Source organism: Anatilimnocola floriformis, from assembly GCF_024256385.1.
Classification (GTDB): Bacteria; Planctomycetota; Planctomycetia; order Pirellulales; family Pirellulaceae; genus Anatilimnocola; species Anatilimnocola floriformis.
Window position 1 is genome coordinate 5,989,753 of sequence record NZ_JAMLFW010000001.1, and the last position, 230,686, is coordinate 6,220,438.

Annotated in this window: 174 protein-coding genes, 2 tRNA genes, 1 pseudogene and 1 riboswitch (1 of these 178 cut by a window edge); of the genes and pseudogenes, 95 read left to right on the forward strand and 82 right to left on the reverse strand. The window is 58.9% G+C overall.

What is annotated here, in order from left to right:
• The first annotated feature begins 221 nt into the window (after positions 1-221).
• The 11 genes from M9Q49_RS23775 (at position 222) to M9Q49_RS23825 (ending at position 11,431) form a co-directional block, all read left to right on the forward strand.
• Positions 222-719, forward strand: coding sequence for a hypothetical protein (locus tag M9Q49_RS23775; RefSeq protein WP_254511474.1), 498 nt, complete (start codon positions 222-224; stop codon positions 717-719).
• Positions 720-806: 87 nt separating this feature from the next.
• Positions 807-1,193 carry a hypothetical protein gene (locus M9Q49_RS23780; RefSeq protein ID WP_254511475.1) on the forward strand — a complete coding sequence of 129 codons (387 nt, stop codon included), beginning with the start codon at positions 807-809 and terminating at the stop codon, positions 1,191-1,193.
• Between the two features lie 153 nt (positions 1,194-1,346).
• Positions 1,347-2,516 (forward strand): ABC transporter permease, encoded by a 1,170-nt coding sequence (locus M9Q49_RS23785; protein WP_254511477.1) that lies wholly within the window; start codon positions 1,347-1,349, stop codon positions 2,514-2,516.
• 30 nt (positions 2,517-2,546) lie between these two features.
• Positions 2,547-3,056: a hypothetical protein gene (locus M9Q49_RS23790; RefSeq protein ID WP_254511479.1), complete on the forward strand. Its 510-nt coding sequence runs from the start codon at positions 2,547-2,549 to the stop codon at positions 3,054-3,056.
• Between the two features lie 30 nt (positions 3,057-3,086).
• On the forward strand, positions 3,087-4,706 hold the full coding sequence (locus M9Q49_RS23795; RefSeq protein WP_254511481.1) for an efflux RND transporter periplasmic adaptor subunit: 1,620 nt from the start codon (positions 3,087-3,089) through the stop codon (positions 4,704-4,706).
• Positions 4,707-4,716: 10 nt separating this feature from the next.
• Positions 4,717-5,439, forward strand: coding sequence for an ABC transporter ATP-binding protein (locus M9Q49_RS23800; protein ID WP_254511483.1), 723 nt, complete (start codon positions 4,717-4,719; stop codon positions 5,437-5,439).
• A 3-nt stretch (positions 5,440-5,442) separates the two neighbouring features.
• The gene (locus tag M9Q49_RS23805; RefSeq protein WP_254511484.1) at positions 5,443-6,585 is read left to right on the forward strand and encodes an ABC transporter permease; all 1,143 of its coding nucleotides are present in this window, start codon (positions 5,443-5,445) and stop codon (positions 6,583-6,585) included.
• A 346-nt stretch (positions 6,586-6,931) separates the two neighbouring features.
• The gene (locus tag M9Q49_RS23810) at positions 6,932-8,089 is read left to right on the forward strand and encodes a TolC family protein (RefSeq protein WP_254511485.1); all 1,158 of its coding nucleotides are present in this window, start codon (positions 6,932-6,934) and stop codon (positions 8,087-8,089) included.
• A gap of 120 nt (positions 8,090-8,209) precedes the next feature.
• Positions 8,210-8,563, forward strand: coding sequence for a hypothetical protein (locus M9Q49_RS23815; protein ID WP_254511486.1), 354 nt, complete (start codon positions 8,210-8,212; stop codon positions 8,561-8,563).
• 78 nt (positions 8,564-8,641) lie between these two features.
• Positions 8,642-8,986 carry a hypothetical protein gene (locus tag M9Q49_RS23820; RefSeq protein WP_254511487.1) on the forward strand — a complete coding sequence of 115 codons (345 nt, stop codon included), beginning with the start codon at positions 8,642-8,644 and terminating at the stop codon, positions 8,984-8,986.
• Positions 8,987-9,229: 243 nt separating this feature from the next.
• On the forward strand, positions 9,230-11,431 hold the full coding sequence (locus M9Q49_RS23825; protein WP_254511488.1) for a heavy metal translocating P-type ATPase: 2,202 nt from the start codon (positions 9,230-9,232) through the stop codon (positions 11,429-11,431).
• On the opposite strand, the gene M9Q49_RS23830 is transcribed toward M9Q49_RS23825, so the two are convergent.
• From M9Q49_RS23830 to M9Q49_RS23840, 3 genes are all read right to left on the reverse strand, one after another.
• Positions 11,428-11,727: a hypothetical protein gene (locus tag M9Q49_RS23830; RefSeq protein WP_254511489.1), complete on the reverse strand. Its 300-nt coding sequence runs from the start codon at positions 11,725-11,727 to the stop codon at positions 11,428-11,430. The genes M9Q49_RS23825 and M9Q49_RS23830 overlap by 4 nt on opposite strands.
• Before the next feature lie 367 nt (positions 11,728-12,094).
• The gene (locus M9Q49_RS23835; RefSeq protein WP_254511491.1) at positions 12,095-12,442 is read right to left on the reverse strand and encodes a hypothetical protein; all 348 of its coding nucleotides are present in this window, start codon (positions 12,440-12,442) and stop codon (positions 12,095-12,097) included.
• Positions 12,443-12,581: 139 nt separating this feature from the next.
• A complete protein-coding gene (locus tag M9Q49_RS23840) occupies positions 12,582-13,550 on the reverse strand; it encodes an aldo/keto reductase (protein ID WP_254511493.1) in 969 nt (322 codons plus the stop codon).
• 278 nt (positions 13,551-13,828) lie between these two features.
• Here M9Q49_RS23840 and M9Q49_RS23845 point away from each other — a divergent pair, with 278 nt between their 5' ends.
• Together M9Q49_RS23845 and M9Q49_RS23850 are read left to right on the forward strand one after the other, a co-directional pair.
• The gene (locus M9Q49_RS23845; RefSeq protein ID WP_254511495.1) at positions 13,829-14,455 is read left to right on the forward strand and encodes an MEDS domain-containing protein; all 627 of its coding nucleotides are present in this window, start codon (positions 13,829-13,831) and stop codon (positions 14,453-14,455) included.
• Between the two features lie 41 nt (positions 14,456-14,496).
• Positions 14,497-16,899 carry a PAS domain-containing hybrid sensor histidine kinase/response regulator gene (locus M9Q49_RS23850; protein WP_254511497.1) on the forward strand — a complete coding sequence of 801 codons (2,403 nt, stop codon included), beginning with the start codon at positions 14,497-14,499 and terminating at the stop codon, positions 16,897-16,899.
• A gap of 8 nt (positions 16,900-16,907) precedes the next feature.
• On the opposite strand, the gene M9Q49_RS23855 is transcribed toward M9Q49_RS23850, so the two are convergent.
• The 5 genes from M9Q49_RS23855 to M9Q49_RS23875 all read right to left on the reverse strand — a co-directional run bounded on the left by M9Q49_RS23855 (position 16,908) and on the right by M9Q49_RS23875 (position 21,945).
• A complete protein-coding gene (locus tag M9Q49_RS23855) occupies positions 16,908-17,714 on the reverse strand; it encodes a hypothetical protein (protein ID WP_254511499.1) in 807 nt (268 codons plus the stop codon).
• A 104-nt stretch (positions 17,715-17,818) separates the two neighbouring features.
• Entirely contained in the window at positions 17,819-18,601 is a 783-nt protein-coding gene (locus M9Q49_RS23860; RefSeq protein WP_254511501.1) for a DUF1295 domain-containing protein, read from the reverse strand.
• Positions 18,598-19,869, reverse strand: coding sequence for an SAM-dependent methyltransferase (locus tag M9Q49_RS23865; RefSeq protein WP_254511503.1), 1,272 nt, complete (start codon positions 19,867-19,869; stop codon positions 18,598-18,600). Before M9Q49_RS23865 ends, M9Q49_RS23860 begins: the two co-directional genes overlap by 4 nt.
• Before the next feature lie 19 nt (positions 19,870-19,888).
• On the reverse strand, positions 19,889-20,677 hold the full coding sequence (locus M9Q49_RS23870; RefSeq protein ID WP_254511505.1) for a DUF1365 domain-containing protein: 789 nt from the start codon (positions 20,675-20,677) through the stop codon (positions 19,889-19,891).
• Positions 20,674-21,945 carry an NAD(P)/FAD-dependent oxidoreductase gene (locus M9Q49_RS23875; protein ID WP_254511506.1) on the reverse strand — a complete coding sequence of 424 codons (1,272 nt, stop codon included), beginning with the start codon at positions 21,943-21,945 and terminating at the stop codon, positions 20,674-20,676. The genes M9Q49_RS23870 and M9Q49_RS23875 overlap by 4 nt, the downstream gene beginning before the upstream one ends.
• A 160-nt stretch (positions 21,946-22,105) precedes the next feature.
• Between M9Q49_RS23875 and M9Q49_RS23880 the strand changes: the two genes are divergently transcribed.
• Together M9Q49_RS23880 and M9Q49_RS23885 are read left to right on the forward strand one after the other, a co-directional pair.
• Positions 22,106-23,008, forward strand: a complete 903-nt coding sequence (locus tag M9Q49_RS23880; protein ID WP_254511508.1) for a MerR family transcriptional regulator — start codon at positions 22,106-22,108, stop codon at positions 23,006-23,008.
• An 8-nt stretch (positions 23,009-23,016) separates the two neighbouring features.
• The gene (locus M9Q49_RS23885; RefSeq protein ID WP_254511510.1) at positions 23,017-23,433 is read left to right on the forward strand and encodes a DUF2177 family protein; all 417 of its coding nucleotides are present in this window, start codon (positions 23,017-23,019) and stop codon (positions 23,431-23,433) included.
• A gap of 54 nt (positions 23,434-23,487) precedes the next feature.
• Here the strand turns inward: M9Q49_RS23885 and M9Q49_RS23890 are convergent, their stop codons facing one another.
• Together M9Q49_RS23890 and M9Q49_RS23895 are read right to left on the reverse strand one after the other, a co-directional pair.
• On the reverse strand, positions 23,488-24,315 hold the full coding sequence (locus tag M9Q49_RS23890) for an ankyrin repeat domain-containing protein (RefSeq protein WP_254511512.1): 828 nt from the start codon (positions 24,313-24,315) through the stop codon (positions 23,488-23,490).
• A gap of 87 nt (positions 24,316-24,402) precedes the next feature.
• Positions 24,403-24,475, reverse strand: a tRNA-Ala gene (locus M9Q49_RS23895).
• A 210-nt stretch (positions 24,476-24,685) separates the two neighbouring features.
• Here M9Q49_RS23895 and M9Q49_RS23900 point away from each other — a divergent pair.
• Positions 24,686-25,753, forward strand: a complete 1,068-nt coding sequence (locus M9Q49_RS23900) for a lysylphosphatidylglycerol synthase transmembrane domain-containing protein (RefSeq protein WP_254511514.1) — start codon at positions 24,686-24,688, stop codon at positions 25,751-25,753.
• 100 nt (positions 25,754-25,853) lie between these two features.
• Here M9Q49_RS23900 and M9Q49_RS23905 read toward each other — a convergent pair whose 3' ends face one another.
• On the reverse strand, positions 25,854-28,322 hold the full coding sequence (locus M9Q49_RS23905) for a hypothetical protein (protein ID WP_254511516.1): 2,469 nt from the start codon (positions 28,320-28,322) through the stop codon (positions 25,854-25,856).
• Between the two features lie 151 nt (positions 28,323-28,473).
• Here M9Q49_RS23905 and M9Q49_RS23910 point away from each other — a divergent pair, with 151 nt between their 5' ends.
• Positions 28,474-28,878 (forward strand): response regulator, encoded by a 405-nt coding sequence (locus tag M9Q49_RS23910; protein ID WP_254511517.1) that lies wholly within the window; start codon positions 28,474-28,476, stop codon positions 28,876-28,878.
• A 182-nt stretch (positions 28,879-29,060) separates the two neighbouring features.
• On the opposite strand, the gene M9Q49_RS23915 is transcribed toward M9Q49_RS23910, so the two are convergent.
• Both M9Q49_RS23915 and M9Q49_RS23920 read right to left on the reverse strand, forming a co-directional pair.
• On the reverse strand, positions 29,061-29,372 hold the full coding sequence (locus M9Q49_RS23915) for an EthD family reductase (RefSeq protein ID WP_254511519.1): 312 nt from the start codon (positions 29,370-29,372) through the stop codon (positions 29,061-29,063).
• A gap of 5 nt (positions 29,373-29,377) precedes the next feature.
• Entirely contained in the window at positions 29,378-30,883 is a 1,506-nt protein-coding gene (locus M9Q49_RS23920) for a type VI secretion system contractile sheath domain-containing protein (RefSeq protein ID WP_254511520.1), read from the reverse strand.
• 525 nt (positions 30,884-31,408) lie between these two features.
• On the opposite strand from M9Q49_RS23920, the gene M9Q49_RS23925 reads away from it, so the two are divergent.
• The 5 genes from M9Q49_RS23925 to M9Q49_RS23945 all read left to right on the forward strand — a co-directional run bounded on the left by M9Q49_RS23925 (position 31,409) and on the right by M9Q49_RS23945 (position 36,697).
• Positions 31,409-32,104, forward strand: a complete 696-nt coding sequence (locus M9Q49_RS23925; RefSeq protein WP_254511521.1) for a sigma-70 family RNA polymerase sigma factor — start codon at positions 31,409-31,411, stop codon at positions 32,102-32,104.
• 1 nt (position 32,105) lies between these two features.
• On the forward strand, positions 32,106-34,943 hold the full coding sequence (locus tag M9Q49_RS23930; protein ID WP_254511522.1) for a serine/threonine-protein kinase: 2,838 nt from the start codon (positions 32,106-32,108) through the stop codon (positions 34,941-34,943).
• Positions 34,943-36,088 (forward strand): hypothetical protein, encoded by a 1,146-nt coding sequence (locus tag M9Q49_RS23935; protein ID WP_254511524.1) that lies wholly within the window; start codon positions 34,943-34,945, stop codon positions 36,086-36,088. The genes M9Q49_RS23930 and M9Q49_RS23935 overlap by 1 nt, the downstream gene beginning before the upstream one ends.
• A 104-nt stretch (positions 36,089-36,192) precedes the next feature.
• Positions 36,193-36,492: a hypothetical protein gene (locus M9Q49_RS23940; protein ID WP_254511526.1), complete on the forward strand. Its 300-nt coding sequence runs from the start codon at positions 36,193-36,195 to the stop codon at positions 36,490-36,492.
• Positions 36,493-36,610: 118 nt separating this feature from the next.
• A tRNA-Ser gene (locus M9Q49_RS23945) sits at positions 36,611-36,697 on the forward strand.
• 23 nt (positions 36,698-36,720) lie between these two features.
• On the opposite strand, the gene metF is transcribed toward M9Q49_RS23945, so the two are convergent.
• Together metF and metE are read right to left on the reverse strand one after the other, a co-directional pair.
• The gene (gene metF, locus M9Q49_RS23950; RefSeq protein ID WP_254511528.1) at positions 36,721-37,605 is read right to left on the reverse strand and encodes a methylenetetrahydrofolate reductase [NAD(P)H]; all 885 of its coding nucleotides are present in this window, start codon (positions 37,603-37,605) and stop codon (positions 36,721-36,723) included.
• 1 nt (position 37,606) lies between these two features.
• Positions 37,607-39,883 (reverse strand): 5-methyltetrahydropteroyltriglutamate--homocysteine S-methyltransferase, encoded by a 2,277-nt coding sequence (metE, locus tag M9Q49_RS23955; protein WP_254511530.1) that lies wholly within the window; start codon positions 39,881-39,883, stop codon positions 37,607-37,609.
• A 135-nt stretch (positions 39,884-40,018) separates the two neighbouring features.
• Here metE and M9Q49_RS23960 point away from each other — a divergent pair, with 135 nt between their 5' ends.
• On the forward strand, positions 40,019-40,939 hold the full coding sequence (locus M9Q49_RS23960) for a LysR family transcriptional regulator (RefSeq protein WP_254511532.1): 921 nt from the start codon (positions 40,019-40,021) through the stop codon (positions 40,937-40,939).
• 41 nt (positions 40,940-40,980) lie between these two features.
• On the opposite strand, the gene M9Q49_RS23965 is transcribed toward M9Q49_RS23960, so the two are convergent.
• Positions 40,981-44,313 (reverse strand): serine/threonine-protein kinase, encoded by a 3,333-nt coding sequence (locus M9Q49_RS23965; RefSeq protein ID WP_254511534.1) that lies wholly within the window; start codon positions 44,311-44,313, stop codon positions 40,981-40,983.
• A 14-nt stretch (positions 44,314-44,327) separates the two neighbouring features.
• Complete coding sequence (locus tag M9Q49_RS23970; RefSeq protein WP_254511536.1) at positions 44,328-44,945, reverse strand: RNA polymerase sigma factor; 618 nt, start codon at positions 44,943-44,945, stop codon at positions 44,328-44,330.
• Positions 44,946-45,210: 265 nt separating this feature from the next.
• Between M9Q49_RS23970 and M9Q49_RS23975 the strand changes: the two genes are divergently transcribed.
• From M9Q49_RS23975 to M9Q49_RS23985, 3 genes are all read left to right on the forward strand, one after another.
• A complete protein-coding gene (locus tag M9Q49_RS23975) occupies positions 45,211-46,266 on the forward strand; it encodes an NAD(P)-dependent alcohol dehydrogenase (protein WP_254511538.1) in 1,056 nt (351 codons plus the stop codon).
• Positions 46,267-46,314: 48 nt separating this feature from the next.
• Positions 46,315-46,986 (forward strand): type 1 glutamine amidotransferase domain-containing protein, encoded by a 672-nt coding sequence (locus tag M9Q49_RS23980; RefSeq protein WP_254511540.1) that lies wholly within the window; start codon positions 46,315-46,317, stop codon positions 46,984-46,986.
• Between the two features lie 109 nt (positions 46,987-47,095).
• Positions 47,096-48,412, forward strand: coding sequence for a Gfo/Idh/MocA family protein (locus M9Q49_RS23985; protein ID WP_254511541.1), 1,317 nt, complete (start codon positions 47,096-47,098; stop codon positions 48,410-48,412).
• Here the strand turns inward: M9Q49_RS23985 and M9Q49_RS23990 are convergent.
• From M9Q49_RS23990 to lysS, 3 genes are all read right to left on the reverse strand, one after another.
• On the reverse strand, positions 48,409-50,823 hold the full coding sequence (locus tag M9Q49_RS23990; RefSeq protein ID WP_254511543.1) for an ATP-binding protein: 2,415 nt from the start codon (positions 50,821-50,823) through the stop codon (positions 48,409-48,411). The two genes, M9Q49_RS23985 and M9Q49_RS23990, sit on opposite strands and share 4 nt — an antisense overlap.
• A 285-nt stretch (positions 50,824-51,108) precedes the next feature.
• Positions 51,109-51,576: a GNAT family N-acetyltransferase gene (locus M9Q49_RS23995; protein ID WP_254511545.1), complete on the reverse strand. Its 468-nt coding sequence runs from the start codon at positions 51,574-51,576 to the stop codon at positions 51,109-51,111.
• Positions 51,573-53,153, reverse strand: coding sequence for a lysine--tRNA ligase (lysS, locus tag M9Q49_RS24000; RefSeq protein ID WP_254511547.1), 1,581 nt, complete (start codon positions 53,151-53,153; stop codon positions 51,573-51,575). Before lysS ends, M9Q49_RS23995 begins: the two co-directional genes overlap by 4 nt.
• Before the next feature lie 456 nt (positions 53,154-53,609).
• On the opposite strand from lysS, the gene M9Q49_RS24005 reads away from it, so the two are divergent.
• The 5 genes from M9Q49_RS24005 to M9Q49_RS24025 all read left to right on the forward strand — a co-directional run bounded on the left by M9Q49_RS24005 (position 53,610) and on the right by M9Q49_RS24025 (position 58,139).
• The gene (locus M9Q49_RS24005) at positions 53,610-53,942 is read left to right on the forward strand and encodes a hypothetical protein (RefSeq protein WP_254511548.1); all 333 of its coding nucleotides are present in this window, start codon (positions 53,610-53,612) and stop codon (positions 53,940-53,942) included.
• Positions 53,943-54,040: 98 nt separating this feature from the next.
• The gene (locus M9Q49_RS24010) at positions 54,041-54,451 is read left to right on the forward strand and encodes an Hpt domain-containing protein (protein WP_254511550.1); all 411 of its coding nucleotides are present in this window, start codon (positions 54,041-54,043) and stop codon (positions 54,449-54,451) included.
• 61 nt (positions 54,452-54,512) lie between these two features.
• Complete coding sequence (locus M9Q49_RS24015; RefSeq protein WP_254511552.1) at positions 54,513-56,057, forward strand: sensor histidine kinase; 1,545 nt, start codon at positions 54,513-54,515, stop codon at positions 56,055-56,057.
• Positions 56,054-56,527 carry a response regulator gene (locus M9Q49_RS24020; protein ID WP_254511554.1) on the forward strand — a complete coding sequence of 158 codons (474 nt, stop codon included), beginning with the start codon at positions 56,054-56,056 and terminating at the stop codon, positions 56,525-56,527. Before M9Q49_RS24015 ends, M9Q49_RS24020 begins: the two co-directional genes overlap by 4 nt.
• The gene (locus tag M9Q49_RS24025) at positions 56,520-58,139 is read left to right on the forward strand and encodes an ATP-binding response regulator (protein ID WP_254511556.1); all 1,620 of its coding nucleotides are present in this window, start codon (positions 56,520-56,522) and stop codon (positions 58,137-58,139) included. The genes M9Q49_RS24020 and M9Q49_RS24025 overlap by 8 nt, the downstream gene beginning before the upstream one ends.
• 131 nt (positions 58,140-58,270) lie before the next feature.
• On the opposite strand, the gene M9Q49_RS24030 is transcribed toward M9Q49_RS24025, so the two are convergent.
• The 8 genes from M9Q49_RS24030 to rpsD all read right to left on the reverse strand — a co-directional run bounded on the left by M9Q49_RS24030 (position 58,271) and on the right by rpsD (position 64,769).
• Entirely contained in the window at positions 58,271-59,680 is a 1,410-nt protein-coding gene (locus tag M9Q49_RS24030; protein WP_254511558.1) for a hypothetical protein, read from the reverse strand.
• Between the two features lie 173 nt (positions 59,681-59,853).
• Positions 59,854-60,237: a hypothetical protein gene (locus M9Q49_RS24035; RefSeq protein WP_254511560.1), complete on the reverse strand. Its 384-nt coding sequence runs from the start codon at positions 60,235-60,237 to the stop codon at positions 59,854-59,856.
• Complete coding sequence (locus tag M9Q49_RS24040) at positions 60,230-60,982, reverse strand: hypothetical protein (RefSeq protein WP_254511562.1); 753 nt, start codon at positions 60,980-60,982, stop codon at positions 60,230-60,232. Before M9Q49_RS24040 ends, M9Q49_RS24035 begins: the two co-directional genes overlap by 8 nt.
• A gap of 80 nt (positions 60,983-61,062) precedes the next feature.
• A complete protein-coding gene (locus M9Q49_RS24045; protein ID WP_254511564.1) occupies positions 61,063-61,317 on the reverse strand; it encodes a hypothetical protein in 255 nt (84 codons plus the stop codon).
• A gap of 58 nt (positions 61,318-61,375) precedes the next feature.
• Positions 61,376-61,810 carry a hypothetical protein gene (locus M9Q49_RS24050; protein ID WP_254511565.1) on the reverse strand — a complete coding sequence of 145 codons (435 nt, stop codon included), beginning with the start codon at positions 61,808-61,810 and terminating at the stop codon, positions 61,376-61,378.
• A 79-nt stretch (positions 61,811-61,889) separates the two neighbouring features.
• Complete coding sequence (locus M9Q49_RS24055) at positions 61,890-62,354, reverse strand: hypothetical protein (RefSeq protein WP_254511566.1); 465 nt, start codon at positions 62,352-62,354, stop codon at positions 61,890-61,892.
• Between the two features lie 155 nt (positions 62,355-62,509).
• Complete coding sequence (lpdA, locus tag M9Q49_RS24060; protein ID WP_254511567.1) at positions 62,510-63,988, reverse strand: dihydrolipoyl dehydrogenase; 1,479 nt, start codon at positions 63,986-63,988, stop codon at positions 62,510-62,512.
• A gap of 169 nt (positions 63,989-64,157) precedes the next feature.
• Positions 64,158-64,769 (reverse strand): 30S ribosomal protein S4, encoded by a 612-nt coding sequence (gene rpsD / locus M9Q49_RS24065; protein WP_254511568.1) that lies wholly within the window; start codon positions 64,767-64,769, stop codon positions 64,158-64,160.
• 668 nt (positions 64,770-65,437) lie between these two features.
• Between rpsD and M9Q49_RS24070 the strand changes: the two genes are divergently transcribed.
• From M9Q49_RS24070 to M9Q49_RS24100, 7 genes are all read left to right on the forward strand, one after another.
• Entirely contained in the window at positions 65,438-66,697 is a 1,260-nt protein-coding gene (locus M9Q49_RS24070; RefSeq protein ID WP_254511569.1) for an alpha/beta hydrolase, read from the forward strand.
• A gap of 23 nt (positions 66,698-66,720) precedes the next feature.
• The gene (locus M9Q49_RS24075) at positions 66,721-67,014 is read left to right on the forward strand and encodes a hypothetical protein (RefSeq protein ID WP_254511570.1); all 294 of its coding nucleotides are present in this window, start codon (positions 66,721-66,723) and stop codon (positions 67,012-67,014) included.
• Positions 67,015-67,155: 141 nt separating this feature from the next.
• Positions 67,156-67,875 (forward strand): hypothetical protein, encoded by a 720-nt coding sequence (locus M9Q49_RS24080; RefSeq protein ID WP_254511571.1) that lies wholly within the window; start codon positions 67,156-67,158, stop codon positions 67,873-67,875.
• An 85-nt stretch (positions 67,876-67,960) separates the two neighbouring features.
• Positions 67,961-69,907, forward strand: a complete 1,947-nt coding sequence (locus M9Q49_RS24085) for an MBL fold metallo-hydrolase (RefSeq protein ID WP_254511573.1) — start codon at positions 67,961-67,963, stop codon at positions 69,905-69,907.
• A 262-nt stretch (positions 69,908-70,169) separates the two neighbouring features.
• Positions 70,170-71,561, forward strand: a complete 1,392-nt coding sequence (locus M9Q49_RS24090; RefSeq protein ID WP_254511575.1) for a neutral/alkaline non-lysosomal ceramidase N-terminal domain-containing protein — start codon at positions 70,170-70,172, stop codon at positions 71,559-71,561.
• Positions 71,562-71,764: 203 nt separating this feature from the next.
• Positions 71,765-72,310, forward strand: coding sequence for a PEGA domain-containing protein (locus M9Q49_RS24095; RefSeq protein ID WP_254511577.1), 546 nt, complete (start codon positions 71,765-71,767; stop codon positions 72,308-72,310).
• 483 nt (positions 72,311-72,793) lie between these two features.
• The gene (locus M9Q49_RS24100; protein WP_254511579.1) at positions 72,794-73,042 is read left to right on the forward strand and encodes a carbon storage regulator; all 249 of its coding nucleotides are present in this window, start codon (positions 72,794-72,796) and stop codon (positions 73,040-73,042) included.
• Between the two features lie 109 nt (positions 73,043-73,151).
• Here M9Q49_RS24100 and M9Q49_RS24105 read toward each other — a convergent pair whose 3' ends face one another.
• From M9Q49_RS24105 to ettA, 4 genes are all read right to left on the reverse strand, one after another.
• The gene (locus tag M9Q49_RS24105) at positions 73,152-74,264 is read right to left on the reverse strand and encodes a DegT/DnrJ/EryC1/StrS family aminotransferase (protein WP_254511581.1); all 1,113 of its coding nucleotides are present in this window, start codon (positions 74,262-74,264) and stop codon (positions 73,152-73,154) included.
• Between the two features lie 2 nt (positions 74,265-74,266).
• The gene (locus M9Q49_RS24110; protein WP_254511583.1) at positions 74,267-75,619 is read right to left on the reverse strand and encodes an enolase C-terminal domain-like protein; all 1,353 of its coding nucleotides are present in this window, start codon (positions 75,617-75,619) and stop codon (positions 74,267-74,269) included.
• Positions 75,620-75,677: 58 nt separating this feature from the next.
• On the reverse strand, positions 75,678-76,067 hold the full coding sequence (locus tag M9Q49_RS24115) for a hypothetical protein (protein WP_254511585.1): 390 nt from the start codon (positions 76,065-76,067) through the stop codon (positions 75,678-75,680).
• Between the two features lie 429 nt (positions 76,068-76,496).
• Positions 76,497-78,167: an energy-dependent translational throttle protein EttA gene (gene ettA, locus M9Q49_RS24120; RefSeq protein WP_254511587.1), complete on the reverse strand. Its 1,671-nt coding sequence runs from the start codon at positions 78,165-78,167 to the stop codon at positions 76,497-76,499.
• 301 nt (positions 78,168-78,468) lie between these two features.
• Here ettA and M9Q49_RS24125 point away from each other — a divergent pair, with 301 nt between their 5' ends.
• From M9Q49_RS24125 to M9Q49_RS24140, 4 genes are read left to right on the forward strand one after another with little or no spacing between them, the layout of a single operon-like run.
• Entirely contained in the window at positions 78,469-78,849 is a 381-nt protein-coding gene (locus M9Q49_RS24125) for a response regulator (RefSeq protein WP_254511589.1), read from the forward strand.
• Positions 78,846-81,026 carry a putative bifunctional diguanylate cyclase/phosphodiesterase gene (locus M9Q49_RS24130; RefSeq protein ID WP_254511590.1) on the forward strand — a complete coding sequence of 727 codons (2,181 nt, stop codon included), beginning with the start codon at positions 78,846-78,848 and terminating at the stop codon, positions 81,024-81,026. The genes M9Q49_RS24125 and M9Q49_RS24130 overlap by 4 nt, the downstream gene beginning before the upstream one ends.
• Positions 81,023-81,622, forward strand: coding sequence for a hypothetical protein (locus M9Q49_RS24135; protein ID WP_254511592.1), 600 nt, complete (start codon positions 81,023-81,025; stop codon positions 81,620-81,622). The genes M9Q49_RS24130 and M9Q49_RS24135 overlap by 4 nt, the downstream gene beginning before the upstream one ends.
• A gap of 18 nt (positions 81,623-81,640) precedes the next feature.
• Positions 81,641-83,074, forward strand: a complete 1,434-nt coding sequence (locus M9Q49_RS24140) for a sensor histidine kinase (RefSeq protein WP_254511594.1) — start codon at positions 81,641-81,643, stop codon at positions 83,072-83,074.
• A 5-nt stretch (positions 83,075-83,079) separates the two neighbouring features.
• Here the strand turns inward: M9Q49_RS24140 and M9Q49_RS24145 are convergent, their stop codons facing one another.
• The gene (locus M9Q49_RS24145) at positions 83,080-83,961 is read right to left on the reverse strand and encodes a hypothetical protein (protein ID WP_254511596.1); all 882 of its coding nucleotides are present in this window, start codon (positions 83,959-83,961) and stop codon (positions 83,080-83,082) included.
• A gap of 290 nt (positions 83,962-84,251) precedes the next feature.
• On the opposite strand from M9Q49_RS24145, the gene M9Q49_RS24150 reads away from it, so the two are divergent.
• Positions 84,252-85,457 carry a HEAT repeat domain-containing protein gene (locus M9Q49_RS24150; RefSeq protein WP_254511597.1) on the forward strand — a complete coding sequence of 402 codons (1,206 nt, stop codon included), beginning with the start codon at positions 84,252-84,254 and terminating at the stop codon, positions 85,455-85,457.
• 6 nt (positions 85,458-85,463) lie between these two features.
• Here M9Q49_RS24150 and M9Q49_RS24155 read toward each other — a convergent pair whose 3' ends face one another.
• The 4 genes from M9Q49_RS24155 to M9Q49_RS24170 form a co-directional block, all read right to left on the reverse strand.
• Positions 85,464-85,781 carry a PIN domain-containing protein gene (locus M9Q49_RS24155; protein WP_254511599.1) on the reverse strand — a complete coding sequence of 106 codons (318 nt, stop codon included), beginning with the start codon at positions 85,779-85,781 and terminating at the stop codon, positions 85,464-85,466.
• Between the two features lie 98 nt (positions 85,782-85,879).
• Complete coding sequence (locus tag M9Q49_RS24160; protein WP_254511601.1) at positions 85,880-86,110, reverse strand: antitoxin; 231 nt, start codon at positions 86,108-86,110, stop codon at positions 85,880-85,882.
• Between the two features lie 94 nt (positions 86,111-86,204).
• Positions 86,205-87,647 (reverse strand): DUF1598 domain-containing protein, encoded by a 1,443-nt coding sequence (locus M9Q49_RS24165; protein ID WP_254511602.1) that lies wholly within the window; start codon positions 87,645-87,647, stop codon positions 86,205-86,207.
• 233 nt (positions 87,648-87,880) lie between these two features.
• Positions 87,881-88,837: a leucine-rich repeat domain-containing protein gene (locus tag M9Q49_RS24170; RefSeq protein WP_254511604.1), complete on the reverse strand. Its 957-nt coding sequence runs from the start codon at positions 88,835-88,837 to the stop codon at positions 87,881-87,883.
• Between the two features lie 56 nt (positions 88,838-88,893).
• Here M9Q49_RS24170 and M9Q49_RS24175 point away from each other — a divergent pair, with 56 nt between their 5' ends.
• Positions 88,894-91,755 (forward strand): hsp70 family protein, encoded by a 2,862-nt coding sequence (locus tag M9Q49_RS24175; RefSeq protein ID WP_254511606.1) that lies wholly within the window; start codon positions 88,894-88,896, stop codon positions 91,753-91,755.
• A gap of 81 nt (positions 91,756-91,836) precedes the next feature.
• On the opposite strand, the gene M9Q49_RS24180 is transcribed toward M9Q49_RS24175, so the two are convergent.
• Positions 91,837-92,319, reverse strand: coding sequence for a mycothiol transferase (locus M9Q49_RS24180; protein WP_254511607.1), 483 nt, complete (start codon positions 92,317-92,319; stop codon positions 91,837-91,839).
• A 124-nt stretch (positions 92,320-92,443) separates the two neighbouring features.
• On the reverse strand, positions 92,444-93,145 hold the full coding sequence (locus M9Q49_RS24185; protein WP_254511609.1) for a zinc ribbon domain-containing protein: 702 nt from the start codon (positions 93,143-93,145) through the stop codon (positions 92,444-92,446).
• Positions 93,146-93,433: 288 nt separating this feature from the next.
• Here M9Q49_RS24185 and M9Q49_RS24190 point away from each other — a divergent pair, with 288 nt between their 5' ends.
• The 4 genes from M9Q49_RS24190 to M9Q49_RS24205 all read left to right on the forward strand — a co-directional run bounded on the left by M9Q49_RS24190 (position 93,434) and on the right by M9Q49_RS24205 (position 96,837).
• Positions 93,434-94,225 (forward strand): WecB/TagA/CpsF family glycosyltransferase, encoded by a 792-nt coding sequence (locus tag M9Q49_RS24190; RefSeq protein ID WP_254511611.1) that lies wholly within the window; start codon positions 93,434-93,436, stop codon positions 94,223-94,225.
• Between the two features lie 190 nt (positions 94,226-94,415).
• Positions 94,416-95,633: a glycoside hydrolase family 88 protein gene (locus tag M9Q49_RS24195; RefSeq protein ID WP_254511613.1), complete on the forward strand. Its 1,218-nt coding sequence runs from the start codon at positions 94,416-94,418 to the stop codon at positions 95,631-95,633.
• Positions 95,634-95,637: 4 nt separating this feature from the next.
• Positions 95,638-95,997: a hypothetical protein gene (locus M9Q49_RS24200; protein ID WP_254511614.1), complete on the forward strand. Its 360-nt coding sequence runs from the start codon at positions 95,638-95,640 to the stop codon at positions 95,995-95,997.
• Positions 95,998-96,024: 27 nt separating this feature from the next.
• A complete protein-coding gene (locus M9Q49_RS24205; RefSeq protein ID WP_254511615.1) occupies positions 96,025-96,837 on the forward strand; it encodes a rhomboid family intramembrane serine protease in 813 nt (270 codons plus the stop codon).
• 63 nt (positions 96,838-96,900) lie between these two features.
• On the opposite strand, the gene M9Q49_RS24210 is transcribed toward M9Q49_RS24205, so the two are convergent.
• Positions 96,901-97,572, reverse strand: coding sequence for a DUF1326 domain-containing protein (locus M9Q49_RS24210; protein WP_254511617.1), 672 nt, complete (start codon positions 97,570-97,572; stop codon positions 96,901-96,903).
• 191 nt (positions 97,573-97,763) lie between these two features.
• Between M9Q49_RS24210 and M9Q49_RS24215 the strand changes: the two genes are divergently transcribed.
• The 7 genes from M9Q49_RS24215 (at position 97,764) to M9Q49_RS24245 (ending at position 105,370) form a co-directional block, all read left to right on the forward strand.
• The gene (locus tag M9Q49_RS24215) at positions 97,764-98,507 is read left to right on the forward strand and encodes a bestrophin-like domain (RefSeq protein ID WP_254511618.1); all 744 of its coding nucleotides are present in this window, start codon (positions 97,764-97,766) and stop codon (positions 98,505-98,507) included.
• A 14-nt stretch (positions 98,508-98,521) separates the two neighbouring features.
• Positions 98,522-99,343 (forward strand): LuxR C-terminal-related transcriptional regulator, encoded by an 822-nt coding sequence (locus M9Q49_RS24220; protein WP_254511620.1) that lies wholly within the window; start codon positions 98,522-98,524, stop codon positions 99,341-99,343.
• A gap of 684 nt (positions 99,344-100,027) precedes the next feature.
• Entirely contained in the window at positions 100,028-101,419 is a 1,392-nt protein-coding gene (locus M9Q49_RS24225; protein ID WP_254511622.1) for a DUF1254 domain-containing protein, read from the forward strand.
• Positions 101,420-101,435: 16 nt separating this feature from the next.
• Positions 101,436-103,073 (forward strand): serine/threonine-protein kinase, encoded by a 1,638-nt coding sequence (locus M9Q49_RS24230; protein ID WP_254511624.1) that lies wholly within the window; start codon positions 101,436-101,438, stop codon positions 103,071-103,073.
• Between the two features lie 76 nt (positions 103,074-103,149).
• A complete protein-coding gene (locus M9Q49_RS24235; RefSeq protein WP_254511626.1) occupies positions 103,150-103,689 on the forward strand; it encodes a GNAT family N-acetyltransferase in 540 nt (179 codons plus the stop codon).
• Between the two features lie 204 nt (positions 103,690-103,893).
• Positions 103,894-104,331 carry a transthyretin-like family protein gene (locus tag M9Q49_RS24240; RefSeq protein WP_254511627.1) on the forward strand — a complete coding sequence of 146 codons (438 nt, stop codon included), beginning with the start codon at positions 103,894-103,896 and terminating at the stop codon, positions 104,329-104,331.
• An 85-nt stretch (positions 104,332-104,416) separates the two neighbouring features.
• Entirely contained in the window at positions 104,417-105,370 is a 954-nt protein-coding gene (locus tag M9Q49_RS24245) for a DUF1559 domain-containing protein (RefSeq protein WP_254511629.1), read from the forward strand.
• 132 nt (positions 105,371-105,502) lie between these two features.
• Here M9Q49_RS24245 and fmt read toward each other — a convergent pair whose 3' ends face one another.
• On the reverse strand, positions 105,503-106,456 hold the full coding sequence (fmt, locus tag M9Q49_RS24250) for a methionyl-tRNA formyltransferase (RefSeq protein ID WP_254511631.1): 954 nt from the start codon (positions 106,454-106,456) through the stop codon (positions 105,503-105,505).
• 169 nt (positions 106,457-106,625) lie between these two features.
• Between fmt and M9Q49_RS24255 the strand changes: the two genes are divergently transcribed.
• From M9Q49_RS24255 to M9Q49_RS24270, 4 genes are all read left to right on the forward strand, one after another.
• A complete protein-coding gene (locus M9Q49_RS24255; RefSeq protein WP_254511632.1) occupies positions 106,626-107,441 on the forward strand; it encodes a sugar phosphate isomerase/epimerase family protein in 816 nt (271 codons plus the stop codon).
• Positions 107,442-107,569: 128 nt separating this feature from the next.
• Positions 107,570-108,013 carry an RbsD/FucU family protein gene (locus M9Q49_RS24260; protein ID WP_254511634.1) on the forward strand — a complete coding sequence of 148 codons (444 nt, stop codon included), beginning with the start codon at positions 107,570-107,572 and terminating at the stop codon, positions 108,011-108,013.
• Between the two features lie 77 nt (positions 108,014-108,090).
• Positions 108,091-108,849: a hypothetical protein gene (locus M9Q49_RS24265; protein ID WP_254511636.1), complete on the forward strand. Its 759-nt coding sequence runs from the start codon at positions 108,091-108,093 to the stop codon at positions 108,847-108,849.
• Positions 108,846-109,661 (forward strand): DUF7691 family protein, encoded by an 816-nt coding sequence (locus M9Q49_RS24270; protein ID WP_254511638.1) that lies wholly within the window; start codon positions 108,846-108,848, stop codon positions 109,659-109,661. The genes M9Q49_RS24265 and M9Q49_RS24270 overlap by 4 nt, the downstream gene beginning before the upstream one ends.
• Before the next feature lie 38 nt (positions 109,662-109,699).
• Here M9Q49_RS24270 and M9Q49_RS24275 read toward each other — a convergent pair whose 3' ends face one another.
• Positions 109,700-112,381 carry an MGH1-like glycoside hydrolase domain-containing protein gene (locus tag M9Q49_RS24275; protein ID WP_254511639.1) on the reverse strand — a complete coding sequence of 894 codons (2,682 nt, stop codon included), beginning with the start codon at positions 112,379-112,381 and terminating at the stop codon, positions 109,700-109,702.
• A 143-nt stretch (positions 112,382-112,524) separates the two neighbouring features.
• Between M9Q49_RS24275 and M9Q49_RS24280 the strand changes: the two genes are divergently transcribed.
• Positions 112,525-112,968 (forward strand): cupin domain-containing protein, encoded by a 444-nt coding sequence (locus M9Q49_RS24280; RefSeq protein WP_254511640.1) that lies wholly within the window; start codon positions 112,525-112,527, stop codon positions 112,966-112,968.
• 97 nt (positions 112,969-113,065) lie between these two features.
• Positions 113,066-113,815, forward strand: a complete 750-nt coding sequence (locus M9Q49_RS24285; RefSeq protein WP_254511641.1) for an SDR family oxidoreductase — start codon at positions 113,066-113,068, stop codon at positions 113,813-113,815.
• Between the two features lie 128 nt (positions 113,816-113,943).
• On the opposite strand, the gene M9Q49_RS24290 is transcribed toward M9Q49_RS24285, so the two are convergent.
• Complete coding sequence (locus M9Q49_RS24290) at positions 113,944-114,306, reverse strand: response regulator (protein ID WP_254511642.1); 363 nt, start codon at positions 114,304-114,306, stop codon at positions 113,944-113,946.
• Positions 114,307-114,467: 161 nt separating this feature from the next.
• Here M9Q49_RS24290 and M9Q49_RS24295 point away from each other — a divergent pair, with 161 nt between their 5' ends.
• Positions 114,468-115,028, forward strand: a complete 561-nt coding sequence (locus tag M9Q49_RS24295) for a hypothetical protein (RefSeq protein ID WP_254511643.1) — start codon at positions 114,468-114,470, stop codon at positions 115,026-115,028.
• Positions 115,029-115,129: 101 nt separating this feature from the next.
• Here the strand turns inward: M9Q49_RS24295 and M9Q49_RS24300 are convergent, their stop codons facing one another.
• Positions 115,130-116,350: a hypothetical protein gene (locus tag M9Q49_RS24300; RefSeq protein ID WP_254511644.1), complete on the reverse strand. Its 1,221-nt coding sequence runs from the start codon at positions 116,348-116,350 to the stop codon at positions 115,130-115,132.
• A gap of 139 nt (positions 116,351-116,489) precedes the next feature.
• Between M9Q49_RS24300 and M9Q49_RS24305 the strand changes: the two genes are divergently transcribed.
• The 5 genes from M9Q49_RS24305 to M9Q49_RS24325 all read left to right on the forward strand — a co-directional run bounded on the left by M9Q49_RS24305 (position 116,490) and on the right by M9Q49_RS24325 (position 119,865).
• Positions 116,490-117,134, forward strand: coding sequence for a hypothetical protein (locus M9Q49_RS24305; RefSeq protein ID WP_254511645.1), 645 nt, complete (start codon positions 116,490-116,492; stop codon positions 117,132-117,134).
• Positions 117,135-117,472: 338 nt separating this feature from the next.
• Positions 117,473-118,438, forward strand: a complete 966-nt coding sequence (locus tag M9Q49_RS24310) for a DUF1559 family PulG-like putative transporter (protein WP_254511646.1) — start codon at positions 117,473-117,475, stop codon at positions 118,436-118,438.
• A 2-nt stretch (positions 118,439-118,440) separates the two neighbouring features.
• Positions 118,441-118,875, forward strand: a complete 435-nt coding sequence (locus tag M9Q49_RS24315; RefSeq protein WP_254511648.1) for a DUF4198 domain-containing protein — start codon at positions 118,441-118,443, stop codon at positions 118,873-118,875.
• Between the two features lie 195 nt (positions 118,876-119,070).
• Positions 119,071-119,331, forward strand: a complete 261-nt coding sequence (locus tag M9Q49_RS24320; protein ID WP_254511650.1) for a hypothetical protein — start codon at positions 119,071-119,073, stop codon at positions 119,329-119,331.
• A gap of 51 nt (positions 119,332-119,382) precedes the next feature.
• Complete coding sequence (locus M9Q49_RS24325; protein WP_254511652.1) at positions 119,383-119,865, forward strand: hypothetical protein; 483 nt, start codon at positions 119,383-119,385, stop codon at positions 119,863-119,865.
• Positions 119,866-119,970: 105 nt separating this feature from the next.
• Here the strand turns inward: M9Q49_RS24325 and M9Q49_RS24330 are convergent, their stop codons facing one another.
• A complete protein-coding gene (locus M9Q49_RS24330; protein ID WP_254511654.1) occupies positions 119,971-120,153 on the reverse strand; it encodes a hypothetical protein in 183 nt (60 codons plus the stop codon).
• Between the two features lie 143 nt (positions 120,154-120,296).
• Complete coding sequence (locus tag M9Q49_RS24335; RefSeq protein ID WP_254511656.1) at positions 120,297-121,784, reverse strand: tetratricopeptide repeat protein; 1,488 nt, start codon at positions 121,782-121,784, stop codon at positions 120,297-120,299.
• Positions 121,785-122,219: 435 nt separating this feature from the next.
• On the opposite strand from M9Q49_RS24335, the gene M9Q49_RS35540 reads away from it, so the two are divergent.
• The gene (locus M9Q49_RS35540; RefSeq protein ID WP_261365093.1) at positions 122,220-126,317 is read left to right on the forward strand and encodes a VWA domain-containing protein; all 4,098 of its coding nucleotides are present in this window, start codon (positions 122,220-122,222) and stop codon (positions 126,315-126,317) included.
• Between the two features lie 80 nt (positions 126,318-126,397).
• Here the strand turns inward: M9Q49_RS35540 and M9Q49_RS24350 are convergent, their stop codons facing one another.
• Together M9Q49_RS24350 and M9Q49_RS24355 are read right to left on the reverse strand one after the other, a co-directional pair.
• Positions 126,398-127,099: a hypothetical protein gene (locus M9Q49_RS24350; protein ID WP_254511657.1), complete on the reverse strand. Its 702-nt coding sequence runs from the start codon at positions 127,097-127,099 to the stop codon at positions 126,398-126,400.
• Positions 127,100-127,236: 137 nt separating this feature from the next.
• Complete coding sequence (locus M9Q49_RS24355) at positions 127,237-130,038, reverse strand: hypothetical protein (RefSeq protein ID WP_254511659.1); 2,802 nt, start codon at positions 130,036-130,038, stop codon at positions 127,237-127,239.
• Positions 130,039-130,255: 217 nt separating this feature from the next.
• Here M9Q49_RS24355 and M9Q49_RS24360 point away from each other — a divergent pair, with 217 nt between their 5' ends.
• Positions 130,256-130,597 carry a hypothetical protein gene (locus M9Q49_RS24360; protein ID WP_254511661.1) on the forward strand — a complete coding sequence of 114 codons (342 nt, stop codon included), beginning with the start codon at positions 130,256-130,258 and terminating at the stop codon, positions 130,595-130,597.
• Between the two features lie 11 nt (positions 130,598-130,608).
• Here the strand turns inward: M9Q49_RS24360 and M9Q49_RS24365 are convergent, their stop codons facing one another.
• The gene (locus M9Q49_RS24365; protein ID WP_254511663.1) at positions 130,609-131,469 is read right to left on the reverse strand and encodes a hypothetical protein; all 861 of its coding nucleotides are present in this window, start codon (positions 131,467-131,469) and stop codon (positions 130,609-130,611) included.
• A 90-nt stretch (positions 131,470-131,559) separates the two neighbouring features.
• On the opposite strand from M9Q49_RS24365, the gene gluQRS reads away from it, so the two are divergent.
• Positions 131,560-132,543: a tRNA glutamyl-Q(34) synthetase GluQRS gene (gene gluQRS, locus M9Q49_RS24370; protein WP_254511665.1), complete on the forward strand. Its 984-nt coding sequence runs from the start codon at positions 131,560-131,562 to the stop codon at positions 132,541-132,543.
• A gap of 57 nt (positions 132,544-132,600) precedes the next feature.
• On the opposite strand, the gene M9Q49_RS24375 is transcribed toward gluQRS, so the two are convergent.
• The 4 genes from M9Q49_RS24375 to M9Q49_RS24390 all read right to left on the reverse strand — a co-directional run bounded on the left by M9Q49_RS24375 (position 132,601) and on the right by M9Q49_RS24390 (position 135,846).
• A complete protein-coding gene (locus tag M9Q49_RS24375; protein WP_254511666.1) occupies positions 132,601-134,325 on the reverse strand; it encodes an Hsp70 family protein in 1,725 nt (574 codons plus the stop codon).
• Between the two features lie 524 nt (positions 134,326-134,849).
• Positions 134,850-135,116 carry a hypothetical protein gene (locus tag M9Q49_RS24380; protein ID WP_254511668.1) on the reverse strand — a complete coding sequence of 89 codons (267 nt, stop codon included), beginning with the start codon at positions 135,114-135,116 and terminating at the stop codon, positions 134,850-134,852.
• 58 nt (positions 135,117-135,174) lie between these two features.
• Positions 135,175-135,507, reverse strand: a complete 333-nt coding sequence (locus M9Q49_RS24385) for a hypothetical protein (protein WP_254511670.1) — start codon at positions 135,505-135,507, stop codon at positions 135,175-135,177.
• 123 nt (positions 135,508-135,630) lie between these two features.
• Positions 135,631-135,846 (reverse strand): hypothetical protein, encoded by a 216-nt coding sequence (locus M9Q49_RS24390; protein ID WP_254511672.1) that lies wholly within the window; start codon positions 135,844-135,846, stop codon positions 135,631-135,633.
• 313 nt (positions 135,847-136,159) lie between these two features.
• Between M9Q49_RS24390 and M9Q49_RS24395 the strand changes: the two genes are divergently transcribed.
• From M9Q49_RS24395 to M9Q49_RS24405, 3 genes are all read left to right on the forward strand, one after another.
• A complete protein-coding gene (locus M9Q49_RS24395; RefSeq protein WP_254511674.1) occupies positions 136,160-136,450 on the forward strand; it encodes a hypothetical protein in 291 nt (96 codons plus the stop codon).
• 107 nt (positions 136,451-136,557) lie between these two features.
• Positions 136,558-138,108, forward strand: coding sequence for an MFS transporter (locus tag M9Q49_RS24400; RefSeq protein ID WP_254511675.1), 1,551 nt, complete (start codon positions 136,558-136,560; stop codon positions 138,106-138,108).
• Positions 138,109-138,115: 7 nt separating this feature from the next.
• Positions 138,116-138,469 carry a hypothetical protein gene (locus tag M9Q49_RS24405; RefSeq protein WP_254511676.1) on the forward strand — a complete coding sequence of 118 codons (354 nt, stop codon included), beginning with the start codon at positions 138,116-138,118 and terminating at the stop codon, positions 138,467-138,469.
• Between the two features lie 39 nt (positions 138,470-138,508).
• On the opposite strand, the gene M9Q49_RS24410 is transcribed toward M9Q49_RS24405, so the two are convergent.
• The 7 genes from M9Q49_RS24410 to M9Q49_RS24440 all read right to left on the reverse strand — a co-directional run bounded on the left by M9Q49_RS24410 (position 138,509) and on the right by M9Q49_RS24440 (position 147,420).
• The gene (locus M9Q49_RS24410) at positions 138,509-139,096 is read right to left on the reverse strand and encodes a biliverdin-producing heme oxygenase (protein WP_254511677.1); all 588 of its coding nucleotides are present in this window, start codon (positions 139,094-139,096) and stop codon (positions 138,509-138,511) included.
• Positions 139,096-141,852, reverse strand: coding sequence for an ATP-binding protein (locus tag M9Q49_RS24415; protein ID WP_254511678.1), 2,757 nt, complete (start codon positions 141,850-141,852; stop codon positions 139,096-139,098). The genes M9Q49_RS24410 and M9Q49_RS24415 overlap by 1 nt, the downstream gene beginning before the upstream one ends.
• Positions 141,853-141,989: 137 nt before the next feature.
• Positions 141,990-142,742 (reverse strand): platelet-activating factor acetylhydrolase IB subunit, encoded by a 753-nt coding sequence (locus M9Q49_RS24420; RefSeq protein WP_254511679.1) that lies wholly within the window; start codon positions 142,740-142,742, stop codon positions 141,990-141,992.
• Between the two features lie 138 nt (positions 142,743-142,880).
• A complete protein-coding gene (locus tag M9Q49_RS24425; protein ID WP_254511680.1) occupies positions 142,881-145,097 on the reverse strand; it encodes an SPFH domain-containing protein in 2,217 nt (738 codons plus the stop codon).
• A gap of 149 nt (positions 145,098-145,246) precedes the next feature.
• A riboswitch (cyclic di-AMP (ydaO/yuaA leader) is annotated at positions 145,247-145,444 on the reverse strand.
• Between the two features lie 115 nt (positions 145,445-145,559).
• On the reverse strand, positions 145,560-146,051 hold the full coding sequence (gene ruvX, locus M9Q49_RS24430) for a Holliday junction resolvase RuvX (protein ID WP_254511682.1): 492 nt from the start codon (positions 146,049-146,051) through the stop codon (positions 145,560-145,562).
• Positions 146,048-146,422, reverse strand: a complete 375-nt coding sequence (locus M9Q49_RS24435; RefSeq protein WP_254511684.1) for a carboxypeptidase-like regulatory domain-containing protein — start codon at positions 146,420-146,422, stop codon at positions 146,048-146,050. Before M9Q49_RS24435 ends, ruvX begins: the two co-directional genes overlap by 4 nt.
• Before the next feature lie 2 nt (positions 146,423-146,424).
• Positions 146,425-147,420: a DUF1559 domain-containing protein gene (locus M9Q49_RS24440; protein ID WP_254511686.1), complete on the reverse strand. Its 996-nt coding sequence runs from the start codon at positions 147,418-147,420 to the stop codon at positions 146,425-146,427.
• A 764-nt stretch (positions 147,421-148,184) separates the two neighbouring features.
• Between M9Q49_RS24440 and M9Q49_RS24445 the strand changes: the two genes are divergently transcribed.
• The 5 genes from M9Q49_RS24445 (at position 148,185) to M9Q49_RS24465 (ending at position 178,702) form a co-directional block, all read left to right on the forward strand.
• A complete protein-coding gene (locus M9Q49_RS24445; protein WP_254511687.1) occupies positions 148,185-175,079 on the forward strand; it encodes an autotransporter-associated beta strand repeat-containing protein in 26,895 nt (8,964 codons plus the stop codon).
• Between the two features lie 107 nt (positions 175,080-175,186).
• On the forward strand, positions 175,187-176,542 hold the full coding sequence (locus tag M9Q49_RS24450) for a Gfo/Idh/MocA family protein (protein WP_254511689.1): 1,356 nt from the start codon (positions 175,187-175,189) through the stop codon (positions 176,540-176,542).
• A 9-nt stretch (positions 176,543-176,551) separates the two neighbouring features.
• The gene (locus M9Q49_RS24455; protein ID WP_254511691.1) at positions 176,552-177,145 is read left to right on the forward strand and encodes a hypothetical protein; all 594 of its coding nucleotides are present in this window, start codon (positions 176,552-176,554) and stop codon (positions 177,143-177,145) included.
• A gap of 17 nt (positions 177,146-177,162) precedes the next feature.
• A complete protein-coding gene (locus M9Q49_RS24460) occupies positions 177,163-177,591 on the forward strand; it encodes a hypothetical protein (protein WP_254511693.1) in 429 nt (142 codons plus the stop codon).
• 52 nt (positions 177,592-177,643) lie between these two features.
• Positions 177,644-178,702: an isocitrate/isopropylmalate dehydrogenase family protein gene (locus tag M9Q49_RS24465; RefSeq protein ID WP_254511694.1), complete on the forward strand. Its 1,059-nt coding sequence runs from the start codon at positions 177,644-177,646 to the stop codon at positions 178,700-178,702.
• A gap of 152 nt (positions 178,703-178,854) precedes the next feature.
• On the opposite strand, the gene M9Q49_RS24470 is transcribed toward M9Q49_RS24465, so the two are convergent.
• The 4 genes from M9Q49_RS24470 to M9Q49_RS24485 form a co-directional block, all read right to left on the reverse strand.
• Positions 178,855-179,991: a 5-(carboxyamino)imidazole ribonucleotide synthase gene (locus M9Q49_RS24470; protein WP_254511696.1), complete on the reverse strand. Its 1,137-nt coding sequence runs from the start codon at positions 179,989-179,991 to the stop codon at positions 178,855-178,857.
• A 145-nt stretch (positions 179,992-180,136) separates the two neighbouring features.
• The gene (locus M9Q49_RS24475; RefSeq protein ID WP_254511697.1) at positions 180,137-180,913 is read right to left on the reverse strand and encodes a hypothetical protein; all 777 of its coding nucleotides are present in this window, start codon (positions 180,911-180,913) and stop codon (positions 180,137-180,139) included.
• A 79-nt stretch (positions 180,914-180,992) separates the two neighbouring features.
• Positions 180,993-181,388, reverse strand: a complete 396-nt coding sequence (locus tag M9Q49_RS24480) for a hypothetical protein (protein ID WP_254511699.1) — start codon at positions 181,386-181,388, stop codon at positions 180,993-180,995.
• 66 nt (positions 181,389-181,454) lie between these two features.
• On the reverse strand, positions 181,455-182,393 hold the full coding sequence (locus M9Q49_RS24485; RefSeq protein WP_254511701.1) for a LysR family transcriptional regulator: 939 nt from the start codon (positions 182,391-182,393) through the stop codon (positions 181,455-181,457).
• A 263-nt stretch (positions 182,394-182,656) separates the two neighbouring features.
• On the opposite strand from M9Q49_RS24485, the gene M9Q49_RS24490 reads away from it, so the two are divergent.
• Both M9Q49_RS24490 and M9Q49_RS24495 read left to right on the forward strand, forming a co-directional pair.
• Positions 182,657-183,481 (forward strand): universal stress protein, encoded by an 825-nt coding sequence (locus tag M9Q49_RS24490; protein ID WP_254511702.1) that lies wholly within the window; start codon positions 182,657-182,659, stop codon positions 183,479-183,481.
• Positions 183,482-183,531: 50 nt separating this feature from the next.
• Positions 183,532-184,494, forward strand: coding sequence for a bestrophin family protein (locus M9Q49_RS24495; RefSeq protein WP_254511704.1), 963 nt, complete (start codon positions 183,532-183,534; stop codon positions 184,492-184,494).
• Positions 184,495-184,559: 65 nt separating this feature from the next.
• Here the strand turns inward: M9Q49_RS24495 and M9Q49_RS24500 are convergent, their stop codons facing one another.
• From M9Q49_RS24500 to M9Q49_RS24515, 4 genes are all read right to left on the reverse strand, one after another.
• The gene (locus M9Q49_RS24500; RefSeq protein WP_254511706.1) at positions 184,560-185,480 is read right to left on the reverse strand and encodes a polyphosphate kinase 2 family protein; all 921 of its coding nucleotides are present in this window, start codon (positions 185,478-185,480) and stop codon (positions 184,560-184,562) included.
• Positions 185,477-186,484 (reverse strand): acyl-CoA desaturase, encoded by a 1,008-nt coding sequence (locus M9Q49_RS24505; RefSeq protein WP_254511707.1) that lies wholly within the window; start codon positions 186,482-186,484, stop codon positions 185,477-185,479. The genes M9Q49_RS24500 and M9Q49_RS24505 overlap by 4 nt, the downstream gene beginning before the upstream one ends.
• A gap of 289 nt (positions 186,485-186,773) precedes the next feature.
• Positions 186,774-187,892, reverse strand: a complete 1,119-nt coding sequence (locus tag M9Q49_RS24510) for a hypothetical protein (protein ID WP_254511709.1) — start codon at positions 187,890-187,892, stop codon at positions 186,774-186,776.
• A 14-nt stretch (positions 187,893-187,906) separates the two neighbouring features.
• Positions 187,907-189,403: a hypothetical protein gene (locus M9Q49_RS24515; protein ID WP_254511711.1), complete on the reverse strand. Its 1,497-nt coding sequence runs from the start codon at positions 189,401-189,403 to the stop codon at positions 187,907-187,909.
• A 121-nt stretch (positions 189,404-189,524) separates the two neighbouring features.
• Between M9Q49_RS24515 and M9Q49_RS24520 the strand changes: the two genes are divergently transcribed.
• The 5 genes from M9Q49_RS24520 (at position 189,525) to M9Q49_RS24540 (ending at position 200,068) form a co-directional block, all read left to right on the forward strand.
• Complete coding sequence (locus M9Q49_RS24520) at positions 189,525-191,687, forward strand: hypothetical protein (RefSeq protein ID WP_254511713.1); 2,163 nt, start codon at positions 189,525-189,527, stop codon at positions 191,685-191,687.
• A 30-nt stretch (positions 191,688-191,717) separates the two neighbouring features.
• Positions 191,718-193,892 carry a hypothetical protein gene (locus tag M9Q49_RS24525; protein ID WP_254511715.1) on the forward strand — a complete coding sequence of 725 codons (2,175 nt, stop codon included), beginning with the start codon at positions 191,718-191,720 and terminating at the stop codon, positions 193,890-193,892.
• A gap of 23 nt (positions 193,893-193,915) precedes the next feature.
• Positions 193,916-194,704 carry a hypothetical protein gene (locus M9Q49_RS24530; RefSeq protein ID WP_254511716.1) on the forward strand — a complete coding sequence of 263 codons (789 nt, stop codon included), beginning with the start codon at positions 193,916-193,918 and terminating at the stop codon, positions 194,702-194,704.
• Positions 194,705-194,892: 188 nt separating this feature from the next.
• Positions 194,893-196,128 (forward strand): metallophosphoesterase family protein, encoded by a 1,236-nt coding sequence (locus tag M9Q49_RS24535; RefSeq protein ID WP_254511717.1) that lies wholly within the window; start codon positions 194,893-194,895, stop codon positions 196,126-196,128.
• Positions 196,129-196,228: 100 nt separating this feature from the next.
• Positions 196,229-200,068 carry an AAA family ATPase gene (locus tag M9Q49_RS24540; protein WP_254511718.1) on the forward strand — a complete coding sequence of 1,280 codons (3,840 nt, stop codon included), beginning with the start codon at positions 196,229-196,231 and terminating at the stop codon, positions 200,066-200,068.
• On the opposite strand, the gene M9Q49_RS24545 is transcribed toward M9Q49_RS24540, so the two are convergent.
• From M9Q49_RS24545 to M9Q49_RS35545, 9 genes and pseudogenes are all read right to left on the reverse strand, one after another.
• Complete coding sequence (locus M9Q49_RS24545; RefSeq protein ID WP_254511719.1) at positions 200,065-200,862, reverse strand: type III pantothenate kinase; 798 nt, start codon at positions 200,860-200,862, stop codon at positions 200,065-200,067. The two genes, M9Q49_RS24540 and M9Q49_RS24545, sit on opposite strands and share 4 nt — an antisense overlap.
• Before the next feature lie 32 nt (positions 200,863-200,894).
• Positions 200,895-201,917, reverse strand: a pseudogene (gene obgE / locus M9Q49_RS24550) (GTPase ObgE); the annotation flags it as partial.
• A gap of 205 nt (positions 201,918-202,122) precedes the next feature.
• Positions 202,123-202,374 carry a 50S ribosomal protein L27 gene (rpmA, locus tag M9Q49_RS24555; RefSeq protein WP_254511721.1) on the reverse strand — a complete coding sequence of 84 codons (252 nt, stop codon included), beginning with the start codon at positions 202,372-202,374 and terminating at the stop codon, positions 202,123-202,125.
• Between the two features lie 129 nt (positions 202,375-202,503).
• Positions 202,504-203,544, reverse strand: coding sequence for a hypothetical protein (locus tag M9Q49_RS24560; RefSeq protein ID WP_254511722.1), 1,041 nt, complete (start codon positions 203,542-203,544; stop codon positions 202,504-202,506).
• A 179-nt stretch (positions 203,545-203,723) separates the two neighbouring features.
• Positions 203,724-204,542: a hypothetical protein gene (locus tag M9Q49_RS24565; protein WP_254511724.1), complete on the reverse strand. Its 819-nt coding sequence runs from the start codon at positions 204,540-204,542 to the stop codon at positions 203,724-203,726.
• Positions 204,543-205,172, reverse strand: coding sequence for an imidazole glycerol phosphate synthase subunit HisH (gene hisH, locus M9Q49_RS24570; RefSeq protein WP_254511726.1), 630 nt, complete (start codon positions 205,170-205,172; stop codon positions 204,543-204,545).
• Between the two features lie 159 nt (positions 205,173-205,331).
• Positions 205,332-205,658: a hypothetical protein gene (locus M9Q49_RS24575; protein WP_254511728.1), complete on the reverse strand. Its 327-nt coding sequence runs from the start codon at positions 205,656-205,658 to the stop codon at positions 205,332-205,334.
• A 39-nt stretch (positions 205,659-205,697) separates the two neighbouring features.
• Positions 205,698-205,889, reverse strand: coding sequence for a hypothetical protein (locus M9Q49_RS24580; protein ID WP_254511730.1), 192 nt, complete (start codon positions 205,887-205,889; stop codon positions 205,698-205,700).
• A 238-nt stretch (positions 205,890-206,127) separates the two neighbouring features.
• A complete protein-coding gene (locus tag M9Q49_RS35545; RefSeq protein WP_261365313.1) occupies positions 206,128-206,511 on the reverse strand; it encodes an RNA recognition motif domain-containing protein in 384 nt (127 codons plus the stop codon).
• 501 nt (positions 206,512-207,012) lie between these two features.
• Between M9Q49_RS35545 and M9Q49_RS24590 the strand changes: the two genes are divergently transcribed.
• The 8 genes from M9Q49_RS24590 (at position 207,013) to M9Q49_RS24625 (ending at position 221,915) form a co-directional block, all read left to right on the forward strand.
• A complete protein-coding gene (locus M9Q49_RS24590) occupies positions 207,013-207,171 on the forward strand; it encodes a hypothetical protein (RefSeq protein ID WP_254511731.1) in 159 nt (52 codons plus the stop codon).
• Between the two features lie 53 nt (positions 207,172-207,224).
• Positions 207,225-208,193, forward strand: coding sequence for a sugar phosphate isomerase/epimerase family protein (locus M9Q49_RS24595; RefSeq protein WP_254511733.1), 969 nt, complete (start codon positions 207,225-207,227; stop codon positions 208,191-208,193).
• Between the two features lie 783 nt (positions 208,194-208,976).
• A complete protein-coding gene (locus M9Q49_RS24600; RefSeq protein WP_254511734.1) occupies positions 208,977-212,588 on the forward strand; it encodes a hypothetical protein in 3,612 nt (1,203 codons plus the stop codon).
• Positions 212,589-213,122: 534 nt separating this feature from the next.
• Complete coding sequence (locus M9Q49_RS24605) at positions 213,123-215,864, forward strand: hypothetical protein (protein ID WP_254511735.1); 2,742 nt, start codon at positions 213,123-213,125, stop codon at positions 215,862-215,864.
• Positions 215,865-216,204: 340 nt separating this feature from the next.
• Positions 216,205-217,032 carry a hypothetical protein gene (locus M9Q49_RS24610; protein WP_254511736.1) on the forward strand — a complete coding sequence of 276 codons (828 nt, stop codon included), beginning with the start codon at positions 216,205-216,207 and terminating at the stop codon, positions 217,030-217,032.
• A gap of 277 nt (positions 217,033-217,309) precedes the next feature.
• The gene (locus M9Q49_RS24615; protein WP_254511737.1) at positions 217,310-218,740 is read left to right on the forward strand and encodes a hypothetical protein; all 1,431 of its coding nucleotides are present in this window, start codon (positions 217,310-217,312) and stop codon (positions 218,738-218,740) included.
• 149 nt (positions 218,741-218,889) lie between these two features.
• Positions 218,890-220,323, forward strand: a complete 1,434-nt coding sequence (locus M9Q49_RS24620) for a hypothetical protein (protein ID WP_254511738.1) — start codon at positions 218,890-218,892, stop codon at positions 220,321-220,323.
• A gap of 152 nt (positions 220,324-220,475) precedes the next feature.
• A complete protein-coding gene (locus M9Q49_RS24625; protein ID WP_254511739.1) occupies positions 220,476-221,915 on the forward strand; it encodes a hypothetical protein in 1,440 nt (479 codons plus the stop codon).
• 127 nt (positions 221,916-222,042) lie between these two features.
• Here the strand turns inward: M9Q49_RS24625 and M9Q49_RS24630 are convergent, their stop codons facing one another.
• The gene (locus M9Q49_RS24630; protein WP_254511740.1) at positions 222,043-222,486 is read right to left on the reverse strand and encodes a hypothetical protein; all 444 of its coding nucleotides are present in this window, start codon (positions 222,484-222,486) and stop codon (positions 222,043-222,045) included.
• A 29-nt stretch (positions 222,487-222,515) separates the two neighbouring features.
• Here M9Q49_RS24630 and M9Q49_RS24635 point away from each other — a divergent pair, with 29 nt between their 5' ends.
• Entirely contained in the window at positions 222,516-223,595 is a 1,080-nt protein-coding gene (locus tag M9Q49_RS24635; protein WP_254511741.1) for a Gfo/Idh/MocA family protein, read from the forward strand.
• A gap of 276 nt (positions 223,596-223,871) precedes the next feature.
• On the opposite strand, the gene M9Q49_RS24640 is transcribed toward M9Q49_RS24635, so the two are convergent.
• Entirely contained in the window at positions 223,872-224,942 is a 1,071-nt protein-coding gene (locus tag M9Q49_RS24640) for a 3-isopropylmalate dehydrogenase (RefSeq protein WP_254511743.1), read from the reverse strand.
• A gap of 242 nt (positions 224,943-225,184) precedes the next feature.
• On the opposite strand from M9Q49_RS24640, the gene M9Q49_RS24645 reads away from it, so the two are divergent.
• Positions 225,185-225,622 (forward strand): hypothetical protein, encoded by a 438-nt coding sequence (locus M9Q49_RS24645; RefSeq protein ID WP_254511745.1) that lies wholly within the window; start codon positions 225,185-225,187, stop codon positions 225,620-225,622.
• 74 nt (positions 225,623-225,696) lie between these two features.
• Here M9Q49_RS24645 and M9Q49_RS24650 read toward each other — a convergent pair whose 3' ends face one another.
• The 3 genes from M9Q49_RS24650 to M9Q49_RS24660 form a co-directional block, all read right to left on the reverse strand.
• Entirely contained in the window at positions 225,697-226,749 is a 1,053-nt protein-coding gene (locus M9Q49_RS24650; protein ID WP_254511747.1) for a DUF1559 domain-containing protein, read from the reverse strand.
• A gap of 236 nt (positions 226,750-226,985) precedes the next feature.
• Positions 226,986-228,407, reverse strand: a complete 1,422-nt coding sequence (locus M9Q49_RS24655; protein ID WP_254511748.1) for a DUF1501 domain-containing protein — start codon at positions 228,405-228,407, stop codon at positions 226,986-226,988.
• 104 nt (positions 228,408-228,511) lie between these two features.
• Positions 228,512-230,686, reverse strand: the 3' portion of a protein-coding gene (locus M9Q49_RS24660; RefSeq protein ID WP_254511750.1) for a PSD1 and planctomycete cytochrome C domain-containing protein. 354 nt of this gene lie beyond the right edge of the window; only the last 2,175 of its 2,529 coding nucleotides appear in the window; its start codon lies off the right edge, out of view — the gene reads right to left on this strand; it ends in the stop codon at positions 228,512-228,514.

Here is a 230,686-nt window from a genome sequence, read left to right on the forward strand (position 1 = left end):
ATGCCCAACATGGTATAACCCCGAGCGCAACTGCGCTCGAACTCTGCGCGCAACTTTGCCGCTACACGATTTAGTCGCAGTTTTCTGCGCCATTTCGTTTCTTATTTGCGTTTGTCCGGCAACTTGTCGGAATACGTTTTCATCTACCGGCTTCGGCTCACTTGCGGCCGGCGCTTCTCAGTCGCTAATTACGATCTATAGCCCCGGAAAGGGTATCGAATATGTTGCGTCATTTCTCAGTGCCTGTCGCGTTGTTGTTCACCATCGTTGCTTTTGCCGGCTGCTCGAAGTCTTCATCATCGCCGTCAGCGGCCGACCCGCGCTATCTTCTTCCGACCGAACCGAGCGCGTCGGTCGGAGTCGTCGACTTCAAGGACACAGCGAAGACGGGGCAAACCGTTTCGGTAATTGGCCGCGTTGGCGGCGGCGTCAAGCCGTGGATCGAAGGGCGGGCCGCGTTTTTGCTCGTCGATACTGGTGCGCCCTTGCCGTGTGCGGATTCCAAGTGCGGACCAGAATGCCAGCACTGCGCCCAAGAGTTGGCGTCGGCCACGATGGTGGTCAAGTTTCTTGATGAGCAAGGGAAGACAATCGCCGTTGATTCCCGCCAACTGCTGGGCATCAAAGAAGAGGAAACCGTCATCGTTCAAGGCATCGCCAAGCGGGATGACGAAGGAAACGTGGCACTGATGGCCAGCGGAATCTTCATCAAGCGGTAGGCAACAATGACGTGCGAGCCGTTCAGCGAGATTGCACGAGTTTAGAACAAGAGCTAGTATTGCTGGAGAAGGATACCCGAGGTCGACATGCTGCGTGTGCTACTTCTTATCGCGATGATTTGCCAAGTCTTAGGCTGCCCGTACGCCTGTACGGCCAGCGTGACGACGACTTCGGCAGGTGTGCGATCAGAAGTTGGTTGCCGTTGTTGCCAGCGCGAACAAACCGTCCCAGACAACTTGCCAAGCGACGAGCAGCAAGACACTGGCACCGAGTGTTTTTGCAAAAGCCAGTTTAACACGATCCAGGCGGTTGAAGTCGAGCAGGATATTCACTCTCTCGCAATTTGGACGATGGTCGAGTCGCCTCCGCAATTGTGCGCCAATGGCGATGCGGCCCTTGATACCAGGCAATGGCGACCGGGCTTTGGCTCGGGAATGGGCCTGCGCTTGGCTGTCCAATCTCTCTTGTTGTAAGCGTCACTCTGCGCTGCTGGTCTGTTCACCGTCGCCTTCCTGAGCGGCTTGCGATTCCTCTATCGACCAGCTGGTGAACGCATTCCTCCCCGAGGTTTAGTCGTTCGCTCGATCCATCCATATTCAGTTCACCCTTTCGATCGGACACTGCGCATGTTTCGACTTCGCTTGCTGCCGTGGGAGTATGGAGTTCGCAATCTGTTGCGACGTCCCGCTCGCAGTGCGCTGACACTCGGTGCGTTGGCGACCGTCGTACTATTGGTGTTTGTGGTTGTCGCGTTCATTCGGGGGCTCGAAACCTCGCTCGCTGTCACGGGTCAGCCAAACGTGGTGCTGGTTTATTCGATCAATGCTGCAGAGGACATTGAGAACTCCGCGATACCGGCACGCTCGGCGTCACTGCTATCTGCAAGTTTGGAAGGTGTTGAGAAGCAGTTCGGCGTATCCCGTATCTCGCCGGAGTTGTACGTCGGCACTCGCATTTCGCTGGCCGAGAACGATCCGCCCATGTTCGGAATTGTCCGAGGCGTATCGCACGCAGCGCCGCTCGTTCGCCGCCAAGTGCAGGTGACTGAAGGTCATTGGCCTGGTCCGGGCGAAGTGATTGTCGGCAAGCTCGTGGCAGCCAAGCTGAGTTGCCAAGCGTCCGATTTAGAGGTCGGCAAGACTATTCGATTCGACGGTCACGAGTGGAAGATCGCGGGGCATTTTGCTGCCAATGGTGCTGCATTCGAGTCGGAAATTTGGGTTCCGCTGACCGATTTTCAAAACGCGCTCAAACGGCAGGATTTGAGCTTGGTGGCTATCGGGATGGCCGATGGTTCCTCGCCCAGCGATGTAGAATTGTTCTGCAAAGAACGCTACGACTTGGAATTGCAGGCGATCGGCGAAGTCAAATATTACGCCTCGCTGCAGAAACACTATCAGCCAGTGCGGATGCTTGGCTGGCTGGTCGTGCTGCTCGTCGCCGGCGCTGGCGTCTTCGCCGGACTCAACACCATGTATGGCTCCGTCATGGGCCGCGTGCGCGAGCTCGCCACGCTGCAAGCGGTCGGTTATCGGCGGCGCGCAATCGTCGTCAGCTTGATACAAGAAGCCGTGTTACTTTCGACATCGGCTTCATTGGTAGCCGCGGTCATCGCCATCTTCGTGATCAACGGCACGGCCGTCCGGTTCACGATGGGGGCTTTTGCGCTGCGGGTGGATAGTGTGGCAATTTTAGTTGGATGTGGCACGGGATTGCTGCTCGGTGTATTCGGCGCAATCCCGCCGGCCTGGAAGGCCATGCAACATTCGGTCGTGGATGGACTCAAAGCGGTTTAGTTTCACCAGGTTTATTTTCGGAGTTCAATCATGCGTTTGTTAGTGGCAATGGGTGTATTAGGTTTCTGTGCTCTGTCGATCGGCTGCGGACCAGCGGCAACGCCGCCAACAGCGGGACCGTCAACGGAAGAAAAGGCGTACATCCTTTCGGCCGAGCCCGCCGGTGTGAAGGGTGTCAAGCAATTGAAGGTTGATTCCAAAGACGGCGAAGAAGTTGTGGCAGAGGGAAGGATCGGCGGCGACACGAATCCGTGGATCGAAGGCCAGGCTGCATTTCTCTTCGTCGACAAGTCGCTGAGTCCTTGCGACGCCAAAGAAGGTTGTCCCACTCCTTGGGATTACTGCTGCGACACGGATCAACTCCCGGCCTGTAAGGCGCTGGTCAAGTTTGTTGATGCGAGCGGCAAGCCCGTGGCGACGGATGCCCGTAAGTTGCTAGGGGTGAAGGAAATGCAGACGATTGTCGTCCGCGGAACGGCCAAACGGGATGAAGCCGGCAACCTAACTGTTTTGGCGAATGGCATCTTTGTTCGCAACTGAGCTATTCAAAACTGAGCAAGGGATTCGTTGATGGCCACTCCAGTGGATCTGAGTCAGCTCGCCGTGGATCGGTCAGGATCTGCGGCCATCACGACGGCAAAGCGTCGCAACCTGGCCACGCGCTATGGTTTGCCGCTAGGCATTTTAGTGGCCTTCGCGGCGGTTATTGGCTGGTCGCTGCAAGACAGCCTGTTACCTGCGAAGTCCGTGACCATCACCCCCGTTGTGCTGACACGTGCCGAGGTGCAACAGTCGGGTACTCCCGTGTTTCAAGCGGCGGGGTGGATCGAACCTCGTCCCACAGCAACGGTTGTTTCTGCCCAAGTCGAAGGAGTGGTCGAAAGCCTGCTCGTGGTCGAGGGGCAGGAAGTCCAACTTGGTCAACCGTTGGCGAAACTTGTCGAAGCAGACGCTCGAATCGCGGTAGCTGAAGCCAAAGCGGCGTTGCGTTTGCGTGACGCGGAACTGGAACTGGCCAAGGCAACGTGTGATGCGGCGCACAAGAGCCTAGCCAACCCAGTTCAATTGCAAGCGGCAGTCGCCGAAGCCGAAGCGTCACTCGCCAAGGTAGCGACAGATTCGCAAAGCATTCCCCTGCTGTTGAAGGGCGCGAATGCTCGGCTTCAACTTGCCGGGCAAGAATTAGAAGGGAAACTAAAAGTTGGCGATGCGATTCCTCAGCGTTCTGTTCAACGTGCCCAAAGTGAGTTCGACAACGCGACAGCGACGGTGCACGAATTGGAACAGCGAAGCAAGAGCTTAGAATCGGAAGCGAAGTCCTGGCAGGACCGGGTGACAGCCCTCCGATCGCAACTCACATTGAAGTCGGACGAAAACCGTCGCGTGAAAGAGGCCGAGGCCGGCTGCAACATTGCCGATGCCCGCGTGGAGCAAGCCAAATTAGCAGTCGAAACGGCGGAGCTGCGGCTGACTCGCATGACAATCACATCGCCAATTTCTGGTCGCGTCCTCGCGTTGCACGCTCAACCGGGGCGTCGCCTGATGGGTCTCTCTCCAGCATCGGAACGGGATTCCAGTGCCGTGGTTAGTTTGTACGACCCCAAGAATTTGCAGGTGCGGGCTGATGTGCGTCTGGAAGACGTACCCAATGCTCAGCTTGGCCAACCGGTGCAGATTTCAACTGCAGCCCTGGCCACACCACTGATTGGTGAAGTCGTGGCCGTTACTTCGCAGGCGGACATCCAAAAGAACACGCTTCAGGTGAAAGTGCTGATTCACGATCCGCCGGCAGTGATCAAGCCAGAAATGCTCGTGCAGGTGACTTTCCTCGCACCCGAGCGACCAGGCACCAAAGACATAGCTGACCAAGATCCGCTTCGGAAGTTGATCCCCAAGGAGCTTGTGAAGACGACGCCGGACAGAACTACGGTTTGGGTTGCCGATTTGCAAACCTCACGCGCTCGCCAACAAGCCATTCAATTGGGCAAGGCAAGCACTGATCGACTCGTGGAAGTTGTTCAAGGCTTGACCGCCACCGACAAGCTCATCGTGTCGGGCCGCGATGAACTCTCACCTGGGAAGCGGATTCGCGTCATTGGGGAAGATCAAAATCTCAACGGTGCCTCCAACTCGCCCGCCGCCAACACGCCAGCGCCTCAAGTGGCCGCTGAATCGAAGAATCAAAAGTAAAGGACAAACGATGTCGCTCGTAGAAATCACTAAACTGACGAAGCAGTTTCGCAAGGGGGATGAAGTTATCACTCCTCTAAGCGAAGTGCATCTCAACGTCGAGCAAGGCGAGTTCGTCAGCCTCATGGGGGCGAGCGGGTCCGGTAAGTCAACGCTGCTCAACGCGATCGCAGGGATCGACCGTCCCACCTCAGGGCAGATCGTTATCAAGGGGACAGACATCACGAAGTTGTCTCGTGCTTCGCTCGCAGATTGGCGCGCAGCGAACATCGGCTACATCTTTCAGATGCACAATCTGATTGCGGTCCTGTCGGCCTACGAGAATATCGAGCTGCCTTTGCTCCTGTTGCCCATGTCAGCCGCGGAGCGGCACAAGCGTGTGATGATCGCCCTTGAAGCCGTCAACCTTGTCGATCGCAAAGACCATTACCCGCGGCAACTCTCCGGCGGACAAGAACAGCGAGTCGGCATAGCGCGGGCGATTGTCGCAAACCCGACGATCATCGTTGGTGATGAACCGACGGGCGATCTTGATGCGGAAACGACTGACCAGATTCTCGATCTGATCCAACGGCTCAACACTGAGCTAGGTATGACCATGATCGTCGTCACACACGACCCACGAGTCGGGGCGTTGGCGCAGCGTCAGATCAAACTTGAAAAGGGAAAACTCATCGAGAAGGGGCATGAAGTGGCCCTCGTCGGCAACCGCCCTTTTGAACGGAGTGCGTAACGGATGTTCAAATTCACCCCCTACGTATTCAAAAGCCTGTGGCGGCATCGCGGCCGTACCATGTTGACGGTTACCGGTTCCGCCGTGGCGCTGTTCGTCTTCTGTTTCGTCGGCGCTGTGCAGCAGGGATTGGAACGCCTGACCAGCAGCAAAGAAGCGGAACGCACACTGGTAGTTTTTCAAGAGAACCGTTTCTGTCCGGCCAGCAGCAAACTGCCTGAAGATTACACCCGCACCGTGCTGAAGATGCCCGGCGTGAAAGATGTGGTGCCGATCAAAGTGTTCACCAACAACTGCCGCGCCAGCCTCGACGTGGTGGTGTTTAATGGCCTGCCGCCCGAAAAGCTGCGCACCGCGCGCAAACTGGAACTGCAGTCGGGCAACTGGGCCGACTTCGATTCACGCACCGATGCCGCCATCGTAGGCCAGTCGATTGCCGCCCGTCGAAAACTAAAAGCGGGAGAGAAGTTTACGATTGGGGACGTCACCGTTTCGATTGTCGGTACGTTTCAATCCACCGTGGCCGCCGAAGATAACTTCATCTACACCCATCTCGACTTCTTGCAGCGAGCGCGCGGCAAATCGGCCGTAGGCACTGTAACGCAGCTCGAAGTGCAACTCGCGGAAGGTGCGAAGGCGGATGAGATCAGCCGAGCCATCGACGCCGAGTTTCGCAGCGGACCGGTGGCAACAACAACGAGGTCGAAAGGTGTCTTCCAGCGCGACACGCTGGCGGACCTTGCTGAACTTATTGGTTTCGCACATTACCTAGGCTACGCCTGCGTCGGCCTGGTGCTGGCGCTGGTTGCAACAACGACCGTCATGGCCGTTCAAGATCGCATCAAAGAGCATGCCGTACTGCAGACGCTCGGTTTGCGGCCGGCCAGAATCTTTCGCCTCGTCCTGGCGGAAAGCGTTTTGCAGAGTATCGCCGGAGGTGTCCTCGGCATGGGCTGTGGCACCTTGCTGTTGTTTCTGGGCGGCTTCGCCATTGGCGCTGAGGGGGTAACGATTGCGTTTCAGCCCTCGGCCGAAGTAGCCACACTCGGTCTACTGGTTTCAGTCATTGTGGGTTTGCTCGCGGGAATCATTCCTGGTTGGCAAGCCGCGGGTACGGAAATTGTCAAAGCACTGCGTCATGCGTGATTGAGATCGCACTTCAGAAGCATGGAGGCTTCCGATGAATACTAGAATTATTCGAGCAGCAATGGCCGGGTTTCTACTCGGGACCGGCATGTTCGCTGATTCCGTTGGGGCGCAAATCCCGTCGCCGCAAACGAAGCCAGCGCCTCCGCTGCAGTTGCCGACACTACCTGCAATGAACTCGTACGATATACGGCCGAAATCAGCCTCAGGCCAGTACGTTCAACCGGCGTCTGTCCGTCAACCAGTTTCCCCGCCGCCTGCGCCGCTACCGCCTCCAAAGGCCCTGGTTGACCCGTTGCCGCTGCCGCCTGGCAACCCTCAGCCGGTGCAGGAGGTGACGGTGGAGATGCTGGAATCCATCGCCCAGATGGAGAATCCCTCGATTGCCCGAGCCGCGTCGCTGGTCGAAGCCGCCAAAGGCAACTGGGTTCAAGTCGGTCTCGCTCCGAATCCGACGACCGGCTACGAAGGGCAACAACTTGGTAGTGGCGGCAGGGCCGAACAACAGGGGGTTTATGTGGAACAGGAATTGGTTCGTGGTGGCAAGCTACGGATCAATCGCGAGATCGCCGCCCAAGAAATCGGCCGTGCAAATCAGGAGCTCACAGCTCAACTGCAACGCGTCACCACGGACGTGCGAATCTTGTTCTATCAGGCGTTGATTGCCCAACAGCAGGAGCGACTTACGAATCAATTGGCCGCAAATGCGGCCCAAAATCTGACTGCGTCGGAAAATCTTCTCAAGCAGAAGGAAGTTGGCAAACTCGACGTATTGCAAGCGCGACTGGAAGTACGCAATGTGCAAATTCTGGTCGTGAATGCTCGGAACCGGCGAGCAGCCGCTTGGCAAAGTCTGACCACGGTAGTGGGGCGACCACATTGGCAGATGCAGAATTTGGTTGGAAATCTCGATGCCGTGCCGCAGCACACCTGGCAGCAAGCGTTGCATACGCTGCTGGGAAGTAGTCCCGAGATTGCGATCGCCATGACAAACATCGAGCGTGCCCGCTGGCAAGCCGAACGTGCTCGCATTGAGAAGACTCCGAATATCACCGTTCGCGGGATGGTGAATGTGATTGATAACGGCATTAACGGCGACCCCGATGGCACCGTTGCCATCGGTCTGCCGTTGCCGCTGTGGAACCGCAACCAAGGAGCGCTCGTTCAGGCCCAGCATCAGGCTGCTGCCGCCGAACGTGCGCTTGAGCAACTGGAACTGAGTTTGCAGAATCGGCTGGCGCCGGTCTTTGAGCGTTACTCGAACGCGCTCAACCAAGTGAAGGAGTATCGCGAGAACATCTTGCCTGCAGCGCAGGAATCACTCGATCTCAGTCGCCTGCTTTATCAAGCTGGCGAAGCGGGCTTTCTGAATTTGCTGACCGCGCAACGAACATATGCGCAGACAAATCTGGCTTACCTCGATGCCCTGCGAGATTTGCGTACCGCCGCGGCGGAAATTGAAGGGCTGTTACTTTCCAACAGCTTGCAAGCAGGAGGCCAATGAACCAATTGAATCTTGGGAGCGTATCCCACGTTTGAAATACTCCGCGAGACTCGGAAGTCTGGCGGATCAGTTTCGCGGGCAAGCATCCGGAAACAACCTTACCTTATGGAGATTTGAACGATGTCTACTTTCCAATCGCGTCGAGTTTGTCTGGCCAGTGTCGTGGCCCTAGTGGTTGTGGGCGCTGGGTTCGCGAATGCGCAGCAGCCTGTCCACGAACATAAGCATGACCATACTTCGGTGTTAATGGTGCGGGCGATGCAAGACGCGCGTTACGTTAGTCAGGAACTCGCCAAGATCCCGGGCGTGGGTCGCGTTGTACCTGATTACAAAGCTCAAACCCTGACGATCATCCCGAAGAACAACGCGTTTCCCTCGCCCCGCATGATTTGGGACGCGGCGGAACGCGCTCAAATCCAACCAACTCGCCTCGCGACCGCCCACGGCAACTTCAACGCCCGCCCATTGCGCTGATTATGTCGAATAGACTCCGCGTGGCGGGATTGCTGCCGCCACGCATTCAGCAATTTCGAGAATTACAGGGTTCCCCCCATGAGAATCAACCATCTTCACGAGTCCATTATTTTGTTCACGATTTCAGCAGTCGCGGCCATCGCCGTTTACTTTGTAGATCCGCTGCAGAGGTCTCGGCAAGCGACACTCATCGTTGAGGAAATGTGCTGCGACCTGAGAGCCGGCAATGCGGCGAAAGAACTTCGCAAAGTTGCCGGGGTTGCCGCGACGAAGCAATCCGTCGTCAATCGTGAGATTCAAATTACGATACTTGGCGATGCTCCAGTTCTGCACGCGTCACTCTGGAATGCTGCCAGCAAGGCGCATGTCCGTCCCGTGAAACTCATTGTGGATGGCCGAGTCATCGCGCAGCGGAACGATTAGGGATAAGCTGAACGCGGACGTGACTCGGCGCGGCAAAGTAACTGCATAAAGTCAGAACAGGAATCTTCGATGCCAAGCTCTTTGCGGTTCATGTTGGTTTGCGGTCTGATCTTGGGGGCGCTCGTATTCGGCGGTTGCGCCAAGGATTCGGGCACTCTTGGTTGGAATCCTTTTAGTGGCGGGGGCAGTAACAATAGCGGTGGTTGTGGTCCCGGCTGCAATCACTAGCTCACGAAACTTGGCATGAACCGTTATTTCAAAATCCACGGGATGGACTGCGCTGAAGAGGTAGCCATTCTCAAAGGAGAAATTGGCCCCCTCGTTGGCGGCGAGCAATTCCTGACGTTCGAAGTTCTCAACGCTCGAATGGGAGTAACGGTTCCCGAGGACCAAGTAGCCACGGCAGAAATCATCAAGGTCGTTGCCGGAACCGGCATGACCGCCGAGGTCTGGCGGGAGACGAAGGGTGATGCACCGGCAACCGGTTTCTGGTCGCACAATGGGCAAGCAATCCTCACCCTGACTTCGGGGATACTTGGTCTGCTGGGTTTCGCGCTTCAAGTCCAAGCATCCGGAAGCGTTGCTGCCGCCTTTGGCTTTGCTGAGCAGGCCGGGCCAGTTGCGACACCGATTCTCGCGCAGTTGTGTTTCAGCCTAAGCATCCTCGCAGGTGTCTGGCACTTTCTGCCGAAGGCGTGGTACTCCCTAGCACGCTTCCGGCCAGACATGAATTTGCTAATGACCGTCGCCATCGCCGGTGCGGTCACGATCGGCGAATGGTCGGAAGCGGCGACAGTTGCCTTTTTGTTCTCGGTGTCGCTGTTGCTTGAATCGTGGAGCGTGGGACGTGCCCGCCGAGCGATTGCCGCATTGATGAGTTTAGCGCCGCCAACGGTCAGGGTAGCTGGAAGGGACGGCGCCGAGCGAGAGGTTCCGCCTGAGCAAGTAAATGTTGGGGATCTATTCCTCGTTAAGCCCGGCGAGCGGATTGCCCTGGATGGCGTCATCGCTCAAGGGAGCAGCGATGTGAACCAGGCTTCGATCACCGGCGAAAGCGTGCCGGTCAGCAAATTGCCAGGTGCTGAAGTTTATGCCGGCACAATCAACGGCGACGGCGCTCTGCAGGTGACTTCGACGAAGATTGCCAGCGATACGACGCTGGCCCGCATCATTCGCATGGTCGGCGATTCGCAATCGAAGCGTGCTCAATCCGAACAGTGGGTAGAGACGTTTGCTCGATATTACACTCCCAGCGTCATGGCGGCGGCGCTCGCGGTACTTGTCATTCCGCCGCTCCTCCTGGGCGGTCAATGGCACGTCTGGTTCTACAACTCGCTCGTGTTGCTCGTCATTGCCTGTCCCTGCGCACTTGTGATTTCCACGCCGGTGAGCATTGTCGCTGCCATTGCAACCGCTGCACGTCAGGGCGTGCTGATCAAAGGTGGGGTGTTCGTTGAGGTTCCCGCTCATCTCAAAGCCATCGCTCTTGATAAGACCGGCACGCTGACTGCGGGAAAGCCCGCAGTGGTAGAAGTCGTACCCCTCAATGGACATTCGGAGGAAGAGTTGTTGCAGCGCGCTGCAGCGATGGAGTCACACAGCGATCACCCGCTGGCGCTCGCGATATTGCGCTATGCCGCCGAGAAGAAGGTCGTCGCGGCAGCGGCAGAAGATTTTCAGATTCTCCAAGGCAAAGGAGCCACAGCGAAGTTCGATGGCCGGCCATTTTGGCTGGGCAGTCATCGCTATTTGGAGGAGCGTGGGCAGGAGACATCGGAAATTCACGAACGCCTCGAAACCCTGTCAAGCGCCGGCCGGTCAGTGGTGGTCATCGGAAACGAAACCCATGTCTGCGGGATGATTGCTCTTGCGGACCAGCTTCGTCCCGAGACTCAGCAAGTTATTTCTGCATTACGGGCACAGGGAATCGAACATCTGATCATGCTTACCGGCGATAACAGGGCCACAGCCGCCGCAATTGCACAAGCTACTGGCATTGACGAGTTTCGTGCGGAATTGCTGCCCGCCGACAAGGTCAAGGCGATCGAGGAACTGTTGCAAAAGTACGGCCAGGTCGCGATGGTGGGCGACGGTGTGAACGATGCTCCCGCCCTCGGTCGCGCTACCTTGGGAATCGCCATGGGCGCCGTCGGCAGCGACGCAGCCATCGAAACTGCCGATGTCGCACTGATGAGCGATGACCTGTCGAAAGTTGCTTGGCTCATCGGACATTCACGACGAGCACTCGCGATCATCCGCCAAAACATTTTCGCGTCGCTGGTGATCAAAGTTCTATTCGTCGTGCTCACCCTCGCTGGATTTGCATCCCTCTGGGCCGCAATTGCTGCCGATGCGGGCGTCTCCCTGCTGGTCGTATTCAACGGCTTGCGTTTGTTGAATGCCGGGCAGGGAAGTCCGCAATCGAGGCAACCTTCGAGCGATTAGAATCCAATCCGCAGTCCGAAATTGCTGCCTCGGAGGTACACGCCGTTTTGTTGATACTGGCTGGGGTAACCGCCGTATCCGTAGCTGCCATTATACGGCCGATAGTTACCGCCTTGATTGTGATGCTGACCACCATGATTATGGCCGCCGTGCCCACTGTTGTGGCTATGCCCACGATGGTTGTTGTGACTGTTGTGACCACCATTCCCGCCCCCGGCAGCGATGGCTGAAGAGGAGAACACGCTACCCGTCGACAGGGCAGCGACAGCAACCAGGGTGAATAGGAAACTTTTCATCGCAGAACGTCCTTGAAAGTGAGCTTTTGATTTGATTGAGCAAGATGCTCAAGCCAACAGTTCAATAATAAAGCAGAGGCCGTGCCACAATTCTCGCGTTTGCAGCAAGCTGCTCCTGCTTCAGGATTTGCGCGATATCACTTGCCTGCGACAGACACCAGGACCGCCAAGACCTGCCATCGCATTGACGACAGTCGATTGTCGTATTGATTTAAAACTGGATGCCGCATCGTCGTATTCGAAAATGGCGGCGCAACTCTGCTCGGTTGCCATCGAATGGTTTTTTTTCGATACGCTTCGGTCACATCGGCCGAAGCGGCCCTCTGCGACCACCTCGGCGTAGATTGCTGGCGTAACTCGAATGGAGTCAACCCCGGGTGCTCAGATCAATCGCCCGTTCTCGCGCGCGTGGAAATTCGATCCGCCCCGCGTCGACGTTCTCTGCGATGTCTCGCGACGCAGATCCGACACAAGCTGCTTCCACAATCGTGAGCATTTGATCGGAAAGGTGCGGAAGCGCTCTAACGATCAGCGCGAGACGGTCATTCAATGCCAATACATGACTCTTGGTGCCGCTGTCCTGCAGCGCCAGTGCAGCGCCGCATGATGGACAATTGACATAAGTCATTTCCTGCTTGCCTGTTGTTGAAAATTTCGACGCGGGTTCAATTCCCGCCGCCTCCACTAAAAGGCCACTTGGGATGAGAAGTTCCAAAGGGCCTTTTTTTGTTGATTTCGCCAATCAACATCACCTGTTTAACCGTGCTCAACTTTCGAGAAATAAGACGGCTGCCGTAACACGCGCCATCAGAACCGACAGTAATCCGGGCCCGCGGCCAGCAAACTAACAACCTCTACCCCGGGTTCTCAATCAAGAACTGTTCAATCAGTTTCTCTTCATCTCCAGACAATCGCCAATCGGCGGCACCGGTTAGTTGGCTGAGTTGGCCGGGTTTTCGCGCGCCGACGATTGCTGCGGTGACGGCGGGTTGGCGGAGGGTCCAGGCGATGGCGACTTCGCCGGGGGATTTTTGGTGGGGGCGGCCGATGGTGCGCAGGATTTCGACCAGGCGGAGGTTGCGGCTGAAGAGAGGTTCTTGGAATTGCTTGTTCTTTTCGCGACGCCAGTCGTCGGCGGGAAGGGCGTCGTGGCGTTCCTTTGTCCAGGCGCCGGTGAGCAGGCCTGATTGCATCGGTGAGTAGACCAGCGTGCCGATGTTGTGCTGGGCGCAGTAGGGAAGAATGTCGGCTTCGATGTCGCGGCGGAGCATGGAGTAGGGCGGTTGCAGCGAGGTGATCGGGCCGTGCGCGGAGATCTGAGCCATTTGGGCGGCGCTGAAATTCGAGACGCCGGCCCAGCGGATTTTGCCGGCTTGTTTGAGTTGCTGCACGGCTTGCCAACCTTCATCGATGTCTTCGGGCGGTTCAGGCCAGTGGATTTGATAGAGGTCGATGACGTCGACCTTCAGCCGACGCAGACTGGCTTCGCATTCACGGCGGATGCTGTCGGCTTTTAAACTTTTGCCGATCTGGCGGCTCTCGTCCCAGACGCGAGCGCACTTGGTGAAGACATAAGGTCGGCGGGCAGCGGCGACACCGGCGAGCGCTTTGGCAACCACTTCTTCGCTGTGACCGAGGCCGTAGACGGCAGCGGTGTCGATCCAATTCAGGCCGCAATCGAGGGCTTCGTGGATGGCGGCGATCGAATCGGCGTCGTCCTGCGGTCCCCAGCCGAACGCCCAACCACCACCGCCAATCGCCCAGGCCCCGAAGCCGAGGGGAGTGATGTTCAGGTCTGAATTGCCGAGTTTGCGGGTTTGCATCGGGTGCTCCGGGAACGAATGTCGATCAAATGGTGAGTGCGTCGAGCCTACAAGATTAGACGCCCATTCACGCAGCAGCAACGGAGTTGTGCGGCGAAGCTAGCAGTGAATCGCGGCCAAGGTTTCGTACCCATTGCGGCCGCTGTGCGGTACAATCAGGGCTCAGCATCTCGCCGCCACGGGGCTGTTCGGTTTGTTCCACGGTTCGGAATTTCTGAACGTGAAGTTGCTCAACGCTGGCCGACGCCGCAGGTTATAAGAACGCGAGAGAACTGACGATGAACGCAGCAACACGCGAGCCCATTCGGCTTGCTGGGTCGACCCTCAAGCACTCCGGCCATGTATGTGCCTTCTTCAATTCAAAAGAAGAGCAATACCGAGTGCTGATGCCCTTCATCAAGGATGGCATCGAGCAAGGTGATAAGTCGTTTCACATCGTCGATCCTAAGCAGCGGCCACAACATGTCCGCCAACTGCAGGAAGAAGGAATCGACGTAGCCGCCGCCGAAGCCCGTGGCCAACTCGAAGTTTTTCCCTGGGAAGAAGCCCACGTCCAAGATGGTCGCTTCGATCAGTTCCGCATGCTCGACTTGGTGAAAGACGCGATCGCCAAACAGGCCCCCGACCAGGTCACGCGATTCGTCGGCAACATGGAGTGGGCGCTGGAAGATCTGCCCGGCGTGCATGATTTGTTGGAGTACGAGACTCGGCTGAATTTGTTTCTACCGCAATATCGCGATCCCGTTGTTTGTTGCTACGACTTGTCGCGCTTTGATGCGAGCACCGTCCTCGATATCATGCGCACGCACCCGATGGTGATCATCGGCGGCATTTTGCAAGAAAATCCGTTCTACGTGCCGCCCGACGAGATGCTCAAAGAGCTGCACGAGCGGAAAGCCGCGTAACGCGCTTGATCACTCAGAATTGCTGCGAGTAAGACAGGTTCATGGACCCTACTGCCGACGCCGTTGTCGAAAATCGTCAACTGCGGCGCACCATGCGCGATCTGGTTGCCCTCTCCACCTTGCCCGCGATCTGGACGGGCCTGGGGCCGGAAGGAATCGTCCGCAGCCTAGCCGATGCGCTGTTAGGGATGCTGACGCTTGAGTTCGCGTATGTGCGCTGCGCTGGGCCCACGGCACAGAGTCCGCTGGAAGTCATCCGCACGCGGCAGCGCGGCGACTCTCAGGAATTAATCGAAATCGTGCGTGCTGTGTCAGACAGCGCCACGACAGAAAAGCCGATCAGCATTCCCGATCCTGCCGGCAATGGCACACTGCTGGTCGCCGTTACCCGTTTCGGGATTGGTGAAGACTGCGGTGTACTAGTCACGGCGAGTCGGACGGCAGAATACCCCAGCGAGCGCGATCGGCTGTTGCTCGGCGTCGGAGCCAATCAAACCTCCATCGTGCTGGGACGGTTGCGAACCGAGGCAGCACTGCGGGCTCGCGAAGATCGTTATCGCGTGCTGGTGACCGCGACAGCGGATGTCGTCTATCGGATGAGTGCCGACTGGTCGGAAATGCAACCGCTCGATGGGCGGGGCCTGGTGGCCAGCAATTCGGCGCCGATTCGCAATTGGCTGACGAAGAACATTCCCGAGTCGGAACACGATGTAGTGCGAGAAACCTTCGGGGCCGCGATTGCAAATCGGCAGACGTTCGAATTGGAACATCGCGTCTATCGCCCCGATGGCAGTGTGGGGTGGACGTTTTCGCGAGCGGTGCCCATTGTCGATGCTGAGGGACAAATCATCGAATGGTTTGGAACCGCACGCGATGTGACCGCACAGCGGCAGGCCAGCGAAGTTCTCACGCGGGCCACCGCGGCCACCGATCGGCAGCGCCGGCTGTATGAAGCCATCCTATCGGGAACGCCCGATCTGATTTATATCTTCGGCCTCGACTACAGCGTGCTCTACGCAAACGATGCACTCCTCGCGATGTGGGGCCGCACGATGGCCGACACAATCGGCAAGGGCTTGCTCGAACTCGGTTATGAACCGTGGCACGCCGAGATGCATTGGCGCGAGATCGATCAGGTGCGCGCGACCAAACAACCGATCCGCGGCGAAGTGCCCTTCAACGGTACGAACGGCAGGCGCATCTACGATTATATTTTCGTCCCTGTGTTCGATGCCGACGGCGAAGTGGAAGCCGTGGCCGGCACCACGCGCGACGTAACCGATCGCAAAAACATGGAGGACGAACTGCGCCGCCTGGCCGCGACGTTGTCCGATGCCGATCATCGCAAGGACGAATTCCTGGCCACGCTCGCACACGAACTGCGCAACCCGCTAGCGCCCATTCGCAACGGCTTGCAGATTCTCAAGCTGGTGCAGAACGATCCCGAGTCGCGCGAGCAATCGCGGGCGATGATGGAACGGCAAGTCGATCAGCTGGTGCGACTGGTCGACGATCTGCTCGATGTCAGCCGCATCAGTCGCGGCAAAATGGAGCTTCGTCGCGAGCACGTGCTGCTGGTCGATGTGCTGGCCAGCGCCGTCGAAACGAGTCGTCCGCTGATCGAGCAAATGGGTCACGAGCTAACGATCACGCCGCCCACTCAAACAGTGATTGTCGATGGCGATCTCACGCGACTCGCGCAAGTCTTTTTGAATCTGCTCAATAACGCAGCCAAGTACAGCGAGCGCGGAGGCCGAATTACGCTGACAGCCGAACTAAGAGGGACGAATGTCGTCGTGTCGGTGCGTGATACGGGCATCGGGATCGCACCCGAGCAATTGCCGCGGATTTTTGAGATGTTCTCGCAAGTCGATCAATCGCTGGAGAAATCGCAGGGTGGCTTGGGGATCGGGCTGACACTGGTCCGCCGCCTGGTCGAAATGCACGGCGGCAGTGTTGAAGCCCGCAGCGAAGGGCCGGGCCGCGGGAGTGAGTTCATCGTGCAACTGCCAGTTGTCGTGGCAGATTCAGCGGTGCCGACAAAGAAAAATGAATCGACCAGCAAGTCCTCGCTGCGAATCTTGATTGTTGATGACAATCGCGACAGCGCGATGAGCCTTGCCAAGATGCTTAAGTATTTGGGGAATGAAACGCACACCGCTAACGACGGCGAAGAAGCGATCGCCGCGACCACGGAGTTCGAGCCGCAGGTGATTCTGCTCGACATCGGCCTGCCGAAACTCAACGGCTATGAAGCCTGCCGTCGCATTCGCAAACTGCCACGCGGCCAAGAGATGCTGATCATCGCCCAAACCGGCTGGGGGCAGGAAGAAGATCGCCAGCGAACGCGCGACGCCGGCTTCGATCATCACCTGGTGAAGCCCGTCGAGATTTCGAAGCTGATGAAACTCCTCGCGGATTGGGTGCCGAATCCGCCGAGCTAAGCAACACATCACGCCAACGAGTCAACCACGATCGCAGCAACCGGCAAGCACCGGCTGGCCTGCGGCAGGTTGGCCCGCAGCAATCGATGGCGAACAATCCAGCCACAAATCACCACACCGCCGATGATTGCGCTGAGATACGTTCCCTGATGCATTCGCGAGACGATGTAGCAGGCATGATGCCGCGCGACCGGAATTTGCGACGCAAGCGGCTCGATGATGGTAAAGCCCGGCTCGGTGACTTCATGCGTGCCGAGCCAACCTGCCGCCGCCGTAACGATGGCCTGGAACACCAGCAGGCAGGCAAACGGAATCAGCAACTCCGCCGGTCTCATCTTTGGCCATGATCCCAAGCGCGCCGAGAAACCCGTGAGCGCGCCAATCAACGCGCCGCCCCACCATGCACCCAAAAAGCCCCAGGCAATTCCCAGCAGGGTCGGATCGTTCAGCCCGACGATGCGTGGATGAGCGACGGTGAAATACTCGGGGCACAATCGCGCGCTAATCTGATCTTGCAGCATCGCGTACAAAACTTCAGCCGTGATGCCGATCTGCAGCACTTGCCGCAACGGATCGGGCCGAAATGTCCAAAACACCAGCAGCCCGCCGACCACCACCAATTGAATCACAATCTTCGCGGGATGCAGCGGCTTGAGGAGCAGATCACTGCTCGCGAGTTCATTGCTCGCACTGCTGCTGTCCGGCGGCTCCGTTTGCCCGTGGGCAACGGCTGCAAACGACAACAGCATCGCCATCAGCATGCCCCACACGCAGCAGGAATTTCTGACGTAGCCCGACGTGGCAGCGCGGATCATGATTTCGCTCAGCAGCAGAGAAATGGTGTTTCCCAGCGCAAGCTTAGCTCATGAATCCCTTTCGACCGGTTCTGCCGGTTGCGCCGATAGCGCGGCCGCGACACTCACCGACCGCGCGACGGTGGCCAAGGAAAGAAGGCACTCGTGCGACGCTGGTAGTCGCGATAAGCATCACCGCGGCTGGCGAGCGACTGCGCTTCAGCCGGTGGGATGCCAGTGACGAAATTCAAAAAGTAAAACATGGCCAGCGGCGGGCCGAGCGTGAGCCACCACCAACTGAAAGAGACGCTCAGCAGCACCAGTGCGCACCAGAACATCCATTCGAAAAAGTAGTTCGGATGACGCGTGTAGCGCCACAAGCCGACATCGCAAACCTTCTGCGAGCCTTTGTTCTCGCGACGAAACGCCGCCAACTGCCGATCGCCAAGCCATTCGCCGGCGATGGCAATCACGGCGAGCGTGCTCCCCGCGAAGTCAAACAGCGATAGCTCTCCCGGCGCGTTACCCGCGATCAACGCCACCGACGCAAACAACGGCGCGACGACGGCCTGCGTTTGAAAGAACAAAAAGAAACGCCAATCTGCGGCAGTTCCATATTCCGCACGCATCTTTTGATAGCGCCGATCTTCTACGCCATGGAACAGCCTCGGCAGCAGATGCAAACCGAGTCGTAGCGACCACGTGGCGAACAACGCCGCGACAATCATTCGACGACTGAAATCCCCGCTCGCTATCAGCGAATAGTAAACTGCCAGCGCACCCGTGCTCAGCGTCCAAACCACATCCACGACGCTCGCATTGCGAGTCTGCCGTTGCCAGGCCCACGCCAGCGTCATGGCCAGCGCGACGACGAGCCAACCCGCGGCGAGTTGCCACGCGATCATCATCGCACCGATTCCTCGCGCCGTCGCGAACTGCCGGCTCGGATCGTTTTGCAAGCATCGTCATCGGGCAATTGATAGCGAGGTTTCGCCAGAACCAACTGCACCACATTCACCTGCCGCTCGGCAAATGCGGCTTCGCAGTATTGGAGATAGTAGTCCCACATCCGTATGAAGCGATTGTCGAAACCAAGGCGACGAACGTCTTCGATGTTATCCCAAAAGCGCTCACGCCAGGCCCGCAGCGTGCGCACGTAATGCGGCGACATTTCTTCCAAATCGCAGACTCGCAAATCCGTGACCCGCGCGAGCGAGTCGCCAATCTCCGCCACCGATGGCAAAAAACCGCCAGGAAAAATGTACTTGCCGATGAAGTCGACGCCGGCCGCGTGACGCGCCGCCACCTGATCGCGCATCACAATCCCTTGCAACACCATCAAACCATCGGGCCGCAGCAATCGGCTGCAGCGTTCGAAATAACCATCGAGATATTGTCGCCCAACGGCTTCGATCATCTCGATCGAAACGAGCTTGTCGTACGTCCCCTCCAGATCGCGATAATCCTTGAGATCGACGGTCACTAACGACTCCATACCTTGCTCGCGCATGCGCTCGCGAGCAAAGCTCGCCTGCTCGCGCGAAATCGTAGTGGTTCGCACCTGGCAGCCATAGCGCTGCGCAATGTGTGCAGCCAGCGCACCCCAACCGGTGCCGATCTCCAGCACTTCGTCGTCGCTCCGCAAATCGAGCTTACGGCAGACGCTGTCCATTTTTTCCAGCGAAGCATCGAGCATTTCCGAATTGCGATCGCGAAACACGCCGCAGGAATAGTTCAACGTCTCGTCGAGAAACAGCTGAAAGAATTCGTTCCCCAGATCGTAGTGCTCGTGAATATTCCGCTGCGAGTTTGCGCGGTTGTTTCGGCGCAGCCAGTGTTTCCAGAGCGCGACCCATTGCGACCAACGAGCTACGCCGCCATCGAGTCCCGTGGCCACGGCGGGATTTTGGATGCAGAGTCGAATCAAGCCAACCAGATCATCACACGACCAGTCGCCATCCATAAACGCTTCGGCTGCCCCCAAGCCGCCGCCGCAAGCAACGCGCTGATAAAAACCGGGAGCATGCACGCGCAGCGTCGCAGAGCCGGATTCGTTGGAATCGCCAAAGTGAAACACTTCGCTGCCATCGACAATCGTCAAACGCCCGACTCGCCAGGCTCGCAGCCGCGCAAGAACTGCCTGGCGGTAGAAATGATGAAACCATTTTTGAAACATAGTTGCGCCTCTCGACGGATTACTTCACGGTGCTATTCGCGATGTTTGCTGGCGATTCGGGATGCGGAAAATAGGGCGTTTTCTTCAGCCACAAACGAAAGGCTTGCCAATAAATGCCGGCATACACCTGTTGCGTTTGCAGCGGATAAGCCCACAGCAGTCGTTGCAGGTTGAACGTGCTCCACACCCGGCGCTTCAGTTCCAGATTTGCACTGAAGACGCAATCCTCGTCGACCGAACTGCTGCCCGCGAAGTTCTCGATGAACATCCGCAGCGTCTTCTCGGGCGGTGTGAAGCGAAAGCGATAACGCATCCCCATCGGCAAAAACGGCGAGACATGAAACTGCTTGTCGAGCCACAGCTCATCCGACTCACTGGCCGGCAACACATAGCAATGCGTCTCGCCCCACGGCGTGTTGTGTACCTCGGCGACGATCGCCGAGACTTGATCACCGGCCGGCGTGAAGCAGTAATAAAACGACACGGGGTTCATCACGAAGCCCCAGTAACGCAGTTGCGTCAGCGCACACACCGCGCCGTCGGCGCTGCCACCTTTCGCTCGAACGAGTTCGCGCACCGCGTCAGCGAGCGGCGTGTGCGGATCGCCCCAATGATCGTCGCGGCGAAACCAGGCCGGCGCAGGACCGGTGCATGACCACAACCAGCGACCCGCAAAGGCGGCGGGAAGTTGATCGAGATTGAGGTATACGAAACTGATCGGATAACGAAATGCGTGCGTGTGAGGCCGCAGCCGGCAGTGCGTCACCTGACCCTCGAAAACCGCGTGATTGGTAAGGGACAGAGTCATGCGGCGCTTAGTTCCTTCGCCGCATAGCGAGCTTGCAGTGCCTGGCAAACCGCCAGCGCACTATTCACACCGTCCTCATGAAATCCATTTCCCCAATAGGCGCCGCAATAAGAAACGCCTTCGTGGTCGATCACTTCCTGATGTCGCTGTTGCGCAGGCTTAGTCGCCAGGCTGAAGATCGGATGGCGATAGCTGATCGACCGCAATACTTTGCGCGGATCGATGCGAGCTTCCTGATTCAGAGACACGCAATATTCTTCGGGCGTTTTCAAGCCTTGCAGGCGATTCATGTGATAAGTCACGGTCGCGTGCGCTGCCGATTCGGCTGGAACGTAGTAGTTCCAACTCGCCCACGCCCGCCGCAGTCGCGGCAGCAGACTGGTATCGGTGTGCAGTACGGCAGTGTTCGATTCGTAGGTGAACGCGCCGAGAATCTGCCGTTCCCGCGGGGTTGCGCGTTCACCGAGCAGCCGTAGCGATTGATCGGCATGGCAACCCGCGATGACATGATCGAAAACTTCACTGCGACCATCGTCGAAGTGCAAACAAACTCCCGCTGCCTCGCGAACGATAGCGCGAACAGGAGTATTGACCTTAATCGGAGTCGGCAACGCACGCTGGATCGCCCGCACATAGGTATGCGAACCGCCCCGCACCACGCGCCACACCGGCGGATCGCTCAGCGTGAGCAAGCCGTGATTTTGATAAAACTCGATGAGAAACCGCAGCGGAAAATTTTCGAACACCGCGTGCGGACACGACCAAACCGCCGAGCCCATCGGCAGAAAATACTGTTCGCGAAACTCGCGCGAATAGGAATGCTGGCGAAAAAAGTCACCGACGGTGAGATGATCTTCGGGCGAGTTCATCAGCGCGAGGGCGTCTCGGCTAAATCGTCGCCAATCGCGCAGCAGTCGCCAAAAGCCTGGTCGCAGCAGGTTCATGCGCTGCGCAAACAAGCCGTTGAGTCCCGTTCCGGCATACTCCAGCCCCGTCCGCTCGCAACGCACGCTGAAGCTCATGTCGCTCACCTGCGACTCGACGCCTAGCTCGTTCAGCAAGCGGCAAAAATTGGGATAGGTCCGTTCGTTGAAGACGATGAAACCCGTATCGATGGCGAGAGGTCCTCTGACGGTTTCCAGCTCGATCGTGTTCGTGTGCCCGCCGACGTAAGCTCCCGCTTCGAACACCGTAACGTCGTGCTGGCCGCGCAGGTAATACGCCGCGCAGAGCGAGGAGATTCCGGAACCGATGACTGCGATGCGCATGGCCACTTACCAAAAACGTTCAAATCGTTCATTCACAACAGTAGCGAAAAGGCTAGTTTGGTCAATACGCGCTGCGGCATTCGCAGGAGTTCTTGAATTTTAAGTGACCGCCGTCTAGCATGAAATTCAGTCAAAACGTTCGAGGGGTTTTCGTGCCGTCATGTCGCTCCTAAGTCCGAAAATGGCCGCTGAAGCGCTCGGGGTGAGTGAGTCCTCGCTCAAGCGCTGGGTCGATCAGGGGGTGCTCACCGCAGTGAAGACGGTTGGCGGCCACCGTCGTCTCGAAACGGCTACGCTCGTCGACTATGCCCGCCGCAGCGGACGGCAGATCGTCAAGCCAGAGTTGCTTGACCTCGGCTTGGGTGGCAAGAGTTTGCGGAAAGGGAGCGTTCTGCGAACGCAGGACGATCCACTCACCGCGTTTCGCCAGGCGCTGCTGCGCGGCGATGAGTCAGGCTGTCGTTTTCTCGCTCGCGCTTGCCTCGCGGCCGGCATGACGCTCGCCGAATTTGGCGACCGCTTTGTGGCGACCAGTTTTCATGACGTCGGCGATCAATGGCTTCACGGCGTGACGGAAGTCTACGAAGAGCGCCGCGCCTGTCAGGTTTGTCACGGAGTACTTGCCGATCTCTTCACGCTACTGCCAACTCCGCGCGCCACAGCGCCGGTCGCCATCGGCGCTGCGGGTGAAGGCGATCCTTACACGCTCGCCACGTCGCTGGTGTCGCTCGTCCTCCGTCAAAACGGCTGGCGATCGCAGTCGCTCGGCAACAACTTGCCGTGGCCCACGCTGATCGAAGCCATTCGCGATTTGAAACCTCGACTGTTCTGGTTGTCGGTCTCGACGATCGATGATGAAGCAACGTTCGTTCGCAACTATCGCGCGTTCTACGCGGCCGTGGGAACGCAAACTGCAGTCGTCGTCGGCGGTCGGGCTTGGACGGGTGAGCTGCGAAGCAAAGTTCGTTTCGCCGCCCACTGCGATTCACTCGGACACTTAGAAGCCTTTGCCGCGACACTCATGCGGCCCGCTCGCAAAAAACTGCGCCCCAAAACTCCCTGAGGTCTGCGATGTTTTCCTGGAAGGCCTTTCTCGTCTTGCTGCCGATCTTCGCGATCATCGACCTGACTTACCTCGGGTTTGTGATGAAGTGGTTCTACGATCGCGAGATCGGCGAACTCGCCCGCCGCGCCAGCAACGGCGCCCTTGCTCCGCGCTGGATCGCCGCGGTGATCGTCTACGTGCTGATCCCGCTCGGCATCATGGTCTTCGTCCGACCGCACGTTGCGGCCACCGATTCCGTGCTCATCGCGCTGATGTGGGGCGCGGTCTACGGCTTGGTGGTCTACGGCGTGTACGACTTCACCAACCGCGCCACACTAGAGAAATGGTCGCTGCAACTCGCCCTCGCCGATGTCCTCTGGGGCTGCGTCCTTTGCGGCACCACGGCGGCAATCTCGCATTGGCTAACGCCGCCGCCGGGGTAGTGCGCTGACTAAAAACACGCTCGCTATTTGGCAAGCCACGCAAAGAATAACGAACTACTTCTTTGAACGGCGGTGAAGAGCCGCCTCAATCAGCTGGGCCGTACGATTCTTGTCCCGCCCTCGCGCGGCTTGGTGTGGAAGGTCACCGCTCTCGGCCTTGGCCGCTGGATCGGCACCATACTCCAACAGCAACGCGGCAAAGCGCGCGCTGTCGTCATCCGTTAGGTTGCGGGTGAAGATCGAATTCAAAAGCGGGCTGGAATTGCTAATATCAGTGGCGTTCGGGTCGGCGCCGGCCTGCAGCAGCAACTGCGCCGCATCAAAATGCCCGGAAAGACAAGCCAGCGATAGGGGCGGAAATCCCTGATATTGCGCGTTGAGATCCCACTTCGCACTTTGTATCGCGGCGCTGAGGGCTTGTGTCGCGCCATCTCTCGCCGCGATCGCAATCTGCGAGGGAGTTGGAGCAATTTCTCCATCATCGACGACGACTGTTTCGAACCGCGCGCCTTTTTCAACTACCAGTAAGAGCTCTTCGCCGTCGCAAGCGACCTCAAACCCTCCCTCGCCAATCCCGTCTTCCAACTGGCCTCTCGTGTCCTCCGCAAGCTTCTCGAGAAGATCTTTGTTGGGTGTATCGCTCGTCCAAAAATCAACACATAGAAAGAGGCGTCTGTTCTCGCTGATGCACCGAATAGTGCCACCCGAAACTCCCCCATCAAGCAAATCCTGAGAGAGATACGTTTCCAGCTTATCGCCAGCAAATTGCCAGTCAGAAAAACTTGGGTGACGTTTTCGCAGACCAGTTAACCGACTAACCAAGTTTCGCAGACCAGTTAACCGACTAACCAAGTGTGCGGCGACTCGGAATGTAATCTTCATTCGCTCACCACAGATATCTTGCGTTGCGAGCCTTGTGCAAAAAGAAAAAAGCCGTGATCCCTGTTCGGAATCACGGCTTTCGTGAAGTGGAGGATAACGGACTTGAACCGATGACCTTCTGCATGCCATGCAGACGCTCTCCCAACTGAGCTAATCCCCCGATTGTATGACTGTCGCGGCTGTGGGTGCCGTGAGTTTGTGTTCCTTGGGTAAGGCTTTCGGCCTGGGCGAAATTTGCCGTGCCGAATAGAGTAAGCTACCGATCCGGCCACCTGGTGTCAAGGACGGCTAAACGGGCTGTAGGGTTCGCGACGTTTGGTCGATGAACCTCGAACATGCCCGATTACATCGACGGGAAAGGTCGCCGCAGTTGAAGAAGTTTGTCGCTACATTCGCAAAAATCGGAGTTTCCGTCGCCCTGCTCGGCTATCTCGGCTGGCAAGCAGCCAATGCCACTCGCTTGGCTCCGACGCCCGACGATCCGAATCACAAAATTTATATCCTCCCCGAGCTGCTGGCCGGCCCAAAGGACTGGGGCATGCTTGCCCTGGCCCTGCTGGCAGTGCTGGCAGCCGTAATGATCACCATTCTCCGTTGGCACATGCTGCTGCGGACGCTGGGGCTGCAGTTCACCGCGCAGGAATCGCTGCGGGCGGGCTTCGTCGGCTACCTCTTCAACCTGCTGCCGCTGGGCCTGGCCGGGGCTGATGCGGTGAAGGCGGGCTTTTTGATTCATCGCAATCCGAGTCGCAAGACCGAAGCCATTGCCACGGTCGTGATCGATCGCATCATCGGTTTGTATGCCCTGCTGGTGATGGCCGGCGTCGCTGCTCTGCAGCTTGATGTTTCGCAGCTGAGCTTTCGGCCCGAGACCGCCGAACGCGATCGCGCGGCGACGATGTTGTTTTGCTCGGTCGCGCAATATGTGGCGCTCGGCAGCACCATCGCCTTTGGGATCATGCTGATTCCCGGCGTGACGGAACTGAAACTGTGGGACAAGCTCGAGCACCTGCCGGGCGTTGGTTTGGTGTTTAAGAAACTCGTCGCGGCGATGCGGACCTATCGGCAATCGACGCCGCGGGTGCTGCTGGCCATCGCGATGAGCTTTTGCGTGCACACGCTCTACGTCAGCATGGTTTTTTTCGCGGGCCGCGGCCTGTGCAGTCCGCAGCCGGCGCTGGCGACGCACTTTGCCTTTGTGCCGATCTCGATGGTGGCTGGTGCGTTGCCGATCGGCGCGTTCGAAGCCACGCTGAACGGTTTGTATTACGTCTTCTCGCCGGAGAACACGCCGGCCATTCAGGGCTTTTTGATCGCGCTCACCTATCGCGTGTTGCAGATCTCGGTGGCCACGATTGGTGTGTTTTATTACTTCACAGGTCGGCAAGAAGTGAAGCAAGTGATGGCGGAACAAGCGGAAGCCAAAGCGGTGGCTTGAGGTTGTAGATTTGCGCCTGACAATTTGCGCCTAACTTACGGGCAGCCCCTCACCCCTACCCTCTCCCCGGAGTACCGAGGAGAGGGAGTATGAGGCACAGTTACTCGTAGACAAAAATCGCCGTGGCATTGCAGTCGCGATCGGGGACGAGGCGGATCCAATAGCCGGCGAAATCGTCTTTAAAGGTGTGCTTCACGATCGCGCCGGGTTCGACTTCGATCGTTTCGAACTTCGACCAATCGCCGTAGCCGGTGAAGTCGACTTCCAGTTGCATCCGCACCGTTTTGCTGGCGTCGTGTTCGATCGTCAGCCGTTTCTGGTCATAGCCGGTGAGCAAATAGGGATCGCTCGCCTCGCCTGCTTTGACGGCTGATTGCCGCCAGGGACCACCGACACCGCGGGGCTTGCCGAACTTCCACAGATCGTCGACCGCGCCGACCCACAGCTCGCACTTGTCGTCGTCGGAAGTAATCAGGTGCTCGCTTCTCCCCGGGCTACCCTCAATGCCGCTGATGACGAGCAAACCGCGGTACGAACAGTAATCGTGAATCCGCCGATTGTGCGTCGTGATCGGCCGAAGCTTGGCCAAGCCGCCAGCGTTCTCGGCGGGGAGTTCATAAAACGTGCCGTGCACATTCAGCAGGTCGCGTTCGGTGCAAACTTCGCGGTCGACCCGCTCGACACCGAAGGGCCCGGGTTTGTCGAAGGCAGCATCACCCTTGGGCAAACGAAAGCGGCGACCCTTTTCATCGACAATCAGAACTGACGCGTCGTCGATGGTGACGACATCCTTCGGAATCGCGAAGGTCTTTTCCGCGTAAGCAAAACCGTCTTTATCGTCGGCTTTCTTCAGCTTGAGTTCGGCATCGAGGTCGTAACAGCCCAATTCTTTCACTTCACCATTCGCAGCCGATTTTGCCGCGAAACGAAGCGTCTGCAAACCGCCGCCGCGAGCATAGATCAAGCCGCCGCTGACGCTTTTACTCTCCGGTGTTGCGATGCCGTTAAAGATCATCGAGGCTGTTGAGTTCCGTCTGTCGGCATTACGCAAGTGAACCTGTGCGGTCACGCGCTCGACGTCTCTTTTTGTTCCCAGCCGCAGCCATTCATCACGACCGTTGGGGAGCATGATCCACATCCCTGTTGGCGGCACTTCTACCGACTTGTGCAAAACCAAGTGACCATCGCCCTTTGTTTCTAAATCGAAAGTCACGGGCGTTTTCGCGTTGTGCTCAATCCACAGGCCGCGATGCTCATAACCGCCGATCAAAAACGGGTCGCTGGCGATATTCGCCTTCACGGCTTCGTTGTGCCAGATCGCGCCGCGGCCGATCACCGGTCCGACATGATCCAGCGAATCGGGTTCCACAAACCACAGATTCGATTGCGATTGCCCCGGCCCACCGATCTCGCCTTTGAGTTTCCGCTTGTTAAGAAACTCGCTTTTCGCCGTGTCGTCGCAGCCGAAGACGATCTGATCGTTCCAGCGGCAAAAGTCGCCGATCACTTTCAAATAGTTCGAGCGCGGCCGAACGCCGCTGGTGTTCGTAGCGGAGAACTTTTTGGGAAACTTCCAAAACGTGCCGTGCATTGTCATCAGCAGATTTTCGCCATCACCGACGTCGCGGATCCGCGGCCATTCGGTGTTCCAACCGTGCGCGCCGTCGTAGGAGTGCGATGCCTTCGGCAGTCGAAAAGCCTGCCATTTGCCGTCATCGAGCAGCATCAGGATCAGCGACTTGGCGTCCCAGCCGACGCTCCACAGGGGATCTTGTTGGCTGTCGTTGCCAAAAATCCCGCCCGGGCCGGTCACTTCGGTGAATTGATTGCGGCGCACGAGTTCCCAGTCGCTGACTGTGTCGACGTTCGGCTTCCACTGCGCGAGCGCGCCGGAGGCAATCGTCGGATCGACAAGAGCCTTGTCACTCCGCTCGCCGTTGTTGGCATACACCACTCGGCCTTGACCGGAATACAAACCCTTGCCGTGATAGCCGGGCAGCTTGGAATCGACGGTCAACGGCGATTTTTCGGCGGTCGTGCCGGCCTTCGCAGCGTTGCCGTCCTTGATGAGGCTGGTCACTTCCAGCGTGCGCACATCCACTTCATACAAGCCTTCTTCCATGGTGGCGTAGTACAATTTCTTGGCAGGCTCTTCCAAATGGCGAGCAACGCCAGTGAGCCGGCCGGGCATCTGCTTCCAGGAAATGGTGCGCACCTTTCCTTCGGCGTCGATCAGGTACGGGCCGATCGCCAGCTGGTCCGTCTCGCGGTGGATCATCCGGTTGGCCGGCGTGCCGCCGATGCTCTCAGGGCGGATGATCTGCCTGAGGTCGGGCGTAATCTCGTACAGCTTGTCGGACGAGCCAAACGGCAAGTGCGGGCCGTAAGTGATGACCCACAGCCGATTTGCCCACGGCACGATCGCACCCGTGCCGCACTCTCCTTCGTTGTTGAACATGGCCAGGTGCGGATAAATGCCGCTGACCTGCACTGGCTCGGCAGCAGTGAGATTTGCCGCCGCTAAGAGACAGAGGAAGATCACTCCAATTGCCAGTCGCTGTATTGACATTGCCGTTCCGCCCGCTTTTGATGACATTAATGCCTGACCTGCCGACCGCGCGAGCCGCAAATTTCGCGGCTGCACCAAACCGGCACTGCAGTTGCTCGCAGTGAGGTATCCTTTTGTACGCTGTCAAAATGACACTGCCTACGGTGGGACCATGAAGCTGGAAACTCCCTCGCTGCTGATCACCGACGACGATCGCGATTTTCGCGAGACGTTGGGGGGTGTATTCGAAGCGCGGGGCTTTCGCATCATCGAAGCGGGCGACGGCGAACAAGCCCTCGAGATCATCCACCGCGAGCAGGTCCACCTGCTGCTGCTCGACAACCACATGCCGCGGCTGACGGGCCTGGAAACGATCCACCGCCTGCGTCACCTGCAGCTCGAGTTGCCCTTCATTCTCATTTCCGCTGCGCTCGATCAGCAGATCGAAGCCGAAGCCCGCGCGGCGAAGGCCTTCTCGGTTCTCTCGAAACCAGTTCGCTTGCCGGATATCACCGGTATGGTCGCCCGCGCGATGCAGCAAGTCTACTGCTGGTCAGCCCCCCAACGCTCAGCCTAGGTAGCCCGACGCGTGAGCGAGGGTTTGGGCAAGTGGAAATGATTTACGGCAACGTGCGGCAGCACCGTTTCTCGGGGCGAGTTTGCCCCATGATCTTCGTTCGCCACCGCTTCCGTTGTGCTATCGCACGTTGATGAACCTAACCTCCTCGCGCCCAAACCCTCGCTCACGCGTCGGGCTACCTAGATGATCGTTTCAACTTCCGTGTACAAAAACGTCACGCCGCCGGTCGCGTAGTTTGGCACATCGGCCACGGCGGCTTGGCCTTCGGGTGAGGCGAGCAATTGCTCGAACTCGGCGCGACTCTCCATGTAGAGATCGGCGACATAGTAGTAAGGGCCCGGCGTACCATCGGGCGTGCCGGTGACTTTGCCGACCGTCCACTTCTTGAGGCCCTTCATCTTTTTGGCGAGAGGGATATGGGCTTCCTCATAATATTTGTCGAAGTGCGCGGGATCGCGCGGATGGCCGTACAGCACGAGCAGGCGAATCATGGTTGCTATTCCTCAGTGATGTGAAAGCTGCGGAGCGGAAACAGTCGCAGGGCGCCGGCGTGCGGCAAGGCAAAGACCGGCGTCACGCCGATGCGCTGCAGATGTTCGACGGCTGTATCGCGCAACCACCAACCGGTCGCGGGAACCATTTGTTTGCCACCGCCATCGGGAAGCACCACGCACGGGAGACCGGTGTAGTCGCTGCCGCTCTCTTCCTCGTGCTCGCGAATCAACTGCGCCGCCGCGAGATAGGCGCCATTGCCGATGAGCATGGCGTTCGCAGGCTGCACGCCCGAGAGTTCTTCGAGCTCGAGTGATTCGACCGGACTCGTTTTGCTGCCGTAGGGCTGCCGCAACAAAAAGCCGGGCCAGAGGAGCGACGTTTGTTTGGTATCGGGCAATCGGCGCACGGAGAGCCAGGTTTCGGAAGGCCGTTGCATTTCTGCGGGCTGAAACGGTTTATCGCCGGCCACGCAGCCGACGGCATCGTCGGTCAAGCCGATCAGCAAGCGCGCCCGGCAATCGTTAGCGATCAAACTAAGCTTGCCGAGGACTTCGACGTCGGCGAGCGACGAGGTCAGGCGTTGATCGAGCACGATCACATTCCAACCCGGCTCCTGCTTGAGCTTTGGCCGTTGCACAAAGAGCTCATACAGCGCGCTCTCGGCGAGGTTCGACGCGTTGAGATCATTGCGCAGTTCTTGCTCGCTCAGATCAATCACGGCGACTTTGATGTTCACATCGGAATCGACGCGCCGGACCAACCAATCGAGACTCCGCCAGCGGGCTTCGAGTTCACGAAACGGGCGCGAGTGCAACAGTTGCTGAAGGGCAAACGCAGTGGCCTGGTCGGCCGTATCGAGCCAGGCATCCTGCCGCGGATCATCGGCGGGAATCGAATAAGGCGCCATCATTGCCTGGGCATAGCGTTCGATTTCATTCAGTCGTCGCGGCGGTGGAGCTTCTCCGGATTCGCTCGCGTCGAGAATTTGATCGAGCAGACTGCCGCCCTCGCTCGGATTCGAATTGGTGGCAGCGGGCGCTTGCGCTTCGTCGCGAAACGCAAGCGTTGGAGGAGACGAAGATGGCGATGATGGTGGCTCGAGTAGCGTCTTCGCTTCTTCCATTGCGGCGACAAAGGTCTCGCGCTTCGACAATCGCCCCCGCAACTCGCGCAGGGCTCGCAGCGAGGCGACGCGCTGCAGCAGCGCATCGGGATGGAAGTCGTCGAGCGAATCGATCGGCACCGAGCCCAGTTCGCCGCTCGGCGTGACCGGCACACCGTCGAGGCGGACATTAAAATGTTGCAGCACTTGCTCGAAGTTGTCGCGGTCGATGGCAAATGCCCGAATCGCGCCGCTGCCGCGGGCTTTGGCATTTCGCTGACTCCCCCGGCCGCTGAAATCGCCGAGGACGACGATTTTGAGCGGCAGCTTCTCGTCGATCTCCTCGGCGCCGTCAGCCGCTTCCATGCCGACCCGCGAACCGCCCAAAGACCATGATTTGCCCATGTTGCCCTCATCGCTTCGATTGGACTCCGACCGCCACGGCTCGGCGGGAGCCTCGCCCTCCCTGTGCTGCCGCCCGCTATTTATAGTGGAACAACGCCGGCCAGCGATCGGCTGAGAAACGAAAAAGTAGGCCGGACCGTTGGTCCGGCCGGTGGCGGGTACCGAGTAGGGTTCGCTGCATGCGCAGCTCCAGCCGGACCAATGGTCCGCCCTGCGAAGACAAACACCCCTCCGACGAGCAGGGTTATAAAAGGTTATAGCCCGAGCACGAAAAATTTCAGCAAGGCATTACCACAAAAAGACTTACGTCGAATTCAAAACACAATAACCTGTTATATATAACCCCAACCCCTGGCCGACATTTTGGCCGGCGGGGAATTATTTTGGCCGATCCGTGACGGCAGGGGGATATTTCGATCTAGCGAGGATACGGGACTGCGAATTCAAATAGAGTTTGCGGCCCGGAGACTTTCATCCGCCGACGGCTTGACCCGGTCGGTACAATCCTCACGCTCTTGTGCCGCCATGCAGGACAAATCGCTGATGTCGCCCCCCACGCTAGCAGGATCTGCCTCTTGGAATTCGGAGACGAATTCCGAGCCCGCCAATCCGCGGCTGAATGCCCTGCTGCACAATGCCCGCCAGGGAGATCGGCAGAGCATCGGTGAGCTGCTGTCGCAGTACCGTGCGTATCTGACGATGCTCGGGGCCGCTCAGTTCCAACAAAGATTGCGGCCGCGCGTCAGCCCATCGGACATCGTCCAAGATGTGATGCTGCGGGCCCATCGCCACTTCGGCCAGTTTCGCGGCGAGACCGAGCGCGAGCTTCTCGGCTGGCTCCGCGAAATCCTTATTAACAGCCTCGCCCGGTTCGTCGAACAACATGTGCGCGCCGCGAAGCGTGACATTCGGCGCGAAGTTTCGCTTGATAACTTTACAGCCGCTGCCGGACCACTGCCGGAAGCGTCGCCCGGCAAAGCCGAGGCCCCCAGTGCTGCCATTCGCCTGGGCGAGCAATCGCTGCTGCTGACCGAATTGCTGAACCAATTGCCCGAACATTATCGCGAAGTACTTGTCCTGAGAAATATTCAGGGGCTGGCTTTTGAAGAGGTAGCTGCCCGGCTCGACCGGTCGCCCGGGGCCACACGCATGTTGTGGTTGCGAGCGATCGAAAAACTGCGAGCCGTCTACCGGAAGGCTGATCGAACAGATGATTCCTGATATGAAAACCAGAGCTGCGAACGGAAGCGCCGCCAGTGACTCTCACGCCAGCGAAATCGACGCTGGTGAACGAGAGCGGCTGGCCAAAATCCTGGACGAATATCTCGTCGGCCTCGAACGGGGCGAAGCCATCGAGCCCGCCGAGCTGCTCGCTCGCCATCCCGATATGGCCGATCGGCTGCGTGGTTATTTGAGCGGCCTGGCCCTCTTTCAACGCGAGCTCGATCCGCCGGCTTCACCACTGCCGGTTCTCGGCGGTGCTGCCAATGGCACGATCCTCGGCGACTTCCGCCTACTCCGCGAGATCGGTCGCGGCGGCATGGGAATCGTCTACGAAGCAGTGCAAATGTCGCTCGGTCGGCGCGTCGCGGTCAAGCTGTTGCCGCTGTCGGCATCGGTCAACGAAAAGCAGATTGCCCGCTTCAAGCACGAAGCCCAAGCGGCTGCTCAGATCGATCACCCGCACATCGTGCCGGTGTTTGCGATCGGACAAGAACACATCACGCACTACTTCGCCATGCAGCTGATCACCGGTCAGTCGCTGGCCGAAATGGTGGCCGAGCTGCGCGATGAAGCAGCCGTGACCAACGCCGCTGAAACGCTCGATCACGTCGCCGCCGTCGCCCGCATGGGCGTGCAAGCCGCCGAAGCACTCGACGCGGCTCACGAAATCGGCGTGGTCCATCGCGACATCAAACCGTCGAACCTGCTGCTCGATGAAAAGGGCAAAGTCTGGGTTACCGACTTCGGTGTGGCCCGCTGCAAATCGAGCGACGCGCTGACCGAAACCGGCTACGTCGTCGGCAGCATGCCTTACATGAGTCCCGAACAGGCCCTCGGCCAATCGGCGCTCGTGGATCATCGCACCGACATCTATTCGCTGGGTATCACGCTTTACGAACTTGCCACGTTACGTCATCCCTGCGAAGGTGCCGCTCACGCCGAGACTGCCATCGAGCACACACGCGCTCAGTGGCAACGGCCGCGCGCTTGGAACAGCGCAATCCCGACCGATTTCGAAGTCATCATTCTCAAAGCGATGAGCGAGGATCGCGACGAGCGCTACGCCACCGCTCGCGAACTAGCCGATGATCTAAAGCTCTTCCTCGAAGGCAAACCGATCCTGGCTCGGCCGCTGCCGCTCAGCGCTCGCATCGAAAAATGGGCCCGCCGTCACCGCAAAACGGTGGTGGCATCGCTCATTTCTCTGTCGCTCGCGCTCGTCGGCGTGGTCTTCAGCCTAGTGATGATCGCCGGCGAACGGGCCGAAAAGGGCGCCGCCCTGCAAGCCGCCCGGCAGAGCAATCAAGAGTCGGAAAAGAACTTCCGCCGCGCCGAAGCCAATTTCCGGCAGACCCGCGAAATGCTCGATACCTTCGGCGCGCAGGTCAACGAGATGCTGGCCAACGACGTGCCGGGCTCGGAAGGAATCCGCCGCAAGCTGCTCGCCAAGATGCTTCCTTATTATCGCGACTTCGCCCGCGAAGCCGCGAACGATCCTTCGCTGCAGGCCGATCTCGCGCTCACCTACAGCAAGATCGGCAACCTGTCGGAGCAAATCGGTTCTCTGGAAGAAGCCGAGCAAGCCTATCGCGATGCTCAGAGCATTTATGAGCGACTGGTCAAATCACGGCCGCGCGATCTGCAACATCTGCGCAGCTTGGCGCTCTGCGATAACAACCTGGGCGAAGTCCTGCAGAAGCGTGGCGATTTATACTCCGCCGAAAAACAACTGCAACGGGCCGCCGCCGCGCAAACCAAGCTGGTGACCAATGCGACTCTCGCTGGCGAGGTTCGTCCGGAACTGGCAACGGCGCAAGTCAACTTGGGGCTGCTCTTCAGCCAGAAGAACGACAAAGTCCGCGCGGTCGAACATTATCAGGTCGCGATTCAGATTCAGGAATCGATTCGCAAAGTCGATCCCGACAACGAAGCCAATCTGAATAGCCTGGCCGGCACTTACAACAACTTGAGCTCGCTCTACTTGCCCGCTCAGCCCGCTGTGGCCAAGGAGTGGGTCGAACGCGCGATCGGCCTGCAAGTGGCCCTGATCAAGGCTCAGCCCGGCCGACGGAACTATCAAAGCGAACTAGCCGTCAGCTTCAATAACCTGGGCGCGATTCACGGCCGCATGTCGAACTGGCGTGATGCTGAGACGTGCTTCCGCGATGCGATCACGATTCAAGAACGGCTCACAACCATCTCGCCGCTGAACAACAATTATCAGCGTGATCTGGCGGCCTCGTTCAATAACCTGGGCATGACGCAAGCGAGCGCGAAGTCATTTGTTGCGGCCGAAAAGTCTTACCAAGCCGCTCTCGAGATTCAGCTGGAACTCTTGACGGCCCTTCCTGGCGATCCAAATATCTGCAGCAGCCTCGGCGGTATCTACAACAACCTGGGGATCATTCAGCTGCAGAACGAGCAGTGGGAACCAGCCGAAAAGTCGTTTGCCGCCGCAATCGCGCAGCAAAAGATCGCCTTCGCGCGAGCCCCCGCCGTGTCTCGATATCGTGAGTCGCTCAGCAAGCATTACTACAACCAGGCCACGGTGCTGCGACACCTCGATCGCCCCGCCGAAGCGGCCGCTGTGACCATCGCTCGCCGCGAACTGTGGCCACGCGACCAGGCAAGGCTGCAACGGCTCGCCGAAGATCTCGCGGCCATTTGCAACGAGTTGCCAGCCGGTGAAGTGCGGCAGCGGTATCAAACCGAAGTCGCTCAAACCCGAGCCCGGGCCTCGAAGAGCAAACGAGATGCGAGCCCTGCCGGCGGACCGCGGCAGTACAGCGTTTCGAGCGAGTGCGACGAGCAAAGCATCGACTTGGAGATTAAGTGATGCTGAAATTCATTCAACAACTGCTGCCAGCACGGAAGCGCCGCATGAAGTCATCGCGCAACAGCCATCCATCGCGCGCTCGATTCGAGTTTCTCGAATCTCGCTGCATGCTTTCGAGCACGCCGTTCAGCGAACGTACGCTGCTCACGTCGACGGAAGTCGTGAATTTCGGCATCACCAACAGCTATCTCAACCAAGGTACGCTCTCGAACGAAGTTGCTCCGCCGAAGGTCGACATCAAACCGGATCCAGAAGACGGCGGGATGATTCCCTTGCCGGGCAGTTCTAAAGAGATCAATCCGCCCGTGGTTCCGCCGCCAAAGGGTGACGCGGGAACTAAGCAGGATGCCCAAAACCAACAGCAAGGCAACGAGCCGCTGTTGCCGGTCGACGATGACTCGGGCTCCGATACGGACCCGATCAATGTGGGCGATGGTTCGGATCTGACCTTTGATGCGCATCCCTCCGATGATCCTTCGCCGCGCGAGGTCCGCTCGGTGCTGCAAATGCTCGCCGCGCTGAAGTACCCTGTCGGCGGCGTGACCGAAACCGTGCGAAGCGAAGAAGCCGAAAAGCCGTTCGAGTTGATCCGCCAGCGCGAACGCACGGCCGACCCCGATGCCGCTGCGGTCGCCATCGCCATCAGCGAGATCGCCGACGAACTCGACGCCGCCCCGCCCGCGACCGAAGCCTCGGTCCGCACGCTGCTCGAAATCGCCGTTCCCATGGATCGCTCGGCTGGCCGTTATCAGGCCTTCGAAGTGCTGACGACCGAGGAAGTCTCGTTCGTGCCGCATGACGGTTCGCCGGTAGAAGAGCTCGTGCCCGTGGTCGACGGCTTAAACCCCGTCGCCCCCAAGACGAACGAAGCCACCGCCCACGAAATGCAAACTGCTGCACCCGGTGCTGCCGAAGTTGGCATGTCGGGCTGCGGCTTTGAGCCGCTGACCGCAGCCGACGAGCAACGCAGTTCGGTCTGGTCGCTAACCCTCGGCCTGGTCGCTTTCGGCTTTGTGCTGCAATTGCTCCCGAAACGGCACTCCGACCTGCTGAAAACCCAAGCCCGGCAGATCTGGGACAAACTGGTGGCGTTCACGGGCACCGGCCGGCGGCGAGCAAAAGTAGCCCCTTTTCCGGAAATCTGATTGACACGATGGTGCGGATTCTTAGAATGAAGAAGAGCTGAGACTGGATCTCAAAATCAACAAGACCTCTCCTGCCTGCCGCACAATCCCACCTTCGGTTTCCCATGCAAACCACTGAAACGATTTTGAGCGCTATTCCTGCGCTCTCGGACAAGGAACGTCTGGTCGTCGTGCTCGTGCAATCTGCCGAAGGGAGCCGCCTGGAACTGCGTCAGCAGTCGTACGGCGAAGGTCTGGGCTGGTTCACGCAGTCGAAGGTGCAAATGGAGCCCGGCCAAGTCGCCCAGCTCAAGAATTCTCTCGGCCAAGCCAACGGCAACGGCATGTCCCGCCTGCCCAAGACCTTCGGCCAACTCTCGACCCCCGCCTGGCAACCGCGCCTGGTCCAAGCCGATTCGGCTTAGTCAGGATTTAGGGCAGCAGTCTTAAAAACTGCCGTACTCATCCGCCGCTTGGTCGCGCCGCCGTTCGTGCTAGAATTAGCTCGGCGAACCAATACTCGACTGGCGCGTCATTGATTCTGGATGGATGGCCGAGTGGTTTAAGGCAGCAGTCTTGAAAACTGCCGTATCCGTGAGGGTACCGGGGGTTCGAATCCCTCTCCATCCGCTGCATCCTTTGGTGGGCCGCGCTTACGGCTTATCCCCTCGCTGTGGAATCAGCGATCGAACTTGCTCCAGCAATTCCAGACACGCTCCGGCTTTATTGAGGGTGTAGAAATGAATTCCCGGTACTCCCTCGCGCAGCAATTCTTCGGTTTGGCGAACCGAGTACTCCAGGCCCACGGCGTACTGGGCTGAGCGATCGTGTTTGACACGCTCCAAACTGTCGGCCAGTTCCTGCGGAACAAAGGTGCCACATAAGTTGGCAATGTGTGCGACGCGATCATATTCGGTGATCGGCATCAGACCTGGCACGATCGGCACCTCGACTCCCAGAACCGCCAGCGAGTCGCGGTACCGCAGGAATCGCTGGTTGTCGAAGAACAGTTGCGTGTAGATCGCATCTGCCCCAGCGCGCACCTTGCGCGCTGTGTGCTGCAAGTCGGTGGGTTCGTCTGCGGCTTCAGGATGTTTCTCGGGATAGCCAGCGACGCCGATTCCCGCAGTGGGAATTTTGGAACGGATGAGCTCGACCAGTTGGTAAGCAAATTCGAAATCGCCAGGGCGCGCAGAGCGAACCTTCGGTCGATCGCCGCGGAGCGCCATGAAATTTACTACGCCGGATTGGTTGCTGTTATGTAGCCAGTCGCACAATCCAGCGGTCGTGCTTTCCAGGCAAGTGAGGTGCGCAACGGCTGGCAACGATGCTTCCTGCTGGATGACGCGGCACCAATCCAACGTGCGCTGGTTCGTCGAGCCGACAGCGCCGTACGTGCAAGAGATGAACGCTGGTTGCCAGCGAGCTAACTCACCGATCGCGCTGCGCAGGGATTGTTCTCCCTCCGCAGACTTCGGTGGAAAAATCTCGAATGACAGCCCGAAACGTCCGTCGCGATAGTGTTCACGCAAGTTCACGTCAAACTCCTGCCGCACGCAACTTCTTGGCGGCAGAAACCATGTTGGTCAGCGCAGGGATTACTTCTTCCCACTGACGCGTCTTCAAGCCGCAATCGGGATTCACCCACAATCGCTCGGCTGGAATACGTTCGCCCGCTTTGCGCATCAACTTGATGATGTGCTCTTCGGTGGGAATGTTCGGCGAATGGATGTCGTAAACGCCGGGCCCGATTTCGTTCGGATACTTGAAGTTCTCGAACACTTCGAGCAATTCCATATCGGAACGCGACGTTTCGATCGTGATTGCATCAGCATCCATCTGAGCGATGGCTTCGATGATGTCGTTGAACTCCGAATAGCACATGTGAGTGTGGATCTGCGTCTTGTCGGCAACACCGTTGGCGGCGATGCGGAACGACAACACCGACCAATCGAGATACTCTTGCCATTGCGATCGTCGCAGCGGAAGGCCCTCGCGAAGGGCTGCCTCGTCGATTTGAATGATCCGGACACCAGCCTTTTCCAGATCCAGCACCTCTTCGCGAATCGCCAAGGCAATCTGCTTGCACGAAGTCGAGCGAGGCTGATCGTCGCGAACAAATGACCAGTTCAAAATCGTCACTGGGCCCGTGAGCATTCCCTTCATCGGCTTGTTGGTGAGCGACTGAGCGTACGCAGTCCATTCCACAGTCATCGCCTTCGGACGGCTAATGTCTCCGAACAATATCGGCGGCTTTACGCAGCGCGAACCGTACGACTGTACCCAGCCAAATTCGCTGAAGGTGAAGCCGTCGAGTTGCTCGCCGAAGTATTCGACCATGTCGTTCCGCTCGGCTTCGCCGTGGACGAACACGTCGAGCCCCAGCGACTCCTGCTCCTTCACGCAGCGGGCAATCTCGTTTTGCATCGCGGTACGATAGGCCGCGTCGTCGATCTTGCCGGCTTTGAATTGGTTCCGCGCCCGACGGATTTCCGCAGTTTGCGGAAACGAACCGATCGTGGTGGTGGGATACTTCGGCAGCTTCAGGATGTCAGCTTGCGTTTTGGCTCGCTGGGCGTAGCCGTTTTTACGATTGCCGAGTTGAGCATTGAGCTTTGCCAGCGCGTCTTTAACAGTCGGATTGTTGACCCGCGGCGAGTTGCGACGTGATGCAATTGCCGCGGCGTTGGCGTCGAGCTCAACCTTCACCGCGCTACGGCCACTCACCAAAGCCGCTTTGAGGACGCGGATTTCTTCCAATTTCTGCTTGGCAAACGCTAACCAGTTTTTGATCTCGCCGTTGAGTTTCCGCTCGCTGTCGAGATCCACCGGTACGTGCAACAACGAGCACGACGGAGCAATCCACAACCGATCGCCCAATTGCTTGGCAATCGGTTCGAGCCAATCAAGCGTGCCGTTGAGGTCAGCCTTCCAGATGTTGCGACCGTTGATGACTCCCAGCGAGACGATGCGATCACCTGGCAGGTTTTTGATCAGCGTTTCGACTTCATTGCGAGCGTTGACTGTGTCGAGATGCACGCCGGCCACTGGCAGCTTCGCGACGAGCGCCAGATTGTCTTGCAACTGGCCGAAGTAGGTCGTCAGCAACAACTTGACTGGCGACTTCGCCAGCGTTTGATAGGCAGTTTCGAACGCCACTTTCCATTCGGCAGCGAGTTCCGTCACTAAGATCGCTTCGTCGATCTGCACCCATTCGGCACCCTCAGCAGCGATCGCTGCCAACAATTGCTGATAGACCGGCAACAGCTTGGACAGCAGCGTCAACTTGTGCGAATCGTCCTTCGCCTTACCCAAGGCCAGGTAAGTGACGGGGCCGATGACGACCGGCTTGACGTTCACACCTTGGGCCTTGGCTTCACGGATCTGTTCAATCAACCGCGAAGAATCCAGGCTAAAAGTAGTGTTCGCTTGGAACTCAGGCACGATGTAGTGGTAGTTCGTGTCGAACCACTTGGTCATCTCGCCTGCCGCAACTTCGCCGGCAGCAGTCGGGGCCGATCGGCCGCGGGCGACGCGGAAGAAGTTGTCGAGCTTGTCGTCATTGAAATCGCGGACTCGCTCGGGAAGATTGCCGAGCGTGAAGCTCATATCGAGCATCTGGTCATAGAAGGAGAAGTCGCCGACCGGCACGTAGTCGAGACAAGCCTGTGCCTGGGAATTCTGCTTTCGCAAGTCGGCGCCGACCGACTTGAGTGCATCCAGTGATGATTTGCCCTTCCAGTATTCTTCCTGGGCAAACTTCAACTCTCGATCAGGGCCGATGCGGGGGAATCCCAAGTTATGTGCTTTGACCATGTTCTCTCTCGTATCCGAAGCGGATTGATTCAACGGGGCGATTTCGCGTCAAGGTTAGCGATTCACGGCTATGAGCGGAAATGATAATATTTCACGAGTACATGAAATCTGTTCATTGATTAACCGGAGCGCGAAATGGCCGCGATCGAACGCACGCACTTGGAAATCATCCGGGCCATCAACCAGCTTGGTTCATTGACTGCCGCTGCGGAGTCGCTGTTTCTCACGCAACCCGCGCTCAGTCACTCGATTCACAAGTTGGAGGACACTCTCGGACTCAAGATCTGGACCCGCGAAGGTCGCTCGTTGCGATTGACGCAGGCAGGAGAATATCTGGCCGCCGTTGCGAATCGCTTGCTTCCGCAGTTGGAACGCGCGGAATTGCAACTGCAGCAATTTGCCCAAGGCGAGCGCGGCACCATGCGGATCGGCATGGAATGCCATCCCTGTTACCAATGGCTGCTGAAAATCGCCGCGCCGTTTCTGGAGGCCTGGCCGCGCGTAGATCTCGATGTAATTCAAAAATTCCAGTTTGGTGGGATCGAAGCCCTGATTGGGCACGACATTGATGTGCTAGTGACGCCCGACCCGCTGAAAAAGCCCGAGCTGATCTTTGAACCAGTCTTCGACTACGAACAGGTACTGGTGGTCGGCAGTGATCACCCTTACCGCAAAGCGAAGTTCATTCGCCCCGAACAGTTGTCAGATCAAATACTGATCACGTATCCGGTTTCGACCGATCGGCTCGACATCTTCAACCGCTTCCTGACGCCAGCGGGTGTCATCCCCAAAAAACACAAGTTGATCGAAACCACCGACATCATGCTGCAAATGGTTGCCAGCGGCCGAGGTGTCGCTGCACTGCCGCGTTGGTTGGTGCAAGAGCAACAGGACCGCTTCCAGATCCTCCCGATTCGACTCGGCGAGAAGGGAATCGACAAACAGATTTTTCTTGGCCTGCGCAAGAAAGACTTGGAGGTCGATTACCTGAAGGCCTTCATCGAGATCGCGCGTTCCAGCAAGGCGATCAAGAAGGTGAAGCCGGAAACATGCTAATTTGCCGGCCCGCGGCCGTTGGGGTGCGCCGCCAGAGTTGCTCAAGGCTTGGCTTTCGAGTTAAGCAGCGTGCTGACCTCAGCCCATAACTCCTGGCAGAGTTTTTGCTCGCTGGGCGGCAACTTCGTTAACTCGCTCGCTTCGCGAAGCCCGGCCAAGTCATCCTCGGTTTGCCATTGCTGCAACCGCTGCAGTGTTTTTGAGCGAGCCTGTTCGTTGCTGCTGTCGAGCGATTGGCGACAGGCAGCGAGTTCCTGGCGAAGCCATTCGAGGGCTTGCCCGCGCCAATTCGCCCGTTGCAGATGTTCCAGGTCGGCAACATCGGAACCTCGCCCGCAACCCGCACAGGCCGCGGCCCGTGCTGCGGCGTAGCGATGGTCTGTTTCCAGCAAGTTTGAGTCGGCGGTGAAGGCTTCATCGTAAATTCGCGCCAGTGCTGCATTCCGTTCGGTGAATTGGCAAATGCCGATCAGCGCGAGTCGTTCGTCGTTGTCTTGCGGGCGATAGGTTCCTGCCATGAACCCTGAGTAATTCAGCAAGATCATCTGCTCTGCTTCACGGCGGAGCACCTGATAAATCCACGCGTCCTGGTGTTTGCAATGATTCAAACGCCAATCGTAAGAGGTCACCGCTGCGGCCAGAGTGCGGCGCGATTCTTGTTCCTGTCCGCGTTGGTATAGCGCCATTGCGAGCACCAACCGCGGTGCAGGGCCGAGCACACGGGAGGCATCTCCCTTCATCGTGGCAATCGCCTGGTCGAATTTGCCCTGTCGAAATTCGGCGAGGCCGCGCGCAAAGAGGTAGTAGGAATTAAAGCCACCCGTCTTGGCAGTCGGTGAAGCGAGCGCACATTCGGCCAGTGAGACCGCGGTCGCCAACTCTTTACCCTGCACGGGTGTCAGCAACGTCATGCGACTAACCTGCTCGGCAAAGCGTGCATCTGTAGTCGCGCCGTATTTTCGCAGCATTTCACGGCGGGCTTGCCGATACTCTTCTTCCTTGCCGAGGAAGAGAGAGAGTTCGGCGTAGCCATACCAGGCGTTGTACTGCGTCGGAGAATGAGCCAGGGCGGCCTGCCATGCGGCTTGTGCTTCTTCCAGCCTGCCACGTTTCACGTAATACTCCCGCAGCGCCTTTTGTGATTCCAAGCGAAGGGGTTCCAGTTCAACGGCCTTCCGCAATGAGACGAGTGCCGCGGTATCGTTTCCTTGGCGCTCCAGAATCGTTCCGAGCTCCTTTTGGGCCAATACAAAATCTGGGTGGCTTTGAATGACACCGCGAAGATGCTCAGCGGCAGCCTCAGGGCGATGCAAATCAACGAGACGCCGGGCGTAATTCAGATTGTAAATCTCGACGGAAGGATCGAGCTCCGTCGCGCGGCGACATTGCTCGGCGGCTTCTTCACGACGACCAACTTCGAGCAGTGCGTTGCCAAATAGATTGCGAGCCAGCGCCGACTCAGGCCGAAGCGCCACTGCCGTCTGCACATAACCCAGGCCCTCGCCAGGCACTTTGTTCAAGCGGTGGAACCCGCCGAGCCGCAAGTTGAGCCAAAAATCGTCCGGATGAAGCTGATAGCGACGCTTTAGAATTGCCATGCGTTCGGCTGCGGGGGAATGCTGGTTGCTCAAATACATTTCGAGAGTAACCATTGGCATGAGCGCAGGATCACTCTGCGGCCGCGAGTCAATCAGTTCCTTGAGTGCGTCCCAATCTTTCAAAACGGCTGGATCGCGCGCCCTCAATCGCCAACTCGATTGGTCGGGATCGGCTCTGCGAGCAACATCCAACATCCAGATGGTGCGTTCGGAACTCATGTTTTGAGTAACGACCGCGTACCAATCGAGCGCGGCGATCAGCGCCTCACGAATGGCAGATTGGCGGATCTTCTGCGCGACGATCTCCGGGTTGTCGCCAACGGTGCCAATCTGCGCGGCGCGCAGTGCTTCGACGAAATCCTTGTCGTAATTCTCAAAGGCGATGCCGCCGACAATGGCTTCGACGCCTTTCAAGTGAAAGACATCAAGACGCGCAGCCAAGTCGAGATCGCGCGTACCTTGGTCAATGAGTTGGCGCAGTTCCACCGGCGTGCTGCTTCCCAGACGCCCATTCGCACGATCGCGCGCGGCGCTGGCGTCTGGCCAGGCAGAGCTTTTCAAATAGCGAACCATATCGCGTACATCTTCGTGCGCGGCCTGGGCCTTTGCTGATCGGTCTGAGAGAAGCCACAGGCCGCCGCCAGCGAAGGCCAACGTCGAGAGCGCCGCGATTGCCACTGCGGTTGCCAGAATAGGTTGGCGGCAGATTTGTCGAATCCACCGGGCGATGGCAACTTCTGGGCGGGCCGCGATGGCTTCACCCAGCAGATAGCGGTGCAAATCGTCTGCCAGTGCTGCGGCGGTGACATAGCGATGTTGCGGCTCTTTCTGCAGACACATCAGACAAATGGTCTGCAGATCGCGCGGCACTTTGCGATTCAATCGCGCTGGCGGAACAGGCTCCTGCTGGATCACCTGCACGAGCGTTTCCGCTTGCGTTGCTCCGTGAAATGGTGGCCGGCCCGTCAGCAGTTCATACAGAATCGCGCCGAGCGCATAGATGTCGGCGGCAGGTCCGATATCGCGCGATTGACCGCGGGCCTGCTCAGGAGCCATGTAACTGGGCGTGCCGAGAGGAACACCGCTGAGCGTGAGTTCAACGCCACCTTCCAAACGTCGAGCCAAGCCGAAATCGGTGATCTTAGGAGTGCCTTCGGGCGTGAACAGGATGTTGGCCGGCTTGAGGTCGCGGTGAACGATCCCGCCCTGGTGCGCCGCGTGAACAGCTTCCGCGAGAGTCGCCACCAACGCGGCAGCTTCGCGCGGCGACTTCGGTACCGCCGCGGTTCGCTGCGCCAGACTCCCCCCTTCGATCAATTCCATCGTGAAGTAGGCACGACCCGTTAAGTCACCCACGTCGTAGATCTGCACGACGTTCGGATGTCGCAGAGCGGCAACTGCTTCCGACTCACGACGAAACCGTTCTCGCTCATGCTCGCTTGCATACGAACCGGCGAGCGTCATTTTTAAGGCAACCAAGCGAGAGAGCTTCACGTGCCGAGCGCGAAAGACAATTCCCATTCCACCTTGTCCGAGCACCGCGTCGACTTCATAACCCGGCACCTGCGGCAATTCGTCGGGCAACTGCCTCGCGTATTTCTCGTTCGTCGGGACGGGCAACAGCGCGTCGAGTTCCGCGCGAGCCAGACAGATCTGCCGCCAGCGCGCGCGGACGACGGGCAGAAGTTCGGGGCAACGCGCGCAGACTTCCTCCGGGTTGGAATCGTGATCGGACAATTCGTCGAGCAGCGCTTGCACGCGCGCATCATCGGGCATTTCAACATTCCACGTTATGGCGACCGCTTGTCACTGTGAGCGGGATTGAGGTCGCCCAATTGCTCCGTCAGTAGCCGGAGCCCTCGATCCAATCTCCGTTGCACTGTCTTGGGAGAAACACCGAGCAACTCGGCGGCCTCGCCATAGGTAAGCCCTTGAATTCGGACCAGGTCAAACGCCTCGCGTTCGTCTTGTGGGAGGTTATCGATCGTCTCCAGCAAACGACGGCCAACCGGCGACAGGCCGCAGTCGCTGCTAGCCGGATTGGGAATCTTCCCCTCCTGCAACTCCATAGCCGTCGGCTGATTATCCAAGCGTCGGGCCAAGTCATTTAGTTCCCATCGCATGTGCTGACCGGCCAGTGCGAAGAACTCACGAACCGTTCGCGGACGGGCTTCTCGCAACGCCTTCAGCAACCGCTCGACAACCGCGCTCAGCAATTCATCGGTTTGGAGACGAAGAGGCGAGCGGGTTAGCCGTGGGTAATCGCGGTGCAGTAACGTGGCGCAAAGCTTTTGCAGCCGCAGTATTGCCCGGTCGAGCAGTTGACGGACGATCGGCTCGGTAGGGGTCTCTCCCTTCAACTCTCCCAAGTATCGCTCGACAACGGCGGTGGTATTCTCGTCGGTCATGGTCGCATGTCCGAACTTCGATGTCGGAATCAGAACTCGGAATCAAAATGCCGTGTACTTGGATGAGAGGATTGCTGCAATGTACTCAAAAATTTTCGTGAAGAGCAAATGACGAACTCACTCGTTTTGCGTGACCAGCACATTTTTACTCGACGAGACGTCCGTGAATTCGTGAAAATTTACGGCAAGTGTCCAGCCCTCACGCTTGGCTAGTGCGAAGAGTCGAACTCAGCAATTGGCAGCTCATCGAGAACGGAGAAAAGCCATGAAAGCCGCTCGTATCAGGGAGTACAACAAGCCCCTCGTACTCGAGGATGTGCCAGCTCCTGACTTTCAGCCCGACGAAGTGCTAGTCCGCGTGCAAGCTTGCGGGATGTGCCGTTCGGATGTGCAACTCGTGGATGGATACTTCCGCAGATACAACGACATTCCTACGCCCATCATTCCGGGGCATGAAATCACGGGACTCGTGGATAAGCTGGGCGGCCTCGTGCCCAAGGCGTCGGGGCTGGCGGAGGGGGACCATGTGGTTGTCGCGCCCGGTTGGGGCGATGGCACTTGCCGGCACTGCCTGGTCGGCAATACGCACATTTGTCCCAATGTGCGCTGGCCCGGATTTGGGCCCGCTGGCGGCTTTGCCGAGTACATTGCCGTTCCCGCGCGATACCTGATTAAGGTTGAGCGTCGACTCAAGTTCGAAGAACTCGCGCCGCTCACCGATGCTGGTGTGACGCCCTATCGTGGGATCAAAAAACTACGCGACGGCGGTGCGCTCGCGCCGGGCCGAGTCTTGGGAGTGTTCGGCATCGGCGGGCTGGGGGGATATGCTGTGCAGTACGCAAAGCTGCTCGGCGGCGGCATCACAGTTGTCGCCTTTGCTCGCAATGCCGAGAAGCTCCGCATCGCGCAGGAGTATGGCGCCGATCACACGATTTCGGTGAAGGACAAGTCCGCCGCCGAAGTTGGCAAGGAACTGCGCAATCTAACGGGGCAGAGCGATCTGGACGCGGTCATCGATTGTGCCGGCGCACCAGAGATGATGCAGCTGGCCTTCAGCCTGTTGTCGATCAGCGGTCATTATGTCGACGTCGGTTTGGTCGGCGATCGGATCGAGATTCCGCTGTTCCCGCGAGTTTCGCGCGAACAGACATTTCAGGGCTCGTTCTGGGGCAACAACAGCGATCTAAGTGAAGTCATGGCACTCGCTGCCCAGGGCAAGATTCGCCACATAGTGACAACGATCACATTCGACCAGATCAACGAATACCTTGAACTGCTGAGGTCAGGAGAAGTGATTGGCCGGGCAGTCGTGAAGTTCTAGAGTGCAATTCCAATCATCTACAAATGAATCAACGGAGCTCAGACGCCAATGTCCAAGAAAATTCTGATCATTGTTTCCAACGCGAGTTCGATCGGTCCTCGCAAGCGGCGAACCGGCACCTTTTTGTCGGAGGTGGCCCATCCGTACGCTGAATTCACCAAGGCCGGGTATCAAGTCGATTTCGTCAGCCTCACCGGCGAATCGCCCTTTTTGGATGCTCTCAATTTGGCTGACGATCCTGCGAACCTGGCGTTCTTGACCGGCAAAGGTTGGGCAGCGATGCATCAAGCCGGCAAGCTCGCCGATGTGAATGTTGGCGCCTACGACGCCATCTTTGTGCCTGGTGGATTGGCGCCGATGGCTGATTTGCCGGAGGCGCCGCTCCTCAAGAAAGTCATTGCCGAAACCTGGGAGCGAGGCGCCGTCGTCGGCGCAGTCTGCCATGGCCCTGTGTCGTTGCTGAATGTGAAATTGAGCGACGGTTCTTATCTGGTGAACGGCAAGAACATGACTTCCTTCACCGATGAGGAAGAAGAGAATTACGCGAAGGCCGACGTCCCATTCTTACTGCAAACTGCGCTCACCAAACAAGGCGCAAAGTTTCATGCAGCCGCGCCTTGGTCGGCCAACAGTCTGGCCGACGGCAAGCTGGTGACCGGCCAAAACCCCGCGTCGGCCCAGGGTGTGGGCGAAAAGATGGTGGCCCTCTTAGGGAAGTAATTGCAGCGGCCGTCTTTGCCTGCGGCTTCTTGCACCGGCAACTTCAGCTGGGTTAAAACAGCGAACGCACTCAATCCCGCCTTTCGCGCCCGCTTGGAGTTTGCTCGCCATGGCCCGTTTGTCTCGTCGCCGGTTTTTGTCTGCTTCCGCCGCGGCGTCGAGCGCGCTGGCTTTGGGCGCTTGGGTGAATGTCGCGCCGGCCGCGCAGTCGAAGTCGCCGAATGAGAAGTTGAATCTAGCCGGCGTCGGCGTGACCGGTCGGGCCGGGGCAAACTTGCAAGAATTGTCGTACGAGAACCTGGTGTGCATGGCCGATGTCGACAGCAGCAATCTCGACAAGGCCGCGGTGAAGTTCAGCGAGGCCCATAAATATCGCGACTTTCGCGAGATGCTCGAGAAGGAAGCAGACAAGATCGATGCCGTGGTGGTCGGCACTCCCGATCACACGCATGCACCAGCAGCCGCGATGGCCCTGCGGTTGAAGAAGCACACCTACTGCGAAAAACCATTGACGCACACCGTGGTCGAAGCCCGTACGCTGGCCAACCTGGCGAAAGAGAATAAGCTCGTCACGCAGATGGGAAATCAGATTCACGCTGGCGACAACTATCGCCGTGTCGTCGAACTGGTGCAGACCGGCAGCATCGGCGATGTGGGCGAAGTGCACGTCTGGGCGAACGCAGTTTATACCGACGCGAAGTTCACCACCGATAAACCTTGCCCGCCGAATCTCGATTGGAATTTGTGGCTCGGGCCGGCTCAGGAACGGCCCTACAGCGATGGCGTGCATCCGTTCAATTGGCGGAAGTTCTGGGATTACGGCACTGGTTCGCTCGGCGACTTCGGCTGCCATTACATGGACCTGCCGCACTGGGCGCTCGAGCTGCGCGGGCCAACATCGGTCGAAGCGACCGGTACCCCTTATGATCCCGTGAGTTGCCCCGGTTGGTGCATTGCAAAGTACGAGTATCCGGCCCGCGGCAAATTCCCCGCCTGCAAGTTGACCTGGTACGACAGCGGCAAAAAGCCGGAAGAAAAACTCGCCGAACTAACGCACAGCAAAGTGAAGCCAGCGACCTGGAACAGCGGCGTGCTGTTTGTCGGCAGCAAGGGTTCGCTACTCGCCAACTACGGCGATCACTATTTGTTCCCCGAGGATAAGTTCGCCGATTTCAAACGGCCTGAGCAGACGATTCGGAAATCGATCGGCCATCACCGCGAGTGGACCAATGCGATTCGCAACGGCGGACCGACGACAACCAACTTCGATTACGCCGGTTCGCTCACCGAGTCTGTGCTGCTCGGCACTGTGGCGTTTCGTCACGGCAGCAAGATCGAATGGGATTCAGCGAACTTGAAAATCACCAATGCCCCCGATGCGGCAAAATGGCTCCACAAAGAGTATCGGAAGGGCTGGACGCTTTAGACTGGCACTGCGACTCGCAGCAGATTTGCAATTTGAGCGAGCAACTTCAAACGATCGAGCGGCTTCGTTGCGTAATCATTGCAGCCGGCTGCCAGACACTTGTCGCGATCCCCCGACATGGCGTGGGCGGTAAGTGCGATGATCGGCCCATCGTAGTTGCGCGTCCGCAAGTACGTGGCAGCCGCATAGCCATCCATCACCGGCATCTGCATATCCATCAGGATCAAATCGAAAGGCCGCTGATCCATAACGGCGGCCAGCGCAGTTTGCACGGCGATATGGCCGTTGTCGACAACCGTGACCGTAGCGCCGGCCTTCTTCAAGATAAAGGAAATCAGCCGCTGATTATCAGGGCCATCTTCGGCGAGCAAGATGCGACACCCCGGAGGTAGCGGTTGCTCGTTGGTTGGAGCGTGAGTCGATTTAGATTCGCGCGGCAGATTCGGTGCTTCAGGCGGCGCGGGTTCGAGTGTTGGATCCGCCGCTCGCACCATCACGCGGAATGTCGTGCCCGTACCCGGAATCGAATTGACGATTGTCACGTCGCCACCGAGCATCTGGGCCAGTCGCTTGCTGATCGTCAGACCAAGCCCCGTGCCACCGAACTTGCGTGTCGTCGAGTTGTCGGCCTGCGTGAACGGTCGGAAGAGTTTTTTCATCTCTTGGGGAGTCATTCCCGCGCCGGTGTCGATTACGTCGAAGACGAGTTCGGCGATTCGCTTCCCCGCGGCATCTGTAGCGAGGGACGAGTTCGCGACAATCCGCACGCCGCCTTGCTCGGTGAACTTGATCGCATTGCCGACCAGATTCACCAGGATTTGCTTGAGACGCAGCGGATCGGTTTGCACGGTCGATGGCAGCACGCCGGCGACTTCGATTTGCAGCGTTAGATTTTTTTCCTGCGTCCGCAGCCGCATCAGCGATTCAACTTCGGTAATCAACTGCAGCGGCGAGCATTCGATGGCTTCGACTCCGACCTTGCCGACTTCGATCTTCGAAAGATCGAGAATGTCGTTGATCAAGCCGAGCAAGTGCTCGCCGTTGCGATGGATGGTCTGCAACGCTTCGACGCGATGCGGCGGCGCCTTGGTCAGATCACCTTCGGTCAGCAGCAAATCGGAGTAGCCCAGGATCGCCGTCATCGGCGTGCGGATTTCGTGGCTCATGTTGGCCAGGAATTCGCTCTTCGCGCGGCTGGCCCGTTCGGCTTCGTCTTTGAGCGATTCCATTTCCTGCGCCGATTCCTGTAGCGCTGCCGCTTGCGCGCCGAGGCAACTGTGGGCGGCTTCGAGATCGCGAGTGCGCTGAGTCAGCTCTTCATTCGAGAACTGCAACCGCTCTTCGATCAGCTTGCGATCGGTGATATCGATCATCACGCCGCGCAGCTTCGTTGAGCTGGGGTCCTTCGACACCGACACGAGATCATCGACCCACACGATGTCGCCCGTTGCCGAAAACATGCGGTACTGAATTCGATGGTCTCGGCCCCCCTGCGTCTCGGAAAGGCAGTATTGCACGGCCTGATCGCGATCATGCGGGTGGAGCGTTCTTTTCCAGAATCCAGGCTGATACCATTCCTCGAGCGGGTAACCCAGCTTCACCGCGCAGGGCGAAACGTAGACGAAGGCATCGGTCGTGGCGTCGTATTCCCAGAGGATGACATCCGTGCCGCCGATCAGTAGGCGGAGTTGTTCCTCGCTGCGGGCCAGCGAATCGGACTTCTCTGCAAGCTCGCTCGTGCGGATCTCGACGAGTTGTTCGATCTCGGTATGCACATTGATCAGCTCGGCTTGCCGCGTGGCGACCTCCCACATTTCACGGCGGGAACGCACGCAGTTCAAGATCAAAAACACATCCTCAAAAATCATCCAGCCGATGTGCTCTAACGCTCGCACCAGGCTGAAATGAAAGTCGCCAAAAACCGACTGTGGCCAAAGTACGCCGCGAATTAAGTGATCGCCGGCCGCAACAGTGGTTGCCGTGATTAGCACTTTCCAATCGCGATAAAACGCAAGCAAGGCCAGCGAACCAAACGCATGAAAGTGCGTTTCGATCCGGCCGCCTGAGAGATGCACAAGGAGCGCCGACATCAACATCTGGCCGACCGCAATCAAGTGACGCGTAAGGGCCGTGCCGGGGAGAAAGATCGCGTAAGCGGCCGGCACGCTGATGATCGCGCCGCCGAGCAGAATGGACACGCCAATGTGCGGATGCAGCGTGCTGGAGAGTCCCGCCCACGTCAGCGGTGCGACCCACACGGCCAGCATAAAACCAAACACCCACTGAGCCACGAGCAACCAGGCAAACAGCCGATCGGTCTCGTGGTAGACCTGCTGTTGATGGATGCTCAGCAGTTCGGCAGCGAGGGCCTGATGGCGAGATTGAGCGGTGGCGTGCGTGGCGTCATTCATCGCGTTGCCCCCATTCCATGCTGCGCAACGGCAACGAACGGGCCGCGGCCAATGTCAGCCGGGTCACGGGTTCGACGTCGGGAGAGGACGGGACTGCGCATGAGGATTCAGGGTCGCGGAATGCGAATCATCCTTATTCTTTCGGCAGCCGTCAGAGCTTGACATCGCCGCGCCGCAAAAATGACAAGCTGTGCGGACCATTCACGCCGAAGGTAGTCGGCTGGCGGGGTAAGGAAGATAATGGTTGTGCCGACAAGGAAGCCCGTAGCGCTCGCGACGGAGTCGCTACAGCCAACGTTCCATCCGGTAATTCAGAAATGCTGCCCCGCGCGAGAAGACGAGTTGGTCGGTGATCACGCGGAAACCGTGATTCAGAAAGAACGGCCGCGCGGTAATGCTCACCTCACTGAATATCCGCGCGTGTTGCTGTTTGGTAGCTCTCGCAAAAATAGCGGTCATCAGAGCAGTCCCCACGCCGCGGCCTTGGTAGTCGGCATGCACAAAGAACCGATCCAGATGACCATTAGCTTCGAGATCGCCGAAGCCGATCGGTTGCTCGGCGTCATTCGCCGCCACCGCACACCAGCGACTCATTAGCCTGGCGGCCCATACTTCGGGAAGAATTTCGGACGTCCACGCCGCAATTTGATCGGGCGCGTAGTCACGACAATTCACACGACGGATCGTGTCTTTGAACAGCTCCAGCAGCGGCGCCGCATCCGCAACACTGGCTTGGCGAATACGAATGCTCATTCGGGCCGCAGTACCGGGAACAAAATCACATCGCGAATGGTCTGCGTGTTCGTCAGCAACATCACCAGTCGGTCGATGCCGATGCCGAGACCACCGGCCGGCGGCATCGCATATTTCAGGGCGCGTACGAAGTCGGTATCCATCTTCGCCATGCTGTCTTCGGCGGCCTGGCCGGCGAGCTGCTGACTGAAGAGCTGTTCCTGCAGATCGGGATCGTTCAACTCGGTGTAAGCATTGGCCACTTCCATGCCATGCACAAACAGTTCGAACCGCTCGGCGACTTCTGGATTGCTGGTTTTTCGCTTCGTGAGCGGGCAAATGCTCGAGGGATAGTCGGTCACGAAAATCGGACCAACGAGAGCATCTTCGACCTTCTCCTCGAAGACTTCGCTCTTGATTACATCAGGATGCTTGCCAGCCGTTTCAAAACCGATCTTTTCAGCGAGGGCTTTTACGGCGGCCGCATCTTGCGGATCGATGCCCGTGTGTTCGCGGAACAGATCGTCATAGGTTCGCCGCTGGAACGGCGGCGTGAAATCGATTTGCTTCTCGCCCCACGGCCGCACATAGCTGCCGTCGAGAGCTTTGATCGCGTTGCAGATGACGGCTTCGGTCAGGTCCATCATCGTTTCATAATTGCCGAAGGCTTGATAAACCTCGAGCATCGTGAACTCGGGATTGTGCTTCGGGCTGATCCCTTCGTTGCGATACACGCGGCCGAGTTCGTACACGCGCTCCATGCCGCCGACGAGTAGTCGCTTCAAATGCAGCTCTAGCGCGATCCGCAGGAACAGCTGCATGTCGAGCGTGTTGTGATGCGTCTTAAACGGCCGAGCGGCGGCGCCACCGGCGATGGTGTGCAGCGTCGGTCCTTCGATTTCACAATAGCCTTGCAGATTGAGCGTGTTGCGAATCGAAGCCACAACCTTCGTGCGGCTCATGAAGCGCTGCATGGCGCCTTCGGTGTATGCCAGATCGAGATAGCGCATCCGATGGCGCAATTCAGGATCGGCCAGGCCGGCGTGCTTGTCCGGCGGCGGCAGGATGCACTTGCCGAGGAAGTGCAACTTTGCGGCGAAGATCGTCGGCTCGCCAGTCTTCGTATATTTGAATTCGCCATCGACTCCGATCAGGTCGCCGAGGTCGCAATTCTCGGCGAGCTTCCAACTTTCTTCGCCGACCTGAGCCTGACCGATCATCAGTTGTAGACGACCGGTCCAATCTTGAATGTTGATGAACCGCAGCTTGCCGGCGTCGCGTTGCAAAACGATGCGACCTGCGGCGCGAACGGTCGGTCCCTTCAGCTCGCCCTTACCCTGATCGGCAAGCCACTTACGAAAGTCGAGATCAGGTTGCGCTTCGCGATTCGGCGGCGCGATGCTGCTGCCGTCTTCCTTGACGAAGACAATTTCGCCTGCCAGCGCCCGGATCTCGCCAATCAGCGTCCGGTCATCAAACCGCTGGCCCCAGGGATCGATGCCCATGGCGATCAGCTTGCGCATTTTTTCCCGGCGGGCGGCTTCGTGTCCACCTTCGTTGCTGGTCGAGTCATCGGGAGTGATTGGGGCTGCAGTCATGGCTTTAGAAAGACAACAAAGACTTGAAAAAGTTCGCAATTTCGCACGTTGGAGGGCCTCATTTTAGGGCTTGGGTGCAGGGGGTCAACGCCAATGAAAAGGTGGGCTGCCAGCGACCAGTTTGCGTGACGAAGCGTACAGGTCCGGCCACGGCTCCCCGGCCCGTTCCTCGTTTTCTAACGGCTGAATTTGACGTAAGTCAGTCGACCGGCGCACCGAAACCGTCCAGTACGTTGAGAAATGGTCGCTCGGAATCGGTCAAAATCGCCGCCAAACCCGCGACCGGCGCACTTAACACTGTTAAATTTATTCAATATCGACAGCTAGAACTGTCTCGTACTTACGTCGACACACTTCGCATGCTTGCCGGTCGACGACGATCCTTTTAGGCTTGGCCCAACAGTTGCTTCCGTGGATGTGGTTGTTCCTCATTACCCTGCTCAAGGAGGCCCTTCCATGTTCCGGTTCGTGCTGCCAGTGGCTTTCGCGTCTTTGTTCGTTGTCGCTTCGATCCCTGTCTCACCAGCGCTGGCAGATGACACACCCGAACTGCAAAATGTCGAGCCCATGGTGGTCGAAGGAGCGGTGGTTTCGGCCAGCGCAGGACAACTGTCGTTGCGAACGGCAGATGGGAAGGAACACTCCTTCAAACCGGATGAAAAAACTCGCATCAACGTCAATGGCAAGCCAGGCAAGCTGGAAGAATTGAAAGCGGGGGTGCAAGTTCGCGTGATGGTCGACAAAATGGCGAAAGTCGTTTCGATTTCGACCGTGGACGACCGCAAATAGCCATTGGCTGTGGCGGAGTTGACACGGGCACCGGCGGAATCGAGATTCAGGTTACACTTTGTGATTAACAACCGGCGGATGAAGAGGCGGCTCCAATCATGGCAGCGATTTTTGACTACGCTGGCTCCTTGAGGCGAATGGGCAACGACCGCTCGCTGTTTCAGGAGATGGTCGCCTTATTGGCCGAGGATGCTCCGCAGTACCAGGCTCTCATCGCCGAGAGTTCGGGTAACCACGATTATCCCACGCTCAAGCGAGCTGCTCACACCTTGAAAGGACTCGTTCTCAACTTCGGCGCCACGCGAGCGGTGCTGGCCGCGGTAGCTCTGGAAAATTTGGCCGCCACGGCTGAGCGCGATAATCAAGAAGAAATCAATTTCCCCGCGGCCATGAATGAGTTGACCGCAGCACTTGATGAGCTGCAAAACGCACTGGCCAACCACTCCGATGGAGCGCCGATTCCCGAAAGCAATTTGTCTCGCACCACCACGCATTCGCAAAAACATTGAGCTGCACCAGACGCGGACCCTGTGTCCGCCGCTATTGCCGTAAGAGTTTGTTCTCCTTTCCATGCCTAATCAAGTTGCTAATAAAAGTCTGCTGTTGGGCTTTTTGCTGGTCATCGTGGCGATCGTGGCCAATACCGCGCTCACGTATTTCAACTTGATGCGCATCCATCGCAATTCCGAAGCCGTCGAACGTCAGCACAAGGCGCTCGACGAACTGCGGATGCTGCTCACCACACTGGTCGATGCCGAAACCGGTCAGCGCGGTTTTTTGATTACGGAAGATGAGAAATTCCTCGCCCCATACGAATCTGCGGCACTCCAACTGGAAGATAAAGTCGCCAGCGTCAAGCAACTGATGTCGACCGACCCTGAGCGGAAAAAGCACTTCGAGGAGCTCGCTGCCGCCATCGACCTGCGGATGCAATCGATTCGAAAGTCTCTCGAAATCCAAAAGACGGAAGGTCGCGACGCGGTCCGCGCCACCATCTTGCAAGGGAGTGGTAAACGCGCGATGGATCACGTCCGAACGATCATCGCCGCCATGGAAGCTCGCGAACGAGGTGAGCTGTCGGTACGGACTAATGAGTCGAATACCAGCTTCTACTTGTCGCTGGCAACTGGCCTGGCAACCGCACTGCTGGGGCTGTCCTTGGCCGTGGCCAGCTATTGGCTCGTGGGCCGCGATATCGAAAAGCGGCAGCAACTTTCCGAAGCTCTACAGAAATCGAAGGAGCGGCTCGAAGAACGCGTGCAAGCTCGTACGATGGAAATCGAAGCCAGCAACAAAGCCCTGCGCGAGGAAGTTACTGTTCGCACCAAAGCCGAACTGACGGCCATGACCGCCGCGCAAGAACTGCAGCGCAGCAATCGCGAATTGGAGCAGTTTGCTTCGGTGGCTTCGCACGACCTGCAGGAACCGCTGCGCAAGATTCAAGCCTTTGGCGACCGTTTGCAATCGAACTGCGGCCCGCAACTGGGCGAAAAAGGACTCGACTTTCTACAGCGAATTCTGGCGTCGGCTGGTCGCATGCGACGGCTGATCGATGACTTGCTCACCTTCTCGCGAGTTGCGAGCAAAGCGCAACCTTTCAGCGCGGTTGATCTCAACGAAATCGTCGACGAAATCGTCGGCGATCTGGAAACGCGGCTGCAAGATGCCGGCGGCAAATTTGAAATCGCCAAGCTGCCGCACATCGAAGCCGATCCCTCGCAGATGCGGCAGTTGTTCATGAATCTGCTGGCCAACGCCCTCAAGTTTCATCGGCCTGGAGTCGCGCCGATGGTCCGCATTTCGTCACACAACGTCGCAGCAAACGGCAACGGCCAACTCGATGGAACGAGGTTGCCGATGCAGTGCGAGATTACCGTCGAGGACAACGGCGTCGGCTTTGAGCAGGAATATGCCGAGCGGATTTTCGAGCTCTTTCAACGGCTGCATGGCCGCGACGAATATCAAGGGACCGGCATGGGCCTCGCCATTTGCCGCAAAATTGTGGAACGCCACGCCGGCAGCATCGCCGCGTTTGGCAAGCCGGGTGAAGGCTCGCGCTTCGTCTTCCGCCTTCCGATTCAGCAAAATTCCACAAAACAGGATCTAGTCGCATGATGAACCGCGAAGGAAAACCCATCACCATTCTGATGGCCGATGACGACGCCGATGACCGGCAAATGACGCTCGAAGCCTTCAGCGAAAGCCGCCTCGCGAACGATCTGCGCTTCGTCGAGGATGGCGCCGAATTGATGGATTATCTGTGCCGTCGCAACAAGTTCAGCGATCCCGCTTCGTCGCCCCGGCCGGGCTTGATTTTGCTTGATCTCAACATGCCGAAAAAAGACGGCCGCGAAGCCCTCCGCGAAATCAAAGCCGATCCGAAGCTGCGAAACATTCGCGTCGTGGTTATGACCACGTCGAAGGCCGAAGAAGACATCGTTCGCACTTACGATCTGGGCGCCGAGTCGTACGTGACCAAGCCGGTGACGTTCACTTCGCTCGTCGATGTGGTGCGCACGCTCGGCAAGTATTGGCTGGAGATCGTAGAGTTGCCGCAGGGACTTGATGGTGAAGCCAATGGATGACGGGCCAGTCCGCGTCCTTTTGGTGGAGGATGGTGAGGACGACTACATCCTGACCAAAGAGCTCTTTGAGGAGTTCCCAAAAGGGGCCTACACGCTCGATCGCGTCGCCGATTATGAATCGGCCGTTAGGGCCTTCGTGGAATGCCATCACGATCTGTATTTGATCGACTACCGCCTCGGCAAACGAAACGGGCTGGAGCTGATCGCCGAAGCGCAGCGACTTGGTTGTTCTGCTCCCGCCATCGTGCTGACCGGCCAGCGCGAGCGCGAGATCGATCTGCAAGCGATGCAAGTCGGTGCGGTCGACTACCTCGTCAAGGATCAACTGGCCCCCGACACACTCGAACGTGCGATGCGTTATGCGCTGCAACGCACTCGTCTCGAAGAAGTGATTCGCCGGGCCAATCTCGATTTAGAAAATCGCGTTCAGGAACGAACGGCCGAGCTGGCGCGCGTCAACGAAACATTGCAATCCGAAATCACCGAACGCAAGCGGGCCGAGGAAGCGCTTCGCGAAGCCGATCGACTCAAGGACGAGTTCGTAGCCATGCTCGCGCACGAACTGCACAATCCTCTCGCGCCCCTGTCGGCAGCGCTGCAGCTCTTCGACCCCGCCAATAGCAGCCCCGATCAGGTCGGCGAGCTGCGGGCAATGATGCTCCGCCAGGTTCAACACCTCGTCCGGCTGATTGATGATTTACTCGATGTATCACGTATTTCCCGTGGCAAAATGATCCTGCGACGAGCCGCCTGCAATCTCAACGATGTCATTGATACTGCGCTCGATATCGCCCAGCCGATCATTCAACATTCCAAGCACCGCCTGGAACTCGACCTGCCCGAAGAGCCATTGATTCTCGACGGCGATAAAGTGCGACTCGCGCAGATCATTAGCAATCTGCTGGTGAACGCCGCGAAGTATACGCCCGCCGGGGGCCGCATCGAATTGCATATCGAGCGTGCCGATGGCCAGGTGGTCATTCGCGTGCGCGACAACGGCGTGGGGATTCCGCCGGAAATGCTGATCAAGGTTTTCGAGCTTTTTACGCAGGTCGATACCTCGCACACTCGCTCGAGCGGCGGTCTCGGCATCGGCCTGACGCTGGTAAAGACGCTCGTCGAAATGCACGGCGGCACGATCGAAGCCCGCAGTCAGGGCACCGGCTACGGCAGCGAGTTCATCGTGCGTCTGCCGCTGCTGAAGAAGCCGACCACGCCGAAGGTGGAAATCCCGGTCGTGCCGCAGCGGAGTGTGCCGGCGTTTCGCATTTTGATTGTCGACGACAACGAATCGGCCGGCTATCTGCATGGCCGGTTGCTGCAGAAGCTAGGTCAGCACGTACACAATGTGACAAGCGCGGCGGCAGCGCTGGAAGTGCTCGATTCGCTGCAGCCCGATGTGCTGATTTCCGATATCGCGATGCCCGAAATGTCGGGCTATGAATTAGCCGCGGCGATTCGCGCTCGTGGCGGTGTGCAGCCGAAGTTGATTGCACTCACCGGGTACGGCCGCGACATCGATCGCAAGCAAGCGCTCGATGCGGGCTTCGATCATCATCTGACGAAGCCGGTAGAGCTAGACGCGCTCGAAGCCCTCTTGGCTTCACTGTAGACGTAGGCCGGAACAAGCTGTACTCAGCGCAGTTCCGGCGGGCACTGCAGCTCCTGCCGGCTTCGTAGTGTAGTCGCCACACTCCGTGTGGCGCGGCCCCACGCGGAGCGTGAGGACTACACTGCCGACACTTACTGCAACGTTACATGCCCGGCGTGAACGACGACCGGCGCTTCGCCCTTGTACGCCGGCAGGTCCTTCTTCGGATCGCGGACGATTTTGCCGAGGACAATCGCCGTGTCGCCGACTTTAGCGCCATCGTCTTCCAGGCTCTTGGTCGTAACGACAGCCACGGTGAAGAGCGTTTTGTCCTTCGGACGAGTGACTTCGATCGTCGTTTCGTGCGTGCCGCCGAGCGGCTTGATGTCCTTGATCACACCGCTGATAGCGATTGAATCCTCGGTTGCGCCATCGGCCAGGCGTTGATCGCCGAGCATTGCCAGCATCGCCGAGTACTTGCGCAATTTACCGGTGAGTTCATCCTTGATCAGCATGACCTTGTCAGCGTTTTCGCCTTCGGCCATGTCGGCATCAGCGCAAAGCTTGCCGAGGTTCGAGGCCGCTTCGTAGAGATCCTTCCCCTTTTGCTGACGCACAGGGCCGGCTTCACCCGCCGAGCCTTCGAAATCTTGCAACTTGCTCACCGCTTCGGCATACGCCGTGGTGACTTGCGCCGAGCTCGCCTTGGGAGCCGGCGCTGGTGGCATTGGAGGATCGGCCGGCTTGGGGGGCATTGGTGGATCGAAGTTTTTCGGCCCAGGGATTTTGAAATCGATTCCCTTCGGATCCATGGCAGGATCTTCTGGCTCGGGTGGAATGGCCGGCGCCTTACCGGGATCAAGCGGATCGAGCATCGGCTCGACTTTGGGATCGAACTTCGGTTCGGGGATGAAAAACTCGCCCTGCTTTTTGTCTTCCGGTTTCGGCTTGGGCTTCGGCTCGGGTTTGGGAGCTGGGTCGTTTTGGGCCACCGCGCTGCCATCGGCTTTGATGCCGTACGAGTTTTCCATGACCTTGGCGGGGACGATGAACGGCATGTACTTCTTCACCGTTGGGGCGGCGCCCAGCGGATCGGTGTAACCGAGCAGCGGCGTCCACCAGCAGATCAAGTGAAACAGCACGCCGGCGCAGACACCGCCCAGCACCACCTGAATCAGCATGGCGATGGGGCCGGCCTCTTTTTTCTTCGGCTTGGCTTTGTACTTTTTCGGCGAGACGCTCGCTGGCGATTCGCCGACCGCGCCCGAGCTGTCGAACGCTGCGCCACCGGCGGTCAGATCGCTCGATACCTGATAATCCGATTCGGCGTAGTCGATGGCTTCTGGCTGGGCGAAGGCGCCGGCCTCACTCTGCGAATAGGCTGGCGAGTGAGCAGGCTTGGGACCGGCGTCGACGACGATCAGCATCGGCGGCATCTTGGCGAGCGCTTCCGACAGCGTGTATTCGTCGCGGCAGAGAGGGCAACGAACGCGGGCCTGCGGCGACAAATTGCCGGGCAGCATCACTTCGTCGCGGCAACGGGGACAAGCAACAATCGACATAAAAAACTCCCATCGGTCCCGGACTAAAACGACCGGGCCGAGGCTGACTAGTTAGACAAGTGGCCGATCGCCGCGACAAAACGGCGGATCAGCTCTACCTAATTTAACCTCCCCAGCCAGCATTCGGCTAGCAATTGCTAAAAAAGGAATCCAGCCCTCGCGGGGGCTGGCTTTCAGTCCCGCCGGATCACGAAATAGACCAGGTATTGAGGCACCCACAGGACGAGCCCCAGCGGCAAAATCCAGGCCGCGTGCCAGCTGTCGATCGTTCCGCGCCAGACGTGCGAGCTCCACAGGCCAAAAGCGAAGACCAGCAGCAGCAAGACATAGGCATTGGTCCGCCGCGCCGCCACCGAGCGGATCGGCAAGCACTCACTCGCCAGATAAGCAAACCAGGGCCCGACCGCGAATAACAGCAAACCATACGTGGCCAGTGCCCGCACGCCTGCCTGGCGATAGATGCCGAGCCCCAGGCTGACCAAAATCACGACCACCATCAGGCTCTGCAGACTGAACTGCACTAGCGGCCGACCTGAGGTTTCGGGTTCCCTATCCATACAACTTATACGCTTCGTTCGTACTGATCCGTTTTGCCCGGATCCGATTATCGCTCAGCTTTTCACCCTTCGGATCTATGTACAGCCGGCCGCTCCGCTCCTTGGCGTTCGGGTCGACGTTCATCACGTGAATGTTAAAAATGAAGGCCTTGTCGCTGGTGGCTTGAAACCAGTGAACGTTGTCTTTGTGATCGCTGACGGTCGAATGGCCACCGGGGCCGAACTGAGCGTCGATCGTCGGCCGAATGATGATGTGCTCGGCTTCATCTTCGAGGCGATCGTAGTGTTTGCCTTGAAACGTTCCCTGCAAAATCAAAAACGCCGTGGCCATGTTGTTGTGACCGTGCGGCACGACGCTGCGGCCCTTGCTCAGCGCGAAGATCTGATGGCCGAAGACAAAGCTCGTCGGCAGCCCTTCGACCTGCGGAAACTTCGCCCGCAGACTGACTTCGCCCTGATCTTTGTACTTGATGTTCTCCGTCAGCTTCTCGATATCGAGAAACTTCATCGCATCGGCCAGATCGACCTGGGCAAACAGCTCATCAACCTTCGTCTGCCACTCGGTCTGCTTCAGCTTGGCCCCTTTCACATCGTTGCTCAGGTCCTGCAGATCCTTCATCCACTTCGCGGCGAGCAACTTCATGTCGGCGGCAAACAACTCGCGCGTGCAAAGCGTTTCGAGCAGCGAGTAGGTAAGTAGCGCGCCGAGCGTTTGCTGACCGAAGGACCGCCGTGACAGGGACATGATTCCGCCTCCAAAGGTTCGCCGTTTGATTCGCGCTTATCTTGGCAGGGGAGTGGCGGGTTCGCAAACGGAATGTTCGATCAGCCGCGCTGCTTGGAAATGCGCTGACGGGCCTTGGCTTTGAAGATCGCAACCAGATCGATGTATTCGACGATCTCTGCGTATTCCGCGTGTTCGCTCGGCGTAAGCGTGCCGCTGTTGGCCTTGCGCGCCAACTGATCGATGTGTGCTTGAGTCGCGGGATCGACGCGAGTGTCCACAATCCGCTGAGCAACTTCCGGCGTGAGGCAATTTGCAATCGGTTCGAGGAACAGCTCGGCGATGTTGGTGCTCATGCCTCAATTTTACCTGACTCATGCCGCACGATCCACCAACATCAGCGGGATCAAGTGACTAACTAAAGTCCAACCCTTCAGCGACCAGCTGCGCCGCGTCGAGTTCTTCTTGCAACGGCTTGTTGGCGAAGAAAGTTGCCAACAAAAAGTCGCGGCCATTGCAAAGGCACCATAGCTGGCAATAGTCGGAGTCGCCTTCCTCGGGATTGGCGTTTTTGTAAACCGCCGAGCCGTACCTGCCGAAGGGAATTTCGCCGGAGAACGCCGTTTGCAATTCGCCCCACTCGTGATCGCGGCCGAAATCAACGGCGATGCGCACGAGCGATTCCTCATCCGGCACAGTATCCGAATCCTGCTTGAACTCAACCGTCGAGAGTTCAAACACACCGGTCGATTTTTCGTTCGTCCAGCAGAACGTCGCCGGCCCTTCGGGATCCTCGGCCGAAATATCGGCCCAGTCGTCCGGCAACCAAACTCGCAATTTCTTCGGCATATTCGTATTGTATTAAAAACGCCCCCGGTCCCGCCTCGGAGGTTCACCGGCTTTAGCACTACTGCAACTGCCCGGACCGTCATCGATCGGCGCGTACGCCACGCTGTCGGATTATTTCGACAAGCTCGGAAAACCTGGTTCGTTCGTAATCTTCGGGCAATCCAAATTCTACTCGAGGCATTGAGGGCACGATTTGCTCGGGAAGAATCCCCGACACTAATTCGTCAGCCTCTTCCCAAGTAAAGTTTCGGATCACATTGCGGCTATTCACGGATTGAAAGTAGAGCACCGGAGGGTGGTATCGTATCGCGTCGGTGGGACGATCCCAGTGCTGCACCCGTACAAAGAACTCGAACCACTCGCCGTCGGGCGAATAAAAGCACATTCCATAGGAGCCGCCGTCGCGATAGATATCGACACTGAAGACCCGCGCAATACTTACCGTTGAATTCGATGCAACAAGGATCTGGGCGGCGAGTCGGCAGGCGACGTCGCCGGAGAATTCACCGTCGAGGCCGACCTGCGTGCGTTCCGAACCGGTCACCGTGTCAACGACTCGAACTCGGCCACCGTTGGCGAGTTCGACGTGAACTTGGAAGCGATCACCGAGAGTTCCCATGATCGACTGACTTCTTGAGAACGTCGGGCGAGTAGTGCAAAAGCCGTTAAACCCCTGCCGCAGGGACAGGAGCGTTTTAATTACGGCGTGGCTGTTTCTGGCGAGTTGCCTTCGGCGGGCTTGGCTTCCGCTTCTTTATGCCGCTTCGGCTTGTAGATTTCGGTCGCCGTGCCGAAGAACGTTTCGCTGGCGTTCATCATCGTTTCGCTCAGCGTCGGGTGCGGGTGGACGGTCTCGGCCAAGTCGCGGGCTTCGCAGCCCATTTCGATGGCGAGGGCCGCTTCGCTGATGAGATCGCCGGCGCCAGGGCCGACGATGCCGCAGCCGAGGACGCGCTCGGTCTCGGGATCGAGAATCAGCTTCGTCAAACCTTCAGTCCGGCCGAGCGCGATGGCTTTGCCACTGGCAGCCCAAGGATAAACGGCGACTTCGATCGCACGGCCGGCTTGTTTGGCTTCCTGTTCGGTGATGCCGCACCAAGCCAACTCGGGATCGGTGAAGACCACCGCGGGAATGCACTGCTTGTCGAACGTCGTCGGCTTGCCGAGAACGGCTTCGACGGCGACGCGGGCTTCGTGCGAAGCCTTGTGGGCCAGCATCGGATCGCCGGCGATATCGCCAATCGCGAGGATGTGCGGATCGGCAGTTCGCATCGACTTATCGACTTCGACAAAGCCGCGAGGCGTGACGACTGCTTTAGTGTTTTCCAAACCAAGCCCGCGCGAATTCGGCTTGCGGCCGACAGCGACCAGCACGCGGTCGTAACGCTCGACGCCAAACTTGCCGGGGCCTTCAAAGGCCACTTCGACCTTGTTATCACGCAGGCCGAGCGAGCCGACTTTTGTGTTCAAATAAATGCGGTCTTCAAACAGCGCGGTCAGGTGCTTTTGCAACGGCTTGACCAGATCGCGATCGGCAGCGAGCAAGATGCCGTCGAGAGCCTCGACGACGCTGACCTTCGAACCAAGATTGGCGTAGACCGTGCCCATCTCGAGGCCGATGTAACCACCGCCGATGACCAGCAGCGATTCCGGAATGTCCTTCAGGGCGAGAGCGCCAGTGCTGTCCATCACGCGATCGCTGCCGATGTCGAACGCCGCCGGCATGGCTGGGAGCGAACCGGTCGCGACGATGCATTGATCGAACGTCAGCGTGCGATCTTCGGGAATCGACGGATCGTCCCCTTCGAGCTTCAACGTCGTGCTGTTTTCGAACGAAGCCTTCGCCGTGATGACAGTCACGTTGCGGCGCTTGGCGAGTTGCTTCAAACCGCCCGAGAGGCTCGAGATGACCTTCTCTTTGCGAGCGCGGAGCGTATCGATCTCGACCTTGGCATCGCCGAAGGTGACGCCCCAATCCTTCTTCAGTTCGTCCACTTCCTTGATGACGCGGGCGACGTGTAGCAGGGCCTTCGAAGGGATGCAGCCACGCAACAAGCACGTGCCGCCGAGTTTGCCTTCCTGCTCGACGATGACGACTTCCAGACCTTCGTCGGCTGCAAAGAAAGCAGCGGCGTAACCGCCGGGACCACCGCCGAGAACCACCAAGGGAGTATGCATCGTTGTTGCTAGGCGCAGTTGTAGGGTGGGTCGAATGTACTCATCAGGCCCACCAAACCGACGTTTGACATGGTTAGATGGTGGGCCCGCGGAGTACCGCTTGGGCCCACCCTACGTTATCCGCCTGACTAATTCTACTCGTGGCTTCTTGCAGCGAGCACGCAATCAATTAGCGCGACAGGAATTCGACGACGATATTCACGTCGACGGGCAAGCTGAAATCGTTCGGGCCTGGCACAGCCAGAACCGTGGCTCGCAGCGTTTCGCTGTCGAAGGTCACGAAATCAGGGGTCATCGTGCCACCTTCGCTGATCACACCCTTATACAGGTTGTAGATCGGTTCCTTCTTACGGACGGTGATCACGTCGCCCTGGCGGAGCTGGTAGCTCGGGCTGGTCACTTTGATGCCGTTCACAAAGAAGTGGCCGTGCACAATCCCTTGGCGGGCTTGCGGGCGGGTCTTGGTGAAACCGGCGCGGCGGATGACGTTGTCCAAGCGGCGTTCGCACAGGCTGAGCAGCTGCTCGCCGGTGTTCCCCTTCTTGGCAGCCACCATGTGGTAATACTTCCGCAGTTGGCGTTCGCCCAGGCCGTAATAATGCTTGATCTTTTGCTTCTCAGCCGAAGCTTTACCCCAGTTCGACAAGCGGCGGCCACCCTTCACGTGCATACCAGGGGGGCTTTCGCGACGGCTGTGAGCCTTCACAGCGCCTGCCGATTCATAAATCTGAGCGCCCAAGCGACGATTGACGCGGGCCTTTGGACCAGTGTAACGAGCCATCGAACAGTCTCTCCAACAGGGAAAACAAAACCTCAAGGGTGACCAAGGCGAGGCTGCAAATGCGCACGACAGCCGAATCCTCGCCAACGCAACCGCCCGAAAGCCTGACTGATTCACGCTTTAGAGCCGAATCAGGGCCGGGTGCGGCCATCGCGGAAGCCCATCAATATCGCAGTTTGTGGCAATCTGAGCAAGTGGCGAAAGGCGCTGGAAACGACCTGCGACTGACGCACTTCCGCCCGGCCTCAACGGACACCCCCATTTCAGGCGAGGGAAATATAACAGGGAATGTGACTTACAAAACGCCGTACTCTCTTTCTCAGCAATTACTTACGGCAAAAATCGCCCTAATCCCTATAACACTTTATTGCTCTTTTGAGCATTGATTATTGCAGCCAATTCGGGGGGCTGTCACTAATCAACGCGCGCCACTTGTTCACAGGCAAGAAATAGCCAACCACATCGGCTGAAACTCCAGTCGATGTGTTGAGGATGAAACGACCAATTTTTCAATGAGTAGGGCGTAGGTCGCAGTAGAAATAGTATACAAAAAGACACTTATCGTCAAGTCACGATCTATGTTGCTCTGGGGCTATTGGCCAGCAGCAAGTATCGTCACCCGTATCAGGAAGCTCGCTACTCGCCACTTCGGGACAGGATGTCCTGCCATGTTCCATTCAACCACCTGCCGCTGGGTCACACTCCTCTTACTCGTAGTGGCAGCCTTCGCGGGCTGTCGCCGGCCGCCGGCGATCATTGTCAAAAAGCGCAGGCCGCCCGTCTATTACGACACGCGTTATGAGTTGCTGCTGGAGAAAGACAAGTCGCCGCTGATTCAGGGCGCGTTTGCTCCATTTGTCGAAGTGCTCGACGAACCCGTCGCGGTCGTGCGCGCAGCCGAACAAGCCACGACCTGGGAAGTTTTCTTTGCGACCAACCGCGGCCTCGATCAAACAACGGCCGCCACCGATCAGGTCCGCTTCGGCAACGAGTCGGTCGCCACGCCCTACGTCGGCCGGGCCGAGATCATGGTTCCCCGCCGCCGACGCGGCTGCGATCCCGCGCGCGAGCCGGCCGCAGCCAAGGAAGCCAGACGCACCGAGGACGCTGCGCAGTTCGTAAAGTTCGACGAAGTGCGCGATACCACCTGGGCCGAAATGTCGGCCGGTGTCACTCGGCAAATCAACGCGTCGCGACAGAAAGATCTGCTCCTCTTTGTGCATGGCTTTAATGTGAGCTTCGAGTCGGCCCTGGTGCGCACCGCGCAGGTCGCGCTCGACATGCCCTTCAACGGCGCGGTCGTCAGTTACAGTTGGCCGTCGCAAGGTGGCATCTTCAAGTATCGCGACGACGAGCAGACAAACGCCGCCTCGGTCGCACCCTTCACGATGTTCTTGCAGCAACTGCTGACCGACGTGCTACCCGAAACACGAGTGAACATCGTCGTCCACAGCATGGGCAATCGCCTGGTGCTGAACAGCATCGCCCGCTTGCCCGCCGCAACCAAGAAACCGATCGCCGTGCTCGCCCTTTGTGCGCCGGATGTCGGCGTCAGTGATTTTCAAAAGCTCGCACCCGCGGTGGTTGCCCAGTGCGAACGTGTGACGCTCTACGCCAGCACGAGTGATTCGGCGCTCATCATCTCCAAGTCGCAGAATCAAGAACAGCGCGCCGGCGATTCGCATCCGCCCCTCGTCGTGGCCGGCATCGAAACGATCGACGTCTCTGCCGTCGATTTCAACTTCATGGGCCATAGCTACTACGGTGGCAACGTCGATGTGCTCTCCGATCTCTTCCGCCTCATCAAGCAGCGTCGCGGCCCCGAGAACTGTGCCTATCTCACGCGCGACAAAGACGCCGGCTATTGGTACTTCAGCGACTACAGTGATGAAGTGGCCTGGAGCTGGCATTTCGAAACGAGAAGATGAGCGACCAAGTGCGAGATAGGGCAATGAAACAACACGTCGGACCTCTGCTCATCGCACTCGTGCTGCTTGTGCCAGTGTTTTACATTCTGAGTTACTTGGCTTTGACCAAACCCTGCCACGCGATCGAGGTACGTGCGCCGACCAGGCGCCCCTTGGAAATTGTCGCCAACTACCGGCTTATTGGCCAACATGGCAGACACCCCTTTTGGCTCCTGGAGCAGATCGATCGCAAACTGCGCCCCAGCGCTTGGATAACGACCTGGCAGCAGCAAGGCGAAGCTCCGCGCGTTCTCTTGGAGAATGGTTCTCAAAATTAAATTGACGCTGCGTGCCGACGGCTTCACGTGTGTGGTGTGCAGGTTGTACTTCGGTTGAAAAATACGCCGCTATGTTGCTAGTCACGGAGCCCCTCCCCTACATTCAGCGAAATCCCCTTCCAGATTCGAGGAGGCTTCGCCGTGTCATCTTCTACTTCCGCTGTTGTTTGGACGTTCGTGATTGCAGCGCTCGTTGGCGTCGAATTGCAGGCGCAAGAAAAACCCGCCGCGCCTAAGTCAGTCGGTCCGCGTTTGAGCCAGGCCGAGATCAAGTCGCTGGTCAAACAACTCGGGGTCGCCAAGGAGAGCGAGCGCGATGCCGCGGTGAAAAAGCTGCAAGCCGCCGGCCTGCCTGCCATCGAGGAAGTCGGCGATGCGGCTGAGAATGGCAATAACAAAGCTCGCGACAACGCCCTGGAAATCCTGAAGACACACCTCGACAGTGCAGACCCTGAAGTGCAGTTGGCCGCGTTCGCCGAGGTGCGTCGACTCGCGACTCGATTGCCCAAATCTGCCAATTCGACGGCAGCGGCTGCACTGGTGAAGGATCACCCCGAGTTGAAGGAGAAGTGGGAAGCGGCCAAGCTGGTCATGCAGGAAAAACGAAAAGCCGAAGCCAAAGAAACGCCGCCAAAAACCGCGGCCCAACCAAAGCCGACCGCTCCAGCCGATCCCATCACGCAACTCCGCCGCCAGGCGCTCGAACAACAGCTGAAGGATGGCGACGCTGCCATCGAAAAGATCAAGAAGCTGAAACTCCCCAAGGATCAGGAAAGCCAACAGATCTCGGCAATCATGCAGGGGCTACAGAAGATTCGCGAGAACCTGAAGGAACTCGACGGCCCGAGTCGGAAGAAATAATCGTCCGCGTGCGACGTCGTTTCTTTGTTGCGCGCAGCCGTCTACATTGTCCCCAGTTGCTCTGCCCACCAACTGGGGACCCGCCATGCCTCTCCGCGTTCTGCTATTGATCGTGTTTGCGTGTTCGTTGCCAGCTGCTGCAGCTCAGCACCCCCAACCAGCATTCACGCAGCCAGTGGCGAAGGAACTGCCGAATCTGTTTCTCTGGACCGACACCTGCAATGTCTATGTCCTGAAGAACGGCGACTCGGCGCTGCTGATCGATCTCGGCAATGGCAGCGTCTTAAAGCATCTCGCCGAGATCGGCGTGAAGCGGGTCGATTGGATTCTCTTCACGCATCATCATCGCGAAGTGTGCCAGGGAATCGAACTCGTCGATCGTAGTGTCACGAAAATCGCGGCGCCCAAAGAAGAGCAGGCGCTGTTCGAAACGCCGAATGATTTTCGCAAATGGTATCCGACCCTCGGCGATCAATATTCGGTCTACGGTGCGAGCTATGTCAGGCCGCCGCGTCTGGCGATCAAACTCGATCAAGCGTTGGCAGCGAATGAAAAGTTCAGTTGGGCCGGCACCGAATTGCAATGCCTCAGTACACCAGGTCATTCTCCCGGAAGTCTGACCTATGTCTTACACCGCGGCGAACAGAACTTCGCCTTCACTGGCGGCGTGATTCACGACGGCGCGAAGCTGACCACCTGGTACGACACCGAGTGGGATTATGGATTTGCGAAAGGGATCGACACGCTGCTCGGTTCTGTCGAGCAACTGCAGAAGTTGCCAGTCGATGCCGCGTTTCCCGAGCAAGGGCCGACGCTCAAAAACGCTCGCGAGCAACTGGAAAAATATCACGCGAGGTTGACCGAGTTTCGGCGGAGCTATATCCGCGGTTATCCGGTTTTTGATATCAAGCCGCCCGAATCCGATCCGATTTCGCAGCCGACGAAAGTGCCGCTGATCAACCAGGTGACGCCGCACCTCTACAAGCTGAGTCACAAGTTGCCGGGCAAGAATTTTGCGATTCTCATTGCCGATAGCGGGCATGGCTTGGTGCTCGATGCGGGGCTGTTTCCCGAGGCTCAGCTCGACGAGATCGTCCTCGGCCTGCGGGAGCACATGGGCCTCAAGCAGATCGATGCCTTTTGGGTCTCGCACATGCACGGCGATCACTTTTTGCTCGGGCCGATCCTGAAGCGGAAGTATAGCGCGCAATGTTGGACGCTCGACCGCATCGTCGACAAGCTCGAGCATCCGCGGCGGTACGATTACTCCGCGCTCGTCAGCGCCTACAAGGATGGCTTCGATGGGATGAAGGTCGACAAGGGTTTCAAGAGCGGCGAAAGCATCGAGTGGGAAGGGTACAAGATTCAGGTCGATTGGATGCCGGGACAAACCGAGAACGGCTGTGCGCTGTGGACGGAGATCGATGGCCAGCGGATTGTGTTCACTGGCGACAACCTCTTCGGCAACTCCGCCGATCCGAAGCAAAACGGCAATGAAGCCGTCGTCGCTCGCAACAGCGCGATCTTCGAAGAGGGCTACATCCTCGGGAGCAAGTATGTGCGCGATCTGAAGCCCGACATCGTGATGGGGAGTCATTCGTACGTCATGCCCAAGCCGGCGGCGTTTTTGCAGCGGTATCACGAGTGGTCGATCGCGATGCGCGACATGTATCGCGATCTGCTGCCGGACAAGAACTACGAATATCAGTTCGATCCCTATTGGGTTTCGGCGTATCCCTATCGCACCGATCTATCGAGCGGCGAGGAACAAACGATCACAGTCACGGTGCGCAATTTTCGCGATGCTCCGCAGCAGCATCACATCGTCTTGAGGCTACCACCCGGCGTGAAAGCCGAACCGGCAGTGCTCGATGGCACCGTGCCGGCGAAGGAGCGGAAGAGCTACACCGTGAAACTCAAAGCCGATGTCGGCAAAGCGCAGGCCGGCCTGCAACTCGTGCCGTTTGACATTACGCTCGATGGGAAAACGCACGGCGAGCTGTTTGATTTTTTGATCAAGGTTGAGAAGTAGCATTTGCAGAACAAAACCTCGCGACCACCGGCCTTGTGCCGGTGGGGCGCTCACTGGTCAGCTACAAGCCACTCACTATAGCTCCTCGCGACCACGGGGCTTGCCCCCGTGGAGCGATCACTTCGCTGCTACCAAGCCGAGCAGTGATGGCCCCCTCGGCACAAGGCCGATGGTCGCCGGATTTTTCTAAGTGCATTGTGTAGCTAACCAGTGAGTGCTCCACTGGGACGAGCCCAGTGGTCGCAATTGCGGAGGTGTTGAAATGAAATATGTCATCGCTTGTTTGCTGTTCGTGATCGCTCTTCCTCTGGCAGCCGCCGAACAACTGCGTGTCGGTTTCGCCGCAGCCGAGATCACGCCAGAGCTCAAAGAGAACAAGCCAGTGTGGCTCGCCGGCTACAGCGCCGGCCGGCGCGCGACGGGTGTGCATGATCCGTTGTTCGTGCGAGTCGCGGTGATCGATGACGGCGCGCGTCGAGTCGCGATGGCGTCGGTAGATCTCATCGGTTTGCAGTACGAAACAGTGCAGCGGATTCGCGCTCGACTGCCGAAGCTGCATTACGTACTCGTTGGCAGCACGCACAATCACGAAGGCCCCGATGTAATCGGCATGTGGGGCCGCAGCTTGATTCATCGCGGCGTGGATGATGCTTATCTCGACCTGATCGTCGATCGGACCGTGCAAGCCATCGAACAGGCGCAGGAAAGACTCGCGCCGACCACGGCAGCCTACGGAACGGCCGATGATGACTCGCTCGTCGGCGATTCGCGGTTGCCGATCGTCAAGGATTCGGTGCTGCGATTACTGGCCTTTCGCAACGGCGAAAAAATGGCCGGCCTGATCGTGCAATACAACAGCCATCCGGAATCGATGGGCTCGGAGAATACGCTTGTCACCGCAGACTTCTGCGCGGCCACCGTCGCGAAGTTATCGAAGGATCACAACTGCCCTGTCGTCTATTTGTCTGGTGCGGTCGGCGGTTTGCTCGCGCCGCCCGAGGGAGTGATCAAAGATGACGCTGGCAAAGAACTGCTCGAGGGTGATTTCGCGTACTGCACGAAGTATGGCGAAGCCGTGGCCGACCTCGCGACGAAAGCGGTGAAAGCTGCCGAGCCCTGTCGCCTCACGCCGCTATCGGTTAGCAGCGTGCAGCCGTTGCTGCCGGTCGAGAACCAACTGTATCGCGCCGGGCGAGCGCTTGGCGTGCTGCGGCGCAAAGCTTTCGCCTGGACTGGCGATCCGTACAAGGTTGGCGAAGCTCTCGAGAAATCCCCAGCCGATGCTCAGATGGCCATTCAAACCGAAGTGGCCGTGCTGCGACTTGGCGAGATTCCGGTCGCCTGCATTCCGGGCGAGCTCTATCCCGAGTTGGTCTACGGCAAGTTTCCCGCCGCGGCTGAGGCGGGAGTCGATTACCCCGACGCACCACTCGAGCCGCATCTCACCAGCATCATCGCCGAAAAACGCTGGCTGCTGATCGGCCTGGCCAACGACGAGGTCGGCTACATCATTCCACGGCGGCAATGGGACTCAGTGGCTCCCTACGCCTACGGCCGGGCAACATCGCAGTACGGTGAAATCAACAGCTGCGGCCCAGGTGTGGCACCCGTGATTATGGCAGCGCTGAAAAAGGCATTTGACCAACGCCCCTAAAGGCTCCGCTAGCACCCGTATTTCCATCTGGCCCCCATGAGCGGCAATCGGTAATATCCCGCCGCTTCTATCTCGGGCCCTGGGAACGTTGCGCACGGATGCGATCTCTGCACTCATTTGCCGGCATGTTGCCGCCACGAGGAATTTTCCTCTTGGCTGTGGTCATGCTTTGCGCGACGAGCAGTGGTTGCGTGCGACGCCGTATGACAATTCGCAGCCATCCACCCGGCGCGCAGGTCTTTGTCGACGATCGCGAAATCGGCACCACGCCTTGCTCGACCAGCTTTGTCTACTACGGCAAACGCAACGTGATGCTGGTAAAGGATGGCTACAAAACCGAGCGTATCGTTCATCAGTTCAACGTGCCGTGGTACGAATACGTGCCGCTCGATTTCGTCAACGAGAACCTGAACCCCTACGAAATTCGTGACGAACGGCTGATCAACGTCACGCTGTCGCCAGAAGAGAATGTGCCCACCGAACAACTGCTGGAACGAGCCAACGGCCTGCGCGGCGGTGCGCAAGCGGGGCTCATTACACCGCTGCCAACCGTGAAGCCCGACGCCGTCTTGCCCAAGACCGGCGTCCCCGGCCAAGGCCTGCCGGGAGGCGAACCCATTCCCTATCAATCGCAACTCAGCGGCAACGGCGCGAACGTTCCGTTTGTTCCCTCGCCTGGCGCGCTCGGACCGCCAGCTTCCGTCATTCCTGCCTTCCCTCCCGCTCCGCGCTCCAGCCTGCCGCGGTGAGTTTTCACTGCGTGCACACGAGTGCTGGCTGGCATGATGCTTGCACTCTTTTTCCGAACAGGTACGAAGCATGGCCGCGAGCCACGCAACCTCAACCTGCATTCGATGGATGATTGGCGACCAGCATGGCCGCCGATCGATCACCGCTGGTCTGCGCTAACATCCCATTTTGAGAAAATCGTCTCATTCTGAGTCGAAATGGCGACACTCCGCCGCTGGCAGGTGTCGATTTTTGACCACCGTCCAGGCGATCTGCGCAATAAGGGGTGTTTGGCGACACATGAGTTGCCATTTCTCTGATAATTCTCCGCGCGCAGCACAACTTTTATTCAAGTTTTGAAGTCAGGCGCGCTCTTTGCAACGTATTTCTCGCACTAAGTTACCCTGTCCAAGATTGTGACAGACAGCCGGGGGGCGGTAACGGGTTTCCAAGCAGAGGGAACGCTTCGCAATGAAGCGAAACCCACCACGGAGGAATTAGTCATGTTGGTTCTATCTCGCAAAGTTGGCGAACGTCTGGTCATTGGTGGCAACATCACGGTCGTCATCAGCCGCGTCTCTGGTAACCGCGTCACCATCGGTATCGAAGCTCCGGAAGATGTCCGCATCGTCCGTGGCGAACTGAAGCCAGAACGCGAAACCATGGCAGCCGCCGGTTCGGCCGTCGCCCGCTCGATTCCGCACGCCGAGCATCACAACGGTGAATTCGCCGTGCCGCGCATCGCCAAGTAACGCACTGCTGTCGAAAGACAGGCGCCAACCCACCTGTCACTGACATGTGGCGCCTGTTCATAGTTGCGATTGCTTGAATTGATCGTAGTCGACTGCGTACGCGCAGCGATCAACGCTGACCAGCAATCACTTTTCGCACGGCATCTGCCAACGTTTCGATCGCATCCGGCTGCAACAAAATTGGATGATGCAATAACAGCGTCGTCTCCGCAGCCGACTGAGCGTTTGTTAAATCGCTTGCTATTCGGCAACGGTTCGTGCTTCGCTTGTTGAAGCCGCGAAATCCAGCGCCGACATCTATTCCCTGCGCTTGCAACTGACAAATAAGTCCGTCGCGCGTGGGATGTCTGCAATCAAGCTGCGCATCTCCTCCTGCGGGAAGATAGCGCCAAGCGAACTTGTAATACGCCATAAGATCGCTGGTCTGCGCTACCGGAGATAGCTCCGCTAAGTCTCGCAGTGCATAGCGTAGTTGAATTGCTGACTCCGCGCGAATGCGCGTGTACTCTGCCAATTTTGCCATCTGCGGCAGCAACACCGCCGCTTGCAATTCGCTCAGCGGAAAAGCTTCGTTTCCTCGCGAGCTGAAAACGCGAATTCGCTGCGCGACATCGGCTTGCGAAGTGAGCACCGCGCCGCCACGACCTGCCGTGAGCAGCTTGCTGCCGCCGAAGCTGAGGACGCTAGCATCGCCGAAGCTGCCGATGGGCCTGCCCGATATCATCGCGCCGGGAACTTGGCAGGCGTCTTCGAGGACTTGGAGATTTCTTTCTTTCGCCAGCTGACAAATGGCCTCGATATCAGCGAGATCGCCGTGCAGGTGCGAGACAATGACGGCCTTCGTCGCAGGTGAAATCGCAGCCGCGAGTTGCTGCACATCAATGGTCCAGCGATCTTTCGCGATATCAACGAGAACGGGCCGAGCGCCGACAGCTTCGATCGCGCGGAAGTTTCCCGGAAAGTCGTAGGCCGCCAGAATCACTTCGTCCCCTGCGCCAACTCTCAAGCCGCGCAGGGCAAGTTCGACGGCGATCGTTCCAGAGGAGCAGAGCTGCACGTGTTCGCGCTGAAAGGTGTTTTGCAGCGACGCAGTCAGCGCGGTGGTATTCGCGCCGTCGTATCGGCCCCAATCACCGCTGGCATAACAGGCGAGAAGTGCAGCCCGCACGTCTTCATCGGGAAGCGGCCACCTGGTCGGGCCGCCGGGAAACGCGATCGTCATCGCTAGAACCCCAGCCCGTTGCCGCTAAGTTCGCTCGTCGCCACCGTGCCGTTCTTCAGCCGGAACATACCGGGAAAACGATCGCTCCAGCCGCGGTTGCCGACCGGGCAATACTGCCGGCTGTTCCCTTCGATGGCGACGATCGTAGGAATGCGGGCCGCGAGACTCGCCGAGTGCAGAAACGAATAACCCGGGCAACTCAGATCTTGCACACAGAGGAACAGGTTGTACTTCTGCGCGGCCGCTCCCATCAGCAACGCTTCGGTGTGTCCCTTGCACGCTTTCAGCGCCACGCCGCTGTAGCCCTGTTCGCGAGCGAGGTGCAAACTCTCGAGATCGACGAGCGATTCATCAATGACCACTGGCTTGATCGCCGCGGCCCGGTGCATTCGATTCTCAGGATGCAATTTCAAGTCGCGATGCGTCGGCTGTTCGATGTACTGCACGCGGCCGAGCGCGGCCGGTGATTGTGCTTCCACGAGCTTCAGGAAATCGAGCAGGTATTCGACGGTCGCACATTTCTCGTTGAAATCGAGCGAATAATTCCAAGCAGCACAGCCACGAGCCGATTGCGCCGGTACAGCGGCTTGCTCGACGGCAACGACGCGATCGACGTCCCACTGCAGATTGTCGCCGTTCAGTTTGATCTTGAGATGCGTGAGTTCATCGCGCGTGATCCACTCGCCCAGCGTTTCCGGCAAGCCGTCATTTAAGCGATTGGCGATGTCGCTTTCAAACAACGGATCGAGCGCGCCGACGAGGTGATACAGCGGCATCGTCGGTTTGGGTTCGCGCGACGTATAGCGATCGAGATATTCGCCGGCGAAATCCGGCGTCAGGTAATGGGCCAGATCGTGCGCGACCCATTCCTTGCCGAGCAAATTGTAGGAATTCTGCTGATGAACCTTGCCGAAAGCGTCGTGAATGGCCGCTTCGAATGGACTCGCGGCAACCAGAATCGCCAACGGCGGCATCGGCTCGGCGAGGCCGAGCTCGCTCTGCACTTTCGCCGCTGCCTGCTGACACAGCGGGTGCCAGCCATGGGTAATGTCGAGCGGGTGCGCCGTGATCGGCTCCTCGGCAATCGCGGCTGCGAGCAATTCGACAAAACGGAGCATCGCCTGCAGGCTTTGCTCCGCCGTCACCTTCGCGCTCGGCCAAGCCCAGACATTGCCCATCGGCATCGAGCCAAAACCGCTCGCTCGCTGGCCGCCAGCTGTTTCGACATCGAGCGTCACATTCACGAGCACCGCATCGGTGACCACACGACCGCCGAATTTGATCGGCGCGCGATACTTCAAAAGCTCTTGTTCGACGCGAACGTTTCGCAGCGTGATATCGGTGAGTTTAGGCATGAGGAACGCAATCGGAGGGGCGAGGTATGCGATTGCGTTATCGTAACTCTTGCAGACCTTAGCGCCGAGTAACGATCTCCTCGACTGGAACGTTCTCGCAACGAATCAACAATCGCTGCACATCGCGAGCGCACTCCACATTCATCCTGGCAGCTGCCGGGAGTTCCACTCGCGAATCTTCCAATCGGTAGTCTGCCTTGATTCGATTGTTATTGAGCATCGCCAGCAGCTTGCCCGCTTCAAAGGCATCCGGGTGCCGGCTGGCTAACAACCACACATGCGCGTCGTGCTTGCTGTGCTTCACCTTGGTAAGGCTTGCAACGAAACTCGCAGCCAAGTGAAATGCGCCGTAGTACGCGCGGCTAGTGATGGATCGGGCCTGCGGTGGAATTACCGTCGGTTGAACGGCAAGTAACTCCGCGTAATCAATGAACTCGTCCGGCTTCATACGGGTATCACCGACAGCGTGAAATCGGCAATTACTTCTCGATGCACCGCGTCAAACCGATCGTACCAACAGGACGAGCGAGCTATGCAATCGCGTGGCTCGCCCGGCCATTGAATATTCAGGCAATACCAAGACCGCTCTGGATCTTCCGGATCGTTGAGGACCTCTACGTCAACAGGCGTGTTGGGAAAAACTTCACCGCAGAGAGCGAGAGCGAATTTCATCGCCGGAGAGTCAAGGGCAACCAATGTGCGTGGCTTGGAAGCATCCGCTTGCTTCAACGCAGCCGCCAGCCCCGCCGTTGACGGTGTGGCTGGCAAATTTGAACTTCCGGAAGTTGTTGTGCTCATCAAGCAATGCCTTTTTGGAGGCCGAGGTTCACTTTAGTAATTCTAGTTCAACGCAAACCCCCAAGCGAACCTCGACTTGTTACCGCACCAGCTTCTTATACTTAAACCGATGCGGCTCATCCGCGGCGATGCCCAGGCGTTCCTTGCGCTGTTCTTCGTAGGTGGCGAAGTTGCCTTCGCACCAGTGCACATAGCCATCACCTTCGAAGGCGAGAATGTGCGTCGCGATGCGGTCGAGGAACCAGCGATCGTGGGTGATGACCACGACGCAGCCAACGTAGTTGAGGATCGCTTCTTCGAGAGCCCGGAGCGTATCGACGTCGAGATCGTTCGTTGGTTCGTCGAGCAGCAGCACGTTGCTGCCGCGGCGGAGGAGCTTGGCCAGATGCACGCGGTTGCGCTCACCGCCGGAGAGGATGCCGACCTTCTTCTCTTGATCCTGCCCTTTAAAGTTGAACTTCGTGACGTAGCTGCGGACATTCACTTTCCGGCTGCCCATTTCGAACGTATCGACGCCGCCGGAGATTTCTTGATAGACGGTCTTATTGTCGTCCAGTGAATCGCGGCTTTGATCGACGTATCCCATCTCCACGGTTGGGCCGATGCGCAGCTCGCCGCTGTCGGGCTTCTCGGTTCCCATGATCATCCGGAACAGCGTTGTCTTGCCGGCGCCGTTGGGGCCGATGATGCCGACGATGCCACCTGCAGGAAGGCGGAAATCGAGATTCTCAATCAGAGCATCATCGCCAAAGGCCTTCGACAGCTTCTTGGCTTCGACGACGAGATCACCCAGATGCTTGCCTGGCGGAATCTGGATTTCGTATTCCTCGATCTTGTCATCCAGCTTCTGCTGCGACATCTCCTCATAGGCCTTGATACGGGCCTTGCTCTTCGCCTGGCGGGCCTTGGGCGACATGCGGACCCATTCGAGTTCCTTGGCGAGCATCTTGTCGCGGTTCTGGCCTTGCTTCTCTTCGATTTGCAGCCGGGCCGCTTTGCCGATCAACCAGGCGGAATAGTTTCCTTCGAACGGATAGCCGTGGCCGCGGTCGAGTTCCAGAATCCACTGGGCAACGTTATCGAGAAAATACCGATCGTGCGTCACGGCGACGACGGTCCCCTTGTAGTCTTTCAAGTGTCGTTCGAGCCAGTTCACGCCTTCGGCGTCGAGATGGTTCGTCGGTTCGTCGAGCAACAGTAGGTCGGGCTGCTGCAGCATCAGTCGGCACATGGCCACGCGCCGGCGTTCACCGCCAGAGAGTTTCGACACGTCGGCGTCTCGTTCGGCGACGTTCATCGCGTCCATGGCGATTTCGATTTCGCGGTCGAGCTCCCACAGGCCGGTGGCTTCGATCTGGTCCTGCAGCCGGGCCATTTCATCGCACAGCTTCGTCATCTTATCGTCGTCCATCGGTTCGCCGAGCAGACCACTGATCTCGTTGTACCGATCGAGGATCTTCCGCCGCGGCTTGATGGCTTCCTGCAGATTTTCCCAAACCGTGGGCTGACTCAGCACCGGTTCTTGCGACAGGTAGCCGACGGTGAACCCGTTGGTCAGACGAGCCGCGCCCTCAAAGTCCTTATCCTGTCCCGCCATGATCCGCAGCAGTGTGCTTTTGCCCGAGCCATTGCGGCCGAGGACGCCGATCTTTGCGCCGGGATAAAACGACAGCCAGATATCCTTCAGCACCTCTTTGGGGCCGTGCTTCTTGGTGAGGCTTTCGATTTGGTAGATGTACTGCCTGCTCATGATCGATCAATTGCGTAAAAGGTGCTGCTGGCGATTGTGGGGAAACCTTCGATTATAAGGTTCAAGCCGCCGCCGGTGAGGGGTGTTGACGGGCCCCGCCGGAAACTCCGCCCAGGGGCGGCCTTAACGTCTGTAGCTTCTGTCAGGCCGCGTTCAGTCGCGTGACCGCGTGATCCCGCAATTCATCGTCGATTTTGCGACGGGATTTTCCTTTCGCGGTAATGTTTCCTGGCACTTTTGCGCCAGCACTCTGCGGGAATGTTTTGTACCTGGAGGGCTTGCGTCCACGCACGGAACTGTCATGTCCCGCGTTTTGTTAATCGAAGACAACGAAGTCAATCAGGAATTGATCGCTCGTTTTCTGCAGTTGTATGGCCATCAGGTAACGGTTGCCGGCGACGGCATGACCGGACTGCGGCACGCGCAAGAAACAGTGTCCCAGTTCGACGTCATCCTGCTCGATATGAACCTGCCCGATCTTGATGGCTGGGAAGTGGCTCAGCGAATGAAAGCCGACGCCCGCAGTGCGCCGCTGCCGATCATCGCTGTTACCGCGCATGCGATGGTGGGCGACCGCGAGAAGGTGCTGGCCGCCGGCTGCGATGATTACACCACGAAGCCGATCGACTTCAACGTGCTCCTCTCCAAGATCGATCAAATCACACAGGCGGTGTTAGCATGACCAATTCTCTCGAAAATGCCGCTCTCGAAGCTGCCTCGCTCGGCAAACTGCTCGTCGTCGACGACGAGGAAATGAATCGCGACATGCTCAGCCGGCGATTAGAAATCGAAGGCTACGAAGCCGTCTGCGCAGATAGCGGCCGCACTGCCTTGCAATTGCTCGCCACGACCGACTTCGATGCCGTGCTGCTCGACGCCATGATGCCAGGTATGAGCGGCTATGAAGTGCTCGCCGAAATTCGCAAGACGCAAACCGTGCTGGAACTGCCGGTGCTAATGGTGACGGCTAAGAGCCAAAGCGAAGACATGGTGCAAGCCTTCGAAAGCGGCGCCAGCGACTACATCACCAAGCCGATCAACTTTCCTGTGGCGCTCGCGCGCATCAATGCCCACGTCACCAGTCGCAAAATGGCGGTCCGTCTGCGCGAAAGCGAAATGCGTTACTCACTGTCGGCCCAAGGCGCGAACGATGGGCTGTGGGATTGGGATCTTCTCGGTCAACGCGTTCATTTTTCCGACCGCTGGAAATCGATGCTCGGCTATCAACCGGCCGAAATCAGCGAAGATTCGAGCGAATGGTTCAGCCGAATTCATTCCGACGATTTGCAGCACGTTCGCCAGGCCCTGGCCGATCACCAGGCCGGTTTGACGCCGCAGTTCGAGAGCGAACACCGCATGCTGCATCGCGATCAAACCTATCGCTGGATGCTCTCGCGCGGCATGGCCGTGCGCGATCACGCCGGCCGGCAAACGCGGATGGCTGGTTCACAAACCGACATCACTCGCGGCAAAGCAGCCGATCCGCTCACTGGTTTGCCGAACCGCGTGATGTTTATGGAACATCTCGCCGCCGCCGTGAAGGCCGCGAAAGCGCAGCGTGGCGCTCCTTACGCCGTGCTGTTTCTTGATCTCGATCGTTTCAAAGTCGTCAACGACAGCCTAGGCCATCTCGCCGGCGATGAACTGCTGGTGAACGTCGCCAAACGCCTGGAAGGTTGTTTGCGCCGCAGCGACGTCCTCTCGCGCGTCAGCGATCGCTGCACGATCTCCCGCTTCGGCGGCGATGAGTTCGTTGTGCTGCTGAAGGGTCTGCAGTCGCCCGAAAATGCATCCCTCGTTGCCGATCGAATTCTGGAAGTCCTCGGCGATCCGCTAATGCTTCGCGGCCAGGAAGTAAATCTCTCGGCCAGCATCGGCATCGCCGTCGCGACGACCGGCGATGATTCTGCCGATGATCTGCTGCGCGATGCCGACACGGCCATGTATCAAGCCAAGTCGCAAGGCAAATCGCGTTGGTGCTTGTTCGATCAATCGATGCGCAAGCAAGCGCTCGACCGCCTCGCCCTCGAAGCCGACCTGCTAAAAGCGATTGAGCGCGGCGAATTTCAGATTCATTATCAGCCGATCGTCGAAATGCCCTCCAAGGAAATCAAGGGTTTCGAAGCCCTCCTCCGCTGGAAGCATGCGACGCGCGGCAATGTCTCCCCAGTCGAGTTCATTCCGATCGCCGAAGAAATCGGTTTCATCGTCGACCTCGGCGCCTGGGTGCTGGAACACGCCTGCCGCCAGGTCCGCCAATGGCAACTGGAATATCCCGAGCACGGACAAATGTTCGTGAGCGTGAATGTATCGACGCTGCAGTTTGCCTCGCCGGGCCTGGTCGATCATGTGCGCGATTGCTTGCGGGCCACGGGCCTCGACGGCCGTTGCCTGAAGCTGGAGATCACCGAAAGCGCGCTGATGCTCGATACTGAGCTCGCCGCCGGCCGCCTCGAGCAACTGAAGTCGCTGGGCGTAACGATCAGCCTCGACGACTTCGGCACGGGCTATTCATCGCTGAGTTATTTGCAGAGCTTCAAGATCGACAACCTGAAAATCGATCGCTCGTTCATCGCGCAGTTGGGTGAATCGGAAGAGTCGAACGAGATTGTGCGGACGATCATCAACCTGGCGCACAACCTGGGAATGCAGGTGACGGCCGAGGGAATCGAGGGTCAAACCCAGCACACGCAGTTGCACCAAATGACCTGCGAATCCGGCCAAGGCTATCACTATTCTCGGCCGCTGCCGAATGCGGAAGTGGTGGCGCTGCTGCAACAAACTCGCGCCACGACGACAACGGTGGCCACTCGCGATCAGCGCGCTCAAACCGTGGAAGCCGGGGCGCTGTCGACATGAGCCCCCGTTCAAATCTCAGTCGTCAACTAATGCTCGGCGGCATCTTGCTCACCTGGTTGAGCGTGGTGATCGGCGGCTGGATTGGCTTGAGCGCGTATGCACAGCGAGCCGGCGCTTCCTCGGCTGCGCCATTGCGACTTGATGCTGCTGCGCCGAAGTCTGAGCAATATCGTTTGCTGATGTTCGTGCATCCGCGCTGCGGCTGTAGCGCGTCGAGTATGCGTGAGCTGGAACGAACACTGGCTCGTTGCGATGGCCACGTTGCTGCCGAAGTCTATTTCTATCGACCTTTGAATGAGAGCGATGACTGGGCACATACCTCGCTCTGGAACATCGCGACAGCCATTCCCGACGTGACCGTGCATATCGATCCGGACGGCGTCGAAGCTCGCAAGTTCGCCGTGAAAACGTCCGGCAGCGTGTTGCTCTACGATCCGCGCGGTCGGCTCTGCTTTCAAGGTGGTTTGACCACCGCCCGCGGCCATGAGGGAGACAGCGCTGGCAAAGTAGCGATTCTTTCCATCGCCCATGGCAAGGCAACTTCCGCTCCTGGCACGCGCGTCTTTGGTTGTTCGCTCGTCAGTGACCTTCCTTAATTCACCTGGTTGAAGACGATGAAACATCTCAACGTAACCTCGCCCGCCGAACTCTTCGCCGATTCGATGCGCGAGACGTATGTCGACACCGATCGCGTCTTCGGCTGGCTGATGATCGTGCAATGGGTCGTCGGCGTGTTGTTGGCGATGTTTGTTTCGCCGCAAACCTGGATCGGCGATCAATCTGCCGTACACGTGCACGTGTGGGCAGCGATCCTCTGGGGCGGCGCTATCAGCATCGTCCCGGTTTATCTGGCCTGGTACCACGCCGGCGAAGTCTACACGCGACACGCGATGGCTGTCGCGCAGATGATGTGGTCGGCGCTGCTGATTCACCTCACCGGCGGACGAATTGAAACGCACTTCCACGTTTTTGGTTCGCTGGCTTTTCTCGCCTTCTATCGCGATTGGCATGTCGTCGTCACCGCAACCGTCGTCGTTGCCGCCGATCACTTTTTCCGCGGCGTGTGGTGGCCACAGTCGGTCTTCGGTGTGCTGGTGGAGAGTCCTTACCGCTGGATCGAGCACGCGGTGTGGGTCGTCTTTGAAGACATCATTCTCATCCGCTCCTGCATTCGCGGTCGGCGCGAAGCCCACACGATTGCCGAGCGCGAAGCGGGTCTCGCCATTGCCAATGAAGTGCTCGAAGAGCAAAACCGAGTTCGCCAGCAAGCCGAAGATGAAGTTCGCCAGCTGTACGAAAATCTGGCCCTCGCGCACGAAGAAGCGATCGCGGCTAGTCAGATCAAGAGTCAGTTTCTCGCCAACATGAGCCACGAGCTGCGCACGCCGCTCAACGCGATCATTGGCTATAGCGAGCTGATGCAGTTGCTCGCCGCGAAGAAAAAAGACACGACCTTCAACGCCGATCTGGAAAAGATCAATAAGGCCGGCAAGCACCTGCTGACGCTGATCAACGACATTCTCGACATCTCGAAGATCGAAGCGGGCCGCCTGAGCTTGGAGCCGCAACTGTTCAGCGTGAACCAGATTCTCGACGAGATGCGGGAAACGATCGAACCGCTGGCTGCACAGAACCAGAACTCGCTGGTCTTCGATTGCCAAGCCAATGGAGCCCTGGTGAACGCCGATCCGATCCGACTCAAGCAGTGCTTGCTGAATCTGCTCAGCAATGCCTGCAAGTTCACCCGCACCGGACGAGTTTCGCTATCGGTAACCCAACAGCGCGAGCACGTCGTGCTGGAAGTCGCCGATACAGGCATCGGTTTGACGCCGGAGCAAATCGGCCGGCTGTTTCAGCCCTTCACACAAGCCGATGCTTCGACCACACGAAAGTTCGGCGGCACGGGCTTGGGCTTGGCGATTACCAAGAAGCTATGCGAAGCAATGGGAGGTAACGTCGCGGTCGAAAGCACGCTGGGCGTGGGTTCAAAATTCCGCATCGAGTTGCCGGCCTGCAAGAGCGAAAGCCACACACCGCTGAGTGCGTAGCTGGCTTAGCGCCGAATGTTGCCCGCAAGCCGTTCGGCAACGCGGCGACTGACGCTCGTCGAAACCGCTGTGAACTCACGCTTCACGTTGTCGTCGCAGCGATTGAGTTTCGCGGCCAGTCGCGGCATTCCATCAGGATTTTTCTCGGCTGTTTGCGAGAGCTTGCTGATGAAGTTGGCCGCTTCGGTGAAGTTTGTATCAGCCGTGCTGCCGACCAGCGGCTGCAAGGTCTTGGCGATCAATTCGGCACCGACGTTGTCGATGGCGATGAACACGTCGAGCTTGTTGTTGACTTGAGCGCGATTATCCTGCCCCAAGCCGTAGCCCGAGCGGAGCAACACCACGCAACGGCCTGCAACCTTGCGTTTCAGCAGCGGCCCTTCGTAAAACCCTTCGCCATAAACCAGATGCAGTTCGTCAGTGCCGTAGACGAGTTCAATGTTGCTCTGAGTTCCCTGGCCGTCGTTTCCTTTCCAGGAAAATGGGCCAGTCCGTTCGGCGGTCATTTGCGAGATCTGCATGACCTCCCAGATGTTGACGACCACCTCGGGATTGCGAATGAGATGAACGAACAACTCGGGATCGCAGTCGATGGTTTTTGTCGGCAGCCGGCGATAAATGCTGGGTCGCTCGAGCACCGACATGACTTTGCGTTGTGCTTCTTCGTTGAGCTTGCTGACGGGGATGTTGCGCAGCGCGTCTTGCTGCGAAGCCTGCGATGAGTCGCCCGTAGCTTCCGCAGCGAGAACCTTGCCGCTCAACGTACTGCCAGCCAGACCCAGCGCACCGGCGGCGATCATTCCTGCTTGCAGAAACGTTCGGCGTGACACGTTGGCCGTGACATCAGAAGCAAAGGCTGGCGGCATCATGCTGGCTAAGAAATTCATCCTGCTCCCCCCGAAGCATCGCCCGCTTTCGAAATCGCCCGAGGTCCTTGCGGATCATGGCGGTTCCGTTCCGGCAAACTTTGCCGGTCAGAGAGGTAATTCGGCCGATCATGCCGAACGGGGCCAGAAAAACCCGGATAAAACGTTCGTTAGGCAGCCAATTCCACGCTAGCGATGCTGGCAGGAAATCCGTAGCGCGAGCGAGGGGAGTGATTTCGCTCTTGCCTGAATCGTGCAGATCACGAAGATACCGCCGCGAAAATCCGTTCCTCCTTCTTGGCTCTGTTTCGATGGCCGTTCCTCCACTTCGCCGCGATCTGCCGCATGTCAGCAGTCGCGCGCGCGGAGCAAGAGCAACGCCCGTCAAACAAGCGGCACCCGCCAAGACATCGTCACCCGTTACGCGCATCATGTTGCTGACGATTCTGCTCAGCAGTGTGATGGTCTTCAGCGCTTCGCGCCTGGGGCCGGTTTGGTCGCGATTGATTCGCCATCAAATCGCTGCGCGTGAAATGGCAGAACTGGAAACGCTCGAAAACGAAGCGATCAGCGCTAAGTTCGACGCCTGGTTGGCTCGCGGCAACGAAGGGCTGCAATGGACAGTTACCGCCCTCACGAACCCGCGCGCCGGCGTTTCTCACTACGCGGAACAAGCCTTGCTGCGCGAGTCCGACACCTGGCGGATTCGCGGCCGGTCCGATGCTGCCGCGCGGATCGTGACGATCGCGCAAGCGCTTGCGCGAGTCGCCAAGAACTTGCCCGCCGCGCGTCGGCCTGGTGTGCGGCAACTCGTCGAGCGCTTCGCGACCTGGCCGATCGACGACAAAATTGCTGCCCGCGAACTGACCGTGGCCTGCGATGCAATCCTCGCGCGATTGCCGCCAGCCACCGATGAAGAACTGCAACTTGCCGAGCGCGAACTGAGCGAACAACGCCTGGCCCGCGCGATTGAACCGATTGCGCCGACTCCTGAAGTCATCTTGCCGGAACCGTTGCCGCCCATCGTCAATCCGAGTGAGTTGCAACCACCGGCCAATCTGCCGCCGGCGGAACACGAAGGGCCACCAGCCAAAGCCAAACAAGTTCCCAAACGTTTCTTCGCGCCGCGAGCGAGCGAGTTGCCGCCGCTGGCGGAGAGCATTCCCGCCGAAGCCGCGCCGATCGAGCCGCCGAAAAAGAATCTCTACGACTGGATTCGGACGCTCGCCGATCTGGAAGTGATGCGAATGCTGCATCACGGCGACTATGGAGTGCGATACACGGCTGAGAAAGAGCTGGAGCGTCGCGGTTATGCGGCCGAGCATTTGCCGCTGGCTCGCCAATTGGTTCATCCCGACCCGCAAGAGCGCCGCAAGCTCGCCGAGAAGTTGCCGCGACTCACCAATGTCGATCCTCGGCCCTGGCTGCGCCAGCTGGCCGAAGATGAAGATCAAAACGTCCGCCGCACGGCAGCGGGAATTTTACAAGCGACGAAACCGGGTAGAGATCAGCGATAGCCGGCGTCAAGGCGTCTGCCAATCTTCGCAACTCAGATCGGTAACACGCGAAAACTCGCTCACGTTGTTGGTGACCAAAACAAGTTGCATCGAGATTGCCTGTCCAGCAATCAACAGGTCATAGGGACCGATTGTTCTACCTGTTTCTTCGAGTGTAGCGCGAATGCGAGCAGATTCAATTGCAGCAGATTTATCGAAAGGTAGAAAGCTGACCATCTCCAAAAAATTCGTGACCTTGGCCCGCTCGCGATCGGGATGCGAGCATTTCTCGATTCCAGTAAACAGTTCGTATCTACTGGATACCAACGCTTGCATTGCAATCATGCGTAATCATACGCATGCAATGCAGCGACTAATCGCGGTTTTACCAGAAGATTGCGCAATCTCTTCAATCACCGCGTACTTCACTTGCCGCCGCCCATTTAAAAGATTGGGGCTGGCGGCATCTCACCTTGGTCAGGTCGCTCGAACGCCGGATCTTCGATGCGGATCGCTTCGAAGAACCCCGGTGGCCAATGAGACGGCTTGAGGGGTTCGAGGATTACGGCATCTCCTGCCTTCCTGATCGAAACCGATGAGCCGTTGAAGCGAAACTCGTTCGGCAATTGGATAGCCTGCAAACCGTGCACTTCGATTAGTTCTGCAGTTTTCATCATCCGACCTCGGCGAGGGTTTAGCCTTCTGCTTGGATTATACGTCTCGGCTATGCCGAACGCTCGCTCGTGATCCAGATTTGTTTAGCAAAACCTAATCCCACCACCACTGATTTTCAGCCAGCTTATCGGTGGTCACTTTGCCACGCAGCGTTTGCAGCTTGCCGCCGTCGTCGTGAATCCGTTTGTCGGTTTCCAGGGCCCGAGTGGCGTGCACTTCCACACCGCCGCCGATTGGCCAGCTGGTGCTGTTACCCTTCTTGTAGACGTTGCAAGCGGTTTCGACTTGCTTCGGCGTTTCAAAGGTTTCGACGGGGAACTTCTTTTCGTCGGCAAAGAATTCCATCTTCCAGCCGCACTTCTTGTAGTAGTCCTGCTTTTGAATGAAGGCCGAGAGGACCGACATGTCGATCAGGTTGCGGAGCTGAGCATACACCGGGCTGCGGGCGGCGAGCTGCGGGTAGTTCTTGGTGAACTGTTGGCAGAACAATTTGCTCCCCTTGTTCTGGCCACCGCTGCCGATACGGCTGCCGTCGGCTTGCACTACTTCGTCTTCGCCGACGAGTTCGACACCATCGCCAACCAGTTCCATAGCGAGTTCATCTTCGGTGACCTTCACGCATTCGTAATTCGGCACGAAGAACCAACGAGCCATGCCGTTGGCGCTGTTGCCGGTGGCGAGTTGCGGAAAGCTTTGGATGCGAACCGGCGGGTTTTCGAGACCAATGCCGATCAGTTTCATGCGGTAATCGGCTTCGACCAGCACTTGAGCAAAGTGAGTCTTCGGCGAGATGCCGCGGACGGTCACGTTTTGCAAACCGAGAGCTTGAGCAGCTTCGCCAGCGATGCGTTGTTCGACACCCGGGCCTTGCGGCATTTTGCCGCGGAAACCGGCGAAGTATTTTTGCAGTCCGGCCAGACCTTCGGGAGTTGGATCGATCGAGCAACCGAGCACCGGCGTGGCGCGGCCGCCGGGGGCGAAGGCCCGCAGCGCGACAACCAGGTCTTGCAGTTCGAGAATCGCCCGGCCGGTGTTCATGCCAATCACGCGGCCCGAAGCGTCGGCCATAAAGCCTTCGGCAGGACCAGCAATGACGACGTCGTTTGTTTCTGGATAGAAGAAGACGTACTGAGCGCGGGTCAAACCGGCGAGGTACTTCATTTCATCGGTCGGTTGTTGACCGTTGGCGGCGCGAGCGGCAATGGCAGCTTCGAGCTTGTTCAGCGAAACTTTGCGGAGCGGAGCTTGCTGCACCAGATTGCCCGGCAAGCGAGCCATGGCTTCGGCTTTGCGGCGGAAAGCGAGCTGACCATTCGGATCTTCGTAGACGCGAAACTTCAGCACGCCACTATTAGGATCGATGATCACACCAGCAGCACCAATGCCACCGCCGCCACCACCGTTGCCGTTACCGTTGGCATTGCCGTTCGCATTACCATTGGCGTTGCCGTTGGCATTACCTTGAGCGTGCGCGGTGGCCACAAAAGCCAGACCGGCGAGGAGCGCGAAGACCGATGAGTGAAAAAGCGTGCGCATAACAAGGCCTTGTTCCGATGAGTCTGAGCGGAAACAGGGATTCCCCGCCCCTGAGCGGCAATCCTGTTCGCTGTCTTCATGGTAGTTGGAGAAAAGGAAAACGCAACGAAATACGCCCGCTCCACGGCGACACAGCACCACAGCCCCTCCATAAGAAGGGGCAACAGGGAGAGCGGGGCTGTCGAGGCTCCCGCTGAGCGATCGAGAAGGGGGGGACGAGATCCTCGCCATCCCTACGACCCTCCCGCAAGCTCCTGCTGCGAGGCATATCGGCTGAGTTTCGGAAACTCCCCGAGAAACTCCCTGGCCGCAGGTGTGACCTGTGAACCTCTCAAGTCTAAGTACTTGAGGTTCTTCAACGGACGAATGTCACGGACAAAGTTATCGCTGACTCGTGTGTGGTCGACCGACAAAATGGTTAGCGAAGAGAGTTGCGCCAGGTGCATCGCCGCTTCGTCGTCGATTGAGGTCTTACTCAAGTTGAGCCACTGCAGATTCTTCAGACCGACGAGATGTCGCAAGTCCGCGGAGCGGACCGGGCAATAACTCAATTCAATAACTTCCAACTGCTGCAGGGGAGCGAGATATTTCAAGCTCTCGCCTTGGATTGGGCAACCTTTTAAGTTCAAAAATCGCAGTTGTGTGAAGGCCGAGAGCTTCCGCATGCTGGCGTCAGTAATGTTTGTCCTCGACAGCGAGAGTTCGCGCAGAGTACGCAGGTGAGCAAAATGACTCACCCCTTCATCGCTGATCGGCTGCCCTGCCAGGAATAGCATCTCCAAATGTCGTAGATCGCGCAGCGGACGGAGCGCGTCGTCATCAATTGGTGGGTGTCCAGATTCTTGCGCCCGTTGACCATTGACCGCGAACAGTTGTTCATCGCCGTCGGAAGGGCAATGCTCAAGTTTGCTCACATACAATTGAAGGCCGCGACTCCGCAGTGCTTTCTCAGCCGCCCGTTCGCGCACATACACGCGGACTACCATTCCTCCTCCCACGCCAATCAACAAGATCAGCAGCAGAAAGAAGCGGAGTGATACGCGAATTTTTGGTAGGCGGTATTTCATCGCAGGGAAGTCGCACAGCGACTGCGCGCCATCATAGGACAGTTCGCCGCGCGATCCTACAATGCGATATTCCTCACACTGTTTCCCCATATAGCTGAATTTGCCAGAATTCAGAACGCTCAACCGAACGTAACCAGCTGAATTCTGGCAAATTCAGCTACTTCTCTCGTTTTCGCCCCATGGACTCCACCCTTCCCCTTGAAGAACTTCCCAGTCGCTATGTCGTGGGAATCGATCTGGGGACGACCAACTCGGCCCTCTGTTATGTCGACACGCAGGAACAGCCGTGGCAAATCCGCGTGCTGAGCGTGCCGCAACTCGTTGCGCCGGGGCAGGTCGAGCCGCGCGAAACGCTGCCGTCGTCTCACTATCAGCCTCCGACGGGCGAAGTTGCGCCGGGCGGTTTGAAGTTGCCGTGGAATAAAAACGAACCGGCCACCTGCGTCGGGGTGATGGCTCGCGACTGGGGCGCGCAGGTTTCAGGCCGAACCGTTTCCTCGGCGAAGAGCTGGCTCTGCCACACGGGCGTCGATCGGACGGCCGACGTGCTGCCGTGGCATGCTGCCGAAGATGTCGAAAAGCTCTCGCCCGTCGAAGCCAGCAGCCGATACCTCGCCCATCTACGCGATGCCTGGAACGCACGCTTCAAATCGGAGCCGCTCGATAAGCAAGACGTCGTGCTTACGCTGCCGGCGTCGTTCGATGAAGTCGCGCGCGAGCTCACCGTGCAAGCGGCAGCGCGAGCCGGTTTGCCGCGGGTGGTGCTGATCGAGGAACCGCAGGCGGCCTTTTATGCTTGGATCAACAAGCACGCGGCGAACTGGGAAGAACGAGTCACGCCGGGGCAAAAGATTCTGGTCTGCGACGTCGGCGGCGGCACGACCGACTTCACGTTGATCCGCGTTCGCCGCGGCGAAGGAGACCGCGTTCAATTTCATCGCGTCGCCGTCGGCGATCACTTGATCCTCGGCGGTGACAACTTTGATCTGGCCCTCGCGCAGCACTTGGAGCAGCGATTTACTCTCGGTACTCCGAGCAAAAACACAGGGGGCAAGCTGCCATCGCGGCAGTGGGATGTGCTGTTGCGGTTGTCTCGGCAACTCAAAGAGGAGATGCTCGCCGATCCGAGTCCCGAACAGCGGAGCGTGAGTCTCCCCAGCAGCGGCTCGAAGCTGATCGGCGGCAGCCAGGCCATTCAAGTCACGCGCGACGAAGTGCGGCAGGTCCTCGTCGAAGGCTTCACGCCGCAGGTGAATCTCGAAGACAAGCCAAGTGCCCGCCGCAGCGGCTTTCAAGAATTTGGCCTGCCTTACGCGAGTGATGCAGCCATCACGCGCTATCTCGCGGCGTTCCTGACCGCCCATCGCAACGTCGCCCTCGATGATGTGGAACTCGCCAAAGGCCAAGATCCCGCCCGGCCCGATGTGCTGCTGTTCAATGGCGGTGCGTTCCTCTCGAAAGTGCTGCAGCAGCGAATTGTCGATGTCGTAACGAGTTGGTTCAGCACGCCCGACAAGCCGTGGCAACCGATCGTGCTCGAAAACGATCGTCTCGAACTGGCCGTCGCTCGCGGCGCTGCCTACTACGGCATGGTTCGCCGCGGTGAAGGAGTGCGAATCGCGGCTTCACTCGCGCGGACGTATTACATCGGTTTTGAATCGGAACCGCCGAGCGCGATTTGTCTGCTGCCGGGCAATGCCGAGCCGGGGCAAGAGATCGTCCTCGAAAAGCCGTTTCAATTGCTCGTCAGTGAACCAGTTGAGTTCCCGCTGTACGTTTCGAGCACGCGACTCGCCGATCGGCCCGGCGAGGTCTTTGCCGTCGATCGCGACCAAATGACGCCGTTGCCGCCGATTCGCACGGCGCTGAAAACGCGTCGCCGCAGCGAGCGCGGCACCGTGAACATCAAGCTGCACGCGATGCTCACCGAAATCGGTACACTCGACCTGTGGTGCGCCGAAACTGGTTCGTTGCCGGGGGTACCCGGTGGCGAACGGAGTTGGCGGTTGCAGTTCGACGTCCGTTCCGCAACGCAAACCGATCTCGAAGCCCACGAGTCGGCAGCTGAGCAGGAAGGTTTCATCGACGAGCAAACCTGGCAAGCCACCGCGCAGGTTTTGGAAAACGCCTTCGGCGATAACAGCACCGAGAAGCCAGACTCGCTGCTGAAGAACCTCACTGCGGCTCTCGAGCTCGAACGCGCCGATTGGCCGACGTCGCTGCTGCGGCGGATTTGGGAAAAGCTGATCGAACTCGAAGCCGGCCGCAAAAAGTCGCCGATGCACGAAGCTCGCTGGCTCAATCTGCTCGGCTATGCGTTGCGGCCCGGTTACGGCCTGGCCGTCGACGATTGGCGAGTCGCCGAAACCTGGCGAACGGTGCAGGGGAAGCTCGCGCACGCTGCCGCCACCAGTCGCACCGAGTCGCTCATTCTCTGGCGACGCATCGCTGGTGGTTTTTCGGCCGGCCAGCAGCGGGCGATTGCCGAGCCGCTCCTTGCGCTCGTCCGGCAACTTCACAAGCAGAGCACCGCCGGCGGCAAGCAAACCGGCGCACTCAGTTCGCACGACGCGCTCGAAGCGCTGCGGCTGCTCGGTTCGCTCGAACTTCTCCCCGGCAATGTGAAACTCGAACTCGGGCAACTCCTTATCGATCTGCTTCCCAAGAAGAAGCTCGAAACGATTCGCCCCGCGCTGCAATGGACCCTCGGCCGGCTCGCTGCGCGTCAGCCGTTGTACGGGCCGCTCAACACGGTTCTCGCCGCGGACATCGCCGAGCGCTGGCTGCAGGAGCTCTTCAAAATCGAATTGCCCGATGCGCAAACAACCTTCGCCGTCGTGCAACTCGCGCGCAAAACGGGCGATCGCTATCGCGACATTTCGGAACGAGCCCGCCGCGAGGTGCTCGGTTGGCTCGATCAGCAATCGGCAGCCGAACACACCATTCGCTTGGTTCGCGACGGTGGCGCGCTCGATGCCGAAGAGCAATCGCGCGCGTTTGGTGAGAGCTTGCCGAAGGGTTTGCGTTTAGGCTCTCCGTAGGCCAGACCATTGGTCCGGACAGGAGTTCGCTCGCAACAAGATTGGCTCGGTACCCGCTCCCGGACGGACCAATGGTCCGACCTACTGGTGCGGCGATCGCAGTGCGTACAACTTCCGCAGCAACCGCACTTCGCCCCGGTGGCACGCTTCATCCTGCAAGCCGTGCAAGATCACCGCGCGGACGCTTTGATCGGGTTGATCCACGGCGGCATTTTTCAGATCGAGTTCGCCCAGCGAAGCGAACAACGTTTGCAATCGTTGTTGCTGGGCTTCCAGCTGTTTCACGATTTCGGCCAGCGTGGGAAAACGCTCTAGCGGAATTTCCGCCGGACGACTCTCCCAGCTGAAGAGTTCGAACCAGCCCGCGGGCGCGACGGGATCGAGGCCGAGCGGGCCCATCGTCAGCCATTCGACGACGACGTAGGCATGGCCCGCATGCCAGAGAATGTTATTGGCCAGGCCAGCCACTCGCCAGCGAGCTTGCTCTTCATCGACGCCGCTGAGCGAGCGCAAAAACGAACCACGAATTTCGGCAAGCGCGGCAAGCAGCGTCTGATCGGGCATGGGTGACAAACTCGCGAGGAATCAAAGTAGCTGAATTCGCCAGAATTCAGAATTTGGCGACGAGCCGTGACCGTCTAAATTCTGTCATCTGAATTCTGGCGAATTCAGCTACTGATCGACAGAACTAGTCTGGAATATAGAGCAACCGGCCACAGCTCTTGCAGAAGACTGGCTTGTTAAGGCGCAGCTGATCGACGATGTGCGCAGTCAACGTTTGAAAGCAACCGCCGCAGGTTTCGTTTTCAACCGGTGCCAGCGAATCGACGCCGCGGCTCTTCGACAGCCGCAGGTAGTTCTCTTTGAAATCACCTTCGAGCAGGCTTTCGGCGGCGACCAGCTCCGCCGTGTAACGGCCGAGTTCCTCTTCCAGCACTTGCTGTTGGTCGCTCACTCGCGTGCGGGTCTTCCCTTCGTCATCGCGAACCTTGACGAGCAGCGCTTCGGCTTCCTTAATGTTGGCCTGCAGCACGTCGAGGCGCTCGAGCGCTTCGAGAATTTCATCCGACAGCACGGCCGTGGCTTGTTCGTCGGCGGCGATCTGGTCCTTCAGCAACTGATACTCTTTGTTGCTGCTCGAGGTGTTGAGCTTTCCCTTCAGATCGAGCACGCGAGACTCGCGCGACTTGAGCTGCAGGTTCTTTTCATCGCAAGCCAGCTTGGCCGTGCGATAGGTCTCCTTGGCCGTCACCAGATCGGCTTCGGACTTCTTGACCAGCGCTTCTGCACCCTTGACCTGCTTGGGGCCGCGCTGCAAACGATCTTGCAAATCGGCGACTTGCCGATGGATGCGGTGCAGCACGCGAAGAGCTTCGGTCAGTGTGGTCATCAGCCCAGCCTCAGAGGTAGAAATGCCGGTGGACGAACCCGGCAGATGCATTGTAGCAGAGGAGTGGCCTGGGAAGGGCGCAGATTGCCCGCCGCGACGGCGAAGATGGCGATTGAGCCCGCCCCGGTTGCATTTTGCAACCTACAATTGCTCGTCGCCCGAGACTCCAAGGCGCGACAAAAACAGGATGAGAAGAGACGGAAAAACCGGTAATGCCGGCAGAAGCAATTCTGCCGGCATTGTCGTTTATCCCACGCGAATCGCCCACAGCAGAAAACTGAGGCTTCGATGCAAACGGCAACCTTACCAGCCCGGATCGAAATGCTCGGCGTCGAACTCGATCCGCTGACGATGCGTCAAGCCGTGGAAACCGTGTTGGGCTGGACCCGCGACGAAGTGGCCACGCGCTGCCGTTATGTGGTGACTCCGAACGTCGATCACATTGTGTTGCTGCAGCATCACGCCGGATTGCAGGCCGCCTATGAAGAAGCCGATTTGATCCTGGCCGACGGTGCGCCGGTGGTGTGGGCTTCGCATTTGCTCGGCAGGAGCTTGCCCGATCGCATTCCGGGATCCGATCTCACGCCAGCGATTTTCGCCGCTGCGCCGACCGACCGAACACTGAAAGTCTTTTTGCTCGGCGCGATGCCGGGCGTGGCCGAAGTGGCTGCTGCCAACATCGAAGAGCGCTGGCCGCAAGTGAAAGTTACCGGCTGCTATAGCCCGCCCATGGGCTTCGAAAAATCACCAGCCGAGAACAACAAGATTCTGGATCTGATCGCCGCGGCAGCGCCGGACCTGCTGATCGTCGGCGTGGGCGCCCCCAAGCAAGAGCTGTGGGTGCATCAGCATTGCGAACGACTCGCCGCGCGCGCCGCGCTGTGCGTGGGCGCGACGATCGATTTCCTCGCCGGCGAAAAAAGTCGGGCGCCAAAATGGATGCGCCGCGTCGGCCTCGAGTGGGCTCATCGTCTGGCCACGGAACCCCGCCGACTCGCGAGTCGCTATGCCCGCGACGCCTGGATCTTTCCGCAAATCGTGCTGCGCTCTTACTTCGGCAATTCTCGCTCGCCAAAGTAACCCGTAGGTAGGACGGACCATTGGTCCGCTCCCGAAGCGGGTACCACGCCACATCTGTGCACTCGCGGCTCTTCGCCGGACCAAAGGTCCGCCCTACGGAAGACGGCGACGGGTCTACTTGTCAGTCCAGGGCTCGTGGTGTTTATTGCAGGCAAGGCACTTCTCTCCTTCTCTGCGAAGCACGCACATCATGACCTCTCTTCGGGCTCCTTATCCGGCCGCTCTCGATTTTGCCGAAAAACAGGTGGCCGCGCTGCTGCAGAAGCATCCCGATTATTTCCCGATCTATACCCTCGGCGGAAAGTGGCACCATGGCGGCGAACTTTGGACCGATTGGACCGGCGGTTTCCTTGCGGGCATGATGTGGCAGTTTCATCTGCGCGAGCGAGCTGAAAAGAAACAGCTGTCGGCAGAGACGCTCAATTCCACCAACTGGCGGAAGCGTGCCGAGCATTATTCGAAGCTGCTCGAGCATCGGCAGGATGATCGCAACGTCCACGATCTGGGCTTCATTTTTCTCAGCACCTATTTGCCCTGGTACGAACTGACCGGTAATCAGCAAATTCACAACGTGCTGATTCACGCCGGCAACACATTGGCCATGCGGTTCATGGAACGCGGGCAGTATCTGCGTTCGTTTGTCGCGCCGGAGTCGCTGTTCATCGACATCATGATGAATGTGCCGCTGATTTTTTACGCAGCCAATGAATCGGGCAATCGCGACCTGGCCCGCGTGGCCACAGCCCATTGCTTGACGACGCGCGATCATCTGGTGCGCGACGATGGCTCGACCGCGCACGAAGGGATGTTCGATCTCGAGACAGGCAAATTCCTCAAGCAAACGACGCATCAAGGCCTGCGCGACGACAGCGCCTGGGCCCGTGGTTTGGCGTGGTCGCTGTACGGTTACAGCAAGTGCTATGCACTGACGGGGAACAAGGATTTCTTGGAAGTCGCCGAGAAGAACGCCAACTACTGGATCAATCGCTTGCCCGAAGATCAGGTGCCGCTGTGGGATTTCGATGCCAATCCCAACGACCCGCCGCCGTTCGGTAACCAAAAGGAGACGAGCGCCGCGGCGATCGCGGCCAGCGGCTTGCTCGATCTGGCCCGGCAGACCGAAGACGACAACCTGGCCGAGCAATACGAAGCGACCGCGCTCGGCATGCTCGATCGCCTGTGCACGCCGGAATATCTCGCTAGTCAAACGCCCGGTTGGGAAGGGATTCTCAAGCACGGTGTGTATCACACGGTGAAGAACCTGGGTGTCGACGAATCGGTGATGTGGGGCGAGTACTTTTTTGTCGAAGCCCTGACGAAGGTCGTCTGCAGCAACTTCGCTCGCGTCTCTGCCGATGCTCTCGATCGCAATCGCGAGAAGTACGCGGCGTTTCGGTTGGGGAGCTAGTTCGATGAAAGCTCTTCGCGGGTGCGGTTTGATTTTGGTGGTGCTCGCAGCCTTCGTCGGTTGCGGGCCCGCTCAACAAACGATCAAAGTCGCCAAAGGCGAATCGGCAGCGGCAGCCATCGTGCGCGTGGCCAAATCGTTGCCTTCGCCGCAAGCTGAAGAGTTCTCCGCGGCGGCCGAATCGCTGGCCTTTTATTATACCCTGCGTAATCCAGAGGCCGTTTCGAAGAGCGGCCCGACGCGCGCGATTCACGCCAAGACGCCAGCCCAAGTCATCGCCGAGTACAACCGTCTCAGCCCAGAGTCCAAGGCAGACCTCGCCACTCAAATTGCCTCGATCAAGGCGAGCGACAAATCACCGTAGTTCAAAAAACTGCAGCAAGCGAATCCTATGGTCTTTCCCATCTCCGACGATAACAGCGACCGACGGATTTTTCCGGTGGTCAACGTCGCCCTCATCGTCATTAATGTGCTGGTCTTCGTCCTCTTCCAAGGACTGGGGCAGAACGAAGCCTTTACGATGGCGTTCTCGACCGTGCCGCGCGAGATCGCCACAGGGCGTGACATCATCACCGAAGATTCGGTGAAGCGGTTTCAAACGGCTGAGGGTGCGGTCGATGTGACCGTGCCCGGCCTCAAGCGCACACCGATTCCGGTTTACTTCACGCTGCTCACGTCGATGTTCATGCACGGCAGCTTGATGCATCTGGCGGGGAACATGTGGTTCCTGTGGATCTTTGGCGACAACATCGAGAACGATCTGGGCCGTGTGCGGTACACGATTTTTTACCTGCTGACCGGGATCATCGCCTCGCTCACGCATGTCGCGATGAATCTCAGTGGCGAGTCTGCGCTGGTGCCCAGCCTGGGCGCATCGGGCGCCATCTCCGGCGTGATGGGCGCTTATCTGGTGCTGCATCCCAAGCGACAAGTGACCGTGCTCATCTTCCGCTTCATCACACAAGTCCCCGGCTTCGTCGCCGTGGGGCTGTGGTTCGGTTTTCAGATCATCAGCAGTCTGCAAGCCATGGGCGGCAGCGGCGACGGCGTGGCGTATGGCGCTCACATCGGCGGCTTCATCGCCGGGGCAGCGCTCGTGAAGCTCTTCACCATCGGCCTGCCGCAGAATCTGCCGCTGACGGATACTCAGCCGCAACCGCCGGAATATCGATCTTATGGGCGGCCGCGGAAGTCAGATTGGTAAGTCATCGACCGCTCCGCGGTCGATGAATGGAGCTCGATTCCGGCGTCAGGCGAACGACGACTATTACTCGTAAATAAACGTCGCCATATAAGCACTGCGCGAACCGGGCGTTGACCAGGTCGTTCCCAGGCCGCGGCCGCGGTACTCGGCTTCGGTCGAGACGCCGGCTGCGAAGTTTTGCAGCTTTGCCAGCGGCGGATAGAAGGCCACTTCGTTGGTGCAGATGCAGTCGGTCTTCACTGCTTTCCGCGTGCCGAGGGTCACCATTTTGCCGGCCTTCAAGTGACCGTCGAGCGAACCCAGGTCGAGCGACATTTCGATCGGCGCCGAATCGACTCGCACCACTTCCTTGCCAGCCCGGCCCGCATGTTCCTTCGCGAACGACAGCAGGGCGTCGCGCTGTATGCCGGTTGCTTTTTCGTCAAGAATGACCGTCGACTTCAGCGTCTTGGGATCATTCACGCCGCCGTGGCCGAGCGTATCGGAACCGGTCATGCAGACGACGACCGACAGGCCGGTGAGATCGACGCCGGCGTGCTTGCCGCTTTCGATGTTCCAAGCCATCACGGCGTCTTTGCCGGCGAGGGCAGATTCGGCGTTCGCAAAACAGGGACCGGTGTAAACCTGGCAGGTCCGCGTTTCCAGATAAATGCCCGAAACCTCATCGGCACCGCGAGCGGCATTCCAGCCCAGCAAACTCACAACGGCCAGCGACCACAACATCAGACGTGACATGCAAATCTCTCCTGGCGAGAATGACCAACCGCAAGCGAGCAACGCTCCATTCTAGGCGGAAATCGTCGGAAAGACCAAGAGATTTACAGGTAGCATTGGCGTCGGTTGTGGACCAGGGCGGTTGCCGAAGTCGTGGGGTTTGCGCAATGATGGGGTTCGCGAAATAACTGCCATTGTTTCGGAGGGAATCCGTGAGTCCGCTCGTTGTTAGTTTGATTGTGCTGCTCTGTATCTTTGGAAGCTCCCTGGGGGGCTTGCTGCTGCGGCCTCATTTTCCCGACGGGCATCTCAATACCGAGTCGAAGGAAGTCATCAAGCTGGTCGTCGGCATTGTCGGCACGATGACCGGCATGGTGCTGGGCCTGCTAGTGGCGTCGGCGAAGAGTTCGTTCGACAGCCAACATCACGGCGTATCGCAGTTGGCAGCCAATGTGGTGGTGCTCGATCGGGCGCTGGCTCACTACGGGCCCGAGACTCAAGCGACGCGCGAGGCGCTCCGCAAAACAGTGACCGACATGATCGAGCGGATCTGGGCAGAGCCCAAACCGGCTAACGGTGACGCAACGAAGTATGAAGAAGTCTATGACCATATTCTCGCACTGCAGCCGAAGAATGAATCGCAGCGCACGAATCAAGCCCTGGCGCTAAAAGTCGTACACGACACCGCGCAGATGCGCTGGCTGTTGTACTCGCAGCGGATTGGTTCGATTCCGCCGGTGTTCCTCATTCTTTTGGTCGCCTGGCTCGCCATCACCTTCGGCAGTTATGGACTGTTTGCACCACGCAACGCGACGACCATCGCCGTGCTGTTGCTAGGGAGCTTGGTTGTTTCGAGCGCGGTCTTTTTGATCCTCGAGCTCGATCGTCCCTTCGGCGGCATCATGCACATCAGCAGCCAGCCGCTGCGAAATGCACTGGCGCAGGTCGGGCAGTAAGCCGGGAATTAACGATGTATTTCGAGAGTTTCCTGGCCGGTCTGTCGGCGACTTTTGTCAAAGTCCCCGCGGCGGAAGTCGATGGCCAGATCGAGCTGGGCTTGAAGCAAATCGTGGAGTTTCTCGATCTCGATCGGAGCGGCTTCGGCGAAGTGACTTCGCAGGGAATGGTCATCACGCACTCGTACCAATTGCCGGGAATCCCACCGTCGCCGCGCGTCATTCTCGAAGCTCAGTTCCCGTTCTACGCCCGAAAAGTTCAGCAGGGCGAGGTCTTCCGCATGCCCGAAGATCTGCCGCCGGAAGCTGCGCGTGAATGGGAAATGGCCGCTCGCTCGGGAATGAAATCGAACCTCACGATTCCGCTGAAGGTAACCGGTTCAGTCGTCGGCGGAATCGGCTTTGCGTCGTTCCGCGCCCAGCGTGACTGGCCCGATGCCCTCATCCAGCGTTTGCGACTGGTCGGCGATATCTTTACGAATGCCCTAGCGCGCAAGCGCGCCGAAGAGGCGCTCGCGGCTGCCAACGAACAAGCGAGGATCCTGCGTGAGGAGTTGGCCCGGCAGATCGTTGCCAATCAAGAACGCGAATTGAACCAAAAGGGCGAAAGCGAACGAGTGCAACTGCTCGTAAACAACCTCACGCCACGCGAGCGCGAGGTCTTCTTTCTGGTTGCCGCCGGCATGCCGAATAAGAACATCGCCACCCGGCTCGACGTGAGTTTGCAGAGCGTGAAACTCTATCGCGCCCGCGTGATGGAAAAGCTCCAGTTGGCGACCGTTGCCGATCTCGTTCGCCTCGCCGACAAAGCCAAGACGCTGCTCGGCGACAGCTGAGGCGGATTAGACCAAGGTCTAATGATGCGGCGATTGCGATTGGATTAGCCTGAGGCGGTCTGTTTTCCTCCGGGCTTCTCCCATGCTTCGCCAGCGTAGCAGTCCCGGATTTGAGCGGTGGAATATATAACAGGTTATGAGATTTTATGCGATTCCGGCAATATCTTGGCAGCCAACGCCTTGCGGCAAAAACAGGCGGAGAAAACGGGTCAAGTCTATAACCTTTTTATAACCAGCGCCGATCATTCGAACACGAATCGATCGCGTCTGCAGCAGTGCTCCATTCGACATCCATCAGCTGCCCTCAGCGCGCACCGGTAGCGCAGCGACGACTGTCATTTTCAAAAACATCAACCGAATTGAGAAAGACAACTGGCTAATTAAATGCAAACGTGGTGACAACTTAGGTCAGAATTTTGCGCAAGCCGTAGTCATCCACGCCAGCGACGCTGTCGCGGCAAGCGACGGGAGGGCGAGGCTCCTGCCGAGCCGCCGAGGTGAAATTGCAAGGCCGCCAGCGGCTGCTTTCGACCGGCGCGGCTCGGCGGGAGCCTCGCCCTCCCAAAATCAGCGACACCGTGAATTGTTACCACAAACGAACCGACGCGGTCGCCGTCCGGTCTGCAGTCATAGTAAAATCAGCCTCCCTTAGTCATTGTCCCGAATTCCTAGAGTGAGACTTCGATGAAGAACCTGGTGCCCCTGCTCGCACTAATCGTCTGCACCGCACTGGCCCTGCCGTGCTCTGCTCAAACTGCCGATGCAGAACTGGCCGAAATCGGCGTCGACGCCTACGTCTACGGCTATCCACTCGTGACGATGGAATACACTCGCCGCGTGATGACCAACGTCGCCAAGCCGAGTGGCTCACACGCGCCGATGGGGCAATTTTTGCTGATGCGGAAATATCCCGACGCGGCGTTCAAGGATGTGACCGCGCCGAACGCCGACACGTTGTATTCGACGGCCTGGCTCGATCTGGCCAAGGAGCCATATATCCTGCGGCTGCCGAAGATGAACGATCGTTACTTTCTGATGCCAATGCTCAGCGGTTGGACCAATGTGTTCGAAGTTCCCGGCAAGCGAACCACGGGCACAAAAGCTCAGGCCTACGCGATCACGGGACCGAACTGGAAGGGGACGCTCCCCGATGGCCTCGTCGAGCTGAAGTCGCCGACCAATATGGTTTGGATTTTGGGACGAACCTACTGCACCGGCACGCCCGAAGACTACGAAGCCGCGCACAAAGTGATGGACAAGTACGACCTGCATCCACTCAGCGCCTTCGCCACCCAATACGTGGCGCCGGCCGGCAAGGTCAATCCCGAAGTCGATATGAAAACGCCAGTCCGCGAACAGGTTCACCGGCTCGATGCGGTTGAGTACTTCACGCTGCTGGCGAAGCTGATGAAAGACAATCCGCCAGCCAAAGACGACGCGCCGATCATCGCCAAGCTCGCCAAAATCGGCATCGTGCCCGGGAAGGATTTCGATGCCGAAAAACTTCCGGCAGCCGTGGCCGCGAGCGTTCCAAAAACAGCCCAGACCAAAATCATGGGCCATTTCGCGCAAGCGGGTAGCGACCTCAACGGCTGGACCTTCACCACCAAGGCCGGCGTTTACGGCACCGAATATCTGCAGCGAGCGCTGATCACGGCAATCGGCCTCGGCGCCAATCGGCCGCAAGATGCGGTGTATCCAACTTCGACGGTCGATGTGGATGGCAAACCTTACAGTGGTGCGAACAAATACGTGATGCATTTCCCGAAGGGTGAGACGCCGCCAGCCGACGGTTTCTGGTCGATCACCATGTACAACGCCGAGTACTTCTTTGTCGACAATCCGCTCGATAAGTACACGGTCAGCCCGCGCAACGATTTGCAATTCAATGCCGATGGTTCGCTCGATCTTTACATTCAAAACGAGTCGCCAGGAAAGGATAAGGAAGCCAATTGGCTGCCGGCGCCGAAGGACAAGTTTGTGCTGATGATGCGACTCTACTGGCCCACCGAAAAAGCGCCATCGATCATCGACGGCAGCTGGAAACCGCCAGGCGTGAAGCAGGTGGGTAAGTAACGGCTGAGGGAATCGCATGTCGCCACTGAAAGATTCAGAAGACGAGTCGAAAAAGCCTGCCGCCAGTGCGAGCGCGCCGACTCGCATCTCCGATGCCACGCTCGATTTCAGCAGCGTGGCCGATGCGAGTCAGCCGACGCCCGCCGTGGTGAATGCTCGGCCCCCCGGCGAAACGCTCGGCAATTACGATCTGCTGTCAGAGCTCGGCCGCGGCGGCATGGGGATTGTTTACAAGGCGCAAGATCGACGACTGGGACGGTTGGTCGCGCTCAAAGTCATTCTCGCAGGTGGCCACGCCGGTTCGACCGAACGGCAGCGTTTTCAATTCGAGGTCGAAGCTTCGGCTCGGCTGCAGCATCCGAATATCGTGCAAGTGCACGAGGTCGGCGAAGAAGACGGTCGGCCGTTCATGTCGATGGAGTTCTGCCCCGGCGGCAGTTTGGAAGATCAGATTCGCGACACGCCGCAGCCGCCGCGCGAGGCTGCCGTGCTCGTGGCCACGCTGGCCGATGCTTTGCACGAAGCTCATCAAGCCGGCATCGTGCATCGCGATGTGAAGCCCGCCAACGTGCTGCTCGCGGCCAACGGTGCGCCGAAGCTCGCCGATTTCGGCCTCGCCAAATCGCTCAACGACGAAGATGGCCTGACGCAAACCGGCGCCATCATGGGGAGCCTCGGCTACATGGCCCCCGAGCAAGCCATCGGCCGCACGCGCGATGCCACCGCCGCGACAGACATCTATTCCCTCGGCGCGCTGCTCTACAAACTGCTGACCGGCCGGCCTCCTTTCCAAGGACCCAATCAGCTCGAGACGATCAATTCGATCGTGGCAGCCGATCCTGTTTCGATTCAGGTGCTGCAGCGCCGCGTGCCGCAGGACCTCGTCACCATCTGCCACAAGTGCTTGGAGAAGAGTCCTTCTCGCCGTTACGCAACGGCGGCTGCGCTCGCCGATGATCTCCGCCGCTATTTAGCCGACGAGCCGATCCAAGCTCGACCACTCGCCGGTGTCGAACGCGCTTGGCGCTGGGCTCGCCGCCATCCCGGGCCAACGCTCGTCTTGCTGGCCGGTGTTGCCATGTTGCTGCTCGTTGCGGCCTGCCTGGCTTGGAGTTCCTATCGCACTTACCGCCTGATGGCCGAGGTCAACGAAGTGCAACGGCCGCTGCAAGAACTGAGCGGCCGGATTCGTTACCTCGACGAAGTCCTCACCTCATCCGCGCTCCTCGCCTCGGCCAGCGGCGAGATGCAGTGGCATGACCGCTACAACAGCCATGTGGAACAACTCGACGCCGCTCTGCAAAAGGCCGTTCGCCTGGCCCCCGGTGCCGAGCAACCGCTGGCCAAAGTCGAAGCGGCCAACACTTCGCTGGTGACGATGGAAACCCGCGCCTTCGACACGATCCGCCAAGGCCAGGCCCCTGAAGCTTGGAAACTGCTGACCAGCACCGAGTATCGCGCCGCGAAGGAGCAATACAACGAAGCGCTCGCCGGTTTCATCGCTCATCTCGACACGCACCAACAAAAACTCTTGGCCCAAGCAGCCGCCGAAACCAAAATCTTCGTCATTCTCGCCGCGATCGCCGCGACAGCCATCCTGCTGATGATTGTCGTCGGTGGTTGGGCCGGACTGCGATTGCTTCGCCGGGCCTAAAAAGTGAACCCAGGCTCCCGTTGCGTGTCTCTGGATCGTCTCTTTCAGGCAACATCCGCAGGCTCGCGACTTCGCTATGTTCACCTCACAACTTCCGCGCGGCTACTCGCTCGCCCAGTTCAAATCGCAAGATCGGAACGCGCTAGTAGCACACTTGAACGATCGGGAACTCTACGAGCGGACTCTCCGCATCCCTTTTCCTTACACGGCGGCTGCGGCGGACGAATGGCTGGCGATTGCCAGCCGAAACGATCCCTCTTCCATCAATTGGGCCATCCGCAACGAGCACGATGAATTGATCGGCGGCGTCGGCTTGGATCGGCCATCGAGCCAGTATTTCAGTCATCGCGCGGAGCTGGGCTATTGGCTGGCGCGACCTTACTGGAATCAGGGAATCATGTCGTCGGTGGTCCCTGTCGTCTGCCAGTTCGCGTTCGAAACTCTGGCAATCGCGAAGGTCACCGCGCATGTGTTTGCCTTCAACGTCGCCTCGGCAAGGGTGCTGGAGAAAGGCGGTTTTGAACTGGAGGGGACTTTAAAGCAGCACTACCACAAGGATGGGCAGCTGATTGATTCCAAGGTTTATGGCCGTTGCAGCGATTCGCTTGCGAGGTAATTTCACGGAATGAATCAACCGCCCGTGATGGTTGCTGGCTAGCACCCGTGACGGGCTCTGGAAAATCCCCTTCGGGTGACAGGTTTTGGCCCCGCCCCTGCCATTTGGCATATTCGGGCACTCGGCACAGCCGTTGCAAATGGTGCAGGTCTTCACCTGCGGAGGGTCCCGTAGGTCCTACCCTCCTCGAATGGAACTCGCACCATGCCTGCCGGTTATCGTTTCCCCCTTGCTGGGTCTCTGGCCCTGCTGTTCGTCGTTGCTCTTTCGGCCGGTTGCAGCAAGAGCGACCGCGTGGCAGTTCATCCTGTCGAAGGTCAGCTGAGTTGGAACGGCCAGCCGCTGGCGAATGCCTTCGTTGTTTTGCATCCGCAAGATAAAAGCAACCCGAAGCTGCTCGCAGCCCGGGCGCAGACCGATGCGGAAGGGAAGTTTCAGCTGACCACTTACGACCAGGCCGATGGCGCCGCCGCGGGTGAATATCAGGTCACGGTCGAATACTTCCGTCCGGTCAACAACGGCGGCAGCTTCGTGCCGGGGCCGAATGTTCTGCCGGCGAAACTGGCCCGTCCCGAGACCTCGGAAATCACCGTGAGTGTTGCCGCGGGCAAAAACACGCTGCAACCGATTGTGGTGCGCTAACTTGCGACGGACATGTCCGTCCTACCGACTTACTCTCTCCCTCCTTGCTCCCTCTCGCCTTTATTCTGCCCCAGGAAAATATGCCATGAAGACAACCCGTTCTGCCTTTACGCTCGTTGAGTTGCTGGTGGTGATTGCCATCATCGGCGTGCTCGTCGCGCTGCTTCTGCCCGCCGTGCAAGCCGCTCGCGAAGCAGCTCGTCGCACCCAGTGCTCCAATAATCTCAAGCAGATGGGCCTGGCGGTTCACAATTTCAGCGACAGTTACAACAAGCTCCCGTCCAGCATTCGTCCGGGCGGTTTGACCACCGCGCCGCGCATCGCCGGCCTCACGCTGCTGCTGCCATACTTGGAAGCCAAGAACAGCTATGACAAATACAATCAAACGTTGAATTGGTTCGACGCTGCGAACTTGCCGGTCACGTCGCTGACCATTCCCAGCTACAACTGCCCTTCGACGCCGGTGGAAAAGAAGCGACTCGACGGCGTGCCAGAAAACAGCCCGTGGACTCCCGTGGTAGCCACCACCGATTACTCGCCGACGATCGGCGTCGATCCGCGGTTGCTGTCGAGCGGCTTGGTCGACTTTGCCGATACGGGCATGTTGCCGAAGAACGGCGATCCCCGCATGGCCGACGTGACCGACGGTTTGTCGAATACCGCCATGTATGCCGAATCGGCGGGCCGGCCGTTTGTGTACCGTAAAGGTTGGAAGCGGTTTGGCAATCTGCCGACCGATCGGCTGAATGCCGGTGGTTGGTCGCGCCCCGCCAGCGATTTTACGCTGGATGGCTCCTCCTACGATGGCGCGACGTTCCCCGGTCCTTGCGCCGTGAACTGCGCCAACGGCGAACAGATCGGCACGACCTTCCCGCACCCCTACTACGCCACAGAAGGAACGGCGGAAGCCTTTGCCTTTCACCCGGCCGGCATCAACGTCGCGATGGGCGACGGCTCGGTTCGGTTCGTGCAAGAGAGCATCAACATCCGCGAATTCGCCCGCCTCATCACGCGGGCCAATGGCGAGATCACGCAGTAGTGTCGTCGAATACTCCGTATTCGATTGGTTGACGCGAAACTGCAGCGCACGAGGAATGAGCTCCGCGAAATTCCGGCGTTGGCACTCCGACGTGGAAGCGAAGCACTTCGAAGCAGAGATTTCGGCGAGACGTTAAGCGAACTTCTCGCCAACCTTCACCGGATACCCGCGAAGAAACTCACTCACCTGCAACACGCGTTTACCCGCGGGTTGCAGGGCATCGATCGAGATCCGACCTTCACCAGTCGCGATGACTAGTTGCTTGCCGTCGCTAACCACGACGGTGCCCGGTTCGGCGGCGGGTGGTTCATTGCTGACGATCACATGATCGACGATCACGCGCAACGGTTCACCGCCGGGACGTTGCCAGTGGGTGAAGGTTGTTGGCCAAGGTTTGAGCGCTCGCACTTGCCGCTGAATGAACGCTGCCGATTTGGTCCAATCGATCAAGCCGTCGCTCTTTGCGAGTCGCGGCGCTTTCGTCACCTGGCTCTTCGATTGCAGAGTGCCGAGCGTGGAGGTGCGATCCCAGGTGCTCAACATTTCGATGGCTTCGAGCACGGCAGTAACGCCCATCTCACTCAAGCGGCGTTCGAGTTCTGGCTGCGTTTCTTCGTAGCCAATCGGCGTGCTGCGGACGACGAGACACGGACCGCCGTCGAGCCGCGGTGTCATGTGAATCACCGTAATGCCGGTTTCCGCTTCACCGTTGAGCATGGCCCAGTTGATCGGCGCAGCGCCGCGAAACTTCGGCAGCAGCGAAGCATGCAGATTGATTCCGCCGAGCGGCGCGAGACCGAGCGCCTCGCGCGACAAGATCTGTCCGTAGTCGCACACGACAAACAAATCGGCATTCCATTTACGCAGTCGCGCAGCTGCTTCTTCGGTATTGATGCTGTCGGGCGCATAAACCGTCAAGCCGCGAGCCTCGGCCAGATCGCGCATCGGATTGAGACTCGCCTTTTCGCGCCCCTTGGGCGCGGGCGTAGGGCGAGTGACGAGCGCGAGAACCTCGTGCGACGAGTCGAGCAAACCTTGGAATGTAGGGACGGCAAACGGACCGGTTCCCATCATGAGCAAACGCATGCAGCCGCCTTCCTGTACTCAAACCGATCTGTGTGGATGCCTGTTGTTTGTAATCGGCGAACGGCTGACTCACTAGGCGGGAAGCGTTGAACCAGTTGCCAGTGGCAGATCGGCTGTCGATACTGGCACCTCGCCGGATGCACGCAACTTTTTCACCGTTGGAATGAACATGCCTCTTTCGAGTGTGACCGTCAGCCTGGTAGCCGAAGCCCGCGGCGGGCCGTTTGTTTTTTGGGACGATTTGCCCGCGGCCGCCCAGAGTGCAGCCGAGCTCGGTTTCGATGCCATCGAAATATTTCCGCCGGGGCCTGAAGCGATCGACATCCCCGCGGTGAAGAAACTGCTCACCGATCACAATCTGAAACTCGCCGCGATGGGAACCGGCGCCGGCTGGGTCAAACACAAGTTGCACCTGACGCACGCCGACGCAACGATCCGTGCCAAGGCGAAAGACTTCATCCGCTCGATCATCGACACGGCAGGCCCGCTCGGCGCGCCGGCCATCATCGGTTCGATGCAGGGCCGTTGGGGCGAGAGCATCAGCCGCGAAACCGGTTTCGCCTGGCTGGGCGAAGCCCTCGTCGAGCTCGGCGAGCACGCCCGACAATACAACGTGCCGCTGATCTACGAACCTCTCAATCGCTACGAAACCAACTTCTGCACAACCATGCAGACCGGTGTTTCACTGCTCGAAGACAGCGGCGCGACGAACGTGGTGCTCCTCGCCGATTTGTTCCATATGAACATCGAGGAAGTCGAGATCTCCGGCGGCATTCGCGCCGGCGGAGCCCACATCGGCCACGTCCACCTGGTCGATAGCAACCGCCGCCCCGCCGGCCTCGGCCACATCGACTTCGCGCCGATCGCCGCCGCGTTGCGCGATATTCAATACGACAAGTTCCTCTCCGCCGAAGCACTCCCGTATCCAGATTCGCAGGCGGCGGCGAAGCAGACGATCGACACTTTCCACGAGCACTTTCGGTGAAGAGAAGTTCTGAGTTCTGGGTTTTGAGTTCTGAGACAAACTAAGCACTAAGAACTACGAACTAAGAACTAAGAACCGCCTCCCTCCTGTCTCAAAACTCAGAACCCAAAACTCAGAACTACTCCCCCATGCTCAACCACACGCTCATTCACCCCGACATCCTCGGCATTCTCGGCCGGGCCGGCCATCACTCGGCGATCTTGATCGCCGACGGCAATTATCCCGCCGCTTCCAAGCGCGGACCGCAGGCGCAGGTGATTTCGCTCAACCTGATGCCCGGCGTGGTCAACTGCACGCAGGTGCTGGAAGCCATTTTGTCGGCGATTCCGATCGAAGCCGCCCATACCATGCAGTACGAAACCGAAGGGCCTTACGCGCTGAAGGAAGATCCGCCGGTGTGGGATTCGTATCGCAAAACCATCGCCGCGGCTGGTTCATCGCTGAAGCTCGAGCCGATCGAGAAGTGGAAATTCTACGACGCGGTCGTCACGCCCGATCACGTGCTGACCATTCAAACAGCAGATCAGCAGCGATATGCGAATCTGTTGCTGCATGTCGGGGTTAGGATGTGAGGCAGAGGAAGAGACGAGAGGCGGGAGGCGAGGGACGAGAGGAAGAGATGAAGGGGTTAGAGATTAGGGGATTGATGATGAAGATCATTTCGACCGCTGCGGTTTTTTGTTTTTGTTTGCTGACGGTTGTCGCTTTTGGTGCGGAGGAGAAACCGGCGAGCGAGGCGCAGTTGAATGCTCAGAAGGAGCAGTTGAGCAAGATTCAGAAGTTGATTGGTGGCTGGAAGGGCGTGGGGCAGCCGCAGCGCGGAAGCACAAAGGATTCTTGGACCGAGCAAGCCGATTGGGCCTGGAAGTTCAGCCCTCAGCGGACCTCGATGTTCACTCGGCCCGAGCAGAGCAAATACTTTTCCAAGGTCGAGCTCATCACCGGCGACAAAGCCGACGCTTACACCCTGCAAGCCACGCCGAAAGATGGCGGCGAGGCAGTGGCGTATGCCGGGACGATCGATAAGGATGAGCGACTCGTTCTCGAAAACAAAGATGCCCCGGCTGGTCTGCCGCAGCGGATCTCGCTCCGCTTTGTCGCCGATGGCAAACGGTTGCTGGTCCTCTACGAAGGCAAAACGCAGTTCAGCGATCAACTCGTCCGCCTCGCCGAAGTCGGCTACACCCGCGTCGGCAGCGGTTTTGGCCAGGGCGCGCAAGGCCCCGAATGCGTCGTGACCGGCGGCGCCGGGACGATGGCCGTCGAGTACATGGGACAGAAGTACTACGTCTGCTGCACCGGCTGCCGCGACTACTTCAACGCCGATCCAGCCAAGGCCATCGCGGAATATAAGGAGCGGAAAGAGGAAGAGCGGAAGGCAAAGGAAGCGGCGGAGAAGAAGGGGTGAGCTATTCGACTTTTCTCTACGCAGTCGACATCGATAAATTGCGGGCAGCGGTGGGCTCGAAGGATCCGGAATTACTGGAGCGTTTGCGAGAGGCAAACTCCCCGTCCGACGAGGAAGATCCGCCTCCACCACCCTACGACTATGTCGCCGACTGGCAATTGCGCGTAACGGGTGAAGGCGAGATCTTGTTCGGTGGCAAAGCAACAACGATCGAGAAATTGCCGCAACTCATCAAGTCGCTGACGGGCAGCCTCGAGTTGTTTTTCGAAACGCCGTCTAACGATCAACATACGGCGGTCATGATAGTGGGAAACGAGTGCTACTCGCAGTCTGGCTTGCGGGAAGTGATCTACCGTCTCGAAACGATGGCCCCCGATGTCCTGTGGTCACGAAGTTCGTCCGAGGATGGCTCGGACCGCGCCAGCTTTTCGGCCGACGATAAAGCGCTAGACTCGCTAATCGCTAGCGTGCCGAAGAACTGGAAATCGCGACATGGCTATGCGTTGGAGGTGCTCAGCTTTGTACTAGGCGAGCGTCTGCCAGACGAAGATGAGATTGGCGATTTAGAGCTGCTGCAACTCCATTCGCCGCTCGCGACGATTCGCCATCCGCTCGCGCTGAAAGCGCCCGACGATTTTCCGTACCTCAGCTTTTTAACAGCCGAAGAAGTTGTTGCTGAAGTGCAACGATTGGCTGGTATCGAACTAAGCTTTCCTGCGGATCCTGACATCGAGAACGCACGCCATGCTTACGCAAACTGCATGAAAGTCGCCGCCGATTCCCAGCGAGGAGTTGTGAGTTTTTATTACTAGCTAATCTGCCGGAGCTGCGCGAGTACGCTTGTTCCGGCCTACTTTTTCTCATCGCGCAGGATCGTCGCAATCAGCGCCGTCCAGCCCGTTTGATGATTCGCTCCCACACCGCGCCCGTTGTCGCCGTGGAAGTATTCATAGAAGAGCGGCAATTCTCGCCAATGTGGATCGGTCGCATAACGGGCGTCATCGCCATGACAAGCGCGGCGGCCTGTGGCATCGGGCAAAAATAGATTGCTCAAGCGGCGACGAAGTTCCTGCGAAGCTTCGAACAGATTCATGTAGTTGCCAGATCCCGTCGGGCATTCGACGCGCACGTGATCGCCGTAGAAATGGTGATATCGTTCGAGGGCTTCGATGATCAGGTAGTTGATCGGGAACCAGATCGGTCCTCGCCAATTGCTGTTGCCGCCGAACAGGTTCGAGGTGGACTCGGCCGGCGTGTATTCGACCTGATGCTTCTGGCCATCGGCGACCAGCACGAACGGATGGTCGAGATGATATCGCGACAGCGCTCGAATGCCGTACGGCGACAAGAACTCGCTTTCGTCGAGCAGATAACAGAGAAGCCGTTCGAGTCGCTCTTTCGAAGGAATGGCGAGCAGTCGTTTCCCTGCTGGTCTGGCGCCGTCGTGTTCTGCGGGTTGGTGCGATTGATCGCAGTAAGCAATGTGCCGCGCGAGATCAGGCCGATGCTTCAGAAACCATTCCATCCGTTTCTTGAAACCCGGCAGCCGATCGATATCGGCCTGCTCCAGCACTTCGGCGGCGAAGATCGGGATGATGCCGACGATCGAACGAATCCCCAGTGGCGACGAAAAATCACCGACGCGCAGCTGGTCGTAGTAAAAGCCGTCCCCTTCATGCCACAGCCCCATCCCGCCGAGCGTGTTCATCGCATCGGCGATGTGTACGAAGTGCTCAAAGAATTTTGAGGCGATGTCTTCATACGTATCGTCGTACTGCGACAGTTCGAGCGCCATGGCCAGCATCGTCGATGCGTAAAAGGCCATCCACGCCGTGCCATCGGCCTGTTCGAGTCGGCCACCGCCGGGCAATGGTCGGCTGCGATCGAACACGCCGATGTTATCGAGACCGAGGAAACCGCCAGCGAATAAATGATTCCCGGCGACGTCTTTGCGATTGACCCACCAGGTGAAGTTGAGCAACAGCTTGGTAAAGACCCGCTTGAGAAAGGCCACGTCGCGCTCGCCGCGCGGCGCGGTCATTTTATAAACCCGCCAGCAAGCCCAGGCGTGTACCGGTGGATTCACATCCGACAGGGCCCACTCATACGCTGGTATCTGACCGTTGGGATGCAGGTACCATTCGCGCAGAAACAGTTCCAGCTGCGCCTTGGCAAACTCCGGATCGATCGCCGCCATCGGAATCATGTGGAAGGCGAGATCCCAAGCCGCGTACCACGGATACTCCCACTTGTCGGGCATCGAGATCACATCGCGATTGAATAAATGAGGCCAATCGTGATTGCGCCCCTCATTCCGTGCGGCTGGCGGTGGCGGTTGATCAGGATCGCCAGCGAGCCAGACTTGGACGACGTAGTGATAGAACTGCTTGCTCCACAGCAGCCCCGCATAGGCCTGGCGAGCAACGAGCGACGCTTCTTTATCGGCAGTCCCTAGTCGCTCCGCATAGAACGCATCGGCCTCACTGATGCGCGTGGCGAATACCTCATCGAAATGGGCAAACGGCGTCGCCGTTGCTTCTTCGACTCGTGTGAGTCGCAATCGCAGCACGATCTCCGTTCCGGCAGGAACATTCAGCTTGAAAATTGCCGCGCCTTTGGTGCCCAGCTTCTTCGGATTGACCGCCTGGGAATTGCCGTGAATCACATATTCGTGAAAGGCATCCTTGGCGTAATGCGTGCCGTTTTCGTAGTCAAAGATCTTCTCGGTATTCGTTTCGTTGTCGGTGAAGACCAGTTCAAACGGCGCTGCCGATGGATCGATGTCGAGCCGAAATGCGCCGAGGGAAACGTGTCGCGCCAGAATCGCGGCCGGGCCGCTGGCTTCGAGTCGCGGTTTGACTTCGCACCCTTCGTGCGTGCAACCCCAAATCCAGTTATTGCGAAACCACAGTGTCGGCAGCACGTGAATCGGCGCTGCCTCCGGACCGCGATTAGCGATTGTCACGCGGATCAGCACATCATCGGGCGACGCCTTGGCATATTCGGCGACGACATCGAAGTAGCGGTTCTCATCGAACACACCGGTGTCGAGGAGCTCATATTCTCCGTCGAATTTTCCCCGCCGATGATTCTCTGCCACGAGTTGATCGTAGGGGAACTCACTCTGCGGATACTTGTACAGCCCCTTCATGTAGGAGTGCGTCGGCGTCGAGTCGAGGTAGTAGTAGCACTCCTTCACATCCTCGCCGTGGTTCCCTTCGGGGCCGGTCAGGCCGAAGAGTCGCTCCTTCAAAATCGGATCGTGGCCATTCCACAGCGCCAACCCAAAGCAGAGTCGGCACTGGCGATCGCAGATCCCTAGCAAGCCGTCTTCGCCCCAGCGATAGGCTCGGCTGCGGGCCTGGTCGTGCGTGAAGTAGTCCCAGGCGTCGCCGTCGGCAGAATAATCTTCGCGCACGGTGCCCCACTGCCGCTCCGAGAGATACGGCCCCCAGCGTTGCCAGTTGTTGGTGCGCTGGGCGCTTTCCTCGAGTCGCCTTGATTCTGCCGTGTGGAGAGGTTGATTGGCCATATCGCGCGGAGTTGATGCACTCGATGCTATTGGAAACGAATTTCGAAAAAACAGAATCGCCTGTCACAAACTTAGCGTCTAATACGTCCTAGTTGCCGTACCTCGCAATCCACAACCTCGTAACTAACAACAAGGAGATCGTGATGAACCGCACTATTCTGTTGCTCTGTATCGTAATTGTCCTCGGCGCTGGCGGGTTGATGCTGGCCCAGCATCACGCAGATGCCGAACGAGTCAAGGTGCTGTCGGCACAAGACATCATTGAGAAACTCGATGGCAAGGATGCAAAAGTAACTGTCGTTGAAGTGACCATCGCTCCCGGCCAAGGGGGACTGCCCCACCGACATCCGGGGCCCGGCTTTGTGTACGTCGCCGAAGGGGAATACGAACTCGGCATCAACGATCTGCCGGTGAAGCGATACAAGGCAGGCGAGACTTTTTATGAAGCCACGGGCGTGCTGCATCGCGTCTCGCGAAATCCAGCCACCAAGGGAAACACGCGACTGATCGCCTTCGTGCTGCATCCGCGCGATGCCAAGGAAATCGCTGTTCCAGAAAAAGCGGCCGAAAAGCCAACGGAAAAATAAACGTTTGTCACAAATTCAGCGATCCGTTCGTCCTCAGTGTGAAGACAGACCAGTTTCATTATCAGGATCGGGAAACAGCACGATCCAGGAGGCAGTGATGAAGATCGTCGTGATCGGTGGTAGTGGTTTAATTGGTTCGAAACTCGTCGCACTGCTACGCAACAAAGGGCACGAAGTGTTGGCGGCATCTCCTTCGAAGGGGGTGAACGCGGTCACGGGCGAAGGACTGAGCGCCGCGATTCAGGGAGCAACGGTGGTTGTCGACGTCGCCAACGCACCCGTGTGGGAAGACCAGGCCGTGCTCGAGTTCTTTGAAAAATCGACGCAAAATCTGTTGGCAGAAGAAAAGGCAGCCGGCGTGAAGCACCACGTCGCGCTGTCGGTGGTCGGCACCGATCGGCTGCTCACGAGCGGATATTTTCGCGCGAAGATGGCGCAGGAAAAACTGATCGCAGCCGGCACGGTCCCGTACACCGTCGTCCGAGCGACGCAGTTCTTTGAGTTTGTTGGCGCGATTGCCCAATCGGCGACCGATGGTCAGACGGTGCAGTTGCCGCCGGCGATGATGCAGCCGATTGTGTCCGACGACGTGGCCGCTGCGCTGGCCGAAGTCGCACTGGCCGAACCGGAGAACGGCATCGTGGAAATTGCCGGGCCAGAAAAGATCCGGATGGATGAGCTTGTGCGCATCTTCCTCACTTCGAAGGGAGACGCGCGGCAAGTTGCAACCAATGGCCAGGCCCGCTACTTCGGCATCGACGTGAACGATCAAAGCCTCACGCCAGGCGCCAATCCGCGTCTGGGAAGAACGCGGTTCACGGACTGGCTGACAACAGGCGCGGTGTAGCGATTGATGTAGCTTTGTAGGCCGGAACAAGCGGTACTCCGCGCAGTTCCGGCATGAGTCGCCGAACGACATCAATCTGCAGTTCATGCCGGAACAGCGCGAGTACGCTCGTTCCGGCCTACGGCGAATTAGCCTTCGAACTTTTCCAGCTTCTGCCGGAGCATATCCGCCGTGAACGGCTTGACGAGGTAGTCGCTCACGCCAGCTTGGATGGCTTCCATGACGCGGGTCTTTTCCGCTTCGGTGGTGACCATGATGATCGGCACGGTGGCGTTGACCTGACGGATCTCGCGAATCACATCCAGGCCGTTTTTCTTCGGCATGTTCCAGTCGGTCAGCACCAGGTCGTAGGTGCCGGCCTTGAACATGTTGACCGCTTCTTCGCCGTCGCCCGCTTCGGCGGCATCGGGCACGCCCACGGCTTGGAGAGAACGCAGGATGATCTTGCGCATGGTGCTGGAATCGTCAGCGACGAGAACTTTCTTGGTCATGTTTCTACTTTCAGCGCGATGTGGTCGTGGAACTGCCCCCGTTAGAAACGGTTTCGTAAACGTAGGTCGCCGATTGTGCGCTGGCATCAGGCGGCTTCACGCCAAGTTGTCGCATTTTGCGTGAGTCACGCGCGCGGTTCGCATCGATTATGATGGCTCGTATGAATGCACCCGCGTCAAAATCGGAATCTTCGTCAGCACCCGTCGGTGGCAAAGCCGTCGTGATTGGCATCTTTGTCGTCGGCCTGATCGCGGCTGCGTCGGGCCTCGTTTACAAATACTTCGCCAGTCGCGAGCCGCTGGAGATGTGGGGAACGAACGGCATTCAGGTCATTCAGTCGGCCCCGCGTGTCGAACTACTGACGCTGGGAGATGAAGTCACGGCGGACAGCGAGCTCTTGACGTTCGCCGGCCAGGCCTTGCCCATCACTGCGACGCACGACATCTCAAAAGCTCCGGGCTTGATCCACCATCGGCACTTTCTCACCGAGTATGTGAGCTATGTCGATCGCCCCGCAGCCGCCAGCGAAATGCGATCCTGGAAATATGCCGTGCGATTTCGCGACGGCGGCAGCCCCGAGCGCGAAGTCGTTGTGCTCTTCAATCTGCCAGAACGTTGCCTCGGCAATCTCCACACCGGCCAGGAGGTGCGTGTAGTCGACAAGATCGCCGAGAACTGGAAGCGGTTTATTGAACGGCAATTGGCGGAAACACGAAATTAGCGCAGCAGCTCGTCGATGGCGTAGTCTACCGTCTGCCAAAAAAGTAGGCCGGCGTCTTTCCGTAGGACGGACCAATCGTCCGTCCTACTCGTAGCGTTTCCCTACGACTTGACTGCACTCACCTTCAGCGTCTGCGGCTCGGCGGTGATCTTCAACTGCGGCACCGTCACTACGCCACTCGCATCGGCGGCGACTTCGCCGCTCGCGCTGCCGAAGGTCCATTTCACTTTTTGATTGGGCGCAACTTTGAGTTGCTGCAAACGGCGAAGGCTGATGTCGGCTGTGGCTTCAGCAGGGATGGTGAAGGTTGTTTTCAAATCGTCGGCCTTCGTGAGGAAGAGTGAAACCTCGGCGGAGTCCGCGGTTTCGCTGACCGGCTTCCAGCGGAAGAACGCGTTGATCTGGCCGGGGGCTTTTTCCATCAGCTTATCGGGCCAAGGTTGCGCGTCGTTGGTCGAAGCGCTGGTGAAGACCGGATAGGCTTCGTTCTTTTTCACGTTGAGCCAATCGAACGAATTGATCAGGTCGTTGACCTTCAAAATGTTCGCATGATTGTTGGCATGGCCGAACGGGCCCCAGTACATGAAGAGGGGATATTTGCGTTCGTTCATCGCGGCGGCGAATTTGTCGTGATCCTTCGACCAGGTGTCGTTCGGCGCCGAGTAATCGACGCAGATCGGCGGATCGGGAAGTTTCACATCGGCAGGAACGGTTTGCGGCGGGAAGTACATCCGGCTCGAGACATGCTCGACGCGGGCGGGAACATTGGCTTTGATGGCAGCGAAGACGTCGCCGTTGCGCATGCCGATGCCGAGGGTGCCGCTGCCACCCATGCTATTGCCGCAGAGATAGACACGGTTGGGATCGAGGCCGTATTTTTCGATCGTCCACTTCACGGTGTCGAGCACGCGTTTTTCCGTCGGGCAGATGTCAGCACCTTTGTACTTTTCGATGCCCCACCACCAGTCGCCCTTGTTCGCGCGGCAATCAAGATACAGCGCGCACATATCGGCGGGAGCGTGATAGATGTCGTGGTTGCCGACCTGTGCGGTGCATTTCAAACAGGAATGCACGTCGTGACCGGCGGAGTGAAGCACGACATACAGCGGCGCTTTTTCGCGCGGGGCAGTGGGGTGCAACACGAGGAAGGTATCGGTCTGCGGCGCGGCATAGCTCCATTCCTCGCGCACGCCGTGCTGATAGGTGTCGAGCTTGCGGCCACCAAACTCGCCATCCTTGCTCAGTTGCGGCGGCCAATCGGCAGCTGCGGCGAGGGAGGCGAACGATGTGAGAAACGCCAGAGCCAGGAGAAGCTTTTTCATGGTTCTTTCAACGCTGGAGGGGGATTGGGGAGGAGCCGCATTATAGGGCTACGGCGGGCTCGCCAAGAATTGGACACTGCCGACGAATTACTTTCCAATATCCTCAAACCCACGAGGATGCTCTTTTCACGAGGATGGTATGCACGCTCTGTGGATACTGCTGGCCCTGTGTTCGGCCCAACCGGAGATCGGCGAGGGAAGCCTGTTGTTTCTGGAGAATTGCAACAGCGTGGTGGAGTATGCGACGCGCGATGAGATCGGCCACGTGGCGATCGCGTTTCGCGATGGCAACGAAACCTGGATCTACGAAGCCACGCCCGGCAACGTGCGTCGCGTGACGTTTGCCGAATACGATCAAGAGCTGGCGCGGATCAACGCTGGTCGCAATCGCCGCGAACCGGTGCGGCTGTGGATTGTTGCGCCGGAGCAGAAATTCACCGCGGCAGAAACGACGGCGATGCGCGAATACCTCGACGAGCAATTAGGCCGGCGCTACTCGGTGAAGAACTACGTCCTCGGCAAACCGGGTGACGGTACGCACTGCGCCGAGTTGGCCGCGAACACGCTCAATCGTAGCGGCCGGTTTGAACTGGCCGACAGCCATACGATTCATCCGGCGAAGCTCATGAAGATTGTCGAGCCGGTGTACTCGGTGAAAACCGAGCACCAGATTGCGCCGCTCGCCGCGAGCGAACCTTGGTATGTGCGCTGGGGACGTTGTTGCAGTTCGACCGGCAATTGGTGCACGTGGAGTTGCCGCGAAGCGTGGTCGTTCTGCTGGTAGGTTGCCGTCGGGGATCCGATCAGAGTGCGCTCTTACCGACCAACGACGTCGCGGACGGTCGATGGCCGCTGCGGAAATTTCTATGCGATCAACTACAAAGTGGGGCTGATAATCCCTGAAGAGGTTCTGTTGCCTAACAAATTGCGGCAACACGCGGTTAAAAAGCCCTTAACAAAACGCTCCCGGCGTCAAAAATGCAGAGCGTGATTACTATTGTCGGTAATCACACGCATTGGCACTCGACTGGCCTCTCCCATTCTTGGCTTTTCTAGCGCCGCTTTTCATTTTCCGTTGCGCGCCGTCTCGTCTTCGTTCTTGTTCTGCAGGGGGCTTCTGTCATGTCTCGTTCTCGGGCGAATTGTCGCGTGTCGCAGCGAACTGCGTTCACGCTAGTCGAACTGCTGGTCGTGATTGCGATCATCGGCGTCTTGGTGGCGCTACTCTTGCCGGCTGTGCAAGCCGCTCGTGAAGCAGCTCGCCGTTCGCAATGCTCGAACAATCTGAAGCAGATGGCGCTCGGCATGATGAACTACGAAGACTCGCTCAAGACGCTGCCGCCGGGCCGCACTGGTTGCGACGGCGATTCGTCGTATCAGTGCAACGGCTTTACCACTGGTGGCGGAACAATCGGCTGGAGCGCCTTCGTCCACACGCTACCGTATATCGAACAGTCGTCTCTATTCAACAAAATCGACAACATTACCGTAGCACCGTGGGGCGTGAATACTGGTTGGGACAACGCCACAAACATGGAAGTCGTTTCGGCTCGGCCGAAGTTCATGGTCTGCCCGAGCGAAAGCGCCAAGCCGTTCGTCGATAATCAACCCAGCAGTGGTAAGAAGGCAGCGACCGGCAACTACGGGCTGTGTGGTGGTCACTTAGGTCCACCGAATGGCTCGCCGATTAAGCACATCAATACGGGCGTGTTCGTTTATCGTTCGACCTTTCGCCTGGCAGATATCACCGACGGCACGAGCAGCCAGTTTTTGCTGGGTGAAACCAAGAACAGCGACGGATACCTGGATAATGTTCCTAACGGCACCGCGCCGAACATGTGGACCACCGGCTCTCGCTTTATGACACTGCGAACGACGGCTAACCCGTTGAATACGAAACCAAGCCTCGGCGCCTTTGTCGACAACACCAACGGCCCGTCGAATGCGGCATTTGGCAGCTTGCACCCGGGTGGTGCGCAGTTCGCCTTCGTCGATGGCCACGTGAGCCTGATTACCAATCAAATCAATTTCGTGACTTACCAACGGCTGTCGCAGCGGGCCGACGGTGAAGTGGTGGGAGATTACTAATCATGAATATTCTGTCAAAAATCGCCCTGACGTTGCTGTTCGCGTCGCTGCTGGTTTGCACCGGTTGCGAGCAAGGCTCAAAAATTGTTCCGGTCGAAGGCCAAGTGTTGCTCGATGGCCAGCCCTTGGCCTGGGGCAGCGTGATGGTGGTGCCCACCGCCGGCGAATCGGCGTTCGGCAGGCTCGATGCGCAGGGACGTTTCAAGCTGTGCATGACCATCGACGGCCGCGATGGCTGCCCTGTCGGCACTGGGCACATCGTCGCCGTGAACTCGGCGGAAGCAATTTCCGAAACCCATCATCGCCGGTATGCACCGGAGATCTATGACAAGCCGCAAAACAGCCCACTGAAAGTCGACATCAAGGAGCCGAAGAAGGACTGGATTATCGAGCTCAAGGGAGACGGCAAGAAGTATCCGTATGAGTTCAAGACTTAGCCGTCGTTCGTAATGTTGAGATTTGCCGGGGCTGCTCTTTGGGGCAGCCCTTTTTGTTGGATTGGCCTGAATTCCCGGCTGGTTTTGCCAGCGCGCAGGCCGGTTGGCCTATTAGCCCTGCAGGCCTCTTTCAGATACAATCTCAGAGGTACCGTTCGCCCGTTTGTTGGCAGTTAGTTTGCCAGGAGTTTGAGTGTGGTTTCGATCTTTGCGCTCATCGACGATAAGCATGTGCCACTGTATCGGATCATTTGGGTGGCCGATGTGCCGCACTTCTGCGGCAACGACGATTGCTCGTACGAAGGGGATTACGAAGTTCGACTGGAAGGTGACGAATCGGTCTTCGCCTCGCGGGTCGAGCGAGATAAGACGCTGAAGGCTCTCGAGCAGTACGCCGAGGGTTTTGATCGGGGCAGCGGCGGCGGCGCTGAACCAGACGGGCAAGACTTCGAATAAGGCCGCGGTTTTCGCAGCCGCAACAACTAGAGTCAGCAGCAGGGGCTAACCGTGTCACTTTTCGAAGATTCCCGATTTCAGTGGCGCGAAACGTACTTCGTGCTGTTCGACGCCCAGCAGCGGCCCACTCCCGCCACGGTCAAACGAGCCCTGACTGAGCTGAAGGCCGGTCTCAACATTACTGCATCGACGCAAAGCGAAGACGGCTTTCTGGAAGGAATGACGGTCCTCTCGCACATCGATTCCTCGGGCATGGACCTGATCTATATTGATGGCGACGAAGTGAAAGAACTGCTGGCCGAGCTCAAGAAGGAATTTCGCGGTCAACAGCTGACGGCAGAAGAAAAGGCCAAGTACGACCGAATGATGCTCAGCAACGCCAAGTTCGATGTCTTCCATTTCGAAGAACTCGGCGACGCGATCGACGAAGACGATGGTCCGCTCGACCCCGGCACGCTGCTGCTCGTGCTGGCTCGCCTCGCGAAGCTATGCCATGGCGTGGCGCTCGATCCAGCCACCGGCGGATTACTGTAAGCCACCGCCGTAAGACAAACCATTGGTTCGTCTAGGGGCTGCGAGTGGAGCAGATCGTTGTCGGTACCCGCTTCTGGAGCGGACCAATGGTCCGTCCTACTTACGCTACCGCACATGCCGCCAGGCATCGCGTTTGTCTAGCCAACGAATGGCTTGCCACTGGGCGATCGCGAAGACCAGCAGCACTCCGCTGCCAAAGAGGGGCATGAGGAACAGTTCGTTGTTCAGAATGAACAACAGGCTGAGAATGATCGGACTGAGGATCACGAGGGCGGTGGCGCGGAACATTGCCTGGTTGCGTGTGAGCCGAGAACCGATGCGATCGCTAACGGCGAGCAAAACCAGAAACGGGATTTCAGGCCGTCGTGCATTCGGCTCAAAGTCGCGAGACTTTTTGTGACGACGCTGAGAAGACTTTTGCCCCACGGCGATTAAACCGTGGGCGACGAGTTGGAAACACGCCGACCGGCGCTCGCGGCCTTCGATTCCGCGGTGCTCAACGTGGCTTGGGCATTCTGCAGCAGTGTCGCGGCATCGCGAAACTTGGGGTCGATGCGATTGAGCTCGCGCAGGTAGCGCACTGCGTTTTTCAGCAGTTTCATGCGGAGCGCGAGGACCGACGCCTGGTAGAGCGCGTGCTTGCGAGCGGCGGCCTGATCGGTGAGCGCGGTTTCCGATGCCATTCGATAAAACCGCAGCGCTTGCGGTACATCGTTGAGCTGCAGATGGCATTCGCCGAGCTCAAAGGCGGCGAGCGCTCGCACGGTGAGTTCACCCAAGGCCAATTGGAGATGCTTCATCGCGTCGTGCAACTTCGCCGAGCGTTTCAGCCGCACGCCGAGCTCATACTGCAGCGCCAGATTGCCGGGCTCGCGTTGCAAACGCGAAGTGTAAACGGCGGTCTCGAGCTTATCGCGCTCGCGGAGAATTTGTGCGAGTGCGGTCTGCGAATTTGCCGAAGGATGTTCGGCGGCGTCGCGACGAGCGTGAGCCACGCGATCTTCAAAGACTTTGACGGCGACTTCTTCCCACAAGGCAACGACGCGTGGATTGTTGCCAGTCGCGGCTCGGCCTCGGTTGAGCATGCGCTCTGCTTCTTGATCACGGCCTCGCTCCAAGTAGAGCGGCGTGAGTTGCAAGTAATTGTCGGCATGCGAGGGGAACTCGCGCACGGCGAGCTCAAGCTCTTGCAGCTGCGTGCGTTGCACGGGCGCGGCGATGTTCTTTTGCGGAGAGGCCAGCGATCCGTAAACATTGTCGGTCGGCGGCTTGGGTTGAATACGAACGCGCGGCTTGGGCGCGGTGGCCCAGAAGTCTTCGACGCGCCGTTTCAACCCATGACGACGGCGACTCCGTTCGATGGCGAGCGAAGCGATCGCGCCGGCGGCGCCTGCATCGTCGGGCGAGACTCGTTCCAGGTGCATCCAGGTTTCGAGCGCTTCGTCGTAACGGCGCAGCTGGGCGAGGAGCTTGGCCCGTTGCCGCAGCAGATCGGGTTGCTCGGCAGAAATTTCCAGAGCGGCTGCGAGATAGCAATCGGCTGCTTCAAAGTAGCCGAGTGATGCCGAAGCAGTGGCCAAGGTTTGGAGCAGCGGAGTTCGGCGGGGAAAGTCGCGCAGCAAGAGTTGTCCTTGCTGCAGCACTTCGTGCCAATGTTCTTCCTGGCTGAGTTGAGCGAGCGCGGCGAAGGCCGCGGGGCGGTCTTCCACAGCGGCGGCTGGGTTTTGGAGGAGCGCGCCGAGCCAAGTATCGACGTAGTCGGCCCGGCTTGGTTCACCGGCGGCGCACTCGGCGAGAATGTTCAGGGCTTCGGGAAGCTTGCCCGCTTCCACCAGTTGGCAGCCTTGCTCAAAACGGCTGGCCAGGGTGGTGGACCCTGTCAGTGACGCATTCTTTGCGAAAGACGCTGAATCTTGCATCGTCAACCTACTTTTGGCGGGGATTGCCGGCCCATTGTATGGCAAAAACGCTGCCCGGCAAAATCGAATCCCCGCCTGAAACTGCCTCAGCCCCTGAATTCATTGTTCATACTAGTAACGTGCGTAACAAGAGAATGGATGCACCTGAATCGAAAAATGGCGGCAGAAATATTCGCCAGGTTGCCCAAGCCATACTGCCGCTATCACCGCTACCACGGGAGCGAGAGCCCACGTCATAAACCATCTGGAAAATGGCCGTGCACGGCAATTTGCATTTTTTTGATAGCGTAAACCCTTCCGACTGAATAGAATGGGCTTCGGCGATAGCACAAAGTCGCCATTCATGCAGGGGCGCGGAATTCAGGGGCGACGGCAGTCTCGTCTAGGAACAGAGAGATCTCTTGCCGTCATGGCACCGTTGTCTGGAGTAACTTTATGTCGATGCGCAGTCAATTCTGGCTGGCAGGTCTGACGGTCTTGATCTTTGGTTTCGCCGCAAATGCTGCTCCTCCCGCGGGAGAAACAGCGCGACTGGCGACCTTTGAGAGCGCCGCCGGCGAAACGTTTTTCGCCGCGAGTCTCGTGCCCGCACAGGGCAGCGACCCGCAACAAATCAATGAAGTTGTCGTGCTATTTGACACTTCGGCCAGCCAGGCCGGTGTGTTGCGCGATGACGCCCTCGCCGCTTTGCGCGGCATGCTGGCCAAGCTCTCGCCGCAGGATCGCGTCAAGCTGATCGCGGTCGATCTGAATGCCGTGGAAATGTCGCGCGGCTTTGTCGCGCCGAATAGTCCCGACATGCAAGCCGCGCTGGCCAAGCTCCAGCAGCGTGCTCCGCTCGGCGCCACCGACATGCCGATCGCGCTCGAAGCAGCCGCCGCGAGCTTTGCTCCTGGCAACGCTGCTCACAGCGTCGTTTATCTCGGTGATGGCAACAGCAAGGCCAACCTGCTGACGACCGATCGTTTGGCTGCCACCGTCGATCGCCTGGTGAAGAGCCGGGCCGCTGTCACCAGCTATGCCGTCGGCAAAGGTATTAACACCTCCGGCTTAGCCGCATTGGCCAATCAAACCGGCGGTATGCTCCGCACGATGGGCAACGATCCGACGGTCAACGGTGCTGCTCTCGCGGCCGCCGTGCAAGCTGGCGTGATCTGGCCAGTGTCGGCCACTCTGCCCGAAAACATGACTGCTCACTATCCAGCCAATGTGCCGCCGTTCCGCACCGATCGCGATACGATCCTCGTCGGCAAGCTCTCGTCGCGAGCTGCCACGCCGATCAAGATCGCTGCCGAAATGAATGGCAAGGCCGTTGAGTTGAACTGGAATATGTCGCCCGAAAAGTCGCAGGAAGATTTCTCCTTCCTGCCGCGGCTCGTGGAAGTTGCCCGACCAGATCGTGGCATTTCGTTGCCCACCGTCGGCACGATTGGTCTGCGTGAAGCAGCCATCATGACGATGCAAAGCGCCGAACAACTGTCGAAACTCGGTCAAGAAGCACTCGCCTCGGGTAACACCCAGGGCGCATTGCACGTCGCTCACGCCGCTCTCGCTCGCGATCCTCGCAATCCTGGTGCGATGGCTTTGCGTGATGCTGCCCAGCGTCAAGCCGGTGTGGCTCCTGCCGCCAACCGTGGCGAACCGGACCTGAACCTCGTCAAACTGCAGCAGCCCGGTGCTCCGGCCGCCGAAGGCCAACCGCTGCTCACCGAAGAAGGCGCTCCGCTGATTCGCCAGTTCGACGAACTGAACCAAGTGAATCAACAAAAGATGCAAGCCGAAGTTGAGCGTCAGCTCAACGACGCTCGCCGCATCATGGCCAGCAGCCCGGACAATGCCGAAGACGCTCTCAAGCGAATTCAGTTCATGGTCGATTCGACCCCCGATCTGGCCGCCGAAACTCGTCAACAGCTGCGTGCTCGCGTCGAAACGGCAATTCGTGAAGCTCGCCGCATCGCGGTCGAAGCTCGCGAAAAGCTGACGATCGTGCAAGAGAAAGAAGCCGTTGGCAAAGAGCTCGAACGGATCAACCTCGAACTCCGCCTCGGCGAAGAACGCCTGGCACAGATCATGGCTCGCTACACTTCCTTGATGGAAGAAGGCCGCTATGTGATCGCTGACGATGAAGTGGCCACGCAAGTGGAACTGCTCGATCGCCAGGCTGCTCGCACCCGGCAGAACGCTGACTTGCTCGCCGAATCGGTAACGACCGCCGGCCGCATGCAACGCGGTTACTATCAGCTGGCCGAAGTGCAACGTCTTCGCCGGAAGAACTTCCTCGAAGCCTTGTACCAGGTCGAACATTCGCACATTCCTTTCCCGGACGAACCGCCGATCATTTATCCGCCGGCCGAACGTTGGGAAGAACTGACGCTGCGTCGTAAGAAGTACGCGTCGGTCGACCTTGCCAAGCAAGGGAGCAAGGAAGAAAAGGTTTACAAAGCCCTCGGTGAAGACACGACGCTGGAATTCGTCGACACGCCCCTCAAGGACGTGATTGCCTTCATCGCCGATCAGCACGACATCACGATCGTCCTCACCAAGAAGATCGAAGACGCCGGCGTGCAGCCCGATCAACCGGTTACGCGTAACCTCAAGCAGATCAGCTTGCGGTCGGCTCTCCGCTTGCTCCTGGGCGATCTCAACCTGACCTACATGGTGAAGGACGAAGTGCTCAAGATCACCACGATCGAAGACGCACAGAGCCCCGAAAACATGTCGACCAAGGTGTATCCGGTCGGCGACTTGGTCGTGCCGATTCAGAACAACTCGATTCTGGGTGGTGTTCTCGGTCAGCTTGGTGGCGCCGGTGGTTTCGGTGGCCAACAAGGTGGCGGTGGTGGTGGTTTCGGCGGCGGTGGTGGTGGTTTCGGCGGCGGTGGTCAACAAGGTGGTGGCGGCGGTTTGTTCGCTGTCGAAGACGACCTGAACCTCGGCAGCAAGAAGCCGGCTGCTGGTGCTCAAGCCCCTGCTCCGCAAGCTCAAGCCCCTGCGGCTCCGGTTGAACCAGAAGTTCGCCGTCCGGTCACTGCGGCCGGCAAGCGGATTGCTGCCACGACGCAAGCCGAATGGGATGCTTACTTCGCTGCCAAGCGAGAAGCGATCGTCGAAGAAGTTGAACCCATCCGTCGTACTTCATTTCAATCGGAAGCTCCAGAATCGAAGTTGGCTGCCGCACTGATGGCTGATTGCCGTCAAACGGTTCGCGAGTTGGTGGCTGAAAAGAAGTTCGACCAGGTTTCGACTTTGATCCAATCGGCCATCCGCAACGGTTGCGTCGAACACTGGATGTACGAAGCTCTCAGCCTGGCCATGCAAGCCAGCAACGCTCCGCCGCAAGATCTCGAACGGGCTCTGATGTCGGCGGTCGATTTTGCCAATTCGGAAGACGAAGTACTCTTCATCGCGGTCTATATGACCAAGGCCGGCCTGTATCAACGGGCCCTCAAGATCTGCCAGCAAGTCACGGCTGCGAATCCTTCGCGGCACGACGCTTACTTGCAAGGTCTGGCCCTGGCCCAACGCCTGAATGACACCAAGGGCATCGAATGGGCTTGCGTCGGTATCCTCAGCCAATCGTGGCCGAAGGAACAGATGTATCTGGCCGCGAATGCCTTCCGCTTGGCCAAGGCCACGCATGATCAACTCATCGCGGACAAGAAGCCAGCCGAAGCCAAGGCTCTCGACGAAGCTGTTCGTCAGGCTGCCGTTCGCGATCTGGTGATCATGGTGAAGTGGACCGGCGATGCCGACATCGACATCTCGGTTGATGAACCGGCCGGCACGAACTGCTCGTTCCGTCAGCCTCGCTCGACCAGCGGCGGCATGTTGGTGGGCGATGTCTCGTCGGCTGACTCGGTGAAGACCACCGACGGTTATCAAGAAGTGTATGTCTGCAGCGAAGCCTTTGATGGCAAGTATCGTCTCGCCCTGAACAACGTGTGGGGCAAGCCCACCGGTGGCAAGGTGACGGTCGACATCATCACCCACTACGGCACGCCCGAGCAGAAGGTGATTCACGAACAGATTCCGATCAACGCCAAGGGCGCGATCGTTCAGTTCGAAATGAAAGATGGCCGTCGTCAGGATCCGTTGCCGGAAGCTCAAGTCGCTCAGGTTGCCCGCATTCAAAACGCGGTCAATCAGGCGATTCTCGCTCAGCAGATGGCCAACCTGAACAACGGCTCGACTGCTTCGAACAGCTTCAACAACGGCCTGGGTCAGCAAGCAGCTCTCGCCAATCGCTTCGGCTTCAACCGGGGTGGTGCGGTTGGTTATCGTCCGCAAATCACGGTGTTGCCCGAAGGTGCTCAGTTCCTCGCCAACGCGGTGATCTCGGCTGACCGGCGTTACGTTCGCGTTTCGCCCTCGCCGTCGTTCACGTTGATCGCGGAAGTCTATACCTTCAACTTCGTCAGCGGCCAGCAGACGCAGCAACAAGGTGGCCAAGGCCAGAATGGTCAGGGCGGCCAAGGTGGCGGCGGTGGCGGCTTCGGTGGCGGTGGCTTCGGTGGTGGTGGCGGTTTCTTCTAATCGCAGCTGTCCGACAGCAATCAAAAAACTCGAACCGGCGATGATGAAAGTCATCGCCGGTTTTTGTTTGCGCCGGCAAATCAACTCACTGTGGCCAGGCCCGTTTCCGCCGCGCTGCTCTTCGCTCGCCGATAAACCCACATCGTCACCCAACCGCCGATCACGCCGGCCAGCAGCGAGAACAAGTACGGCACGGAACTACGAATGGCATTGACCCGCAAGTAGTAACGATCGGCGACTCCGTACTGAGCATAGGGAACGAAATTCGGCGAGGCATAGATGGGCACGGGGTTATACGGGTTGAGCGGCGGTTGGTAGTAGGATGTGTTCAGCGACGGCTTGTTCGAGGCCGGCGAGTCATCTCCCGGAGTGATTTCGGGCAGGCTCGGTTCGGTATCGGCGGGAGTGGGGCGAAATGAGCCTGGCTGAGGTGGGCTCAGCAGCGGTACTGTGCCTGGCGGGAGGCTAAAGTTCGGCTGCGGATATTGCACCGGCGTAGGTTGCCCCAGAATCGCGACGGCGATGGCCTGAGAAGTTTGCTGATAGCCGCCCAGATAGCTCGAAAGCAAGATGCTGCCGAGAGAGAGGACGAAAAAGCCGGTCCAAAATGCTCGGAGCTCGGCCCGTGGTTCCCAGATCGCCAGAGGCAGCGCGAGCAGCATGAGCAAGAGCGTGGCGCTCGCGACGAGTTCCACTATCACCAGTGAGGTGGAAACCATCGCTCCCAGCCAGCAAGCCAGAATCGCAATCACGATCAAGAACGTGCGAATCGAGAATGTCATCGGTTCCCTCCGGATGAATGTCCCTCTGTATCAAGCCGCATCGTAGCACCTACCGCGGTGCATTCTCAATCCGCAGCCAGGCAATCACGCAAAAACTCACTTACGTCGCGGGCATGTGTCGACGAACAATGAGGTTCTTAACAGCTATTTTTTCGAGATCGCAACGAACTCACAATCACAACCGCAATCAGGCCCAGCCAGGCAACCATACTAACAACGCCGCCACAATAAAAACTCTGCGGCCGATATTCAAAATCGACCTGCCATGCGCCCTCGGGAAGTTGCACGCCGCGAAAACAGCGGTTGGTGCGATGAATCGTCAGAGGCGTGGTTTGGCTGCCAACAGGCGAGTCGGCCGGTTGCCGCGTTGCGACCCAGCCCGCGTTCCAACTGTCGCTGAGCACCAGCAGACCGGGTTTTTCCAGCGTCGCTTGAACGCGCACATGCTGTGGCTCGCCGAGCACAATCTGAGCGCTCGCCTTCGAAGCCGCGGGTTCACTACTCGCATCGACAACTGGCAACGACAACTTTTCCTTTGTCTCGACGACCGCGAGTGTGCGGAAATCGCGAATCTTCGTCTTCCCCTCGCTCGTCTCAGCAAGCACGAGCAAGGCCCGGGCGTCCACCGCGGCCAGGTCGAGCGAATCAGCCAGCGGCGGCAGAGTGATGATTTGATCCACCACATGAGCGCGCGGCAAAATCCGCTTCATCCGCCACACCGTCGAGTTCTCGGGCAGGTTGGTCGCATGCAAATTTTCGGCGTAAGGAATCTTCGCACTGCCGGGCAGCACGAGATATTCGCACGCCGTGAGTCGCAGCGCTTCACTCAGTGGTTGCGACACGCCGTCGACTTTCGTCGGGCTCAAGGCGCGAGCCTGCAACAGCAGCGACTCATAATCGACAGGCTTTAGCGAGCCATACGACTCGACCAGCGACAGGCCGCTCGGCAAAAAGTACTTGTGCGACAGCGTATCGTGATCCCAGGTCGCCATCTCCTCGATCCGGCGCGACGCACCGGCTTTTGCAAAGCTCGGCGGATTCCAACTGCGATAGCTGCCGCGGAAGAAACGCGGTTGAATAGTGCGCCGGTTTTCCGGTTCCCGCTCTTCTCGCGCTTGGATCGAACTGACGATGGCGGGCTCTGAGTTCCACATCTTCGCAGGCGCCGTCAAAATCAAGTTGCCGTTGGCAACGACCACTTCCGTGGCAGTGATCACGACGGCGGCCCACTTCAGGCGTGTGATTGCCTGGCCGTCGCTCGTCGCGGCCGCTTCCCAGATTTTCGTCAGCAGCCAATACGACAGCGCGGCGATGAGCGTCGTGTGCGCGAGGGCGGTGAACACATCGAACAACGCACCGCTCATTTCGAACGGCCCGAAGATCTGGCTCGGTGAAGGCGGCAGCTTCAGCAGTTGCGGTGAAATGCACCACACACTGAAGGCGATCACCATGCTGGCGATGGTGATGGTTTTGAACGTCAGCAGCCAGCGCTCCGACTTCTTTTCAAACAGCCGATCGGCGGCCGGCGCGGCGATGGCAAGGAGCGCACAGACGGCGACGACCATCAGCTTGGCTGGATAGCGAAAATAGATGTAGCTCGGCAGGAACGTGACCATCAACCAATACACGCCGCCGACCGGGCTGCCGATACCGAGCTTCGCGGGATCGCCGTGCAAGATCGTGGAGTAACATTCGCGCAGCAGCCAACCGAGGCCGTACCAGCCGAAGCTGCCGAGCGTGAAAACGATCACCAGCCAAGTGAGCCAGCGCGTGGTCGCGTCGGTTCGCCACCAACGGAGCGCCGCGACACCGGCGAGAAACGGCAGCAAACCCAGATAGAGCGTCGGCGTCCACGGCTTCGATTCGCCAGGGATGAGACTGGTCCAGCGCTGATTGCGCGGAAACGGCTTGCCCGAAACATTCGGCCAAACGAACTCCGCTACGCGCCAAGGGCTGATGCTGTAGTCGTACGCGCGGTCGTGATGCGAACTCGGCTCGGGCTGACCAAACAAGCCGGCGACGACTTTCTCGCTGGGTGTTTCGGCAAGCAGCGACTCACTTTCAGGAGCGGTCGTGAGGACAGCGGCTGCTTCGAAAATATTCCGCGGCCGATTGTACGCAGCCCGTTCGCTCGATTTCGTGGCTTCCGATGAAGGAAAGATTTGAACGGCGGCGAGAAGGAAGGCAAGGATCGCAGCGCCGGCGAGTAGTGCGGCGGAGGGCGTCAGTTGTTGGAAAATAGAAGGCTGCACCAACGTCAGCCCCTCCTCCCGGCTCTCTCCTCTGAGTATCGAAGCAAGGGAGGCCGCGATTCGCAATCCCGCGGCGAGCAGCACATGCAGCGCCATCTGCGGATCGCCACCGAGGATCATCATCGCGAGCACAAAGGCCAAGAAGAGCATCGCCCGCCAGCACCGGCTGCTCACGATGGTCTCGATGGCTAGTAGCGCGAACGGCAGCCAAGCCGCGCCGACCAGGAAGATGACATTGCAATATTGAAACACGACATTGCCGCCGCACGCGTAAGCGATCGCGACGAGCACGGCCGTTTGTTCGCTGGCCCGCAGCCGTCGCGCGAATGCGAACATGCCGAGCGCTGCGAGCACCACATGGCCGATGATGTAAAACTTGTAGAGCCAGACAAACGGCAGCGGCAGCGTGAAGATCAGCTTGCCGGGATAGAAGATGCTGCTGGTCGCATCGGCGAGCACCGGCAAGCCGCAGTTTTCCTGCGGGTTCCACAGCGGCACGCGGCCTTGGCCCCACTCGGCGGTGATCCACTGAAACAACGGATGATAAAAGTGGGCCCCATCGCGAAAAGCAAATGAGCGATCGGCAAACAGCACCGGCGCAAAGATCGCTACGATCGGCCCGAGCAGCAGCAGCGGAACGATCCACCGCGCCGACTTCGGATTCGTGCTCGCTGGTTTGCAGTCCATAGTCGTCCGCTCGCCTCAAAATCGTCAGGAGCGCAACCGTCAGCAACATCTACGCTAGAAGTCTGGCAATTGGCGATCAAGCATACCTCACCGTGCTTGCCGCACGGCTCTTACCTCCCTGGACTCAGTTCGCTGGGCCATTGACACTTTCTGCCCGGCAACCGACAACAGCCCGATGCACACTATCCGTCTGCGCGGCCCGTGGAAACTTCTCCCCATGGACGCGGATCCAACGACTGCAGTCGAAACGACCATGCCCGGCGATTGGTCCGCGCTTGGCGCCGATTTCGCCGGTCCCGCGCAGTTCATCCGCCATTTCGGCTTGCCGACGAATTTGTCGCAGGAGCGCGTGTCGCTGGTGATTGAGAGCGTTCACGCGCGAGCGACAATCGAACTCAACGACCAGTCACTAGGACTGCAACTGGCGGCAGAAGGTTCGCGCAGATACGAAGTCACCGGACGGCTGCAACTGCGGAACGCTCTCCGCATTACGCTGGAACTTGCCGGCCAAGCAGGGCCGGGTTTGCTGGGAGAAGTGCGACTGGAAATCGAAGACTAAAGCACGCGTCGTTACGCTGCTTTCGCTTTTTCGCCACGAACCACAATGCGATATCCGGCCTGCTGAATGACACTGACTGCAGCGTGAATCATGAGTGACTGGAGGAGCGTGAGCCAGAGCATCGTGAGCAGATCGGCATCGGGCAGCAGGAACGTGAGGATGGTCGTGGCTACGCAGATGGTGGCGAAGCTGATCTTGATGAGCAGCAGAAACCGCTCTTGCATCAAGGCCACGAACCAAACTTGCAGCGGCAGGGCGCCGAGCAAAATGGCTTGCACAAAGAGATGCGGCAACTGTTCCTGATCGATCCGCAGGTAGGTGAATACACCCATCAGCAAGGCCGCGATCGTCGTGACGGCGAAGAGTCGCAGCAGCGTGAATTGCCAGGGTGCGTCGTCGGCGTCGCGCTCGCCGGTGAGCGTCAGTCGCATGCCGAGGATCCGCGCGTACCATACGCCGCTGAGCACAAAGAGGCCATGCGCGAGCATCGCCAGCATCCAAGTTCCTTGCAACTCCGCATGGCCCGCGTAGCGGCTGGCGAGATCGCCGCTGATGAACATCGCGGCGAGAAACAGCGCGGTCCGCAGCGCGACGTGTTGCCGGCTGAAGCCGCAGTAGAGTGCAACGAGTCCTTGCTGAGCGAAGACCAGCGCCAAGCCGTAGATCGTGCCCGGCTGCGATTGATTGCCGCCGGCGACATTGATCCAGGTAAGGACGATGGCGTTTTGCACGCCGGCCGCGGTAAGAAACAGCAGCGTGAGCGTCAGGCCCAGGTAAGGCGAGTTAGCGCGCGGGAGCGCAACCTGCTGCGACGAATACGCGGGCTGCGTTTGCGACAGAAGGTCATCGGCGGTGGCGCTTTGAAGGCTCACTCGGGCAGGCTCACGGTTGCTCGCGAAGGAGAAGTACGTACGATGGCTGCTAACCAATCTCTATCCTAATCGCGGATCTGCAACAATCGGATGAGCGGCGGCAATTTACTCGCGCGTGACATCGGCCGACTAGCGCCGTCGCCAACGGGTGCGCAGCATGTAGGGAATGCGCGGACTTTTCTGCTGGCCTGGCTGTCGGCTCGAAGTCGCGCCGGCCGGCTGATTTTGCGGATGGAAGACATCGACAGTCCGCGCATCAAAGTCGGTGCGGCCCAGCAAGCCGTCGAGGATCTTCGCTGGCTGGGGCTCGATTGGGATGCAGGCCCCGACATCGGCGGGCCGCAGTTTTCGTACGTGCAAACCGAGCGGCTCAATCTGTACCAAGCGGCGCTCCAGCAACTGAAAGACCGCGAGTTGATCTATCCCTGCACATGCACGCGCAGCGAAGTGGCGGCTGCCGCGAGTGCTCCGCATGCAGGGCAAGAAGGCCCGCGCTATCCAGGCACTTGTGCGCAGAACACGGCAGCGCGAGCCGATGAATTAGCCGTGGGAACTTACGCTTGGCGGCTGCGCACGACCGATAAGGTCCGCACTTACCACGATGGTCTGGTCGGTGAAGTTCGCTGCAATGTCTTTCAAGAACTGGGCGACTTCGTGATCGCCAAAGCCGACGGCACGCCGGCCTATCAACTCGCCGTTGTCGTTGACGACCACGACATGCAGATCAGCGAAGTGGTTCGCGGCGATGATTTGCTGCCGAGTGCTTTTCGGCAACTCGAGTTATATGAACTCTTCGGCTGGCAACCGCCACGGTTCATTCACGTGCCGCTGGTGGTCGGTGAAGATGGCCGGCGACTCGCCAAACGCCATGGCGATACACGACTCGCGACGCTGCGCGAGGCCGGAATTCGCAGCGAACAGCTGATTGGTCTGCTCGCTCACTCTTGTAATTTAAGACCGAGCACAGCGCCGGTTACCGCGCGAGAGTTACTTGCTGATTTCGACTGGCGTCGCGTGAGCCGCGAACGATTTGTGTTCACAGCGGCGATGCACAATTGGTTGGCTCAACCGTAGGACGGACCATTGGTCCGTCTTACAAAGATGCGTCCTTTCACGGAGTGAAAGGCGACTTTAGTTCTTCCAACGCTTGCGAATTTCCGATGAACTTTCTGGATCCGGCATCCGTTCGGCTAGTGATTTATCGGTGACTCGTTCGTCATCTTCGCCGGAAATGTCTTCGGTTTCCGCGAGGGTGCGTGGCGGTTGCTTCACATCGAGAGCAGCGCCGGAAAGATTGGCCGGTTCCGGTTCCGCCGTTGGATCGAGGCCCGAAACGTACTTTCGCCAGCTGTCGAGTTGCTCGGTCGAAAGGGTGTTTTCGCGGCTTAGTTCGTGTCGCAGTTGATTGTCCGTGCCGTCGACTTTGACGAGCACGGTCAAACGGCCGTTCTCTTCATAGCGAAAGCGAACCTCGATCGGCGTTTGAGCTGGCAACGACGGCGGCAGGTCGCGCACCGCGCATTTGCCCAGCGGCGAGCAATCGTCGGGCGACGTGCTTTCGCCTTCAACGATTTGCACCAGAATCGACTTTTGCCCTTGTTTTTGCGTCTTAAACACGCGCCGCGCGACCACCGGCAGCGGCGTATTACGAGGCACCAAAATGGCGTTGCGGGGACGCTTGGTTTTCACATCCATGGCGACCACGCCCAGGCTGTGCGAGTTCACATTGCGAATGTGAAACGAGGGCGACTTCCCTTCGTGATAGGCCAGCAGAATGCCCGCATGCAGGGCAGCACCATGCGAAATGGCTTCGTCGGGCGAGACGCTGCAGTCAGGGTCCTTGCCGCTCAGTTCTTTCAGTTTTTGCACGACGGCTGGCATGCGACTGCTGCCGCCAACGAGCAGCACGCGGTCGATATCGGTCCACCCGAGTCCCGCGGCTTGCAGCGTTTGCCGCGTGGTGAACGCCGTGCGGTCGAGCAGGTCCTGCGTCATTTCGTGGAACTGGCTGCGACTCACTTCGATCCGCATCGCGGCGCCTTGATAGTCGCAGGCGATGCTGGCCTTCTGCCGCGCCGAGAGCGTGCGCTTGGCGTCTTCGCATTCGCGGCTGAGACGGCCCAGCGAGTTCGGCTCCTCGCGGGGATCGATGCCGTGCTTGCGGATGAACTCTTCGGCCACGTAATCGACGAGCCGTTGATCCCAGTCCTTGCCGCCGAGTTGTACATCGCCGTCGGTCGCTAGCGCGGTGAATTCGCGGCCGCCGATTTCCATCACCGTCACGTCGAACGTACCACCGCCGAGATCGTAGACGAGGATCTTCTTTCGCTCTTGATCGGGCTGATTGGGGTTCATGTATCCCTGCGAAAAGCCAAACGCCACCGCAGCCGCCGTCGGCTCGTTGATGATGTCGATCACCTCCAGACCAGCGATGTAGCCGGCGTCTTGCGTGGCTTTGCGGCGAACTTCATCGAAGTACGCCGGCACGGTGACCACGGCTTTGCTGAAGGGGCCGATCTGCCGGGCCGCATCGTGACGCAGCTTGTTCAGCACCCAAGCTTGAATCGCCTCGGGCGGATAATGCCGACCGCCGAGCAACTTGTGATAAAAGCGGTTCCCCAGATCGCGCTTGGCACAATCGGCAACCTGTTCGGCATCGGTGGCGAGGGCTTTCGCCGCCTCCTTGCCGACCACCATCTCGTCCCCTTCAAAGAACACCACGCTCGGCGTGATGATGTCCCCTTCGCTGTTCATCAGCGACTTCGGCCGGCCGAGATCGTCGAGCATCGAGATGACGGAAAATGTCGTTCCCAGGTCGATGCCGATGGCGGGGTGTTTTGTCTTCGCTCGAGCCATGAAATCCTCAATTGCCAGGTGCGAAGCCGCCGCCTGTTGCTAGCTTTGCGAGTGATGAGTGGGAAAATGCCCTGGCTGACTCCACTCTATCATCCAGCCCAAAACCGAACAACGACCGCCGAACTTCGGAACCGTCGAACAGCCTCCTCCATCGAACAACTGCTTGCGTTGCCGATCCCCAGCGTCCGGGGGGCGGCAGCTCACAACAGTTGTTTCAGTTTTCGAATCCCCGCAACCTCTTTCCAGTTAATGCCTTAGCAAAAACACCCTCGAAATTCCCACAACACTTCACCACCCTTTTACAACACTTTTGCGACGCTTCACCACTATTTGCTGACGGCCTGTTGTCGACTTCACAACACTTTCACCACGATTTCATCTGCCGATGTTGCCAGTTCACAACTATTTGAAAACCGTTGCGGAGCGATCGACTTCGCCGAGCCGTCACAAGAAAATCACCATCGGAATCCAATTGACAATTGTATACTTGCGTGCATTTTTGTCAATGGCGAGCCAGTGGCTTGCTAACGGCGATCCGACGCTTTGAGAGGTTCACTCGGACCCCATCGGTCTCGCCTAATTTGGCGATCGATTTTCTCCAACGGCCAAAAGAATTTGGCAGCAAAGTCTCCGCCACCACCGTAGTTGCCACTCCAACGAATCCCCATCTCAGCTCGGACGACGAATTGGTCGTCCGGCACGACCAGAGCCAGATAACTGCCGACGTACAGTGGCGGTAGGATCAGCAGCAAGATGGCGGCGATCAGCGGCGCGCGAGATTCGCGTTTCATGTTGGTGCTTCCTGCTTGGTCAAATCGACGTCGCTGGCACGGAACACATGGACCTGAATTAAGAGGGGCAAGGTGTGTAGAGCTCAATGTGGCCGGAAAATGGCACACGAAATTGATCTATCTCCCATGATTGATCTAACTCCCAAGCCCCCGGTCGCACCTTCCGGTCGACCCTCTCTAGCGGCCAGAACAGGATTTCGGACCAACTGCCGCCATAGCGGTACGTTTCGTAAATCACCATGCTTTGGTACGTCGAGGGTCCGACATTCGCTACCTTTGCAAAACGAACTTTCCCTGGCGTAACCAGCGCGAGATAGCTCCCCACGTACAGCACTGGGAACAGCAGCAGCACGATGGCGAGAAACAAGGGTGCGCGAGATTCAGGTTTCATGGCTCAATACTATGCCTGTCAGCCCACTTGCAGGACGCCTCTCATTGGGTCGAGCCGGTACCAATATACCGAAACTCATGGCAGATTCTCCATCGCGCTTCGGCACTGGTTCATTGCCATCGCTTACGTCTCCGTATCAACCCACGCGCTCGGCCTGAGTTTGCGATCGATGTCCTCAATGGGCCGAAAGAAATAAATAATGCCCAGGCCCTCGATTCGGTACCAAGGCTGGCCGTACCTTGTGTCTTCCAGCAACGCGTAGTAACTGCCCACGTACAACAACAGCGGAAGAAAGAGGAGCAACGCCGCGACGAAGAAAGGAGCCATGTGTTTCTTCATGCGGAGATTTTATTCGCTTCAGCGGAGCGCCGCGAGGATAAGGTAACCCTCCTTTAGCCCCCAGCTTTAGCCATTCTTCCCGAGCGAGCCATTGGAATGGCTAAAGCCTGCTGCGTCCTTTTCACGTTCCACCAGCTAAAGCTGGTGGCTAAATAAATGGAATGTAAAAACGCAATTACAAACTGTCGCGTTGAGTTCGCGAACGAACGCAGCAACTCCCTATCACCCAACCTCCCTATCACAAAATCTCACGACCAACCCAACGATCAATTAAGATAGCCACTCCAGAAAGAACCCCCACCAGGTACCTGCCATGGCTTGGCTGATCATCACGCTGCTCCTCGTCAACATTCCTCTCTATCTGCTCATCGGTTGGTTGATCTTCGATAGCAAAGAGACAGCCGCCGATACCTTCTTCGGCACGATCTTGGCGATTCTCACGATTGCCTTCGTGCCGCCGATCGTGCGCGTGATGATGGGCTGGAACGACAACACCGAAGCCCTCGGCTTGTTTCCGATCGCCGCCTTCTTCATCGCTTGCGGCGTGGTGACCTATGGCGAGTACTGGCTGCTGACGACGTACGTTTTCATCCCGCCCGTTTAGGCTGTTTCGCTCAACATCGCCAGTTTACAACGGGGCAAAAACCCTTGCCCTCGTTCGCGTACGTACTTACACTGCGAGGCTCCCACCTTTCTGGAGCGCACTATCTCATGCATGGTTTCGAAGAAGCCGGGCCGGCTCTGCCGGACGATCCGAACGATCGCCGCCCGTGGTACAAATTGCTCACCCGCTACCACTGGTTCGTATTGATCGTCGCCGCTCTGGGGTGGTTGTTCGACTGTCTCGATCAGCAGCTTTTCATCCTGGCGCGACCGCAGGCGATGGGTGAGTTGCTCAAGCACCTCAAATCAGATCCGGTGGCGTTCAAGCTGTGGACGCAGAATGCGGGCGACATTGCCACGAGCGTGTTCATCGCCGGCTGGGCGACGGGCGGTTTGATCTTCGGCATGCTCGGCGATCGCATCGGCCGGGCGAAGACGATGGTCATTACGATCTTGCTTTACTCGATGTTCACCGGGTTGAGTTCGCTTTCGCAATCGGTTTATGACTTTGCGTTCTATCGCTTTCTGACCGGCCTCGGTGTCGGCGGCGAATTTGCGGTGGGCGTCGCGCTGGTGGCCGAAGTCATGCCGACTCGGGCGCGACCCTTTGCGTTGTCGTTGTTGCAAGCGCTGTCGGCCTTCGGCAACATCAGCGCTGCCCTCATCAACTGGCAACTCGGGTTGATGGAAGGCGAAGGGCTGGAGAGCATCTCCTTCCTGCCGTCGTTCCTGGCAACGCCTTGGCGGATCATGTTCCTCATCGGTGCCTTGCCGGCCTTGCTCGCGCTCGTAATTCGGCGACGGTTAAAAGAGCCCGAACAATGGGCCAAGGCGTCTCACGATGGCGCCGTTACCAAACAGCTCGGCTCGTACAGCGAACTCTTCTCTGATCCGCTCTGGCGAAAGCATGCGCTCTTTGGCTTGATGCTGGCGTGTTCGGGTGTGATCGGCTTGTGGGCTGTTGGTTTCTACACGCCGGACTTGATCCGTCAGGTACAGACCAAGCCACTGACCGAAGGCGTGTATCAGCGCGAGATTGCCGCAGCCGCCACCGCGAAGGACGCGACGCGCGAAACTCAGCTGACCTCCATTCATCAACTGTGGAAGACCGGCAAGGAGAGTGAGATATCGGCCGATCTGGCAGATATTAAGAAGAAGATCGACGCCGAAGTGAAGCGCGAACTAACGAAGTATCAAAGCCTGACTTCGATCGCGATCAACATCGGCGCGTTCTGCGGAATGTTTGGTTTTGGAGCGCTGTCGCAAGTGATCGGTCGCAAGCCGACCTTCGCCATCGCCCTGATTGCGGCTTTCGGGATGACGATCTACGTGTTCTTGACGCTGCAGCACATGTGGCAGATTTTCGTCCTCGTGCCGATCATGGGCTTCTGTCAGTTGTCGCTCTTCGGCGGCTATGCGATCTATTTCCCCGAGCTCTTTCCGACGAGATTGCGGAGCACGGGAACTAGCTTCTGCTACAACGTGGGCCGTTTTGTGGCCGCGCTCGGTCCGGTGGTGAAGATGGGGCTCAACATGGCCTTTTCAAAGTACGACGAACCGCTGCGCTATGCCGGCGCGACCATGTGCGTCGTATTCCTGATCGGCCTGTTTGCCTTGCCGTTTCTGCCAGAGACCAAGGGCAAGCCGTTGCCGGAATAATTCCGTGGTGAAAAGTTCCAGCACGCCGGAAACGAAAACCAACATTCACTGGCCGAGGCATTGTGCTCGGCTGGCGATGATTGCTGCCGTGCTGTGCTTTTTGTCGCAGGTGGCGTATGCGCAGCTGACGGCGAAAGAGAAACAGCCGACGTGGACAACGGCGGATCGAGTTGTCGCTGCCGTCGGCATTAGTTTGCTGGTCAGCGGTGTCGTGCTAGCCGGCGTTGCTCTCTATGGCGCATTCCGCACGAGTAACTACGACACCGGTGTGATCGCGGTGATCGGCCTCGCCATCAATGGCGGCGTGTTGGCGTTTCTTGCCTGGTATGTGCTGATCGTCAGGCCGACGTTGCCCTTGTAATTCAGGAAGCCCGAGGCGTGAGCCGAAGGTTTGGGCGCGCTACAGAGCTTTCGCTAACCAAGCGTCGAACTTTTCAAAGGTCTCTTTCGCCGACTGCACGATTTGATCTTCGCGCTCCGGAGAGTCAGCAAAGCTGACCACGGCGAGGCGGAAGGCAGACCACATCTCGCCGACGCGTGGGCCGTAGCCATTGAAGAATGCGCCGCCGTTTTGCGGCGTGATTTGGAGATGCTTCTGCAATTCGCGCTCGATGATCTGGCCTCCGAGGGTGGCTCCTTCGAGCACATACAAGCAACCGAGCGCCGCCGCTTGATTGTCGAGCGCGGGGAGTTGATCGCAGCGCGGCGCTGTTTTTGGATCAGCATCCAAGCGATACAGATCACCTTCGAGCAAGGCGATCTTCTGCCGCTCCTGCCAGTTGAGGCCGGCGGGCCAATCGACGTCGGCCAGCTTTTGCTCAAGTGGTTCGTAGAAACCATAAAAGGCCAGCAGCAGATTGCGATAAGCGGCGGCGCTTTGTAATCGCTTGAGCGTATCGACGCGACCTTCGAGCTGCATGTGCAGCGGCGCGGTCTCTTGCTTAAGTCGCTGCAGCACATTCAGCACGGCATTGGTGGATTCGGACATTAGACGCGTCCCGTCAGGCTGGCCACGATGGCGAGGAGTTCGCCGCGATCCACGGGCTTGGCCACATGGGCTTGAAAGCCCGCGACAAGTGCGCGGCGGCGATCTTCCGCGCGAGCATACGCCGTGAGCGCGACCGCGGGGATCTTGTTCAGTTGCAATTGCTGTTCGCGGGCTCGCCAAGCCTTCAAAAATTCGTAGCCATCGCGGCCGGGCATACCGATGTCGGAGATGATGACGTCGGCTGATTCGCGGGCGAGGATCTGGAGGGCTTCGTCGGCGCTGCCGGCCAAATTGACCACGCACTCGCATTCGGTCAGAATCCGGCCGACCAGTTCGCGCGAGTCGACTTCGTCATCGACGACAAAGACCCGCACGCCCTGCAGGTTGAAGGATTCACAATCGAGCGGATGAGGCAACGAGGACGTTGGATCTTCGCCTTCTGGCTGTTGAATGGCCCGCACCGGCAACGACACGACAAACGTCGCTCCTTGGCCGTTACCGCGACTCGAAGCGCGAACCGCGCCGCCGTGCAACTCGACCAGATTTCGCACAATCGACAAGCCGAGCCCCAGCCCGCCGTGCTTGCGGTTGCTGGCCGATTCGGCCTGACGAAAGCGATCGAACACATAAGGCAGAAACGCGGGATCGATCCCTTGGCCGCTGTCGGCAATCGTCAATTCGACATGCGATGACACGCGTTCGAGAATCACCTGCACCTTGCCGCCGCGCGGCGTGAACTTCACTGCGTTCGACAGCAGGTTCCAAACAATCTGCTGCAGCCGCTGTGGGTCTCCGGTGGTCTGCACGCCGCGTAGCGGATCGATGATTTTCTCAATCCGCACGCCTTTGGAATCGGCAGCCAAGGCCATGGTGGAAATTGCGCCTTCGACGATTGAAGGGATATTCGTATCCTGCAAATCGAGCCGCACCTTGCCGGAAATAATTCGGCTGATGTCGAGCAGATCTTCGACGATCTTGGCTTGTGCGCGAGCATTTCGCTCGATGACGTCAAGTCCTTCGCTCACATGGCCGCGCAGCTCGGGCTCGCGTTTGAGAAGTTGCGACCAACCTAAAATCGCATTCAGCGGCGTGCGTAATTCGTGCGAGAGCGTGGCGACGAATTCGTCCTTCATGCGATGAAGACGCTCGCTTTCGAGGCGGGCCAATCGCTCGCTATCGAGCGTTTTTTCGCGTTCTTCGCTGGCCAGTCGCAAGTCGGAGTGGGCTGAGATTAGCGTTTCGGTGCGGCGGACGAGTTGCGCGAGCAGGGCATCGCGCAGATGCTGCGCGGCTTCGCGCTCTTCGGGAAGCCAGGGAGTGCTACGGCCGCGAATCGTTTCTTTCCACAGCGCGAAGGAGCCGCGCGGACTGAGTCGCGGCTCGCCTTCCCCCTTGGCGACAGTCTTTTGTGGATCGCCGGCCCAGTCGACGGTGTGGATTTGTTCGGTGCGAAACCAGATGAGTTGTTGCCGCGGCGAGGTTGTCAGCTGAATCGCCAGCACGCCGCTCGCGACACTGCCGAAGAGCGCCGAGCCGAACGAATTTTGCAGGCAGTCGGTCACTACCAAACGTTCTTGCACGTTCAAGCCGATCCAATCGGCCAGCTGCAGAATCTGCGCTTCGCCGGGCGTTTGACCGAGGCGAAAGACGCGATCGCCCATGACGAACGCGGCGCCATCGGCTTTTAGGTACGAGAGCAAGTTCGGAGTCTGTTCGATCAAACCAAAGGCGAGATCGTCTTCGCGCTCGATGTTGGTCATCATGCTGGCGAGGGCGATGCGGCTGGCTTCGCGATAGTCGCGCGTCTCGCGATCTTCGGCTGCGGTCAGCGACATGCTGAGCCATTGGCCGAGCATTTCGCACGCAGTGCGCACGTCGTAAGGCACGTAGCGCTCGGAATAATGGTGGCAGGCAATCAGCCCCCAGAGTTTGCCCTCGCGCATGAGCGAGACCGACATCGAGGCGCCGACACCCATGTTGCGCAGGTACTCGAGATGAATCGGCGAGACGCTGCGGAGCACGCAGTAGCTCATGTCGAGTGGCTGCGGACTGAACGCATGGACCTCGGGAATGATCTTCGACGGTACGTAGTCGCGATCGGCAATGAAGCGGAGCCAGTTCTTGGTGTAGAGCTCGCGCGCCTGGCGAGGAATATCCGACGCCGGATAATGCAGGCCGAGAAATGATTCGAGGTCATCCCGTTTTTCTTCGGCGATAACCTGGCCGTTCCACTCTTCGTCGAACCGATAAGCCATCACGCGATCGAATCCGGTGATGCGGCGGATGTGCCGGACGCAAGTCTGGCAAATGTCGAGGACGCTGGCCGATTGTTGAAACCGCGTAACCGCTCGCTGCACGAGGCGATACAGTTCCGGCGCGGATGGTCCTTTTTCGCTGTCGCCTGGTTCGAGTTCGAAAAAGAGGGAGTTGCCGCTGCGATGCGCGATGCCATCGAAGGGGCGTGAGACCCCTTTGATTCGCACGCTAAACATATACACCGGCCGGCCCTCGCGAACTTCCTGCCGCAGCGTCATCTCTCGGCCGCTGACCTGGCTGACCGGAAACAGGGTGCCGATGCCTTGGCCGATGGCGGCCTGTGCGGGAATCCCGCACAGGCGTTCAAGATTGTCGCTGGCATGGGTGACGATGAGCGTTTCGGCGTCGCACACGAGCAGAGCGCCATGGGGCTGAATGGCGCCGGGTTGATGAATAGGCTCGCGGTCGCAATTGGTCAGATCGGGAACAAACGAATTCATGGACGCTCCGACGCCGAATCTACTGAGCCCAAATCAACCAAGGTGGACGCGCAACGATCACGCGCCACCTTAGAAAAAGGAGTTGGGGATTGGCTAGCTAGGTTAGCCGCAAATAAAGCAAGCGTTGTACCAGCGAGCTACTTCTTTTCACCCATCAACTGCGAAACTTTCTCTTCGGTCGATTCGGCCCAAATGCGGTAGCTCTTCTCGTTGAGATGGAGCAGGTCGGGCATGATTTCCTTGCTCAGCGAGCCGTCGTCGGTGAGGAACTTTTGACCGATGTCGAGGTAGAAAACCTGCTTGTCATCGGCGAGGCGAGCGATGAGAGCGTTGGCTCCTTCATTCACCTTTCGCTTGGTGTCTTCCTTGCTAGCGCCGCGCGGGAAGATGGCGAGAATGAGGATCTTCGTTTCGGGGAGTTTTTGCTTCAGCTTGTCGACGATGGCTTTGACCCCTTCGGCGATTTGTTCGCTGCTGTTGCTGCCGCTGTTGTTCGTGCCGATCATCAGCACGGCGGCCTTGGGCGTGATGCCATCGATATTGCCGTGATCGAGTCGCCACAGCACATGCTGCGTGCGGTCACCACCGATGCCGAGGTTCACGGCGTTTCGCTTGGTGTAGAACTCTTCCCACACCTTCTTGCCGGCGCCTTCCCAGCCTTGCGTGATCGAATCGCCGATCAGCAGCAAGTCGACGTTACCTTTCTTCACGCGCTCGTTGAAGCTGTCGTGCCGCTTCATCCAGCCGGCATCGCGCGGCGCGGGAACGACGGCATCGTTGGGCTTGATTTCGGGTTTGACGTCTGACTTGGTTTCTTGGGCGGCAACAAAGGGCGAAATGCAGGCGGCAACTAACAGAGCGAGCAACCAACTGCGGCGGGCGATACTCATGAGAGCGAACTCCGGTGAAAGAGAGAAAAGGCGAACAGCAGGAATGCCCACGATATCGCCTTCCGCGGCTCGTCTCAATCAGATTGCCTCCGCCGGTAGGTCGGGCACTTAAGTGCCTGACCTACACGCCACCACTGTTTAAGACTGCGCCGGCAGATTAACTGGTGCAGCCGGGGTGATGTTCTTCAGCGCATCTTGCGTCAACTGTTGAGCTAGTTCCTTCAGCGCTGCGTGGTCGCCGTTGTCGCCAGCGAAACTAGTGCGTTCGGCGAGCAAAGATTGCAGGATCATGCCCATCAAACCGGTGATCGCCGGTTGCGCTGTCGGCGACGAGCCGTTGCCGTTTTCACTCGGCGAGTGTTCGCCGTTTGACGAAGTGCTCGAAATGAACACCCGTTCCGGCACGAGCGGTTGCGAACTCTTGGCGAGCGCGGAACCGACGTGCGCGAGGACGAACAATCGCGGATCGTGGTAGCTGGCCACTTTCTGCGACAGGACGGCCGCTTCGGACAGGCCCATTTGCATGATCCGCTGCGCTTCGCCGCGGCCCTGCAAAATGGCTTGCTGACTGTCGGCATCGGCGAGGACGAGCGTCTGCTGAGCGGTCAATCGCGACTGCGTGAGCTGCGCCTCGGCCATCACTACCTGCTTGTCGGCTTGCTTACGTGCACGCTGCAAATCGGCTTCGCCTTCGCTCTCGGCGATCTGCGCTTTCACGCGAGCATTTGTCAAGCTGGTTTGCATATCGGCTTGGGCTTGCGCTTCGGCCAATTCGCGGCGCTTGTCCGAAGCTTCACGTTGACGTTCATAGGTTTCGAGTTGTTCGATCGACAGCTGACGCAACCGAAGTTGCTCAAGCAACGATTCAATCTTGCCACCTTTCTCCTCCGTATCGGGCTTGCCGATCAGCACGTCGACGCATTCAATGTCGAAATCGTGGAACCGCCGGCGCAACTCGGCCCGACCTTCAGCTTGAATGGCGTCGCGATCATGCAGCAGTTCGAGCATCGTCTTTTTGTGGGCGATGTCGCGGAAATACGCACTCAGCAGCGGATCGAGTGTTTGCGTGATCAGCTTCTTCACATCGCCGAATCGCTGAATGACGTTCGGGGCCCGTTGATAGTCGATGTGCACGACCACACTCAGCGGCAACCGCGGTTCATAGGCATCGCGCGTCACCAGGTCGATCGAACGGAGCGAATCGTCGTAACGATGCGTCTCGCTCCGGCCGGTGACCCAGTGCAGCACGAAGTTCGTCGTCGGCACGAGGATGATATTTCCCGCGTAGGTATTGAAGGCATATTTGCCCGGACCATAAGGCCGTTCCCACACGCCGCGTTCTCCTTCGGTCACCCGTTCGCCGTGGCGAAACGAATCACCCGAGAGATCGCTGCCGGCGCGACCGATGTAGCTCACCACCACACCGACGTAGCCGATGGGTACGACGGTTTTGGGAATCTGCTCGATCGTCGCAAACCAGCGGTTGATGAAGTACGTGCCGTCGGTCAGCGGCTGATATTGTCGGCCGCGGCGACCACCGGCGAGCAGGAACTGCTGCGGATCTTGAAAGTTGTTGTGGCAGTTCGAATCGTTCGTTTCATTGCCGACGGTCGGCGCGATGATCTCACCCGGCGCGAGCGACGGGCCATCGTGCACCGTAACGATGCCGATGCTGTCGACAACGTGTTGCTCTTCCGGATGCAACGGACTCGGCGCACGCATCGGCTGACCGATGACCACCGGCGTGAAGCCGTAGATCTGCACGAGCTCGCTCTGCCATTGCGTGATGTTCTGCATTTCCCACGTGCTCAGCAACCGCTCGAGCGTGTAGACCGCATCTTCGGTGATAACAATGAACAGCGCGGGGTTAATCGCGTAGACACCTTCACGAATGATCGCGAGTTGCCGGCCACGCTGACCGCTGTGTTGCTGCGAACGCATTTTGCCGGCGCGCGGGGCATCAGCAATTTGCGGCGCGAGAAACGCCGTGGCGTCTTGAAAGTGATTGCATTCCACGACGCGGCCCAGCGTTTGACTCGGCGGCAAGGCTTCGCCGTCGCGAGCATAGACGTACCCGATTTTGCCTTGCGGCACGATCACGAGCGGGCACACGTGCACGCGATATTGCCACCGCCACAGACCCCAGTGAATACCACCGCGGAGCAAGTTGGCTTGAAAACCGGCTTCGCCCGCGAGCGCGATAATGCCACCCTCGGGAACCGAGCCGCTGGCCGACCAGAGCTTTTCGACGACACCCACACAGTTGTTGGGAATGAACCGCAGCGTCAGCCAGGCCGCGAGCAACAGCGCCACAAAACCGACGGCAGCAGCCGTCAACAAGAAAAACGCGAACATAACGCGATCTCCGCATGGCGGCGCATTCCGCGCGCAGCGAGGCGCGCAAACAGGAATGATCAAGCCGCCATCACCGGGTATTCCCGGCCTATCTCGGGCAGCAGTCCAAGCGGTGGACGAGCGTTGCCCTTTCAAATTGTGGACGGCAGTCACATGCCGCCGTCCGCCTGCGAGGTTAGCTGTCGGGCTAGGGCTTGAAAGTACCCCGGTTACTGTGGATGAATCCGATGATTCATCGCGGCTCGCTTCGTGCCGCTGCAACCTGCGCCCCAAGTCGCACAGGTGCGACAAAGGTGGTTCCCCCGCTCTCGCACTTTTCACTGTGCAAGATTCGGCTTCTGCTGAATCATTATATCGTCATCCTGGCGGTCGTCCGCAAGATAGACCGCGCGGATTGGGTCGCAAGTGTTTGATGCTGCGTGAGTTAGTTGCTTGCAGCAGCTGCCGGTTTGCAGGTGCTCGCTAAGCCGGATTTGCGTCATCCAGCGGTGCGGCGGTGTGGCCGGTGCGATCCGATTCGAGATAGCTCTGCAACAGAATTTGGGCGGCGAGCATATCGCGGCGAAGCTTGCGTTGTTTGCTGCTGAAGCCCGCTTCGGCGAGCAGCTCGTTGGCTTGCGACGTGGTGAAGCGTTCGTCGAAGAGAACAATCGGCACGGTGACGAGCTTGTGCAGCCAAGCGACAAAGCGGCGGACCTCGGCGGACTTTTGACTCTCGCTGCCGCTGGTGTGCAGTGGCAAGCCGACTACCAAACCGACGAGCCGTTCTTGCTGGACGGTTTGCTGCAGCCAGGCTCCGTCTTTTTGTTCGCTGCGGCGGGTGTAGTTTTCGAGCGGGCTGGAAAACTTCTGGTCCGGGTCGGTCACGGCGAGGCCGATTCGCACGCTGCCGTAATCGATGGCGGCAATGCGGCCCGCGCGCGGGATGGAATCGGAAGTTGGTTCGCTGGTCACTTCGAAACGAGTTCAAAATCGAAATTTTGTCGGCCGCGGCTCACCTCGGCCGTCAGCTCCGACTTTCGATTGTACTTCAACGGCACTCGTTCTTTGATGCGGGGCTTGGCTTCGTTAAAGCTGGTGATTCGCACTCGATGTTTGCCGAGCTGCGCACCCGATTGCTCGGCAGTCCATTGCAGTTTGTACTTGCCCGCCTCGTCGGTCAGGCCATACGCGGGCGAACCTCCCTCAGGGCTGAACTCCACCGTCGCGCCGACCAGCGGTGCGCCGTCGAGCGTGACCTTGCCTGTGACATCGCCGAACTGCGAATTGCAGCCGAGGCATAACAAAACCAACAACAGCATCAGGCCATTTGCTTGCGTGATCATCATCAATAGCCAGCCACCGTCATGCCGTCGTTGCGCATTCCCAAACGTTGATAGGCGCCCATCTGGTTGAAATCCATCGTGCCTGCTGGGCTTTGCGGATCGGCGCCGTTGATGTCGTACTGAATGTTGTTCTGCAGAAAATGGACACTGCCGTCGCAGAAGAGAAACATCGCGCCGCCGGGATGCAAACTCCCAAAGCCCTCGGTGCATGAAGTCTCGCTGCAGAACGACGGCGGCTGGCGTGGATCGTTCACCTTCACGCTCACGCGGCCACGAATGTGATACGAACCCCACATGTCGGGCCCGGGCGGATTGCGCGAGCCGGCCCACACGCCAGCGCGGCAACGAAAGTCGCGCTCGCCGACTAAAAATGTCTGACTCAAGCCATCCGTGATATCGCGAAAGTTGTAAGCCTGGTTCGCGTGCAGCACGCCGGTGCGAAGAATCTCCAGGTTGTGTTCGTTCACGCCGCTCGGATCGAAGAAGCCTGAGTTTCCCATGTAGTTGTTCGTGGCCAACTCGAAATTGATATCGCAGCCGTCGCATTGAAAGTGCCGATGGCAGGCCAGGCCGCTCAGTCCTGCCGGCGACAATCCGGGAGTGATGTCGGACGGGCAGCGGAACATTTTCAGCTTGGTTTGCAGCAGCTTTTGATCGGTCGTGTCGCGCACCACATCCCACAGTCGCCGGCGAATCACTCCCAGCTTGTCGTGCAACGGTTGTTGCTCGGTAAACGACAACGCCAGCGCCGGCCAACCCCATTCGGCTTCGTTGCCGGTCTTCATGATCCAGCCGGACGGCAGCGAACGAAGCGTATCGTGATAGTTGTGCAGCGCCAGGCCGATCTGCTTGAGATGGTTCGTGCACTGGGCTCGCCGCGCTGCTTCGCGGGCGGCTTGCACGGCGGGGAGCAACAACGCCACGAGCACGCCGATGATGGCGATCACCACGAGCAATTCGACGAGGGTAAACCCGCGCTGAAACGGCTTCCGATGCATCGACGCCCCTCCCGCAACCGCCGTGAACAGGCAGCTGAAAACCAGGATCCCGGGCGTGCCGAAATGCGGAACCGCAAAGAAAAGGAAACGCACGCCCCAATGGCCCGGGGATCATAGCGCGCTCGGCCTCCCTTTGCAAACATTTTCGGGGGTGGGGCACGCGATGCGAGGTAGCCCCCCTTTCGTACTCCCGGAATATAACAGGTGATGCAAAAAGCAGTTTCTTCCACAAGCAATTGCTACAAAATGCTTTAAGACAAAAACCGGGTGCAATATCGCAGCCCAGATATCGCACTTTATTGCCACTATTTTGGGTGGTTCAGTGTGGGCTATTGGTGAGTGAAGATTCTTCGCATCGCTCACCATCCCGAGGCACTCGCCGAGCCGTTGAGGTCATTGGCCATGATTGGCGGCGACTGCATTTGATCGGCGCGACTCGTCGGCAGTCGCCTAGCCCTGCCGCAACTTTGCCGCACCCGGATTCCGTCTTCCAAACGCTTCGACGCTCGCCGATTACGGTTATTCCGCATATGCGTTTTGCACCCCTGCAGGTGAGGGGCAACAACCGGAATTACGCTGGCAATTTGGGAGATTCACGGTATCATCAGTGCTTGGTTTTTTCTCCCCAGCCGGACTAGCTTGCCGTTCGCCGCCCTCCCCGCGCGATGGCCAGCTCTCGACAGCCTGTCACTCGTCAGTTCCGTAAGACCCCCTCGCCCCCGATCTGCGCAGATTTTGCCTCTTCGTTTGGATGACCCAAACCCATGTTCAAAAGTACGTTCGCGCTCTGGAATCGCTTCTTCGGTCGCAAAGCAAAAGAGCGCCGCACGGCAGCTTTGAAATCGCGCGCCGCGCGCCGTCGCCGGTCGTTCTTGGAAGGTCTGGAAAGCCGGTCGATGTTGGCGACACTGTCCGACGGCGGTTCCAGCACACTCACGATTTCGTTGGCAATGAATGAGAGCCTGGGAATCACTTCCGCTGGTTCGAGTTACAACTTCAGCAGCAGCAATCTGACGTTTTCTAACGGCGGCGTGACGAATCCGAGTGCTTTTACCGGGTTGGGGAGCAATGCGCTTTCACTCGTAGATCTTGCTCAATACTCGGCCGTAAGCATTGTCGATGCTGGCGGGTTCTCTTCGGTTGTGTTCAACAACAGTGGTGCAAATGCCTATTCAGACAACTTCAGCATTGTTCTGGATGACATGGGGGCGAATCCGGTTACGTTCAACGGGGCAACTACTTTCACCGCGAACAACGACCTGAGCGTAACTGCTGGGGCCATTTATCAGCACCAACCTATTAGCTTGTCAGGCACTGGCAGTCTCGCATTGAGGGCGACAGCCAGCGTTGTTTTGAGTTCGGCAACTTCCGACATCACCACCGCAGACGGGAGCGTATTGATTGCGGCAGACACGGATGCCAATGGCAGTGGCGTGTTGACCACGAATAGTGTCGGTAGTGCGATCACTACCAATGGTGGCAATATCTCGATCTCGGCCGCCGATGTGACTTTGCAGGGAACGATCTCGTCGGGTACTGGGAGCACCACTTTCACTCCCTCGCGAGTGGGCGCGGAGGTGAATGTTGGAGCAGTTACGAATCGTTTTCAATATGTTGCTGCGCCAACGGACGCGATCAACGCGGGGTACCAAGCCGTTGCGCTTGGCGGGCATCTCGCGACCATTCGTTCGGCAGCCGAGCATGCGGCTGCACAAGCGGTAATTACGGCCGCCAACCCAGGCAACCCCGTCGCCTGGCTGGGAGCTTCTGACATCGTCACTGAAGGCCAATGGGTATGGACCTCAGGGCCAGAAGCAGGGATTCAATTCTGGCAAGGCGGGATTGGCGGAAGCGCGGTGAACGGAGAGTTTCAGGCGTGGAGTGTCGGAAGTGAGCCGAGCGACTTGAGCGGGGATGAAGACTTCCTGCAGTCTTGGTTCGGTAATTCCTGGAACGATGCAAGTCAGGCTGCTGTACCGCGACCTTACCTCGTCGAGTTCTCGACATTCAACCTGTCCGATGCCGAGCTCGATAGCGTAACCGCAGGCGCCGTGCAGATTGGCAATGCCAACAGCGGCTTGATTACGGTTAGTGCAGTTATTTCTCCCGCGAATTACTCGACGTTGGTGCTGGGCAATAACACAACCTTTAGCAGCACCGGTGGGCTGGAACTCGATGTCAGTTCGGCGACGGTCTATGAAAAAGTGCAAGTGGCCGGCAATGTGACGATCAATGCCGCCAGCACGCTCACCGTCAACTCCACTTACAACGCGGTGACGGCGGATACGTTCACGCTGCTCGAAAATACTTCGGCGGGAACAACGAGCGGCACGTTCGCAGGTAAGTCGGAAGGCAGCCTCGTATCGGTAGGGACTACTTCTAAACGACTAACTTATGTGGGCGGCTCGGGCAGCAACGATGTGGTGCTGCAAAGCAATACGAATCCCACGATCAGCGACATCGTTAATCAATCGACGAACGAAGACACGCCGATCAATAACATTACCTTCACGATTGGCGATGCGGAGACGCTCGCGAGTGCACTCACACTCTCCGTTTCGTCGACCGACACGACGCTGTTCCCTGTCGGCAGCATTACCTTCGGTGGCAGCGGTGCGAATCGCACGATCAGCCTTGCACCAGCGACCAATCAAAATGGTTCGGCTACCATCACCGTGACCGTGCAAGATGGTCAAGGCGGCTCGGCCAGCGACACCTTCATGGTGATTGTCAACGCCGTGAACGATCCGCCCACGATCAGCGACATCGTCAATCAATCGACGAACGAAGACACGCCGCTTAACAACATTCCCTTCACCATCGGCGATGTCGATACTCCCGTCGCTTCGTTGTCCTTGTCTGTTTCGTCGAGCAATACGACGCTGTTCCCTGTCGGCAGCATTACCTTTGGTGGCAGCGGCGCGAGTCGTACGATTAGCCTTTCGCCGGCGGCCAATCAGTTTGGTACGTCGACCATCACGGTCACCGTGAACGATGGCGCAGGCGGCTCGAACAGCGACACGTTCGTCTTAACGGTCAACCCTGTGAACCGCAGTATGACTGCCGTGCTCAGTGGCGGGAATTTGACGATTACTGATGCGGACGTAGGGGGTAAGGCGAACAATTTGTCGGTGAGCACTACTGGGACGGACCTGGTAATCAGTGAAAGCTTCGAAAAGTTTCTGTCGGCGCCAGCGGGTGGCACGCTGAGCAACGGCGGCAAGACGCTGACCATTCCGCTGTCGGCGATCACGGCGGGGGTGACGTTCAACACCGGCGGCGGCGATGACACGCTGACCGTCAATCTCGGCAGTGGAGATGCCATTCCGGACGCGCTGGCAGGTGAAGGAGCCATCACCTTCAACGGCGGCGCTGCAGGGCACGACACGCTGGTGATCACCGGCGGCGCGCAAGGCACTGTTACCTACAACTACACCAATGCCAACGATGGCAACGTTGTGATGAGCAACTTCGGCACGGTGACTTATACCGGACTCGAGCCGATCTCGAATACGGGAACGGCGACGGATGTGATTTTTAATCTGCCAGCCGGCGGTGTGACTGCGATTTTGGAAGACGACGGCATTGTTGGGAACGGCATCTCTCGGTTGCGGTCGAATCCGGTTGCCTTTGAAACGACAGACTTTGCGGCGCCGCTGGGAACCGTGACCATCAATGGTGGTAGCGGCAGCGATACCATCACGGCGACGGCGGTCGATTCGCTGTTCCGGTCATCCATTTCGATTGACGGCGGCGGCGGGACCGACACGATCAATCAAGGTGCGGCGCTGACCCTGACGGGCGGCAGCGGCGGAGTCATTTACGCCGGCACCTACTCCTCGACCAATCGCATCGCCAAGGTCAACACCGACGGCACGGGGCTGAACTCGAGCTTCTATGCGATGAATACCGTCATCGCGGTCGCGGTCGATAACGTGCGGGGCAAGCTCTATTACGCCTCGCATACCGACGGGAAGCTCGGCGTGATGAACCTGGACGGGACCGGCGCCAATGACAACTTCGTCACGGGACTTCCCGGTCCGATCGGTCTCGAAGTCAATCCGATCAATGGCGACATCTATGTTGCGAATGCCGGCGCGGGCATCTATCGCGTCAGCACCGGCGGCGGCGTAACGCCCCTCGGGGTTGGCTCTGGCGCCTATGACCTCGACATTGATGTTGCCAATAACAAGCTCTACTACTGCACATACAATTCCGGCATTATCGGGCGCGCGGACCTCGACGGCAGCAACAACAATCCGGGGTGGCTCGACACAGGAGTGGTCGGCCGCGTGGACGGCATCGGGCTCGATCTGGTCAACCAGCGCATCTACTGGGCAGCGTACCAGACCGGCACCATCGGTCGTGCCGACCTCACTGGCAACAACATCGACAACGGCTTTATTTCCGCACCTGGCGCCACGGATGTCGAAGTCGATGCAATCGGCAACGCCCTCTACTTCTCGCGATATTCGGGCGGTGCGATCAGCAAGGCGGATCTCGACGGCACCAACGTCAACCTCTCGTTCGCGGCAATCCAAGGCTGGGGCATCGACCTTGCCAGCAATTCCCTGCTCTCACTGGCCGCCGAAACGGTCAATGTCACCGGCACCAGCACCAGCACCCAGGCGACGATTACAGCCGACGATGTGGCCATCTCAGGCGCGGCGTCGATAACGACTGCGGACAAGACGACCATCAAACCGCAAACGGCCAGCCGGCCGATCAATCTCGGCACGGAAACCGGCGGTTCGCTGAGCTTGACCGATGCGGAGCTCGACAAGATCACCGCGAGCACGATTCAAATCGGCGATGCGGCTAGCGGCGCGATCACGGTTAGCGCTGCGATTACGTCGAATACGAACTTGTCACTGACCAGCGGTGCTGGAGGCATGGCCTGGACGGCTGGTTCGCTCGGCACGACGGGCGCTGCGATAAGCTTGAATACTCCGGGGCCGATCGGCACGAGCAGCAATCGCTTTGCGTTCGGCGATAACGCGAATATCGCGCAACAAGTCGTCAACATTGGGGCTGCGACACAACCCAGCAGCGTTTATCTCGATGGTATCGGCAGCCTGACTCTCGGCAGCATCGCGGGCGGCACGAGCAACGCGACGATCGATGTGACGGCACGGACCAACCTTGTCGTCGCGGCGAATTCGACGATCAACAGCGGCACGAGTTCCAACAGCCTCGGCGCAGACCTCACGTCGGCAAACACCGGCGATAACGGCACGGGCACACTGACGGTGAACGCAGGCGCGAATATCTATGGCGCGACGATCAATGTGCGCGGCGCGGATGTCGATGTCGCGAGCACGGCGAATGTGGGCAGTTCCACCGGTTCACCGCTGCTGAGCACGTTTGCCAGCAGTTTGAGCACGCCGTATCACGTGGCCTTCGACACGAGCGGCAATCTTTACATTGCCAATTCCGGGTCGACCACGATCACCAAGGTCACCCCGGCAGGCGTGGCCAGCACGTTTGCGACTGGCTTGAACAGCCCAGCCGGTTTGGCGTTTGACACTAGCGGCAACCTGTTTGTTTCGAATCAAAACATTGGCACGATCAGCAAGATCTCGCCGGCTGGTGTGGTGAGCCCGTTCGCCAGTGGTATGAGCGGGATTGTTACCGGAATGGCGTTTGATGCCAGCGGCAATCTGTATGCTTCGAGCCTCAACGGCAATCTCGTCTATAAGATCACGTCGGGTGGTTCCGTCAGCACTTTTGTGACGGGCCTGAACAAACCCAACGGCCTGGCCTTTGACACCAGTGGCAATCTGGTCATTGCCAACCAGGGAACAAACTCGATTCTGAAAGTAACCTCCGGCGCGGTAGTAAGCACGTTTGCTTCCGGCGGCGGTATGAATGCTCCCACGGGCCTGGCCTATGACAGCAGCGGGAATTTATTTGTCACCAACTGGGGTAATAACCTCGGCACGACTCTGAGCAAAATTACTTCGGGCGGTGTGGTGAGCACCCACATTACTGGTCTAGGTTCGCCGGTCGGTTTGGCGATTGGTCCGGACGGCAGTTTCTACATCAGCAGTTACAACGGCACGACCGTTACGAAGGCAGTGCCAGTTGCGGCTACCACGCAGTTGACGGTCCGCTCGTCGCAGTCCTCGCGACCGATGAGCCTGGGTGGCACAAACGCGGCGGTCTCCGGCATCAATCTGACCGACGCCGAGCTCGCGCGGATGGTGACCGCTTCGAGCGGTACGGTGACGATTGGTGATTCGACGCAGACGGGCGATATCACCTTCACCACAGCAACGGTAGCGACCACAGCAGCCGCCACGACGACAGTAATTCAATCGAGCAGTGGCGCAGGGAAAGTGGTGCTCGATAACGGCGCGGGGAGTGGTGTTTCGCTCGCTGGGAACACGGGGAATGTGACCATCACCGCGGGAACCGGCGGTATCGTGGAAGCCGCGACGAACACAACGGCTGCGAATGACATTGCGGGAGCGGTGAATCTGTCGCTGACCAGCGGCGGGGCGATTGGTACGAGCGCAAAGGCGCTTCAGATCAACGCCTCGAATTTCAATGCCAATACGTCGGCGAACAATAGCAACCAGTTCTATCGCGCGAATGCCACGATCGACGCCACGGGTTTGAATGCCGGAACTGGCACGATTGAGTTGCAATCCGGCACGTTCTCGCTGGGTGGCAGCAACCGGGTCAACGACAGCACGAAGGTGAACGTGAATGGCGGCACGTTCTTGATCAATGCCTTTAACGAAACCATCGATACCCTCACGCTCACCAGTGGCAATGTGAGTGGTTCGACGGGTGTGCTGACGAGCACGAACACGATTCAGACGCAGGCCGGTTCGGTTTCGGCGATTTTGGCCGGCGCGAATGGATTGACGCAGTCGACGAGTGGTAGCACGACGTTGTCGGGAGCGAATACGTACTCCGGCGCGACGACGATTAGCGGCGGCACGCTGTCGGTGAGTGGCTCGCTGAATGATACGACCGATGTGAGCGTGGCCAGCGGCGCGACGTATGTCGTCGGCGCGAGTGACACCATCGACGGTTTGACCGGCGCGGGCAATGTCACGCTCAATGCGTCGGTGACGCTCGGCGGCAATAACGACGCGACACCGAGCTTCAGCGGTGTCATGAGCGGGGCTGGCGGCTTGACGAAGATTGGCAGCGGCGTGCAAACGTTGACGGCCAATCAGACGTTTGCGGGCAGCCTGTTTGTGAGCGCCGGCACGTTGATTGCCAATGGTTCGCTGTCGAGCACGACGGCGGTGACCGTACAGAGCGGCGGTACGTTTGGCGGTTCGCCGACGATCACCAACACGGCGTTGACCACATTGTCGGTTGGTACCGGCTCGATCGCGCCCGGCAATGTGAATGCCGTTGGCACAATGACGGTTTCGCGCTCGCCGGTTGCTCAAGTGGCCATCAGCCTGGCCGGCGCTACGAGCGTGGTGAATATTCAGATCGCCAGCGCGAGCAGCTATGACAAGATCGTCGCGACTGGCGCGGTGTCGCTCGGCGGCGCGACGCTCAATCTGTCGACGATCAGCTACACACCTGTGGCTGGCGATCAGTATGTGTTCCTGACCAAGGATGCCAGCGGCGACATCAGCGGTAATTTTGTTGCGGGCACGGGAAGCACGCTGACGGCGGGCACGGCTTTGACCGAAGGGACGGTTATCAGCACCAATTTCCTCGGCAGTGGTTTGCCGGCGGTGATGACTTACAAGGGTGGCGATGGCAACGATGCGGCCATTCTCATCGGCAACACCACGGTGTCGCTGGCGGGCAATGTGCTGACCATTGCCGATGCGGCGGCTAAGGCCGACGACATTCGGCTGAAGAAAGTGACGATTGCCACCGTCGATTTCCTCGAAATCTACGATCCGAACGGCTATCCCGCTGGGGCTGGTTTCACGCAGGTCGATGCTCACACCGTGCGTGTGCCGTGGGCGAACTTCACCAGCATTCAGGTGAACACGCTGGCCGGCAACGACAAGCTGACGCTCGACTTCAGCGGCGTGGGGAGCCCGATTCCATCGGCTGGCGTGAACTACGCCGGCGGTGCGCAAACGAGCACGCCCGGCGATTCGTTGGCCCTTGTCGGCGGCAGCACGACCACGGTCACGCACAACTTTACCAACGAAAACGACGGCAGCGTGACGCTGGCCGGCGCGTTGGCGGGGACGATCACTTACACGGGCCTCGAACCGATCACCGATAACGTCGGCGCTGTGAATCGCATCTTCAATTTCACCAGCGCGAGCGCCGAAACGATCACCGTCACCACGTCAGCCGTGGTCGGCTTCGATAACCGCATCGACTCAAACATCGGCGGCGAATCGGTCGACTTCACCAACCCGACGGGCAGCCTGGAAATCAACACCACGGCTGGCACCGGCGCTGGTAACGACACGGTCACGCTCACGTCGATCTCGAGCGCCTACCGCGCTGCCACGACGATCACGACGGACGCTGGCGATAATGTGAATGTGAATACAGCGCTGGCCTTGGGTTCGGCGACTTCGACTGGCAACTTCACTGTCGCTGCTGCGAATTTGACTACGCTCGGCGCTTCGATCAGCACCGATGCGGGAACGAACGCAGGAACTATCAACATTAATAGCCCGACGCGGCTGAGCGCGAGCGTCACTCTCGATACCGATTCCAGCGGCACTGATGGCGGAATCACTTTGGGCGGTTTGGTGAGTGGATCGGCCAGCGATGCGCAGTCCCTCACGATGGTTGCGGGTGGCGGCAATGTGAGCGTGAGCTCGTTTGAATCTGCTTCCGCGAATCGCTTGCTCGGCTGGACCGTGAGCAGCGCGAACAACGTGTCTTCGGGCGGAGTAACTACCGGTTCCAGTGGCGTGAACATTACCGGCGCGGGTACTGCATCGTTCTCGGCGAGCCTGCAAACAATCAATGCTGGTCTCATCGCGATCAATTCACCGGCGATCAGCGTAACCAACAATTTGACGACCTCGGGCGCTGGCCATATCACGTTCACTCACTCGGGCGCGTTGACGGTCGGTGGAAATGTGGCTCTCGGTGCCAGCGCTACGCTGACCGACAACAACACTGGCACTGGCACGATCAGCGGCGTGATTTCTGGAGGTTTGGCCGCATCGTCGTTGGCGAAAAATGGCGCAGGTACGCTGACGCTGACGGGGACGAACACTTACAGCGGTGTGACGAACGTTAACGCGGGCGCCCTAACCATTCAGAACATCACCGCACTTGGCGCTACGAGTGCAGGAACGGTTGTTGCGAGCGGAGCTGCTCTGCAGCTTCAAGGCGGAGTTTCGTTTGCCGCGGAGCCATTGCAGATCGCAGGTGATGGCGTCAGCTCTGCCAATGGTGCGTTGCGCAATATCGGTGGGTCGAACACCTGGAACGGCGACATTGCACTAGTGTATGCGTCTGGTTTTTCGCGAATTGGGGTGACGGCAGGGAGTTTGGTCGTTGCGGGAAACATCAATACTTCGGGTACGTCCACCGACCGCCTCGTAGTTCAAATTGCCGATACGCTAAGCGCAACAATTTCGGGTGTGATCTCTGGAAATGCCGGCTTGACCAAGAGCGCCACTGGAAATGGTGTGCTCACACTGACCGGCGCGAATAGCTACGGCGGGCTTACCACGGTGAGCAATGGCAGCGTAGTTGTGGGAAACAACACCGCCTTGGGAACTTCGGCCGCGGGTACGGTGCTGGGTGCTGCCGGCACTTGGATCCGATTGATGAATGGTGTCACGGTCACGGGCGAAGCCATCACGATTCAAGGTGATGGAGACGGCCTTGCGACGACTAGCGGCGCGCTGCAGGCGGATACGAACGCAACCGCGACCTGGACTGGGACTGTGACTCTGGGAACTGGTTCGCGAGTTGGTGCGCTCTCTGGCGGCACGCTCAACATCAGTGGAGTCATTCAGGACGGAGCAGGGACGAGCCTGCTCGTCTCGGGGCAGAACGGCACGGGCAAAGTGGTTCTATCGGGAGCAAACACGTACTCTGGTGCTACCAATATTGTTCGAGGCGTACTTGCAATCGGCGCGAATAATTCTCTGCCAGTCGGCACGACGCTAGATGTTGATTTTTCGAGTGCGGCAGAAACGGCGCAATTCGATCTCAACGGGTTTAATCAGACAGTTGCAGCATTGCAGCGCTCGGGTTCTGGAAATGGCGCTGGTGGAAGCAGCGTCACCAATTCCAGTGGTACTGCTGGAACTTTGACGGTCAATCAAACCGCTACGACTACCTACGACGGCGTCATCTCTGCCGCATCGCTCAGTCTCACGAAGTCGAACACGGGCACGCTGACGCTGGCAGCCTCGAATACGTACACCGGGGCCACCACTATCAACGGCGGCACGTTGTCCGTAACTGGGTTGCTGTCCAATTCCACGGACGTGAGCGTTGCCAGCGGCGCGACCTATAACGTTGCGGCCAGCGATACCATCGATGGCCTGTCCGGCGCTGGAAACGTCACTCTGGGGACAAACACGCTGACGGTGGGCGGCAACAACGAAGCATCGACGACCTTCAGCGGCACCATTAGCGGCACTGGGGGCTTCGCGAAGGTCGGCACTGGCACGCAAATTCTCAGTGGAACGAGTGACTATACCGGTGCTACTACCATCAGCGCTGGAGTGTTGAGTGTCAGCACGTTGGCGAATGGTGGGGTCGTTAGCAGCATTGGCGCGTCATCCAATGCTGCTACGAGCTTGGTGCTCAACGGCGGTACGTTGCGCTACACTGGGCCAGCAACTTCGACTGATCACGCTATTGATATCACGAACGGTGATGGGTCCAGCGCGCTTGATGCCTCCGGCACCGGCTTGCTTACCTGGAATGGCGGCGTTTCGGGGGCGCATTCTTTGACGCTCACTGGCACCACGACCGGTAACTTTGCAGGCGTGATCAACTCCACCGGCGGTAATGTCAACAAGACGGGCACTGGTGTTTGGACTTTGAGTGGTGCGAACACCCACACGGTCCCGACAGTGATCAGTGCAGGAACAGTGATCGTTACGAATGCGCTCGGTTTGGGAACGACCGCCGGGAGCACGACTGTTGCGAGTGGTTCAACTCTCGATGTGCGGGCCGCGATTGTCGGCGAAGCGATTACTTCCCTGGCGGGCACCGGAGACGGCGGCAATGGCGCGCTAATTACCGGTTCTGGAACAGGCAGCATGAGTGGCGCTATAACGCTCACCGGCAATGCTTCGATTGGTGGCGCGGGTGCGTTGACCATTAGTGGAGGGATTAGTGGTGCGACGTTTGGCGTGACCAAGATCGGAGCGGGGACGACCGTGCTATCGGGCACGAGCACTTATACGGGAGTCACGAGCATTACCGCTGGTGTGCTGAGTATTAGCAGCCTGGGGAGTGGTGGTTCGAACAGTAATATCGGCTCCGCTTCGAGTGCCGCGACGAACCTGGTGATCGACGGTGGCACGCTGCGTTATACGGGAGCCACGGCGACTTCCGATCGCTCCTTCAGCGTGGGTGGCGCGGGTGGCACGATTGATTTCTCGGGCACGGGCCCGCTGAATTTCTCTAGCACCAACGCGATGGGCTTTAATGGTTCGACGGCAGCGCGCACGCTGACGTTGACGGGCACCAACACCGGTGTGAATACGATCGCAGCAACGATTAATGACAACACGGGCATCACGTCGCTAGTGAAGAATGGCGTGGGGACGGTCAGCCTCACCGGGACCAGCAGTTATAGCGGGCCGACGACGGTGAACGCGGGCATTCTTGCCCTCAATGGCATTGTTTCCAGCAATGTGACGGTGAATAGCAGCGGCACACTCTGGGGCAGTGGCACGGTCAACGGGAATGTGACCGGCGCGGGTACGTTCTCGCCGGGGAATAGCCCGGGGACGATGACGATTGTCGGGAACTTCACGCCGAGTGGCACGGTGAACTTTGAAGTGAATAGCCCGTGGACTACGCCGGGGACGGATTTTGATCGGTACAACGTGACCGGCAATGTGAATCTGTCGGGGGCGACGCTGACGTTTACGAACGCTGTGAATGCCACGGCGCCGACGCCGCTGCAGGTGTTGACGCTGATCAATAACGACGGGACGGCTGACCTGACCACGATCACGGGGACGACGCCCGCGGATGGGACGATCGTCACGATCGGGACTCGGCAGTTCAAGCTGAACTACAACGGTGGCGATGGGAACGACGTGGTGCTGACCGAGGCCAGCACGCCGACGGTGGTGTATGTCGAAGACACGGCTTGGAACTCGCTGACCAGCGGCACGGCGATCGCCGATGCTGATTTCGGCACATCGGCAGCCGAGCCGGCCATTTATGGTGTGAACGCGTTCAATACGATCGCCGCGGCCCTCACGGCGGTGACGACCGGCGGCACGGTGATTGTCAACGGCGGTACTTACGCCGAGACCGTGGTCTCGAGCGGCACGAAGACGATCAAGGTGACTGGTCTCAATACTGCGCAGGCCGTCATCGTGAACTCGGTGGCGACCGTGGCTGGGCAGAACCTGACCATTGACGGTTCGTCGACGCTGACGATTGGCGACGCGACGAGCACGACGATTGCGGGCGTGATCGGCGGCAGCGGTTCGCTGATCAAGCAAGGGACCGGCACGCTGACGTTGTCGGGAGCGAATACTTATACCGGCGCGACGACCATTAGCGGCGGTGTGCTGAGTGCGAACAGTCTGGCCAATGGTGGTGTGGCGAGCAGCATCGGGCAGTCGACGAATGTGGCCGCGAACCTGGTGCTCGATGGGGGCACGCTGCAATACACGGGCGCGGCGGCCTCGACCGATCGGTTGTTTACGCTGACGGCTGCGGGGGGTGGGCTCGATTCGTCGGGAACTGGCAATCTGACGTTCAGCAATACCGGAGCGGCGGCCTTCACGGGTTCGGGTGCGCGGACGTTGACGCTGACGGGCAACTATCAAGGCGTGATTGCCACATCGGGCGATGTGACGGTTACAGCGCTCAATCGCATCTTGCCGATCATTGGCAATGGCAGCGGCGGCAATGTGAGCGTGCAGAAGACAGGCACCGGCGTGTGGTTGCTCGGTGGCAGCAGTACCTATGCAGGTACGACTAATATTTTGGCCGGCCAGTTGGGAATCACGGCTTCGGCGGCGATGGGTACGAGCGCGGTGAGTGTGACGGCGGGCGCTCAGTTGGCGTTCTCGGCCAGCGGTTTGAATGTTGCCAACAACATCGCGCTGAATGGTTTGACGACTTTCAACTTCTCGGGCCGGAGCCTGGCCGGTGCGCTGAACGGCGGCAATATCAGCGGCACCGTGACTAACACGTTGTCGGGTCAATTGACGCTGAATGCGACGAGCAATATCAGCACCGACTGGAGCGACAAGACGTTGACGGTCTCGGGCAAGGTTACCGGACCGGGCGGCTTGCAACTCGATCTGCTGCAGGCCACCAACGGAGTGCCGAACCTGACGCTCACCAATGCGACGAACGACTACAGCGGCGGCACGATTCTCAACTCGGGCATTCTGCGCTTTAGCGCCGATGGCCACCTGGGGGCGACGACCGGCAGCGTGACGTTCAACGGCGGTCAGTTGACCGATACGGCGACGACCGGTGTGGTGACGATGACGCGACCGATTGTGGTGAGCAGCGGCGGCGGCACGATCACGACCAGCGGCACGGGGGCTGCTGGTTCGCTGGTGTTGAGTGCAGCCAATCAAATTTCGGGGAGCGGTGCGCTCTCGAAGTCGGGCGGCAGCGATTTGCAGATCATGCAGGACAATGCCTTTGCGGGCGTGTGGAACGCGGTGTCGGGCAACCTGGTGGTTTCGTCTGCCAATGCGTTGGGAACGACCGCCGGCGCGACAAATGTGACCGGCTCGCTGGTTTTGAACAGCGGCAGTTCGATCACGGTGGCCGAGAACATCACGCTTGCGAATAACACCGGCGATTCGCTGGTGAACGCCGCGGGCGCGAACACGGTGAACGGAGTGCTCACCGTGCCCTTCAGCAACAATGTGGGTTTCCGCTCCGACGCCGGCACTCTAAATATCAACAGCAACCTGGCCCTGCCGGCATCGGCGATCTCGGTGAGCGGCGCGGGTAATACGGTCATCAATGGCCAGATTACAGGGGGCGGCAGCAGCGTCAGTTATCCGACCACGGTGAGCGGCACGGCCGACCTGCAGGATTACTGGCGGTTTAATGAAACCTCGGGCACGACGGTGGCCTCGACGGGCGCTGGCGCGCACACCGGCACGTTGATTGGCGCCCCGACGCTGGCGGCAGCTTCGCAGAATGCGCAGCTCGGAACGGCGATTCAGTTCAACGGCACGAGCCAATACATCACGACTGCTGCTGCCAACACGATGGGGCTCAATGGCAGCTTTACGGCGATGGCTTGGGTGAACCCGAACAATCTGTCGGGCGATCGCACGATCTTTGGGATCGATGCAGCGGCCAACAACATCGCGTTGCATCTGATCATTCGCAACGGCAAACCCCACATGGGTTTCTACAGCAACGATACGGCTGGCAACACGACGCTGAACACGGGGACCTGGTATCAACTCGTGTGGCGATTTGATGCGAGCACCGGCACGCAGTCACTGTTTGTCAACGGCGTGCTCGATGCTACCTCCGGTGGACACGCGGCCTTTGCCGGCACGGGTGTGGTCAACATTGGCCGGTGGAACAGTGGCAGCTACTTCAGCGGTTCGATCGACGAGCCAGCCATTTTCACTCGGGCGCTGTCGGATGCAGAGATCCTGGGCATCGCGACGGCTGGCTTGCCGACATCGGTCACCAAGTCGGGCACCGGCACGCTGACGCTGGCTGGAAACAATACCTACAGCGGCAACACCACGATTAATGCCGGCACGGTGCAGGTGGGTGCTGCGAGCACCACGGGCACTCTGGGGCAGGGCTCGGTCGTGAACAACGGCACGCTGACGTTCAATCGCAGCAATGCCATGACGGTGGCGAATACGATCAGCGGCACGGGCGTGATCAATCAGATCGGCGCCGGCGTTACGACGCTCAGCGGCACGGCGAGCGCCTCTGGCGGCACGAATGTCACGGCTGGCACGTTGTCGGTGAATGGCACACTGACCAGCAATGTGGTGGTGACCACGCCCGGCACGTTGTGGGGCAATGGCACGATCACGGGCAATGTCTCGGGCAACGGCACGTTCTCGCCAGGGAATAGCCCGGGGACGATGACGATTGTGGGGAACTTCACGCCGAGCGGCACGGTCAACTTTGAGGTGAATAGCCCGTGGACCACGCCGGGGACCGATTTCGATCGGTACAACGTGACCGGCACGGTGAGCCTGGCCGGCGCGACGGTGACGTTTACGAATGTGACCGATGCGACTGCGCCGACGGCGCTGCAGATGCTGACGCTGATCAATAACGACGGCACGGCCGATGCCACGACGGCGGCTGCTTCGCCTGCCAATGGCGCGACGGTGACGATCGGCGCGCGGCAGTTCCGGCTGTTCTACAACGGCAATGATGGCAACGACGTAGTGCTGGTTGACGCCAGCCAACCGACCGTGGTGTACGTCGAGGATACGACCTGGAACTCGCTGAGCACCGGCACGGTGATCGCCGATGCCGACTTCGGCACGACGGCGAGCGAGCCGGCGATCTATGGCGTGAATGCGTTCAACAACATCACTGCGGCGCTGGCTGCGGTGACAACCGGCGGCACGGTGATTGTCAACGGCGGTACGTACGCCGAAGCCGTGGTTTCGAGCGGCACGAAGACGATCAAGGTGACCGGTCTCAATACCGCGCAGGCCGTCATCATTAACTCGCTGGCGACCGCGGCTGGTCAGGGCGTGACCATCGATGGCTCGTCGACGTTGACGATTGGCGATGCGACTAGCACGACGATCGCCGGCGTGATCAGCGGCAGCGGTTCGCTGATCAAGCAAGGCACCGGCACGGTAACGGTGACCGGCGCGAATACTTACACGGGCTCGACGACGATCAACGGCGGTGTGCTGTCGATCACGAATGCGGCCAGCACGGGCACGGCGGGACCGGTGAATATCAACAGCACCGGTGTGTTCGAGATCAACAACATCACGCACGACCGGCCGATCAATTTGAACACCGGCGGCACGCTGCGGGGCATCGGCGCGAGCGCGGTGGAAAACGGCACGGTGACGGTGGCCAACGCGGGAGTGACGATCGGCACGGGTGCCACGAGCACCGATGTGCTGACACTGGGGAATGCTGCGAATGACTTGACGGGCGGCGGCACGTCGGCGGTGATCAGCGTGACCGGTGCGGGCGTGGTCGTTCAATCGCAGAGCAGCAATCTGACCGCGGGGACGAAGTGGAATATCGACGGCGGCAAGCTGAGCATCAATGCTGAAGCGAATTTGGGAACCGCCCCTGCTGCCGCGGATGCTTCGCACATCACGCTGCTCAATGCAGGAACGCTGCGCTTCACAGCAGGCGTGGGAACATCTGCAGCTCCGACCAGCGTGAATCGCGGTTTGACGCTCGGTGTCGGTGGCGGCGTGGTCGAAACCACCAGCGGCGGCACGTTCTTCGGCGGACCGATCGTCGGTGGCACGGGGCTCACCAAGGCGGGGACTTCCGATTTCATCTTGCGCAGCGCTGGCACGCAGACCATCGGCACGCTCACGCTCAATGCGGGCCGATTCTTCTTCGGCAACGCCGGCGTCAGCACGCTGAATGCAGGACAACTCGGCACGTCCCTAGTCGTTATCAACAACGGCGCGACGTTGACGGCTGAGCATACGGCGGCTGACTTCACCGTCACCAACGACATCACGATCAACAGTGGCGGCACTCTCGCTGCACGGCGGATCGGTACGACGACCTTCAGCGGTCTGATGACACTGCCGACAACCGGTACGGCGATATTCAATCTCGACGATCAGCCGACTGGCACGATTGCGGCGACGAACGCCAGCAATGCGGATGTTCTGACCGGCGGTTTGACTGTTCAAGTGGGAACCAACAATGCGACGGTTGGCACGGTCATTCTGAACCATGCGATCAGCGGCAGCTTTGGTCTGACGAAGGCCGGTACTGGAACGCTCGTCCTTACAGGCGCTAATAGCTACACAACCACCGACATCAACGCGAGCACAGTGCAAATCGGCAATGCAGGAACAACGGGAACGCTCGGTAGCGGTACGGTTACGATTATTGCCGGCGGTACACTGGCGTTTAACCGCAGCGACAATATCACGGTCCCGAATCTGATCACCCGCAGCGCCGTTGGAGTAACCAGCTCGCTCAATCACATGTCGAGTGCCTCGGTCACGTTGAGCAACGCCAACAACACGATTGGCCGGTTGGCCTTCGCGGCAAACGGCACGCTCGATGTGCTGGCCAACACGATTGTGATTGGTAGCGACGGCGGCAACTTGATTCAGTCGAACGGTGGCAATGCCATTCTCAACGGCACGGGCGGCGGCAAGATCAGCTTAGGCTCGAACAATGGCGACATCGGCGCTGCCAGCGGTCGCCTGCTGACGATCAATGCGATCATTCAGAATGGCACGGGCAGTGCGATCGACATTTTCAATTCTGGCGGTGGTACGGTCGTGTTCGCAGGCGCGAATACCTACAACGGTGTCACTAATATTCAGAATGGTATTCTTAGCGTCGGCTCGCTCAATAATGTGGCAGGTGGAACGGCAGCGAGCAATTTGGGGGCACCCAATAGTGTCGTGAACGGCACGATTAACATTGGTGGCAGCGCTACTTCTACGTTGCGGTACACAGGTACCGGCGAAACCACTGACCGTGTGATCAACCTGGCGGGTACAACCCCAGGAGCGAACATCGAACAAGCTGGCACTGGCTTGCTCCGCTTTACGAGCAATCTCACTGCGACTGGTGCTGGAACTAAGACGCTGACGCTGCTCGGTTCAACCTTGGGCACGGGTGAAATTGCCGGCGCGATCGTCAACAACAGCGCCACGAACCTGACGCATGTGATTAAGTCGGGAACAGGCACTTGGACGCTGAGCAACAACACCAGCAGCTACACCGGCATTACGAACGTGAGCGCGGGCGTGTTGCGCACGACTGCAGCGAATGCTTTGGGTTCTGTGACCGGTGGAACGTCGGTTGCGTCTGGCGCGACGCTGGAACTGAACGGAAACTACACGCTGGCGGCCGAGCCAATTGCGATTGCCGGTGATGGCGTTCGCGGCGCGGGCGCGATTTATGCCACCGGAAATGTCACGCTGCCAGGTCGCCTTGGTCTCGAAGCGGCGACGACACTGGGAGCAACGACCGGAAATACGCTGACGGTTAGCGGATCCATTAACAAGGACGCGAATGCCAGTCTCACGTTTGCCGGTGCTGGCAACTTCAATGTGAGCAGCGCGATTGGAACCGTGGCGACCGACTATACGTTGAGCGCGTTGACGGGCCGGATCTTCAGCGCAGTGAGCTTGGCTCCCAATACCGTCGCCGGGATCAATAGCTTGACGGGTGCGACGCCGCCGGCCAGCTTGCAGTCGACCAAGACGTTGACGGGTGCTCTGAGCTTCGCGAACGACGCCGCCATGGATGCCTTCTTCGGCACCAACCAGGCCGCTGCGCCGTTTACCAGCAGTCAGTACACGGCAGTGTTCTATGGCACGCTGACGGTCACTACCGCGGGGCGTTACACCTTTGCGGCTACCAACAACGATGACAACTCCACGGTTTGGGTCGACTTGAATCGCGATGGCGATTTCGATACCGGAGAAGCCGTCCAGACCGTCGGCATCAATAACACCGCCACGGGTTTTGCCGATCTGACGGCTGGTACTTACCTGATTGCCTACAGCAACGAAGACACGGGTGTCGGCGGCAACATCATCGGTCGGCTGCAAGGTCCAGTTGGAGTTAACCAGAACAACGGCACGCTGCTGCCAGTTGCCAATCCCTCGGCGACAACCACGGGCACTAATCCGGTCATCATGAATGGGTTTGGTGTAGCGACATTGACTGCCGCGAATACCTATGACGGCGTGACGACGGTCAATAACGGTACGCTGCTGCTATCGGGTGCGACCGCAACACTGGGGTCGAATGCGGCGGGCACGAATGTCGAAGTTGGTGGCACGTTAGCCGTGCAGGGTGGCGTAACGATCACCGGTGAGCCTCTGCGTTTGGACGGCATTGGTGCGGCGGGTCAAACGGGGGCCTTGGCAAATCTGAGCGGCAACAATTTGATTGACACGACCAGCCCGATCACAGCACGGCCGGTCAGCTTGGGTGAAATGCGGCTGGGATCGGCGGCAGGGACGTTGACGATTAACAGCGCGGTCAATCTCAATTCCTCCAAGCTCTCGGTCGATGGCGCTGGTGATATCACTGTCAATGGTGTGATCTCGGGCGCAGGAGCGACTGTGGGCAGTCCGCTGTCTGGTGTCACCTCGACGGGTGTATTTACAAATGTGACGGAAGCAAATCGTTACACGCTGGCTGTCGAAAACAACAACCTGCCTACGGCTGTCAACGGCGCGCTTGCATTTCCCTACACGGCGACAAATGTCGCATCGATTGGCGCCTACGATCGCGTGGGCTACTACATGGAACTGACTGGCGGCGGGGCGCCGAGTGGAGCGGCTTGGGTGTTCGTCTCGATGGACCCCTTCACCACCAACATCAATCAGGTAGGAATCCCCAACGGTCCGACGCTGTGGTTCTTCCAGCAGAACGTCAGCAATATGAACGTTGCTGCTTCGGCTGGCTCGGGCATTATCACGGGAACCGCGATCGGCACGGGCAATATCGAAATTTGGCCGAATAGCTACAGCAATCCCAATGCTCTGGGCGTTCCGAATGCCAGCGACCCGCTTTACGACTTTGGCGACACGATGACGGGCGCGCCGACTCCAGCACTTGGCTACGGTTCATTCCAGATTCACAATTATGACTTGGACGGCATTGGTACTGGGACAACTGGCCAAACATTGTTGGCATACAACGATTGGCGGGGATCGACCGAAGCCGGCATTGGTAATCGTTCGACTTCGAACCCCGACTGGACGTTTGCAGACAATATCGCCACGTATACCGTTAAGCGGCTGGCCGTGTTGGTTCGCGAAACGAACCCTTCCTTCCGACAGACTGATAACAGCCTGGTGAAGACCGGCGCTGGCAGGCTCACTCTAGCCGGCGCGAACACCTACAACGGCACCACGACGGTGAGCGCTGGGACGGTACTCGCCACGAATGCTGCCGCGCTAGGTGCGAATACGGCAGGGACGAGCGTTGCCAGTGGCGCTACGCTCGACGTGCGAGCGAACATTGGGACCGAAGCGATCACTTCGCTGGCAGGAACTGGCGTTGGCGGCAATGGTGCATTGGTCACCGCTGCGGGCAGCGGCACGGTTGGCGGGGCAGTCACGCTGACGGCTGATGCTTCGATTGGTGGCGCGGGAGCGCTGACGATTAGCGGAGCGATCGGCGGCGCCTTTGCGGTGACGAAGGTGGGCGCTGGAACGACCGTGCTGAGCGGTGTGAACACTTACACCGGCGTGACGACCGTGAGCGGCGGCACGTTGCTGGTCGACGGCTCGCTGGCGAATGGCGCTGCAGCGGTCGACGTGGTGGTGCAGACTGGCACGACCCTGGGCGGCATTGGTTCGATCGCGGGCGCGGTGACGGTTAATTCTGGTGGTGTGATCAATGCGGGTTCGCCGGTGACGGGGACGGAGTCGCTGGCCACGGGCGCGCTGGTGGTGAGCAGCGGCGCGACGTTTACGCCGACGATCAATGGGACAACGGCGGTGACGCAGTACGATCAGGTGCTGGTGACTGGCCTGGTGACGTTGACTGGTTCGACGCTGACGCTGCAAGGTTCGTATGTGCCGAATTCGGGTGTGCCAGAGTCGTTTGTCATCATCGACAACGATGGCACGGCCGATGCGGTGGTTGGCACGTTTGCGGGTTTGCCGGAAGGTTCGCCGGTCGTGCCGAACTTCAATGGTCAAACGCTGTTCATCAGCTATGCCGGTGGCGATGGCAACGATGTGGTGCTGTACAGCCAGCCGACCGTGAATGGCACGGCGGGGGCGGATTCGCTCGTGCTGCGTTGGAAGGACGCGGCGACGAATGAATACAGCTTGAATGGAGCGGCGTTTGTAGCGGTGACGAATACGCTACCGTTTACGTTCAACGGTTTGGGTGGCACTGACCTGATGTGGGTCGATACGACGGCAGGGGATCCGATTGCCACGGGCAATACGTTCTTCAATGGCGAGTATCTGCGGGTGCAGCACAATACGGGCGGCGACACGGCGACCTATGTGCCGACCGGTGTGGGGACGGGCAAGGTGTCGGTCTCGGCGTATGGCGATATTGTTTTCACTGGCACAACGAATGTGGACTTTGTGAACCTCACGTCGGTCACCGTGCAGACGCCGAACGTGAACGATTCGCTGACGATTGCCGACGGCACGACGGCAGCCAATGGCGCGCCGCTGTTTGCTGGCTACGACGGCACTGCCGTTGCGAATCTGGCGGTGAGCACTCCGGGTGCGATTGTCGGCTTGCGGAACATCACCAATTCGACAATTGATACGGTAACCGGCGGCACGAATGGCAATGATACGATTGCCATCACCAGCGGCACGGGTGCACACGGGAACACAAATCTGACGATCTCGACGGGAACTGGAACGGACACCGTGACCGTGAGCGGTGCGCTGACGGTGGCTGGCAACATCAACATCAGCTCACAAAACATCGCAGTGAACGCGACGCTGACGGGTGGCGCGACGAGCACCGTCACGCTGAATGCGGGTACGGGCGCGATCACCACGAGCGGTACGGGCATCGACATCGTCGCGCAGGATCTGAACGCGACGGCGACGACGGGTATCGACCTGGATACGACGGTGCTGAACATCACGGCATCGAACACCGGCACGGGTGCGATCAACATCGATGAAACGAATGGCGCGAACGTGGTGAGCGTGAGCACGGTGACTGGCAGCGCGACGGTCACTTCGACGACCGGCAACCTGAACGTCACCACGGTCTCGGCGAGCACGAGCGTGACGCTGACTGCCACGGCAGGAAGCATTACAGATGCAAATGCCGCGACGAACAATATCACGGCGTCTTCGCTGTCGGCGACGGCGGCGACGGGCATCGATCTCGATACGACGATCACCACGCTGACCAGCGCGAACGTGACTGGCATTGGCGCGATCGATATCAATGATCTGGCCGGCGGCCTGGTGGTAACGAGCGCGACCACGGCAGATGGCTTGATTACGCTGAACGCGACGAGTGGCGATCTGACGCTGACGACAGTGACTGCTGGCGGCACGGGCCGGAATATCGTGGCCACGACGACCACGAGCGGCAACATCTTGGTCGATAACGTGACGGCGGCTGGTGACAACATTCAGCTGACATCGGTCGGCAATATCACGGAATCGGGCGCCGACGCTGGTGCTGATCTGACGAGCGCGACGGCAACGCTGACGGCGGTGACCGGCATTGGCGCGGTGGGTGCGGCGATTGAAGTTGACTTCACTACGCTCACGATCGCGGCGGTTTCGGGCACGGGCATCATCAACCTAGCCGATACGGCGGGTGGCTTGGTGGTGACGAGCGCGACGACGAACAATGGTTCGATCACGCTGAGCGCCACGGGTGGCAACCTGAGCCTGACGAGCGTGACGGCGGGCGGCACCGGCGCTGATGTGACGGCGAGCACGTTGACGAGCGGCAACATCGTGGTGACCACGATTGATGCTACCGGCGATGTGGTCACGCTGAATTCGGTGGGGAACATCTCGGATGCGAATGCCGCGGCGAACAACATCACGGCTGCTTCGCTGACGGCGACGGCAGTGACGGGCATCGACCTGGATACGACGATCACCACGCTGACCAGCGCGAACGTGACGGGAACCGGTTCGATCGACATCAACGATCTGGCCGGCGGCTTGGTGGTGACGAGCGCGACCACGGCGGATGGCTTGATCACGTTGAATGCGACCGGCGGCGATTTGACGCTAACGACCGTGACTGCCGGCGGCACGGGCCGGAATATCGTGGCCACGACGACCACGAGCGGCAATGTGCTGGTCGATAACGTGACGGCGGCAGGTGACAACATTCAAATCACCTCGGTCGGCAACATCACGGAGTCGGGCGCTGACGCTGGTGCTGATCTGACGAGTGCGACGGCGACATTGAGTGCAGTGACCGGCATCGGCGCAGTGGGCGCGGCCATTGAAGTGGACTTCACGACGCTCACGAGCGCTACGGTTTCAGGCACGGGCATCATCAATCTGGCCGATGTGGCCGGTGGCATGGTGGTGACTCTGGCGACGACGAACAACGGTTCGATCACGCTGAGCGCGACGGGTGGCGATCTGACGCTGACGAGCGTGACGGCGGGCGGCACGGGCGCGAATGTGACCGCGAGCACGCTGACGAGCGGCAATATTCTGGTGAATCTGGTCGACGCCACCGGCGATGCGATCACGCTGACCTCGGTGGGGAATATCAGCGAAACGGCGACCGACGCGGCAGTCGATTTGATCGCTGCGACGGCAACGCTGACGGCTGTTACCGGCATCGGCAGCGGCAATCCGCTCGAGACGACGCTGACCTCGCTGACGGCGACAAATGCGACTTCGGGCAACATCGAAATCGTCGAGACCGATGGCATTACGCTGACGGCGATCACGCAATCGACCGACAACGATGCCAACGACATCATCATCACCGCGGCGGGCACGATTGTGGTCGGCACGGTGACGGCAGGAGCCACCAGCGGCGATGTGACGCTGCTCACCACGGTCGGCTCGATTGTCGACGATGTAGCCGATGCGATTACCGATGTGACCGGCGATGTAGTGATCATGACGGCGGCCTCGGGTGTGGGCGAAGTGGGCGGCGGCGATTCGCTCGATACGAGTGCCAACTCGCTCGATGTGAGTGTGACGGCGGCTGGCTTGATCAATCTGAACGAAGCCAACGCGGTGACCCTGACCGATATCGACACCTTCAATGGTCCGATCACGATTGTGGCTGGCGGGACGATGACGGCGACCGATGTGGCATCGCTGACCAATAGCGATGCAAACGACATCACGCTGACGACGACCGCGGGCGGGATTGTGACGGGTGTGATCGTTGCCGGTACGGCTGGCGATGTGTTCATGACGGCGGCTAGTGCGATCACGGATAACAACGGCGCGACCCTGAATATCACGGCTGACGACATCGTGCTGATCGCTGGAACGGGCGCGGGCACGGCGGCCGATCCGCTTGAGACGATCTCGACGAATCTGGAAAGCGATGGTGGCACGGGTGGTGTGTTCGTCGCGAACAGCGGCGATCTGGTGATCGGCGGCATTCTGCCGGGCGTGGTGGGTTTGAGTGCGACCGGCGGCGATATTGTGGTCACTACCACGGGCTCGATCACCGTCACCGAGAACGTGACCGCGACCAATGCCGGGACCGATGTGACGCTGACGGCCATCGATGCCGTGGCGGCCGGTCAGAATCTGGTGGTGAACAGCGGCGTGACGATCAGCAGCGGTGCTGCGAGTGTGACGCTGAATGCTGGTGACAATGCGACGATCACGGGCAATGTGAGCAGCGGCACGATCACGACGATCAACGTCGACTTCGGCGATGCGGAGTCGGTCGCTGCCACGGCAACCGCTGGTGATGGCGGCACGTTGACGATCACGGGAGCGATCACCACGCCGAATACTGCGGCTGGCGGCGCGTACCTGAATGGCGCGAACGACTACGACACGTTCATCTTCAATCCGCAAACGACCACGGCGTTCTTTGTCGATGGTAAAGCGCCACCGGCTGGTACGGTGGGTGACGTGCTGCAGATGAATGTCAGCGGCACGAGCAATCCGAACCTCACGGTGCCGGGCGGGCCGACGATTTACAACGGCCAGTCTTATGGTGGCACGGGCTCGGGCGTGTGGACGTTTGATCCGAATCATCGCAACGTCTACTTCACGAGCATCGAAGATCCGCAGATCACCGGGCCGTATCACCTGACGTACGACAACTCGATCAGCCCGGTCGGCAACCTGGTGATCATGCTCGATGGCGCTGCCAGCCCGAACGAGAAGCTGCAGTTCCGCGATGGTTCGACTGGTGGCACGATTCTGTATCAAACCAATCTCACGCCGATTTTGTCGGTGCGAGTGCTCGGCGGTGTCGGCAACGATACGGTCACGGTCAACGATATCAACGGCCTGCCAAGCTTTGCGGGAGCGGTGCCGGCGATCACCGGCGTTGGCAATCATCCGTCGATCGGCGACAACGATGCCACGACCGCGCCGGAGTTCTTCTTCGATGCCGGCGCTGGCACGAACGTGCTGAACCTCGTGCTGAACCAAGCGAGCACGCAGCAGCAGTTCGCCTTCGGCAACGGTACGACGGCGGGTACGCTGGAAGCGGAAATTCAATCGACGAATGCCGTGACCGGTCTCAATGCTTACGTTCGCAACGTCGGCGAAGTAAATCGGACGGGCATCGGCGCGACGCCGGGTGGCTTGACGGTTTATGGCACCACGGGCGTCAACAACATCAGCATTGCCGATAACACTGCGGGCGAAACTCGCGTCGGTGGCGGCGCTGGCTGGACGTCGTTCGACTTCAGCGGCAACAACTACAACGCCTTGACGGTGAATCCGCTAGCCGGCAACGACCTGGTGGATCTCGTGAGCTTTGGTTCGGCCCAGACCAACAACTGGCCGATCGCGCTCAATGGCGATGCCGACAACGACACGATTCGCGTTCGTGATACGAGCGGCAACACCGGCGACATTCTGCTCAGCGGCAACGCCGGCAACGACACCATTCAGCTGTACGACGGCACGACAACGGCAGGCACGGTCGACAAGATCGCCGGCCATGTGATTGTCGACGGTACGGATGGCAACATCGGTGGCAACACCGACACGCTGACGATCATCGACAACAGCGATACGACGGCCGACACGGTGCTGATCTCGCCGAGCGGGACGCTGGGCGATTATGCGGTCGAAGGAATCAACGGCCTCGTCGGCAACGATGTGATTCTCCGCAACATCGACGTGCTGAATTACACCGGTACGCTGGGCAACGACACGATCGATGGCCAGTTCCGCAACACGGCCACGCAGCACGACCTGAACACGGTCAGCATCAGCGGCTGGACTGGCGCCGACCAGTTCCTGCTCTACACGACCGATCAGAATGGTGGCAGCGGCACTTATGCTCCGACGGGCGTGCCGAGCGGGGTGAATCAGATCAATCTGTACGGCGATGCGGTGGGCAATCCCAACGCCGGCGATGGCAACGACATCTTCGGCGAAACACCACCGGGAATCACTGGCACGGGCTTCATGGATGTGGGCTTGGCCGTGTCTGACACGGTGCGGATGATTCGCCCGAGCGGGACGACAGCGATTGCGATCGACGGCGGTCAGCCGACCGGTCCGCAGCCGCCGATGGGGGACATCCTCAATGGCGACAAGCTCAATCTCGATGTCTCGGCGCTGCCGAATACGAATCCCGTGATTGTCTCGACGTTCTCGCCGGGCACAGTGGTGGCGACGGGCATCGCGTCGACGACTTGGACGCAGATCGAAGACATGAACCTGGTCGATCAAGGTCGGCTGACGAACGTGCAGATGGGCGACCTGTATGCCCGCACCACGCCGCAGCAAGATCTCGTGCAGTTCGCCTTGAACGGGACTGCTGCGAATCCCTATCAGGTTCGCCTCCGCATCAATTCGACACTCGCGAACTTCAGCGCGAGCAACAAGACCATCATCTATGCCGGTGGCATGAATGACACGGTTACGCAAGCCAACCTGACGATTCCCGCCGAGTTCTACGGTGAAGACGGCGACGATAATCTCAGTGGCGCGACTGGCAACGATTGGCTCGTCGGTGGCGTGGGCAACGACCGCATCAACGGCGGCCGCGGCGACAATGTGATCTGGGGCGACAATGCACCAACGCTGCCAGGCGATCCGCAGCCGCAAGATGGCGCGGTTGGCGGCGACGATATTCTCAGCGGTCTCGAAGGCGCCGACGTCTTCTACGGCGGGGCTGGGAACGACGAGGTCTCGGCAGGCGGAGGCAACGATTACGTCAGCGGCGGTTTGGGCGATGACTTGCTCGACGGCTCGGACGGTGACGATCGGTTGTACGGCGGTGCCGGAAACGACACGCTCACAGGCGCGGTCGGCAACGATCTGCTCGTCGGCAATGCCGGCAACGATCAGCTGTACGGCGGCGTGGGGAACGATGTGTTGATTGGCGGCACGGGCAACGATTTGCTCGACGGCGGCAACGGCAACGACCTGCTGATCAGCGGCAGCGTCGACAATGAAGTTACCTCGCGCACCTCGCAAGCCACCGTGGGCAACTACAGCGCGGCGACTTATACGAACTCCAGCGACAACGATGCAGCCCTGCTGATGCTGCTCAATCAATGGGGTACATCGCATATCTCGTCCGCCGTGGGCGCGATTACGCACGACGGCGCGAACGACGATCTCTTCGGTGGTCTCGGCGACGACGACTTCTGCTGGGAATCGGCCGATGTCGCCGACAATCCGCCAGGCATCGCACCGCCAGACTACAACGCCTTTGCTCAAGGGGTCGATAAACGCTTCGGGCCGACGTCGTAATCATGCGGGCTGAGCTGACCGTGCGGAGTCTACTCCCCGCCGCATTGCGGCGGGGGTAAAGTGAGCGGCTACAGCTGCTTTACTTTCCTCTCTGCGCGAGGCCGCTCATGAATCGTCGCCGTTTTCTTTCTCAATCGCTCGCCGGTGCTTCGGCGGGCGTGGCGTTGTCGACTTTGCACGCGCGGGCGTTCGCGGCAGCGGGCGACAAGCCGAAGCGCGTCGCCCTGATCGGCAGCGGCTGGTATGGCAAGAGCGATTTGCTGCGGCTCGTGCAGGTCTCGCCGGTCGAAGTGGTTTCGCTGTGCGATGTCGACAAAAACATGGTTGCCGAGGCGGCCGAACTTGTCGCTACGCGGCAAGCTTCGAAGAAAAAGCCGCGGACCTACGGCGACTATCGCGAACTGCTCAAGGAGAAAGACGTCGACATCGTCCTCGTCGATACGCCCGACCATTGGCACGCGTTGCCAGCTATCGCCGCGATGGAAATGGGAGCCGATGTGTGGGTGCAAAAGCCGATCGGCGTTGATATCGCCGAAGGAAAGGCCATGCTCGATGCGGCGCGCAAGCACAAGCGAGTGGTGCAGGTCGGCACGCAGCGCCGCAGCACGCCGCATCTCATTCAAGCCCGCGATCGGATCATCAAGGAAGGAAAGCTCGGCAAGATCGCACTGGTCGAGATCTATTGCTACTACCACATGCGGGCCAAGGAGAATCCGCCCGACTCGACTCCGCCCGATTATCTCGATTACGAAATGTGGACCGGCCCCGCGCCGCTGAAACCATACAACTCGCTTGTTCATCCGCGTCGTTGGCGGGCCTTCAACGAGTACGGCAACGGCATCGTCGGCGACATGTGCGTGCACATGCTCGATATGGTGCGCTGGATGATGGACCTCGGTTGGCCGCAGCGGATCGAATCAAGCGGCGGCATTTTGGTCGACAAAAACAGCCGGGCCAACATTAGCGACACGCAAACCGCGACGTTCGACTTCGGCGATCTGCCGATTGTCTGGACGCATCGCAGTTGGGGCGCCCCGCCCGATCCGCAATATCCTTGGGGCGCGACGTTCTACGGCGACAAGGGCACGCTCCGGGCCAGCGTGAACAGCTACGATTTCAAACCGATGGGAGGCGGTCAGGCAGAACACGTCGACGTAAAAATGGAGCTCGAAGAATTCCCCGAGGACAAAACCGAAAAGGATTTGGAGAAGCATGTCGCGCCGGCTATTCGCGGTCACATGAAGGATTTCCTGGCCTGCATCGAGAGTCGCAACAAACCGGTCGCCGACATCGAGCAAGGGCACATCAGCACGACGAGCTGCATCCTGGCCAACCTCTCGATGCAGCTCGGCCGCTCGCTCACGTGGGATTCGGCGGCGCACAAGATCGTGAATGATGACGCGGCGAATAAGTTGCTCAAGCGGCCCTACCGAGCGCCGTGGAAGCATCCTGCCGATGCGTAGTGGAATCCGATGACCGCGCCCAATCCCTTTGCCGATGAACCGTTGCCGACGAGTGGAGTGCGCATGCACTCGGCGGCCGATGCGTTGAACCCCTACGCCGCGCCCTCCGGCGCGGCCGAGTATCAGCTGCCGACCGATCCAGGCGTCGGCGTCTGGCGCGATGGCAAGGCCATCGTCGTGCATGTCGATGCGAAGTTTCCGCCGCGGTGCCTGAAAACCAATGATCCGAGCGAACTGGAGCACACCCAGAAGATCACCTGGTCTTACATGTTCGATTGGTGGCAGCGCAGAAACTATTTCAGCTATGCGCTGGCGTCTTACCTCTGGAAACGCAACCGACTGATTCGGCAGATCGGCATCATTCTGATGGTGCTAGGTCTGCTACTGTTTATCGGTAGTTTCTTACTGGCCAGAGTAGACGCCGACTACGGGACGGTGGCGTTTTTCATCTCGCTCGTGTCGTTCGTGATTGGCTGGAATACGGTTACGCGTTGGGGGAACTACCTCAAGTTCGTCAAGGCAAACAAATCGTATCTCTGGTTGAAGGGCGCTGGCCGCCCGTTCATCGAGTCGTTGCCGCAGTGGCCTGGTTTGAATCGCTAATTTGTAATTGCTGACGGATGCTAACGATCCCCCTTTCGCTCGGCCTTATCGCCATCTCGATCTTGCTCGTGGTTGGACACATCCGCGCCTGGCGGACTGCCGATCATGGCGGCCTGGCCGAAGCGGAACGCGAGTTTCAAGCGCGGCGATATCGGCGGCGGCTGCAATCGAGCGCAATGGTCGGCGTCATCGGCGTGCTGCTGCTGGGCGAGTTGTGGCTCGACAAGGTTTTTCAGGACGAGTTGCCGCGGCTGCTGTACTGGTCGGGCGTCGGGCTTTTGCTACTGTGGTTGATGCTGCTGGCCGCCAGCGATTGGTTGGCGTGGCGGCAGCATTTTCGCCGGCAGATCGATCGTCTGCAGACCGACCGCGATACGATTCGCGGCGAGCTCGAACGATTGCGGCGGGAACATCGCGAGCGCGCGACAAAAGACAATCCTCCGTAAGCGAGTCACTCCGTGCCTCGCAAACTCCACCTTCTCCCGAGGAGAGCTGAGCGTGACGACTTTGAAGATTGCCGCCTATCCTGGCGACGGCATTGGTCCCGAAGTGACGGCCGAAGCCATGCGAGTTCTCTCGGCGGCGGCTCGCCTCGAGCCCGAACTGCATCTCGAATTCACCACGCTCCCCTGGGGCATCGAATATTGGAAACAGCACGGCCGCTGTGTGCCGGAAAATTTTCTCAGCATCGTGCGCCCCTTCGATGCCATTCTGCTCGGTGCGGTCGGTTGGCCGGCGCTGTTGCCCGATCATGAAACTCTCTGGCCGCTCGTGCAGATCCGGCAAGCCTTTGACCAATACGCTTGCATGCGGCCGGCGAAACTTTATCGCGGTTTGAAAAGCGTGCTGGCCGGCAAAGGTCCCGCGGAGATTGATTTCGTCGTGCTCCGTGAAAACTCCGAAGGAGAATACGTCGATAACGGCGGCCGCCTGAAACGCGGCACGCCCGACGAGTTCGCTGTGCAAACTGCCGTGCACACGCGCAAGGGTGTCGAACGGATTCTGCGCTACGGCTTCGAAATGGCCCGCAAACGGCGAAAGAAATTGACGATGGTGACGAAGTCGAACGCCCAGCGGCATGCCTATGTGCTGTGGGACGACATTCTCGCCGAACTGGCGCCGCAATATCCCGACATCGAGAGCGAGCGGCAGCATTGCGACGCCTGTGCGATGAACATGGTCCGCTGGCCGGAGAAGTTCGGCGTTGTCGTGGCTTCGAATCTCTTCGGCGACTTGCTGACCGACCTCGGCGGCGTGCTCGCTGGCGGCTTGGGTCTCGCGCCAAGTACCAACACCAACCCCGAACGCAATTTTCCTTCGATGTTCGAACCCGTGCACGGCAGCGCGCCCGACATCGCCGGCAAAGGCATCGCCAACCCGATCGCGGCGATCCTTAGCGGCGCTATGCTACTCGATCACCTCGATCACCCAGCCGCTGCTGCCCGCATTCGGACTGCTGTGGAAGAAACCCTGCTCAGTGGCGCAGCGACGCCCGACCTCGGCGGCAAATTGACGACCGAACAAATGGGCTCGGCGGTGCTCGCGAATGTCACCTAGGCCGCAGCCGCATTTGTCGTCGTTCGCTAACAGCCAGCCGCCAGGAACTCGCTGAAGCCGGAACTTCGCGGGGCTCGTTCCTGCGCCCGCCGATGTGCGGCGGCGATTTGTCTTTCGCGGAGCGAAGGACGACGATGGGTCGCGCGAAAAAGTTAGGACTGCAGCGCTTCGCGGGCGGCGAGGGCGATGGCGGCGGCTTGTTGCGCGGTGTCGGCGAGGGCGGTGAAGTGGCCCATTTTGCGGCCGGCGCGGGGTTCGGCTTTGCCGTAGAGATGCAGGTTCAGATCGGGCTGCTTGAGGGCCAGATCCCAGCGCGGGGCGTTCGGTTGCCAAACGTCGCCGAGGAGGTTGACCATTGCGGCCGGTCGATGCTGGCGGACGGAGCCGAGGGGCAAGCCGCAGACCGCGCGGACTTGCTGTTCGAACTGGCAGCTGACGCAGGCGTCGATTGTGTAATGCCCGCTGTTGTGAGGCCGCGGCGCGAGTTCGTTCACCAACAGTTTGTCGTCGCGGGTGACGAAGAACTCGACGCACAGCACGCCGACGACTTGCAGCTTTTCGAAGATGGTGCGGGCGATGTCGATGGCATCGCGCGAGACCTGGTCGCTGACCGGCGCGGGGCATATCGAAACATCGAGAATGTGATTGCGATGGGTATTGTGCACGGGGCCGTACGCGACAAACTCGCCATCAAGGCCGCGGGCGCCGACGATCGAAACTTCGCAAGCAAAATCGACGTAGGCTTCGAGAATGCTCTCTTGGCCTGCAAAGGCCGGCCAGATGCGGGCGATGTCATCAGGCGATTGAATCTTGGCTTGGCCCTTGCCGTCGTAGCCCCAGTCGGCCGTTTTCAGCACCGCGGGACAGCCGGTTTTTTCGAGTGCTTCGCGCAGATCGGCTTCCGAGCGAACAGCGAAGTAGGGCGTGGTGCCGATGCCAATGCCGCGGAGAAAGTTCTTCTCGCGCAGACGGTTCTGCGTGACATGCAGCACATGGCCGCCCGGCCGAACCGGCGCGAATTTTTCCGCGGCCTGCGTGGTGGGTGAAGGGACGTTTTCAAATTCGAAGGTGACCACCGAAACGCCCTGCGCGAACTTCGCGATCGCATCGAGATCGTCATACGCCGCGCGAACTTCGACATCGGCGACTTGCCCCGTCGGCGTGTCGTCGTCGGGCGAAAGGACGTGCACGCGATAGCCGAGTCGCCGGGCCGCGATCGTAAACATCCGCCCCAATTGGCCGCTCCCTAACACGCCGAGAGTGCTGCCGGGTTGGATGATTTGTGACATGGATTGTGTGCGGGAAAAAGTGAACAGGAGGGTGCCTCAAGCGTAACATGACGAGCCAATGCCACAAGGAGGGAAACGGCCACACCCGCAGTAAGTGGAGCGGATGTAAAGTGCTGCGAGCGACGGAATTCCGCGTCCATTTCGCTTACTTCAGAGAAACCGTCACGCCGGTCAGCGCATCCCTGACGCTTTGTTGCGTATGGTCGACGCACAGCACGCGGAGCGACTTCGATTTGCTCAAACCGGCCAGGCCGGCGGCGGTCATTTCGCTTCCTTCCGCGTGCAACTCTTCCAGGGCGGTAAATGTGGCCAGCAGTGGCACGACCTCATCGGTGGCGTCGCTGTTGCATAGGTCGAGGGTCTTGAAGTTGGGTAACTGTTGCAGCGGCGCGAGCTTCGCAGAGGTTACGCCGCTGCTATGAATGCTGAGCAATTCCAACTGTTGCAATTTGCCGAAGGCTTCGAGCGAGGGGACCTCGCTGCAGTAGTGAAAATGGATCTGCTTCATCCGAGTGAACTTTGACAGGAGTTCAATGTCGGACGCCTCCAATTCTTCGCAACAAGCGGCGAAGTGATCGATCGATTGCAACTCCGCCGCTGCTGGCAGCACCTTTCGCCACTCGCGAGGAGGCGTGGCGTGGAAGTTCAAAATCAGCACGCTGCCGACGTAATCGGGGCCGATCTTCGGCGCCAGCCAACGCTGGGCCGTGTACCAGGGAGACTCGCTGTAGCATTCGTAGTCGTAGCGAATACTGCCGCCGATTCTGGCAGCATCTATGAGAATCTGCTTTTGCCGCTGTGCCCGGGAATGGACCCGAGCCGCAAATCCAGAAACGGCGCCGCAGACCACCATGCCCACGAGCAAGGTGCGGAGCGAAAAACGGAGAAAATTTCGACCCGGCCGGGCCGTTTCAGCAGGCATGCCAATAAGACGGGCGAGCGGCCGGTTTCGTTGCGAAGGATTTTCGAGTTGTAATCCACCAGCCCGCAGGTGGCCGAAATCACCGCTCGATTTTCATGACTTTCACACCATCGCCAGAGCCATGGATGCGGACTCCTTTGATCCACGCGGGGATCTCGCCTTTCCAGTCGTACTTGGCCGAGACCTTGCTGATGACCTGCGTCACGATGCCGTCCGGCTTAGTGGCGACGAAATTGAAATCCTGGATGCCATCGTCGGGCTGTTTGATGTATTCGACCCGGATGATTTGCGGGTCTTTGTAGCCGCCGGTCGGCACTTCGCCGGTGACCTCCATGGTGCCCGCTTTCAGGTCGAATTTCACGCTCTGGATTTTAGGAACGTTCACTTGTTCTTGAGCATCGGCGGTGGAGACAGCGATTGCGGCTGCGAGCAACAGGCCGCTGGCCACCTGGGAAATGCAACGTAGAGTACGCATGGAAATTTCCTTTTTGAGGCGTTTCGATGGCGACGAGGCGTTCCTATTTTACCGCAATCGATTCGTTTAAACCGCGGCTGCGGCGGGCGTGGTCATCGAAAGCAAGCCTTCCTGCGCGGCTTGCGAAATCGCCACGACGGCGGGATGAGTCAGCTTGCGCTGCAGTGTGACGGCGTAGAAGTGGAGCTGCAGATTGTCGAGATGGCCGACGACTTCCACGTCGAACTGCCGTTGCACTTCGGGGAGGACAGCCGCGGGAACGGGGAAAACGCCGGCGCCCCCAGCGCCGAAGACTTGCAACAGCGCGCTATCATTGAGCTCGGCAGTGATTCGCGGCGTGAGGCTGCTGTCGTCGAGCCAGCCGTCGAGCAGACGGCGGAGTTCGGTATTAGCGGCAGGTAGCAGCATCGGCGCTCCATCAAGCGAGTGTGGAAAACGCGGCTGTAGTTGCGCGGCGAGTTCGCGTGTCGCGCAGATTGCGATGCCACAACTACCCAGCGGATGGCTGTAAGTGCGGACTCGCTTGTTCGAAGGGACCGGCGTGTCGGAGAGAATCACGTCGTGCTGATGGCGCATCAGGTCGGCGACCAGATCGTCGAGCGGCGCTTCGTGACAAACGATTTGCAACGGCTGCGGAAACTGCAGTACGGGCTCTAGCAAGCGATAGGTCATGAGTTTCGGCATGACCATCGGCACGCCCACGTGCAGCCGCAGTGAGCGCTGCGAAGGAACGCCTCGCAGTGCGCCGAGCATTTCGCGTCCCACGGCGAACATATCGTCGGCGTATTCGAAGACTGTTTTGCCGACCTCGGTCATCTCAAGCTCACGGCCATCGCGATTGAACAGGTCGTGGCCGAGCGACTTTTCCAACTTGCGAATCTGCGTGCTGATGGTCGGCTGCGTCAGGTGCAGGCGTTCGCCAGCCGCAGTGATTCCGCCGTGGCGAACGGCCATCCAGAAATAGAACAGGTGGAGAAAGTTGAGGTCTTGCAGTTTTTCGGTCATCGACGCGACTCATCATCACGAGGGAGGAAGGCAGGCGTGCGGTCGGCAATGCGAGCGACAGGGATTTCCCGCATTGAAATTTTCCATGGGTACCGCCCTAACAACGAACTTGCCGTTTGGTCGATACTTCCGTAAAGTTACAGAACTGTAATGTTCGTTAGGATTCAGTCAACTACGACAAATTGTCGTAAGGCTTTTGATAACCGCAGATTCGGTCGACGGCCGTCAAAATTGCTGGGGCCCGAAAGTAGGGAGCGTGCACTGTGCTGAACAGCCTGCTGCTGCATTTGGATGGCGCACAACCTGCGCAATCACTCATTGAGCTAGGGGTGCAGATCGCCACGGCTCAAGGGGCCCGGCTGCGCGGCTTGACGCTGCTCGACACTCGGGCCATTGGGGCTACCTCTACCTGCGAGTCGGCGCTCACCTGCTGCCGCGAGTTCCGTCGTTTGCAGGATGTGGCGGAGTCGCAAAGCCAGGTTCGTGCCCAGCTGTCGAGCGTGTGTGCCGCGGCGGAAGTGGATTTCGATATTCGCCGCGAAAAGGGTGATCCGCTCGAGATCTTGCCGCGCGAGGCGCAGTTTCACGACCTGACGATCACTGCCGTGCCTCGAGCGGCGGCGGTGAAAGATTACGAATCCGCGTTCAGCGGCCCCGAGGCGCTGAACTTACTGGGCTGCGGTGTGCGGCCGTTGCTCGTCCTCCGCACGCCACTGGAACCGGTACAGCGCGTGCTCCTGGCGAGCGACGGCGCGCCCGCGGCCATGTCGGCGATTCGGGACTTTTTGCGACACGATCTATTTCCGAACGCTGAGTTGCGGTTGCTCGCGATCGGCGAGACCGATGCGCGGGCGAAAGAGCTGCTGCGCGAGTTTGCCGATTACGTTCGGCAGCAGCGGAAGCATTTTGAGTGTGGTTGGCTCCGCGGCAGCTCACAGAACTCTCTGCTGAATTACGCGACCAAATGGGAAGCCGATCTGGTGGTTACGGGCTATTGGCGGCAGAACGCTTTGCTGCGGCCGCTGTGGCCTCAGCCAGCCGAACAGATTTTGAGAAGCAGCGACATGGCCCTGTTTGCCAGTGGCTAAGGCTTCGCTTCAACAACGAACACGCAACTCAATCGAGATCGAGTGATTTGATGTATCGACAGGACTTTTGGTACGAAGTTTTTAAGTGGCACGGCTCCGTCTCACCCTACATTGCGGTGCGGGTCCTGATTTTCTGCGGCATTAGCGTGGCAGTGCATGCCGTGGTGGAATACACGGGCGTGCAAACAGGACTCGGTGTCGCGCCGTATGAAATCGTGGGTGTGGTGCTCGCGCTGATCCTCGTGACGCGCACCAATGCGGGTTACGACCGCTGGTACGAAGCCCGCAAGTTATGGGGCGGCATGGTGAATCAATGCCGCAATCTGGCCACGATCGGCGCGGTCTATGGTCCGCAGAATCGCGATTGGCAGGCGGAATTTGCTCGGTGGGTCGCGGTCTTTCCGCATGCGTGCATGCGAAGCCTGCGTGGAGACACTGACTGGCGAGACGTAGAGCGGCTGCTCAGTCCCGAGCAGACCGCCCAACTCGCCGCCGCGCCGCACTCGCCCACCTATGTCGCCAATCGAATCGCTCAGCTGCTGCACGAAGCCATGCGATCTGGACAATTTGATCGCTTTGCCTTCATTCAAGCCGAACACGAACGCTCAAGCCTGATCGATCACATCGGCGGCTGCGAACGGATCATGAAAACGCCGCTGGCCCGCGTCTTCTCGATCAAGATCCGCCACTTCCTCTTCGTGTATCTCATCGCTCTGCCGATTGCCATCGTCGACAAGACGGGCGTCATGACGCCGATCATCGTGCTGTTGGTCGCCTATCCGCTCCTCTCGCTCGATCAGATCGGCATGGAGCTGCAGAATCCGTTCTCGGTCGATAGCCTCAGCCATCTGCCGCTCGCCGACATCACGGCGACCATCGAACGGAACATCTTCGATCAGCAGAAGTATCTGCAGGCATCTGGCCCGCTTGACATCCCGGCCGCCAACCGGCCGCAGCCAGCCCATGTGGTTCTCAGCCACGACACGGCGATTCTCAACAGCACTGCCAACTAGCCGATGTAGGTCGCGAGCCGCAGTTCGGACCATTGGCACCAATGGTCCGTCCTACAACGAAGATTCTACGAAGACGCTTTCTTCTCCCCTTCCAGCTGCCGCCGCGCTTGCTCGATGCGGGCTTCATCGGCTTGGTTCGGCTTGGGCCACTCCAGCTTCAGGCGGCGGATGGTTTGATTTAAGATCGCAGCCACCGATGCTCGCGTGACCCACTTGTGATCGGCGGGAATGACGTACCAGGGCGCATCCTCGGTGCTCGTCGCCGAGAGGCATTCCTCGTAGGCCTGCATGTATTCATCCCAGTGTTCGCGCTCGGCGAGATCGCTCGCCGAAAACTTCCAGTGTTTGGCAGGATCATTCAGCCGTTTCAGAAAACGCTTGGCTTGCTCTTCTTTCGAAACATTGAGAAAAAACTTGACGATTGTCGTGCCGTTGCGGGTCAGATGCTGTTCGAAGTTGTTGATGTCTTCGTAGCGGTGTTCCCAGAACTCTTTTTTCAACTTGTCGCCGGGCGTCACGCCGGGAATATGCTGAGCGTCGATCAACTCAGGATGCACTTTGACGATGAGCACTTCTTCGTAGTAGGAACGATTGAAGATGCCGATCCGGCCGCGCTCGGGGAGGCACTTCATGCACCGCCAGAGAAAGTTGTGATCGAGCTCCTCGGACGACGGATGCTTGAACGAATAAACCTGGCAACCTTGCGGGTTGATGCCCGACATCACGTGCTTGATGGTGCTGTCCTTGCCCGCCGCGTCCATGGCTTGAAAGATGGCGAGCAGCGACCAACTGTCGTCGGCGTAGAGCAGCTCCTGCGCTTCGGCGAGACTCGAAACGTCCTGCGTGAGAACTTCCTGCGCAAACTCCTTCCGCTTCTCGACCGGGACATCCTTATCGCCTGACCAGTCTGGATCGTGATCCTTGAGGCGCAATTTCTTGCCGGGTTGGACGCGGAATTTTTCGATCAGGTTGTCGCGGATATTCATCGTGTTTTCTCGCCACGTTGTAGGCGTTTATCGCACAGCGATTGCTCCGACGGCAATCGCACGTTCCACGCCAGGCCCAGCAACTGCATCGTGCGGATGACCAGCCAGCTGGTATCGAACTGCCACCACCGCAAGCCATGCCGGGCCGATGTGGGAAAGGCATGATGATTGTTATGCCAGCCTTCGCCGAAAGCAAAGATGCCGCAGATCGCATTGTTGCGCGAGTGATCGTTCGAAACAAACTCGCGACCACCGAAGACATGGCAGATCGAATTGATCGACCAGGTGACGTGATGCGTGATAAACACCCGTACGAAGCCGCCCCATAGCAAGCCCAGCCAGGCACCTTCCCACGAGCGCGTGACGAGACCGCCGATCGCGAACGGAATGATGAAGCTCACGAGAATCCACAAACCATAGAACCGATCGAGTCGCACCAGCAGCGGATCGGCGAGCAGATCGGGAATGTACCGCTGTTGATCGGAATGACTCCACACGCCCGTGAAGAGCCAGCCCGCGTGCGAATGCCACAGGCCTCGCCACCAGCCAACCCAACCGTCGCCCGCGAGGTGCGGCGAATGCGGATCGCCCGGCAGATCGCTGAACTGATGATGCCGCCGATGGACCGCGCACCACACTAGCGGCGAACCTTCGACCGACAGCGCGCCGGCCAACATCCAAGCCGCTCGCACCCAGCGATAAGTATCAAACGAGCGATGCGTCAGCAACCGATGAAAACCAACCGTAATGCCCAACCCGCTCACGACCCAGCCACCCAGCAACAGCGACAGATACAACCAACCCATAAAGCCATGCTGCCAGCTAATCACGATGCCGATGATGACTCCGACGAACGGCAGCACCACGGCAAGCAGCATCGCAATCTTTTGCCCCCGCGGCGCGTCGAGCGGAAAGCCGACGTCCTGCACGGCGGGTTCGTAGGCCGCAGCATCAGCAACTCGTGGCTCGGCTTCGGCTGAAGCGGAGGCAGTAGCACCTTCCATCACCGACGGTCCTCATGGCAACAAAAACAACGGCAAAACGCTGTCCGCACTATACCAATTCAGCAAGCGAGAACGCATTTCGGCCGGGTAAAACTCGTGTCAAAGAGCTGTCGGGAGTGCGGCGAGTTCGCTGACGTGCCGCTTTGTGCGGCCCCTGCGAGATATCGCCGGCATGCTCAAGCTTTCGCGTCATCCAATCGATCGCGACTACATCACCCAAAAAGCGACGGAATTCAAGTTGCTGGAGATTTGGCGAATCATTTTGGAACGCGTCTCGCAGTGACCTCGTTCACTCTTGCTGTTGAATCTCGAGCACCAGCCGCGTTGCCTGGCGAATGAGATCTTGATCCGCGGTTTTGCGTGCCAGTTGCAGGGCTGCCGTGGCGCGCTCGGTGGCCTGCGGCTTTTGGTTGTTAGTCAGCAAATGCCGGGCGTGTTCCATCATCGCGCCGGTGAGGATGAACGTCTCTGCCGGTGGGTGGTCAGTCTTACAGAGTTCATCCACGACGCGCAGTTTCTCGGTGCGCGGATCGAGTTCGGCGAGCTGTGCGACTTCGGAGGTCAACTTCAAGGCTGGCAGCACTTTGCCGGCGGCGATGGCTGCATCGCGATCGGCTTGCAGACGTGCGAGCTTTTCGGCTCGTTCGGTGGCGGCTTGCTGGGCTAGTTCCTCTGCCGTGGGTTGCGGTGGCGACGGCGGAATCGGCATTGGGGCGACAATGGGAGGCGAGGGCTTTTCAATAGGCGGCGACGGCTTCGGTTCGATGGCTGGTTTCGGTTTGGTGACCTCGGGCTTCGGCGCTGGTTGAACCTTGGCGGGGTTGGACGCAGGAATCGCAACCACCGGTTGGCGATGAAACCAACCGAAGCGATCCCATTCCGGTTTGAGATACGCCAGCAAGATGAAGCCGAGCCCCAAGCCCACGATCGGCGCCGAGGCGAGGCGGAAAATATCCGCCAGCAGCGATTCTTTGGCTTTGCGTTTTGCAGCAGCCGGCCGCGGCGCTGGTGCAAACGCAACTGGCTGCGGCACTGGGACAGGCGCTGCCATCGGCGGCTGCGCGGCAAGCGGTGGTGAAATTGGTGGTGACGAAATCGGCCTGGCAACTGGCAGCGGCTGCGGTCGTGCCGGCGTCGTCGCCCGGCGCAGCGTCGTGTCGTATTCGCTCTTCTTCGTCGCGTTGAGCAGGCAACCGCGGGCGGCAGCAACTTCGTTCAACAACCGCTGGCTGTCCTGCGAATGTTTGCCACTTTGCAACGACCGCAGATGCGACATCCGCTGATCGGCAGCGTTTTCGATCACGTCGGGATCGTCAGTAAACAGCGGCACCCCGAGCAGCCGGTAATGATTCGGCGGCTGCTCGGCTGGCGGAATGGCCAGCCATTTGTAATAGGGGTCAAAATCCATGAGGTGCTGCGTGCTTAGTACAAATTGTTGGGTTCGGGGCCGGTGGGCTTGAGGGTCGGATCGCTGATTCCCTCGACGGCGATTCGGCGGAGTGCCAACGAGCCTTGCTTGCGGGTCACGACGGTGATTGTTCCCTGCAGAGAACCCTTTTTGGTGTAATGCTGCTTGCCGTCGATGGTCACTACCACATTGCCGTCCTTTTCACGCACGGCCACTTCGTGCAAACGGCCTGGAACCAGCACAAAAGGCTTCGTCATCGTCGACTCGCTGCCGGGGCCAAAGCGATCGTCGAAGCAATATCGAAAATGGTTCTCGTTATTGTCCCAATTCAGAATCATGGAGACGGGACCTACAGCAATGGTGATTCCATCCTTTTCGCCGGGAGGAATGCCCAGCGTAATTTCCGCCGCTTGAATCGATTGAAACTTCCTCGGCGCGATCAAGGCTCCTTGATTGAGCACGAGAGCATCTAGCTTGTCGGCATACTCCATCTTAGCGCCATTCGGTGATAGCCAATGCAGATCGGCCCACTTCGACGGCACGTAAGGAATGAACTCCGCATCCAAGACTGGCGAATCCAATTGCCATTCAAACTTTTGCATCAACCGCTGTCGTGCCTTGGCTTGCGACAAACCACTCAAGCTCGGTAACGCTTTTAGGTACCAGTAGCGCGCACGATCTTCGCTGGCGGGCTTCCAGATTTCACCCGCGGTTTGGGCCGTGGCCCACCAGGCATCGGCCAATTCGAATTGTCCGTCGCCGGCGGTTGGCGGCGTGAGTTCTTGTTGCGCAACTTTGGCGAGCGCGGCATCCGAACCGAGCGCAAGAAAATTCAGCCCTTGCTTCCAGTCTTCGCGCTTCAAGCACAGCCATTGTCCCGCCACAAAATTCGCCGCGGCGTCGGTCGGTTTACTGTCCAACGCTTGCCGTGCCGCTTTTGCCTTCGCAAAGGCCTGCTCATCGGCTTCCAGTGCTGCTTTCCGCTGCGTCAATTGCTTGGAGGCTTTGAACTCCTTGGCTTGCGTAGCGATTTCAATTGCCAAGGCATTCGCTTTCAGGGCAATGGCAAACTGATCGTGATTGGCGGCTTCACTGGTGAGACGCGATAACCAGGAAATGATCGTGATCCGCGCGCTCGTGCTGCGGGCCACTTTGAGCGCCGATTCGGCGGCAGTCAACTTTTGCTGATAGCGATCGATTTGAAAACGCTCTGCCGATTGGTCGACAGCTTCCCAAAGGGTCGCGAAGTCGCCCACTTGCGTCGCGAGCTCTTGCGCGGCGAGAAACAAGCTGAACTGACCTTCGGCGTCGTTCTTGGTCGCCTTGGCATCCTTCAGCAGCTTTTTGGCGAGGTTGCTCTTTTCTTGGAGAGTCTTCGCCCCAGAATAGTCCGCCTTGTAAACCTCTGCCACAAGCTTTAGTCCCGCCTGCTGCGCGGCGAGCTCAGGCGGTTGCGCGAGCGGCATTTGGCCAGCAAGAGCAAGGGTTAGGAAGAGTGACAAGGTGGGCATGGGAATCAAACAGCGGGAGGGAGTTGTTGACGCGGAGGCGTAAGGCGAATGCCTCAATATCCTCTACATGCGACATGGTAGTCAATTCAAGCTATAATCCACCCCTCGCCAGGAGCGTCCCATGTCAGTTCCCCGCCTCGCCGCCATCCTCTGCGTTCTATTCTCCGCCGTCATCGCGTTGGGGCAACCCGGTCCACCTGCCGACGTCGATGCCAAATTGCCAGCCGATGTAGCCGCAGCGCGCGATAGCCTCAAAGATCATCCCAAGTTCAAAAAGTTCTACGACCACCTCGCGGCGAATCCCGACACGCTGCCGGTGAACGGCCCGAAGCTCGCTGCTCTGCTCGCTGCCGAAGCGAAGACGAGCGCCGCGATCAAGGATCACGCGCCGTCGCTGCTCGCCACCTGGCAGGAAGTGGTTCGCCTGGCTGCGGCGGGGAACGATTACAAAACGGCCCTGCCGGCGATCGATTCTCTACAGAATCATCGTAGCGGCATACTCACTGCAGCAGCGGCGCGCAAGGCAAAAGGCAAGATCCTCGCAGCGGTTGCCGAGGTTTCGACCAAACCGGCGCCTGGTGAACGCGAAACCCTGCTGGAGTTGGTTCGTGACTTGCTGAAGGAGTCGCTGACGGCCAACGACGTCGAAGCGTTGCCATCGCTGCTCGCTGCCGATGCGAAGCTGTCTTGGTCGACGGCTGAGAGTGCCAATTCCATTCAGTTACTCCTACCGCTGGCCCAACAAGCGATCGATGGCAATCGCGCCGCTGCCGCGAAGCTCCTTTTCGATCATCTTGATTTGCTCATTCCAAAAACAGCGGCTGGCAAGAGTCGCAAAGAATTTACCGACGCCCTCACTATGGCCCGCGAGCGTCTCAGCACTGTCGAAAGTGCTCAGCAAGCGCAGCAGACTCTAGCTGCCAAGCCGCTCGACCCAGCTGCCAATCAAGCCTACGGAAACTACCTGCTGGCTTGCGGACAAGCCAGGCAAAGCTTGACATACCTCGCTCTCGGCACCGACGCAGAATGGAAAAAGCTCGCGGCCGAAAGCCTCGAAGCGAAAACGGCGCCGGAGAAGATCGCTCTCGCCGATCGCTGGACCGCCATTGATGCGAAATCCGGCAAGCAACTCGCCAGAGGCCTCTACGAAGAAGCTCTCGCGGATAAATCGCTCGTCGGCATTCCGCGCGCAGCGGCGGAAGAAAAATTGAAGAGTCTGGGACCAGCGCCACTGCCGCTAACTCCCGCCGTACGACCAGCAACCGTGGCAACGGACAGGAAAACCTTGCCTCTCAATGAATGGACCGAGTTGCTGCCGCTGATCGATTTTGATCAGGACTTGGAACGAGGCCGCTTTTCGCAAGGGCCTCGCAATTCGGTGGTCATGTACGACTCTCCAAACGCTCGTATCCGCTTGCCAGTCTTGCTGGAAGATTGCAGCTACGATCTGGCCGTCGAGGTCAAGCCAGGCTCTCCAGCCCAGGAAGTGCACGTTCTCCTTCCCGTCGGCAAACAATCAGTAGGCTTGTTCGTCGATGCAAACAAGGACAACCAACACACCTTCATTGACGTGTCTAGTGAAAAGAACATCAAAGGGAATCTGCTGCTTCCCAATCAAAATTATCGCTACGACATCGAGGTACGTTTGCAGGACGGTCGCGCCAAGGTGAGCTTCTCACTCAATGGCAAGTTTCTTGTCTATCAGGAGCGCCCTGTGGCTGAATTCAAGATGCGCGAGGGATATGCGCTACGGACTGACAAGCAACCTGGGCTAGCCGGATACCGCTCCAATGCGGTTTTCACCAGTTGCCAAGTTCGCCCCATCAGCGGAACCGCGACCATCGGCCGCGATGTGCCACTCATGAAGCCCATCCCAGCAAGCGTTCTCGCGCTCAAAGGGACATCGCTCACCACACTTCGTCCCGTGGCTGCCTCGTTCACCGGCGACTGGCATGGCGTGAATGGCGGAACGGACCAGCCGCCGATTGTTGGCGGTGCGCTCTGTCGCGAATACCTCTTCGCCCATGCGCCATCTTCGCTAACGTATGCCATTCCCGCAAAAGCGAAGTACTTCACCGCGATTAGTTATTGCGCACTAAGCCGCACCGTGAACTTTATCGTCCGCATCGACGGGAAAGAGGCATTTTCAGTTGAGCGTCTCCCGATCGCACCGGTCTTTGTAGAGATTCCCGAGGGAGCCAAATCGCTCGAATTGATTTGTGATGACCTTGGTAACCGCGAATTTGACGGCAGCTTCTGGTGCTTCCCCGCTTTTCGCCAATAACCCCTTCTGGCCCAGGCCAAAGCCATGATGATGCGTACGATTCTCTGTGGGTGCCTGCTCATCTGTTGTGCGGCGTTTAATGGCGTTCAAGGCCAGGAAGTCGGGAACGCGCAGTTGAGCGAAGAGGTGACAGCGGCGCGAAACAGCCTCAAAGATCATCCCAAGTTCAAAAAGTTCTACGACCACCTCGCCGCCAATCCCGACACGCTGCCGGTGAACGGCCCGAAGCTCGCGGTACTATTGGCAGCCGAAGCCAAGACGAGTGCTGCCATCAAGGATCACGCGCCGTCGCTGCTCGCCACCTGGCAGGAAGTGGTTCGCCTGGCTGCGGCTGGCAATGATTACAAGACAGCCATACCCTCGATCGACTTGCTCCAGAAACATCCAAGCGGTCTACTCTCGCCCGCAGCTGCGCGAAAGGTGAAAGGTAAAGTCCTGGCCGCCGTCGCCGAAGCGAACTCCACGAGACTAATGCTCGCTGAACGCGAGGCCCTGGCCGAATCGGTCCGCGGACTTCTCAAAGAGTCGCTTGAGGCGAGCGATGCCGAAGCGTTACCCTCGTTGCTCGCGGCCGATAGCAAGCTTTCTTGGTCAACGTCAGAGAGTGCCAAGTCCGTCCAGCTACTCTTGCCCTTGGCGGAACACGCGGCAAGCAGTAATCAGGCGAATATTGCCAAGCTGTTGTTCGATCACCTGGAGGTGCTCATTCCGAAAACAGCAGCCGGCAAGATTCGCAAAGAATTTGCCGATACGCTGGCCGCTGCGCGTGAACGATTGCAGATTGTCGAGGTTGCCCAACAAGCCCAGCAAGCCTTGGCGACGAAGCCGCTCGATCCAGCTGCCAATCAAGCCTATGGGATGTATTTGCTCGCCAGTGGTCAAGCGCGGGAAAGTCTGACGTATCTCGCGCTCGGCAGCGATCCCAGCAGAAAGCAACTCGCTACGGCTACGTTGGAAGCGAAGACGGCGACCGACAAGATTTCGCTGGCAGATCGTTGGCAGGCCACAGCCGAGGCCGCTGCGAAGGGCATGGCACGCCTGCTGTACGAAGAGGCTCTCGCCGACAAAGCGTTCGTCGGCATTCCGCGTGCGGCCGCGGAAGAGAAACTGAAAGCTCTCGGTCCAGCGCCCGCTGTCATCAAGCCCGCGCGACATCCCAGCGCGTCGCCTGCCAACAAGCCGTTGCCTGTGAACGAATGGGTCGATGTCCTGCCGCTCGTCGATATCGATCACGACCTCGGTCGCGGCTTTTGGACGAAAGGGCCGCAGAACTCCTTGCTACACTCGCGAACCTACGGCCCGCGGCTGCGATTGCCTGTCCTGCTGGCTAACTCGAGTTACGACTTGGTCGTCGAATTCAAGCTGGCAGAGGCATACAGTGACATCTACTTGATTCTGCCTGTCGGTGACCGAATGGTTCGGGTGATGGTAGATGCCGACTCCAACAATGACCACTGCTACTTCCTGACGATCCCGCAGGGGCCTTTGGTGACCCGAAATCTGCTTCGAGCAAATCAGGCCCACCGTTATGAGGCCAATGTTCGCCTCCGGGAAGACACGGCGCAGATCGTGTTTTCGGTAGATGGAGCGAAGATTCTCGAATACGACGGCCCCCTCTCTCGAATCGAAAGCAAAACGCCCGAGGGGACTTTTTTCAAGACATTCGCCCAACCGGGATTGGGAGCCTACAACCAGCAGGTTTTGTATACCAAGGTTCAAGTACGGGCCATTGATGGTCAGGCTTTCTTCGGCCGCGATGTTCCGCTCGTGAATCCCCTTCCGCCAGACATCGCCGCATTGAAAGCGACTCGCCTAACGACTCTGCGTCCGCTCGCCGGTACCGCATATAAGGACTTCCTGTCGGTTTCTGCCATTCCCGCCGCAATCAAAGACGCGCATGTTCCCTGGGTTGGCGGCCAAGAGTGCCGGGATTATCTATTTGCTCATGCGCCTTCCTCAGTCAGTTATTCCATCCCGCCCAAGACCAGGTACTTCACTGCGGTTGCCTGTAACGCGATAAGACCCGAGGCAAAGTTCGTCGTCAAAGTCGATGGCCAGGAACTGTTCGCGGCTGAAGGTAAACCGATCGCGACAGTGCTGGTCGAAATTCCGGAGGGAGCGAAGGTGCTGCAACTGGAATGCGAGGGCCTCGTCGATCGCGGCCTGCATTACTGCTCCTGGTGCTTCCCGGCGTTTCGCCAGTGAATTAACTCGCTCATCAGTCGTTCATGACCAACCCCTACGAATCGCCCGTCCCTGAAGATGAAATTCAACCGTCGCTCGACGCGGACCCGATCGCGCGCGGCGAGCAGATTGGGCCCGAGTATCGCGTGCTGTTTTTCGTTGCGCTGGCGATAGTCATTTACAACGACGGCTTTTTTATCGGCGCGCTCTACCAGATGCTGACGCCGACCAATGCTGCTCAGTTGCTCATGGTCATCGCCTCGGCCGCCGGACTCGCCGCGCTCCCTTTGGCGGTTTGGCGGAAGTGGCAGCGGTCGGCAACGTTCCCGGTGCAACTCGGGCATTGGATTCTGCTGATGGCCGGCGCCGCCTGGTTGGGGCTGAAAGTCAGCGAGGCCTGGTATGTCCAGCTAGGCAGCAATTCGCTGACGGAAGAACTGGGCTCAGGGAATACGTTGCGCCAGATGAACGTGGTGCGGGCCGTGGTGCTGCTCGTCATCAGCAGCATTTATTGGCTTGCTTTGAATTCGTTACGTGGCGACCGGCTCAGCCAGGCCTATGTCTTGGCCGCCATTGCTGGGCTCTACGTAGTGGGTTTGACGCCCCTCCTGGGAATTTCGCGAATAATGGCCGGCCTCGTCGCGATTCCCGCCGCGCTAGCAGTCATGATTCTCTTCGGTACGATTCTGGTGCGCGACCTGCTGCATCCAAAAACGAAAGACCCCATGCATTGGGTTGGATTCTCAACGATCGCGCTCAATGCTGCCGCTGCCCTGATCAACGCAGCACAATCTTTTTGGATCCTCTACTCCGACCGCCGCTTCGATGGATAGCTAGCACTCGCCAGCCAGCATCGCCCGAATCATCCCCGCTTCTGTATTTCCCCCTGCCCTAGTCCCTCGCCCCTCATCCCTAGCCCCTTTCGACGTAGGCAATTTCTGCCGGTTGTGTTAGTTTAGCGCGTGACAGAAATTTTCGCCGGCCAACGACGGCCGGTTTGCGCGTCGCACGGAGGACGACCATGGGCCATGCCTTTCGCTTTTTGCACTCAGGCGATTTCGACCTGCAGCAGCCGTTGACCGGTTTGGCTGACGTGCCCGAAGCGCTGCGCCCGTTGCTCGTCGATGCACCATTCACGGCGGCGCAGCGTGTCTTTGATGTCGCCATTCGCGAGCGCGTCGATTTCATTGTTCTCAGCGGCAACTTGCTCGACATCGACCAGGCCGGTCCGCGGTCGGTGGCGTTTCTCATCGAACAATTTACGCGGATGAATGAAAACGACATCGGCGTGTATTGGGCCGGCGGCGTGACCGATCCGCCGCAACAATGGCCCGGCGCCGCGCGGCTGCCGAAGAACGTCAATTTGTTTCCGGCCTATCAGGTCGAAGAGTTCACGCATTTTCGCGAAGACAAACCAATCGCCTCCGTGCGTGGCCGCAGCTGGCAAGGTCCGACGGCGCCGCTCGATCCGCTCGCACCCGATTTCGATCGCCTCTTCACGGTCGCGGTCAGCTACGGCCAAACCGAGATCAGTCCGTTGCTGCACAAGCCCGTGAATTATTGGGCCCTCGGTGGTTCGCCGCATCGCACTACACACGGCGATTCGCTGCGAACCGTTCACTATCCCGGTTCACCGCAAGGTCGCAAGCCGCAACACGCCGGCGCGCATGGCTGCTCGCTCGTGCATGTCGAATCCGACGGCAAGACCCGCGTGCAACTCATTCCGACCGATGCCGTGCGGTTTCAAACCGAAGACATCTCGATGGATCCTACCGCGCCGGTCGCCGATCAGCGCCGACCGTTTCTCGAACGCGTGAAAGACCTGCGCACCGAAAGTGACGATCGGCCGCTCTTGGTTTCGTGGGAAATGCGACTCAGCGGCACGCCGACGCTCGCGCAGCGGGAAAAGGTTTCGGCCGAAATGCTCACCTGGCTGCGGAACGAATTCGGCGGCAGTCGCGTGCCGCTGTGGTCGATCGGCGTCGAGTGCGCAAGCGGCTTGCTCAATCCTGGTTGGATGACCGAAGACACGATGCTTGGCGAATTTCTCCGCGCGATCGAAAAGGCCTGCCACGACGACGATCAACCGCTCGACCTGTCGACCTTTGTGCCGACGCGGCATCAGCAGTCGTCGCTCGCGAGCATCGCCCAGATCGGCACAGGCATGGACAAACAAACGCTCCTCCGCGAAGCGGCGCTCCTCGGTGCGCAGCTGCTCGGGGCCGACGAACGTGGCCCAGCGAGGATTTTGTCATGATCAACAAGGTAGCCCGACGCGTAAGCGAGGGAGATGCGGGTACAAAGTCGAATGATTCGGCTAACCCCAGTTCACACTTCAGCGGCAGGGAGTCGCCGGCATGAAGATTAAAGAAATCGATATCGAAGGCTTTGGCGCCTGGACGGGCCTGCGCTTGCCGGATCTTTCCGACGAAGCCACGGTCATCTACGGACCGAACGAAGCCGGCAAAACTACGGTCATGCAGTTCGTGCGCAGCGTGCTGTATGGTTTTTCCGTTGCGCGGCGGCAACGCTATTTGCCACCGGTTTTCGGCGGCAAAATCGGCGGCCGGCTGAAGCTCGGCAGCAATGTCGGCCAGTTCGTCGTGCAACGCAGCGCCAAGATGGACGACCTGCCCGATGAGCGCGGCCATCTCACGCTCGTTGATGCGCAAGGTCTGCCGCGCGATCTGTCGCACCTCGATGCCCTCCTCGCTGGCGTCGATGAACCAACCTTCAACAACGTTTTCGCCATCGGCCTGCGAGAAATTCAAGAGCTGGCCGTTCTCGACGATACGGCTGCTGCCGATCTTCTGTACAAACTTTCGACGGGCCTCGATCGCGTTTCGATCATCGACGTGATGCGTGAGCTCGGCGCCTCGCGTGATCGCTTGCTGTCGGCCGATGATACCGCGTCGAAGATCCCGAGCTTGATGCAAGAGCGCGACACGCTGCGCGCCGAGATTGCCGATCTGTCGTCGGCTTCGCGCCGTTGGGCCGAGCTGGCCGCCGAACGAGCGATGATTGCCGAAGAAGCGGGCGAGCTCGAACGCTCGATCGATGGCAACGATGCAGCTTCGCGATTGATGGAAGTTGCCCTCGAAATCCAACAGCCGTGGTACGTACGCGTCGATCTCGATCGCCAGATCGCCTCGATGGCCACCGTCAAAGCGTTGCCGGAAAAAGCCGTCGAACGCCTCGAACTCCTTAAACGAAAAATCATCAAGGGAAAGAAGCAGCTCAAGCGGCTCGCGGCGAAAACGGAACAACTCAACAAAGATCTTGAGAGCATCGAGGTCAATCGCGGCCTGATTTCGGCCATTCCGCGCATCGAAGCCCTCGGCGAACACTCGCAATGGCTGGTGACGCTCGAAGGGCAAATCACGCGTCTCAAGGAAGAGCTGAAGCGCCTCGATCAAGAGATCGACGGCCAACTCGGCGGCCTGGCCAAGAACAGCGGCGCAACGAACCTCGATGAACTGCCGCGCGACACCGTCGCGTTGCTGAAGCGGCCCTCGCAGCAGCTCCGCGAGGAAACCGAAGCCGTCGAAAAAGCTCGCGTCGAAGCGGAAAATACCAAGCGCGATGTCGAGCAACTGACCGTCCAGCTCGAAGGCGTGAGTCGGTTACGGATGGCCGATCTGAATAAGTCGATTCAGGCGGCTGGCAACAAAGTTGCCATCCTGCGAAAGCGAATTCAGGTCGAAGAACGGCTCGATGCCCTCGGCAATCGCCGCAGCGAGCTCGAATTCGAAGCCGATGAAGCGCACGAATACCAAGAGACGCCGATGCGCGTCACGATGGCCCTCGGTGCCATCTTCTCTTTTGGTGTGATGCTCGTTGGTTTCGGCGTTTTCAACCAATACTTACTGATGTGGCAGGATGCTACTCAGCCGAACTTGACCCTGATTGGCTTCGGGCTCGCCTTTGGCGCCGGATCGATCTTCGGCAAGTTCCTGCTCGAACGTCAGGGTGAAGACACGGCTGTCGATGCTCGCCGCCATCTCGATGCCACTCGCAACCAGGTCGCCGATCTCAAGCAGCAGCGTGACGAACTCGACGCCGAACTGCCGACCGGCGGCGGCGCTCTCGACATTCGCCTGCGTGAAGCCGAGAACGAACTGCGCGAACTCGAACGGATGGCGCCGCAGAAGACAGAACTCGAAGCCTGCTCGGCTCGCAACGAGGTGGCTCAGCGCCGTTACGCTGCCGCTCAAGAATCGTTGAAAGAAGCTCGCAATCGCTGGAAGAACGCTCTTCGGAGCGCGGGCTTGCCTGAAGACTTTCAGCCGCACAAAGTTCGCGCGGTCGCCAAGAGCACCGATCACCTGGCCGACAGCCGTCGTCGTCGCGAAGCTCGCAAGGATGAACTCGAACAGCGCGAACGCGAGCTCCTTGTCTTCTGCAGCCGCGTGCAGCAACTGATGGCCGACGTGCGCGTCACGCCAGCCACCGACAAGCCGCAGATGCAGATCCGCCAGCTCTCGCAAGCTCTCGCTGCCGAAAAAGAGACGCTCGAAATGCGGGAAGGGCTGGTCCTCAAGATCCGCCGCCTGAAGAAGACGAAGTCCAAGTTCCAAAGCGGCATCCGCAATGCCATTCGCCGTCGCCACTCGCTCTTCAGCGTCGCTGGCGTCGTCGATGCCGCCGGATTTAAGAATGCGGCGGCCGACTATGCCAAGCTGCTCGATCTTCGCAAGCAACGCGACGAAATCTCGGTAAAGATCAAGCATCAGCTGCACGATGAGTTCGCCGAAGAAACGATCAGCGGCGTCTTTGCTCGCGAAGGTCGCGACCTGCAACAGCGTTGGGACGAACGCGTCGCCAAGGCTCAGGACATCCGCACCAAGCTCGCCCAAATGCACGAGCGCCGCGGCGTGATCAATTCGGAGATGCAAAAGCTGGCCGGTGATCGCCGCCTCAGCGAAGCGACCCTTGAAGTCGGCATGATCGAACAGCAACTCCGCAACTCAACCCGCCGCTGGCAACAGCTAGCCGCCATCAGCCGCATTCTCGACTCCGTCCGCAAGGCCTACGAAACCGATCGCCAACCGGAAACGCTCCGCGAAGCCTCGATCTATCTCGGCAAGATCACGCAGGGGCACTACACCCGCGTGTGGATGCCCCTCGATCGCCGTGCGCTTCTTATCGAAGATCACCGCCATCAATCGCTGCCGCTCGAAGTTCTCAGCCGCGGTACGCGAGAAGCGGTTTACATCAGCCTTCGTCTCGCGCTCGCTGCGTCGTTCGGCCGCAAGGGCGCCAAGCTGCCGCTGGTGCTCGACGACGTGCTCGTCAACTTCGACGCCGGCCGCGTGCGTGCGACGGCCCAGGTGATGTACGAATTCGCCAAGGAAGGACATCAGGTCATCCTCTTCACCTGCCACGAACACATCCAGCAGATCTGCGAGGAAGCGAACTTCGTCGCTCGCAACTTGCCGAACCGCGGCACCACGGTCGAAGTCATCCCCGCCGAACCGGTGCGGAAGAAAAAGAAGAAAGAACTGCCGAAGATCGAACCCAAGATCGAGTTGCCGCCGCCTCCGCCGCCAGAACCAGTCGAAGAGCCGAAGCGCGAACGGATCAAGATCGATCCGAATGAACTGTTCGATATGGCTTCGGTCGAAGAGCAGTGGTTTGACCCGAACAACGCCTGGCAGCTGAAAAAACTGCCGCCGCCTCCGCCCGAACCGAAGGTGAGCTACACCGACTTCTGGCCCATCGCCACGGCTCCCGCGCCGTCGAAGCCGGTCTTCATCGCCGCGCCGGAACCGCCGCCGCAACCGAAGGTCAGCGGCTATCAATGGGGCGTGAACGACCTGCCCGACAGCTGGGCACTCGCGGCTCCTCCCGCACCGTTGCCGCCACCACCACCCACGCCGAGCTACGAAGTTTATACGTACCGCCAGCCGGAACCGGTTGTGGTTGCCCCCGCACCACCTCCGCCGCCGCGGCCACAAGCGATCGAGCCGCGCCGGCCGATCGTGATTGTCGCGCCGCCTCCGCCACCACCAGCACCGTTGCCGCCACCCGCGCCGATTTTGATGGAGCCGATCTACGTCGCGCCGCCACCACCTCCCGCACCGATCGTCGTTGCACCGGTGGTCGTGAAGCAGCCGAAGAAGGTTGTGTCGGTCGAGATCAAACCGGAACCGCGCCGCCGATTCACTTGGGAATCGCCCGAAATGTATGCGGATTAAGTTCGCTGCGAGCTGGCCACCGCAATACCGCTGAGCACGAGATGCGGCAGGTACTGCGCATGCTCGGCGACGAGCGGCGAGAGTCGTCGCAGGTCACCACCAGTGACGAAGAGCGCCGGCTCGACGGCTAGCTCTTGCTTCATCCGCGTCACGATCTCGCGCACGCTGCCGACCGCGCCCCAGAAGAGGCCGCTGCGGATCGCATCGTTCGTATTCTTACCGACCACGGGTGGCGGTTCGTCATTGGGTTGAATCCGCGCGAGAGGCAGAAAATCGGCGCCGCCGAAGAGCGCTTCGGCCGACAGGCGAAAGCCTGGCAGAATCGTCCCGCCCAGGAACGCGCCGGTCTCGCTGATCAGGTTCACCGTCACGGCGGTACCAGCTCCCACGACGATGGCGGGCGTGTTCGACGGTCGCAGCACATTGGCAGCCACTGCAGCGGCCAGGCGATCGAGTCCCACTTTGTCGGGCTCATCGACCAGGACTTCGATTGGCAGGTCGCGGTAGCTCAGCTGCTGAAAATCATCTGCGGGCCGGTGCTGGCGAACGAACTGAGCCAGCTTTTGAAAGCCCGCGCGATTCACGCTGCTCACTCGCCAGCGAAGCGTTTCGATCGGCAGATTTTCGAGCAAAGAAACCGCCGGCCCCTCGGCGGTCGCAAAATCAAAGACAACCGTCGGTGACGGCAGGTTCGCCGCGGCAACGTTCGCCGACGGAAACAGCCCGAGCTTGGCGAAGCTGTTGCCAATGTCGACGGCCAGCAACGAATCTTCGCTGCGGCTAGGCAGGCTCATGCCTCACTCCGGGCGACACTTTCTTGGGGAGCGTTTTCGCGAGCAGCAGCTTCACGTGCCGCCGCATCGCGGGCATCCAGGGCCTCGGTCACGGCCCGCATCACCAGGTTCAAGCTCTCGCCGGTCACGGCCGAGATGAGATGCACTGGCTGACCGATTTCCGCGGCCAGCTTATCGCGAATTTCATTCGCTTCCGGCAGCTCGCACTTCGTCACGGCGACAATCTCAGGCCGTTCGCCGAGGCGAGCGTCGTATTGCACCAACTCTTCGCGAATGGCCCGGTAATTCGAGATCGGATCGCTCCCATCGACCGGAAATGGCTCGACGAGATGGACGAGAATGCCGGCCCGTTCGATGTGCCGGAGAAACTCATGGCCGAGACCAGCACCGTGGCTCGCGCCTTCGATCAGCCCGGGAATATCGGCCATCACAAAGTGCCGATCGAAGCTGACCTGCACCATGCCGAGGTTGGGAAACTTCGTGGTGAACGGATAATCGGCAATCGCGGGCCGGGCCTTCGTCAGGCGACTCAGGAGCGTGCTCTTACCGGCGTTCGGCATGCCGATGATGCCGACATCGGCGATCACCTTCAGCTCGAGCAGCAGCTCGCGTTTTTCGCCTTCGCCGCCGGGCGTATGATCGCGCGGAGCGCGATTGGTCGAGGTCTTGAACCGCGTGTTTCCTTTGCCGGCTTCACCGCCGCGGGCCGCGATGATGGTGTCGCCATCGGTCGTCATGTCGCGAATGATGAAGTCGTTCTTGGCGTCGATGATCAGGGTGCCGGTCGGCACTTCCAGGATCATGTCGTGGCCGTCTTTGCCCGCTTTGTTCGAGCCGCTGCCGTGGGCGCCACTCGGGGCCTTCCAAAACTTCTGGTGCGAAAACCCCGAGAGGTTATTCACGCCGTCCTTGGCCACAATGATGATGCTGCCACCCTTGCCGCCATCGCCACCGTCGGGACCACCCTTCGGGACGTACTTCTCGCGGCGAAAGCTCATGCAGCCGTTGCCGCCCTTGCCGGCTTGGATTTCAATCTGAACGCGGTCGACAAACATAACTCACTCACTCGTTTACTTTCTCAGCCGAACCGTCATCCAGCTAAAATCTACTTGCAACTATCTCCTCTCGACTTTCGTGGTTCACCAGTGAAAGTCGAGAGGAGAAAATAGTGAGTAGAGGATTTTGGACACCCCAAAAAACAAAGGCCCGCGCTAGCGCGAGCCTTCCATGCTTCACTATCAGAGACCGACGTGACGAACGTTAGTTCGTGGCGACGTCGACGTTGATGCGCCGGCTGTCTTGATCGAACTTGACCACGCCTTCGACGAGAGCGAACAGCGTGTAGTCCTTGCCCTGGCCGACGTTGCGACCGGCGCGGAACACCGTGCCGCACTGACGAACGAGAATATTACCAGCAATTACCTTTTCGCCGCCGAACTTCTTCACACCGCGCATTTGCGGATTCGAATCGCGACCGTTGCTGGTAGAGCCTTGACCCTTCTTATGTGCCATGACGAAAATCCTGCGACGTAAACCGTTAAACTGCTAAGAGATAGGCCGACCAGTGACTAGCCACGCAGATCGTGACAACGGCACTAAAAGCCGGGGAATCCAAGAGTTTACCGGACCGACGCTCCGTGATCAAGGCGCTTTTGAGCCCAAAAGAGGCCGATAGATCCATTCCGAGTCGAGTCGCTCGTTGGCTTTGAACAGGCCAAACACCTTAGCTTGCTCGGCGGCATCGGCATCGATCCGCATGCCGTAGCGAACTTCCCCTTCGTTCTCGGCGATGGCATCGCCAGGCCGCCAAAAGTTCAGCCGCAGCGTCTTCAGGCTCGTCTGGCGAGCACTGCCGGGGACATCGCCGGCCTTGAACTTGCCGGCTGGATCTTCGTATTGATAGGCGTTCGTCAGTCCTTGAATGTAGATGCTGAAGTAATCGGTCCGCGGATCGACATCTTCCCACATCACGACGCCCCACACGCTCTTGTCCGAATCGGGCGTGCTGACGGGAATGGCCACTTCGGTGATCGACTGCGAATCGTACAGCGGCGTCTTGTTGTCGCCGGGAAACTCGCGGGCCCGAATCGGCCCCATCGCGGCGGGAATGACCCGATCGAGATATTGCTTGTTGAACTCGACCGCATCGAGCACAAAGTGCGGAAAGAACCGCAACTCGTCGGTTTCCTTACCGAGCACATTGATCGTGTTCGTCGTTTCCTTTCCTTCCACTTCATGTGGGCGGTTGAATTTAGGTTCGAGTGGCTTCTTAGCCGGCTTCCAATGTCCGCCGTTGTTCTTCACCTTATAAACCATGTACCAAATCAGCTTCTTCTGAATCTTGCCGTTGGCTTGGGGCATTTCGACTTCGACCATGCGGAACGGCTTGAACGAGAACTCGAGGTTCCAAATCGTTCGCCGCAGAATGCTGACCTTGGCCCGTTCAAAAGCGGTGTTGCTCTTGGGGCTTAGATTGGGCTTGTAGTCGAGATCGGGAATCGCGAGCACTTCGACGAGTGGCCGCGGCCCGCTGAACATTTCGACGTCTTCGGGGGCCGGCGGAATGGTCGTGAGCACGCCCGGCGCAAGACGCCGCTGCTGAGCCAGCGCAGGAACCTGCAGCAACGCGATTCCCAGCACGAGAAATGCCAGGCAAGCCAAGGCAAAGCGAAGGTTTTTCATAGGGACCATCGACGACATTCCGCCAGAAACAAAAATGCAGCCGTTTAGTATAGTTCCCGCCTGGGCGAACTCCTAGCAAACGCCATTTTTCGAACCGTGGGCAACTCAACGATTCGTCGCGCCACCGCCTGCCTATTCCCGATATTCGCTACGACCCTCCGGCCGGGTTCATGGCGACCTCAGCCCAACCGCCAAAATTCCGCCCAACTCCGATAAATCTCCTGCCCCACCGCCGTGCGGAAGATCGTCTCGCCGTAACACTTGTCCGCCGGCAGGTGATCCCAATTGGTGCGGAACTCCCGCAGGGTCACGCTGCTGTTGGCCACCAGTCGTTGCCATTGCTGCGGATCGCCAGAGTCGCCGGTCGGGACGCCGGTTTCGGTCGGACGTTCCAGATCGGCCAAGACGCCCAGCGGATGGAGCGGCCACAGCGCGTCGGCTTCGACGCAGGCCAGCGCCAACCGGTCGTCACTCAAGGGCCAAGGCTGACCAAGTTTCCACGCGTCATGCCGGGCGATCAAATCTGCACACCGCTCGATCTCGGTGGCATTCAAAAGTGGCTGACCGCCAGAAGTCACCGTGGGCAAAACCTCGCGCGCATTCGCCGCTCCTTCGGCCATGTGCCGTTCGCGCTGTTGGGCTTTGAGTCCCAGCAGCCGCACACGACTTGCTTCATCGGCTGCGGCGCGAATCTCAAGTTCAGTGATGCGATGAATGAACGCAGCGTCGTGAAAGAACACGAACGCAATGCCCGCGCGCTTGTCCGTCGTCGTCAGCGGTTCCCCTGCAGCGATGCGGAGAAAATTGTCGAGCACCACAAATTCGTGCTCTTGGCGATTATCTTCCGCTGTGCGCTGACCAATCCAGCCGCGCCACGCCGCGTCGGCAACCGCGAGCACAACGGCCGAAAGTTCCTGCCGTTCCTGCTCGCTGCCAACATGTTGCAGCGAGCTTTGCAACATCTGCTGCAATCGCGCCGGAATTGCCGTGCTCGTCATTTAAACTGCCGCCGCAACTGGCAACGCGGCAAAATTCTTCAGCAATTTCAGTCCGTCGGCTTGGCTCTTTTCCGGGTGAAACTGCGTGGCAAAGAGATTGTCCTTCCACACCGCAGCGCAGAACGGACCGCCGTAATCGGCTTCGATGGCGACGATGTTGCGATCTTCGGGCGCCACGTAGTACGAGTGGACGAAGTAGAAAAACGTGTCCTGAGCCGTTTCGCTCAGCACCGGCGCGGGCTGCAAGATGCGGCCTTTGTTCCAGCCCATGTGCGGCACTTTGAATTCGTGCGGCAGATCGAATCGCTGCACCTTGCCGCGAAGAATGCCGAGCCCTTCGTGCTCACCACCCTCGTAGCCCACATCAAAGAGCATCTGCAAACCAAGGCAAATGCCCAAAAACGGCTGATTCGCGGCAACGGCGTCGCGAATGAGCGGCACAAAGTCGCGGCGGCGGAGCTCGGCAATCGCATCGCCAAACGCGCCAACGCCGGGAAGGACGATTTTGTCGGCCGGGCCAATTTGCCGCGGATCGGCGACGATTTCGGCAGCGACGCCGACGCGTTCAAAGCCCTTCTGCACGCTCCGCAAATTCCCCATCTGGTAATCGATGATGGCCACGCGGCTCATGCGAAGCTTTCTTTGTTAGTGCCGAAACATTGCGAGCCACGGCGCGACTCGCTTACCGACAAATTTTACTCGCGCGCAGATTGGCTGCAACCTTGGGACACTTCGCTCGCTCGCCAGGTTCGCCGCCGTAGCTGCGATTTATGCGAGTGCAAACGGCAACTAAGCCACACTGCGATTTTGAATGCGAACCAACTGCGTGCGGGCGGCATTCCGAACGTTTTCGGGAATGTCGGTCATCGCGGTCAACTGCTTGAGATCGGCGACAGCTTGCGTGTCGTCCTTGCGAGAAGAATGAGCCAGGGCGCGATTGAAAAGGGCCCGGGCTTTCGTTTCGCTGCTGGCCGTCGTCGAGCGCATTAGCTCGGTGTAGAGTTTGATCGCTTCCTCAGGCTGCTTTTCGTTGGCCAGGGTCATGGCCTTGCTCATGAGATTTTCGTCGCGACCGGCGCGGCTGAACCAATTCTGGAGTCGCTTCAAGAATTCCATGGTTCACCGCGCAGTACGAAAGCCTCGGGTCAGCCAAAGTTACTCGGGGCGGCGCACTTCGTAGCGCGTCATGTTGTTCAGCTTTTGCGGCAGTTCCTTCACCAGGCAAGTCCGACGGCACTCGGCGATCGATTCGGGATATTCGACCCACGCACCGCCGTGAAAGTGAAAGGTCTTCTTCGCGGAGTCTTCGGCGATGATGATGGCCTTGCCGTAAACCGTGGGAGCCACGGGCTCAGACGGAATGATGGAAGCCAGTGAATGTCGGCGAGTGTCGGACGGTGGGCGAGTCGCCTGTTGTCGTTTATTCGGCTGCGGAGCGCGTCTTTTTTGGGGCATAGTTACTTTCGGAGCGCGAAAGAAGAAGAGAACGCAGCCAGGGCTGCGTTCTCGGTTATCAAAACGTGTTTATCGTCGACCGAAGTCGAGTATTGATCGTCGACCGTAGTCGATGTCGACAGCAGTCGATTTAGTAACGACGACCGCCGCCGCCACCACCGTAGCCGCCGCCACCGCCGCCACCACCACCGTAGCCGCCGCCACCGCCACCGCGACCACCACGGCCGCCGCCGCCACCACCGTAACCACCACCGCCGCCGCCACTGCGTTCTTCACGCGGGCGAGCTTCGTTGACGGTCAACGAACGTCCATCGACGTCCTTCGAGTTGAGGCCGTTGATCGCAGCCTGGGCCTGGCTGTTATCCGACATTTCGACGAAGCCGAAACCCTTGCTGCGACCGGTGTCGCGATCCATGACCACTTGGGCGCTCTTCACCTGACCGAATTCGCTGAACAGTTGTTCGAGCGATTCATTGGTGGTGCTGTAGCTGAGATTACCGACATACAAACGCATTGCCACAATACAATTCCTGCAAACCTAACGAGGGCCCTTCGAAGTGCTTTCTGGGCCAAAAGAAAGAGAACCAGCGTGGTGGTCCGCCAAGTGGGAAGGGCGAAGCAAGGGGCGGCGAACAAGGACAGAAAATGGCCCGCAGCGCTTTGGTCGTCAGACCGACTACCCCGTTTGTAGCAGCCCCGGAAGCCGCTGCCCAGCACAATTGCCATTTCCCAGGACCGATTTCGGGAATAATTCGCCGCAAACTCATTTGCAAGTTGTGCTGTCAGCCTGGGTGAGGGAGACTGAAGTCATCATTCCAGATGTCAAACGCCGCAAAAATTCGGTTTTCGGCGCTACATTTCGCAACCTCTTGGCTTGGAAGACTAAGAACCGCCTGGCATTGACTGGTCTTCGCCACGCCATGCCGCGCAGCTCACTCAGAGCGTGCCCATTCACACAGCCCCTTGAAGTCCTGGCGCCGCGCCGAACTCGCTGCCGCCGATCGGGAGAACTGTTGTGAGTGAGAAAAAGCCAACGCCTGTCTTTCGCGCCCTGATCCCCAATCTGTGCCCCGTCTGCGGCAAAGCTTCGTACAGCAAATCGGGCGAACATCCGCAATGCTCGCAACAACGGGCCGACGGCGTGTTCAAGGCGAAGTATAAGTTGCCGAAGTAACTCGCCCCGTTTCTTTGTATCCTGTGTAGGTCAGGCACTTCAGTGCCAGACAAATGCGTTCCCGCGCCTTCGCGCTCACACACCCGCATTCGTCCGGCACTGCACTGCCGACCTACTCATTCATGCAACCCCGCATCTCTGCTTTCCCCAAGTGCTATCTCGAACAAATCGCCGGCCCGCAGCCGACGATGACGGTCTTTGAATGGATCGAGCAATCGCGGCAACTCGATGCCGACGGCCTCGAGATGTACGACGGCTTTTTCCGCAGCCTCGAGCCCGCCTATCTCGACTCCGTCGGCGCTGCCATCGAAGCCACCGGCCGACGAATGCCGATGCTCTGCTGCTCGCCCGACTTCACCAATCCTGATGCGGACGCGCGAAAACGGGCCGTCGACAAACATATCCAACTGATCGAAGTAACGAAACGCCTTGGCGGTGCCGGCGCTGTTTGTCGCGTGCTGAGCGGCCAGCGCTATCCCGAGGTCGCCCGCCAACAAGGAATCGGCTGGGTCGTCGAATGCATCGAGCAGTTGATTCCCATCGCCCGTGAACACGACGTGATTCTCGGCATCGAGAACCATTACAAAGACGGCTTTTGGAAGTATCCCGAATTCGCGCAGAAGCAGGACGTCTTCCTCGAACTCGTCTCCGCGATCTCCGAGCGCAAGCACTTCGGCGTGCAGTACGACCCGTCGAACGCCATCGTCGCCGGCGATGACCCGCTCGACCTGCTGCGGCACATCGCCGACCGCGTCGTCAGCATGCACGCCAGCGATCGCTTCCTCGCCGAGGGCACGACCCTCGCCGAGCTGAAGCAAAACGACGGCACACTCGGCTACTCGCCGAACCTCCGCCACGGCGTGACTGGCCGCGGCTTGAACGACTACGACACGATCTTCCGCATTCTCGCCCAACACCATTACACCGGCTGGATCAGCATCGAAGACGGCATGAACGGCATGGGTGAAATGGCCGAGTCGCTGGCCTTCCTACGCCGCAAAATCGCCGAGCATTTTGCTTAACTGTAGTCCCGCCTTCAGGCGACGTCTCTTCCTCACTCCCTCTCCTCAGTACTCCGGGGAGAGGGCCGGGGTGAGGGGCTAACCCGCAACTAGACTTCTCCTGCGCAAAGTTACGTCAACCCAAATCGACCTAACTCCCTCTCTCCATTCCCATCGCCCGCCCGCCAACTACCCACAATTCACCTCGGCATCAACCACCAACCCCCTCATTCCAAGGGGCTCTTTTATAACAGGGAATGCAATTTCCAAAACGCTCCCCAACGACTTTCCAGACAACAGCTTGCGACGATTTGTGGCTGCAATATCACACTCAAGATATAACGAAATATCACCCCCGCGATTTCGGTCCAACCCGCCGCGCTAACGCCCGCCCCTTCAAACCTCGCCGCGCGACTTACGTCAAACGCCCAACGCGTTTCCCAACCACCAAGATGCCAAAGAACGCCCGCTAAAACTCTTCCCACCGCGCAGCAGCCACCCACCCACGCTCAGTCTGAACCCCAAGCGTGCTGCCAAATTGCTCTCCACATTAGACTCAATGTCGTTGACAACTCTGGTCAATATTTGTGGTTATTTGTAACCATTCACGCTGGCGTGAATGGCTACGGTTATTTCCGAAAACCCACACCGATCTTGCAGCACCGCAGATTTGGAACTTGTCTGTCCATTCGGAAACTGAATGCGAGTGCCTGACGACTGATCCAATCCATACTCCGATTCATTCGAATTGCTTTACTGCTACAACATTGAAAGCGTTCCGCACGACCTCCCTCCAAGGTTGCCATGTCTACCCCTCTCGACATTACCGGCGGCGACATCGCGCTTCTCAACGATTCTGATTTCCGAGTACTCGTTCGCGGTCTCTGTGAGGCGGACTTACGCATAGCTGGCCATTCATTGCTGGGAGTTGACACCGGCGGCAATCAAAATGCAGGCGACGGTGGACTAGATGTCGTTGTAACGCTCAATCACGAACCGCCGGCAAACAGCTTCATTCCTAGGAGGAACACTGGAATCCAGGTCAAGACTTCTCCGATGCCAAAGGGGAAAATCACGGCAGAAATGCGGCCTAAAAATGTGTTGCGAGAGGAGATCAAGGAGCTGGTCGCAAAGAACGGCGCATATGTCATTGCCTGCTCAAAAGACTCGCTTAGTCAGACAATGCTGAAGCAACGACTTGGTGCGATGAAAACTGCACTTGGACGAGCCAAAGGTTTCAACTCGACCGCGTTGCATTTCCTCGATCAAAACAAGATCGCTCAGTGGGTAGGCTGCCATCCGTCTTGGGGCGCGTGGGTACGGACACAAATTGGTCGGCCAATTGCAGGCTGGAGACCTCTTGGCAACTGGTCGCGTTCGCCACAAGACGACGACGAGTACATCATCGATGATCACGTGCGATTCTTTGACCGTCGCAACGCCGACCTCCGTGGAAGTAGCGTATTGGATGGCATACGCACTCTGCGCACTTCGCTGTCGAGCGCGCAAGCTTGTGTACGGATCGCAGGATTATCGGGTATAGGCAAAACGCGGTTTGTCCAATCGCTTTTCGATCCTCGGGTGGCCGAAAATCCACTCAACCCGGATTGGGCCTTGTACGCAGACATGTCCGACGATCCACACCCATCGCCGGTCGTGATGGCAACGGCACTTCTTGCGGCAGGAACACCCATGCACTTGGTGGTGGATAATTGTCCGCGAGATTTGCACAAGAAGCTCGCAGATATCTGCACGCAACCCAACAGCCGTTTGAATTTAGTAACAGTTGAATATGATGTCCGTGACGACATCTACGATGATAGCATTGTATTCAAGCTTGAGCCCGCGAGTGATCAACTAATAGAGACGCTGCTTGAGCGGCGGTTTCCGGAAATCAGTGAAGTCAATCGACGCCAGATTGCGGCCTTTTCCGGAGGCAATTCGCGGTTGGCAATAGCCATCTCTAAGACAGTGAAACCAAATGAGTCAATCGGACACCTTCGCGATTTGGAGCTTTTTGACCGACTATTCCAGCAGCGAAACACCGCAGACCACGGCCTAAGAAAGTCTGCTGAGGTTTGTTCGCTTGTTTACTCCTTCGACGTCGAAGAAGCGTCGCCTGGTTCTGAACTAGCATCACTCGCGTGCTTGGGACAAAAGGCGCCAGTGGTGCTGTATTCCGATATTGCAGAACTGCGAATGCGCGATTTAGTGCAGGCACGCGGGCCATTTCGTGCCGTGTTGCCGCATGCGCTCGCAAACGCAATGGCGAGTTGCGAGCTTGAGACCCTGCCTATAGCGCGACTGCTCGCGCACTTTATTGCCGGCCCACCGCGACTGCTGCAATCTTTTTGCCACCGTCTCAGCTTCTTAGTTAGCTCCCCTGTTGCTAGAAGAATCGCAAGCGAACTTCTTAGTCAAATCGAAGACTCTCTAGCGCACATAGATAAACACAGAGTCACGCTGCTTGAATACATCGCTCCGGTGGTGACGGAAGAAACGCTGAAAGCTTTCGAACGTGCGTCAAAAACGCTCGGAAGTGACTTCGTTGGAAGTCACATGCAGACTCACCGCTGGAGTATTTGCAAGATACTCTGGCATATTGCCTACAACGAGAAGCACTTCCGCCGAGCTACCAATATCCTAATAGAGTTTGCCATAAACGAGACGAAAGATAGTTCCGCTCCCGGCCAGCACTTCCTGCGGATCCTGTTTCAATCACGCTATTCTGGGACTAAGGCCTCACCAGAACTGCGAGCTCAAGTTGTTTCGGATTTACTCAGTTCACCCGAAAGCAAGAGACAATCGCTGGGTGTAGAACTATTCTCCGCTGCTCTTGAAGATGAACCGCGAGCAATATTTGACTCGTTTGAGTTTGGAGCTTGCGATCGAGACTACGGACTCTCGCTGACCACGCGCGCCGAAATCAGAGAGTGGTTTGCGCAGTTCTTTAATATCGTGCTGCACTTTGGCTGTAGTGCTTCGGTGGTTTCGGAACAAGTAAGAAGTCGCTTTGCAGAGCGTTTATTTGGTGTTTGGGTTCACGTTGGGCTGCACGACGAGGTGTCCGACGTAGCGCGACGACTTCATAGTCATCGGCCTTGGACAGATGGCTGGGGGGTTATTCGTATGATCCTTCAATACCGTCACCAACTATCCAAAGCTTGCGTAGACGCAGCAGTGCTCCTTAACGAAGAATTCGCTCCGAAGGACTTTATTGCAAAAATTAGAGCGATTGCGCTTTCAAATACGCGCGATATACCGGAACCAGGCGATGCAAATGAAGAATTCGACATTTGCTCAGCCTATGAGCGTTCATATAAGGTTGCTTTTGACCTCGGAGTTGAATTGGCGACTGAGTGCAGTGACGAATTGAAGGACTTGCTTCCAGAAATCGTACGGAGCGGTGGCCCAAGAGTATTTTCGTTTGCGCAAGGGATTGCAAGCGGCATCAATGAACCTGATGGTCTACTTGATGTTTTCATCGATACATATCTCGCACTCCCGAATCGCGGCCGTGAAATGACTGCAATTCACGGCGTTATGGTGGAACTTTGGCGGCGTAAACGTGAGCTAGTCACCAGTGCAGTTGAGCGACTTTCGCACGAGCCACAGTTTGCCACGTTTTTGCCCGAGTTACAGCTTCAATTTTGGACTGACGGTGACGCTGCTGCCATTCGGCTGAATCGCGCAATCGGTTCGGGGCTGGTCGACGCATTCGCATTCCGACGAATCACGTACCAAGTCATTCAGCGCAAGCTTGGAGATCAACGGCTGTTAAAGATTCTCGCGGGAATACAGCCCTTGAAGGGAGCAGAGGAAATCACAATCGATGCACTTGATGCGAGGCTGACAGACAAGGAGAACACTCGCTCAAATGCCAAAATGAAGACGTTTGCGAGAAGGTTCTTGCTTCAATGGCAACTAGCGGGGCGCGCTGAGCATAGGGATATGCAGGACTATCACTTGGCGAGTATCACTAGGAATTGTGTTTCAGGAAAGACTGGCCGCAAAGTTGCCATGCATCTCTGCAAAGCCATCGGTGATGGAGTTGAATCATATGCAATCTCCTCGTACAGCTATCCACAGCTAATGAGCGCACTTGCGGCTGTAGGCCCCGAAGAATTCCTCGACCGCATGCTGATTCAGAATGGCCGAAGGCGGAGAAGCTACTTCCTGTACGACCATCACCCGTTTCCAAATCCGATAGAGCAAATACCGGAATGCGTGCTCTTGGCTTGGTGCGAAAAGGACCCAGCGGTTAGGTACACTAAGATCGCTGCCACTCTTAGTCCCTACGAGAAGCCTGCTTCAGACCCGTTGAAGTGGAAGCCTTTGGCGCTTGCTATTCTTGAGCGTGCGCCAAATGTCAAAGCCATGATCGCGATTTTTTGCGGAGTCGCTGCTCGAAATTAGTTCTTGGTCTGGTTCGCGGGCGAAGATCCGCGAGAAACGCATAGCGTTATTTAAACAACTGAGTGATAGCTCCAAGGGCGAGATTTCCGAGGCCGCACGAGAAGTTCACGCTCGTCTCCAATCTGAGATTGCCGAAGAAATGGAGTTAGAAGAAGTTGAACAGCGCCGTGAGAGTGAGCGTTTTGAATGACGGGACGTAATCCCAGCACCTGAATCGTTGTCTGTCAGCTGTGTAGAACTCGGTGTCACGCTCGCGAATCGAGCGTGCTCGATGGGCCGTGGGTGCGCGGGAACTTAGGTCAAACCCGCTGCCATGGTGCTGTCGCACGGTAGCACATCTTTTGTTCTCTCGCCCAAACCCTCGCTCACGCGTCGGGCTACCGGAAGGCGGGCAAAAAAAGTTGCATTCGCCAGTCACATGCCGGAAGCTTGGTGAGCAATGTTCGTTGACTACCGCCTGCATCCTTCACTTTGGCTACAGCAATGATGAATCCAGCGATTCGTTGGCAACGAAGTGTAATTCTGATTTGCTGCATGCTCACGTCATTCGTATGCGCTGCGACAAAACCAGCCTTCGCTAACAATGGGCCGCCTAGTTGTGCGCTCGTCGATTCGGCCAAGCTGCCACTGACAGCGATACTGGAAGCCCGACTATTGAACAATGAGGGGGCGACGTGGGTCGAACGCTCGCAAATCGATCGTATTCTGGCTGAGCAGGAATTGCAGTCCTCTTTCGGCGCTCAAGGAGTGCAATCGCGCGCGGCGCTGGGCAAAGCGCTAAAAGCCGATGTGTTAGTCTTGCTGCGGTCGGCGAAAAATCCAGAACCGGCCGGACCGGCCATCGTCGAATGCGTGGTATGCGAAACACGCCGCGGCTTGCGGCTGAAGACGATGTCGATTGCGATGGACCAGAATCAAGAGGAGACCGCCGGAGCGCTCGAGAAATTGGTGCTGGACGGCCTGAAGAAGTACGCCGAAAAGATCGAGACGATTGTCGCGGTGCCACCTTTCCTCAGCGAGGATCTGGGCTTTGAGTTCAACTACTTGCAATCGGCGTTTGCAAAAGTGGTGGAGGAACGCCTGCTCGCCCAGCCTGGCCTGCTCGTCGTCGAATTGGGTGAAGCCCAGGCGATTGCGAAAGAACTCGTGCTGGCCGGCGACGCGGCAGTCGATCGCCGGCCGCCGCTTTATGTCGTCGGCCGCTATCGGCACGATGGCATCGGCCAAAACAAATCGGTTCGCCTGAGCCTCAAGCTGATGAAGTCGGAAGAGCAACTCACGCTGAAGGGGATCAAGGATTTGCCGCCGCCAGAAGTGCCGGCCTGGATCGTGAAGAAGACAGACGAACTGCTGCCGCTTCTTTCCGACAAGCAGATCGCTGCAACCGGTGAGTTCTCTGCCGAGCGCGAGGCAACGGCTCTGGCCAATCGCGCGCGTCAATTCATGAAAGTGGGGAACTGGCCAGAAGCCCTGTCGCTACTGGAAGCGGCTTTGCTGTTACGGCCTGACGACAGCGCAATTCTCCTCGACGCGGTCGGCACCACGGCTCAATTGATTCCTTTCGGGGCGGAGCATTTTCGCGAACCCGCGCAAGTGAAGTTCATCGTTGCCAACTGCCAGCGGGGTCTGGAGCACCTCGAAAAGTACATGCGCGACGCTCCCAATATCAAAGATCGCACTCCCGAAGGTCCAGCCGACCTGACTCTCAAACTAACTAGGAATATCGCAACGATTCTACGAAGGCGTGACGTCCAGAATGCTCCCGAACTCCAAGAACTCGTGCACAACGCGCGCAAGTTCCATTGCGACACGCTGCTCCGCATCGCCTATGCCCGCGGCAAAGCCAGGTTCGCGGACAGGTCATCGCATCTCGCGTGGGACGCCCTGGCCGTAAGTGATTTGTCCGCCGCAGAAAAATACGCGGTGCTGGAGCGGGTTGCCGAGGAATGGCGCGACTTGTCCGACTTGCACACCCGACTGCTGCGGATGACCTTCGGCGAGTTCACTGCAATAGACGATTCAGCCGAATATCGTCGCTTCCTGGAACAGCTCAAGGCCTCGCCCAGGCCGGATTTGAAACTCGCAGCCAAGACAATTCAGCAGCGATTCGAGCAAGGGCTGCAAAGGCGACTGGAATACGACAAACAACGAGAAGTGATACCCCAGTCCAGCACCACCGTCGATCCGCTGTTGGAGCGAGTTGCGCTCCAACTCGAAAGGCGACTCGAGTTTATCGAAGGTTCCTTTCCCACGGAGTCGCGCGGGGACATCTTCTATCGCTCAGCGATGCTGGCCCGGCGTCAACCGCCCGATCAACTCAAAATCTTTCATCGCCACCGTGATCCCTTCTTCATCGCGTCCTCGGTCGTTTGCGACGGCCGCTACATATGGATCGCAGGCGTCAACGACGATAAAGCGCCGGGGCTGCTCGCCGTTGATTTTGAAGGCAAGGCAATCGAATTTACGAGCGACGATGGAATTCCTAAGTCGGATGACCGGCAAGCCAAGCTTCGGTTGGCTCCGGTGGCGCCCGGCAAAGTTTGTGTCGCGGGATTCTCGGGCCGGTCGTGGGTCGCGACAGCGGAAGTTGCCGACGAAGGAAAACGAAAGTTCGACATTTTTTTTGAAGCGCGCGAGGTAGTGACGGGTACGGAACAGAGCCACGTCACCAATCCGCAGGTAGTGTTTACACCCACTCGCCTGTTCACCCTGAAGAATGCCAAAGGCGAGAGTGTGATTGTGGTGGGCCGCGAGTCTCGATCGACAATCGTTTCCACTCGGCCGCTGATCGTCGATCCCCAGGCCAAAACCGCGCGCGTTGCGACCTTCACTTGCACCAATTGGGGCCATGGCGGGGACCGCTGGGTTACGCAGGGCGAGGACGGGATTTATTTCTATGAGCTCGATCCCAATCCCCCGAATCCGCAGAATCTCATGCGAGTCCGCTGGCCGGGAAACGAAAAAGAAAAAGCCGTTGTGGATTGCCCCCAAGGCATGCTGGCTTTTGATAAACGTGGCCTGCATGTGATTGGGAAGAAATGGTGGCTGGCCGACGTTTCGACGGGCACGGTCAAAAAGCTCGTCGACTCACCCCCGTGGGTCTTTAAAAATCCCTACTGGGAAAGAGGCACTAATTCGGACGCCGACTTTGGAATCGATTATGCCAAGGGAGTTCAATTGAAAATGGTCTATCCGACCGAGCACTATGGCCCGTTGGTGAAAGCCGGCCAAGGAAACGACGAACGGGGAGTCGTCTATTATCGGCTCAAGGAGTAAGTGATGCAGACGCACGCCCCAGAAAGCCCGACGCGTGAGCGAGGGTTTGGGCGAGTGGATTCCATTTCCAGCAAACGTGCGATAGCACTTTTCGCGGTGGCGGTTTCTGCCACGGCGCTAGTCAAAACCGGCTCCATGGTGCTGTCGCACGATAGCGCATCTACAGTCCTCGCGCCCAAACCCTCGCTCACGCGTCGGGCTACCTTTTCGGCGGACGTGCGAAAAGGCGGCCGTAACAAACGGCGAGCTTTCTCGCTCTGCAGATCAGGGGATGATCGCATCCCTTCCTGCCTCCCCCGCGCCTCGCGCCCGCCTCTCGCCCACTCCTCGGAGCACTGCCATGTCGCCCGATAAACTTCGCGATTATCGCAATTGGTATGACCTGAGCGCCAGGGAGGTGCTGACGGCGGTGCAGCAGACCAAAGGGGGTTGGAAAACGATTTTTCCGAAGGGGATTCCGTGCTGGTTGAGTCGGCTGCGGAATTATTTCAATGTCACGCCGCACTTTTTGATGCGGTATGACGAGAAGCGGGCCGATTTTATTTACGATTGGCAATTGGTCAAACGGGGAATCATGGAATCGCATTCCCTGAGCGGGGATGCTTATCGGGACGGCGAGCGGCGCATTTGGCTGCAGATGTCGACGGCGGCGGGCGTGTACCACTACAAGGGCGCGATCACCACGCGGAAGAAGGTCGTCGCCTTTATCAAGCCGCAGGTCCTGATGCCGATCTTCAAGCTGGTCTCGCCCGATGGTACGGGCGGATCGCGCGAGCTGGTGCTGACCAATCCGAAAGGCCGCGTCCTCCGCGACGGCGCGGTCGGCAACGTGCAGAAGTGGGAATACGTCCGCAACCGTGTCATTCTGGAAGAACCCTACGAAGGGAGTTACAACTTCGCCGAGACCATCACCAGCGGCTATGGCGAACACGTGAAAGCCGACGTCGACACGCACCGCGAATGGCCCGGCTTTTACATCAACCCCGACCCCGATTCAGAGCTCAAGGATCGCAGCTTTCCTGAACGCGACGGCCGCGGCGCGCTGCTGTTCGAACAGATCAAGTACATCAGCCCGGCCGTGAATGCCTCGCCGAAGCGGACCAACATCATTCCGCGCGGCCTGGCGGCGTCGCACTTGCCGCCGGTGGCGGATCCAGACAATTGGTAAGTCATCGGGTGGCACGGTGTGTACTCACCCGTGTCTTCTCCCAGTCTTATGCGGTAACGCGAATCCCCGGAAATGGGCCACGTACGCTGCAAGACGCAGACTTGGGAAATGCTGAGAAAGCGCTTCGTTCGCAGTGTTCGTTAAGGCAGACGCCGCACATCCGGAAAATTTCCAGAATTTCTTGAGACGGTTTAGGCCAGTTTGTCGCATTGCTGATTGTCGGGGTTTGCTGCTCGTTTTTTTCGCTCCGAACAACCATCACACTCAGGAAGCTGCCATGTCCTTACGCAATTGGGCCCGTTCGTTTTTTGCACCTGTCAGCAGTCGAACCCGCGCGACGCGCCGTTCACAGAACAAGCGGTCGCCGAATCAATTCCGGCCTGGGGCCGAATCGCTCGAAAGCCGGTTGAACATGGCCGGCAATGTGCTGGCCACGGTCGTCGGGCCGAATCTTTTTATCACGGGCGACACCGAGTCGAACTTTTTGCGAATCGAGGGAGTGACGGCGGGCACGGTTGAAGTGCAGGGTGTGTTTGGCACCGCGGTGAATGGCACGCTCGGCGGCGAATTCACCGCGCGGAACATTCAAAACATTTTCATGGAGATGGGAAACGGCGACGACTCGGCGACGTTCGTGCTGACCAAGCTCGATGGTTTGCTCCGCTTCAACGGCGGCAACGGCAGCGATGCGTTGGTCTTTGGCGAAGGAAACAACGGCCAGAATTCGTTCGGCAGTCTTGCCGCGACGATGGGGGCCGGCGACGACGGCATTATCGTGGACGCAAGTGAAACCCATTTCAGCGTGCCTGGTGCGGTTGTGATTTCGAATGGCGATGGCGCCAACACGACTTACTTGCGTGCCACAACGGAACTGAAGTTGGGCCCGATCTCGGTGACTGGCGGCGCGAACAACGATGATTTTCGCATCACCGGGGGATCGGAAGGAACAGTCACCACGGGCCCCCTCAGCGTGATTGCCGGCGACGGTGGCAACTACACCGCGCTGGGAGGGAACGTGGTCGTCAACGGCGGCATTGCGCTGGTCGGTGGCAACAAGACGGACAGCTTCGATGCTCTCGGCGAGTCGAAATTGACGGTCAACGGTTCATTCATCGCTGCAATGGGTGAAGACATCAACCAGGTGAGCTTCAATGAAAGCAATGTCGTCGTGACGGGCCTGGTTTCGATGACAGGTGGCGCAGGCGTCGATCGCTTCATCGGCGGCACCGGCAAGTTTGACGCCTTCGCGGTGTCGCTCTATCTGGGCGCCGGCAACAATCCGATCAGCTTCTTTGGGACGACCAACACCATCCATTCGACCCTGTCGGTCACGACGCTCGGCGGCTTTGATGGATTCAACGCCAAGAACCTGGATGTCCAAGGTCCTGCGGTGCTGAACATGGGCGATGAAATCGATCTCGTCATTCTGAACAACGTCCGCTTCCGCGGCGCGGTGAGCATGCTGCTCGGCGATGGCAGCGATGGCGTGTATATCGAACGCTTCAGTGACGATGGCATTGGTTCGCGGTTCGACAGCTCGGTCAGCATCGACATGGGTGCGGGGCTCGACACGGTGGAGTTGGGCCTTGATGCAAACGACTTCGTGACGTTCGCCTACTTGCTGGCGAACGGCGGCTCGGGGGACGACTCGCTGTTCAACAGCCCGTCCAACGTGTTCGGCTTCGCACCGACGTTCCTCTCGTTCTAGTACGAACAGCTCTTGGGCGGTGAGTCTCGCCCCTACTGTTACGAATCAACCCTAACGTCAGCCGAGCGATTCGGCTGGCGTGGCTCGCTGGCTTGATCAAGCCAACTTCGATTTACGAAATCTGATTTGCATCCTCCAGGAAACTGCGAATGTCTCTAAGCACTTGGGCCCGCTCTCTTTTTTCGCGTTTGAATCGTGTGACTCGCGAGAGCCGTGCTCGCCGCTCGCAAACCCGCTTTCGTCCGCGGGCTGAATCGCTCGAGAGCCGTTTGAACATGGCGGGGAGCGTGATTGCCACTGCCGTGGGAGGAACGTTGTTTATCACGGGCGACGACCTGGCCAACGAACTCCGCATCGAAGGGGTGACGGCGGGCACGGTCGAAGTGCACGGCGTGAACACCACCAAGGTGAACGGCGTGGACGGAGGCGAGTTCACCGCGCAGAACATTCAGAACATTTTCATGGAGATGGGGAACGGCGACGACAAAGCGACCTTTGTGTTGACCGATGTCAGCGGCTTGCTGCGGTTCAACGGCGGCAACGGCAAAGATTCTCTCCTCTTTGGCGAAGGAAACGGCGGCACGAATAAGTTCGGCAGCCTGGCCGCTGCGATGGGCGCCGGCGACGATTTGATTGTGGTCGATCGCGCGGAAACCAGCTTCGAGGTGCCCGGCGCGGTCGTCATTTCGAATGGCGAGGGGCTGAACAATACCATCCTGACCGCTACGAACACCGTGGTGCTGGGGCCAACCAGCATCACAGGCGGAGCCCTTGCCGATAACATCCAGATCGGGAACGAATCGGCTGTGGTCACTACGGGCCAAATCAGCGTAAATGGCGCCAATGGCGACAACCAGTTCTATCTGCAGGCCAAGACGGCAGTCGTGAATGGCGGCATTTCCTTGCTCGGCGGCACTGGCGCTGACAGCTATTACATCGGCGTGTTCACCGGCGACTACACGGTGAATGGTTCCGTCACCGCTTCGCTGGGCGATGGGCAGAATCTGCTCTGGATTGGTCCCACTGAAGTGACAGTGACCGGCTTGGTTTCGTTCGTTGGCGGGGCGGGTAGCGATACGTTCCAACTCGACATCGATGAAGCCGATTTGCTGGCGGTGTCGTTGTCGCTGGGAGCGGGGACCAATGCCGCGTACATGGACAACTTGTTCGGCGGGACGACGCTCATTCGTTCGAGCTTGACCGTTACGTCGCAAGGCAACACGACAATCAATACCGCCGGTTTGGATGTCAGCGGCGCTACGTTGCTGACGCTGGGAGATGGAACGGATTTGATCCAACTCGATAACTCGCGCTTCCGCAGCGTGGTGACCATCTCAACCGGCGGTGGCAGGGATCGCGTCTTGCTCGAACGGGGCTTCAATGACGGCATTGGCCTCCACTTCGACAGCGTCGTCAGCATCGACCTGGGTGCGGGTGACGATGAACTGGCCGTGGGCCGGAGCGCCATGGACTTCGCCACCTTCGCGAGCTTGATTGCCAATGGCGGCGCGGGCACCGACACCTTTACGGATAGCCCGTTCAACGTGTACGCCACGCCGCGGACGCTGATCTCGTTCCCGTAAGGCAAGACGCCGTAATCAACTGTTTGGTTTGCGGAGTTAGCCGCAACCCAGACGCTAGCGCGTGACGGCTGATCTATCCAGCTTAAATAACTGCGTGCCTGCTATTTGACTCATGCTTTTGTTCAACCATTCTTCCCGCAAGGAACCTGCCGATGTCTGTTAGCTCTTGGGCTCGCTCTCTGTTTTTTAGCGGCAATCAGCCAACTCGCGCGACTCGCAGAGCTCTCGCGGGTTCGGCATCGAGCGGTTTTCGGCCGCGCGGCGAATCGCTGGAAAGCCGCCTGAATATGGCCGGCGGAGTGACGGCCAGTGTCGTGGGAACGACGCTCTTTATCACGGGCGATGCGCTGGCCAATGAGTTGCGAATTGAAGGTGTGACCGCGGGCACCGTCGAGGTGCAAGGCGCGAACCTCACTAAGGTGAACGGCGTGACCGGTGGCGAGTTCACGGCCCGCAACATTCAGAACATCTTCATGGACATGGGAAACGGCGACGACAAAGCGACCTTTGTGTTGACCGACATCCAGGGACTGCTGCGGTTCAACGGCGGCAACGGCGACGACTCGTTGCTCTTCGGCGAAGGGAACCACGGCACGAATTCGTTTGGCAGCCTGGCCGCGGTACTGGGAGAAGGTTCTGACTTACTGAAGGTGGATGAAACGGAAACTAGCTTTAAAGCGACAGGCACGGTCAATGTGTCGGGAGGCGAAGGCGACAACACAACCATCTTTAATGTCACGACCAAATTGCAACTGGGCGCCGTCACCATGACGGGCGGCAACGGCGGCGACGACTTTGAGATCCGCGGCGGAGAAGCTCCGGGCAGCCAGATGTCGACGGGGTTCATCAACACGAGTTTCGGCAACGGTATTAATGTCACTGAGCTCAGGGCCGACGGTCTGGCTGTGAACGGCGGCATTTCGATGCTCGGCGGCAGCGGGGATGATCATCTCAAGATGAGTGGCGCCCGCAGAACGACCGTGAACGGTTCGATCATTGCCTCGCTGGGCGATGGTAATAATCCCGTGATGATTGATAACGACGATATCGTGATCACCGGACTGGTCTCGGTCACTGCCGGCTCAGGTTCCGATGTGTTCTACACGAGCGTTAAGTTCGACGCGCAAGCCGTGTCGTTGTACCTCGGTGCAGGGACCAATTCTGTCTACATCTCTGGCAACTCAACCATTCGTTCGAGCCTGTCGGTCACTACGCTGGGTGACTCAGATGCTGTCGTTACCAACAACGTGAATGTGGGCGGCGCTACCATCATTAATACGGGTGAAGGAGATGACCGCATCGAGCTCTTCAACACGCGATTTCGTGGTGCGACCACATTGCTGACCGGTGGTGGCACAGACTACGTCGGCATTGAGGCCAACTTCATTGATGACGGAATTGGCGTCCAGTTCGACAGTGTGTTGAGCATCGACCTGGGAGCAGGCAACGATACGCTCTGGCCGGGAGGTAGCGACACTGATTTTGTGACGTGCGCTTATTTGATAGCCAACGGCGGTACCGGGACCGATACGCTGCTCGAGAGCACGTTCAATAAATACACCGTCGCGCCGACGTTCCTCTCATTCCCGTAAGCTCAACGCAGCACCTGCCAGCATGCGTTCGCAGTGGGGTTGGGTGGCGAGTACGAGCGACAATCGGTAGATCCGATCAGCTTGCTGCTCGCCACTCAACTTCTGCTTATTCAGCCTCGGGGCTATTTCACCGATCTTGCGAGCCAGCGTTCAGCCAAGTCTCGAGAGCGCCCATCGGCACTCGCCACTCCGAAATCCTTTCTCCTTCGTCGTTGTGCGACTGGAACGCGCTGAGTGACAAGTAGGGATGATCGGGGTCAAAGCGACCGGGGAGCTGGTCCACAAAGAGCAATTGATTTTGAAAGATCACGTCAGCGCCCGACACGTACATCGGCCACCAGGTGTGAAAATTGGCATGCTCTGGAATCGATAGCGACGTGATCAGGCAAGCATCAAGCCGTTCATTAACCACGCGGTGAATCATCTTTCGCCAGTGAGCTTCGTAATCCTCGCGCCGCCAGTAGTCGAGTTGGGAGTCAAAGTATTCGCTAAACTGTCCGAGCACGATCAGGCCGATGCCCAGCCTAGGACTCTCGAGCGGGTGTCCGGGTTGGAAGCTGATCGAAAACATGAGTCACTCCTCGGTAACAATCCGTCTCTATGCGAAAAATCCGTACCGCTCTGATCGGCTGTGGCAAAGTTGGACAGACGCATGCGCTGGCCTTGAGCCAACTTGCCGAATCGGAATTCGTTGCTGTCTGTGACGCTCAGCTGGGGCGAGCGCAGGCTTTTGCTGAACAATACCACGTGCAGGCCTTCGACTCGGTGCCGGAGATGCTGCGAGCGGCGAATGTGGAAGCCGTGACCATCTGCACGCCGCATCCATTGCATGAGCAGCCGTGTCTGCAAGCGGCGGCGGCCGGCGCGCATGTGCTGATCGAGAAACCATTGGCTGCGTCGCTCGAGGCTTGCGATCGGATGATCGCAGCCGCGGCAAAAAACAACGTGCAACTGGCCGTCATCAGTCAGCGGCGGTTGTTCGAGCCCGTGCAGCGGATGAAGGCCGCCATCGACGCCGGCAAGATCGGCAGGCCGATTCTCGGCACGTTTGCGATGTTCAGCTGGCGCGATCAGGCCTACTACGAGTCGGATCCGTGGCGCGGCAAATGGTCGACGGAGGGTGGCGGCGTGCTAGTGAATCAATCGCCGCATCAACTCGACCTGCTGCAATGGCTGATGGGTGAGATCGACGAAGTGAGCGGCTACTGGGCGAACCTCAATCATCCTTACATCGAGGTCGAAGATACCGCCACGGCGATGATCCGCTTCAAATCGGGCGCGCTCGGCAGCATCGTGACGAGTCTTTCGCAACGCCCCGGCATCAACACCAAGGTGCACATCCACGGCAGCAACGGCGCGAGCGTCGGCGTGCAAACCGACACCGGCGCGTCGTTCGTCGCCGGCATGACTTCGATCACCGAACCGCCGCTGAACGACGTCTGGACGATCCCCGGCGAAGAACACCTGCTTGCCGATTTCATCACGGCCGATCGCGCTCACTTCGCGCAAATCGACGCGACGCAGTACTATCACCGGCTGCAGATTCAAGACTTTCTGCAAGCCGTGCGCGACAACCGGCGACCACTCGTCACCGGCGAAGAAGGGCGGATCGTCGTCGCCATGTTTACCGCGATTTACCGGTCGAATGAACTGCAACGACCGGTGAAGTTTCGGCTTTAGTCGCCGAATATTCTATATTCGGTGGTGGCGGTCGCAGGCAGCGGACCGCCAGAATCAGCGCAGCGAGATTCTGGCATTGTCGGCGAGTTCACGCGGGTGCGTTAACCGAACGAATAAAGGGTTGACCAACAATCGAAGTCAACCTTGAAGAGTGCAGTTCTACCTCCCCGCGCCGCAGCCGGAATTTCGCGGAGCTCATTCCTCGGCGCAGGATGGTTTTACTTCAAGCCACCGAATACAGAGTATTCGGCGACAATAATACTCGGCGACAATGGGCTACAACGCTCCAACCACCAAGTCGCCTACTTCCTTCGTGCCGTAGCCCATTTTGCCGGCGTTTTGGCTCTTCATCTTCGTGCCGGTCACGACTTGGATGGCCTTCATCACGCGGGCGCCGGCGGCGGGATAGCCGCTGTGTTCCAGCAGCATGCTCATCGCGCCGATCGCGGCGATCGGGTTGATGACGTTCTGGCCGGTGTACTTCGGAGCGCTGCCGCCCATCGGTTCGTACATCGACAAGCCGCCCTTATCGGGATTGATATTGCCGCCGGCAGCGACGCCGAGGCCGCCTTGGATCATGGCGCCCAGATCGGTGATGATGTCGCCGAACATGTTCGTCGTCACGATCACGTCGTAGTACTCGGGGTTCTTCACCATCCACATGCAGCAGGCATCGACGTGGTTGTAGTCGGCCTTCACGTCGGGGAATTCCTTCTGCACGTCCTGGAACGTCCGCCACCACAGGTCGTGGCCGTAGGTCAGCACGTTCGTTTTGGCGACGAGCGTCAGCATCTTCCCCTTCGGGTTGTTGCGCTTCTGCGTGTACTGAAACGCCCAGCGAATGATTCGTTCGCAACCCTTACGGGTGTAAACGGCCGTTTGCGTGGCAACTTCATCGGCTGTGTTCTTCTTCAACCAGCCGCCGATGCCCGCGTACATGTCTTCCGTATTTTCGCGGACAACCACGAAATCGATGTGCTCCGGGCCCTTGCCGACGAGTGGGCATTCGACGCCGGGGAACAGCTTCACCGGGCGAAGATTGACGTATTGATCGAGCTGAAAGCGGAGCTCGAGGAGCAGGCCCTTTTCGAGGACGCCCGGCTTCACGTCGGGATGGCCGACCGCGCCGAGATAAACGGCGTCGTGCTTCTTCAGCTCTTCGACACCGCCCGGCGGCAGGGTTTCGCCGGTCTTGAGGTAGCGTTCGCCACCCCAGTCGAAGAACTTCGTCGTGTAGCTGAACTTTTCAAGTTTGCTGACGGCGTCGAGCACCTTGAGGGCTTCTGCGGTCACTTCGGGGCCGGTGCCATCGCCGGGGATCACGGCCAGGTTGAGCGTGTTTGCCACTGCACTTCTCGCGTATTGGTATCGGTGAATCGGAAACCCAAAAGTTTAAACAGCCGCAAGCCAGTCGGACAGGGACGTCTCGTTAATTTCCGCGTGGAAAGGACCGCAATCGTGGCCGCCGGATGACATTTGTTTCAAAATGTTTGACACACGTGGTATAACTCCCGCAGTTGCCGCGCTGGCCTGCCGCCGAGCGGTCTTTTCGCCCGCACCTTGAGTTCGCATCGCAAAGGATTTCTTCGATGGCTGACGATTCTTCCGCAAAAACCTCCACCATGGAAACTGTCGGCGGCGCTGCCGCAGGCGCCGCGACGGGCGCTGCCGCTGGCGCACTCGTCGGCCCGATCGGCGCTGCCGTGGGTGCTGTTGTCGGCGGCATCGCCGGCGCGAATGCCCGGGCAATCGCCAAGTCGAAGCCGGTGAAGAAGGCCGCCGCCATGGCTTCGAGCATGGTTGCCAAGAAGGGGGCCAAGAAAGCCGCGCCGACCAAGGCCACCAAGAAGGCAGCCAAGGCCGCTCCGAAAAAGGCTGCCCCCGCGAAGAAGGCCGCGCCCGCCAAGAAAGCGGCTCCCAAGAAGACCGCCAAGCCGGTGAAGAAGGTCGCGCCGAAAGCGGCTCCGAAAAAGGCCGTCAAGAAAGCCGCTGTGAAAAAGGCCGCGCCGAAGAAGGCCAAGAAGTGAATCGGCATCTGAATCGGTAGGACGGACCATTGGTCCGTCCCGGAAGCGGGCGCACCCGTTTTCACTCGCGTAGTTTAAAAATCTGGAATCTCCCCACCATCGTCGCGGATCGCCAGCCGCTTGACGATGTGCGGCGATACTTGCTTCGTCAGCAACAGCACATGGCCGTCGAGAAATCCGACCATCGCGCCGGCGGGATGCGCTGACAAGAGCGGATTGTTCAAGCCGCATCGGCCCACGCCCGAAGTGCCCCAGTTGGGATGGCCGTCTTTGATGCCGCCGCGATTGTTTGTTCCCACGGATTGGTCGAGCGTGATGAGATTGAACACGCGATCGGCGGGAACCGGCTTGCCGTCTTTCTCGACTTTGAAATCGAGATTCGTGCCGGCCAGCCAGCCGCCGGGAATCCGACCTTTGGATTGTGGATCGATTGCGCTGAGCGCGGGATTCTGTTTGGTCCCCTTATTGTCGTAATACCAGTCCGAAACTTCGCCGACGATGATCGTGTTCGCTGTGCCGTCTTTGCAATCTTCGAATTTCAGCGATTCGTTGATCGGCAACATGCCATTCGCCGCGGCGTGGCCACCGAAGGGACCGACCACGATCCGCTGATATTGATCGATGGCGGTGATGTCCATTCCAGAGTGCTCAGTGGCGCCCATGATGCCGGCGTACGAAGGCAGGACAATCGAAAAGCCGCCGGCCTGTTGCATTTCGGGCAGTTGGCTAGAGGGGCACAGCAGGTATTTGATCTTCGCATTCAAGGCGAGCTGCCGGACAGCATCGCTCGCATAATCGTTGGCGGGATCGGCTAGATCGATGCCGTAGACCTTGTCGAACAACGGCCGTTGCTCGCAGAACGGCAGTGTCGCCACGATCCAAGAGGAGCCGAACGAACGCTCGTCGTTATCGGATGTCGTGCGCGAGCGAGCGCCGTACGGCAGTTGCAGAAAGATGTCGTGGTAGTTTTGCAGCCCGAGCACCAGCTGCTTCATGTTGTTGCCACATTGCATGCGTCGAGCGGCATGCGGCGCGCCACGGTGCACCGGTAAGAACAGGGCAACGAGGACAACGAGAACGATGATCACGACGATCGCTTCAACGAGGGTCAGTCCCTTTCGTGACATGAGCAGGTCTCTGAATGGATGAAGAAAGAAAAGAATTTTGGCTCGCGAGGAGCCGGATGAAATCTAGAAAAGAGACTCATGGCCGAGACGCGAATCTAATTGCATAGGAAACGAGGTACCTGCTTCGACCCCTCGCCCCAACCTTCTCCCCGCAGTACCGAGGCGAGGGAGTACGCCTTTCTCTGGCCCCTAACCTCTTCCTCTCTTCGTCCCTTCCTCGCTTCATCCCTCCCACCTCACCCCGCGATGATCTTCTCGCACGGCCCGCCTTCATTCAGCGTGGGGCGTTCGGGGCGACCTTTGTGGAGGTAGGTCAGGGCCATGTTGTCGAGGCCGAGGACTCGGAGGATGGTCGCGTGGAAGTCGTGGACGTGCAGGCGGTCTTCGACAGCATGCAGGCCGATCTCGTCGGTCGTGCCGACGGTTCGACCGCCGCGCACTCCGCCGCCGGCGAGCCACATGGTGAAACCAGCGGGGTTGTGATCGCGGCCGTTTCCTTTTTCGCTTTGTGGCGTGCGGCCAAACTCGCCGCCCCAGACGACGAGCGTGTTCTTCAGCAGACCGCGGCGTTTGAGATCGGTGAGCAAACCGGCGATCGGCTTGTCCGTGGCGCCGCAGTTCGTGCCGTGATTCTTTTCGATGTCGCTATGAGCATCCCACTTGCTGCCGGAGCCTGAGTAGAGCTGCACAAACCGCACACCCCGCTCGACCATCCGCCGAGCGAGCAGGCACATCCGGCCGAAGTTCTGCGTCTTGGCATTATCTAGGCCGTAGAGCCGTTGCGTCTCTTCGGTCTCTTGCGCCAGGTCGACTGCTTCCGGCGCTTCGGCTTGCATGCGGAAGGCGAGTTCGTAGCTCGCGATGCGGGCGTCGAGTTCGCTTTGATCACGACGCTCCGAAGCGTGCTTTTGATTCAGTTCGCGGAGCAGCGCGAGCTTGTGTTCCTGCGCCGCGCCGGAAACTTCCTTGGGAGTGGCTAGATTGCGAATCGGTTCCGGGCCGTTCTGCAGTGCGGTCCCTTGATAAACGGCGGGCATGAAACCGGCGCCCCAGTTGCGCGGACCGTTGATCACCTGGCCGGGGTTGTCTTCGAGCACGACGAAGCCCGGCAGGTTTTGATTCTCCGTGCCGAGGCCATAGCTGACCCACGAGCCGAGCGACGGCCGGCCGCCGAGGGTGCTGCCGGTGTTCATCTGGCACACGCCACCCGAGTGGTTGATGCCGTCGCTGATGCACGAGCGGACGACGCACAGGTCATCGGCACATTCGGCGACATGCGGATACCAATCGCTGACCCACAAGCCACCTTCGCCGTGTTGTTTCCACTTCCGCTTCGAAGCCATCAGCGGCGGATTCTTCTCGCCCATGGCGAGGATGATCGGCTTGAATGAGGCGGGCAGCTGCTGGCCGGCGAGCTTGTTCAGCGTGGGCTTGGGATCGAAGGTATCCATCGCGCTCGGGCCACCTTCCATGAAGAGGAAGATGACGCTCGTCGCCATTTGCGGATGATGCGGCTTCTTTTGCTCGGCCGATTTGGCCGCCTGCTCTTTGCCGAGCAAACCGGCGAGGGCGAGCGCACCAAAGCCAGTGCCAGCCCGCGTGAGCATGTCGCGACGCGAGAGATAACCGGCGCGGAGGAGTTGATCTTCGTAGTTCATAAAAGTAGCTGAACTCACCAAGAGTTCAGAAGGATCGTTGTAAAAGTCTGACTCGGTGCGCGAGGCTCTGAATTCTGGCGAATTCAGCTACAAGGTTGCTTGCCTCAGTCCACGTACACAAACTCATTCGAATTCAGCAGGACGTGGGCCAGGTCGGCGAGGGACGTTTCTTTCCCTTCGTTCTTCTTCGACAAGAACTTCACGGCAGCCGACAGTTCGCCGTCGTCTGGTTCACGGCCGAGAATCTGCACATAGAGGGAGATCACTTGTTGATCGAGTTCCTTGATTCCTTGGCCGCGAATGACCGTCGTCGCTGCCTTGCCGCGGCTGATCATCCATGGGCCGTTGATCATCAGCAGGGCTTGGATCGGCGTGGTCGTCACGTTGCGGGTCGGCATCGTCGACAAGCCGTCGGCGACATCGAATACATCGAGCAGCGGATCACGAACGTTGCGGCGCACTTTCACATACACGCTGCGACGGGCCTTGGCCGCATCGACTGCGGGGCCGCCACTGCTGAGGTTCAGTTCGCCGGCCACGGCCAGACTGCTGTCGCGAATTTGTTCTGCTGACAACCGACGCACCGGCATACGAGCGAGCAAGCGATTGAAAGGATCGGCCTTCGCCGAGGCAGCCGTTTCCGGCCCGTGCGACACCTGCCGATAAGCGGCCGAGGTTACGATCTGGCGGTGGAGATATTTCCAGTTCCAACCTTGTTCGACGAAATCTTTTGCCAACCAATCGAGCAGCGCAGGATGACTCGGCGGCTGACCAAGACGGCCGAAGTCGCTGGGCGATTCGCACAGGCCCTTGCCGAAGTGATGCTGCCACAAACGATTGGCGAGCACTCGCGGCGTGAGGGGATTGTCGTCGTTGCCCATCCACTGCGCAAGCGCGGTGCGTCGGCCTGTGGAATTTGAATTCGCAGCCAGTGAAGCGGGTGGCATCGGAGCTGCCGCGGTGACTTCACTATTGTTCTGCGCTGTGCTGTTTTGCACTGTACACAGCACGGTGGGAATCGCCGGCAAGACTTCGCCAAGTCGCGGCTTGCCGGGAACCATCGTCGGTGGCGCTTGCGGACCGACATCGCTAACCGTCATGGCTGTCGGCAGCGGTTGGGGACGATCGCCGAGTTCCTTCAACTGTTCTTTGAGCTCGATCCAACGATCTTTCTTTTCGCCGGTCAGCTTCTTCGTGAAATCGATTTTGTCTTGCTCTTCTTTCGCCTGGCGGAAAGCGAGGGCGTAGAGCTGTTGTTCATACGGAGTTCGCTCGGCGGCTTCCTTGAAGAGGATCGGCACGATGTCATCCGGAAATCGGCCGAGCTGCGAAGTGGCCGCGTTCTTCAGCGGCTGGCGTTCGAGCTCGGCGAGCTCCTTCAGAATGTCGTTGCCGCGCATTTCCCACGCGGCCAGCTTCTGCTGATATTCGGTTCGCTCATTCGGCGAGCAAATGGTCACGTCATCGCGCTGCATGATCGGCGTGAAGAAGGCTTGCAGCGCGAAATAATCCTTTTGCAGGATCGGATCGAACTTGTGATCGTGGCAGCGGGCACAGCTCAAGCCCATGCCGAGGAACACATCGGACGTGACGTCGGTGATGTCGTTGAGAATGACACTCCATTGACCCTTCACGTCGCGCTGGTTGTATTCGTAGATGCCGAGGCGGAGATAGCCAGTGGCCACGAGGGCGTCGGGCGTTTGCTGCTCAAGTTCATCACCGGCGAGTTGCTCGCGGATGAACTGCGGGTACGGCTTGTCTTGATTGATCGAGCGAATGACGTAATCACGATACCGCCAGGCCTGCGGACGATAGTCGTCTTGCTTGTAACCGTCCGATTCGGCGTAACGAACCAGGTCGAGCCAATGGCGGGCCCATTGTTCGCCGTGCTGCGGGCGGGCGAGGAGTCGATCGACCAGTCGCTCGTAGGCATCGGGGCTCGTGTCGTTTTGAAATTCGGCAATCTCGCTCGCCGTCGGCGGCAAACCGGTCAGATCGAACGACACACGACGGATGAGCGTGCCGCGCTCGGCTTCGGGGGCCGGCTGCAGTTGGTCTTGCTGTTGGCGGGCGAGCAGAAAACGATCGATGGGGCCGCGGCTCCAGCTGTCGCTTTCAACTTCCGGCAGCGCCGCACGGCGAACGGGTTGAAAGGCCCAGTACTCGCGATCGGCTGCGGTGATCTTATCGCGGACCTTCCGCAGGCCCGGCCCAGCGCCGCCATGTTCCTTCGGCCAAGGTGCGCCGATTTTGACCCAGGTGGTGAGGATTTCGATTTC

Excerpts from the sequence above, each read along its gene's own strand:
- M9Q49_RS24310 (WP_254511646.1), top strand. The coding sequence starts at position 117,473 with ATGTCTCGTTCTCGGGCGAATTGTCGCGTGTCGCAGCGAACTGCGTTC.
- M9Q49_RS23845 (WP_254511495.1), top strand. The coding sequence starts at position 13,829 with ATGAACGCAGCAACACGCGAGCCCATTCGGCTTGCTGGGTCGACCCTC.
- M9Q49_RS24105 (WP_254511581.1), bottom strand. The coding sequence starts at position 74,264 with ATGACGATCGCGTTTCCCGGCGGCCCGACCAGGTGGCCGCTTCCCGAT.
- metE (WP_254511530.1), bottom strand. The coding sequence starts at position 39,883 with ATGGTCAAAGCACATAACTTGGGATTCCCCCGCATCGGCCCTGATCGA.
- M9Q49_RS24505 (WP_254511707.1), bottom strand. The coding sequence starts at position 186,484 with ATGGAAGGTGCTACTGCCTCCGCTTCAGCCGAAGCCGAGCCACGAGTT.
- M9Q49_RS24475 (WP_254511697.1), bottom strand. The coding sequence starts at position 180,913 with ATGCCTGCTGAAACGGCCCGGCCGGGTCGAAATTTTCTCCGTTTTTCG.
- M9Q49_RS23810 (WP_254511485.1), top strand. The coding sequence starts at position 6,932 with ATGCTGGAATCCATCGCCCAGATGGAGAATCCCTCGATTGCCCGAGCC.
- M9Q49_RS23975 (WP_254511538.1), top strand. The coding sequence starts at position 45,211 with ATGAAAGCCGCTCGTATCAGGGAGTACAACAAGCCCCTCGTACTCGAG.
- M9Q49_RS24480 (WP_254511699.1), bottom strand. The coding sequence starts at position 181,388 with ATGCGTACTCTACGTTGCATTTCCCAGGTGGCCAGCGGCCTGTTGCTC.
- M9Q49_RS24285 (WP_254511641.1), top strand. The coding sequence starts at position 113,066 with ATGAAGATCGTCGTGATCGGTGGTAGTGGTTTAATTGGTTCGAAACTC.
- M9Q49_RS24135 (WP_254511592.1), top strand. The coding sequence starts at position 81,023 with ATGAGCCCCCGTTCAAATCTCAGTCGTCAACTAATGCTCGGCGGCATC.
- M9Q49_RS24090 (WP_254511575.1), top strand. The coding sequence starts at position 70,170 with ATGAAATATGTCATCGCTTGTTTGCTGTTCGTGATCGCTCTTCCTCTG.
- M9Q49_RS24030 (WP_254511558.1), bottom strand. The coding sequence starts at position 59,680 with ATGTCGATTGTTGCTTGTCCCCGTTGCCGCGACGAAGTGATGCTGCCC.
- M9Q49_RS23795 (WP_254511481.1), top strand. The coding sequence starts at position 3,087 with ATGGCCACTCCAGTGGATCTGAGTCAGCTCGCCGTGGATCGGTCAGGA.
- M9Q49_RS24400 (WP_254511675.1), top strand. The coding sequence starts at position 136,558 with ATGCATGGTTTCGAAGAAGCCGGGCCGGCTCTGCCGGACGATCCGAAC.
- ettA (WP_254511587.1), bottom strand. The coding sequence starts at position 78,167 with ATGAGCAGGCAGTACATCTACCAAATCGAAAGCCTCACCAAGAAGCAC.
- M9Q49_RS23905 (WP_254511516.1), bottom strand. The coding sequence starts at position 28,322 with ATGTCAATACAGCGACTGGCAATTGGAGTGATCTTCCTCTGTCTCTTA.
- M9Q49_RS24650 (WP_254511747.1), bottom strand. The coding sequence starts at position 226,749 with ATGTCACGAAAGGGACTGACCCTCGTTGAAGCGATCGTCGTGATCATC.
- M9Q49_RS23965 (WP_254511534.1), bottom strand. The coding sequence starts at position 44,313 with ATGCCCGATGATGCGCGCGTGCAAGCGCTGCTCGACGAATTGTCCGAT.
- M9Q49_RS24380 (WP_254511668.1), bottom strand. The coding sequence starts at position 135,116 with ATGAAACGCGAATCTCGCGCGCCGCTGATCGCCGCCATCTTGCTGCTG.
- M9Q49_RS24410 (WP_254511677.1), bottom strand. The coding sequence starts at position 139,096 with ATGTCCGAATCCACCAATGCCGTGCTGAATGTGCTGCAGCGACTTAAG.
- M9Q49_RS24280 (WP_254511640.1), top strand. The coding sequence starts at position 112,525 with ATGAACCGCACTATTCTGTTGCTCTGTATCGTAATTGTCCTCGGCGCT.
- M9Q49_RS24140 (WP_254511594.1), top strand. The coding sequence starts at position 81,641 with ATGAAACATCTCAACGTAACCTCGCCCGCCGAACTCTTCGCCGATTCG.
- M9Q49_RS24165 (WP_254511602.1), bottom strand. The coding sequence starts at position 87,647 with ATGCGCACGCTTTTTCACTCATCGGTCTTCGCGCTCCTCGCCGGTCTG.
- M9Q49_RS23825 (WP_254511488.1), top strand. The coding sequence starts at position 9,230 with ATGAACCGTTATTTCAAAATCCACGGGATGGACTGCGCTGAAGAGGTA.
- M9Q49_RS24245 (WP_254511629.1), top strand. The coding sequence starts at position 104,417 with ATGAAGACAACCCGTTCTGCCTTTACGCTCGTTGAGTTGCTGGTGGTG.
- M9Q49_RS24625 (WP_254511739.1), top strand. The coding sequence starts at position 220,476 with ATGTCTGTTAGCTCTTGGGCTCGCTCTCTGTTTTTTAGCGGCAATCAG.
- M9Q49_RS23840 (WP_254511493.1), bottom strand. The coding sequence starts at position 13,550 with ATGCAAACCCGCAAACTCGGCAATTCAGACCTGAACATCACTCCCCTC.
- lpdA (WP_254511567.1), bottom strand. The coding sequence starts at position 63,988 with ATGCATACTCCCTTGGTGGTTCTCGGCGGTGGTCCCGGCGGTTACGCC.
- M9Q49_RS24020 (WP_254511554.1), top strand. The coding sequence starts at position 56,054 with ATGATGAACCGCGAAGGAAAACCCATCACCATTCTGATGGCCGATGAC.
- M9Q49_RS23800 (WP_254511483.1), top strand. The coding sequence starts at position 4,717 with ATGTCGCTCGTAGAAATCACTAAACTGACGAAGCAGTTTCGCAAGGGG.
- M9Q49_RS24535 (WP_254511717.1), top strand. The coding sequence starts at position 194,893 with ATGGGCCATGCCTTTCGCTTTTTGCACTCAGGCGATTTCGACCTGCAG.
- M9Q49_RS23990 (WP_254511543.1), bottom strand. The coding sequence starts at position 50,823 with ATGAATGACGCCACGCACGCCACCGCTCAATCTCGCCATCAGGCCCTC.
- M9Q49_RS24225 (WP_254511622.1), top strand. The coding sequence starts at position 100,028 with ATGAAGAACCTGGTGCCCCTGCTCGCACTAATCGTCTGCACCGCACTG.
- M9Q49_RS24260 (WP_254511634.1), top strand. The coding sequence starts at position 107,570 with ATGCTCAACCACACGCTCATTCACCCCGACATCCTCGGCATTCTCGGC.
- M9Q49_RS24450 (WP_254511689.1), top strand. The coding sequence starts at position 175,187 with ATGAATCGTCGCCGTTTTCTTTCTCAATCGCTCGCCGGTGCTTCGGCG.
- M9Q49_RS24355 (WP_254511659.1), bottom strand. The coding sequence starts at position 130,038 with ATGGACTGCAAACCAGCGAGCACGAATCCGAAGTCGGCGCGGTGGATC.
- M9Q49_RS23875 (WP_254511506.1), bottom strand. The coding sequence starts at position 21,945 with ATGCGCATCGCAGTCATCGGTTCCGGAATCTCCTCGCTCTGCGCGGCG.
- M9Q49_RS24520 (WP_254511713.1), top strand. The coding sequence starts at position 189,525 with ATGTCAGTTCCCCGCCTCGCCGCCATCCTCTGCGTTCTATTCTCCGCC.
- M9Q49_RS24440 (WP_254511686.1), bottom strand. The coding sequence starts at position 147,420 with ATGCATCGGAAGCCGTTTCAGCGCGGGTTTACCCTCGTCGAATTGCTC.
- M9Q49_RS24510 (WP_254511709.1), bottom strand. The coding sequence starts at position 187,892 with ATGGATTTTGACCCCTATTACAAATGGCTGGCCATTCCGCCAGCCGAG.
- M9Q49_RS24130 (WP_254511590.1), top strand. The coding sequence starts at position 78,846 with ATGACCAATTCTCTCGAAAATGCCGCTCTCGAAGCTGCCTCGCTCGGC.
- M9Q49_RS24655 (WP_254511748.1), bottom strand. The coding sequence starts at position 228,407 with ATGAACTACGAAGATCAACTCCTCCGCGCCGGTTATCTCTCGCGTCGC.
- M9Q49_RS24600 (WP_254511734.1), top strand. The coding sequence starts at position 208,977 with ATGTCTACCCCTCTCGACATTACCGGCGGCGACATCGCGCTTCTCAAC.
- M9Q49_RS24085 (WP_254511573.1), top strand. The coding sequence starts at position 67,961 with ATGCCTCTCCGCGTTCTGCTATTGATCGTGTTTGCGTGTTCGTTGCCA.
- M9Q49_RS24330 (WP_254511654.1), bottom strand. The coding sequence starts at position 120,153 with ATGTTCCGCGCCACCGCCCTCGTGATCCTCAGTCCGATCATTCTCAGC.
- M9Q49_RS24575 (WP_254511728.1), bottom strand. The coding sequence starts at position 205,658 with ATGGAATTCTTGAAGCGACTCCAGAATTGGTTCAGCCGCGCCGGTCGC.
- M9Q49_RS24155 (WP_254511599.1), bottom strand. The coding sequence starts at position 85,781 with ATGATTGCAATGCAAGCGTTGGTATCCAGTAGATACGAACTGTTTACT.
- M9Q49_RS23850 (WP_254511497.1), top strand. The coding sequence starts at position 14,497 with ATGGACCCTACTGCCGACGCCGTTGTCGAAAATCGTCAACTGCGGCGC.
- M9Q49_RS24115 (WP_254511585.1), bottom strand. The coding sequence starts at position 76,067 with ATGAAGCCGGACGAGTTCATTGATTACGCGGAGTTACTTGCCGTTCAA.
- M9Q49_RS24515 (WP_254511711.1), bottom strand. The coding sequence starts at position 189,403 with ATGCCCACCTTGTCACTCTTCCTAACCCTTGCTCTTGCTGGCCAAATG.
- M9Q49_RS23860 (WP_254511501.1), bottom strand. The coding sequence starts at position 18,601 with ATGATGATCGCGTGGCAACTCGCCGCGGGTTGGCTCGTCGTCGCGCTG.
- M9Q49_RS35540 (WP_261365093.1), top strand. The coding sequence starts at position 122,220 with ATGTCGATGCGCAGTCAATTCTGGCTGGCAGGTCTGACGGTCTTGATC.
- M9Q49_RS24595 (WP_254511733.1), top strand. The coding sequence starts at position 207,225 with ATGCGTTCCCGCGCCTTCGCGCTCACACACCCGCATTCGTCCGGCACT.
- M9Q49_RS24645 (WP_254511745.1), top strand. The coding sequence starts at position 225,185 with ATGGCTGACGATTCTTCCGCAAAAACCTCCACCATGGAAACTGTCGGC.
- M9Q49_RS24525 (WP_254511715.1), top strand. The coding sequence starts at position 191,718 with ATGCGTACGATTCTCTGTGGGTGCCTGCTCATCTGTTGTGCGGCGTTT.
- M9Q49_RS23820 (WP_254511487.1), top strand. The coding sequence starts at position 8,642 with ATGAGAATCAACCATCTTCACGAGTCCATTATTTTGTTCACGATTTCA.
- M9Q49_RS23995 (WP_254511545.1), bottom strand. The coding sequence starts at position 51,576 with ATGAGCATTCGTATTCGCCAAGCCAGTGTTGCGGATGCGGCGCCGCTG.
- M9Q49_RS23925 (WP_254511521.1), top strand. The coding sequence starts at position 31,409 with ATGCAGGACAAATCGCTGATGTCGCCCCCCACGCTAGCAGGATCTGCC.
- M9Q49_RS24530 (WP_254511716.1), top strand. The coding sequence starts at position 193,916 with ATGACCAACCCCTACGAATCGCCCGTCCCTGAAGATGAAATTCAACCG.
- M9Q49_RS24015 (WP_254511552.1), top strand. The coding sequence starts at position 54,513 with ATGCCTAATCAAGTTGCTAATAAAAGTCTGCTGTTGGGCTTTTTGCTG.
- M9Q49_RS24070 (WP_254511569.1), top strand. The coding sequence starts at position 65,438 with ATGTTCCATTCAACCACCTGCCGCTGGGTCACACTCCTCTTACTCGTA.
- M9Q49_RS24210 (WP_254511617.1), bottom strand. The coding sequence starts at position 97,572 with ATGTCACGTCTGATGTTGTGGTCGCTGGCCGTTGTGAGTTTGCTGGGC.
- M9Q49_RS24615 (WP_254511737.1), top strand. The coding sequence starts at position 217,310 with ATGTCCTTACGCAATTGGGCCCGTTCGTTTTTTGCACCTGTCAGCAGT.
- M9Q49_RS24635 (WP_254511741.1), top strand. The coding sequence starts at position 222,516 with ATGCGAAAAATCCGTACCGCTCTGATCGGCTGTGGCAAAGTTGGACAG.
- M9Q49_RS23870 (WP_254511505.1), bottom strand. The coding sequence starts at position 20,677 with ATGACTCTGTCCCTTACCAATCACGCGGTTTTCGAGGGTCAGGTGACG.
- M9Q49_RS24470 (WP_254511696.1), bottom strand. The coding sequence starts at position 179,991 with ATGTCACAAATCATCCAACCCGGCAGCACTCTCGGCGTGTTAGGGAGC.
- M9Q49_RS24185 (WP_254511609.1), bottom strand. The coding sequence starts at position 93,145 with ATGACCACACTGACCGAAGCTCTTCGCGTGCTGCACCGCATCCATCGG.
- M9Q49_RS24565 (WP_254511724.1), bottom strand. The coding sequence starts at position 204,542 with ATGACGAGCACGGCAATTCCGGCGCGATTGCAGCAGATGTTGCAAAGC.
- M9Q49_RS24610 (WP_254511736.1), top strand. The coding sequence starts at position 216,205 with ATGTCGCCCGATAAACTTCGCGATTATCGCAATTGGTATGACCTGAGC.
- M9Q49_RS24145 (WP_254511596.1), bottom strand. The coding sequence starts at position 83,961 with ATGAATTTCTTAGCCAGCATGATGCCGCCAGCCTTTGCTTCTGATGTC.
- M9Q49_RS24180 (WP_254511607.1), bottom strand. The coding sequence starts at position 92,319 with ATGCCCGATCAGACGCTGCTTGCCGCGCTTGCCGAAATTCGTGGTTCG.
- M9Q49_RS24415 (WP_254511678.1), bottom strand. The coding sequence starts at position 141,852 with ATGAATTCGTTTGTTCCCGATCTGACCAATTGCGACCGCGAGCCTATT.
- M9Q49_RS24540 (WP_254511718.1), top strand. The coding sequence starts at position 196,229 with ATGAAGATTAAAGAAATCGATATCGAAGGCTTTGGCGCCTGGACGGGC.
- M9Q49_RS24435 (WP_254511684.1), bottom strand. The coding sequence starts at position 146,422 with ATGATCACGCAAGCAAATGGCCTGATGCTGTTGTTGGTTTTGTTATGC.
- M9Q49_RS23930 (WP_254511522.1), top strand. The coding sequence starts at position 32,106 with ATGAAAACCAGAGCTGCGAACGGAAGCGCCGCCAGTGACTCTCACGCC.
- M9Q49_RS23785 (WP_254511477.1), top strand. The coding sequence starts at position 1,347 with ATGTTTCGACTTCGCTTGCTGCCGTGGGAGTATGGAGTTCGCAATCTG.
- M9Q49_RS23815 (WP_254511486.1), top strand. The coding sequence starts at position 8,210 with ATGTCTACTTTCCAATCGCGTCGAGTTTGTCTGGCCAGTGTCGTGGCC.
- M9Q49_RS24455 (WP_254511691.1), top strand. The coding sequence starts at position 176,552 with ATGACCGCGCCCAATCCCTTTGCCGATGAACCGTTGCCGACGAGTGGA.
- M9Q49_RS23920 (WP_254511520.1), bottom strand. The coding sequence starts at position 30,883 with ATGGGCAAATCATGGTCTTTGGGCGGTTCGCGGGTCGGCATGGAAGCG.
- M9Q49_RS24395 (WP_254511674.1), top strand. The coding sequence starts at position 136,160 with ATGGCTTGGCTGATCATCACGCTGCTCCTCGTCAACATTCCTCTCTAT.
- M9Q49_RS23885 (WP_254511510.1), top strand. The coding sequence starts at position 23,017 with ATGTTTTCCTGGAAGGCCTTTCTCGTCTTGCTGCCGATCTTCGCGATC.
- M9Q49_RS24545 (WP_254511719.1), bottom strand. The coding sequence starts at position 200,862 with ATGAGCCTGCCTAGCCGCAGCGAAGATTCGTTGCTGGCCGTCGACATT.
- M9Q49_RS24125 (WP_254511589.1), top strand. The coding sequence starts at position 78,469 with ATGTCCCGCGTTTTGTTAATCGAAGACAACGAAGTCAATCAGGAATTG.
- M9Q49_RS24385 (WP_254511670.1), bottom strand. The coding sequence starts at position 135,507 with ATGAAACCTGAATCTCGCGCACCCTTGTTTCTCGCCATCGTGCTGCTG.
- M9Q49_RS24010 (WP_254511550.1), top strand. The coding sequence starts at position 54,041 with ATGGCAGCGATTTTTGACTACGCTGGCTCCTTGAGGCGAATGGGCAAC.
- rpsD (WP_254511568.1), bottom strand. The coding sequence starts at position 64,769 with ATGGCTCGTTACACTGGTCCAAAGGCCCGCGTCAATCGTCGCTTGGGC.
- M9Q49_RS24420 (WP_254511679.1), bottom strand. The coding sequence starts at position 142,742 with ATGAGTATCGCCCGCCGCAGTTGGTTGCTCGCTCTGTTAGTTGCCGCC.
- M9Q49_RS24255 (WP_254511632.1), top strand. The coding sequence starts at position 106,626 with ATGCCTCTTTCGAGTGTGACCGTCAGCCTGGTAGCCGAAGCCCGCGGC.
- M9Q49_RS23855 (WP_254511499.1), bottom strand. The coding sequence starts at position 17,714 with ATGATCCGCGCTGCCACGTCGGGCTACGTCAGAAATTCCTGCTGCGTG.
- M9Q49_RS24195 (WP_254511613.1), top strand. The coding sequence starts at position 94,416 with ATGACCTCTCTTCGGGCTCCTTATCCGGCCGCTCTCGATTTTGCCGAA.
- M9Q49_RS24335 (WP_254511656.1), bottom strand. The coding sequence starts at position 121,784 with ATGCAAGATTCAGCGTCTTTCGCAAAGAATGCGTCACTGACAGGGTCC.
- M9Q49_RS24445 (WP_254511687.1), top strand. The coding sequence starts at position 148,185 with ATGTTCAAAAGTACGTTCGCGCTCTGGAATCGCTTCTTCGGTCGCAAA.
- M9Q49_RS24075 (WP_254511570.1), top strand. The coding sequence starts at position 66,721 with ATGAAACAACACGTCGGACCTCTGCTCATCGCACTCGTGCTGCTTGTG.
- M9Q49_RS24360 (WP_254511661.1), top strand. The coding sequence starts at position 130,256 with ATGGACGCGGATCCAACGACTGCAGTCGAAACGACCATGCCCGGCGAT.
- M9Q49_RS24560 (WP_254511722.1), bottom strand. The coding sequence starts at position 203,544 with ATGAAAAACCTTCGCTTTGCCTTGGCTTGCCTGGCATTTCTCGTGCTG.
- M9Q49_RS24005 (WP_254511548.1), top strand. The coding sequence starts at position 53,610 with ATGTTCCGGTTCGTGCTGCCAGTGGCTTTCGCGTCTTTGTTCGTTGTC.
- M9Q49_RS23790 (WP_254511479.1), top strand. The coding sequence starts at position 2,547 with ATGCGTTTGTTAGTGGCAATGGGTGTATTAGGTTTCTGTGCTCTGTCG.
- M9Q49_RS23880 (WP_254511508.1), top strand. The coding sequence starts at position 22,106 with ATGTCGCTCCTAAGTCCGAAAATGGCCGCTGAAGCGCTCGGGGTGAGT.
- M9Q49_RS24035 (WP_254511560.1), bottom strand. The coding sequence starts at position 60,237 with ATGGATAGGGAACCCGAAACCTCAGGTCGGCCGCTAGTGCAGTTCAGT.
- M9Q49_RS23915 (WP_254511519.1), bottom strand. The coding sequence starts at position 29,372 with ATGATTCGCCTGCTCGTGCTGTACGGCCATCCGCGCGATCCCGCGCAC.
- M9Q49_RS23985 (WP_254511541.1), top strand. The coding sequence starts at position 47,096 with ATGGCCCGTTTGTCTCGTCGCCGGTTTTTGTCTGCTTCCGCCGCGGCG.
- M9Q49_RS23980 (WP_254511540.1), top strand. The coding sequence starts at position 46,315 with ATGTCCAAGAAAATTCTGATCATTGTTTCCAACGCGAGTTCGATCGGT.
- M9Q49_RS24350 (WP_254511657.1), bottom strand. The coding sequence starts at position 127,099 with ATGACATTCTCGATTCGCACGTTCTTGATCGTGATTGCGATTCTGGCT.
- M9Q49_RS24605 (WP_254511735.1), top strand. The coding sequence starts at position 213,123 with ATGCTCACGTCATTCGTATGCGCTGCGACAAAACCAGCCTTCGCTAAC.
- M9Q49_RS24460 (WP_254511693.1), top strand. The coding sequence starts at position 177,163 with ATGCTAACGATCCCCCTTTCGCTCGGCCTTATCGCCATCTCGATCTTG.
- M9Q49_RS24025 (WP_254511556.1), top strand. The coding sequence starts at position 56,520 with ATGGATGACGGGCCAGTCCGCGTCCTTTTGGTGGAGGATGGTGAGGAC.
- M9Q49_RS24190 (WP_254511611.1), top strand. The coding sequence starts at position 93,434 with ATGCAAACGGCAACCTTACCAGCCCGGATCGAAATGCTCGGCGTCGAA.
- M9Q49_RS24500 (WP_254511706.1), bottom strand. The coding sequence starts at position 185,480 with ATGAATATCCGCGACAACCTGATCGAAAAATTCCGCGTCCAACCCGGC.
- M9Q49_RS24150 (WP_254511597.1), top strand. The coding sequence starts at position 84,252 with ATGGCCGTTCCTCCACTTCGCCGCGATCTGCCGCATGTCAGCAGTCGC.
- M9Q49_RS24265 (WP_254511636.1), top strand. The coding sequence starts at position 108,091 with ATGAAGATCATTTCGACCGCTGCGGTTTTTTGTTTTTGTTTGCTGACG.
- M9Q49_RS24220 (WP_254511620.1), top strand. The coding sequence starts at position 98,522 with ATGTATTTCGAGAGTTTCCTGGCCGGTCTGTCGGCGACTTTTGTCAAA.
- M9Q49_RS23960 (WP_254511532.1), top strand. The coding sequence starts at position 40,019 with ATGGCCGCGATCGAACGCACGCACTTGGAAATCATCCGGGCCATCAAC.
- M9Q49_RS24040 (WP_254511562.1), bottom strand. The coding sequence starts at position 60,982 with ATGTCCCTGTCACGGCGGTCCTTCGGTCAGCAAACGCTCGGCGCGCTA.
- M9Q49_RS24300 (WP_254511644.1), bottom strand. The coding sequence starts at position 116,350 with ATGAAAAAGCTTCTCCTGGCTCTGGCGTTTCTCACATCGTTCGCCTCC.
- M9Q49_RS24110 (WP_254511583.1), bottom strand. The coding sequence starts at position 75,619 with ATGCCTAAACTCACCGATATCACGCTGCGAAACGTTCGCGTCGAACAA.
- M9Q49_RS24240 (WP_254511627.1), top strand. The coding sequence starts at position 103,894 with ATGCCTGCCGGTTATCGTTTCCCCCTTGCTGGGTCTCTGGCCCTGCTG.
- M9Q49_RS24275 (WP_254511639.1), bottom strand. The coding sequence starts at position 112,381 with ATGGCCAATCAACCTCTCCACACGGCAGAATCAAGGCGACTCGAGGAA.
- M9Q49_RS23935 (WP_254511524.1), top strand. The coding sequence starts at position 34,943 with ATGCTGAAATTCATTCAACAACTGCTGCCAGCACGGAAGCGCCGCATG.
- M9Q49_RS24305 (WP_254511645.1), top strand. The coding sequence starts at position 116,490 with ATGCACGCTCTGTGGATACTGCTGGCCCTGTGTTCGGCCCAACCGGAG.
- M9Q49_RS23830 (WP_254511489.1), bottom strand. The coding sequence starts at position 11,727 with ATGAAAAGTTTCCTATTCACCCTGGTTGCTGTCGCTGCCCTGTCGACG.
- M9Q49_RS24100 (WP_254511579.1), top strand. The coding sequence starts at position 72,794 with ATGTTGGTTCTATCTCGCAAAGTTGGCGAACGTCTGGTCATTGGTGGC.
- M9Q49_RS24050 (WP_254511565.1), bottom strand. The coding sequence starts at position 61,810 with ATGCCGAAGAAATTGCGAGTTTGGTTGCCGGACGACTGGGCCGATATT.
- M9Q49_RS24315 (WP_254511648.1), top strand. The coding sequence starts at position 118,441 with ATGAATATTCTGTCAAAAATCGCCCTGACGTTGCTGTTCGCGTCGCTG.
- lysS (WP_254511547.1), bottom strand. The coding sequence starts at position 53,153 with ATGACTGCAGCCCCAATCACTCCCGATGACTCGACCAGCAACGAAGGT.
- M9Q49_RS23780 (WP_254511475.1), top strand. The coding sequence starts at position 807 with ATGCTGCGTGTGCTACTTCTTATCGCGATGATTTGCCAAGTCTTAGGC.
- M9Q49_RS24235 (WP_254511626.1), top strand. The coding sequence starts at position 103,150 with ATGTTCACCTCACAACTTCCGCGCGGCTACTCGCTCGCCCAGTTCAAA.
- fmt (WP_254511631.1), bottom strand. The coding sequence starts at position 106,456 with ATGCGTTTGCTCATGATGGGAACCGGTCCGTTTGCCGTCCCTACATTC.
- M9Q49_RS24495 (WP_254511704.1), top strand. The coding sequence starts at position 183,532 with ATGTATCGACAGGACTTTTGGTACGAAGTTTTTAAGTGGCACGGCTCC.
- M9Q49_RS23805 (WP_254511484.1), top strand. The coding sequence starts at position 5,443 with ATGTTCAAATTCACCCCCTACGTATTCAAAAGCCTGTGGCGGCATCGC.
- M9Q49_RS23940 (WP_254511526.1), top strand. The coding sequence starts at position 36,193 with ATGCAAACCACTGAAACGATTTTGAGCGCTATTCCTGCGCTCTCGGAC.
- M9Q49_RS24095 (WP_254511577.1), top strand. The coding sequence starts at position 71,765 with ATGACAATTCGCAGCCATCCACCCGGCGCGCAGGTCTTTGTCGACGAT.
- M9Q49_RS24485 (WP_254511701.1), bottom strand. The coding sequence starts at position 182,393 with ATGACCGAAAAACTGCAAGACCTCAACTTTCTCCACCTGTTCTATTTC.
- M9Q49_RS24425 (WP_254511680.1), bottom strand. The coding sequence starts at position 145,097 with ATGTTCGCGTTTTTCTTGTTGACGGCTGCTGCCGTCGGTTTTGTGGCG.
- M9Q49_RS35545 (WP_261365313.1), bottom strand. The coding sequence starts at position 206,511 with ATGCGTTTGTATGTCGGTAATCTCAGCTACAGCACCACCAATGAATCG.
- hisH (WP_254511726.1), bottom strand. The coding sequence starts at position 205,172 with ATGAGCCGCGTGGCCATCATCGATTACCAGATGGGGAATTTGCGGAGC.
- rpmA (WP_254511721.1), bottom strand. The coding sequence starts at position 202,374 with ATGGCACATAAGAAGGGTCAAGGCTCTACCAGCAACGGTCGCGATTCG.
- M9Q49_RS24620 (WP_254511738.1), top strand. The coding sequence starts at position 218,890 with ATGTCTCTAAGCACTTGGGCCCGCTCTCTTTTTTCGCGTTTGAATCGT.
- M9Q49_RS23970 (WP_254511536.1), bottom strand. The coding sequence starts at position 44,945 with ATGACCGACGAGAATACCACCGCCGTTGTCGAGCGATACTTGGGAGAG.
- M9Q49_RS23865 (WP_254511503.1), bottom strand. The coding sequence starts at position 19,869 with ATGTTTCAAAAATGGTTTCATCATTTCTACCGCCAGGCAGTTCTTGCG.
- M9Q49_RS24295 (WP_254511643.1), top strand. The coding sequence starts at position 114,468 with ATGAATGCACCCGCGTCAAAATCGGAATCTTCGTCAGCACCCGTCGGT.
- M9Q49_RS23890 (WP_254511512.1), bottom strand. The coding sequence starts at position 24,315 with ATGAAGATTACATTCCGAGTCGCCGCACACTTGGTTAGTCGGTTAACT.
- M9Q49_RS24205 (WP_254511615.1), top strand. The coding sequence starts at position 96,025 with ATGGTCTTTCCCATCTCCGACGATAACAGCGACCGACGGATTTTTCCG.
- M9Q49_RS23775 (WP_254511474.1), top strand. The coding sequence starts at position 222 with ATGTTGCGTCATTTCTCAGTGCCTGTCGCGTTGTTGTTCACCATCGTT.
- M9Q49_RS24200 (WP_254511614.1), top strand. The coding sequence starts at position 95,638 with ATGAAAGCTCTTCGCGGGTGCGGTTTGATTTTGGTGGTGCTCGCAGCC.
- M9Q49_RS23910 (WP_254511517.1), top strand. The coding sequence starts at position 28,474 with ATGAAGCTGGAAACTCCCTCGCTGCTGATCACCGACGACGATCGCGAT.
- M9Q49_RS24175 (WP_254511606.1), top strand. The coding sequence starts at position 88,894 with ATGGACTCCACCCTTCCCCTTGAAGAACTTCCCAGTCGCTATGTCGTG.
- M9Q49_RS24230 (WP_254511624.1), top strand. The coding sequence starts at position 101,436 with ATGTCGCCACTGAAAGATTCAGAAGACGAGTCGAAAAAGCCTGCCGCC.
- M9Q49_RS24630 (WP_254511740.1), bottom strand. The coding sequence starts at position 222,486 with ATGTTTTCGATCAGCTTCCAACCCGGACACCCGCTCGAGAGTCCTAGG.
- M9Q49_RS24375 (WP_254511666.1), bottom strand. The coding sequence starts at position 134,325 with ATGGCTCGAGCGAAGACAAAACACCCCGCCATCGGCATCGACCTGGGA.
- M9Q49_RS24045 (WP_254511564.1), bottom strand. The coding sequence starts at position 61,317 with ATGAGCACCAACATCGCCGAGCTGTTCCTCGAACCGATTGCAAATTGC.
- M9Q49_RS24160 (WP_254511601.1), bottom strand. The coding sequence starts at position 86,110 with ATGAAAACTGCAGAACTAATCGAAGTGCACGGTTTGCAGGCTATCCAA.
- M9Q49_RS24290 (WP_254511642.1), bottom strand. The coding sequence starts at position 114,306 with ATGACCAAGAAAGTTCTCGTCGCTGACGATTCCAGCACCATGCGCAAG.
- M9Q49_RS24390 (WP_254511672.1), bottom strand. The coding sequence starts at position 135,846 with ATGAAGAAACACATGGCTCCTTTCTTCGTCGCGGCGTTGCTCCTCTTT.
- gluQRS (WP_254511665.1), top strand. The coding sequence starts at position 131,560 with ATGAGCGGCGGCAATTTACTCGCGCGTGACATCGGCCGACTAGCGCCG.